This window comes from Sulfidibacter corallicola (assembly GCF_017498545.1).
GTDB classification, from domain to species: domain Bacteria; phylum Acidobacteriota; class Holophagae; order Acanthopleuribacterales; family Acanthopleuribacteraceae; genus Sulfidibacter; species Sulfidibacter corallicola.
The window spans coordinates 8502547-8733232 of sequence record NZ_CP071793.1; the positions used below are offsets into that span (position 1 = coordinate 8502547).

The following is a 230686-nucleotide window of genomic DNA, read 5'->3' on the forward strand; positions in this document are numbered from 1 at the left end:
GGCTCTTGACTCGGCCCCTCGACCATCAGGCCAAGATACAGCCCCATCAAACACGCAAAAATGGCCAATGCCACCATGCGCAACCAAAGCGGATTCCCTTCGAGAGACATCATATGGACGCTGGCGAAAACGGCGAGAATGCACCAAGTGATGACGGCCACCAGCGCTGATCGACTTGATCCTAGGTAGGGAAGGGAAAAGGGCATGCCTTTGTCTCGGAATTCAATTTGTGGGTACGATGCCAAATCTAGAGCTTGAATCGAAAACGGACAAGCGGTGTAAAATTGAATGGAAGAGCCTTTTTCAACCACGCCTGGAATCACGCCGACGCCACCGCCTCTGCCCATCAATCCAGATTCCATGTTGATTCGCGTCGATTCACACTGAATACGGCACGGGCCGGCCCACTGAACCGCGGGATTCGCTACTCGGATTTCCATCCGATCGGGCAGGAGGCCAGGGTGCATTCAGAACGGGTCCATGCCGCAGCCACAAAACCGTTGATCGAGCTATGCTCCATGGTCACTTTGCTCCTTTCCTATATTTGGATTTGGAAGGGTGCATTCCAAGGCCATTCTCAAATCATGTTGGCAGCATATTTTGGTATTGGCCTGGCTGGCCACCGCCGGGCAGGCGAAGGTCCAAAAGCGATTGGACTGAGGCTGGACAACGCTCTGGAAGCGCTTCGGCTCTTGTTGCGGTGGCTGGCGGTGCCCCTGCTTCTCGTGGTGCTCCTCACGCAGTCGACCTGGCATTTTCCACCAATCCACGAATGGCCCGGGGATTTGATTTGGGGCTTCGTTTGGGGGACGGCTCAGCAATACGGGTTGTTGTGTGTGATGTACCGGCGCTTGCGAGAGGTGTTCCCCGATGGGAAGATTGCTGACTTGATTGCGGCCGGTCTTTTCGCCCTGTTCCATATCCCCAATTTGTTTTTGATGGGGGTCACCCTGATCACAGGATATGTTTCCTGCCGCGCATACCGTCGATTTCCCAACCTATGGGTCGTGGGCCTTTTTCACTGTATCGTGTCCTTCGCCATATCTCACAGCTTTCCCGATAGCTTGAGCCTGAGCATGAAGGTAGGTCCCAGATAGGCGATGACACAGGGAATGAAGAATGCATGGGTGTTAAATGGTTTAAAATCAGTGAAATACATTTGACTGTCCCCGATTACACTCCATTTGCCTGTCCCTGATTACACCTGTCCTCGATTACCAATTACACCCATTCGTAGAGACACTAGCCGCCAAGGCGGCTAGGGGAAATAGCTGAGATCGTTGCGGTAGCTCCAAGTCTCCGTTTCCAACGATGTGACCAAGCCGCGCCAATTGCCGTCCATGTTGGAGACGACCGCCGTGGCCGTTTGTACGTTCGCGTATCCTTCTCCCATGGGAATCATCAAGACGTAGGTTGGGATGCGATCCCCTTCCAAGACCTTGTACCAACTGAACGCCATGGATTGCTCTTGATTGGAAAACGTGCTTCGAATCGCCACCAGGCTTTTTCGAAAGGCGTCTTCACAGCCGACCGCCAACGTCAGCCGATACACCAAAATGGCTTCGGGTTTTTCCCGTTCTTCCAGAAATCGGCTCGTGCTCGCGGCTGTAAGGTGCTCGTATGTGGTGCGGTTGGCGGGTGTGACAAAGGGAGCCACAAATTGCTGGAAGTGTTCCTGATCGCCTTGAGGATCGACGCGGTTTTTCGAGGCATCGAATCGATGGCCGAAGGTGCCGTCAATGAAGGTTCCCATGCGGGGCCCATTCGCGACGAACCATCCATACCAGGCCATGTGGTCCTTGTGTCGGCGGTGCCAGTCCAGGTGGTCGCGATAGCCGGACTCGAAGTGCGACAGCCGGCCTGATTCGATTCGGTAGCTGAAGATCCAACCTATGTTTTCAATTGCTGGGCGCTCTTCCGGTGAAGCCATGAAGACAAGTGACCAAAAGCCGAGAGGAAACATCGCTGGGACTCCTTTTTTATTCCTTTGAGGATGTTGTGGAGACACGGCGCGCAAAGTCTTGAGCGTTAAGGAGTTTTGGACATAGGTCCTTATCGGCCAGACGCTGTGCTCGCGGTGTATTGCCAATGTAAGCTTTTGCTAAAATGATCACAATAGATCAAAATGAAAAATACTTTTGCTATTTTGCGAAAATGAGGTCATACGATGAACGATGTCGATGCCTTGAAAGGCATTCCCGAGTTTGTCGCGGCGGTGGAGCGGGGAAGCTTTTCCAAAGCGGCACGCGAACTCGGTGTTTCGGTTTCCTTCATCAGCCGTCAGATCGACGCCATGGAACGGCGGATGGGGATCAAGCTCTTACATCGAACGACGCGCTCGATGAATCTCACACCCAACGGTCGGACCTACTATCTTGCCTGTTCCGAACTGTGGGCGGGCTTCAAGGCCGCCCAAGGGCGGATCCTGGATCAGGTTGAAACCCCCAAAGGCTTGATTCGGATCAGTTCCGGTGGAGAATTCGTATCTCGAGAGATCGGGCCGATATTGGCTGATTTCATGTTGCTTTATCCGGAAATCAGCTTGGAGATGGTGTTCGCCAACCGCCAGGTCGACCTTCACGAGGAAGGATTCGATCTGGCGATACGTTTCGGAGCCTTGAAGGGCGGCAACCTGTTGGCCCGAAAGCTGGTGACCCGGAAATTGACCCTGTGCGCCAGTCCCACATTCCTCAAAGAGTTCGGGACACCCGGACATCCAAATGATTTGCGTCGCTTCAACTGCTTGATCGGCAACACCGACCGTTGGCGATTCAAGGTGGACGGCGGTGTTCGCGAGATCCAAGTGAAGGGAAACTGGCGCAGCAACGACAGCAACCCGGTGCTGGTCGCCGCGGCCTGTAAAGGCCTGGGAATCGCCTACCTACCGTATTACTCGACGCGGGAAGGCCTGGCCTCGGGCGCCTTGGTGACGCTCCTCGATTCCTACATGATTGACGACAAGGCCACCTGGCTCATTTACCCCGATCGACTCTTTATGCCACTACGGGTTCAGTTATTGATCGATTTTTTGTGCGATAAGTGTTCAGAAATCGAAATCGCTTGAGGTCAGTTGGCTGCTGAACGATCGTGGGTGGATAACAGGCACAATCCAAGATAGTCCCGTTGGCCTGGGGTTCCATTCAAGGGAAGTCAGGGACAAGGCCACGTAACGCTGTAGGTGAGGATTGGGAATTGGGGACAGGCAAGTATAGTGGGCTAGAATATAAGGAGTTATCTTCAGAGCTCGGACGCCGGGCTTCAGGTCTCCCTTTGTGCGACAAGTGTTCAGAAATCGAAATCGCTTGAGGTCAGTTGGCTGCTGAACGATCGTGGGTGGGTAACAAGCACAATCCAAGATAGTCCCGTTGGCCTGGGGTTCCATTCAAGGGAAGTGAGGGACAAGGCCTCGTAACGCTGTAGGTGAGAATTGGGGAATTGGGTGGGAATTGGGAGGGGAATTGGGGACAGGAAAATATAGTGGCCTAGAATATAAGGAGTTATCTTCAGAACTCAGATGCCGGGCTTCGGGTCTCCCTCGGGCAGGTCATGGTGTGAATCGAAAGTTTTGCAGGACCGCCCGGTCGTCGTGAATCATCAACAGAAACAGATTGTCGTAATCGGCGTGGTCGATGTGTACCTCGGGACCACCAAGCATTTCGATCAACTGGGGGACCGTGTTGGAATGACCAGCCACAAACAGGGCTTTTCCTTTTGCCGCATGCACCGCTTTTACCAGCGAACCGGCCTCGCGAGCCCCGATGACTGTCACGGATTGGCCTGCGACCTTTGCGACAGGCGCCGCGGTGAGCTGCGTACGCTTGTACTCGGTAGCGTAGACTCCGGCGAGTGGGATGCGTGAAAAAAAGGTGGCAAGCTTATCTGCTCGCGCCTGTCCCGCTTCGGTCAAGCCTGCGTCATCACTGCTGTCGACTTTCTCCGCGTGGCGAACCAAGTAGACGAGGGTGACCTCGCCGGCCTGAACCCAAATGCCCATCGCCATCATGAGCAACATCATGAAACGCATCACCGAATCCTCCCAATCGTGCAATTTCTCAATCGAAAGGGATCATTGTACCCGAATCATGTCCGTGGAGCGAAGGATCCTTGGCAGACCAACGCACCAAGAACCTACTGCTGTTTGGTTTCCTTCATGCGCTCTTGGGTTTTGCGCATTTCTTTGATTCCGCGCAGGTGGTCCCTCCAGATGTTGGAAGGCACGTCCCCATTTCCCGGCGTGATCAGCACGGCACTCAGGATATGGTTGACCAAAAAGTCCGGGAGCGGTTCTCCATAGGGTTTTTCGGCCAAGGAATCGTAGACCCGGACTTCCTCCTGCTCGATACCTTGCATGACCACCCAATGAAGATTGCCGTTTTGCCTTCGCCGAATCAGGGTCAGGACACAGTGGCCTTGCGCCAAATGCCGTTTGATCTCATCCGATGCGGCGGGAAGCTCCTGAAGATCTACAAGGTGGGTTTGGAACCCGTCCTGATGAACGACCCGGAGGATATCCGGTTGCAGAGAGCCTTGACTGGAGGGGTCCAGCGGGTTGCCGCGTCGATCCACGCCCAGTCGAAACCGCAGCTCCTGACGCTCTGGATCCAGTCCGTACCCTCGGTAAATCGTGGATAGGGCGTGCATCCCACAGGTGTGGCCCTCGGTCTGGCATTCGAGGTCAAATTCCCTGGGCTGGCTTAGGGGCTGCGCAGTTCCTGCGACCGGGTGATACTTTCCACGCCGTCTCGGTGACTCGGTATTGGGCGTGCCCAGATAGAAACACTGACTCAATAGCAGCGCCATGATAAGGAGTGATCCAAATTTCGACGCCAGGCTAGGGGACGCTATGGGACACCTCGCTGGATTTCGATCCTGCCCAATCCTCGCTCGCAGGGTTCTGTTGGGGCGCGCGTCGTTCATCACGCCACCGATGCCGCAAATGGGCAAGAAAGATCCACATTCTACCAAGCTCAATCGGTCGCGGAACAACATATTTTGTAAGGGTCTTGTTTTTGATAAGGATGTTCTGGTTGCGATCGAGCGTGGATTTTCAGGGCCCAATATTACCGGACGCAATTTGCCGTGTCGCTTTCGCGTCAACGGCCGTCGTGAGCCTGTCCTTCTCCAACCCGCGGATGATGTCTCGAGCGTCTTCGGCCAGAGCGCCGGAATCGATGCGTTCGGCGATTTGCAAGGCCGACTCGGCCATGCCTGCGCCCCCAGATTGCCGATCACCGGAAGGGAAACGACGACCACGTATTCTTCGATGTTCGCCTCGACCGCGGCTTGCAGTGACCTCATTGAAGTGAGCGGCCTGGCGCGGGACTCCAGGGACCCGACTCGCTTGTTCGATCGGGACAGCGATTCGATGATATCGACCGTCGCCGGCAAGGGGCATTGAGGTAAATCTCCTGAATGTCAGGGAAGCTGGCGGAGAAGGTCGAGGACCGAGCGTTCCGGCCAACGGGGCCACCAATGGCCCATGTCCACCGTCGTTGCGTCCGAACGCAAGGCCAACAAAAAGGCGACGAGGTCGTCGATTTCGGTTTCGCGGAGGCCCAACGGCCGCATCTCGAAGTCTCGGCCCCGTTCGGTTCGGCCACCTCGATTGTAGAGCCGAACTACGTCGACCAGACGCTCGGCCGAGCCGTCATGCAGGTAGGGCGCCGTTAGATCGAGGTCGCGCAACGTGGGCGTTTTGAAGGCACCCATGTCCTGGCTTCGGCCGGTGACGGCGCCGCGCCCCTGGGACGCGGCATCGACGTCGCCCACATCGGCTGCCGAGGCCGTGTTGTGGAAACGTTCGTCGGTGAAATTGGAGCCCGTATGACAGGCGACGCAACGCGCCTTGCCGAAAAAGAGGCGTCGCCCGTTCAACTCGCCTTCGGTCAGGCCTTCCAACCCCGCTTCGTATCGATCGATTCGGCTGTTGCCGCCGAGGACGGTTCGCTCGAAGCTGGCGATCGCCTTGCCGATCGTGGATGCCGAGGGCGTTTCACCGAATGCCGCCTGGAAATCGGCCACATAGGAAGGATCACCGCTGAGGAACGCCACCGCTTCCGCCACGGAGGAGGCCATCTCGTCCGGGTTGGTGATCGGCAGCAGCGCCTGTTCTTCCAACGAGGCGGCTCGGCCGTCCCAGAACTGGGCGGCGGAGAACAAACGATTCAGAATGGTTGGGGTGTTGCGTTTCAGTGTGGTGTTCGCGTTGCCCACTGCGAGGGGAAGTCCGTCGGTGAAGGCTAGGTCCGATTCGTGGCAGGTCGCGCAGGACATCCCGTTGCTGGAGAGTCCGGTCTCGAAGAACAGACGTTCCCCAAGCGCTGCCGCTTCGGCGGTCCAAGCGTTGTCCATGGGGATTTTGGCATCGGCCCGCTCCAAACCCAGCGGCAACGCCTGCTCGGTCGTTTGGTACTGGGATTTGGGAAGGGGGCGCAACGCATCGCGGGCCAGCTCTCGGTGCGAACGAACCACCCGGGAAACCATCACTTCGTCCATCATCAGGATGGCCTCGTTGCCCGCGACAAAATCGGCCGGTTGCCCGTACGATCCGGGGCCCAGGACCAGATCGCCGCCGGCGACCACCACCGGACCGGGATCGGGAATGACGGCTTCGGTGATCAGGATCCCATCTTGGTAGAGCAGCAGCGTGCCCGAGCGATGGTCGTAGGTGAAGGCCCCGTGGAACCAGGTTCCCGGAGGGAGGGGCGTCCCGGCGGGACCAACCCCGTACCGACTGCCGTTGCGGTGGATCCATGCCTGGAGTCGTCCATCCTCGAGCAGCACCAGTTCCAGGGCGCCTTCGATCGTCACCAGGTGCCGATCGTGATTGTCGGCACTTTGGTTCATGTCCACCAGCCTGCGGACGAAGGCCTGTACCGTGACCGATTGGATGTCGTTCACCAGCTCGTTTGCGCTGACCGTGACGCTACCGCGATCGCCGAGATATAGGGCCTGACCAACCATGCCGCGGTTGATGTCCTCTCCGTCGAATCCGTACTCCTGGGGGAACCATGCCGAATCCAAGCGGCCAGGCTCGCCGGTCCGCGCCAAATTGTTGGCGAACAGCGGATCCACCTCTCCGTATTGGGCCACGACCTCGTTCATCGGAACCACCGCCACGTAGTCTGGATCGTAAAAGGAAACTTCGCTGTAGTTGGCGTTGTTGCTGCTGAACAGTGGGTAAACCGGACCCCAGTCTGTGTTGCCGACCGGATTGTCGCGCGCTTCGGGGAAAGGTTTCCACATGCCGGGGCTGAGGCCCGGCGAGGAGAAGAACAGGCGGCCCTCGCTCTCTTGATCGGGAAGCAAGGTGCCGCGATTGGGATTGAGCGGGCCATCGATCGGACGTAGCCGGAAATCGGTCAAACGTCCAATCACGGCGAGACCGGCGCGCCTGGCCTGTTCGCCGCGGCCGGTACGCAGGGTGGTGTGGAACAATTCGCTGCCGTCGCGACTGATCCAAGGATAGGCGCCGAGGTAGAGCTGTTCGTCCGCAAAGGGTCGCCCGTCGGCACCGATCAGGGGTTGCTTCGCGATTGGAAATCGCTCGTGGAACGCAATGCCGCCGACCATGCGGTCGCGATCCAGCTCGTACATGCGGTTCAGGCTCTGGGGCCGGGACCAGCCCGTCAACGCGCCTGGCGTTTCGTTCCAGCAATAGACGATCACGTCGATTTCGCCGGTGTTGCCGGGATCGCCCTGGAACACGAGCAAGCGGCCGTCGTTGGTGATGGTGGGCTCGATCCCGCGAATGGACTGATCGTCCAAGGTCTTCAACGCGGCGAATGGTGCGGTAATCTCGGCCTTTTGAATGAAGGTCCGGACCGTTTTGGGCTCCCCGACTACGATCTTGGCGGAGAGCCGTCCCAAGACGTCCTTTCCCTCCGGGTTGAAGGGATCGAAACCGTGCAGTGTGGCGAAGACCAGCATGTCGTAACAGGCAAAGGTCCCACCTGGATCGGGGTTGCCATGCTCGTCGACGGGATACGGGTTCTCCGCCCGGTCGGGGTGGGGCACCAGCGCGATCATGTTCACTACCGCCATACCCACAGCCTGGGCGTCCGGATGCTGGTGGATCTGTCGCAGCTCTTCGTCCGAAAAGACGCCGTCATCACCGGCCGGAATCGGGACCCGGTGGAGAAAGGTGGGCTCCGAAACCGCATCCGGGGCCGTGAAATCGGGCAGCCCGTCCTCGTCTCGTACCAGAGCCTCGGGCCGCAACGCGGCGGTGACCCAACCCAGGTACGGCTCTCCCGCGTACAGGCCAGGAGCCGAAACGACAATCAGGCGGCCATCCCAGGTGGACGCGTGGCCATCACCGCGAAATGGCGTGGCCACGGCCGTGTTGCGAATGGACCGAATCTCGGGTTCTTGGGCGAACACTTGGTTTGATGGTGTGGAAATGCAGGTAACGAAGGAGATAGAGGTGGGGATGGTGAGGATGGTGGTGGCGATACGGGAAAAAAGGCTCATGTCGACCTCCGTTCGTTTGCCTGGCGAACCCGAGCGGCTTCCCAAAGGAAAGACGGAAGTCAAATCAATGTCCCTGACATGGATTAATGTTTTTGAGTGATTAGTTTTTGATTTTGTAAACTGTCTTCGCGATGAAAATGGATTCAGGAAAGTGCAGTTCGCGCCTCGTACGCTGACCTGCCTGACGCCGGCACCTCGCCACCCGTCCGGTACAGATGGTCGGTTTTCGATGGACGGTCGGGTTTGTGTCGTTCACCATCAATCTTTGGTGCAATCGATGGGATCATCCAGATTGAGGTACAGGAAGTCGCGTACGTCGATGGTTGCATTCCCATCTGCGTCCTGTGCAAAGGGGGTCAGCCAGTCCTGAGCCAGGCGCCACAGATCCTTCAGGTTGTTGCAGCCGTCGCCGTTGAAGTCGAAGAAGAGATCATTGGCCGCCACCAGAAGGAGTGCCGAGGTGGTGGCGCCACCTCTGGGCGTTCCGCCGGAGACCGTCACCTCGATGAGGGTGGTTTGCGATGGAGGTGGGCTGTTGCCGATCGTGATGGTCTCGTTGTCCTCGGTGAAGGGGGTGGGGGGATCGGTGCTGAAGTCATATTGGATCGGTGGCGTCACACATATCGCATCAACCGAGAACGACACCGGATCGAGCCCCATACCTTTCGAAGGCATGGTGAACCTCGCCGTTGGATTGGTAAACGTGGTGATGGTGGCACTGCCCGAACCGAGTCCGCCGCAGACCGAATCACTTAGCGTCACGATCGAATAGGTCGTGGTGGCGGTAGGGGAAACGGTGCGGGTGGCGGGACTGACCGTGACACCCTGCTGCATGACGCCGTCGGACCAGGTGAGGTCCCACGGCCCTGTGCCCGTGAGTGCGGCCTCGATCTGGGCGCTCTCACCAGAACAGATGATCGCATTTCCCGTGACGGTGGCGGTTGGTGAGGCGGCGCACCGGGTGGCGATGAATTCGCAAACGACCGCCTCGCCCAGGTCCAGGTCGATGGTGGCCAGGCCGGCGCCCACGTCCACGACGGTCCCGTTGTCCAAATCGGTGCAGACGATGTCGGTCAACAGCCAACCTGGCTCGATCAACTCCGAAACCTCGTAGGTTCCCGGCTCCAGGTTGTTGAAAATGCGTCGATCGCTCAACGTGACATTCGAGTCGTCGTCCAGAGAAAAATTGCCCAGACTGCCGGTGAAGTCGAAATCCGTGGGATCGGGGACGTTGGTACTCTTGACGATGGTTATGTTGTGCGCCAAGGCACCCGAGCGTTCGCAGACTTCGGCGCGAACGCTTCGTTCGTCGGTGCTCGACATGCCGTCCAGCGCACCACCTGGGGCACCCGTGAATTCGATTCGGTAGGTGATGTCGAAGAAACTGTCCACCAAAAAGTTGCCGTCACCCAAGTCGGTCAAGGTGGTATGGCCAGGAGTCGGCAAATCGTGATCGCTGCCTGCCGTGATGGTGAGATTGGCGAAGTCCGGATCGCCGGTGATGGCGCCATCCATGCTGAAGATTTGGGTGTCGAAACGCTGAACCGCATCACCCGGTGCCCGCATGGCGGAATGGGTTTCGAGGGTGACCGGCATGCTCAGGTTTCGCAGGAAGCCGGCGAGATTTCCGGTGCCCCTTATCTCCAAACCGAGACTGGCCTCGAAAACCTCTCGTTCGCCACCGAGATCGCCGCCTGTCTGCCCGCAACCGACGACCTGGCAGAAAAAGGATTCGAGACTGAACATCAATTCCAAAACCGATCCCGGAGGCAGTCCATCTTGAATCACCATCTCATTGATGGGATTGACGTACTGGCCCTTTTCCGGCGGTAAAGTAACCGTACCGGTCCCGTTGTCTTGGCCGGTCACATCGGTTTTCGAGCGACGGGATTCGATGTTGATCGTGCCTTGGGTCGTTCCCTGCCGACCTGCCAAGGCGCCGCCCGCGGCTCCGGTGAATTCGATCTGGTAGGTGATATCGAAGAAGCTATCCACCTGGAATTTGCCGCCATCGACCTCCTGAAGGGTCGTGTGCCCGGGGCTTGGCAGTCCAAAATTGCTGCCGGCGGTGATGGACAACGAGGCGAAATCCGGATCACCGGCGATACTGCCTTGAAGACTGACGAGCTCGGCTGTCAGATACTGAACTGGTTGACCGGGTACGCGCGGCGCGGAATGGGTTTCGACGGAAACTGGAACCCTGAGAGTGCGGCGAAAGTCCGAAAGTTCGCCCGTGCCCTCGAGGTTGAGACGAAGCATTGCGTTGAACACTTCTACTTCGCCACCCAGGATTCCACCGGGTTGGCCGCAAGGCTGGGGGCAATCGAATTGATAGAGTGTCGGCTTCATCTCGATGATGGAGCCCGGTGGTGTGCCATTGATAATAAAGAGTTTCTGTTGGGGACTGAGATAACTGCAGTCTTCGGGGGGTAGGGTGGCCGTGCCGGTACCATTGTCCTCGGTTTCACAACGGCGATCGGGCAAGTTCCCGCGGGCCTCCAAGCGTGTCGTGCCCTGTGTCGACCCTGCCAATCCTTCGAGGACCCCACCTGGCGCACCCACGAAATCGATCTGGTAAGGGACATCGTAGAAGGAATCGACCAAAAAGGTTCCGTCGCCTAGATCGTGGAGGAAGGTGTGTCCGAAACTGGTGAGGCCGTTGTCCCTACCCGAGATAATGGTCAGCGAGGAGAAATCGGGATCCGGTGGCAGGGATCCTTGGAGGTTGGTGATCTCCCTATCGAAACCCTGGAGGGCCTCACCCGGTGCACGCGGTGCGCTCTGTGTCTCCATGTCGAATTCCAGGGAAATGATGCGGCGATACCCTGAAAGCTCTCCCGTTCCCCGTAATTCCCAAACCATGACCGCATTGAAAACCTCGCGCTGACCGCCTAGGAGGCCGCCATCCTCGACCAAGCAGGCCGTATTGGTCAGCGGATTCCTGCAAAAGAAGCCGCCGAGGTGTGGTGTCATTTCGATGGTGGTGCCCGGCGGCAGCCCATCGATGATTTTGAACACCTCTTGGGGTGTTCGGAAAATGCAGCCCTTGGGAGGTAGATCGACCGTGCCGGTACCGTTGTCGGCGACGATACAGGGGTCACCGAGCTGGGCCAGGGCCGCACTCCAAGTGACCATCGCCAGAAGCCCCGTGAGCAGCCATCTCGTAACGGGACGACCTTCGGGAAATAAGTGCTTGGTTCGGCCCATGTTGTACCTCCTATTACAGGCACGGTAAGACGAAAAAGGTCGATCGCAAGGAGCGTCGAGTATGGGGAATGTTGATTCAGCAACCGATACCGTTATTCTAACTTAAAACCTAACGGATAAGTCGCCTCTTTCCTGTTGTTCGAAAGATGAGAATGATAATGGTAATCGTTGTGTTCAAGGGGGTTGTTCCGTGCCTACGAAGGCTGATGGGCGCCTGGCCCAGGGCGACCTCGAGTGCGATAACGCTTCGGTGCTACAATTTGCGCCAGAGATATTCACCGAACATCTAAAACGGATCGAGGGTGCCGGGACATGGGCGGGAACGTGACCGTTCGAGCGGAGCGTCGATCTCGAATCGAGGGAACCCATGTACGACCTTTTGACCAAACCATTTGAAAAGCTGAGAGCCTATGAGGGATACGGTCCTCTATTCCTGCGCTTGATCGTGGGGTTCCACCTGATCTACGGCACGCAGGACAACGTGTTCAGCTACGCCCGCATGCTCGAGTTTCGCGAGTTCCTGGTGCATCACGGCTTCCCGTTTCCTTTGTTCAGTGCCTTTCTCTCGGTCTATGCCCAGTTTCTGGCCGGGATCTGTTTCCTGTTGGGGCTGTGTGTGCGGCTCGCGGGATCGATCATGATCGTCAATTTCCTCGTCGCGATCGCCATGGTTCACATCGGCGACGCCTACCCAGCCGTGTTCCCCGCCTTGATGATGCTTTTCTCCGCCGTTTTCTTCACCCTCAGTGGCGCGGGGAACTGTTCCCTCGATCGTGCGATGGAGCTCAGGAAAATGGCGATAGTGTCATCCAAACCCCTGAATTGAAGCCAGATGTGACCTTGTGTATGATGAAACCCCAATGGATACCATTCATCCGGTGGAGGTAGCGATGGTTGCCCTGTCCGTGGTTGCGAAAGCTCTTCGACCCCGTTGCCTGTTGGCGTGGCTGCTCTGTCTGGGCGCCGTTCACGGGGCGGGACCCGAATCCGATGTTCCCTTCATCGTGGTGCTGGGCATTGCACAGGATGCCGGATATCCGCAAGCCGCGTGCGCGAAAGCCTGCTGTGCCGATGCCTGGGCCGATCCCAATCGCCGGCGCCATGCAGCTAGTCTGGCACTGGTGGATCCACAGAGTGGACGGCGGTGGTTGTTCGACGCCACACCAGATTTCAAGATGCAGCTTCGCACGCTGGACCGGGTGGCGCCTCCCAAATCTGCGCCGGACCTCGCGGGGATCTTCCTGACCCACGGCCACATCGGCCACTATAGCGGGTTGTTGCATCTGGGCCGAGAAGTGATGGGTGGACGCAAGGTTCCCGTTTTCGCCATGCCACGCATGGTCCGGTTCCTCAGCGGGAACGGACCTTGGGATCAATTGGTCCGCCTGAAGGACATCGTCCTGCAACCGCTGGCCGACGGGCAAAAGGTCGAGCTGACCGAGAACCTTTCGGTCACGCCGTTTATGGTGCCCCATCGCGACGAGTACACTGAAACGGTCGGATACTTCATCGAAGGACCCAACCGGGCCGCACTGTTCATCCCCGATATCGACAAATGGGAGAAGTGGGAAACCCCCATCGAGCGATGGTTGGCGAAGGTGGACGTCGCCTATCTGGACGCCACCTTTTTTGCCGAGGGTGAGATTCCGGGCCGCAATATGAACGAGATTCCCCATCCGTTCATCGTGGAGAGCATGGATCGCTTCGCGAAGCTGAGCCCGGAGCAACGCGGGAAGGTGCGATTCATTCATCTCAACCACACCAATCCCGCCATCAGGCCCGACGGCGATGCGCGCAGGCAAATCGAGCGGCGCGGGTTCGCGGTGGCCGAAGAACGAGAGCGAAGGTCCCTTTGAGCTCGGCTCAATCGGCGTCTTCTTTCTTCTCACGATCACCCGTTTCGATGTGCCAGGGCTCCACCGCGCCTTCGAGCCGGCCCGCTTGGGGATAGGCGCTCGCGGCTCCGTGGCGATAGACCGGTTCGCCGCCACTGTGGCCCGCCGCCAAGGTGAAATTTTTCGGGGCGTGCGGAACTCTCGGCGTTTCTCCTGGAAGACCTGCTCGATCCGGTACCTTGATGAACTCGGCTCCCGAAAAACGTTTCATCACCCTTGGCGAGATTCCTTCATTCGTGGGTGGCATCGAAATCGGAGGCCCAGGCGATCGTGTTGTGATCGGGGTGGTTGCGCAGAAAGAGGATCACCACCTGATCGCCGACGGAGATCGGTGGTTGGGTCATTTTTCTGTCTGTCGGGAACCACTGCGTCTGGCCCTCGGACGCTCCGGAAGGGCCTGCCTGAAAGCGATAGGTGAACCGCCATGGGTGGATTCCGTTGACTCGTAGGCGGCGGTTCAGGCTGATATCCGTGACCTTCGCCAGGCGAGTGTCGCCTTCGCTCAGCAGCCTTCTGAGGGCCTGGACCCGAAACCGGATGAGAATCAGAAAGAAGAGTCCCACCGATCCCATCGAGACCGGCAACCACAGCAGCGGGGTCGGTACCGCGGCCGCGTAGGTTCCCGCAATCCGTGCCAAGGTCGGGTTGTCGGGCAAGTACTCGATCGTCACCGGGTCACCCGCTTGAAGGTCCGGTCGTTTGAGGAAGGAATACCCCTGCGTGGTGGAACCGTCCGGCAGGGGAAACGTGAAATCGACCCGATAGGTGTCTCCCGAGCGGCTGCGCCCGGTACTGCTGAGCTTCAAACCTGTCACACGGCCTTCGGCGATGATGGATGCTCGGTCCAACTGGATATCCGCCAAAAAGAAGCCCGGCCTGGCGATCCACTGAATGATCAGGAGGGTCAGTCCGGATACCACGGCGAGAATCGTGAACACCAAACCGCAAATCCACATGCCCGGAGCTTGGTGCCAGAGGTTGCGTCGAAACACGGAGCGCGGTGCTCTGGGCACGTCCTGTACATTGACTATGGGTCTATCCAACGTCAACCTCCCATCGAGACGATCGCGTCGAGCGGAACCGAATCTCGCGGTGCGCGCGATGGTTCCGGAATTGTAAGGGCGTATTTTTCGGTACCTACTCTATCGGGCGTAATGCCAAAACAATCAGGCCGATTTGGTGGAAAAGCAGGCCCCCCGGTGTAGGATGAAGCGAGGAGACGCCCGGTTCTCGTGGCTCGTGATTCGGCGGGCCGTGACTTCCCGGTGAAAGCCGGGCGTGTTCGGCTCCCGCTCCATGCCTGAGGAGGGAAAACATGCCGTTCCTCGATCTCGAACAATGGCCGCGCCGCGATCTGTTTCATTTCTTCAGAACCTTCGAGTATCCTTTTTTCGGTGTGTGCGTGCGCGTGCGCGTAGGCCGATTACTGGCCTGGGCCCGGGCGCGACAGCTCAAATCCTTTCCATGTCTGCTGTATGGTTCTCAATCGGCCGCGAACGGCGAGCCCTCGTTTCGTTATCGGCTACGCGGCGAACGCGTTTGGGTGCATGACCGAATCGAGGCGGGTTTCACCGTACCCGATTCGCCGGAGTCCTTTGGCTTTTGCCATGTTCCCTACCATGCGACATTCACCGGCTTCTATCGGGATTGCCGCCAACGCATCGAGGCCTTTCGCAAAAATCCCCCGCCGCTGACGCCCTCCACCACCGATGACGTGATTCACTACTCGGTGTTGCCGTGGTTGGCGTTCACGGGGTTCAGTCACGCGCGACCGGGTGATTTAGGTGATTCGGTACCCAAGATCATGTTCGGCAAAATCGAGGGAGCGGAAGGCGAAGAGGAAATGCCGGTGCACGTGTCGGCCCATCACGCGCTGATGGATGGGGTCCATGTGGGTCGTTTCATCGAGGCGTTTCAATCGATTCTTGATCGCCCTGAATTGCTGGATGAAGACGTGCCCAAATGATGCATCGAAGCGATCGAGCCGCCAACGAGAAAGGTTCCCGGAGCCTGTTGCGCCGAGAACCCAGAATTCGGGACCATGGGGAGATGTTTAAGTGGAGAAGGGAAGGGGTGACTGTTCGATCAGGAGTCTCACCCCTCTTTCATGGCGTGGCATCCGGGGAAAATGAAGGCGTATCCTGCCTGGACCAAATCCAGGGGACGGGTATGCAGATCCCAACGGATTGGTAACGTAAGCAATTCATTGGCTTTCGAACTAGCCGCCTTGGCGGCTAGGGATGTGCATGATAAGCCGCCGGGCAAAAGCAGATCAAATTGTATCATGTGAATTTCGAGCCAAAAGGATCAGACCTCGAAGAGCTTTGATAGTATCCAAATTAGTTGAGTGTAGCGCCGCAAGGAGAGTGGTGGGATATTTTTCGATAATCAATAAAATAACTTCGAGATATACCGCTGGTGAAAGCTGTGTGCGGTTGGGTTGAGAAAATTTCGTGATTAAAAATATGGATGTTGAGAGGTGTGTTTTTTGGTAAGGAAAAAGCTTGCCAGGGTCAGGCGAGCCAGGGGAGAATGAAGCAGCACCAGGCAGTATCCATCGCAAAGATTTTTCTTTCGACTCTGGATCGATTCTCTTGTCGGAAGAGGGAACGGAGGCGTCATGCCGGAGGACCAAGTTGAATTTTCCCATGACAAGGCGTTCAAGGATCTCGTTCTTGCGTTTCCCAAGCAGTCGGTTCGTGCCTTGGTGCCCAGGCTCGAAACGGAATATGGATGCTTGGAGGAGGTGGTTCAGCTTCGCCAGGAGATGCCCCGCCACAGACTGTATGATCCCGGCCGCATCGTGGACCTGGCCATGCACCTCAAATTTCGCGGCGGTGGCGGGCTGATTTGTTTGATGGAGCACCAGAGCAAGAAGTCGTCGTTTTCGATTCATCGGCTGTGTCACTACGTGCTCGACCTGGATCGGATGGTGGGTGGGTTACCGGTTTTGCCCGTGGTGGTGTTCACCGATCGCCCTCGGTGGCGGCGCGATGTGGCACGCCGGATTCGTCACGAGGCGGTCGAAGAGACCTGGTTGGACTTTTCGTTCCTGCGGGTGAAGTTGCGCGAACAAAACGTAGACGACATCTGGCGTAGCGATAATCCAGTATGGTACGTCCTGGCGCCGCTGCTGGACTATCCGGAAGAGGAGCGCTTGCACGTGGCGGCCCTGGCCTATACCCATTTATATAGGGTGACAGATCACGGGACCTTCATTCGTTTCATGGATTTCATTGACGTCAACGCTCGATTGAGCGGTGAAGAAAAGCGGAGTTTGGCGAGGCTGTTCGAGGAAACGGAGGATCGGATGAGCATGACGGTACGCGAGATACTGATGGAAAAAGGGGAGCAACGGGGTATCGAGATAGGGGAGCAACGGGGCATCGAGATAGGTGAGCAACTGGGTTACGAACGAGGTGACCTTTATCGAAAGTGCGAAATGGTGAAAAGCATGCTGCGTGCGGGGTTGGAAAAAGTCCAAGTCGCGGAAATCGCGGAAATGAGCGTCTCCGAAGTTATGGAAATCGCCTCCGAGATGTAGCGGAGAATCGGATGAGCATGACGGTACGCGAGATACTGATGGAAAAAGGCGAGCAACGGGGCATCGAGATAGGGGAGCAACGGGGCATCGAGATAGGCCTGGAACAAGGCAAGCAACTGGGTTACGAACGAGGTGACCTTTATCGAAAGTGCGAAATGGTGAAAAGCATGCTGCGTGCGGGGTTGGATAAAGCCCAAGTCGCGGAAATCGCGGAAATGAGCGTCTCCGAAGTTATGGAAATCGCCTCCGAAATGTAACGGAGCGACAAATCTCCACTGCGCTCTCTCGGGCTCTCTCGATTCATTTCCCCTGTGTCGCGCGCGCCAGGTTGTTCCGTACCGCCGACACCGGATTGCCCAGGCCTCTCAGCCCGCCGAGAGCATAGCCTCCCAGGTTGATGGCGACCAGGCGACCTTCTTTGTCGACGACGGGTGCCCCGCTGGTCGCGGTCAGGTCCAAATCCTCCAAATACACATATTCGAGCCAATCTTCGGTGACATCGGTGACCACCGCCAGGTGTAGGGTCTTTTCATCGTTGCTCACGGATGAATAAAGCCATACCGGTTCGTCCACGCCGATAGGTTCCGTGCGAAAGGGTAGCGCCTGGGGAGCCAGGTCCTCGGAGGCGCGAAACACCAACAGATCCTGGGTGCATGAGTTCATGTCCATTTTCCTGGCGCCCTCGATGGGGATGACCTCGTGAAACGTCAAGGGTTCGAAGGTTGGGTCGTCGGACGCGCACCTGACGCTGCGGACTTGTTCCGGCACTTCGTGCCAGGCCAGCTCGCGCGGCAAACCGCCGGCTTCACCGAGAAGGTGGTGTGCACTCAGCAGGTAGACCGTGTTCGTCCGGGGTTCCTTGCCCAGAAAGGCTTTGCCGGCCCGGACCTCCCCGAGCTGGGTGTCGAAGGTGGGTGCGTAGACCGGATAGGCCCCAACATCCGGTGTTTTTTCATGGGACACCTTGGCCAGGACCTCGTCGTGGGTCGAGTAGAACATCATGACGGCCAGCCAACTGCCGAATGCCAGCAGGACGAGCAGGCCCAAACAGCTAAAAGTAAACCACAAAAACATGTTCTTGTTGTTCATCGAAAACCCACCAAACGAAACCTGTCTTGGGAACTACGGGGGACGGGCGACGAATTAAGAGAGCCTTTTGCTGGGGTACCAAAGTCCCAGCGCTTTCAACACGGCGAGGGAAAGCCCTGGCGCCTTCTGAAAGCCTCGAATGAATGCCCAGAGTACGAAGGGGAAAATCATTTCCCGCTTGTTTTTGCGGATGGCCAGAATCACCTTGTCCGCGACATCCTGGGGTTCGAGTACGGGAAACATCTTCGATATTTTGGGGTACCAATCGAGATCCGCATCCTCTCGCTCGAAATAGCCGGTGTTGACCTGTGCGGGACAAATCAAGGACACGCCGACACCTTCGCGAACCAGTTCTTCGTAAAGCGCCAGAGACATGCCGACCATGGCGTAACGAGCGGCAGTGTAGGGGACCATGTAGGGGAGCGGAAAGTAGCCGGCCGGGCTGGTGAGGTTGACGATATGGCCTCGCTTACGCGCCCGCATCTTGGGCGCAAGGGCCTGGCAGGCAGCGATCGCCGCTTTGAACGGAAGCTGGACGGGCGCGGTCGCCTCTTCGGCCGACATGTGATGCATCGGTTTGAACGTTCCCGAGCCCACGTTGTTGACCAGAATGTCGATGGGCCCGAGAGAGGCTTCGATGTTCGGCAGCGTGGCCAGAAGTTGGTCCGTATCGCCCAAATCGCATCCGAACGCCTGCGCCGTGCCACCGGATTGGCGAATGGATTCCGCGGCGTCTTCCAGCCGCTCACTGGGTCGTGCGATCAAGGCTACCTGGCAACCGGCTTTTGCCAATGCTTCGGCGATCGCTTTGCCGATCCCGGAAGAGGCACCCGTCACCACGGCATTCCAACCCGATATATTTTTCAATGAGGTGCTCCTGAAACATCATTGCCAAAGGCATACCGACATCCTGTTCCTTTCGATCGGAACTTTCGGCAAAGACGTGTGGTTGAGGCTGATGCGTCCAGTATAGCTCATCCGCTCGGGTGGGGCGATACCGAGACCCGACACCCTCGAATCCGGCCCTCCAGGTGCCGTCGAAGCCCGCGTGACTCCAACTGCTAGGGGATTGTCGGTTCCCGATGGTAGACTTTCGTTGATTCCAGTCCATATCGAACACCGGAGCATTGGTTTGCGAAGTCCCCCTGTGTCTCCCAGCGATAGGGTGCGTCGGCGCGGCATGATTCTCGTCGTGACGCTCGCTTTGTTGATTGCCGGCTGTGCGAAGCGCTCGATCGAGACCCCGATCCCGAGCGACCATTGGCCCGAACCGCCCAGCCAGGCGCCACGACGGTTGATGTTGATGTTACCGGGGTACCAGGACAGCGAGGCGCACTTTCGCCGCAACGGCTTTTTCGATTTGGTGGCTCGGCAACCCGAGGGTTTTCGCGATTGGCAATTGATCGCGCTCGATTCTCATGTGGGCTATTTCCAAACCGGTACCATGCCTCAACGTATCGAAAACGAAGTCATGAAGGCCTATCCCGACATTCCCGTCACGCTTCTCGGCGTGTCTTTCGGTGGATTTGGGGCGCTGTATTTGGCCCGTGCTTTCCCCGATCGGGTGGACGAATTGGTATTGTTCGCTCCGTTTCTCGGCCGCCGCGACTTTTTGAAACGCCTGCACATGGAAGGCCTGAGTGAGTTTCAACCGCGTGATCGCTTGGAGCGTGAGCTGTTGGACAATTGGCGTTTTCTGCTCGAGGACTCACGGAGAACCGGCGTCGAGATCCACATTCTCCACGGAGAATCCGATCGCCTGGCGCCCGCCGTCGAGCTTCTGGCTCCGAAGGCGCCCCATATCAAGGTGACAACTCGCCCAGGAGGACACAAGTGGAAGATCTGGCACGGGTTGTTCGAGGCTTGGTTGCGCGATCGGAAGCCGCAACATGTTCCGGCTCCTGAGAGACCTTGATCGATGACCAGAGCATGGAGTGGCATGGCCGAAGGACCATGCCGAGAGCCAAACGGATGCAGGTCGTGGGGTTCGGCTCGGCTTAGGGCAAGCCCATCCAAACGAAAGCCATCCCGTGGAATGAGGCCGGTCCATTCGTTGGATGGGCGCCGGTTGGGATCAGGAGTTCACCTCGTCCGTCATCGCCTTCGAAATGTAGGTCATCAGCTCGCTGTCCATGTTGAATCCGTATTGAGCCGCCACGTTGGGATTCTCCCGATACATGTGGCCGAGCGACGCTTCGATGCCTTTGTTCCCGCCCGTAAAGGCCTCGATCAGTTCTCGATACCGCCGGGTGAGGTTTTGGACTCGATCTGATTGGGCCGGGGTGCCCTTGGCCATTTCGTCTCGAAAAGAGGCGAACAGGTCCTGCCAATCTCGTTGGGCCTGTTCGAGGGCCTCCGGCCCCAATTTCTTGGCGCGCCGATCCAATTCCGCCAATTGCTCCTTGGTGTAGTACTTTTCGAACATCGTCATCACCTCGATGGTGTTCACGAGCTGGTCGACTGGAACTTCTTCCTGTCTCCGAAGGGCGTTGGCTACACGCTCCAGCCGGTGTTTCAGTCTGGTTTTCAGCTCGATCTCCTGGGATAGACGGTCGAGGTGCCGTTCGATGGCCTTGGCTGCCGAAAACTCGGGTCGCAGAAGGAGTTCACGGATTTCCTCTAGCGAAAACCCCTGCGATCTCAGCGATTTGATGCAGATCAAGCGGGTCAGGTCGGCCTTTCCATACAGGCGGTGACCCGATTCGGTTTTGGCACCGGGTTGCAACAGACCGATGTGGTCGTAGTGATGCAGAGTGCGCACCGTGAGCCCGGTATGGCGCGCCATGTCGCCAACTTTCCAGGGGAAAGGTCGCATGCAGGGGCCTCCATCGAAAACTCGGCGAATCTCACCGTCGCATTCGAGGTTAATTCCTGACGTCGCGTCAGGTTCAAGGACTTTTTTCGGGGCGTGTGGACCCTTGGTTTTCCGAAGAACGATCGACTGGCGCGCAAGGTCTTCGTGATGGCTCGGCACGACGCAAAACCAGCGGTCCGAGAAGGATGACTGCGGAGGGCAAGCTATTGGAGCGGAACACTTCTGGGGCAGAGACGAGTTCGTCGGTGTCTCATTCCTTGTAGGCGATGCAACTGATTTCCACGTTGTAAGGGGCGACCAGATCCTGGCCACCGATACAGGCGCGAGCCGGGAATTCGCCTTTGAAGTAGGTGGCGTAGACCTTGTTCATGGCGGCGTAGTCCTCGATGCGGCGCAGGTACACCGTGGCGCTCACGACATGCTCGAAGCCGTAACCGTGTCGCTCTAGAATCCGAGCGATGTTTTCCATGACCTGTCGCGTTTCCGCGGCGGGGTCTTCGGTTATTTTCTTGCCGTCCGGTGCGCGCCCCACCTGGCCGCTAACGTAAAGGGTGGGACCGGCTTTGCGAGCGGAACTGAACGGTAACTTGGTCGCAGCCTTTTCGCCGGCGAAAACGGATGGCACCGAACCGGCCATGAAAAACATCGAAATCACGGACATCATGAAGAAAAACCTCATCGCGGACTCCCTTGGTTTGGTGTATTTGCCTGAAAACTAGCACAATCCCCAAACAAATGCGATGATCGCGTCCTTCCCCGAACGCAGGTTTTCTGCAGGGTCGTGGTGACTCCGAGCTCCCGTTGAGTTGGGATGTCAATCGCCGGTGGGCACGACGCCAGCGGAAGCGATCATCAGGATGGTGGTTCGTTCCGGGGCCCTGGTCCGGTGGACCACGCCCCTCCGGACGCAAACACTTTGCTGCGGCTTCAGTTCGAAGGTGGGGCCGTTTTCGATTTCCACGTAGAACACCCCGTCGATACAGAGAAAGAATTCATCTTCGTTGTCGTGCTTGTGCCAGTGAAACTCACCCTTCACCACGCCAAGCCGCGCCACCGAATCGTTCACCTTGCAAAGCGTTTCGTTGTACCAGTCATCCCGGACACCGGCCTGGATCTCGTGGATGTCGATAAGCTCCTGAAAACCGTATTTCACGTCGGTCGTAATCGCATAGTCTTTGTCTTCGGGTTTCATGTTCATCCCTCTCGGGTGCGGTCGGATACCGTCACGTTGTCGTTCTCGATGATTTGGGTTTGTGTTCCGATTCTTTCACATTTGCGATCAGGTTTTTTTCAAACCGTGTCGAAAAAAGGGCAAACACGTCGTCGACTATGTGGAATCACACATCGGCAAGGGAAGGTGCCGCATGAGCGGCAGCATATCGAACTGACATCCCAGAACCCGGAACGGACGGAATCCATGACCCGTCCCTCGACGTTCCCGCAGGCTCCGCTGAAAACCCTTCCCACTTTCACCACGATACGAGAGGTTTCCCTAATGTTTATTGCAATTACCAAAACCTATTTCGACCCGGAAATCAAAGACCGCATCTCGAAAATGACCGAAGAATCGGCAACGTTGGTTCGTAGCCTGAAGGGCTTCGTTTCCCGCCGTACCCACCTGGCCACCGACGGCAGTCATTTCATGACCTACTGGGAATGGCAAACGAAAGAGGATCACGAAGCCTGTATGACGCATCCCGGTTGGGCAGAGTTCAATCGCGAGTGGGGTGAATTGACCGAGTCGGGCAAGTTGCGGTTCGAATTGAAGACCTACGAGACCATTGACGCCCTAACCATCTGATCCGACATCGGAGCATGCAAGGGTGCCCATCCGGCACCCTTCTCCAAGAAGTCGGGAAGATGCGGCTCCCTGATGGGCACTCGCCACCGGGGCTGCTTCCCCGGTCGGGGCCTACTGCGATAGATAGCGTTACAAAAAACGACCCGTATGGCTTTCCGGCACTGCCGCGACCTCTTTCGGCGTGCCGATGGCCATGATTCGGCCGCCTTTGTGCCCGCCGTCGGGACCCGGGACGATGACGTGGTCGGCGGATTTGATCAAGTCCAGATTGCGGGCGATCATGATCACGCTGTGGCCGGATTCGACCAGACGGTTGGGGCACTCCAGCAGCCGCTCGATATCGGCGATGTGACGGCCGCGATTGGTCACCTCGAGCGTGTCCTGGTTGTCGTGCAACGTGCCCAGGCGAAGGGACTGTGGTGTCGGATGCCCGGCATAGCCGAGACAACAGGAGCGGGGAGGCGCTCTGCCGCACTTGGCGCGTACGGCAGGCAGCGTGGTTCTTGGCCGATTAGGAGCGTGGCGGGTAGGTGCCCTTCAAAGAGATGATGTAGTTCACCGAGAGGGTGGCCATATAGTTTTGATGAGCCAGGCCTTTTCCCGTGTTGCCCACCGTGTCGTCCGGAAAATCCTGAAGCCTGTCACCCTGGGTCTCGGGTTCATAAAAAACACCGTCCACCTTTGCAAGCACGGTGGTCGAAGGGGTCGTGAGGTTCGCGGTGTTTGTACTGCCCTGCATGGGGTGGTTGTGATTTGGCATTTCTGCGTCCGTCAACACGACGGTCGGTTCACCTGCTCTCGAGCCGAGCGGGCGATTGGTCAACGGTGGTCCCGCAATGGGAGGCCCCGACCCGAAATGGAGTGGTATCCTGCCGCGAAAGTCGGGCAGGCCGAAACTGGTGCGGCCGTCGCCCCCATAGAGGGTGCCCAATAAAGAAAACAAAGCCTGGTTTTGCGCGACCCCAAGCAACTGCCCATCACAGATGGCCCAATTCACTGGGGCATAGTTTCCGGCAAAGATTCTGATTTCGCCCAAAAACGATTCACTCATGGAAATGCTCCTCGAAATAGTTGGTTACCGATCCGGAGTGGGGGAGAACCGGCCGGTACGATAATGGGACCCGACAAACGCTGGGGGTCGGATTGCAGGCAAGACACGGGACGAGAACCGAAGGCCAGACCAGGACCCTTTCACGTGAGCTGGGAGTTGGCTTCCGGTGGTCGCGATGGCGGCCTATGAGCGTGAAGGGAAAATACCGATGATGGCGATGCAGAACCTCAGTGGCAAATAGGGTTGCATGTTGTAGTGGGATTGGGTGGCCCCTGCTGTGGCCAGGGCGGATTGGTTCATATCCACGATTTGGGTTGAATCGTCTTTTTCCTTGTAAACCGGAACGCCGGGTCCAGCCGGTGTTTGAAAGATGGAGACATAGCTTCCGGTGGGCGCATCCGTATCCGAGAGATCCTGCTCGGCCCTGGCGGTATGGGTATGCTGGGGCAATTGGCTTGGTTGGAGCGTAATCTCTGACGCGCCATAGGCGTAACCTTGGCGCGAATAGGGCAGCGCCGGCCCCGTTCCGTTTCCCATGACCGCGCTGGCGTTGAGCGGTGGAAGCCTGAAATCGGTTCGGCCATCACCACCGTACAGGGTCCCGATAATCGCGTATAAAGTCGAGAATTGACCGATCTGAAGATATTGCCCGTCACAGCTCATCCAGCCTGCCGGGGCGTAGGTATAGGGGAAGGTGCGGATTTCTCCGATGAATGGTTCTGACATCCTGTTCCTCCTGACTCAGGCAAGGTTCCGTTACAGATATTGCGATGCAGTGGGCAAAGGCCAACCGGGTACCATCGCCCTTGACGTTCATGGATCCAGGACTAATCCCGGGGCGGATAATAGCCGAGAAGCGCGATGCAGTAATTCACGGTTTGATAGGGTTGCATGTTGTTGTGAGGGGAGCCGCCGCCAGTGGATGTCGTGCTGCCCGATGCCATGTTGACCAGGTTGGCGGCGATCGAATAAGCGGAATTGCCGGCAATCGCCAACATTCTCGTGTTGGTGATCGCAAATTGGTCGGCCTGTGCGTCTATCGCGCTGAACGCATGGGTGTGCGCCGGCATGGTGGCATGGGTCAGGGTCACCTCTTCTAGGCCGCCGTAAGCACCGACGTCGTACCCGAGTCCGGTGTGAATTGGGGTTCTGCCGCGCAGATCAGGCAGGGCGAAGTTCGTGCGCCCGTCGCCGCCGAATTGGGTGCCGATAAGTGAAAACAGTGCCGTATTGTCGTTGATGGGCAACAAGTCACCGTTGCAAAATGCCCAACCCCTCGGCGCGAAATTGAAGCCGAATGGCCTGATTTCACCCAAGTATGGTTCCCCCATGTCCAACCTCCAAATCTCTGTGATGTCGACCTTTCTGTCGTGTTGGGTGTTGCTCGCCCGAAGGCTGCCGAATCTGTGCATGACCGGATGTTCCAAACCCGGACTGTCGAAATGCTGGCTTCCCGTGGAAAGGGCCGTGCACCCTCCAGCGAATATCCCGGAGACCGACGTGAACGACGATGGTAGTTGTGGTGAAATAGGGTGCCTGCAGCAGGTGTCGGCTTCGAAACGTGGTGTGGTGGGACACACCACTCCCGATGCACGCGTCACCCAACTCCACAAACCCACCGAATCCCGAAACCATCGGGATGATCGGGGGAACATACCTATGACGTTTTCAGGGTCAGCGAAAATTGCTGAAGAAATGGAAATAATGCCAAGTTATCTGTCTTTAGAAAAACATGGCAAGATGCAAGATGGTGTTTGGTTGTTAAATTTGAGAAAAGTGGAAAGATGATAACACGGAAGCAGAGTCAGTGTGACTGAGTATTTATTAGTTTTCGCCTTGATGGCCCAACTGGCCGTGGCGTGCAGAATTTTCATCGCGGTGGTGCCGGACTTTTCTCGGGAATGAGGTATGTTCTCTCTGAGGCTGTCATTGCCATTCAAGCGGTCCTCACGCGCCCGAGGACTCCAGTGCCGCATTGACTTCACGCAACGGCGCTACGAATTGGTTGCGCTGCGCTTCGTTCATCCAAGTGGATTGCGCGAGGGACATGCGCTGTACCTGCTCAGCAATCAGGTGGGCGAGACCGGTCATCAAATGGGACCAAACCTATCTCGACCTGTCGAAGGCGGTCGTGGCTGTCGACAGAGAAGCGACCACCGTATCCTGGCTGGATCAGTCCGATCTTCCCCCTGTCGCGACCTGACCCGCCTGCGGGAGCCTTTTCCATGTACGTGCCCGGTCGGATTCGAGGCGGTTGTCACTCGTTTCCGGCCAATGCCGTCTCGAGCCGTTTCTGCGCATCCCGGGTCAGGAAATGGCTGTCTCCCAGGTAATCGGCGAGCGCTCGATGTGCGTTGCGAAGCAGTGGTTCGGCTTCTTTCTTTTTTCCGAGTCGAAACAGGGTTTCGCCCATGATGCTTTCCGCCACGCGATGGAACTCGTGTTTGGCGGGAAGTGTTTCGTTTTGGATGGCGATCGCTTCCCGAACGTGCGACAGCGCCTTCTCCGCATTACCGGTTTCCAAGGTCAATTCGGCCAGGTCCAAGAGGGGAGGCGCCAGTGTGTGGTGATTCGCCCCGAACCGATCTCGTCTCATGGTCAGTGCCTCGCGCAATTGGTGTTCCGCTTCGGCGTGGTTTCCGCGAAGGCGCAACAGGCGCGCCTGCTGAATTCGGGTTTCGGACCCGTCGCGAATGTTCCCGGTTCGTTCGACGATGTTCAGGGCTCGCTCCAGCAGCGGTTTGGCGGAAGCTCGGTCGCCTTGCAGCAAAGAGGTGCAAGCCAGGCCGGTTCGGAGCGCGATAAATTCTTCGTGGTCTTTTGGGAAGATGGATTCGGCGAGGGTGATCGCCTTGTGGAAGTGTGAAGCCGATCGATCCAGCTCGCCGCGTCTTCGATACAAGTTGCCGATTTTGATGTGGTTTCGGATCACGCGAATGTGTTTCTCGCCGAGGGCCTTGCGGAAGATCTCGCCGGCCTCGTGAAACAGGTCCTCCGTCTCCCCATACTCGCCGCGCGTGTAGAGGATGGCGCCCAGGCCTTCCATGCTGGCGGCCACGTAGGGGTGATGCGTGCCGACGACCTTCCGAAACATGAGATAGGCTTCGCGGTACAACGCCTCGGCGGCCTCGAAATCGCCCTTGACGTGATGGAGCACGGCCAGGTTGAACGTACTGACGGCCACCTTGGGATGTTCGTCCCCATAGAGTTCGCGACGCAATTCGAGGGCTTTGCGGTACATCGGCTCGGCCTCTGCATATTTGCCCTGGGTTTTCAGGAGCAGGGCCAGGTTGTTGTAGGTCGAAGAAACCAGGGGATGCTTTTCTCCCAAAACCTCCTTGCGAATGGCGAGGCCTTTTCTTTGGAGGGCCTCGGCCCCGGCGTGATCGCCCTTGATCTGAAGGACCATCGCCAGGTTGTTGCTGAGGGTGGTGTAGGTCATGTGTTTTTCTCCCAAGGTTTCGGCGGCGATGGCCAGGGCGCGTCGATAGAAATTCTCGGCGCCTGTATAGTCGCCCTTGGTTTTGAAGAGAAGGCCGAGGTGATTGAGGACGTTGACGATTTCGGGATGTTTTTCACCCAATCGCGATATCTGGATTGCCATGGCCTGGCGATACAGGTCTTCGGCGGCCGGGTAGGTTCCGTTGGAATGCAGCAGCGAACCCAAGTGCACCAGGGTCGCCGCCACTTGGGGGTGATCCTCACCCAAAAGGTCCCGGGCCAGGTCCAAAGCTTGTCGCAAAGGTGGTTCCGCGCTCGCATAGTCGCCCATTGCCTCGAAAAGCAGGCCCTTTTGGGCGAGGCAGGCGATGTAGTTGGGGTGACGATCCCCGAAGAGCTGGTAAGTCAGGCGCTCGGATTGCTCGTAGGCGCTTCCGGCCGCTTCGAATTGGCCCTTGAACTGGTATTGATTGCCCAGGGAGGCCAGGGTTCGTGCCACCTCGGAATGTTCCGGACCCAAGTGCTCTTTTTGGAGGTCCAACAGGATGCGGAGCTCGTCGATGGCGCTTTCGTAATTGCCCAAAGCCGATTCCAGTTCCGCACGATCCCTGCGAAGCCGTAGCCGCTCGACGATCGTCAGTGCAGAAAGCCCGTCGACCGCCTGGGCGTAGTGCGCCTTGGCGCGAACGTAGTTACCCGCCAGGAACCATTGCTTGCCGTAGGCGTGGGCCAGGCGGGCATTTCGGCCGGGGTCGAGATCGGTACCCGGCCGCTCGGTTTCGCCGAGTGCGTCCAGCCGCTCCCTGGCCTCCTCGTAGGCGCCGCGGGCCTGAAGGGTGCGGACCAGTTCGAGGTCCGTCAGGTAGGTGTCGGAGGCATCTCGATTCGACTTCGCCACGGCCCGCTCCAACAAATCCTGAGAGACCTCGTGACGGCCCAGCACGCGGTACAGCTTGCCCATGGTGGTCATCAGGCGGACCTGTACATCCGGTTGATGCTCCAGGGTTTCGTCGATCTGGCGGCGGCCGTTTTCCATGATCTCGAAGGTGTTGATTTCGCCTTCCCGGGACAGGTCGGGATCCACTTGCTCGAACAGCGACACAATAAAATCGGTGACGTGTTCCGCCGTCCGTTTCTCGCGGTTGGCCAGATCGCGTTCTTTGGTAAGCAGGGTTCGCTGACGCTGGGCATACAGCGAAAACAGGAGCAGAAACATCGAGAGAAGGGTGCCCAAACCGACCGGCCACGGGTTCCGCCGGATGAACTTGCGGAACCGGTACATGCGGGTCGCCGTGCGGGCCATGACGGGCAGACCGAGCAGGTAGGCCCGAATATCCGCGGCGAGGGCTTCCACGCTGGCATACCGTTGATCCGGTTCCCGGGCGAGGGCCTTCAGCACGATGTTGTCCAGATCACCCCGCAATTGGCTGGAGAAATCTCGGACCAGGACTGAGGTTTCGATTTCGGTCGTGCTTGGTCTTTGGACGACCGTTTCGTCCATGGTGCGCATGATTTCGACCAGGTTGTGGGTCTCGAAATGAATGGGGCGCCGGCCCGTCAGCATTTCGTAGAGCAGGACACCCAGGCTGTAGACGTCGGAGGCTGCGCCGATCCGCAATCCCTTGATCTGCTCTGGTGAGGCGTACTCGGGTGTCATCATCCGGTCCACGTTGGCCGTGACCGTAAATTGTTCGCCCGTTTCCGGATTCAGGGTGGTGGCGATGCCGAAGTCCAGCAATTTGGGATCGCCGTCGGGCATGACCATGATGTTGCGGGGCTTCAAATCCCGGTGTATCACCATGTGTTGGTGGGCATGGCTCAACGCGTCACATATTTTCAGGAACAGGTGCAGGCGGGCTTTCAGGTCGGGATTGACGCGTTTCAGGTAGTCCGAGAGCGTTTGGCCCTCCACGTATTCGATGGCCAGCCAGGGTTGGCCACTGGGCATCACGCCGGCATCGATGAGATGGGCGATATTGGGGTGGTGGAGACCCGAGAGGATCTTGCACTCTTTCTGAAACAGCGCGGCCGCGTTGGGGTTCCAGGTGAACAGCGCCTTGAGGGCGACTTTCAGATCCAAGTCGTCGACCCGCTTGGCGAGGTAGACGTTGCCCATGCCGCCCCTGGCCAACTTTCTTTCGATTTGAAAGGGGCCACAGCGGGTTCCGGGTCCCAGTTCCGCGTGGTAACGCACGAGGTCGCCCGGGGCGGAGGAAGGCTGGTCGCCATCCGTTTCACGCGAATCCGGTTCGTTTCTCGATATGGATTCTCCGGAGGAGGGCTCGCCGCGTTCGTTTTGGGCGAGCTCCAGCAATTTCGCCAGACGGGCCCCCAAGGCCGGATCCTCGTCGGCGGTGGTCTCGATCATCCACCGCACCAAGGCCTCGGAACGACCTCTTCGCAAAAGTTCGGCGAGTTCCTTGGCCTGTCGCTGGTCTCGCGGCGGTTGAGGTGGTGGGTCGTCGTGGCAAGGGTGGATCATCGTGCCTCACGTCCGCAGGGGAGCGGTCCTCGGTGCTCTGTTTTTGGTTCTATTACCTGAATATAGAGAACGGAAGGGTTCTCCCCCAAGTATTTTCTATCGAGGCGAAGGACCACGAAGGAGGGACGGCGCGCTGAAACCACCTCGGGAATTCTTCTCTAAAAACCGCAAACGCGGAATAGCGGCGGTGCGGCGGCGGTGTCAGAATGAGGTCATCGCGAGAACGAGGTTACCGGCACCATGGTCCACAAACCGTCTACCCTGGATGATTACCACCAACGCATCAACCGCGTGCGGCTGTACATTCAGGATCATTTAGATCAACCCCTTCAATTGGAGACGTTGGCACGATTGGCGTGCCTGTCGCCGTACCACTTTCACCGCATGTTCGCCGCGTTCTGCGGCGAATCCCTGAACGCCCATATTCGGCGTTTGCGGTTGGAGCGTGCGGCCCTGCAACTGCGTCATACCCAACTCTCCATTACCGACATCGCCTATGCGGCGGGTTACGGCACACCGGCCGCCTTCACCAAGGCCTTTCGCCGCTTTTTCGGATTGGCACCTGCGAGTTATCGCCTGACCAACCGAATTCCGGCCGGGCCGGAGCCCCCCGCATGGTGCGAACACGAAAGGAAACTGACCATGGATCACAAAATCGTAGAGCGCGAACCCCAACGCGTCGCCTTCGTACGCAAAACCGGACCCTACGGCGAAGTCGCTTCCCTGGCTTGGGGCGTTCTGATGAAGTTCGCCTACGGCCAGCAAGTTATCGGCGAGTCCTCCGAGATGTTCGGTATCAGCCACGACAGCCCCAAAATCACCGAGGCCGACAAACTTCGCTACGATGCCTGCCTGACCGTGTCCGACACGGTGGAGGCCAATGGCGAAGTGGGTATTCAAACTTTGCCCGGCGGCCGTTACGCGGTATTCGTGCACAAGGGTGCCTACGAGCAATTCAGCCAGACCTACGACCTCATTTTCGGTCGGTGGTTGCCGGAAAGTGGGGAGACCCTTCGCGACGCCCCCTGCCTGGAGCGCTATCTCAACCGTGATCCCCGGCGCACCAAGGTGGAAAACCTGAGAACGGAAATCTTCGTGCCGATCGATTGAGCCTGGCTCCGATTTCGAAATCAGGTGTCCGAGTCCGCGTCGGGCTCGGGCGCCTGCTTTCGATCCTGTCGTTCAGGCTGGGCCTTTCCGAGAATCCTGGATAAAAAAGCCTTGCCGGCAGCAGCCCGGAATCGTCTCCAAAATTCGCGCTTCTGTTGGTGAGCCTGTGCCCATACGCGGGGAACCGCTTCTGGTACCTCGCGCATGGGCGCAATTCCGTTCCATGCCTGCCTGGGTTTGGTATGGTGAAGCCGTCGGAATGGCTGGCTAGCCGAACCGTCGAGGGTGCCACCGCTCGCAGCCGGTGATGGTTCGAGAGCCAACAATGGAGCGATGATTCGGGTATGACGAACCAAATCACGACGATCACCACCCCTTTCTCTTTTGGGGTTTCCGTGAATTGTTACCTCGTGGAATCGGGTGACCGGTTCGTGTTGATCGATACGGGCATGCCCAAAAGGCGAAAACAGATCGAAGCGGCGCTGGAAGAAGCGGGCTGCCGGCCTGGCGCTTTGACACTCATCGTGCTGACCCATGGAGACATCGACCATTGCGGCAATGCACGATATTTCCGGGAACGGTACGGCAGCCGCATCGCGATGCACCGCGAAGATGTCGGCATGGTGGAAGCGGGCCAGTTCTTTTCGAGCAGGAAAAAACGCAACGCGCTGCTGACGTGGATGATGAACTCCTTTTTCGCGCTGTCGCCCCGAGATCGCTTCACCCCCGACCTCCTCCTCGACGACGGAGACGATCTCTCGGAATATGGGTTGGCTGCACGGATCGTCGGGCTCCCGGGCCATTCGCGGGGCTCAATCGGAGTCCTCACGGCCGCGGGAGAATTGTTTTGCGGCGACCTTTTGGCCAATACCGATCGGCCGGAGCTCTGGTCGATCATGGACGACGCTGTCGCTGCACGGGCCAGCGTGATCAAACTCGAGAGCCTCGCAATCGAGCAGGTCTTTCCTGGCCACGGGAGCCCCTTCCCGTGGGCCTCCTTTCGCGAGGACTGATGCCACGGCGGCATCGACGGTCTGGTGGGCGCTCTGTTGGGGACAGGCAGATGGGAGTTCCTGAAATGATGGGAGTTATCGGGCGTCTGTAATTTCGCGGGAGAAACTGGCCGGGCTTGGCAGGTTCAAGGCGTACGAGCGATCCGATTCGGTCGGTTCAGGAGCCGCGCCCGTTCCGTTCCCGTTCAAGCGGGGGCAGGTAGATGGCGGTTCAAGCGGGGACAGGCAGATGGGAGGGCCTGGAATGATGGGAGTTATTGGGCTTCTGTAATTTCGCGGGAGAAACTGGCCGGGTTTGGCAAGTTCATGGCGTCCGAGCGATCCGATTTGGTGGGTTCTGGTGCCGTGCCCGTTCCGTTCAAGCGGGGACAGGCAGATGGGGGAGAATGCGGTTCAAGCGGGGACAGGCAGATGGGAGTACCTGAAATGATAGGAGTTATCTCGCTCGAGTAGGTTCTGCCTGGGAACTGGCCGGGCCACGAGGACCCGGCCAGTGGGGCCTCACGCCCTAGGGTTGCGGTAGAGCAACGGGATTCATGAGGTAGCGTTGCAGTTTGACGATCCACCAGTAATCGTCGGTGGGATCGGCTTCCGTGGGACCGCTGGGCGGCGTGCCCTGTGTGCTGGTGCCCACTCCGGCACCGAACAGCACGGCGATGACACCGGCATCGGCGGTTTCCTGCATGTGATCGCGCCAGGTGACGCGGTTACCCTCGCGGCTGACCTTTGCGTCGCCGCCTTGGTTGCGGCTGAAGAAGTCCAAACGGGCCCCTTCGGTGCTGAAGGTGTCCCCGAGGAAGAAGGTGCCCGCCGAGTCCTCCCAGCGCTGGTGCTGGTTGCTCAACGGCGTGTAGCGACCGTTCTCGGCGTAGGGATTGTCGGCTTCGCTGGTGTTGATGTGACCCACCGGAATCTGCCACAGGATGACCGGCAATTGGGCGGTCTCCCTCATCGCTCGACAGAAGATCAGGTAGTTCATCCAATGGTCGGCATTCCAAAACCAGATCGAAGCTTCCGGGTTTTGTGCGGCGCCGTTGTTCTGACCGACGGCATCGAGCCCGTATTTGTCGATCGAGACGAAATCGGCCTGATAACTGGCGACGCCCGAGTTCAGGTAGTATTGGGTGATGGCCGCGGCCTCGTTGTAGATGTTGGCGCGGCCCGCCTCGAAGCCTTCGGTATCGGTCTTGTGGATGAGCCCGCTGCCGGGAATGGGCGTGCCCGTGTGCCCGCCGGGCGGAGAGGCCCACAGGTTGAATTGCCAACCCATGATGGTGTCGGGCGTGTGCTTGCGAATCAAGTAGTTGACGGACTCGACGAAACCGCGAATCGAGGCCGGGAAATCGGGATCTTCTCCGCGAACGAGTATCGGCTCGCCGTCACGGTCGTCGGTGGTGTATGCCGCGTCGGTGCGCGTGGCGACGCCAGGCCCGGCGTCGGGGAAGGCGAGAGGATCGGGGTTTTCCCGGTTTTGGGCCATGTAGCCGATGAAATCGGGCTCCAGCAACATGCCGATCGGCCAACCGTCCGCTTCTTCGGCGATGATGTCGAGCGCCAATTTGAGGTCGCGGTAGTAGCCGGCCATGTATTCGGGATCTTGCAGGTGGGCTTTGTCGGTCTCGTAGCTTTCGCCGCCGTCGGGCACGTTGTAGTAGATGAAAAACGGGATGATGCCCAGTTTCTGGCTTTCGCGGATATACCGCCTCGCACGATCTCCTGGCACGTTTGTCCAAGTAACCCAGCCGTTTACGGGGCCGCCGTTGAGGTAGATGTAGCGGATGTCCACGCGGCGGTTGCGGTCGCCCTCGTCGAAGTTTCGGAAGAAGGAGAGATGGGAATTGCTGTCCTCGCTCACCGAACCGACAGCCAAGTACCCTGGCAGGCCAGGCATGGACCCGTCGGTCTCCCGCACGGCAATCCCGATGTGGCGCACGCCGCCGCTGGCTTCTTCGATGCGAATCCCGGCGAATCCGGCAGCGCGCGGTGTGAGAACGAGGCGGTGGTCGGCCTCGATGCGCACGCCCAGCACGTCGGCGTTACTGGTCACCGCCGTGAACGCCTCGGGCGTCTCGCCATTGGTGAGGCTCAAGCTAAAGCCGGTTTCTCCCTGGCCGTCGATGCGCGTGAAGGTGGCGTCGTCATCCACGCCCTCGAGACCGATGAAGGCCGTTGGCGTGCCGCCACCACCTCCGCCGCCGATTTCGTAGCGAACGTCGCAGGTGCTGTCGTTGAGGGTGCAGTCGGTGACGGATTGGCTGAAGGTGCCCGTGGCGCCGAAGCCCAAGGTGACCGAGGCGCCTGGCGCGATTTGGCCGTTCCAGTCCAGATGGGTCACGACGTAGACCGGGCCTGGATCGACCCGCAAAGTTCCGTTCCAAAGTTGGGTGATTTGGGGTTCGAAGCCGAAGCCCAGTTCCCAGCCTTCGATGGCTTCGGGCCCCGGATTGGTGATTCGGACGTCCGCGTTGAAACCGTTGTCCCAGCTTGATGTGCGGACGAAGGTGACGATCACCTGGTCTTGCCCGCCGTCAGCGCCATCGGAACCGTCGCCGCCATCGCCGCCATCGGAACCGTCGCTCCCATCGGAACCGTCAGAGCCGTCGGAACCGTCGCTACCATCGCTGCCGTCGGAGCCATCAGAACCGTCGCCACCATCGGAGCCGTCGCTCCCATCGGAACCATCGGAACCATCGCCGCCGTCCGAACCGTCACCGCAACCGCCGGGACAGTTCCCCTGGAGTTGGAAATCTCGAGGCGCCGAAAGCGGATCTTCCGCCCGTTTCTTTCCGATGAAGCCGATGCTGACCGTTTGGCCGGGCTGCAGGTCCGGTGACCAACTCGGTCCGGTTACTATCCAGGTCTGCCCCTGGCTTCCCGCGATTTGGCCGTTCCAGATACTTTCGATTGCGTGGTCCAGCGCGAAGCTGAGCTCCCACTGCTGCAGGGGTTGCTCACCCCGGTACGTGATTTGGATTTCTCCTTGGAAGCCCGTGGACCAGGGGCTTCCGACCGTCGTGTATTCAATGTCCGCGGGCACGGCGGCCAGGGAAGGAAGAACGGCAACGATGAGTGACAAAAGAAGCCCGGTCCCGCATCGTGGGCGGGCAGTAAAGCGTCGGTTCGGGTCCCGACGAATCTTCGAGAAGCACATTTCTCTCACCTTTTTTGGGGCGCCACGGTAGTCGGACGCCATTCAGTCATGAGTGTTGATTTCGAGCGAGCGAGTTCGGCCGGGAACGCCGCGCCATTTCGCTCGTGGACGCCGCTCGCGGTTCCTTGTGTCAGGCACTCTCCTCAGACCGGTCGGGACCTGGGTCGAACCGGTTTGCCGGACCGCGAAACCTCGTCCATCCCGACCGTGGGGCTCGACCGCGACGTCGAAGTCCAGGGCGGGGAGGTGGGATTCAGAAGGCAGGAACGCGATACCCGTCAAGCGATGTCGATCATGACGACCTCCAGAATATGTTTTTTAGCGTGCGTAAAAAGTGATCTGGGCGACACGAGCCCTTGGTTTGGTTCGGCTTGTCCTTCTCCATGCGAGCGATGTGGGATACATTGGGGTGTATAGAACAAGCCAGGCAGGAGTGAAGTGGCCGGGAGTGAAAAGATTCACGGGGGCAGTATATCGAGTTTTGTTTATTAATTCAGTGACTAAACTAACTTAGTTTCCTTTTTGCCTTCCACGAGGCATGTTCTCCCTACCTGACCCATCTGGCTGCTCTGCCACTTGTTGTCATCCATCTCTCCTGCACAAGGGTCGCGGTGGCAAAAAAATCGAGGTGGTGCCGCACGGGAGGGCACCGTGCAACGACGCCCTGCTGGTCGGCGAGCGACGGTGCCGGACAGGTGGGAGAGCAACGGGTCCTGACCCCTTGCAGGAAGCCAAAGAGGGAGAACCGACTTCCCAGCGACACCACCTCGTAAATGCACTACCGGATCATTTCCTGAGAAATCGAGGTGGTACCTCGAATCCTCATGAGAGACCCGTCCCGGGAGGGGAACTATGTTTAATGAAATGTCAGCCGATTCCCGCAAGCGTGAGACCCATCACCACCGCGGGGAACCGGGCTCCTCCGTCGGGCAAAACGGCCCTACGCTACTCGTGGTGGCGGTTGTCCCGACGCGGTTCCGGCGAGAGCCGACGGGAATCGTCCCGGCGCGAAACGCGGCCTCGCGGGCTTCGAAACCTGTAATGCCGAGCCGGATTCCTGTGAAGAAAAGGGTGTTTTCCACGTCCTTTTTCTCAATAATCGAGCATGGACATCAACACAGCGGAAAGGTCGTCAATCGGTGAGTGGAACTCTGAAACGCGAGCGGAAAGCCTTCGATCTCTTAATGGAAATCCTTGCTTTGGAGCAAGACCGGCGGGTTGCCGTTCTTTCCGAGAAATGCGGCGACGATCGGGAACTGTTCGAATTGGTTCGGGCTCGCCTGGCCGTCGAGGAGGAACTGGACTTCTCCATGTTGCTCGGCGATCAACCACCCGAGCGCCTGGGGAACTATCGCATCCTGGGGGTTCTCGGAGAGGGAGGCATGGGCCTCATCTACGAAGCCGTGCGGGAAGACGAAACCGCGTTGCCGGTCGCCATCAAGATTCTCCGTCGCCATTTGGAGTCTTCGGTCCACGCCCGCCGGTTCGTGATGGAGCGGCGCATACTGGGACAGCTCAAGCATCCCCACATTTGCCAAATCTACGACAGTAACCTCACGCCGGCGGGGCAACCCTATTTCGTGATGGAGCGAATTCGGGGCGAGCATCTGGATGTTCACTGCGTTCGATTCGGACTCGATCTGAACCAGCGATTGGATCTGTTTTTAAAAATCTGCGACGCGGTTGCCTTTGCGCACAAAAAGCTCGTGATTCATCGTGATTTGAAGCCGGCGAACATCCTCGTCGATCAACACGGGATGCCGAAGCTGCTGGATTTTGGCATCGCCAGCCTGATCGATCCCGAAACGGGTTACCAACAAGCCGTGACCGAGGCCGCGGGGCGGGTGCTCACCCCACTTTATGCCAGCCCCGAGCAATTGCGTTCCCAACCGCTTTCCACCGCCTCGGACATCTTCACCCTGGGGATCCTGCTTTGCGAAATGATCACGGGTTGCAGGCCCTTTCACCGTTCGGAAGGCTCACCCCTCGAACTGCTCGAACGCATGAATGGTGGGCCGGCCCCGCTCGCCAGCTCCCTTCTGCGGTCGACCCTGCCGGCACAGGTGCCACCTTGGGGGTGGTTCGAACGGGATCGATCCGATGCCTACGATCCGGGTCCCGTCACCTGGGTGACGAAACTGCGTGGCGACCTGGACTGCATCGTGGGAAAGGCCCTGGCTTTCGACCCCGAGGACCGCTACCAGAGTGTGGCGGACCTGGCGGGAGACATCGTCCGCTACCAAAACGACGTGCCGATTCTGGCGCGTCCATCATCGTGGCGTTACCGTACTCGGTGCTTCGTGCGCCGCAACCGTCTGTCGGTGACCGCCGCGCTGTTTACGACGATGATGGCGGTGCTCTTCTCCGCGGCTCTCTACCGCCAGTGGCGGATGATCGACGAGGAACGCCGCATCAACGCCCAAACCTCCCAATTCATCCAAGACATCTTCGTCGGCGCGGATCCGTTCGCGATGGAATCGACCGACCTTTCGGTGGAGTTCCTGTTGGAAAACGCCTCCAACAACCTCGAGGAAGCTTTTGGCGATCGGCCCGAGATGCAGGCCCGGTTGGCTTCGGTCCTGGGCTTGATCAATCGGCAGATGGGGTTTCTGGAAACGGCCGAGCCCTTGCTGGCGCGAGCCTACAGATTGGAACGCGAACGTCACGGCGTCCGACATCCCGTGCCGATCAAGGCCGGTATGGAGTTGGGTCTGCTGTATTTGGAGCAGGGAAGGGTGGAAGAGGCGATACCGCTCCTGACCGCGGCTGAATCCTTTTTCGAAGAAGCGCCAACGAACGCGGCGGGCAGAGATTACGCCAAGGCGCTCATCAATCGCGGCAGGGCCGACCTCGAGCTGGGTCGCTGGAAGGCCGTGGAGGCCCGTATCCGGAAGGCCCGATCGATTTTGGATACCATCGAGCCCGTGGATGTGGAGGACATCTCCGAGGTCAACAACCTGTGGGGCATCCTGCTCTTTCAGACGAACCGGCTTGCCGAGGCCGAGGAGGTCTTTCGACAGAATGTGTTGCTGTGGAAGCGGCACCGAGGGGCGGAGCATCTCATGACCATTTCGGCGCAATCCAACCTGGCCAACGTCTATTCGAAGCTCGGCGCGTACGACAAGGCGTTGGATGTGACGGCCCAGTCGATTCGCATCGCGCGTACGCGGCTCGGATCCAAACATCCGACGTTGGCCGGTCTGCTCGTCAGCCTTGGCAACCTTCATTTCAAGGCCGATCATCATGAGGCGAGCCGGGTGGCCTTCGAGGAAGCGCTGGCGATTCGCCGGGAACGTCTTGGCGAAGATCATCCCAAAACCACCACGATCAAAAACAACCTGGCTGCCGTCCTGCAGCACGATGGTGACCTTTTCGGATCGCGCGAATACTATCGCGAAGTGCTTCAGGATTGGACCGCGAGCCGCGGGGAGCAACATCCCGACACCGAGCTCGCCCTCAGGAATTTGGCGTTTTCCGAACTCATGATCGGGAATCCGGAAACCTCGGCGCGGTTGGCGGCCCGAGCCGTCGCGGCCGGTGCCGCCTTTGGTGAAACCGATCCGGTGCCCGGCGCCAAGGCCTACCTATGGTTGGGGCGCGCACTCCTCGAGAGTCACGAGTACGACGAAGCGGCGCGGGCTCTGGACAGGTCTCGATCCTTGTTTCGGTCGTCCACCAACCACGGCACGAGCCGCGACAGGCCCCTGTTGGAATTGGCGCGCCTTCGTTACGCCATGGGAAACCTGACCGAGAGTGCCGATCGCGCACGCCTCGTTTTGCATCTCAACCGGAACCGAACGCGGGGATTACGCATGTCCCGGGCGAATGGACTGCTGGCTTCGATCGCGCTTTCTCGCGGCGACACGCTCGAGGCCGCCTGCTACCTGGGCATCGACACGACGGCGATTACCAGTTCGGCGTTGCCTTCTTTCGAAGATTACTATCACGATCTCTCGGTGGCGCGCTATCTGGCGGCGGTGGTGTCGGTGGATGCGGCGCGAGCCAGGCTCGTGGACAACCTGGAAAGAACCGCACGCCGCTATGGCGAGGAAACCCTTCCATGGTTCGAGGTTGCCAGTGTGCTCGCCCTTTACGAGAATCTGCGCGTGCCGTCGGATCTTCCGCTCGATCATTTGGCGGACCTGGTATCCTCGCACACGGAGCTTCCCGAACGGCACCGCATCGTGAGTCGAATCGAAGCGGTGAGGCTCCTGCGCCGTTACCTGACCCAACCTTCTACGCGCCATTGGCTCGCATTGAAGGCTTTCTGGCGTGGGGAGGATCGACAAGCTCCCCAATTCCGCGAAGTTCGGACCCTTTTCCAAAGGTACCTCGTTGCCGAACGCCTCAAGGATTTGGATGAATCCGCCTCCTGAACTCGTTTCCTGCATGGGACACAGGCCCCTCGAACCCTTCCCGTCCTCGGAGCCTCAGTCGATCTTTCGATCGCCCTCGATTCCATTCCTTTAGGAGATGGCACCATGAACGATTCGAATCCAGAACGGAAACCCATGGGTGATGAAGGCGACGTGACCTGTCTGTTGCGTCAATGGCAGGAGGAGGGTCGCGCCGTGTTCGATCGGTTGTGGCCGGCGGTCGCCGACGACCTGAAGCACATTTCCCTCAAATTGTTGTCCGAGTTCGTCGCGGGTGCGGGACCCGCGGCGACCATGTCGGCTACCGATCTGCTTCACGAGGCGTTCCCCAAGCTTTACCACTATCGCATCGGCCGGGAATTTCAAAACAGGGCCCAGTTTTTTGCGCTGGCCAAGTCGATCATGTTGCACATTCTCCTGAACTACCGGCGCAAGAAGTTTCGCGCGCAAGGCCATTTGGCGGCCGATGTGGAACTCGCCGATATCGCGGACGGAGAAGCCCTCAGCCTCGATTCGATCATGACCCTTCTGGAGGGATTGCGCAAACTGGCGACGATTGCGCCACGTCAGTCGCGCATCATTCACATGCGCTTTTACCAGGACATGTCGTTCAAGGGCATCATGGCCGAAATGGGTATGAGCCGATCTTCGGTGTACCTGGATCTCAAAGGGGGACTGCTCTTCCTGAAGCACTATCTCCAACAAAACGAGCACGCCGGCAACGCATCTCGCTCCCTGGAAGCCTAATTGCAAACCTGCGAGACGATCGAATGGGTGATATTTCCGAAAAAACTGATCGTTGTTGATTTCCGTGTTCGCGTCGTCCGTGTAAACTGTGGCCAAAATGTTCAAGGAGAAGTTCCATGGGCGTGATCGACCTTGCGACCGGGGAAACCCTGGCATTCATCGAAGCATCGGTGCCGAACGGATCGCGGCGGATTCTGGAAATCGGATGTGGCGCGGGCGAACTCGCTGCGGCGCTCGTCAATCGGGGTTACGATGTGGTAGCGCTCGACAGCCATCGAGACGCGGTGAAGGCGGCCCGGGCCAAAGGGGTTCGGGCGATCCAGGCATGTTGGCCTGATTGGGATGACGATCCCTTCGATGTCGTGTTATTTACCCGCTCACTGCACCATATCCACGATCTCCGACGATCCGTCGCCCGCGCTGCCGCGCTGTTGCGTGAGGACGGCGTGCTCATCGTGGAGGATTTCGCCTTTGCCGATGCGACGCCTTGGGCGGCAGCATGGTTCCAGCGCGAATTGCGCATGCTGGACGAGGCGGCACGGCTCGATCGGAAACGCGATACCTTCGGTGCGTCGTTGTTGGCGTCCGAGGACCCCATGGCCGCCTGGCACCAGGATCACGGGCACGACCTGCACACCGCATCGGCCATGGCCGCCGCCTTGGCCCAAACCTTCGAATCGGTCCGCGAGGCCAAGGCACCCTACCTCTACCGCTACCTCCTGCAAATGGTGGCCGACGACGCCCTAGGTTCGCGGCTCGTGTCCCTCTTCCTGGCCCAGGAGAAGGCGCTCGCCGAGCGCTTGGAGGACTTCGCGATCGGTCGGCGCTGGCTGGCCCGGAAACCTAAGAAGCAATCCACCTGAACGACGGCGCGGAGCCGGCTGGAAGGCACGGCCATCACGCACATTTCTTGGCGGGCGCATTTCGCCGAATCCTTCAATCGGAGAAGGCCAGCATCGCACCGATCGCGATCAGCGTCGCGCCGGCGATGCGGTTCAGCCACAGCGCCGATCTACCCTTTCGGAATCGACTGGCCGATGATGCCGCCAGGATGGCGAACAGGGTCGTAATCATCATGAAGAGCAACAGGAACCATGTGCCGAGCAGCACCAGTTGTGTGCGAATCGGGTAGTTCGGGTTCAGAAACGGCGGAAAGAAGGCCGCATAGAAGACCAGAGCCTTGGGATTGCACAGCGTCACGGCCAAGCCCTGGACGAACCGAGTCCCGTGCTTCGGCGGCTTGGCCGCGGTGGGCGAGACCGACGTTTCCGAACGGGATTGCAGCCAGATCTGGATGCCCAGAAAAGTGAGATAGATGGCGCCCACCCATTTGAGCACACCGAGGATCGGGTGCGCCTGCCCGAACAGCGAATCCAAGCCGGCCGCGCAGAGGCCGATATAGGTGGCGTGGGCGAGGGCTTCGCCGGCGATGGTGGGCCATGCGGCGCGGAGCCCGTCGGCCATGGCGTGGGAGACCACCAACCAGATGCTGGGGCCGGGTACGGCGATCAAAATCGCACTGGCCACTGTAAATCCCAGAATCGTCTGAAGTTCCATGTCTGCTCCTAGCGGTCCCGACGGGAGAGGGGACCGGCGGTTTGCAGTCATGTTAGGCGGTTGGGGGCGGTGGTTCTTGTACGCTATTGACCTTGCGATAGGCGCCGGGGCTGACGCCGAAGGTTTGTTTGAAGTGCCGGTGGAAATGGCTCTGATCGAAGAAGCCCAGGTCGTGCGCCACCTGGGCGATCGGTTGCCCGTTCGCCAAACGTCGCTTCCCCTCGAGAAGCCGCAGATGTCGTTGGTAGCCGTGTGGCGGTAGACCGTAGGCCTTCTTGAATGCTCGCACCAGGTAGTGCGGATGCAGGTCGACCGACTGGGCCAGCTGCCGGAGGGTCAGGTCCTCGTCGCGGTGGGCTTCCAAAAGTTCCCTCGCGTTTGCCACGGCGCGCGGTTCTCGTGCCGTGGCGGGGTGTGCTTCCGGGAGTGGCGCCGAGAGCGACGGAGCCAGGGTGGCCAAGGCCTCCAGGAACAAGGTGTCACAGGTCAATTGCGAGGCTTCGCGATCCATGGCGGTGAATACCGCGTGGAACGACTGCCAAGTCCTACGACCTTCGGCCACCGGTGCGGTGAATTCCGCAAGTCCATCACGGAACCCCAGCATTTGAAGGTACTTCCGCCAGGTCCTCACTTCTATGTAGATGTCGCGGTAGAACCAGCCGCGATCTTCCGATTGGCCCGTGTGGACCTCGTTTGGATTGATCAGGTTCAGCCCGCCCGGGCGTGCCTCGTGCTCGGTACCGCGGCACCAAAAGCGGCCCTGACCGCCGTCGTTGAGCCCGATGGTAAAACACTCGTGCATGTGCTTGGCGTACCGGTAGCGATGCAACCGAGCCCGAAAAAGCTCGATACCCTTCCGCCCCTTGGGTTTCCAAAGTGTCGCCAAGCTCTTCAAAAGTCCAATCCTCGTTGTTCTGTTTCCCTTGTACCACGAGATGGGCCGCGATGGAACCTGTGGCGTTTGGTCTCGGACTGCGGACACAAGGGCCCGAGATTCAGTTGACGGGTGCCCATCCAGAAACAGCGGTTTTAATGAAAAGTCACCTCTGGATCGGCAGGGTTGCCAACGCCAACTGCTATCAGCAGTCAGGTATCAGGTGTCAGCTAATCACCTGTGAACAATGATCTTGCTGATACCTGGCGCCTGATACCTGATCGCGTGCCCATCCAGCCGGACCGCTTGGGTTGTAGAAATGATTTCGCTTCTGGATGGGCACTATCTGTAACTGATCATCATGCCGAGACATGAAAACAGAAGGCCGATACTTCATCCATCCAGGTGAACCCACTCGGTGGTCCCGGTCGCCTCGATTCCGGTCGGGCAAATGGGATCGATTTCTGGAATCAATCTAGATTCCCCGGTAATCTGTTGGTAACAAAGCCTTCTTAAGCTCCATGGCAGGGATCGACGACGGCTCCCGCCGCGCGGCACCGCTCATCTTCACCGAACGAGGTCGTCCATGACCCGCAAAACCAACCTGTTCGAATCCTGGGCGAACCACTTGCTGCGCCATCGCCGCAAGTACGCGGCGCTGATCCTGATGCTGAACGTCTTCTTCGTAGTCGAGGCGGCGCGTCATCTGGTAGTGGACGCGAGCTTCGACAACATCATGAACAAAAACGCGCCGCCGGCCCTGGCGCTCGAACGTTTTCGGGAGGAGTTTGGTCGCGACGACATGTCGGTGGTCTTGGTCGAAGGCGATGTGTTTTCCGAGTCCTATTTGGAACGTCTGGCGGCGCTACACGGGGAACTGGCGGACCTCAATCCCGACCTCGCATCGCTTCGAGCGGAAGAGCCCACCACGGTTCAAGGGGGCTTCGAGGAGTTCGGAGAAGAAGGCTGGGGCGCGGAGTCGGGCGGCTCGATCGTCGACGACATTCGGTCGCTGATCAACGTGGAAAAAACCAGGCTGCAGGACGACACCCTGGAGATATACAAACCGCTGGATCCACTCCCGGATGGTGCGCGTTTGAAGCGCGCCAAAGCGGCGCTGTTACAGGATCCCAATGTGGTGGGCTATCTGGTGTCGCCCAACGCCGACATGTCGGTCCTGCTCATTCGCACCCGGCCCATCACGGAACAGGAATCCCACCAGGTCCAAGAGGAAATCGAAGCGATCCTGGCGCGCTACGAGGCTCTGGATTTTCGACTGCACACCGCTGGGTTGCCGGCCATCAACCTGGCGATGAGCCGGTTGGTGACCAAGGACACGCTGACCCTCGGCGGGCTCTCCTTCGTCCTGATCATCTTTACCATGGTGTTTCTGCACCGTCGCTTCTGGGGTGTCTGCGCCCCGCTCTTGCTGATGATCCAAACCATCATGTGGACCTACGGCCTCATGGCCCTTCTGGGAATCAAGGTTTCGTTCGTCGGCAACATTCTCCCGGGCTTTCTGACCTGTGTGGCCATCTGCGATTCCGTGCACTTCTACGCCATTTTCAAGGTCAAACGCCAGAAGTTGGCGCTTCACGAGGCCATCGTGGCGACCCTCGGTCTGACCGGGAAACCGATCGTGTTCACGTCGCTGACGACGATGGCCGGCCTGCTGAGTTTTACGGCGGCCAGCACCGAAATCGTGGGTGAATTGGGTGTGAGCGCAGCATTGGGCGTGTGCTCGGCCATGGTGCTTTCGCTTTCCTTCATCCCGCTCTTCTTTCTCTGGGACCGAAAGCCCTACCCGGTTCCCAAGGACGGCACCCAGTTGGGTCGCATGGGCCGCATGCTGGGTTGGATGTCGGGACTTTCCGACCGCCGTCCCATGTGGATCGGCACCCGTCTGCACTGGGGCTTCACGCTCATGGTGGCGCTGTTCGTGGTGTTCGGCTACGGCCTCTCCAAACTGCAGGTCTGGCACAATCCGATGGCCTGGATTCCCGCCGATCAGCCAATCCGCCAGGGGTTCGACAAGATCGAGACGAACCTGTCCGGTACCGGCGAAATCGAGCTGTTGGTGGAGGCCGGGGCCCAGGCGGACCTGCGCGACCTCGAACTGTTGCGTCGCCTCGACACGTTGGAAGCCCATCTCAAGAAATGGCCCCATCCCGAAAACGGTGCGCCCCTCGTGCGCAGCGCGGTCAGCCCCCTGAACATCTTGCGCGAGACCCACGCCACCTTCCACGGTGGTGGTCCCGAATCCTTCGCGCTGGCCGATACCCAGGCCGAACTCGACGACATGTTGCTGCTTTTCGAGAACGCTTCTCCCGAGAACCTGCGCTCGTTGGTGACCGATGATTTTCAGGTGGGCCACATGAGTTTGCGCCTGTCCTGGATGGAAGCAACCAGTTACATGCCGTTTCGGGCCTACCTGGAAGACGGTATCGAACAGATCGTGGGCGATCTCGCCGAGGTACGGCCAACCGGGAACATCTACAACCTGGTCCTGACCGTCAGCCAGTTGATCTTCGACCTGATCAAGAGCTTCAGTTTCTCGCTGCTATTCGTCGGCATGATGTTGCTTTTGTTCCTCAAGGATCTCCGGCTGGGCCTGATCGCCCTGGTTCCCAACCTGACCCCCGTGTTGTTGACCTTCGGGACCATGGGCTTCCTGGGGATTCCGCTGGATTTGAGCAACATTCTCATCGCCAGCATCACGATCGGATTGGCGGTGGACGATACCATCCACTTCATGCACCATTTCCGCATTCACTTTCGCGAGTTCGGCGATGTGGAGCGGGCGATCAGGTACACCCTGGAGCACTCGGGACCGGCGCTGGTATCGACCACGTTCATCATTGCCCTGGGCCACGTGGCGTACTTCGCGGGAACGATCGTGAACGTCAAGATCTACGGTGGGCTGATCATGGTGACCGTCATCTTCGCCCTGCTCTCCGATGTCCTGCTGGGTCCGATTCTGCTGCGTACCTTCTGTCGGAACCGACAGCCGGCCGATGCCCCTGTCACCCCCGTCGAAACCGAAGCGGCCTGAAGGAGTTCTCCATGCTTTCACTGGTTCTGTTCAGCCTGTTGGTGACCGAAACGCCGGTCGTGCCGGCGCCGGATACCCGCGATCCCCGACTGGTCATGGAAGCCTTCGCCAAGAGAGACCTGGGCGACCGGGCCCTGGGCACGATGAACATGATCATTACCGGCAAGAACGGCCGCAAACGCGAGCGCTCGCTGCGGTTTCGTCAGCTCGAGGCCAGCGATCACCGCAAGCAGATCATGCATATCGTCAGTCCGACTTCCATGCGCAACACCGGCTTCCTGTCGCTGGATTACGAAGACGGTAAAAAGGACGACGCGCAGTGGCTATACCTGGCCGGCATGCACAAAACCACGCGCATCGCCACGGCCGAACAGTCGGGTTCCTTCCTGGGATCGGACCTGAGCTACAGCGACCTGACCCGCATGGACACCAACCTGTACGAGTTCGAGTTGTTGTCGGACGAGGTGGTGGTGGACGGGGAGCCCTGTTGGCTGATCTTGGCGCGAGCCACCGACGCGCGGGAAGCGAAGAAGACGGGTTATTTGAAATCGCAGTTGTGGATCTCGAAAAAATCGCTGGTGGCGATGCAGATCAAAGCCTGGATCACCAAGGGCAAGAAGTTGAAGTACTCCAAGGCGCACCAGGTGGAATTGATCGACGGGGTGTGGGTGACGCGCCGGCTGGTGGTCCGCACCGTGCGCGGAAAGGAAGTGTTGTCCACGACCGAGTTCCGCATGGACGAGGTAGCCTTCGATCAAGAAGAGGTCCAGGAGGTCGATTTCACCAAGCAGGTGCTGGAACGCGGGATATGAAACGATGCTGCATCCTGGTGCCGGCGATGGCCGCGCTGCTTTGCCTGGTGCCGGCGCTCTGGGCGCAGGAAGACGACTGGGGTGACGACGACATCGGATTTGCCGAGGGGGTACCGGACCGGAAAGAAACGCGGGCGGCGCAGGATTGGACGGGTTTCTGGCACACGGAGCTGGGCCTGTGGTCGCGGCGTTGGGGCGACAATCCGCTGGCCAAGTTCCGCAACACGCTTAATCTGACCTATCGCCATCGTTTTCAACGGTTTCGGGTCAAGGCGGACCTACATGGCGAATACGATGCGGCCTACCGACATGACCGCGACGACTACGATCGAGAAACCCTCGACATCTACGAGTCCCAACTCCGTTTCGGCGAACTTTTCGTGGCCTACGAGACATCCGATTGGGAAGTGGTGTTGGGGCGCGAGGTGGTGACCTGGGGTGAAGGCGACCTGCTCAGTCCATTGGATGCGCCCTTCCCCAAGGATCAGCGTGAGCCGGGCCTGGCGTTGCCGGAGGATCTGCGTCTCCCGCAAGTGGGGCTGCGCGTCGGCTGGACCGGCACCAAAACCCGAATGGAAGCCCACGTGTTTCCCGTGGCGCAGTACGGCTACCGGCCCGGCATCACCAGTGATTTCAGTCCCTTCACCGGCGTGTTGCCCATGTTGGGGGATGTGGGCCCCGAGCTTTCCTTCCGTCACGAACCGACCACATCCGAGTGGGGCGAACCCCAGGTAGCCGGTCGGTTCGCCTTCGAGGGACCCCACCATGATTTCAGCCTCTATCTCGGACGGCTGGTGCGCCAGGAGGGGACTCTGGCCGGGGTGGTTCAAGATCCGGTGGCTCGATCCGTCGCCTTTGTGTTGGATCACGAACGCCATTGGCTTTTGGGTGCCGCGGGCAGCACAGCCAAGGGATCTTGGCTGTGGAAGTGGGAGCTTGCCCACGAATGGGACCGGCCCTATCAGAGCGACACCTACGTCGGGTTGCTGCCCGGGACGGAAACGGCGGCGGTGAGTTCCGCGCTGGTGAGCCTCACCCATTCCGGTTTTCGCGACACACACATTCAGGTCGAACTGCAAAAGTCGGTGTTCTCCGATGAAACGGGCGCCGATCCGCTCTTCCCCGAGGATCGGATGCAGACGGCGCTGCGTCTCAGACGCACGGCCCTGCGGGACGACCTGTCGATGGACTTGATCGGCTTGGCCGTTGGGGATCGCGCCCAATACGGCTGGCTGGCGCGCCTGGCCCTGGAGTACCGCATCAGTCAGGACTGGCAGATTTCGGCGGGGTACGCCGCCTACGGCGAGCCGGAGGGTTCGCGATTGGGATTGTTCCTGGGATTCGATCGCCACGACCGCATCACGCTCGGACTGCGACGCGATTTCGGGTTTTAGTTTTTCGTCTCGATCCGAATGTGGCTGCCGATTCTGGGAGGGCGTTGCTTCGAAGGTGCAGGGATGTTTGTGTGTAAGTTCTTTTTTACCACAGAGTCGCCGCCCAGGCCGGGGGCCGGATTGCCGGACCACCGGGTTTCAGGTGGGTAACTAATCGAAGCGAATCGCATAGGTGTGCCCGCATCTACGAAAGGGGCGTCGTGCCCGGTAGGTGCGCCGGCCCGGCGCACATTTTGAAGCCGACTTAGGATCGCGCCGACCCTCGAAAATATGTTGGAACTTCTCGCCTGGATTACTTCGACTAGTTCATCCGGCGGATGAACCTACCTGGCACGACGAATCTCTCGGCATTCGGGCGCTCCAAACGCAGCTTGTTCCAACAGATATTTTTAACGTTACCTTCCTGCTTTACAGAGTTTGTCACATAAGAGTTCACAGAGATCGCGGAGGTAGGTGCAAAGTGCCGGAGGAGACTCTGGCTGCCATTTTTTTGGAAAAAATGATTGAGATAGGCTCTTGGAAGGTCACAGAGATAATGGCGTAGGGAAATGATTAATTTTTACTCACTTGAAACCCGGTGGCCGGTGTGCCGGACCATCGGCAATCCGGCTGCCGGCCTGGGCGGTGACTCCGTAGTCAAAAAATACTTCGCCTCCAGATCCGTGCAAGCCGGGGTTCGACTCTCCATAACCCAAATCCAATGAAACTATAGAGCACCGCACCTCCGCCGCATCCACACGATGTGCCCGCAATGTTCCCAAATACGGCTAACCCCAGATCTCAGTGAACTCCGCGAACTCGGTGGTAAAAAATTGCGATTAACCCTTAACCCAATCGAAATCTACCTTTTGGACCGGCCCCTCCGCCAACTCGTGATAACGTTCTGCGAGATCGTGCACCTTATCTGAATCATGCCCTTTAGGCACATCACGAAAGGACGAGGTTTCCCCATGTACCAACTCTACGATTACGTGACTTCCGGAAACGGATACAAAGTGGCCCTGCTGCTGCATCAGTGTCACAAACCGTTCCGCTACATCGAAACGGACATCTTGGCCGGTGCCTCCCGCACCCCGGAATTCCTCGAACTCAATCCGAACGGCAAGATCCCCGTGCTGGTCACCCCCGAGGGGCACGTGCTCAGCGAGTCCAATGCGATTTTGCTGTACTTGGCCGAAGGGACCCCGTTGCTTCCCGACGATCCGTTGTTGCGGTTCGAGGTCCATCGCTGGCTGTTTTGGGAGCAATACAGTCACGAGCCGTTCATCGCGACCTCGCGCTTCTGGTTGCACCTGCCCAATGCCGAAGAATTCGCCGACAAGCTGGCGGCTCGGCGGCCAGGAGGCTTGAAGGCGTTGGAACTGATGGAACGCCATCTCGATGGGCGAACGTTCCTCGTCGGCGACCGCTACACCGTGGCCGATATTTCGCTGTACGCCTACACCCACAAAGCCCACGAGGCGAATTTCTCGCTGGAGAACTATCCCGCCATTCGCGCCTGGCTGGATCGCGTGGCGGCCCAACCCGATCACCTCACCATCGAAAACAAAATGAACGCCTGAACCATGCACGAGATCACGGATCCCGGATTTGGGTGATCCCTGCCGGTACCGTGATCTTCGGGCTCTTCCAAGCAATCACCGCTACAGGAACGGAGGCCGAGCCTGGCTGGCCGAGAATGACTTCCAATCCGTGTCAATTCGCGTGATTCGTGGACAAAATTGTTTTTTTGATCTCGAGACCATGCCAGGGTATGCGCGCAATATCCATGTCGGCATAGCATTCACTGTATTCGCCGCTCGGAAACCACGGTCTCACCAGGTGTCCCACCAGGGTTTGTCACCGCCGAAAAACTCGACCGCGAAATCCAGAAACACCCGCACTTTCGCTGGCATGAACCGACGTTCGGGGATCACCGCGTAGATCTCTTTGTGCGGCATGCGCAGGGCTTCGAAGCACGCCACCAATCGCCCTTCCCGCAAATCCGGACCGGCGACGAAGGTCGGCAGCCTGCCGATGCCGATCCCGCGCACGAGCGCCTCACGCAAGGCTTCGCTGTTGTTGACCCGGTAGTTGCCCGACACCTGAATGGCGCGGGAATCGTGCGCGTCAAGGAAGGTCCAGGTATCCACCTCGGTGGAAAAACTGAACAGGACACAATTGTGTTGGGTCAGCTCCTCGGGGGTTGCCGGTCGGCCGTGCCGCTCGAAATATTCGGGGGAGGCGCATACCACGCTGTGGCCGGGCGCCAGCTTGCGCACGATCGCGCTGGAAGTGGGTAGATTCCCCGATCGAATGCCCACGTCGAAGCCGCCCTCCAGAAGGTTCACCATGCGGTCTTCCATCTCCATGTCGACCTCGAGTTCGGGATAACGCTTCAGGAACTCGGGAATCAGGGGCGCCACGTGGAGGCGTCCGAACGACATCGGGGTATGTACGCGCAGCCGCCCGCGCGGCTCGCCCTGCAACCAACTGACCGCGTCCTCCGCGTCCCGAACCGCCGCGCGCGCTTTGACCGCATGCTCGTAGTAGTGCGCACCGGCCTCCGTGAGGCGGATCTTGCGCGTCGTTCGGTGCAGGAGCTGGACGCCGAGCCGCTGTTCCAGGGCCTGGACTCGTTTGCTGACCGCCGATCGCGTCAAACCCAGCTCGCGCGCCGCTCCTGCGAAGCCACCCTGTTCCACTACCGCCACGAATACCGGAATCACACCATACGCTTCCATAACGCCTCGATTGTAGAGAATTTTGCGACAATATGTTTCCAAATTACCAGATTATCGATGTTCAGGAAACGGCGTAGGCTTGTTCCCTAGACGGCTTCCAAGGAGCCAGACTCGATCGAACCACGCTTTGGTACAGGAGGAGCACACCATGATCAGGTTTGAACACGCCAATCTGCTCGTCAAGGACATCGACGAGACCCTCGACTTCATTTTGACCGCATTTCCCGAATGGCGCGTGCGGCGGCGTGGGCGCATGAACTGGCGCGGGACGCCCCGTCGCTGGTTACACGTGGGCGACGACCACACCTATATCACCCTCAACGATCCTTCAGAGGGCGAGAATCGCGATCTGTCCGGGCACCAGCCAGGCCTGGCCCACCTGGGCTTCGTGGTCGACGATCTGGACGCGGTGGTGGCCAGGCTGGAACGCAAGGGCTTTCCCATCGACATCGTGGGCGAGGCGCATCCCTTTCGCAGGAGTGTCTATTTCCTGGAACCGGCCGGCCACCAATTCGAATTCGTGGAGTACCTGAGCGAAGATCCCGCGGAACGCAACCGCTACGACGTCAATCCCACCATCACCCTGGAGCCGGCCGAAGGTGGGACCCATGGATAGGCGAGAGGAGAAGTCCATGAATCACACCACTTTCATCGAAAAGCTCTATCTCCGTGTGGACAACCGCGATCTCGACGGCCTGGCCACCTTCCTCGCCGAGGGAGTGCGCTTCCGTTTCGCCAATCATCCGCCCGTCGTCGGTAAACAGGCGGTTCTGGAGGCCAATCGCGCCTTTTTCGACTCGATTGCGGCCATGAACCACATTGTCGAACACGTGTTCACCGACGGCGATTGGGTGATCTGCGATGGCCGGGTCCAATACGTTCGGCTCGACGGCACGACCACTACCGCGACCTTCGCCACCGTGCTCAGATTGGACGCCGATCGCATCGTCGAGTACCTGATCTACGCGGACCTATCGGCTCTTTGAAATTGGATGCCCCTTCGGGAAGTCGACCGTCCGCGACTCCCTGGATCCGGTCGCTGAAGGGGTGTCCTCTCAGGTCTCGCAGGCCTTTTCGGGGTGCAGTTTGCGGACGATCAGGTCCAGGAAGGTACGCACTTTGGGAACCGCACCCCGCTGTCCCGTGAAAAGCGCGTGAAACACGACGGGTGGCAGGTGCCACTCGGGGAGGACTCGCACCAAATGCCCCCGCTCTTCCATCTCGGTACACATATACCCGGGTAAAAAACCAATACCGGCGCCGTCCAAGAGCAATTGCCGCATGGCGGTAAAGTCATTGACGAAGGCGCGAGGTTGCAGCGGCACCGTCTCCGTTCCAGCGGGTCCTTCCAGGGTCCAGCTCGCCGAAAAGCCACTGTCGCTCATGCACAGGACCTGGAAGCGGGCCAGGTCGGCTGGGACCTCCGGCACCCCAAGCTCGCCCATGATCCCGGGGGCGGCCCAGAGATACAGGTTCGTTTCACCCAGATACTTGGCTGTGAGGTTGGAATCGGGCAGGGAGCCCACCCGAATCACCACGTCGAACCCTTCTTCGATCAGGTCGACCCGGCGATTGGTCAGGTTCAGGTCGACCTTGACTTCTGGGTAGGCTTCCAGGTACTCGGTCAGGAGCGGGCTGATCAAGTGAATCCCCGTCGTGACCGAAGCACTGACGCGCAGCAACCCCATCGGGGTGCCCCGATGCATGCTAACCGATTGCTCGGCCTGATCGGCCTCCTCCATGATCCTTCTACAATGCTCGTAATAGATGCGGCCGAGTTCGGTCAGCCGCATGCGGCGCGTGGTTCGTTCCAGCAGCCGCGCATCCAGCGAGACTTCCAAACGTGCGACGCGCCGGCTGATGTTGGACGTCGGCAATTGTAACAACCGTCCAGCCGCGGAGAACCCACCGGCCTCGACCACTTTGGCGAACACAATCATGTCGTTGAGATCCCGCATCGGAAAACCTCCGGCTTGTTTCACATCCAATATGGCGCTCGATCGAAGAATGATTATTTCATATATAGAAAGATCTTTTGCTTTTTCGAGGGCTACTGCTCCCCGGTGGAAAGATTTATCTTGGTAGGCGACGAACGAAAAACACGGAGGAAACCATGACCGGTTCCAATCGCTTTGCCGAACGCCTCACCTCAGAAAACGCCGTTTTCGCATCCATCGACCATCAGACCGGACTCCTGGTCGGTTGTCGTGATATCGATCCAACCGTCCTGAAGAGCAACATTTTGGGCCTTGCCCATCTCGCGCGGATCCTGGATTTACCGACCGTCGTCACGTCCAGCGTGGCCACCGGACCCAACGGACCGGTCATGCCGGAAATCAGCGATACCCTACCCGATGCGCGATTCATCGGTCGCGACGGCGAGATCAACGCGTGGGATTCCCCGGAATTCAAGCGTGCGATCGAGGAGACCGGTCGCAAAAAGATCATCATGGCCGGCATTGTCACCGATGTGTGCCTGATGTTCCCGGCGATCTCCGCGGTCGCGGAAGGGTACGATGTCTATGCGGTCATCGATGCCTCCGGAACCTGGGACGCGGCCATTCGCGACGCTGCCGTTCACCGCATGAGTCAGGCTGGCGTCAAAGTCGCGACCTGGGCCTCGGTTCTGGCAGAAATCATGGGCGATTGGCGGTCTCCCAAGGGAAGGGAACTCGGGGAATTGATGAGTTCCCGTCTGACGTCCTATGGGTGGGTGGTCGATGGCTTCACCGCTCATGGCGCATCCTGAAACTGTGAAAAGGGCTCATTGTGCGACGAGAACGAGGAAAGGAGGAAAGGTTATGAAGGTACTCGAACGCGACCGTTTGCCGCTCGGTGGTTTCGGAGGGCTGACCGAACATCGATTGGTCATGGATCCCAGGGTGTTCGGCCCCGGCAAAACGCCACAATCGTGGGCCGGCCTAGGCCATTTCGTGTACTTGGCCGATGCTCGCTTTCAACCCAAGGGTGAAACCGGGATGCACCCACATCGGGAGGTCGATGTCATCTCGGTCATGATCGAGGGGCGCCTTGCCCACGAGGGGACCCTGGAACACGGGCGTATGCTCGATCACCATGAGGTTCAGGTACAGCGAGCCGGCGGCGAGGGGTTCCTTCACAATGAAGTCAATCCGGACACCGAGGAAAACCGGATGCTTCAACTGTGGGTGGCACCGGAAACACTGGGCGAGCCGGCCGGTTACAAAACCTATGCGGTCGAGAAGGGTGGCATCCGGCGTGTGTACGGTGGGCCCGCCGACCAAACCGAAACCTACCCGGCGCGAACGACGATCGACGTGGGTTTCCTTGCTGCAAACGAAGAGCATCGCGGGTCGGGTCCCTTTCTGATCTACCTTTTCCAGGGGCAGGCCCTGATCGACGGGGAGCCGGTTCCCGAGAATGTGCTGGTCCGCTCGGAAGACCTTAGATTGAAGGCGACCAGCGACCTTCGTTTCGTGCTCATTCAAGCCGCTTGAGGTTCCAAGGCCGGAGGGCTGGCGGTGGCCATTTGGCCATCGCGACCTCCGGATTTCCCGAGGCGCTCAAAGGTCGTTCTGGGGGAACCCCTTCGATTTGACGATCGTTTCCAGAATCGGCGGAAGGTCGGACAGGCGATCGGCTTTCGTTTCGAACAGGGGCACCAAAAAGTCCCGGCTGCTCCCGCCGGACACCGCCAAGGAACAGGAGAGGGTTTGGGGTCCCGCGACCTTGGTTTTCAGGCGCTCGTACCACACGTGGCCCATGGTCATGAGCGGCTTTTGTTGCTCGTGGATCTGTTTGTAGGCACTCATGGACGGCGAGACCGTGAATTGCAATCGCGACCCGTAGGGGATCTCGCGTCCTTCCAGCATGGCCGTCAAAGCCTGGGGATGGTTGATGGTACTGCCGTCGACTAGGGTACCCAAATGAATGAAAGGGGGATGGTAGCGCTGGTTGCCTTCGACCCGGCGCAAGGTAGCGGTTCGGTTGTCGGACTTCAGGCTGGCCTGGAAACCGAACTGCATGTCGAATCCCTGGCATTTGAGCACCAGGAAGTGCGCGATGTGGTGATCCGGCAAGCCATAGTCCACCACGGTTTTCCATTGGCGGCGAAGCAGCAGATCGACCATGTCGGTTTCCGCATGGGCTTGGCTCGCATGGAAGGGCGTCGACCCCGACGTGTCGCCGGGTCGTGAATGCGTAGCCAGGTGCATCTGCAGCGAAGGGCGGAAATGGGTCGTGACATAGTGGCCCGGATCGAAATCGACGCGCTGTTCCAAGGGGCTCGAGCCGCCACCGCTCTTGTAGGCATTGAAATAGTATTGCGACGCCCGCTGATCGGAAATGGGAACGAAAGTCTGGATCAAGCCTCGATAGGGTTCTTCGATGAGGTAGGTCACCATTCGTTGCGACAGCGCCGGATCGATGGCCGCGAGAAAGCCTTGGACCCGTTTCTGCTGCTGGCTGAAGTTGCGTTCGATCTTGTCCCACATGAGCCGTGAGAAACAGGCGCGCGGATCTTCACCGCACCGCATCAGGCGGTCGTGGATGTCGGCCAGGGCCGCGCCGCCCTGCGTGTGCTGCATGTGTTTTTCGGTGAACAGGCGATGGCGCATTGCCTGGAAGAATTGGCGACGCACTTCCTGGGAAGGGAGCCGGCCCCGCTCGTCGCGAAACCATGGCCAGGCACTGGTGGCGGTCGCGTCGGCGAGTTGCCAGATCGGCGGCGCGCCCTTGCGGCGGCTCTGTTCGAGCAGGGTGCCGTAGGTGTCCGACAGGTGCTGGATGACCAGTTTTTCGAAGACCAACAGGTCCGGGCGTTCGCGGTGATCGATACGCAGCCAGCCGAGATCGTTGGGCTCGGACGAGGTTCGGTGATGGCTGATGCCGAAGAGCTCGGGGTGGCGGTGCAGGTCGGTGAGCGGCAGAATGGCGCTGTGGGCCATGTTGAGGATGCGGTTCATGCGCGTCATGGCTTCTCGGTTGCGCTCCGGACTCCGCCACCAACTGGGATCCTGGACGCGCCACTGCGCCACGTAGGCGCGCTCCTGCGAGGTGAGCACGGCGCTGGAACTGCGCTTTTCGAAATGCCGCCGGGGCGTGTCCGAAGAGGTGATGGCCGTGGGCACGTCCCTCGCGAACGAGGTCGTGGTCAGCAGCAGGCAGGCGAGTGATACATACAGAAAATGGCGTGGCATCATGGTCGTACCTCTATCGGAATCCATGGCGTTCGCTTTTTTATATTCCGAGGGGATTGTGGTGACAAACCGAAAAAAATCAGATTCCGATGAACTGTACCCTGCCATACGTTTCGGACTTTTCGATGCGGAAAAGGGACGCAAGTGACGACTTTCACTTCGCGGATTCCCATCGAAACGGGTGGCTGGCCGGCTTGATGAGCCTTTAAGAAACGACCTTGTTGCGCCCCGATTCCTTGGCTTTGTAGAGCGCGGCGTCAGCCCGTTTGAACGTCGTTTCGATGGCGTCTTCGGGGCTCCACCTGGTTACGCCCAGGCTCACGGTCAGCTCGATCGACGTTTCGCCCAGATCCAGTTCCTCGCCAGCGACCGCCTTGCGCATGCGCTCGGCGCAGATGATCGCGTCCGCCAACTCGGTTTCCACCAGGACCGCGGCGAATTCCTCGCCGCCGATGCGACCGAACCGATCGATCTTTCGGATTTGGGAGCTGCAGCGGTTGGCGACCTCGACGATCGCCCGATCGCCTGCATCGTGGCCGAATCGGTCGTTGATCCGTTTGAAATGATCGATATCCATCACGATCAGGCTCAGCGGGTGTTTCAGGCGAGTGGCCCGCTCCACTTCCTCCCGCGCTTTCTCGTAAAAGGTCCGGCGATTGAGCACCCCGGTCAAGCCATCCGTGGTGGCGAGCTTGCGCAAGCGGGCCTCGCGATCCTCGACCCGCTCGATGAGATCCTTCAGGGCTACGTACATCTCGTGCAGCTCGTCTTTGCCGTGAATGTCCTTGATGGGCGATTGGTGTTCCACGTAACGAGTCATGTTGAGTCTCAGGAGGGCCAGGCGGCGCATGACATTGCGTTCCAGATAGAACATCACGGCGATGGCGCCCACCAGGGAAAGGCCCAGGAATCCGGTGATCATCCACTGGGTCTTCTCCAACGAGGTGTCGGTTTCCCGGCGAATGGAACCCACCCGATCCCGTAATTGCTCGACCAACTGAAAGGTGGCCTTGTTCAGGGAATCCGAAATGTACCGCTCCCGTTGCAACTTGACCGCGATTTCGCGATCCAGCTTGGCCTTTCGTTCCAACTGGTGAAAATACCCGCCTTTTCCCAAGATCAAGGAGTGGAGACGATCTTGTGCCTGTAGCAGATCCCGGCCCAATTCACCCTCGATCGACATCGCCTGCACCTTGCTCGAAGCCAACAGTTCCTCGATCGATTTGCGTCGCTGGATCACCAATTGCGGATCCCTCTCCGTGCTGATCGAAAACAGCAGCCCCGTGACCGATTGGGTGTGGTGGAACCAGGCTCTTGCTTTCGTCGACCCGTTTCTACCGGACTCTCGTGCGATGCGTTCACCGATCCCGTCCAATTTGCGGATCAGGTTGGGAATCACCCGGCGCGTGCTCGTCTGGGCATCGATGCGTTGGGCGACGAGCAGGTCGAGATCGCGAATGACGGTTTGGATGTCGACGCAGGAGGTCTGCAGGTAGTCGAGGTGGGTGTGGTTGATGGTGCCCTGCGAGGATTCTTCGATGAGCTTCAGATAGGCATCGTGGCGATCCAGGAACTGGATGGTGTAGCCGAGCAGTTCCGTCTGGTCGCCAGCGAGCACCATTTTGGGAGCCAGATTGGTCAGGAGCTGACCCTGATCGGAGAGATGGACCGCATCCACGACGGCGTCCATGCTGGGGGCCACCCCGCGCGAAAAACTCCGGTCGATCGAGCGGAACACCAGCATGGCGGCCAGGCTGGTGGAAAACGTCAACGCGAAAAGCAGGGTGAAACCGCTGAGCAGCCGAATCTGAACGCCGTAGGGGTAGAACTTCCGGTGATTCCCGCTCATTCCTGCCGGCACTCCGCGGGAATCCACGCCGCCCACACTTCGGGATGTTTTTGAATCCAGATCTCGGCCGCTTCGACCTTGGTGTACCCCTGAAAATCGATGAGGGCGGCGATTTCCGAGAACATTTGGTTGGTCAAGCTGAGGCGTTGCACGATTTTATAGGCGCAGGGCCAATCCTTGGGAAAGTGGCGCCACACCGTTTTCTTGATCCAGCCATTTCGGGGACTGCCGCAATCGAAGAGGGCATCCGGATTGATGCCCCAGGACGGTATCGATTCACAATCCGGGCGGTAGATCGGGAAATCCACGAAATGCCCGTGATAGACGTATTCGACCGAATTGGGCGTCCAATTGAACATCAGGATGGGTTGTTTGCGGCGAAAGGCCTCGCCCAACTCCGACCAGAGCGTATCCGGTTGTGGGGCCTCCACGGCAACGAAATTCAGGCCCAGTGCATCGATGCGCTGTTGAACGTACTTTTCCCATGGACCGGTGAGAAAGCGGCCCTTGGGCTGGGTTTCCATCGTCGCGAAGAGATGGGCGCACTCGTTCAGGGCCCGCCAATCGGGCAGGCCCGGGCACAGTTCCTCCACGTAGTGCGGATACCACCACTCTTCTCGCGATTCGGCGTCGTGCGAACCGACGTCGATGATGCGTCCGGTGGCAAGCTCGCGTTCGAACGATTCCTTCATCGTGCCTTCCCAGACCTCCAACTGCACGTGGATGAGGCCGCGGCCCAGAGCCTCGAATTGGCGATCCGTATCCGAGGGACGGAAAACCACCGAATATCCCAATGATTCCAACAGGGAACCCAGGATCTGGGAGAGCACGATTTGACTGCTCCAATAGTTTTCGGCAATCACGATGGCGTTGGGCGAATCCGGCGCAGGAGGCGCACACAGATACATAAGGCAAATCGCTTTGACAAACCAACAGGTCACCGTGTCACCTCAAACATGCTGGACGGGCTGGTGTTACCTGGGCGGCAGGGGGTTGTCGGCCCTCCCGCGGTAACGAAACGGGAAAAGGGATTTTGTGAAGTGATGTGCCCTAATTATACTCAAAAAGCACCAATGTTGGCTGAAAACGGAAGGATCTTGAATATTGAATTGGGGAATTGGCGTTAATTATTTAAATACTAATGTGTGTGATAATTTCAAAATCACATTTCCAAGAAAAAATGACAAATAATCGATGCGTCGACCTCGACGGTATTGCCGTCGTTTTCAAAGTGAATGGAGAACCCAACCAAAAAGTGCCTCACGCCAAACCGTGCGTCGTAGGGGCCGCAACCGACTCGGCGTATACCGTGGCACGCCGGCAAAGGGGGGAACTGGATGGGGTTCACGGATTGCTCGCGGCGGCTCACCACTCCTGCCGCCTGCTCGAATTAAAGAACGATCCGGCTGTTTTTTTAGAAAGGGGAAGTCCCAGTCGATACATATTCTGAAACAGCCACACACGATGTCCCCCATGAGGACATTGAGCAAACACACCGGTAATCCCCCCAATCCTCTCCGCGTTCGAGCCATCAACGGGGCCATCTCCACTCCCGAAATTGCGAAAAAAGTTTGCGTCACATGCTGGTTACATTGCACGGGTCGATCCCATCACCGTTTCGGATCCTTCTGCTGATCGGGCTTCTGGCTTGTGGCCAGGGCCATGGGCTGCGGGCCGGCTCGCTCAGGGCCTTCAGCAATCTGAGCGTGGAAGATGGGCTGTCCCAGGGCACCATCTACTGCATTTTTCAGGATAGCTACGGGTTCATGTGGTTCGGGACCCGCGATGGCCTCAACCGCTTCGACGGCTACGAGTTCAAGGTGTTCCGCAACCGATCGGATCGGGCGGATTCGCTGCCCGACAACGCCATTCACAGCATCGTGGAGCCGCGGCCCGGTTACCTGTGGCTGGGCACGGAAGGCGGCGGCATCGCCGAAATGGATTTGGCCACGGAACGCTTTCGCATCTTCAAGCACGATCCGGATCGGGAACGGAGCCTCAGTTCGGATTACATCAAGGACATGATGGTGGTCGAAAACGGCGATGTCTGGGTCGCGACCTTCAAGGGTTTGAATCGCTACCGGGCCGAAGACGGCGTGTTCGAACGCATTCGGTTGACCCTTCCGGAAGGCAAGCGGCTGCCGTCCATTCGCGTCCTGGCGGAAAGTCCCTCGGGCCATCTTTTCCTGGGCTGCGATCAACAGGGCCTGCTGCGTCTTCATCCGGATTCGGGGGTCCTGGAATCGATCGGTCATCCCTCGGGCTTGCCGGCCGACGACATCGAGGCCCTGCACGCCGACGGCTACGGCGCACTGTGGGTCGGCACCGGTCAGGACGGGCTCTTCCACGCCCGCAAGGCCTCGGAACCGTTTCGCGCCTTTGCGCCATCCAACGCGATGCCGCGTCGCGTGTTGAGCGTGCTCCAGGATCGGCGCGGCGCCTACTGGGTCGGTACCGAGGACCAGGGCCTGTTTCACTTCGATCCGCAAACGACGACCTGGCAGCACAAACCGCTTCGTCCCGCCCAACGGGATTTTTCGGCCAGCACGATCATTCTGAGCCTGTTGGAGGACCGAACCGGAGTGATCTGGATTGGGACCGACGGCGACGGGATCTATCGACTCAACCCGCAGAGCGCCCAGTTCGGCCACCTGATGGAGGGCGTGGTCATCCGCTGTTTCGCCCAGGAAGACGCCCGTTCGGTGTGGGTCGGGACCTTTGGGCACGGCCTTTTCCATCTCGCGCTGGACGGCGCGGTTCTCGAGCAATATCACCGCGACAACGTGGCCGAACACGGGTTCGACAGCAACTCGACGATGTCCGTCTGTGTCGACCGATCCGGTAGGGTTTGGGCTGGAAGCGATGGGAACGGCCTGTTCATGCGCGAACGCAAAGGCATGCCCTTCGAGGCCTTCCAACACGACCCCGAGGACCCGGAAAGCATCAGTGGCAACAATATCTGGTCGATTTACGAGGATCGGGCGCACAGGATCTGGGTCGGCACCGAGTTCCACGGTTTGAACCTGGTCAACCCGACTCGACCCGGTCGGTTCACGCGCTTTCGCGCCGACGGCCGGCCCGGATCGATCAGTGACGACGAGGTTTGGGTCATCTACCAGGATCGCGAAGATCGGCTGTGGGTGGGCACGGAACACGGCGGGTTGAATCTGTTTCTCGGTGAAACGCGGGGTTTTCGGGCCTTCCGCGCCGACCCCCATCGCGGCGAATCGCTGAGCAGTGACCATATCAAGACCGTCTACCAGGATTCGCACCATCGTCTCTGGGTGGGCACGACCCAGGGCCTGAACCTGTTTCACGGCGAGGAGCGTGGTTTCACGGCGTACCACATGCGCGACGGGCTGCCCAACAACGTGGTCTACTCGGTTCTGGAAGACGAGGCCGGGTTTCTGTGGGTCAGCACCAACAAGGGCATCGCCAAGTTCGATCCCAACGCGGTGGCTTTCGAGACCTACAGCGCCAAAGACGGCCTGCAGGACAACGAATTCAATACCGGCGCCTACCTCGAGGGAATCGACGGTCGCTTTTTCCTGGGAGGCGTCAACGGCTTCAACGAGTTCTTCCCGGGCACCATCGAACCCGACCGCATGCCCCCGGCGATCGTGTTGACCGAATTGCTGATCTACAACCGGAAATTGCCTATCGAAGTGCCGCGGGGGGATCGCGGGGCGACGACCACCAGCCTGCCGCGTGCGCTGTTCGCCATGGACGAAATCGTGCTGGGTGCGAAGGACCGCATGGTCACCTTCGCCTTCGCGGGGTTGCACTTCGCCAATCCCCAACAGAACCGGTACCTCTACAAACTGGAGGGCATCGACGATCACTGGATCGAAACCCACGGAGCCAACCGGCGCGCGACCTATACCCATCTCCCCGCTGGCGAGTACCGTTTCATGGTGAAGGCCGCCAACCAGGATGGGGTCTGGAACGAAACGCCCGCCCGGATCCACGTTCGGGTATTGCCGCCGTGGTGGTGGAGTCGTTGGGCCCAGTTCGGTTACGCGGTGAGCCTGCTGTTGCTCGGCTGCAGCTACGTGTTCAGGCAGAAGCGCATTCAGCGCTATCTGGCCTCCGAAGTCGCCGCCCGCACGTCCGATCTGCGGCAAAAGAACCAGGAACTGCGCACCGTGGACAAGATGGTGCGCGCCATCAATTCGGTGGCTTCCCTGACCAACTTCCTTCGCATGTTGGTGGAATTGCTGCCGTTTCGGGGCAAGATCCAACGGGCACGGGCCCTGACCTACGATCCCTACAACGATTATTTCTGTTTTCAGGGGGTTCTGGGTTGGGACGAACAAATTCTGGCGCCCATCCAAATCGGGGAAAGGGAGCTTCGGGAGCGCTACGTCAGCCTGTTGAAAGAATTGCAGGAAGACCTGTTCTGTTGGACGGTCCACATGCCCGGCACCGGTGAACGGGCCCTGTTCGGTACGGAAATCCCGGCCTCGATCCTGGTGTTGCGGGTCCGCGACGACCAGCGGACCTGGGGCTACCTGCTCTTCGAAAACATGGAAGATCCCCATGCCTTTTCGGATTTGGACTTTTCGTTCATGCCGCTGCTGAAACAGCACCTGGTTTCGGCGTTCAGCAAGACGCGCATACTGGAGGACTTGAAGCGCCTGAATGTGCGCAAAAACGAATTCCTCGGGATCGTGGCGCACGATCTCCGCTCACCCATCAGCGGGCTGATCATGTGGGCGCAGTGCATGCGCGAAACCATCCAGTCCGAGGAAATGAATATCGGTGAGCACCTGGAGATGTTGGACAAATTCGAGCGCACGACGCGGGAAATGGAACGGCTGCTCAAGGAGTTGCTGGATATTTCGGCCATCGAGGCGGGCACGGTGCGGCTGGAATTGGATACGGTGGACTTGGCCCAAATCACCGAAGAAGTGGTTCTTCGCTACAGTCATGCCGCTCGAAAGAAGAACATCACCCTGGCCCTGGATCCACCCGAAACGAGGATGTTGGTATACGCGGACGGCCTCAAGTTGAGTGAGATTCTCGATAACTTGATCAGCAACGCGGTCAAGTACAGTTATCCCGATGGGCATGTGCGGGTGTCCTTCGATGGTGCGGGCGAATTCGTGACCACCTCGGTTCGCGATGTGGGGCAAGGCATGACCCACGAAGACAAGCAAAAGGTTTTCGGTGCCTTCACCAAGCTGAGTGCGCGCCCGACGGGTGGCGAGTCGAGCACGGGCCTGGGCTTGGCGATCGTGAAAAAGTTGGTCGCGGTTCAAGGCGGCAAGGTTTGGGTCGAGAGCGAAAAGGGCAAGGGATCCTGTTTCTCCTTCACCCTACCCGCGAGCGACGAAGTTCCGCCGGCCGAGGCGGAACCCTACACGCTCTCCACCCGAGCCAAATGAAACTCGTGGGTTCCGCGCCTTCTCGCCCCTTAAAATCGAAATGAACCAAAGGAGGCGTTCTCGGCTGCAGAGAGGGGCGTCGTGGCGGCCGGTTGGCGGCTCGGTCGACCAATCGAAGCGATCCAAGTGGGAAGAGCCCGAAGAAAGTGATCGGTTCCGAGCCCGTCCGCCGCAGCGATTCAATGGGAAACGGCCTCTTCCTGACCATGGTGACGATGGCCGTGGTGATGGTGATCGTGATGGTCGTGATCATGATGATCGTGGCCGTGATGGTCGTGATCATGGTGATCGTGGTCGTGATCATGGTGATCGTGATCGCCATGGGAATGTCCGCCCTGGGAGAACAACTCGGCCAAAAAGGACCGCGCCCCGCGTCGAAGCAGGGAAAATGCGTAGAGCAGAAGCAACAACGCCAGCGATCCCACCTGGTACCAGGCGTCGTGGGTGTGATCCGTACCCAGGCCGACGGGTTGGAATTGGGGGAACAGGCCGTTGACCGCCAAACCGAGCAGCACGGTGACGACGAAGGTCGCCAGGCCGAACAGGATCGCGATCTTCCGGCCATGCAGCTTGGCCAGCACGCCGAAGGTCGTGACGTTGGTCGCGGGGCCGGTGATCAAAAAGGCGAGCGCGGCGCCGGGCGATACACCGTTGATCAGGAACACGGCGATCAGGGGCGTGGCCCCGGAGGCGCAGACGTAGAGCGGCATACCCAACAGCGCGAACAGCGCGACTTCCCAACCGGCGGGCAGCGAAGCCAGGACGCCGGAGCCCAGCCAAGGGTGGATGGCCGCGGCCAACAGGAGGCCCATCAAGATCCATGGCGCGGTGTGGTCGACCAACTCGCCCATGCCGTGGATCAGGCCGAATTTGAGTTTCTCACGCCAGGTGCGATGGTCTTCGTCGGCGATGGCACCGGCCCCTTCGAGGGGGTCCGTCCGCTTGGAGACGATATGCCCGATGAGGGTACCGACGATCAAGGCGACCAGTGCGGCGGCCAGGATCCTCAAGCCGGTCATGGTCTCGCCCAGCAGGGGGAGTGAGACGAGAATGGCGTCGATCCCGAGCTCGGGTGTCGCGATGAGGAACGCCAGCGCTGCGGCGGGCGGTGCCCCTTTGCGGATCAGGGTGTAGTACAGCGGTACCACGCCGCACGAACACACGGGCAGGGGCAGCCCCACGAGCACGCCGCGCAGGGACTGTTTCCAGGTGCGGCCGGCGCGCATCCACTCGATGTAGGATGGCGGCATGAACGCGGTGGCCAACCCGGCGAACACGTAGGCGAGCAGTAGGGCGGGTGCGCTTTCGAGGGTGAGATCCGCGAGGGTTCGACCCACCTCGCTCAGCCAGGGCCAGTCGGCGAAGTGATTGTGGTGGGAGGCGATGTAAATCACCACGCCGGCGCCCAGCAGGTTACCGAAGCCTTCGGCCCAGTTGCCCTCCTGGTGGTGGGAACAGCCGCTGCCCTTGGTGTGGGGTCGGTGGAACACGATGTGGATCAGGGAGCCGGCGACGAAGGCTTGGAAGAAGGACATGCCGCTGGTGTTGAGCGGGGCCAGAATGGCGGGGGCCAGCTCGTGGCCCAGGATGGTGCCCACGCCGATCAGGACGAGGACGAGCAGGGCGACTTTGCGTCCGAATTGCGGCTTGACGAACCACCAGATGGTGAGGCCGATGGGGATGCGATGCAGCAGCACGCCGAGCGACAGGATTTGGTGGGCGTGATGGTCGTGGCCATCGTGGGCGCTGGGGGCCAGGGCGGCGCCGTCGGTGATCGCGTGCAGGAACAGGCCGATCAGGCCGAGCGCGAGCGCGATCGAGTGGATTTGCTTTTCGCTGTGGAAGAGGCGTTCGGAGAGGGTGGGGACGGCCATGCCCAGGATCACGAAGAGCAGGGCCCACCAGCCGCCGTGCGCCACGGCCTCGGGGAGAATTTCGGAGAGGATCAGGCCGCCGATGGCGACGAAGATGAAGCCGTCCAAGAGGTGGAGCAGTGCACTGCGTTTGGTGCAGAGCCAGTGGAGCAGCGGTGCGGCGAAAAGCGGGAGAAGGCTGATGACGAGCATGGCGATCCGGTGGTGTGGAGTGTGAGGGTGCGCGACCGGGAAACGGATGGGCGCAAAACCGCAAGAATACTACAATTTGCTGGAGAAAACGCACCAAAACGGTGCGCTTGGTGAGATTCGTCTCCGGGTGGGTGGAGGATGTTTTTATATTGAAATGATTGATTAATTGAATGATTTGTAAAGTATTGTTGATGGATGGGAGTGGAGGAGCTATGTAGGTAGTGGGTGTTTTTGTATAAGTCTTTTTTTTCCACCGAGTCGTTGCCCAGGCCGGGGGCCCGGGTTTCAGGTGGGTAACTAATCGAAGCGAATCGTTTGGGAGTTCCCGCATTTGTGAGAGGGGCGTCGTTGCAGTAAGTTGGCCCGCCGGGCCGACATTTTTCGACGAACTCCCCGCACATGCGCCTTTTTAGGTTTTTATCTTTATCTTCGAGCTTTACAGAGTTTGTTACATACAGAGTTCGCGGAGGGAGAGATCGGAGAAGGGCATCATCGGGTGAAAAAGACCGTTTGTTTTGATTGGGTTCTTTGGCTGTTGGGTCCTGGAGTAGGGACAGGGGTTGTAGGGCCGGCAATGAATCTGGAACCCATGAAGAACGAAAGCCAGGAAAAGGTCGCATGAGAGGGAAGCTGCCTGACCGTTTCCATTCCTGGCTTTTGACCTTCCTGGATTTCTGATCGATTTTTTCGAAGGAGACGTCATCCCGGGTCGATGCGCATGGGATTCGGTGAAACTGGCCCGAGGGGAGGGCTCTGCGAAGTGGCGTCTTCAGTCGGCGTGGCGACGAGATTCGACTTGCTCGAGTCGGTTCAGCGCATCTTCGGTGAGGTAATGGGAGGGACCAAAGCGGTCGTAGAGAGCTCGGTGTGCATTTTCCAGAAGCGGCAATCCTTCTTCCTGCCGACCCAAGTTGTAGAGGATCAAACCTTTTAGGGAAGCTGCAACATGATGGTATTCGTGATGTGGAGGCAGAGCATGCGCGTAGATTTCGATGGCTTCCTCAACCGAGGGCAGTGCTTCTTCGGGACGGAGATCATCGGCCAGTACTTGAGCGAGATCGACCAAGTTATCACCAAGCAATGTATGTTGTTCGCCCAACCATATCCTGCTATTCGAGAGTATTTCTTGTTCCAGGCGTGGAGCGTTTTGAGGGCCACCTGCAAATCAAGGTCGTCGGTGCGGCTGGCGAGATAGACGCTGCCCATGCCACCGCGACCCAGCTTCCTCTCGATGCGAAAGGGGCCACACAGTGAGCCTTCGCCCAGCTCGATCAAATCGTCTCGATTGGGGTCCTCCGAGGTCGCTACTCCCGTGGCGTCCGCTTCGGTGTCGACACGCTCGGGGTTCATTTGGGCAAAGTCCGCCAGCCACCGGTTCAAGGCATCCGGATCTTGTTGCTGCACATAGCGGAAAAGCTCGGGGGCAAGGTGAGAAAAATCGGGTTTCGATGGCTCCAAGGGTGATTCATTCCGCTCGTGTCCGCTGGTCATAGCGCCTCCCGTTCAATAAGGTCTGGAACCCCTTCCATCAGGCTATTGTATACCGTCTCGAATTAAAAGACGAAAAATTGGTATGTTAAAACGTAAAAATAACATTTTGATTGTTGTAGGTTTTGATCTAAAGAAGAAGGAAATCACTCCGGATGTCGTCAAAAGTGGTTTGCCAGACGGACGAGGCCTTTCTCCCTGGTCTTTCACTCAACCCATTGCGAAGGCGTCTCTTGTTTGGGCGCGAGAATTCCGGGTACTCTCCTCCGCGTTCTTTGTGGACTCAGGGGTAAAAAAAATCCCACCGCCACAACCCATGCACCGGCCATGCACCCGCCTCAACAAATTACGTAACGAATCACACCAGATTAAATTATCAGGTGTAATACAATTATTGCTTTTTAACGACGTCGTGGTAGGGCGGAATTTTTCAAGTTTCACTGAGCTACGGAGGTATCAATTGAATAAGAATAGAGCATGGAATACAGTACTCATGCTGCTTACGGTATTTTGCATGGGACCCATTCTTCTCATGGGTCAAGATTCCCCATTTGAACACGAGGGGATTCACAAATTGGATTTGCCCCAACATTGGGCGACCAAGTACAACGAACTCACCGGACGGGGCCTCGCCCAAAAGGCACCGGAAGATTGCGACATCTGCGATACCGGCAGGGTCGTCGGCTTCTTCGATTCCGGCGAAACCCGCCAGTACCCATCGATTCAGAAGGCGCTGCTTGCCGCGCGCACCGAGTCCGTCTACCGGGTGGTCGTCTGTGAAGGCACTTTCGACGAAACCCCGGTCCTGGCCGATTTCTCCGACCTGATCCTCGAAGCCTGCGGTGCCGTGCAGGTCAACGGGTTCATTCTCAAGGACGTCGTCGACATCACCATCGACGGCTTCTACGTGAATGCCGACCAGCGCTGGTTCGGCATCGGGCTCGGCTTCGGCAGCAGTTTCGAAAACGACCGCATCACCATTCGCAACTGCGTCATCGAAGGCTCCATGGGCTCCGGCATCGCCTTGCGTCCCTGGAACCACCAAGTCACCGTCGAAGACTGCATCCTGGTGAACAACCGTCAAGGCATCGACACCATCATGTTCGGTGGTCCCTACCTGTTTCGCGAAAACCTGATCGCGAACAATTGGATCGGCGCACAGGTCTCCGCCGAAGCCGAAATCACGTTCGAAGCCAACCACATGGCCCGCAACCAGTATTTCGCCATCGCGCGCCTGAAGCAGTGGGACAACGCCGATTATCCGTGGATGATCACCTTGATTCGAAATACCTTCGAAGGGAACGGGGGATATGTGGTGCCCGGCACGCACGATGCGAACCTGGGTAACCATCACCTGATCATCGATTCGACCGACGATCAACCGGGCTACCGGTAACGCCCCTCGACTGCCACGATCGAACGCCATATTTTTCCCCGCGTCGTGTCTCAGCTCGCTTGCCTCGCACGAGAGGATCCCAGGGGGACCGGGACCGCGTGAACGGCAGGATGTCCATCCGGTTCATGCACGACACGTCGTTTTTCATTCCGGCCGAACGATGTGCCGGAACATCGAGCTTCCTTCAACGAACGCATTCCACCAGGTCGGGCTTCGCACACCCGGAAGTCCGACCAAACGGATCCTGCGCAGGCCGGGACCGAGCCGCCATCGGCTCAGTCCACGTCCAGGCAAATGCCCGTGACGCGGTTACGACCCTGGTGTTTCGAGTTGTACAACGCGTCGTCGGCGCATTGGAACAGCGTCGCCGCAAAAAAGGACGGCGGCGGTTGGGCACAGGTCGCCACGCCCAGGCTGATGGTCACCACTTTGGCCGTATTCGATGCCCGGTGTTCGATGCCCAGCTCCTCGACGCGTTGACGCAACGTCTCGGCGACCTGTTGGGCCTTGGGGTGATCGTGGTGCGACAACACGATGGCGAACTCTTCGCCGCCGACGCGCGCCGCCCATTCACTGCCGCGCTGGACCGTCGTGCGGATGGCCTTGGCGATCTTGATCAGACACTGGTCGCCCAACAGGTGCCCGTAGGTGTCGTTGTAATCCTTGAAGTGGTCCACATCCAGGAGGATCAGGGATATCGGTTCGCCGTTCCGGGCGGCGCGACGGCATTCGCGATCGTAGTAATCGTCGAAATAACGGCGATTGGCCAGGCCGGTCAAGCCGTCGGACATGGACAACGTTTCCAGTTCTTCGTTGGCCCGGCTCATTTCCTCGTTGGCATCGGCCAGGCGTGTGTTCGCTTCCTCCAACTCCGCGGTCTTCATCTCGATGACGCGCTGTTTCTCTTCCAGGCGCTGATTGGTCAATGCGATTTGTATGATCCCCGCGATCTGGTTGGCGATCGAATTCAGGATCAGGCAGACGTTGTCCGAAAAGGTCGTGCGCACCGTGCTTTCCAGATTGAGGACACCCAGAATCTGGCCGTGGAACCGGATGGGCACGACGTATTCGCTCTCCACCAGCGGATTACCTGGCACGTAATCGGGATCGGGCGTGTCGGCGTGGATCAGTTGGGCCTTGCCCTCGCGCACCGCACGCCCGCAGACACCGATCGAAATCGGCCAGGTTTCGGTGGCCTTGGCTAACTCGAGCGGTCCGTTGCTGATCTCCAGTTCGAAGTGTTCGCCACTGTCGTCGAGCAGGATGATGCTGGCGATGCTGATGGGGAAATTGGCCGAGATCGTCTCGGTGATCCGCGACAGGCAGGCCTCCAGACCGCTGTCATCCACTGCGACCCGCGAGATGTGACTGAGCAGTCCGGTCAGGGCCATGTGCCGTTTGATTTCTTCCAACCGATTGGAGCAGACGCGGGCGTGACAGATTTGCGACCCCACCATGTGCAGCAGTTTCCGGTAGGCGTCGAACGCCTTTTTTCGGCTGCTCTCGACCTGGAACAAGGCCCGCAACTCCGCAGTTTCGAGCCACAGCGCCTGCTGCGATTTCAGGGGTTTGCCGCGGTGGGGGAGGGGGATGGGTTCACAGGTGCTGCTTTCTTCGGTGCCTTTGGACGGCAGGGGATGGAGCTGGGTCGGAAAGGTCCATCCCAGATGGAGGTTGGTGTCGAGGGTGGTCGCCAGGGCGTGACAGACCAGGACCGAGTCGTCCTCTTCGGGAAGGAACAGGGCGACGACCTCCCAACCGAAGGCCTGGCGAAGCAAGCGGACGATGCGCGCCAGCTTGTCCGGAAAGGGAATCATTTCGGAGGTGTAGCCGGCGGCCTGGTTGAGCACTTCAAGTTGCGTGTCTTGCATGGATGGGAAAGATCCAGAGCGGTCGTCGGCATCCAACTCGGAAGAGCCGGAGCCGGACTTGGTGGGGAGCCTCGTTCATCGTTGTCGTGCGAATGGCAAAGGAAAACCGGTTGGATGGGAGCGGCCGGTGTGTGCATCGCACACCCTCGACCCGACGCGCGATCACGTGGGAGGCCGCCCCTCGGAACATGCCGCCGTTGCGGCACTCGGTACGAAAGGGATATGTGGATGCTTGACGAATGGGAATCGGGACTCCGTGAGGGTCTTTGTTGGCAACACTACCTTTGTTTAAACCTAACGGAAACCTACGTGGCGATCTTGAAAAATGGTTGACGCGGTTTCGGGTTCCGTGATCTGCGTCTTCTCTTTCGTTCCGGGCGGGTCACTCTTTTTTGTCGCCCGATTCCAGGTGGGTCCTGATCTCGTGGGAGAGAATCGCTTCGTTGACCCGTTGAAAGGCGGAAAACAGGGCATTGCCCGCGGTTTGGCCTTTCTGGGCGGGTGGCGGCAGTTGCGCCAGGCGTTTTTTCATCTTTTGGAATTCCGGACTGGTACGGACCAGATCGGGGCTCGGCGGCAGGAAGTAGTGCACGTCGCGCATGACGGCGGCGACACGGGCCTCGTCGCTCGGGTGATCGCTGAACATCTGATCCAAACGGGATGCCTGATGACCCTTTTTCTGGGACCACCGCTCGAACAGGGTGGCGATACCGCGCGGATCGTAACCGGCACGTTGGGCGTATTGGGCGCCCAGCTTGTCGGCCTCCGCTTCGCGCTTGCGGGTACCGCCGACGATCCAGTACTGGGTCCCGCCCGAAATGACGCCCTGTACCAGTGAGCCGATCCAAGCGTCCTTGTCCTTCGTTTCCCGCTTCACCAGCTCGCCGGCGGCCATGGCCAGGGCGGTCTTGCTGATGGCCGAGGTGACGCCCTCGGTGCCGTGTCTTCCGGTGACGTGGGCGATTTCGTGGGCCAGGACGCCGGCCAACTCCGCTTCGGACTGCACGTCGTTCAAAAGGCCGCGATAGACGAAGACGTAGCCGCCGGGCACCGCGAAGGCGTTCAGGACGTCCGCGTCGATGACGGTCACCTTGTAATCCAGGTGCGGCATGTCCGAAGCTTTGCCGATGCGCGTCACCAGGTTGCGCACGTAGCCGTTGATTTGCCGATCCTGGAGTGGCGGGTTTTCGGGGGTTGCGCCCATTTCCCGGTAAAACTGGTTGCCCATGCGCAGGTCGTCGTCGAATTTGTAGAAATTGAATTGGCCCTGGTTGATGTCGCGGTTGCCGACCGCGTTGAAATCGTTGACCGAACCGGAACCTTCCTCGCAGGCCAGGTAGGAAGGGGGCAGGTCGATGGCGAGCCGCAGCACGCCGTCGTTCTGCGTCAGATTGAAGAGATGGTTGCAATCGCCGATGGGAAAATCGCTGTCGAGCAGGTAACCGGACTTTTGCTTCTGCGAGACCAGCAACCGACCCTTCGGCGTCTTGGGCCCCTTTTTCATGCGGAGTTCGTAGACCAGCACCCGTTCGGCGAGCCCGGCCGGCTGCCAGGCGAGGGTGACCACCATCCAGCTCATGCGCTTGACCGGTTGCGAGGCGAACACGAGGCGCCCGTCGCCTTCGCTCACCTTGGTTTCCATTTGGCGATAGTTCAGGCTGAAGCTGCTGCGGGCGGAGAGGCGTACCTGCACCGGTCGCCCCTCGCTGCCGGAAATGTCGACTTGTAGTTCCGGCATGATTCTGGGCTTGGCCCACAGCGGCGGGCCGGTCAGCCCGAACAGTAGGAAGATCGGAACCAGGCAGAAACGGAAACGCGGTTGCGAAATCATGGTGTCACCTTCGGTGGTCCGGAAATCGGTCGGGGAATGTTCGTGCCGAAATATCCGGACGGGATGTCGTCCCAAAGCATAGCGACTCGCCTGGGCCCGCTCAAGGGGAACGCGCTTCGACGCGGGACGGGGCATGGGGAGGGTCGGTTTTCCGATGAGGACCAGCGCGCCCACGGCCCACGGAAATCCAAAAGAAAACCACTGTGTCGTCGGTAGACGGGAATTTCGTGGGTCTGTTCGAAGCGGTGGTGTGGCGGTCCGCCATGTCGCTGCCGGCAGGCCAATTCCCCTTTCGGGAAAACCCGTGGCGGCACTGTGTTTTTTCCTGGACTCTGTTTTTGACTTTCATCTTGTTCCGGATACAATAAAAGGCGTCCCATTGTGATTTTGGAGTCTCTATGCTCGCCAAGATCCTGGTTGTCGACGATGAAACCGACCTGGAGATACTCATCTCTCAGAAGTTTCGTCGCGAGATCAGAAACAAGGAAATTGCGTTCGAATTTGCCCACAATGGCAAGGAAGCGCTCGACAAGCTGGAAGAGCTCCCGGATATCGATGTGGTACTGACCGACATCAATATGCCGGAAATGGACGGATTATCTTTTCTTCAAAATTTGAAGGCTCGCGACAAAATGATGCAGGCCATCGTCGTCAGTGCCTATGGCGATTTGGAAAATATTCGCGCCGCCATGAATCGGGGCGCCTATGACTTCTTGACCAAGCCCATCGATTTCGATGATTTGAAGATTACCCTCCGCAAGACCCTGGAACACGTGCGCGAGCTGCGCGAGGCCGAACGGGCCCAAGAGGAGAAGCGGCAGGCCCAGGAAGACGCCCTGGCCCAGGAACTGAAGGCCAAGGAAGCGCAACGCAAGTTGATCGAGCACCTGCGCCGTTTGGACAAGCTGAAGGACGACTTTCTCGCCAACACGTCACACGAATTGCGCACGCCGCTCAATGGCATCATCGGCATCGTGGAGTCGTTGTTGGACGGTGCGGGTGGCGACGTCAACGACAAGGTCCGCCAAAACCTGGCGATGGTCGTGGCCAGCGGAAAACGCCTGGCGAGCCTGGTGGACGACATTTTGGATTTCTCCAAAATGAAAACCGGCGAGGTGCATCTCAAGCGCGAGCCGGTCGATCTCCACGCCGCGGTGGAAGACGTGTTCCAGCTTTCGGCACCGTTGATGATCGGCAAGGAATTGACGCTCGAGAACCAATTGCCCGAGGATTTGCCGGCCGTGGATGCGGACCCCAATCGGTTGGCCCAGATTCTTCACAACCTGATCGGCAATGCGCTCAAGTTCACCGAGCGCGGATCGATCACTGTTTCGGCGCACCGCGCGGATGACCGGGTGACGGTCGAGGTGCGCGACACGGGGGTGGGTATCCCCACCGAGAAGTTCGAGGATATCTTCAAGATGTTCGAACAGGTCGAGGTCTCGGCCACGCGATCCCATGGCGGGACGGGCCTGGGCCTGGCGATCACGCGCAACCTGGTGGAACTGCATGGCGGCCATATCCAGGTGGAATCGGAGCTCGGCCAGGGTTCGGTGTTCCGGTTTACGCTTCAGGTTTCCGAAGATGCCCCCACGGTCAAGACCGAGCGCGTCATTCAAATCACCCAGCCGCCGCTGTCCAACGAGTCCCTGGAATTCGCCAATTTGGCGCATCAAGCCTTTTCGCGGGGCGAGTACCGCGTTTTGGTGGTCGACGACGAGCCGGTCAACCAGCAGGTTCTGGCCAATCACCTGTCCCTGCGCGATTTTTTGGTGGTTCAGGCCATGAACGGCATCGAGGCGCTCAAACGCGTCGAGGACGGCGAGCGGTTCGACTTGGTCATTCTGGACATCATGATGCCTGGCATGTCGGGTTACGAGGTGGCCCAACGCATTCGCGACGTCTATTCGCTGGTGGAGCTGCCGATCTTGATGTTGACGGCCAAGAACCAGTCCAAGGATTTCGTGCAGGGCCTGGAATGTGGCGCCAACGACTACATCACCAAGCCTTTCGACAAGCGGGAATTGCTGGCACGGGTCGATACCCTGCTGGCCTTGAAGGCCGCCGTGGGCGAGCTCCAGACCCATCAGGCCGAATTGCTGGCCCTCACCGAGCGCGCCGAGGAGATGACGCGCGCCGAGGAGGAAGCTCGCCAATCGGACCAGCAGAAATCGGATTTCCTGGCCATCATGAGCCACGAGCTGCGCACCCCGCTCAACGCGATCATCGGGTACAGCGAAATCCTGCACGAAGATTTGGAGAGCGAAGACCAGAGCCCGTTCGTGCCCGACGTCCTCAAGATCCAGTCGTCCGCCAAGCAGTTGCTGTCTTTGATCAACAACGTGCTGGATTTGACCAAGATCGAGCGCGGCAAGATGGAGCTCTATCTCGAACAGTACAAGTTGTCCTCGTTGGTGGAGGAAGTGGCCATCACACTCAAGCCCTTGGTGGGCAAGAACGGCAATCACCTGACGCTGGAAGTGGAAGAAGGCATCGGGTTGGTGAAGGGCGACGTGACCAAAACCCGCCAAATCCTGCTGAACCTGCTGAGCAACGCGTGCAAGTTCACCCGGCGTGGCAAGATCGTGTTGCGCGTCTCGCTCGGCGACGACAGCGAAACCTTGTGTTTCCAGATCCGCGATACCGGCATCGGGATGACCCGCGAACAGCTCGCGCGGTTGTTCAAGCCGTTCAGCCAGGGCGATGCCTCCACCTCCAAGCATTACGGCGGCAGCGGGCTGGGTTTGGTGATCACGAAGCGGATCGCGGAGATGATGGGCGGTCAGGTCAGTGTGGCAAGTGAGTTGGGGGAGGGCAGTACCTTCACGGTCAACCTGCCTCGCGAGGTTCACATCGCGGCCCGTGAGTTCTAGTCCACGAACCTCACGAAAAGGGTTCGATAAAAAGAACTGTCCACGAAAAACACGAAAAAACACGAAAAAGATAGAGTTCGGCCGGGTGCTCCTTCCCCGGCTGAACGTCGTGGGCGACATTTGGAATTTGTCCACGAATCACACGGATTGACACGGATGTACCCCTAGCCACGGTTTCTGAAGCATAGGTTTCCCTTGAGGAGGAGGCCTGTGTAAGTTATACAAATTCAAGTATTTATCTTTGACTGGCCAATGGCACTTTGTGACCGATGGTCCATCCCGGTTTTTTTCTCTACCCTACCTGATCTCTTTCGATGTCCGTCAGGATCGCCCCGGGTTCAACATTGAGCCATCGTGGCAAGGGGTAAACCTAACTGGCAATCAATCCACGCCAGGTGAACGGCTGTCCGCGTCACGGAAGTCCAAATGGGCCACAACCGGATCCCGTCATTTCATTCGTGTGGATCCGTGTGGATTCGTGGACAAAAAGATCGTCGGGTTGTCGGCCGGGTTGTCGGGGACAGGCAGATGCAAACATCTTGGGCCTAACCGTTTAACCTGCAAGGCGGGAGCGGGCTTCGATGGATCACAGCGAGGGAGTGATGATTTTTCGTGTTTTTTCGTGTATTTAGTGGACGGTTGTAGGGGACAGGCAGATGCAAACATCTTGAATTTAACAAATTAAGCATCCAGTTAGATATTGGGTACCAACCTGTCGTGACCTTTGGGTAGGTGCTATGCAGTGAACATGGTGATTTTCCCGAACCGAATGGCCGGTAGTGGGAAATCTAAGGCAACTGTAGGGGACAGGTAGATGTAAACATCTCGAGCTGAACCGTTTAAAACCTTTAGTTGATGCAGTGTCCGGGGTGACCGTTTCTTGGGACTTCTATTTTTTCGTGTCTTTTCGTGTTTTTAGTGGACAGGGGTGGATCGTCGCTTGGCAGCAGGTGGCCACGTCCTGCATTTTCTCCTTGCATGGGCGATCAAGGAAGTCGATGATAGGCCCAGTCAACCCGGGATATCCTCAACGCACCCCCGCCCCGTCGCGTGGGTTGGGCCGAGCGGTCCGGGAACGAACTTTGGAGTGGAGCGAGATACATGGCATACGAATTAACGGATTTCCGCACCGACGTGCTCGAGGCCAGCATGAATGTCCCGGTCCTGGTGGACTTCTGGGCGGATTGGTGTGGCCCGTGTCGCACGTTGGGGCCGTTGTTGGAAAAATTGGCGGCCGAGGCCAACGGCGCTTGGAAACTGGTCAAGGTGGACGTCGACAAGAACCAGGAATTGGCGGCTCAGTTCCAGGTACGCGGCATTCCCATGTGCGTGTTGGTTCACTTCGGTCAGATCGTCGATGGCTTTCAAGGCGCCCTGCCCGAGGCGGAACTGCGGCAGTGGTTGGCCCCGCACATCCAGGGCGGTGTCGCCGAGGCCGAGGAATTGGTCGAAGAACCGGAACCGACCCCGCCTGCCGAAATGTCCGTCGCGGCCTTGCTCGCTGCCGGGAAAACCGCGGAGGCGGCCGCTCTCGCAGAACAACAGTTGGAAGCCGAAGCAACCCACGAAAATCGCTTGCAGGTAGCCCTCGCCCAAATGTTCGTGAAACCACAGCGATCGGCCGAGATCCTCGCCGAAATCCCCGAAGATGCCGACTCCTACGACCATGCCCAACATCTCGCGGGTTTGGCGAAGGTCCTCTCTCACGACCTTCAGGCGCTGCCCGCCCACGCCAACCCCAAAGTCCCCGAATATTACAAGGCCGCCATCGAGGCGCTCCGGCAAGGTGCCTTCGAGGACGCGTTGGACCAGTTCCTGGAAGTGCTTTACCGCGACAAACACTATGACGAGGACGGCGCACGTTTGGCCTTTCTGGGCGTCTTCGCCTGGCTGGGCAAGGAAGACCCCCTGCCGAAGGCGTTTCAACGTCGCTTCGAAATGGCCGTTTTCGGCTGATTTCCGGCTGTCCTGCCGCTCCGGCAAGGTCGCGATCTGTGGTTCGCGACCTCACTTCTCTTCTTCGCGCCACTCTTCGAACAGCGAAAAAATCCAAGGCCTGAAGGCCAACATCAGGCCCACGCTCTGTTTCTCCGAGTGGTCCGCGGCCAAATCGATTTCCGCCATCTCGTAAAACTCGAATGCCAGCTTGCGGATCTTGCGCGAGAGCATCTTGAGCGAGGCCGGGCTCAGCTCGCCCGTGCAGAAATGCAGTGCGGCATCTTCGTCGTGGAAATCGGCTTTGAGGAACTCTTTCTTGATGCGGGCCTCGTAGGCCTTGCGCACCGGGCCGTTCTCCTGCCACTCGACACTTCTGGACGTCAGCAGGCGGACCTTGTTTTCCGGATGCAGTTCGATCAGTCCCAAGCGATCGAGCTGGGTCAGCAGGGCCAGCGTCTGGAGTTCGGTCAGCTCGAAATCAGCGGCGATGTCCGCCGCGGCGTAACCGTTGATCAACAGGTAGAAAAAACGCAGCAGGGTGGGATCATCGGCCAGGGCTTGTTCCTGGGCCCAACTCAGTCGGGTGATCAGCTCCGGCCCGTACATGTCGGTCAACTTCGCCAATTCCAGGATGTTGACTTCCAACACGTTGCAAATTTCCTCCAGGTTTTTCAACGTGAAGGCACCGGTGGAGAACCAGCGCTTGATGGTCGGCTCGCTGACGCCCAATCGTTCGCCCAGTTCCCGGTAGGTGATGCCCCGGGCACGCTGGCACTTTTTCAGGGCTTGGAGCATTTGACGCGTCTGCGACATCGATTTCGTTCCTTTGGTTCCTTCGTGTCCATCTGAAACGGGCGTGTTCCGACACGGTCGCTCGGAACCGAGGCGCCCAGGCGACCAAACTACCGGTTGCGATCTTTCCGTTTTGGATGGTCCCTCGTTATGCAGGTGGCATCGGCACCGACAAAGGATGCTTGAGGGCGAAAGTCCCGCTCGTGCCACACGACGTTTTCGACCGGGATGATGGACGCGCCGACGGTGGCGCGAACCGGTCGGTTCCGGTACAATCGATCTACTCGTGGTACCTCGGCTATCGTATTGAAAGTCCTTGCTCTTGTCTTCTCTTAAACGATCGATGGATCGCGGTCTTGGTGATGATAGGCCCGTGGCCGGGAAGGTCACGGCAAACCGGCGGCGCGTTGGTTTCGCCGCTCCGTTCCCAATACGCCCACACGGCGCGGACCTGTTTCTGCCGCGCGCAGTTTCCGTTTTCCGGATTTCGACGGAATCCTCGATAAGGAATCATTCTCCCAAGCCATGGAAATCTTTATCGCGCGCCAACCGATCTTCAATCGCAATCGCCATGTGTTCGGATACGAGTTGCTGTTCCGGGATGGGCTGGCCAACTATTTCCGGCATCACGACCTGAACGAGGCGGCTTCCCGCGTCATCGCCGACAGCACGTTTTTGTTCGGGATCGACAAGGTGGCGGGCGGGCGCAAGGCGTTCGTGAACATCACTCGCGAAATGTTGGTCCGGGATCATGCCGCGCTCTTGCCCAAGCACAACACGGTCCTGGAGATCCTGGAGACGGTGGAGCCGGACGCGGAGGTCGTGGCGGCCTGCCGGCGCCTGAAGAAGCAGGGGTACACCTTGGCTCTGGACGACTTCGTCTGGCGGGAGGAGTACACGACCCTCATGGATCTGGTGGATATCGTGAAAATCGATTGGCTCTCCACGACCGACGCCGAGAAAGCCGAAATGATTCCCCGGCTTCAGGGCATGGACAAGATCCTTCTCGCCGAAAAACTGGAAACCGAGGCCGACTTCGACAATGCCTTCTCGGCCGGATTTCATTTTTTTCAGGGTTACTTCTTCTGTCGCCCGACCATTCTCAGTCGTCGCAATCTGGCCGGTAATCGCTTGATTTACTTACAGATGCTCAAGGAAATCCACCGCCCCGAGTTGAATTACCACGAGCTGGAGCGCCTGATCGGTCGCGACCTGACGCTCTCCTACAAATTACTGCGCTACATCAACTCCGCCTTCTTTTCGCTGCGCAACGAAATCCACTCGATTCGGCACGCGCTCGTCTTGTTGGGCGAAGAGGAGATCAAGAAATGGGCGACCCTGCTCTCCCTGTCGACCATGGCCGAGGAGCGTACCACCGAGTTGATGACCAGTGCGACGGTGCGTGCGCGGATGAGTGAACTCCTGGCCGAGCGCTGTGGTGAAAAGAAACGCAAACCCGAATTCTTCCTGATGGGTTTGTTCACCGTGATCGATGTGCTGCTTGACCGTCCGCTCATGGAAATCCTGCTGGAAATCCCGTTGGTGAAGGATTTGAAAAAGGCCCTGCTCCATCGTGGCAAGGGGTTTCACCGCGACGTCCTGGAAACGGTTCTCGCCTACGAACGCGGCGATTGGGCCGCCGTGGCCCAGTGGTCACCCAGTTTGGACCTGCCCGAGCCCGAGATCGCCGGCGCCTACGTGGAAGCCGTGGAATGGGCTCGTCACATGCAGGAGTAGCGGTCGATGCGGTGCCTCGACAAGCGATCCTACCGTGTAGCGACAGGTTGACACTCGGTTTTTTGCGAAATGCGCCCCAGAACTCGCCCGGGATCATTGCCTCTCTTTAGTTTTCTCACCTTTTTCTCATGAAAAACTCGCGTGACAATGTCCGATTTCTCCTCTACCATTGGCCCTGATTTTTTTGAAACGACACCTCCTGCACGGGTGTTGTCCCAAGCGGGTTTTCGAATGGTTCGTTACCTCGAAAAACCAGGGCCTTGCATCTCAGGCCTCGAAATGATTGTTGGGAGTCTCTCTCGTGGATCAAAGCCCCACCCCTACCGGCTCGGCCAAAACCATGAACCTTGGTTCTGACGAAAACAGTTCGAGGGGCGAACCCCTTATAGACTCCCACTCAGCCGACCCGGAACCTTCCCTACCTTGGTCCAAATCGCTAAGGTACTGGATCAGCATCATCGCGTTGGTCTACCTGCTGCTGGTCGCCGTCGGCATGATCAGCACCGGATTCAATTGGGTTTCCGGTGGGCGTGAGGGCGCCGAACGGCTGTTCGCCTTCGCAACCAACCCGTTCATGGGCCTGTTGATGGGCACCATGGCTACCGCGTTGGTTCAGTCCTCCAGCACCGTGACCTCGGTGATCGTCGGCTTGGTTGCCGGCGGCCTGCCCGTCAGCACGGCGATTCCCATGGTCATGGGCGCCAATATCGGAACCACGATCACCAACACGATCGTCAGCCTGGGCCACATTCGCGACAAGCAGGAATTCAAGCGCGCCTTTTCGGCGGCCACGATTCACGATTTTTTCAATCTCCTGGCTGTGCTCCTCTTTCTCCCGCTCGAGATGGCCACCGGCTTTTTGGAGAAGATCAGCGACGAGCTTTCTCTGTTGTTCGTCGGCTCCGGAAGCATGGACACGGGCGGGCTCAACTTCATCAAACCCGCCACCAAGTTCGCCGTCAAAGGCGTCAAAGGCCTGTTGGAGTCGATACCCGAACCCTTCGGCGGTATCTTGATGATTCTGTTGGGCATCGGCGCCATTTTCGTCTCAATTCTGTACATGGGGAAATTGTTGCGCAAGGTCATGGTCGGCCGCGCCAAGGGCATTCTCCACGCGGCCATCGGGCGTGGTCCGATTGCAGGCATCGCTTCCGGCGCCGTCGTCACCGTCTTCGTCCAATCCTCTTCCACCACGACCAGCCTGGCCGTGCCGCTGGTCGGAAGCGGTCTGTTCGGACTGAGGGAAATTTATCCCTTCACCCTGGGCGCCAATATCGGAACGACCATTACCGCGTTGCTGGCTGCCACCGCGGCGACCGGCGATGCCCACCTGGCGTTGGAAATCGCCATGGTGCATTTGATGTACAATACCTTGGGTGTGTTGTTCATTTACGGGATCCCCTTTTTGCGGCAACTGCCGCTAATGGGGGCGGAGATGTTGGCCGGTCAGGCTGCCGAGCGCAAGTCGGTCGCGTTTGCCTACGTCGTCACCGTGTTTTTCCTATTACCGGGTATGTGTATGTGGATCACCTCGATTTGATGTGGTTGGCGGTTTCCACTCGTTCATGGCACCAGGATTTATCGAAATGGAGTGCTCACCGGTTCCAGGTGACCCAGTCTTCCCGGAATCGATGCGGATAAGGACGAGCGCTCACGAAGTTGGAGGACGGCTTTGACGGATTCGAACCAACGAGATCGAGAGGTCGATTGGCAAAACGGCGGCAAATCCGAGCATCTTCGCGAGCTCGAGCAGAAAGTGGGCGAAGGGCGAAAGCTCCTCGAAAACGTCAACGGCGATGAACGCAAACGGGAGACCCTCCAGCACGAGGCCATTTCCCATTTGGAAGACTATCTCGCGGAAGCAGAGGTAAACCTCGTGGAATTTCGCCAGGTGGCGGACGAAGCATGGCACGAAGTGGTCGATGGCGTTCGTCATCTCTGGGAGCGCCTACACGATGCCTATGACCGCATCGTGCATCACCACGATTCCGAGGAATAGCGGTCACTCCTCGCATGTCCGGTTTGCGGACGCCAGCCGGATCCTGGAAGATGCCCGAAGGGTGAAGCTCTCGTTTTTCTTCTTTATTTTCGGATCTTTCATTCTGTTACCGAAGGCATCGTTTAAGTATTTGAATTTCGATGAATGCGTCATGACGCCGGGCTGCCCGGATCCGAGTGCCTGGAGTTTGGAGGAGCCTTCGGCCAAGTGCCTCTCCGGTGTAAGTCACAGCCCGAATCCTTCCCACGGTGCATCGAAGGTGCTCGGGGCAGGTGATCTACCTGGCCCGATACGTTTCTCCGACATGTTATGATGTGCCCGATCTTCAATTTTTGGAAGGATCTGGAGTCATTGTGGGACACGCCAAACCGGCCGCATGGTTGCGCCATTTGCGGGACAAGCGCGATCATTTGATCTCTTTTTGGCACAGGGGCATGTGGGAAGCCGATCTCGCGCCCTTACCGCGTCTCAAACGGGTGGGGCTCCGGTGTTTGCGCATCATCTATCTGGTACAGCGTGGCTTCCAGCAGGACAGCGTGCGCCAGCTCTCCGCGGCACTGACGTTCGCGACCCTGATGTCGCTGGTACCGTTGCTGGCCTTGAGCCTGGCCGTATTGAAGGGTCTGGGCTTCGGCGATCAGTTGTTGATCGAGATGCAGACCTATCTGGCCGACATGCCCCAACAGTTTCGCGAGTTCGCCGATCAGGTCGTCAATCTGGTGACCACCACCAACTTCGCCCGTCTGGGCGGCATTGGCGGCGTGATCCTGCTGACCATGGTCGTTCAGGTGATTTCCCAGGTCGAGGGTGCCTTCAACCTGATTTGGGGCCTCGAAGAGCAGCGCTCCTGGGGTCGACGCATCACCAATTACATCAGCATCATCGTGATGGTGCCCATTCTGCTGGTGGCGGCCATCACCGTCACCGCCCAATTCAAGTTCAGCGATACCTTGGAGGGTCTGGGGCTGGTTCGGCTCGTGCCCTTTTTCGCTTCATGGATTGCCTTCTTCCTGTTGTACATGGCGATGCCCAACACGCGCGTGCGCTTTTTTGCGGCCTTCGTGAGCGGTCTGGTCGGGGCCATCATGTGGCAAATGTGGTTGCGTCTCTACATCTGGGTTCAGCCAGGAGTGACCAAATACAACGTGATCTACGGAACCCTGGCCTCGGTCCCGATTTTCCTGGCCTGGCTCTACGTCAGTTGGTTGATTGTCTTGTGCGGTGCCCTGGTCACCCACGCCATGCAAAACGAGAAGGTCTACCAGTTGGACCGGGCCAATCGTCCCATCGGTACCAAGACCCAGCTCGCGACCGCCTTCGCCATGTTGTTCGAGGCGCGCCGCGCACTCGAAGGGCAGGTTGCGTTTCTGGACCTGGCCACCTTCGCCTATCGCTTCCACATCCCGCCCCGGCTGGTGGATGACTTGGCCGCTCGGCTCGTGAAAGCCGGATTCCTGGTGGGGGTTGCGAACCAACCCGACCATTTCGTGCTGGCCCGCCATCCGGACAAGTTTTCCATGAAAGAGGTGGCCGAAGTCGTGCTGGCCAATCATTGCGATCAGGAAGCGGACGATCTGGCCCGATTCGACAGGGAAGTGCGCGAGCTGGTGGAGGCCTTCGAGCGCGGCATGGATCGCGATCTTGGGCCGCAGCTCTTGTCGGGGGTCGGCTCGGCACCGAATTAGAACCATCCAGAACTGGGAAGATCGTCAATGCCAACTGGGTTCCTGGAGGAGTACGGCCAACATTATCGGCAAGGCCTTGATCACCTATTTACCCTGGGGATCGAGCCGATGCCAAGGAACGGTTTCAAAAACGACCTGTATCTGGATCGAGCTTGACAGGGTCGCCCATGAAAGAACCCGATCGAGTCCTCTGGGTTTTCGGTGAGCTGAACCCCGGGGCCCGCCTGTTCGGGATCCGATTAGCCCGACGTGGCCAGGTCGAACAGCAGCACCTCCGCCTGATTGCCTTGGCTCAGTGCGATGACGGGCTCGTCGCGAATGGCGACCCCGTCTCCTTCTTTCAGGGCGTGTTGACCGTCGAGAGTCACCCGGCCCTTGGCCACGTGAAGCCACTGCGCGCGTTTTGGCGAGGGGCTGAACGAGAGTTCGGTCACGTCGTCGAGCAGGGTCGCATAGAGGTCTGCATCCTGGTTCAACGAAATCGAACCCTCGGGCCCGGTACGTGAAGCCAGAAGGCACCACCGATTGCGTTTTCGTGCACCGTTCAGGGAGACTCCCGGTATTCCGTAGCTCCAAGATCGTAACGGCCTTCCCGTAGTATCAAATGAATGTCGCGCGTGATCGGCGCATAGTGTGGTGGTAGAAACTCGAAGAGCAAGTCCGCAGTGCCGGCATCGATGGCCGGACTGAGTTCTTGGAGCTGGAAGTTGGTGGCTGCCGGGTTGACGAAAAGGGGATCTTCATTGTTGACATTCTCCGCATCTTCGGCACAACCGCCACAGGTTGGATAATCACCGTTTCCAAAATACAGATTGTTTGAGAGATGGGTGTTCTCGTCGACTTCCACGTAATCGGTCGTGCCGCCGTTTCCTGGAAAGTCCTGGGTCATGGTCACGATATTGTTGCGGAAATGGGTCGTGAGCTTCAGGGAGCTTCCTCCTGCCGAGAATCCCACGTATCCCGAATTGTGGAAGATGTTGTTGTAGAAACGGGCATGGCCGTTGTTGTGGTACATCGCGGGTGCACTACCCACCTCGCTATCGTTCGGATCGTAGGTACCGCAATTCATCACGATGTTGTTGTAGACATAGGTCGGATCGGGCTCGGGTTCGCCACTATCGTAACTCAGGTCGTAAATTCCGATGGCTCTGGACCTTTGGGGGTTGCAATCGATGATGTTGTTGAAGATGAAGTGAGATTTCAGGATTTCCGAGGAGTCGCACCGATTTTCCTGGTGGTTGACCACCAAAATCGGACCTCTGCCGAAATCGTTGTCGTACAAATAGTTCCAACCCACGTAGTTGCCTTCGTCCGGGGCGCAACCGTTCAGGTAGATCGCGTGATCCAGCCGGTTACCGCTGCGCCCGCCGTGGGCGGCATTGCCCAGTACCGTGTTTCCGTTGCCGCCGACGTTCAAGGTGCCCGTGCCGGCTTCGTAAAAGTTTTTCACGCCGATCAGGTTGTTTCCAATGAATCGATGGTGATCGCCGGCCAACTTGGCGGTCCAATACTCCGAATCGATTTCGAAGCCGGAAAACACCATGTAATCGTTACTGGCCTGGTACCCCCTGTGGAAGTTGGAATTATAAACGGGAATGGAGAACAGGGGCTTTTCGCCGGGATAGGCGATTAGGCCGATGAGGTTGCCCGCCTGTCCGCTTGGAGCCGTGTCTCTTAACCATAGTATGGATTTACCGCCATCCGCCATTTCGGTATAGGGATCGGTGTCTCGGAAATAGTAGATATCGCCAGGCTGCATGTTCGAGACCCAGCGAGCACCGGACCGCGTGTCTTTGATGTCGAACGGGTTGTCGATGGTTCCTTCGCCATTGTCATTGTCGGCTGTGATGAAGAAAATTCGGCCGGCTTGGATGGTGAAGGGTAGGCTGTTCGACTCGGTGCCGTCGATCGTGACCGTGATGCCTCCGGCGCCACTCGTCATGTTCTCGTTCAGCCAGAAGGTGATTCTCTGATAGAAAGGGGTTGGCCAGGATTCGGCCCAAACCGCGTAGTCGGTGTCCGCAGTTAGGGCGATGCCGTTGACCGTGACGTAGCTCGTGCCTCGTTCGAGGCCGAATCCCTTACCCCAAATGGTGATGGCGGCGCCCTTTTGCGGCTCGGCCGCACTCCAACCTGATTTCGGGCCACTTTCCATGTCTGAAAAGAGCAGGACGGGGGCGTCGGGATCGCTAATCGGGATGAGGTGCTCCGTGACGACCTGGACCAGGTCCAACATGCCGATACGCGAATCGCCGTTTTGATCGAAATCGGTACAATCTTGCCCGGAACAGAACTGGTTCCACAGGGCCACGCCTTCGTAGAAGCGCGCCATCGTCATTTCCTGGGCGTAGATGGGAAGGCAAAACAGAACGAAAGCGATCCATTTGCGGGACATGAATACTCCTGTAAAGCATTTTGAACAAACGTCATATGCGTTTTGAAAAGTAGATTTCGATAATATGATATGGATGGATGATTCCTGAGACGTACACAATACACCATATGGGATTTGCGGTTCCAAATGTGTCTGCCATTGTGTGACGGATCCACCGTTTTGATCGCCACGCCCGCCGATATTCGTTGTTTCGATAAGCGTAGGGAAGGGGAGTGTCGGGGGCGGTTCTTTGTGGTTGCACGGTGTTTCGGATGGGGCCTTGTCTGCCTGATCTCGATCGACGCGGTTCCGGCCACGGTGGGCGGTGGCGGGATGTCGCCGGCCTGGCCTCGCCTCGCGGGGAAAGGTACCAGGCGTCCATGAGTGGCTCCTTTGGTCGATTCTTCGGCGGACTCTGTTAGAATGGGGCAAAACCCCAATATCACAAGGAGTCCGGACGCCATGCTGCGACGTATCCTTTTTCTGCTATGCCTCTGTCAGGCCCTCTATGGCCAGGTAAGTATCGAGTGTCCCGAAACCATTGCCGCCGGTGCCAAAATGACCGTTGCATGGACGATGGGCGAAAACGAGAAAGACTTCATCACCATCGTGGCCAAGGACACGCCGGAAGGCAAATACAAAAAGTACAAGTATGCGCGTCAGAAGTCGTGGACGGTCGCCGCCCCGGAGGTGCCCGGGCAGTACGAGGTGCGTTTCCTCGCTGCCGACCACCCGTATCCCACGCTGGTGAAGAAGTCGTTCGAGGTGACGGCGGTGACGGCGACCGTGAAGGTGCCCGCCACGGTGCCGGCCGGTTCGCGGTTTGACGTGAACTGGACGGGTCCGGGCAACCAGAGGGATTTCATCACGATTGTCGCGGCCGATGCACCGGAGCGGAAATACGGCAAATACGTGCGCACGAAGAAGGGGAATCCGCTCGAATTGCCCGCGCCGGACGAGCCGGGCGATTACGAGGTGCGCTACCTGACGGGACAGAAGTACTTCACGCTCGCCAGCGCGCCGGTGAAGGTGACACCCGTCAGTGCCACGGTGACGGCGCCCTCGTCCGTGGCCGCGGGTAAGACGTTCGAGATTTCCTGGACCGGTCCGGACAACCCGAGGGATTTCGTCACCATCGTGGAAGCCGGCGCCAAGGAGCGCACCTACGGTTCCTACGTCTACACGCGAAAGGGCTCCACGTTCACCATGACGGCGCCGGAAGTCGCGGGTGACTACGAGGTTCGGTATCTGACGGGCGGTCGCTATTACACGCTGGCCACGACGCCGCTGACGGTGACCGCGGTTTCGGCGGAGCTGAAGGCCGCGCCTTCGGCCAAGGCTGGTGGATGGCTGTCGGTGGATTGGACCGGACCGAACAACCCTCGCGATTTCGTCACGATCGTGGAGGCCGGAGCCAAGGCACGCAAGTACGGCACCTGGGTATACACCCGAAGGGGTAATCCCTTGAGGGTACGTGTCCCTGAAGAGGCCGGAGATTACGAGATTCGCTACCTGACCGCCAAGAAATACATGACCCTGGCGTCGATACCGTTGAAGGTGGAGCCGGTGAGTGCCAGCTTGCAGGCGCCCGACAGGGTGGAGGCCGGCAGTTCGTTCGACGTCACGTGGGAGGGGCCGAACAATCCACGCGATTTCATCGGCGTCGTCCACAAACCCGAGGGGCGGCGGGCGTTTGCCGCTTATCGCTACACCAATCGGGGCAGTCCTTTGACGATTCGCGCACCGCTCGAAGCGGGCGAGTATCAGTTGCAATACTTGACGGGCAGGAAGTATAAGCCGCTGGCGAGTCAACTTTTGGTGGTGACGCCCACCGCCACGCCTCCTGGCCGTTTGGCGATCGTACTTGGCAAGGATACCCGATCGGTCCCGCTCCCGTCCGAGTCGGCCGTGGAACTGATTCTCGATGCCAGCGGCAGCATGTTGCAACGGATGGATGGGAAGCGGCGCATCGACATCGCCAAACAGGCCCTGGTCGATCTGGTCACCCAAACCATTCCGGAGGGCACGCCCTTCGCGTTGCGCGTGTTCGGTCATCAGGAGGCGGACGCGTGCCGCACGGACTTGGAGCAGGCGTTGGCGCCGTTGAATCGATCCAAAACGGTTGCGCGCATCAAGCAAATCCAGGCGAAAAACCTGGCCAAGACCCCAATCGCCGAATCGCTTTCACTGGTGGCCTCCGACCTGGCCAAGGTCAAGGGGCAGCGCATGGTGGTGTTGATCACCGACGGCGAGGAGACCTGCGGCGGTGATCCGGCCGCGACGATCCAAGCCCTCAAGGACGGCGGCATCGACGTGCGCGTGAACATCGTCGGCTTCGCGATCGAGGATGAGGCGCTCAAGCAGGCGTTCGCGCTCTGGGCCGATTTGGGCGATGGCGCCTACTTCGACGCCGACAACGCGGCCCAATTGGGTGAATCGGTGACGGATGCCTTCCAGATCCCCTACGACGTCCTCGACGCCACGGGTGAGGCGGTGGCATCGGGCATGGTCGGTGCGGAGCCGGTGGAGGTCCCCGCGGGCACCTACCGCGTGCAGACCCGCGAAACGCCGCCTCGAGTGATCGAGCGCGCCATCGTCGAACCGGACAAGACCCACACGCTGACATTGAAGTAAAAAAGGGAGCTCCGCCACCGACTGGGCGAAGTCCGGCCAGAACCGCCAACTCGTCCCAGGTATACAGCATCGCCGAACCCTGGCGGCTGTCGCCCCACTTGCGGATCCGTCGGTCCAAGTCGTCGTAGGCGAAGTTCAACGCCTCGATCCCGTCGCGCTCCACCCGCCGCAGCCGGTCCCGCGCGTCCCACCGCATCCGCGTCGCCGTCGCCCGATTGGCGAGCCGGTCCACGTCCGTCTTGGCCGTGCGGTTTCCGTTGGCGTCGTAGTCGTACAGCACTTGACGCGAGGTGGATAGCACCTCGCCCTCGCGCGCCGTTTCGGTGAACCCGCTGATCTGGTGCCCGGGCTGGTAGCTGTACGCGCGCTCTCGTTCGTAGCCGTCGCCCTGCCCGAGCTCGTAGGTGCGGTTGCCCGCCCGGTCCAGCGACAGACTGGTCGTCCGGCGGTGCTGCGGTGGTAAGCGCTTAATGCGTCGCGTCGTGGCCCGCTGAATACGCGATGATTTCCTGAGAACATGTTGGCAAGAGCAACGCGAGGTCTTCGTCGGTCTGTGCGGCAGGCAGACGCTCGAACAACTGTTTTAGATAGACGTAGGGTTCCCAACCGTTTAACTTTGCCGTCTCGACGATGCTGTAAATCCGGGCGCTGGCCTGGGCGCCTTCCGGGCTGCCGCTGAAGAGCCAGGCTTTGCGGCCGATCACGTAGGGTCGGATCGCGTTCTCCACCAAGGCTGTGCTCATCGGAACCTCCGCACGATCCAGGAACAAATCCAGCTTGTGCCACTGGCCCAGCGCGTACTGGATGGCTCGGCCCAGGAGGCTCTTGGGCGGCACGCAGCCTGCCAGGTGGTCCAGCCAGGTTTTGAACGCGGCGATTTTCGGACGTAACTGCTTGTCGCGCATTTCCAGCAACGCCGAATCCGAATCGCCCTGCTCCCTGGCTTCCCGTTCGAGTTGGTACATCTCGCCGATCAGCTTCCAGGCCTCGTCGGCTTTTCCTGACTTCCCGCTTTTACCCTTTCTTCCCAGTGATTTGCGGACATCCGCGAACTTGCGGCGAACGTGGTCCCAATCGCCGGCATGCACGACCCCGGGCACGCGACCTAGAAAGTCGTAGCCGGCATAGCCATCGGTCTGCACGGTGCCTTGGAAGTCTTCCAGCAATCGTGCCGCCACCGTGCCTGATCGGCTAGGGTCATAGTGAAACAAAACGATAGGCCTTTCAGGTGGCCCCCCACGAATGACCCACATGAACGACTTCGTGGTGTTCTCTTTGTCCGGCTCGTTGAGCACCTGGACCGTAGTTTCGTCCATCTGCAGCCAGGTGTATTGCTTGGCTTGGGCAAGCAGCAGATCCCACATCCGCTCCAGTCGATCACCGATCTGGCGCGCCCAGTTGCACATGGTTGCCCGGCCCAGTTTGACGCCCAGTCGACCCATCAGACGTTCCACTCGGTAGAACGGCAGGCCATCCACGAATTTGGAGGTCATCACAAAAGCCAACAGGCCGGGGCCCGCCATCCCCCGGTAAGCCGGACCTCCGGGGATCAATCGAGGAGGGCGAGGCGCGGATACGATCGGCGTCTCGAGCCCGTCTTCGTCTTGCTTACAAAGCTGGCAGCCTTAGCTGTAGTGGTGGTGCTCGATGACCTTGGCAACCGCGGGCTCGTACTCCAGTTCTCGGGTCACGTCCTTGCCGAGGACCGTCATTTCCTCGCCACAGCAGGTGCACTGGCGCTCTTCCGGCGGGAGTTCATGCTTGCGGATCTCACGCGGTAAGTGCTCCGGGAAGGGTTGCGGGCCGCGCTTCTTGCGGCGTTCGTATGTGATCGTCTCGCGCGCGTCCTCATCCGAGGCGGGCTCGTCGTCGGCCGGCTTCTCTTCGGCTTCGAGTGCATCCATATCGAACAAAGCCTGTTGACCCACCAACTGACTCATGCGTTCGCTTTTGGGCCCGAAGGCCTTGGCTTTCAACAGCCGGAGCTGCTCTTCCAGGAGTCCGATGTGCTGATCCAATGTCGCGATTTGCGCGTCCTTTCGGGCCAGCGCCTGTTTGAGGGCTTCGTTTTGTTCGGCGAGCGCAATCGCGGCGGTTTCCATAGCGAAAATCCTAGCACAACCCACCAGAAACCAGTGCGCTACGCTGGTGATCCAAGTCCTTGACATGCGAATTAGTTGCATGCCGAATACCGCAAGGTTTCGTGTGCTTGGCGAATGTCCAGACCGTCGAGCAGCCAGGCGAGCTCGCGTTGCCCGATTTGGAGGACCTCGGTCTCGCGGGTGGGCCAGCGAAACCGTTCAGCCTCAAGCCGTTTCATCCATAGGCTGCGCGCCCCGTACAAAATCCGGTTGGCGACCAGTAGAGGATTTTCACGAGTGTGCGGCTGCGGTTGCTGAACGCAAACAGATCGCCGGAAAATAGTCGACCCTCCAGTTCCTGCTCAACAAGCAAGGCGAGGCCATTGATCGCCTTGCGCATGTCCGTCGCTCCCAACGCCAGAAACACCCGCGCATCGGCTCTCACATGCCACATCACCGACCTCCCAAAACGTCCAAAACCGCAGCCAAGAGCGTGACATCGCTACCCGGCTCGATCTCCAACATATAGCCATGTGCATGGAGCCGGATGATTCCCCGGCCCTCAGGATTGAGGCTGGAGGACCCTGGCTCGGCTTTGATCGGGACAAGCCGAAGCCCCCGGCTGGGCGCGGGCTCGGAGAAACGTCGTTTCCAGTATTGGAACTGCGGCAGCGCCAAACCATGTTGGCGACAGTAGGCAGACTGATTCAATTCGGACGCCTGCCAGTCTTCGATGCGACTTTGCCACAGCTCCCGTTTCTCGACACGCGCAGCAGATGAATTGCTCAAGGGGAAATCTCCGTATTTGAGATGTCCCACTATCTCTATCCGGTTTCAATGTGCCTACCCGCGACACACTAAGCGCTTACGTAGATGTCACCTGCACGCCGTGACTGGTTCCACATCGAGCTGGTCGCCATCGCGACCCGGCCCTGCCCCTTCTCGTTTCTGCGTAAGACAAGGTCGGGCGAGTTCCGCGCTGGCCCATTCGCCCACCTATTGGAGATTAAAGCGTGGTATTATGCCTTATAATATTGTTCAACAATCTCCTTGCGAACCAGCACTGTTAACGCTCGTAAAACTTCCTCATAGATAGGAAGGCTACCGCAAGGCTTTAGGGATATAATCCGAAGGTTTTTTGCAGAACTCTGCTACAGAGATTAGCTTGTTTTTATCAAAGGAAAATTCACATTTTTCACATAATACTGTTAAATTACAAAAACCACTGGGCCAATCTAGAATGCAGGCCATTTGGAATTGTGATAAATCTTTCGCAAAGGAACCATTCCATTTCTTTTCCAATACAATATCAGTATTTGTTATTCGGTTGACGAAAAATCCGGATTGACTATCGTTATCAAAGGGCTTTGCGGAGATCTTGATTGAGCCCACATTAACAAAAGATAATTTTGAGAAATCTGCTACAAATTGATCTTCTTTTTTAATATCAATTAGAGGGTCACTGCAGGTTGAAAACTGCCAATCATGGTTCTTTAATAAGGTGACTCCCCAAATTCTGATTTCAAATATTGAAATTGGAAAGGTAGGCGGGTGAAAAATCAAAATACTTTCGGAGAAATCGAGTCGTTCAAATTCATCTTTGTTTAGCTGTACTTTAGTCAAGTTTAAAGTTTCCTTAATGTTACTTGAATCATGACTGATGTGTCCAAGGGCTTTCCTGTAGTTGTTTTTGGTGTACCGAGAATTAAATCATCAACGATTGAACCATGGGATATTTTTTCAAAACCCATTTTTCTCAATTCCTCCTTTGAAAGTTTATCAACAAACTGTCTGAAAAATGGATTCCGAGGTTGACCTGTTACGGTCATAGTTCCGCCAGGCTTTAGAACTCTGGCAACATCACCTGTTACTGGGTTAAATCCAAATGGATTGTGAGCAAAGACTTTATCAAAGTGATTCGTACTAAATGGCAACTTGTTCGCATCAGCGACGACATCCACTCCGGGAACATCTCTTATATCAGCATTTATTGCGCGGGGCATCGGGTTGTCTCCTGCGCCAATATTTAAGATTCGTCTACCATGAATGCCGCGTTTTTTGATTTGGTAATTGTTTCGAGAAATTTTCCTCCTCGAAAGAATTTTTCCTGATTTTATCCTGCTGGCTACTCGAACTCCAGCATCGATTGCGGATTGGAAGTTGCCGCCGAGGGACCCCAGCCTGGGTTTCATCAGCTCCCGGCCGAATTGTCTCCCGTAGATGCGTGCAACGCGGCCCGCTGTCGTGGCGGCCCCTTTCGCCTTGGCGAGGGTGACTTTGGCGCCCTGTTTCACCCTTTTGGCGACCGTCGCCGTCTTCTCCACACCTTCCTTGACGATCTTCGCACTGGCCTTGACACCGCGCGTGACGCGGCTCACGCCTTGGGTGACTCCCGCCTTCAGCGTCGCGGGATTCAGCGTTCGGAAGCCCCACATCACCGATATCAGGTTGGTCGTCGCTTTACCGATCCGCTCCGGATCACCCGATGCGATCGCTTTGCCGTACTCCACGGGCAGGTTGGCAACGCCCGTGACCACGCCATTGAACAGGTCCCCGTGGGTCATGCCCTGCTCGGAACCCTTGCCGATCGCGCTCTGCATCTGGAAATCGATGAACTCACCCGTCAGGGCATAGTGGGTCATGCTCACGTTTGTCATGCCCAAGTCGAGTGCCATCTTGACGGTTTCTTCGGCGCCCTCCACCACGACACTCAGCGCTCCTTTGAGCAAGCCCATCACACTCTTTTGCACCGAGGTCTGCGCGATTTGGATATTCGCGTTGGCGTCGTGCACCAAATCCATGAACCCGTCCAGGCTGACGTCGTTGTTTCCCGTCGGGTCGATGAAGGCCAACGGGTTGCGGCTGGCGTACTGGTAGCGGTGCAGGCTCGGCGGGCGGTCGAACTGGGCGAAGTCCCAGCGGTCCATGCTGGCGAACACGCCCAAGTCCTGGTCGTAGTAGCGCGCCTTGGCGTACGTCAGCTCGGTCTCGGGGTCGTATTCGTGGCCCGTGAATCCGTAGCGGTTGTAGCCGCCCGCCGCACTCGCGAACACCTGCTCCTCGCGACCCCACGGGTCGAAGGTCTTGGCCTCGACCAGCGCACCCGCCGCATCCGTCAGCTCGGCCACGCTGCCCAACGGGTCGTGGTGGAACCACTGCACGCCCACCCCGACTCGCTCGATCGCCAGCCGCTGGCCCGCGAAGGCGTAGCTCGCCAGCGGGAGAGGGTCCCCGCCGGCGCCCGCCCCTTCTTCGTGCTCGCTCAGTACCGCCAGCTCGTCCCAGGTGTACAGCATCGCCGAACCCTGGCGGCTGTCGCCCCACTTGCGGATCCGCCGGTCCAAGTCGTCGTAGGCGAAGTTCAACGCCTCGATCCCGTCGTGCTCCACCCGCCGCAGCCGGTCCCGCGCGTCCCACCGCATCCGCGTCGCCGTCGCCCGCTTGGCGAGCCGGTCCACGTCCGTCTTGGCGGTGCGGTTTCCGTTGGCGTCGTAATCGTACAGCACCTGCCGCGAAGCGGTCAGCACCTCATCCTCGCGCGTCGTTTCGGTGAACCCGCTGATCTGGTGCCCGGGCTGGTAGCTGTACGCGCGCTCTCGTGCGTAGCCGTCGCCTTCCTCGAGCTCGTAGGTGCGGTTGCCCACCCGGTCCAGCGACAGGCTGGTCGTCCGACGGTGTTGCGGTGTGGTCCGCGTCCACTCGGTCAGCCGGCTGTTGATGTCGTAGCGGTACGTCGTCTCCCACCGACCCAAATCACCGCGGTCCTCCACCAGGCTGGCGCGACTGCCGTCCGCATGGTAGGTCGCGTGGTAGCGCGTGGCGCTGCCGTCCGGGCGCTCGTGGCCGAGTTCGGTCGGCCGGTTGGCGCGGTCGAAGGCGTACGCGGTCCGGGTCCCGTTGGGTAGGGAGATCTCTTCCGGCAGACCGTTGGCGTGGTAGCCGAACCGCGCCACCCCCTGGCCGTCGACCACCGCCGTCTCCAGCCGGTTGGCCGGGTCGTAGGTGTAGCGCACGGTGAACCCGCGCGCATCCGTCACGCTTTCGCGCGTGCCGTTGTCGTAGTAGCCGATGGTATGACCCAAGCCGCGGCTATCGCTGAACTGGTAGGGCCGGTCGAGGTCGTCGTAGTCGATGTGGCGCTCGTAGGTGCCCTCGCTGCCGATCTGACGCACCCGGGTCAGGTTGCCGTTGGCGTCGCGCTCGCGGTCGATGCTGTGGATCGCGGCGTCCGCGTGGGCGTTGCCCTCCCAGGTCTCGTCCATGACCCGGTTGCGGTAGTCGTAGCCGAAGGTGGCACTGCCGATCGGTCGCTCGACCGAGGTCCGGTTGTCGTTGGCGTCGTAGCCGAAGCCGGTCACGCCCAGACCCGGATGCTGAATCGCCGTCAACCGACCGGCCAGGTCGTAGGTCCAGGCGCTGACGACCTGCTCGGCGTCGGTGACGGTCTGTTCCGTCCAAGTCGGGTTCCAGTCGTAACGGGTCTCGGCGCCGTTGGGCTCGATCACCTGTCGCAGATTGTTCAGCAAGTCGTAGGCGTACTGCGTTCGGGCCCGCTCCCCCGTGGGCGACGGCGCATCCCGCAAGGTCAGGTTGCCCGCCGGGTCATAGGCCATCCGCACCTGCTCGTCCAACTCGTTGGTGGTACTGACCACCCGGCCGTAGAAATCGTGCGTCTGGAACAGGCTGACCCGGCCGTCGTGCACCTCGCCCGGGTACCCCAACTGGTTGTACTGACGAAACTGCGTCACTTGGTCGCCGACCGCTTGGCGGGCCAGCCGGCCGTGGGCATCGTAGCTCGTGCGGTGCGCGATGCCTTCCGCATCGGTCTGCACCAGAACCCGGTTCTGGCGGTCGTATTGGTTCGTTTCGAGGCGGATCCCGGCCCGCGACCGGGTCAGGAGGTTGCCGAGTTGGTCGAACCCGGCCACCGTCGTGATCCCGCGCCGGTCCACGGTCTGCACAGTCAGGTGCTCGTCGTCGTACGCGGTGCGGATCTCGCCGCCTGCATCGCGCTGCCATATAAGCCGGTTCAGGCCGTCGTAGTGGAAATGGGTCTCGTTGCCGTTGTAATCGCGGGCGAACCGCAGGTTGGCGGCATCCCACGACTGATGACGCGTCGCACCGCGTGCCGTATCGGTCTGCTCGAGCAGGCGGCCGAGCTCGTCGAACAGGCCCGTGACGGTGTTGCCGCGATGATCCGTGCCCACCACCGTCGTGCGCCCGGTGGATTGGCTGTAACTCCAGTGCGCGGTGATCGTGCCGGTCGCGTGACTGGACTGACGCGTCAAGGGCCGGTCGAAGCGGTCGTAGCTGATCTGGGTTTGGATACCACGGGGGTCGGTCGCCTCCACGAGGTTGCCGTAGATGTCGTAGCGGTGGCGGGTGAGGTAGTCGTGCGGTGCCCGCTCCTCCACGACCCGACCCATGCCGTCCACCTGGCGCAGGGTCTCGAAGCGCTCGGGATGCTCGACCCGAACGACGCCGTGGTTGGCGTTGTAGTGGTAGCGCTCGACGATGTCGCCCTGACTCATGGCGGTGGTCTGGCCGAGCTGGTTCATCTCCACGGTGATCGGCAAGTCCTCGGGCAGGGTCTCGATCACGCGGCGCCCGTGTTGGAGGTAGGCGTAGCTGCGGACCTGGTCGCCGCTGCCGGCTGGGTTGAGGGAGGTGTGCCGCACGACCCGGTTCAGCTCGTCGAACTGCTGGGTCTCGCCCGCACCGGTCGTCCGGTTCCGCCAGCCGAGTAGGTTCCCGCTGGCGTCGTAGTCGTACTCGGTGCGGTGGCCGAGCGGATCGACCTTGAACGCCACTCGGTTGAGCGGGTCGTAGCTGTAACTGGTGACGTGGCCGTTGCCGTCCACCTCGCGGATGCGGTTGCCCGCCACGTCGTAGTCGAAATCGAGCTGGTGCCCCGTGGCCAGGGTCAGGGCGTCCAGATGGAGCTTCGGGTCGTAGCTGGCCTGGGTGACGGCGCCACGCCAATCCGTGATCGAGGCCACCAGCTCGGTGCCCTCACGGTAGGTTCGCGCCGAATAGAACTGACCGTTGAGGGTTTCGCGCTCGAGGCGGTCGGCCGGGTCGAAATCGCGCACGAAAGTCTTGGTCATGCCCAGGTCCCCCGACCAGACCTCCTGGATCGGGTTACCGTGGATGTCGTAGGTCAGGTCGCGCTGCATGCGCGGCTGGCCCTCGCCGGGGTCGAGGGTCAAGGTGACGGCGCGGTTGAGTTCGTCGTAGCCGTACTCGATCTCGAGCACGCCGTCTCTGGCCCGCTGGGGCTGGCCCATAGGCAGGTGATCGAAGTACTGCATCAGACGGCCGCCACTCTGATCGGCAGTGCTGGTTTCGCTGAGCAAGCGGTCGAGGTGGTCGTAGCGGTAGCTGGTGTTGCGGTCGGCGCTGTCGCGGCTGCTGCGCAATCGGCCACGGCTATCGTAGGTCGTGCGCACCACGTTGCCGTCGGCCAAGGTCTGGGTCTGCGCGTAGCCCAGGTCGTCGTAGGTGTAGCTGGTTTCGTGGCCGCGCGGGTCCGTCACCGTCTCCAGCAGGCCGCGTGCGTCGTAGCCGAACTCGGTCCGGTTCCCCATGGCGTCGTTGACCGCCAGCACCGCACCCATCGCTTCGTCGAGGTCCCAGGTCGTGGTGTTCCCCCGCGGGTCGGTGTAGGTCAGCGGCTTGTTCCACAGGGGATGGTAGGTCCAGGTCTCCTCCATCACGCCATCCTGGCGTTTGAGGGTGGTGTTGCCGTTGGCGTCGTAGCCGTAGCTGAAGCTGCGCCCGGCCTCGTCCGTCTCGCTCAGCAGCAAGACGTCGCCCTCGGTCCAAGTCATTCGCTTGGTGCCCAGCGGGCCCGTGATCTGGATCGGCTGACCGTTGAGGTTGAACTGGTAGCTGGTCGTGCTCAGGTCGTCACTGACGTCCGCGCCCGTGATCCCGTTGCCCTGGTCCCAGTACACAAACCGCGTCGTCAGGCCCTCGGGCTCGCGGATCTCCTTGATCCAGCCCGCGTCCACCGCAAGGTCCGGCAGCTCGCCGGGCGCGTAGTAGACGTAGGCCGTCTCGAAGCCGTTGGGGTTGGTGAACTGGGTCAGGCGGTGGCCCTCGCAGGCCCGGGTGTACTGGTAGCGCTCGACCCGCTCGTCACGGGTCACCTGAACCAGCCGGCCGTCGGCGTCGTGCGCGAAGTGAACCGTGATCGCGGGCACCACGCCCTCGGTCGTGATCGAGGTCAGCAGTGGGTAGAAGCCGCTGTAGTCGTAGCTGAAGACCAGTTTCCGGCCGGCCGGCTCCTGGACCTCGCGGATCTGGCGGGTCAGGTCGTCGTAGCGGATCACCGTCCGGTTGCCGAAGGAATCCTCGATGAAGCGCAGGTTCTGGCCGAAGGTGAACGGCGCCTCGCCGCCCGGATCGAACGGCAGCGGCGGTCCGTAGACGTAGGCCCGGCCCGACTTGGTGATCAGGGTGTAGCCGCCGTAGGCGTTGGCCTCCAAGCGCGAATGGACCCCGGGCATCGCCGGCCGGTACTGGCCATCGCTGTGCCGCTGAAAGTCCTGGCCGCTGCCGTCGCCGCCGACGACCTGCAGGATGTCGCAGCCGCCCTCCACCAGGCGCGACTGGTAGTTGTGGATCCAGCCGATGCCCAGCGGGTTGTAGTTCTGGCCGCCGCCGCTGCTGTAACTGCGGGTGAAGGCCAGCCCGCCGTTGAGGCCCGGGATGTGGAGGTCGGTGCTGCCCACGTTCAGGCTGCCCGAGTTGAGGTTGACGCCGCGCACGACCGTCGACCCGATTGCCATGCGCTTGCGGACCCGCTTGACGATGTCGATCGTGCCGCTTCGGGTCAAGGTATAGGTGTTGCGGGCCCCGTCGCGGAAGTCGGCCTCGAAGGTCCACTCGAAGAGACCCGGCGTCAGGAAGTCGTGGCTGGATTCGTACTGCCCGGGCGGCAGCGGCACGCCGTCGTAGAGCACGCGGTCGCCCAGCGAGAAACGGACCCGCGTGGCCTCGTGGTTGAGCTGGAAACCGAGCTTGCGGTTGATGGCGTTGCAGCTCGTGTCGGCGTCGCCGACGGGGTCCTCTTCCAGGACCAGCTCGTAGTCGGTCTCGTAGCCGCGGGCCCGCTCGTCTTCGGTCTCGCCGGGCACGATCACGCCGACCCCGCCGATCAGGAACTTGTAGGGCAGCAGGCGCTTGGGGCCGAACACGGGACCGGCCTGGCTATCGAGTGGATCGCCGGTCATCTGCCAGGCCATGAAGCCGCCGGTGGTGGGTGGCTCGCGTTCGAACAGGAAGGGCCGGGCCGCCTCGTGGGGCAGGCGAGCCTCGGCCAGCTCGCCCTCGTCGGTGCCAGTGGTGGGCAGGTCGTCGATGAACATGGTGGTGAAACCGGTGGCCTCGTCGGTGAGGCTGAGGTCCACGTCGCGGTAGTCCTGGAGGTGGCTGTAGGTGTAGCGCTGGGCGAAGACCGGCCAGGCGCGGAAAAGGCCATCGCCGTCGGGATCGGCGCAGGCGTCGTCGGGTCGCTTGCGGTCGGCTCGGCGCTTGCCGGTAGCCGGCGGGTTGGTGTCCAGCCAGAGGCTGTGCTCCTCGATGTCGATGACGGCGAGGTCGGCGCCGCGGTCGAGGATCACGTCGACGGTGGCGGTGAACCCCTCGGGCGCGAGCTGGCCGGCCCGATCGACGTCGTAGCTGAAGCGGATCTGGTAGCGGGCGTCGGGGTCCCAGACGCTGCCGGCCAGGAGCTGCATGCGCGTGCTGCCGGTGCGGAACGAGTCCGAGACGACGGCGCCGTCCTTGAGGATCTCGTAGCGGTGCAGGCGCAGGTAGGGCAGGTCGGCCGGTGCGAAGGTCGGCGCCACCGCGACGTCGGCGATCTGGCGGTTGCGGCCGTCGAGCGCCACGCGGACCGGCTCGTCGAAGGTGCAACTGTAGAACCCGATCAGGAAGTCGGTGTCCATCGAGTCGGCGAGTTTGGTGATGCTGCCGTCTTCGAGGCTCTGGCTGTCGACGTGGTAATAAAAGCGGCCGTGCACGATCCCTGGCTGGTCGACGGTGAAGGAAAGCTGGAAGCGGCCGAACCCGTCGAAGGTGGTCAGCTCGTAGGGCAGGCCGGCGTCGTGGCTGCCGTCGCGCAGGCGCAGGAACCCGGGGCGCAGCTCCTGGACGGGGACGTGCTGGTCGCCCAGGTCGAAGAAGAAGTCCTTGCAGGCCAGGCTGGCGCTGCAGGCGAAAGCCTCGCGTTCGCCTTCGTTGCCGGGGTCGTGCACGGCGACCTTCACGATTTTAGTGACCTCGACCGGGATGTCGAACGGGTGGCCGCCCGGGCTGTCGGGATCGATGCGGAAGAGCTGACGCGGCATGCCGTTGCGGTCGGCGCTGCTGACGCCGTTCCAGCCGAAGTCACCAAAGCGGAGCTGGTAGCAGGGATTGCGGTGGGCCGCCTCGGCGGCCGGGTCGTTCAGGCCCAGCAGGTTGCTGCCGGCGCTGTAGCTGACCCCGCAGATATCGCTGGCCTCCCAGCCGGTGCCGCGCGGGGCGATCCCGGTTTGGGCGGGATGGATGCAGGACGTGCCGTAGACGGGCCCTTCGTAGTCGGCATTGCCGGGGTAGTCGATCTCACCGAGCGAGGTGGCGGGGTCGTAGGGCGCCGACACGAGCAGCACGGTTAGCGGCGGGGCGCCCCCGCCGGAGATGTCCAGCGCCTCGGCGCGGTCGACGATGCCGCCGCCAAAGGAAACGACGTCGCCGAACTGGCCTGGCTCGAGGTAGAGGCCGTCGCCGAACAGGCGGGCGGTGAAGGAGAGGCGCCGCTGGGGTTGGCGCAGGTCGCGTTCTTCGAACAAGGCGGCGTCGGGCCGGTACGGCAGGCTGCCCGCCTCGGAGACGAAGTCGGTGGCAATGTCCTCGAAGCCGTCACAACTCTCGGAGGTGTTGGTGCCCTGGAGCGCGAGCTCGATGGTGCGGTTGGTGATGGGGTTGCCGTGGGCGTCCAGCAGGAACGGGAACAGGCTGGCTACGTGGCCGACCGTGACGATGAAGTTGAAGCTCTCGCTCTCGAAGGTGGTGTCCAGCCGAACGGCGGTGGTGCGGGCCGCACCGGGCTTGACGAGTGCGGTGGCGTCGTTGTTGGCGACGACGGTGGGGTCCTGGGCGGAGCGGGCCACGTAGTGGTAGGCGGAGACCATCGAGAGGTGTTGGTGGGCTTCCTCGAGCTGGGCGAAATGGGCATTGCGGTCCGTGTAGGGCGGGACCTGAAACCGGAACTCGGCGATACCCAAGCCGTTGGTGACGGCCGCGTGGCTGTGGTAGCCAACGGGGACCTGGTCGCGCTGGTTGCGGAGCTGGAGTTCGATCGAGGCGTCGGGCACCGGGCGGCCCAAAGAGTTGAGGGCGAGGAAGTGGAACTCGGCCTTGCCGGAATCGGCGGGCACGACGTCGAAGTCCCAGCCAGGCACAGTCATGAGGAAGGCCACCTCCCGGTCGCCGAAGACGCGGCGGTCGACCTCGGGGAAGGCGAAGGCGGCGCCCAGGATGTTGAACAGGCTGCTGGCGGTATTGGCGGTGACGGCGCCGCTGAGGCCGTCGTCGAGCAGCCAGGCGGTGCGGCCGTCGCTGGGCTGGTGGAGTCGGGCGGCGAAAACGGTGGCCTCGCCCAGGGCCAGCGGTGCGGTGGTCAGCCGGACCTGGAGCCCCTGATCGAGCGCGGCCTCCAGGCGACGGTGGAACGACGCGGGCAGTGGGAACGCGACCAGGCGGGTTTGATCGCCGGGCACGAGGTCCTCGACGCCCAGGCCCTGGGCCGCGGCGTAGCCGAGCACGCCGGGCACGGAGACGGCCCGCAGGTCGGGGTGCAGCGATTCGAGGATACGGCGCTCCTGCTGGGCGGCGGCCAGGCCGTCGAGGCGGCGAAACTCGGCGAGGCGTTCGGCGGGGAAGGCTGCGGAGGGCGCGACCGGCCGGGCCGGCAGGAAGTCGGCGTCGAGCGCGAGGGCGACGGGTTCGAGCGCGGCGGGCAGGCCGTCGAGCGTGGTCAGGCGGTGGTGGACTCGGGCCCAGGCGAAGCCGGCCGTGGGCTGGACCAGGCGCAGACGCATGGCTTTGGCCAGGGTCCAGCGGGTGTCGGCCACGCGGCGGAGGTAGGCGGTGGCGACTGCGTGCAGGCTGTTGCCAAAGGGCCGCGCGGGGTCGTAGACGGGCAGGTCGGTCGCGGCGGGGACCAGAGGGTGGCCGCCGCCGGAAACGGCCAGCACGGCGAAGCCACCCCAGGTCAGGGCGTTGGTGACGGTGGCGAAGGTCTCGGTCGGCGTTTGAATCGCGAGGTCGAGTTCGAGGCGCTGGCCGGGTGCGAAGTCCAGGTCGGCCGTGGCGATCGGGTTCCCTTCGAGCAAAAGGGCAGGTTTGAGGCGCAGGAGGTGGGAGGGAACCTGCCAGCGCGAGCCGTGGAGGGCGACCAGCTCGAAGTCGGAGGGAGTGGCGGGTACAGCGTCCCAGGAGAGGATGCGGCCGCCCAACTCGGCGAGGGCGATCTCGTGTTCGAGGACCGGGGTGCCGGCGGCGTCGCGGACCAGGAAGCGGGCGCGGTGCTGGAGAGCGCGGGGCAGGGTCGACGGTGTGAAGGCTGCCAGTTGCTGTTCAACGGTGAACGGGAGACTGAGGGAAAGCAGGTTCGGGCCGGCAGCCGGGGCGGTGTAACCGGTGGTCAGGTCGGCGAGGTTAGCGTCGTGGGTGGCGAGTTGCTGGTCGAGCCAGGCGAGGAAGGGCGTGGCGCCGCTGTCGGTCGGGGCTTGGTCGTCCAGCGGGAGGTCGGCCCCGGCGACGGTTTCGAAGGTATCGAGCAGATCGGTTGTGTCTAGATCGAAGGCGGCGAAGGCGTCGGTGCTGTCGGGTGGTACGGTGCCGCGGGACAGTGGGTCTAGGGGAAGCCAAGCGCGGTCGCCGGCGCCGGCCCCAGTTCCGCGATAGCCTGAGAGCGGCAGCCAGGCCTCGACCCAGAAGCGCTCGAGCCGAAAGGCCTCGATGCGGCCTTCGGCGAGGATCGGTTCGAAGGGCACGGCGGCGGCGCGCAGGACCTCGGCGACGGCGCCGGGCTCGGCCACGCTCAGCCAGGCGAGGGCGGGCTCGGCCGGCAACAGGACCTGACCGTGGATGACGCGGGCTTCGACGTCCATCTCGGTGAGCAGGGCGGCGAGGAGCAGGGCGGCGTCGAGGTCGTTGGCGGCGCGGTCGTCGAGCACGGTGCGCGGGGCGCGCTGGTTGCCGAAGTAGGGGTCGTGGGCGAGATGGATTTCGAGGTAGCGCAGCAGGGCCAGCGGCGATTGGCGGGCTTCGGCGGGCAGGCGGTCGAGCAGCGGGGTTTGGCTGGTTTTGGCTTGGTGTTCGGGACCCGCATTGCCTGAAGCCTCGGCCAGGAGGTCGACGGTGTCTACGGTGCTTGGCGGTGGACCGCGGCGGAGTGGCACGGCGCCGGCTTCGGGGCTGGCCCACAGTGGGGCCCAGGGGGCCAAGTCGGAAGGTTCAGGCTCGGCCAGCAGGGCGGTCATGCGATCGGGGAGGTCGGCGGCGGTCTTGGCGCGGTCGTCGAGTAAGTGTCGCAGGTCGGTCAGGCGGGCCAGCTCGTGCTGGAGGCGGGCTTGGGTTTCGTCTTGGGTCACTAGGTCCAGAAGCTCGCGCGTCTGGTGGATCTGGAGGGCCAGCCAGTCGTCCAGCTCGGCGCGATCGGACGCGATGGCCTCGGTTTCGTCCTGGCTCAGGTTCCGTTTCTGGCTGGCGTTCAGCCGGTCACGCAGGCGTGTGGCCAGACGCCGCTGGGCGCGCATGGCCTCGGCGTGGTCGGTGGCGCGGGGCAACTCGGGCCGATAGGTCGGGGTCTGTGCGTACAAGACCGAGGCGCCGATCAGGGCCAGGCAGAGGAAAACGCTTTGGACGGAGCGCGGGTTGGGAACGAATCGGGGCATGGGGACTCCACAACGAGGAAGGAGGACATGTGCGATGCGGTGGTCATCGAGCTGGGCCAGAACGGAAGTGCTCTGGTGAATCGCGTGCCTTCCCATGGAGTGCTTGTGCAACTCTGGCGACTGACTAAAACAGGCCAGTTGTGCGAGTCATCAGGGAAGGGAAGTGGGTTGTGCAGGCTTCGACGAAAGAAACCACTTTGGCTCGGAAAAAGAGCGGCGTGGCAAAGAAAGCGTGCTGTCGAGGCGTTTGCTTTGGTTTTGGGATTGACGATGTTTCAGAGTGGAACTGGTGCGGCGAGCGCGGTTGGACGCTATTTTGTGTGATTTTTTACTAAAAAGTGAGTAAAAAAATCGTCCTGATAAAGATCGTACGCTATTTATCATTACCAAACAACCTCTTCTTTGCCGGCTTGTATGAATTTGCTTCGTGGCTTCGTGTTTCCGACCGGCCTCATCTCGATCGACTTCGGCTTTCACAAGAACCCTCGGAGGTGAAGGGCCAGGTGCGAGGGTGAAGATTGGTTGATTAAAAAACAGAACAAAAGTAAAACAGAACGATTTGTTCAAAATGGAAGTATGAGTGTTTATGCTGGGTCGTGATAATTAACACCGTTTGGGAATTTCTATACTTTTTGGCAAATTGATGGATTGAGAGGCCGGTTGCGTGGTGTTAACTTCGAGATCCTGCATGACGTCCCACTGCGACATACACGAGTTATCCCGTGTGTGTCTTTTTTTCTTAACTTGTTATTACTAATAAAGATAGAGAGGATCGTAAATGCAACAGCCTGCTCCTACAAATGCTCATTCGAAACCAAGCCGTTCGTGGCTCCCCATCTTCACGATCATCGCCTTGATGTCTTCACATGCGGTTTTTGCCGCGGCGCCGAATGCCCGCGACGACCAATTCACCACTCCACAAGACACCGCCATTCGCATTTCGCTCGCGGAAATGTTTCAAAACGACTTGGATGCGGATGGCGACGCTTTCACGCTCCTCCTGATCGACGATTGGGAGAATGGCATCGCAAGCCTGGATCGGGAAGATCAGGCCGTGGTGTTCACGCCTCAACCGGGCTTCGTCGGCCAGGGCCGATTTACCTACATCATCGACGACGGTTCCGGCATGGGCTGGGATGGCAGTTATGGGTTCGCCGTCGTGATCATCGAGATTGGCGGTGATGCGGGGTCTGGCGATCCCGACCCGACGAACACTCCGCCAACGGGCGTTGACGATCGATTGGAAACCCGCCAGAACATCGAGCTGCTCATTCGAGTGAGCACGCTTTTGGGTAACGACATCGATCCGGACGGGGACACCCTTTCCCTGGTCACGGTCGAGGACCTGTCCCACGGTTCGGTGGATTTCGATCCAAACAGCGATGTCTTCACCTTCACGCCGCCGATCGATTACCTCGGCCTGATCACCTTCACCTACACCGTGACCGACGGTCACGACGGGGGCGACTCGGGACGGATGGGTTTCGCCACCGTGACCATCGACGTGGTGTCGCCGAGCGATCCGCCGGGTGGCGAGCCTTTGGACGAAGTGCGGTTCTACAACTTTGGCCACTCGTTGTTCAACCACGGCGAGCAGAACACCGGTTATTGGCTGGGCGCCTTGGCCGCCGGGAGCGGAACCATATCGGCCGGGAACGGCCAGTTCGGCCAATTGAGCTACCACGGCATCCCGCCGACTCCCCAACTGGGCTATGCGACCAATGCGTATGAGCCGTGGCCGGAATATCCTCCCGTGGATTTTGCGAGCCGCGACTACACCCATACGCTGTTCATGCCCAGTAACTTCGAGCAGGAAGTGCTGACGCCGGAGGACTATTTGACAGATACCTTCCGCGTGCTCGACTACGTGGAGGCGCAGGAGCCGGAAACGGAGATCATTCTCTACATGCACTGGCCGGAGCCCTCGATGATCGGCCTGGGGGTCCTCAACGGTAACGAACTCGGCCGGGCGGATTGGACCACCCTCAACAACTACACCAGGAGTGGGAACTATTACGATTGGCACCGCGACTATCAGAACCTGCTGCAGGCAGCCCGACCGGCCTACCGCCTGCGCACGATTCCGGTGGGTCCGATCATCGCCGACATCATTGAAACGCAGCCCTTCATGCAAGACGTCAGCTTTGCGGATCTGTACGTCGACGAGGCGCCGCACGGATCGCCGACCGTCTACTTTCTGGCCGGCATGATCTGCTATCGAGCACTGTTCCTACAGAACCCGAGCTTGGACTACCAGCCTCCCCGACCCGATATCATTCCGGCGGTCGCGGATCATTACACGGAGTTGGTGTTGTACATCGAACGGCGCCTGGACGAATACAACGCAATGTCGAACGGCCTGAACGTCTATGACTGAAGGAAGTAGATAGGCCCCGCACCCAACATAGGGCGTCATCGGGTGGCCGCGTAGGGCGTTCGCACTGCGCGGCCATTCGATCTGTCGTTTCGCGAGTTGGGATGGGTACCTGCGGAGGGAGCGCGTGAAGTCACTCGCAAGCGGCAGCCAATGCCTTGAGCAGACCCACATAGACACTGTTGCAGAAGGCGACGGCCTCGTCGCTTTCCGATTCCCAGCGCGAGGACCAAGCCACGTAGGTGGTGTCATTGGCCGTCACCGGGTTGAGCTTCACCGAGCCCACGTACTGGGTCACGTCCTGTGAAGATATGGGAGGGGGCCCCTCGTCGAGCGAGTATTCGAAGTGATGTTGTTCCGCGTCGAAGTGGATCAGGGTTTCGTAAATTGCACCGTTCAACACGCGTTTGGTACCGACCTCGGTGGGCCCCAGATCACCCGTGGCGTCACAGCTCATAAATAGTTCGGGAGCCCAGTTGTTCAGTTTGTGGAAATCGCTCACGATGGCCCAGACTTTGGCGATGGGCGCGTTGATGACGATGGAGTTAAAAGTTCGCGGCATCGTTCTTCTCCTGAAAAAACAGACTTCACCGAGTGGCGGTCCGGCTCGTGTGCAATGAATTCTGGTCTGTGTCTAGGTGGGAGATCGGGCTCGATGTTTACCGGCTTCCCCTCGCCGAGACGACTGGCCCGGATATGGCCATCGGTGGATGTGATTCCAACGGGCATTTTCGACAAACCATAACCAGGTAACCGGATTTCCGACGGTCACATTCAGTTGTTCGGTGGGTCATTTGAGGCTCTTTGGACAGTTTATCACCAGTCGTGGGGAAGGCATCGACTTTTCCCGACGCCGCACTCACGACGTGGCAATGGCGGGTCACTGGTTCTGTTCCGCTCGAACCCTGTGCTACACGAAGCCCTTCCCACCAAAAAGGAACGTCTCTCATCGACAGGTTGGCTCAGAACCCGTCCTTCCTCACGAAAAGAGGTTTCCCAAATACCCTGAGCGCTTCAACTCGCAATCGCCGCAATCACTATCTCAGCGATGAGGTGGCCGGGGCGACATCCTCCTCGCCATGTGAGTGAGTCCTTGGAACGCGGGTGTCAGGAGATTGCCCGTGGGTCAGTCTTTCAACCACTTCAGAATGGTGGCGTACGCCTTTGGGTGGTTGAGAAGATCCATGTGGTTCAAATTGCGACCAACCCATTGATGTTCCGAGGGAAACGCCAGGTTCAACCGAGGATCCGGATGACGGCCGAGGGCGCTGTCCAAGGTGACGAGCCCGTCTCCGATCAGATAGTCGCCCAGCGCACTGGATTCGGCGCGGCTGGTGCCCGCAACCGTGTAACAGTCCACGCCTTGCGGCAATGGTACCGACGTCCGGTGATTCCCCGAACATTCGAACCGATCCCGCCCTTGCCAATCCTCGTCTACGACATGACCGTAGCGCAGATCGGTAATGCCGCGGCTTCTGATCTTTCCCAAGCGCGAAAAGGGTGCGCTGTAAGGGTTTATTTCCAGAATGACATCCACCAGGTTGCCGCCCTTTTCCAAAAGCGATCCTTGATGCGGTGTCCCCAGGAAAATCAGTTTTCGAAGGCGTTTAGGCCAATCATGGCCAGCTACCTTTCCATAATGGCAGGCGCTTCTGGAAACCAGTCCGCCCATGCTGTGGGCGACGATGAACAGTTCGATGGGAAGCGTGCATTGAGCCTCGATCCCGCGAACGGTCGTTTCCAGCAGATCCGAAAAGCGTTTGCCATTTTCAGAAATATGGCACCCTGTATTGTAGTGCAAATAGATCTGCGAAAAGTCCAGGTCACGGGCTATCGCCGCACCATGATCGTGCCCTTGGCGATGCCACTGCAAATCGTTCATGCACAAACCGTGGACCAAGATGACGAGCCGACCTTTTGATGGTCGGACGGCCTGACACAGGGATGATTGGCCCATTGCCTTACCGTCTCGACGGAACTGCATCGGGATCGCCAGCCCGTTGTTCCGCGCCACCAGATGATCGCCGAGCACCCCGTTCAGAGCAGCCAGCAAGGCCTCATATGCGGGAGATGTCGTCTGCTTGTCGAGCAGTGCACTGACGGCGTCAAGCAGTGGATCGAGACCCTTTCCAACCAACTCGGTAGTCGCCCGAATATTGCGGTAGACCATGCCCGTAACGCCCTTCGTTCGATGTTGTTGCGGTGCGCCGCGCACGGCGGACAAGCTGGTGACCGTGTGATGCACTGCTTCCACCAAATCGGTGAGGCCGGTAATCGCTTCCACGGTCAGCCGGCCAAGACCGGAAAGGTTACGCGGGCCAAAGGTCTCATCTGCAGGGTCTACGGGCTTCACCATGATCACTCCCTGACCCAACCGCTAAAATGCCGCTTTGACGATCGGATGCGTGACAGCTTGGATTCTACCACCAAAGTCGGACACTACCGCTTCCCCGTGGCTAACTCCCTTGTCGGCGTGGGAGCTACTTTGGCCAATAGGGAAGGGGCGGACACCAGACGGGTATCGATATCGAAGCGTGAGGCTGCGGGACGGCCGAGAGCCCTTCGTCGTCCTCACGACCGACCGAGCCAGGCCGGGTAATCCATCAGGCGTGACCTGGACGCCGTTTCCCATTCTTTCGTGTGCCAATGGTCTCCCGCGTCCGGATTGAGGTCGAGAAAAGTAATCCCGACAACAGGTCCTTGGGATTGGGATCGGGTCGGTGTTTCAGCAGGGGATTCCCTGGAGCACGTCGCGACGAATCGAGGTGATCCCAAGAGCTCATGGTCGCTCAAACACAACATTCAGTGGCTATTGCGAGTTGAGTTTTAAGGGAGAGCTGGCGGCCCGCATCGGGATGAAAACTTCAGGAAATGGCCCTCCCGACACCGCCATAAAAAAGGTGAACTTCAGGGTTGAGGAATCGCGTCGACTTCCATATAATCAGGCCCTGCGTTTGGAAGAATGCCCCTATAGCTCAGTTGGTAGAGCAACGGTCTTGTAAACCGTAGGTCGTTCGTTCGAGTCGGACTGGGGGCACCACCTACCTCATCAGCGAAAAGCACCCCACGGGGGTAAACCAAAAGCCCGGAGCCCAGCGCTCGCGGGCTTTTTGCTTTTTACGTTTTTGTTTTCAGTGGCTTACCGGCGGGCAGGCGGTCATCCCACGCTTTCATCGTTGGCCGATAGATTAATATCCCATGCTGGGCACGATCCGTTTTTGGGCAAAATGTCTGTCCGTCGCCGTTTTTTTCGGCTTTAACTTATCTCTTGGCACGCTTGGTTTAAGAGCGAATCCGGCGCTGATAATACCGATAGGATCGATGCGGCCGGGTTGATGAAATCGGGTCACGCTCGGTCTGGAAATCAAAACAGCCGCCTGATTTGCACCAGGCGGCTGTAACTAAACGATTAAACCTTCCCTTGTTATTTGTTTCCCTAAACCGAAGAAGCAGCGAGATGGCGCTGACACCGGGTCGAGAGATGCCACGTGGAGCTGGTTCTTCTCGTACCCTAACTGCTCCTAATACCGCCATTGGAATACGAGGCGAACATTGCGGTCTTCGACCGGGTGGTAGTGCACGTCTTCGATCCCCTGCGCTGGCTCTCCCGCCAATCGCGATGCGTAGTAATACTGGATGTCGCGGTCGTCTTCGTCCAGCAGGTTGAACACCTCCACGCCTACTTCGATTCGGCGGCCGAAATCGTAGTGAAGGCTGCCGTTGACCAACGTCGTCGCCATGCCCCGCACAGAGTTATCCTCAATCAGTGGTAACCCGCTGAAATGACGCAGCCGCAAGCCGCCTGAAAGACCACGCTCTGTTTGGTACACGACTCCGGCGGCCAACGTCCGCGAGACGGAGCCGGGAATGTAATCGCCCGCAGGATCTTCGTCGATAAAGCGAGCGTGGCTCCAGGTGAAATCCAGATCGAAGGCCCAAGATGCGATCGTCAGGTGGTTGGCCCATTCGATGCCCGTCCGACGGCTGGGTCGACCTGCCTCCGTACCTCCGCCGTCGCCGACAAAAACCAATTCGGAATCTTGCTTCAACCAAAATCCGGTCAATGACGTCTGCAGGCCCTTGATCCGTCCACTGCTGATGCCCACATCGATCCCGCGCGAACGGGATAAGGGCGGGACCCGACCCACTTCTTCGCCCCCAACCGGGTCGATGCGAATCGTCATGCCGCGGGCGTCGTTGCTGTGAAAGCCATAGCCGCTGTTGACGAAGATTTCCGTCCCGGGCGCCACCAGGAACGCGGCCGAAAACTTGGGCGAGAGGATGAAGTCGTCTACTTGATCTGAGTTGGCCGCCCACCTGGCCGTAACGTCAGCGCTGACGTAGTCGCCACGAAGTCCCGCAATGGTGCGAAAGCGGTCATTCCAGCGGATCTGGTTACGCAGGTACAGGCCGCCGGCGTACTGGGCGACACGGTCCTCGCGAATCGTTTGGTGGCGAAGGCGACCTTGTGAGCCGTAGAGGCCATTGTCAATTCGGTCGAATCGCAGGCTGATCCCAGCTTCCGTGTTCATATCGCGGCCAAGCCATGTGTGCTGCCGACTATGCTTGTAGCCGAGCCCGCCAATGACGCGGTCGTCCGCCTGTTCAAACTCGTCGCCTTGCTCGGGGTTCTCGAGGAGATAGGTGAAATTGGAGAAAAGCGTCAGGTCGTAGGCGGCGACGTTGGCGAACCATTCGGATCGAGAATCGCGGTCGGCCCGATGGCGGCTGTACGACAGGCTGAAACGAGAGGAATCACCGCCCAAATCGGGGTCCGCCAAACCATAGCGGTCGATCAGACCGGTGTCGACGGCGCGTTGCGGAATTTGATCGGTCGCCAGCCATGTGTTGTCGTAGCCCATCAAGGTCAATGAATAGCCGTCGGCCGCGTCGCCTTGGCTGAGCCGCAAAACGCCGTTCAACTTTTTCGCGTCGTCGCCGCGTAGCCAGGGCCCGTCGTGGCGGCCGAACTCCACCGCACTGAGGAAGTTGTGATCGTGAGCCAATTCAGTCGATTGAGCCCAGAGCAGGCGACCGAATCCGTTGTTGCCGGCACGCAACGAAAGGGAAGAATCGGCCAGCCGGTCCTGATAGTCGATCTGAGCCGAGCCGGCAGAGGAAAAATCGCCCAAGTCGGCGTAGTAGGGACCTTTTCGGTATCGCACCCGTTCCACCAATTCAGGGATCAGGAAATTGAGATCGGCATAGCCTTGACCGTGACCGTGGGTCGGCATGTTGACCTGCATGTGGTCCAGGGAAACTGAAAAATCCGTACCGTGGTCCAGGTTGAACCCGCGCACGAAGTACTGGTTCGCTTTGCCACTGCCGCTGTGCTGGGTAATGATCATACCCGGCGCGGTTTCCAGCAGTTCGCCGGGTCGCAAAATCGGTCGCCGGGCGAGGTCGGCCTGGCCGGTGGCGCCTTCCGCGGCCGAGTCGGCGATGCCAGCCTGGTCGTCGGCGCGGTGCCGGACCTGGACTTCCTCGTAGACCGTTTCCGGTTTACTCGTCAGATCTTCAGCAGGTTCGGGGGTTTCGCTGCCCCAGAGAGGGATACAAATAAGGGCGATCAGGCCCAAAACTCGTTCCAACTTGCTCACAAAGGCACTCCTTGTCGCATTCGGTCGTTTCACTACAACTTGTTCGTCGGCAACCACGAAAGTGGATTTATAGATTTGCAAACTTAGCAAATGAACCCTGGCTTGTCGGGACGATCCTGGGTGCTACCCACATAAGGGTTGGGTATCTGAAACACGGAAGTTCAAGCTCTGGACCAAGCCCCAAAGGGACACGAAGATTTTAGCCCACGGCAACGCCGTAGTCCTGACTTTAATAAGGTTGCACCCCAAAAGGGCGTTTCGAAGGCGGCTGGACCGACGCAAACGCCCTGAATGGAGGCCAGAAAAATACCGAAATACTCGTGTCTCACCGGTGGCTGCCAGGTTTCGGCGCACGATCTCCAGGTGTCGCTCTACGACGGCGACCCCCGGCCGGCTATGCGCGGGAATGGCGTCGGCAGGCGTGCCTGGTCGTCCAATCCTTGAACGTGAGCCTCTTCTTCGACGCGGTACACCGGAAGGGGATTTTGGAACTCCGGTCAAAATGGAGCATCCATTGCGCCGGATATCACCACGGCATAACTCATGGACAGCATCGAAATCTCGCTACGGCGAGATGTGGAGTTCTCGTTTTTGTCTTACTATTGTATGATAATGCCACACTTGGCTATTCTGGAAATTCTACGATTTTCCAGAAATGATCCAGCATGTCAATCATATCCACAAAACCATCACCAACTTTGGATTTGACAAGATAACCGGCAACGTTCAGGTCGTAGGCGGCCATTTTATCTTCATCCCTTTTGGAGGTGGTGAGAATAAAGGCAATGGTTTTATTGAACTTCGGATCACCGCGAAGCTCTTCCATGAACTCAATACCGTCCATACGCGGCATGTTCAGGTCTACCAGCAGCAAATGGGGAATGGGAATAACGTCCTTGCCGTTTTCGCCACGTAGCATTTCCAGTGCCTCCACCCCGTCCTTGGCACGTAATAATGGATTGGCAATACGCGCTTTCTTAAAGGCCCGCTTGACACCTTCGGCATCGATATCATCATCTTCTATCAATAGGATGTTGACTGTTTTTCCACTCACGCTGCTTGCTCCTTTTTTTAAATGGTTATGGATCGTATTTTTGGTTTCTTTGGCCAAGTGAAAGTAAAGGTAGCACCTTTGCCTTCTTTTGACTTAACCTGAATGCGCCCGCCGAAGCGATACACAATTTTTTTGACCAAGGCCAAACCCATGCCACTGCCTTCCACTTCATCGCGGGGCTTGAGGGTTTGGAACATTTCAAATATTTTTTCCTGAAATCTCTCTGCAATGCCTGGACCATCATCTTGCACTGAAAATTCATAAAATAATGTACTTTCGCTTGCAGAAACAACAATAATGCCTTTTTCTTTGTCGTGATGTTTGACGGCATTACCGATCAAATTGTGAAAAATTTGTTCCAGTGGCATACGTGGAATCAAGATGCCATCAAGGCTTTCATCCGCCGTGATAGCAATCTCTGCCGGGACATTTAGAAGGCTCCTGACGTCATCTATCAGCCGATCAGCCTTGATTTTCTCTGTTTTTTTCAGATTTCGCCCTGCACGTGAATACTCCAATAGGTCGTCCAGCAGGCGCTCCATGCGCAACACACGTCCCTGTAATTTTTCCAAACGATCTTTATTTTCATCATCGAGGACTTCTGCCAAATCTTCGGCTAACCATTTTGTCAAGTTGTCAATTCCTCTGAGCGGGGATTTTAGATCGTGACTGGCAACATAAGCAAATTTTTCAAGCTCGTCATTGGACAGTTTGAGATCTTCCATTGTGCGGTTTAAAGAACGTTCTGCTTCTTTTCGAGCTGTAACATCACGAACAATTCCACCAAACAATTGCTCACTTTTTAGGCTCATCTCACTCACCGAAAGATCAATAGGAAAAGTAGAGCCATCTTTGCGCATTCCCTCTAGTTCCCGACCGATGCCGATGATTTTTTTAAAACCCGAGTTTCGATAATTCTGTAAATAACCATTATGTTCGCTGTGATATGGCTCCGGCATGAGAATATTTACATTCTGGCCCAGCATTTCTTCTGCTACATAACCGAATATTTTTTCGCATGCCGGATTCACTTTCTGGATAATGCCTTGGTTGTTTATCGTGATCATCCCATCGATCGCATTGTCTATGAATGCACTATGGCGCGCTTCACTTTGCTCTAGAGCGTTTGCCATCCTTTTTTGAAAGTAAACTATTAATGCAACTACCCATAATGCTAAAACTGAAAGAGCACGGTTTAATTGCACGATCCATGTGTCTGCCTGTATATCGGAAATGAGTAGATAGCCTTTCAATGTAAATACTGTGCCAATTCCCGCAAAGAAAAAGGCAGTGCGAGGAGAACGAAACCAAATGGCAGTAAGCACAAATAATATATGAATGACACCTGCGGCCACCCCAAGCGGCGTAATATAATCAAAAATAATTCCAACAACAGCCATGATCAATGCCGCCAATGGTGCCCCGTTCCTAATTGACGTTTTTGTCATTCCGTCTCCTTACATGACGTAACACCGAACCAATCGCCGTTCCCGATGAATTCGTTGCCTTCTTCCGACGTCACCGCTTTGATGGCTTCAAACGCTACTGTCGGAAAATCACCATGTGCACCACGCTCCAAATAAATGATGGTTGCTAGACGAGCACCCGAAAGAGGCCCATCGTAGCAAAGGGAACAAAGTTAAATCTGGGTCCTGCGTGTTCCCGATATCACAGGAATATTTCAAATTCTCGGCTGAATTTTAAAATTTAATCGAACGAGCTCCTGCCTCCCTTTAATTTTTAAGGAGCCGAAGGCCACCGCCTCCTCTTTTCGTCATTGGGCTTCCGCCTTGGCAGGATCAACTGGCGTGAACCGGTTAGCGATCAGATTTATTCGCCTGGGTTTGATCGTGCTCCATCGAGGCCGATCGTCCGACGAAGATCGCTTGTGTGTTGCACAGGAACGCTCCGCTTCTCGAGCGTCTCTACCCGCCCTCCGACCAAGTCGTCGGGCGGGTTTTACTTCAAAACGCTGTCGAACCTAGGCGGAAGCCTGCTGTGCCAGCCATTTCAATATCGCTTGAGTCGTTTCTTCCGGCTTTTCTTGCTGGATCCAATGACCGCAATCGAGATTGACCACTTCCACATTGGGCACGAACTTATCCAGATTTTCATTCCTCGCGACTGGATCCCGATCACCATGGATCATGAGCGTGGGCTGTTCGATCACTGGGTTCACGTCCGCCAACAGGTGCCAGTTGCGGTCAAGATTTCGGTACCAATTAATGCTGCCCGTGAACCCCGTTGACTCGAAGGCAGATACGAAAACGGCCAGTTCGCTGTCACTCATGATGGGCTCACCGAGTGGTGTTTCCGCTCTGGCGAGATTGATCATCGCCATTCCTGGCTCTGGCTCTCTCAGTGGCTCGTTTTTCCTGTACAGGTTGCGCAGGAATCGGAACGTATTCTCCTCCAATACGGCGTCAGCGACGCCTGGCCGTCGATTGAAGTGGACAAAATAGTGATCACTGCCAAGTATTTGTTCTATGAACTCGATCCAGGGAGTTGCTCCGCGTTCTTGGTAAGGCAAGCTCAGATTAATCACATTATGGACACGATTGGGATGCAATAGGGCCAGCCCCCAAACGACCATCGCCCCCCAATCATGCCCGACAAAGGTGGCAGCTTCGTACCCGTAGTGATCGAGAAGTGCGACGAGGTCACCCGACAAGTGTTCAATGTCATAGTCGGTTACCTCGCTCGGACGCGATGAGTTGCCGTAGCCTCGTTGGTTAGGGACGATGACATGGTAGCCCGCTGCGGCAAGGGCTGGCATTTGAAAACGCCAGGAAAAGGCATGCTCTGGCCAGCCATGACAGAGCACAATCGGGTTTCCCGCGTTTTGCCGGCCCGCTTCGAAGATTTCGAGTTCCACACCGTTGACTGAAATGAGTGTGGGTTTGGGAAAGTCGGTTGGATTGAACATTCAAATTCCTTTCTATCGTCGCGGGGTGATCTGGCGACGCCTGCTACTTTGGGCGGCGCTCTTTTCAACCCCGGGGGTTTGAGGATGCGCGTTGCAAGTTCAAAGTCTCCTTGCTACCGCGGACAGCCATAAATTAAGATCTAATGGTGCCAAAAACTGGCACTATTGATTGGAAGCATGACGAAATGAATGTTCGCCTCAGAAAAGACGCCATCGTGCGTAGCCTTCGCCGCAACGGTACTTCGACAGTCGCTGACTTGGCGGAAGAGGTTGGTGCCTCCAGGCGCACGGTGTTACGTGACATCAGCGCGTTGCGGGATGAGGGCTTTGTCATTCATTCCGAACCCGGGCGCGGGGGTGGCCTGCGACTTGATCCGCAATCGGTTCAAACCACCGCGCGACTCTCGGTCGCCGAGGTCTTTGCGCTCCTCATCAGCGTTGCGTCCATGCGTGCCGCCGGAAGTCTGCCCTTTTCAGGTCTCGCAGACGCCGGGCTTGCCAAAATTGAGAAAGCCCTGCCGTCGGACAAAATTCGAGATTTGCGCCGATTTTTGGATTGCTTGTATGTGGGGAAGCTCTCTCCGCAGGTAGACATATCCGACATGGGAACCATGGAGCCCGCCTTGTTGCCCGCATTCGAGGCAGCTTTTCTCCAACGGCACCTCTTGCGTTTCCAGTACCGTGACGCAAAAGGGGCCGAAACCAGCCGACATGTCGAACCCCAAGCCATGCTGATCCTGCCGCCGCTATGGTATTTGGTGGCCTGGGATCCCGCGCGCAATGACTTCCGGCATTTTCGAATGGACCGGATCAGCGAACCGGAATACGTCGAGGGCGCCACGTTTCGACGGCGACAGGTGCCATTCGCGGATGACGTCCGCCCCCTTCGACATTTGCCTCGATGAACTGCTCACATCGAGCGGCATATGGTAGGACATTTCGTGTACTTAATATATGACTGGAAGCTCGGTAGCCATCTCGCCAGCTTCCGCAAAACCGACATTTACTGCGGCACTGAACATCTGCGAGAGTGCGCCGCGGGGTTCCAAACAGAACTAACCGCTGTCCCCACAAGGGCCCGGAACTCTCACCCGGCCGCCCGAGCATCGGACCGCGCGCCGGCGATGCCCATCAGTGACCAGTCCAGGGCGCGCCGCACGGGGGCTGGCCGGCGCCGGATCCAGGTGGGATTATCGAGCCAAACGCGTGTCACCCCAGGCATGGGGAACACCTCGGCCGAGACCAGTTCCGCCTGGGACGCCACCCATGCCGCGGCACACCGCCAGGAGGACCGAACCCACGAGTCGACCGCCACTCCGGCGACCAACGTCGCGGGCCCGCCGAGCCGATAACCCGCGGCGCGCACTCGCCCCAGATCTGCTTCCAGCACACGGGCCAGGTCGGCGACGCGCACCATTCGGGCACGGGTGCGCGATTCGGCGCGCGTCGCACCGTACCGATAGTGGGTTACGGTGAGGCGGAGCTCGCACCAATGCGCGTCGCGGTCGCGGTGCCCAATGGGTAGGAGATACACGCTGGTATAGCCGGTCGGGTTGCTTTGGGTGAACATGAGATGCCTCCTGGTTGAGATAATGGAGGTAGTATACCATGTGTTGATTGAAAATACTGTTAAAATGTTCCACGTGGAACATGTTTATTAGTAAGTTACTCGGGAGTTTAGCTTCATTTTCGACATGATTGAATCCTTTATGTATTGTAACTGTGTTTGCTTGGTAACGATGTATCGTTAGTGTCAAAACGGTCCCCGAGTATAATTGAGTTTTGTTGTGAATCCTTACATTGGAGAGTTCCGTTGGGACTTCGGCCGTCTTGGCGAGGATGGGGTCGGCGGTGGGGGGATGGATCGGCCAGTTGAAAGCGCTGTTTGAGATTGAGCGGGTATGGCGTAGGGACTCGGAAGCGGTGAGGGGAACGTTGACGGGAAAAGCGATCGTCAACATTCTCTACCAGTTACAGCGACTGGTTCGTACCTGCAACCGCGGCCTAGAGGATTGACCAGCCGAGGAAAAAGACCACCTGATTTCGGCACCGAACCCCCGATGTGGGCTGAGGCTCGCAGGCCTTTCGATGCAATTCAACACGTCAGGTCTCCTGGAAGAACCTCCGGGTTCGATCTCGGCACGTTTCTCGGTTCCCGATTTCGCAACTTCCGTTCCCGAAAGCGCAACCTGTTGCTACACGATTAGATCCCAGAAAAACTCACAAGCATATATTTTACAGATGCTTGAGTCGACTTTTAGGATTGGCGCCACATTTGCTTTTTAAGGGCTCCCGTCGGAGGCGGGCATCTTAGCCGCCACGCGCGACATATTTTCTGTGCGAGGCGAATTTGATGGACATTCCCCGTGGTGAATCCGGGCGGCGAACGCGGCTTAAGTACTGGCTGTTCGCGGGGCTTGGTTTGTCGGCGCTAATCGTCACGCTTCAAGCATTTCAACGACCCGAATCACCGCTGTTGGAGCGGGAAAACATCTGGACGGATACCGTGAAGCGGGGCCTGGTCATTCGCGAAATTCGGGGGACCGGTTCACTTCAAGCCCGTAATCCCCTGTGGGTTACCGCACTATCGGCCGGTCGCGTGCATCGAGTCTTTCTGCGGCCCGGTGTTCCCGTCGAACCCGATACGTTGCTGCTGACACTGACCAACCCACACTTGGAACAGGCCCACCGCGAGGCGCAACTGGCCTTGCAATCGGCACGTTCGGATTTTCAATCACTTGAAGCACGATTGGAACGGGAACGCGTCCAACAAAGTACTGAAATATCGCTGGCGGAACAGGCCGCGAGGGAGGCCCGTCTCGATTCCGAGGCGCAAACCCACCTGCATCGGGAGGGTGTGGTCTCTGAAATCGTCGCCAAGCGGGCGCGTATCAAGTTGGAAATCGCCGAAACCAAGTTGAACCTCGAACGAACCCGGGCCGATCAACTCACGACCCTAATCGCCGCGGAACGCGCCGCAGCGCGCACCAATCTACAGCGCCTCGAGCAAGTCGTCGAACTTCGCTACGAGGAATGCGAAGCGCTCACCGTCAGGGCGGGCACGACCGGTTTGCTGCAACAACTGCCCTGGGAGAGCGGACGCCAGGTTTCCGCCGGTGATCTGCTGGCCCTGATTGCCAAGCCGGACGATCTCCGGGCTGAGTTGTCAATTCCCGAAACGCGTGTTCGGGAAATTGTCGTGGGGCAGCCTGTACGGATCGATACGCGAGGCGCGGTCATCCGGGGACGGGTCGAACGCATCGACCCCGTCGCCCGAAACGGCGCGGTGCGCGTGGACGTCGCTTTGCCGGAATCCTTGCCTGCAGAGGCCAGGCTGGATCTTACGGTGGACGGCGTCATCGAACTCGAACGGTTGGAATCCGTGCTCCATGTGTCGCGACCGGCCTTCGGGGCACCGTTCTCCCAAACCAACATGTTTCGTCTCGCCGATCACGGAAATACCGCCGAACGGGTAACGGTTACTTTCGGCGCCGCCTCGGTGCGGACCATCGAAATCAAGGCAGGCCTGTCGGAACACGATCGCGTCATCCTTTCCGACACCTCTAAATGGCCCGAGGCCAACCAATTACGACTGCGATGAACGCCCATCCAGACCAAGGAAGAACTGATGACCGATCCAAATGCGCTGATACAATTGGAAAACCTCGAAAAGGTGTACTACACCGCCGAGCTGGAAACCCATGCGCTCTGCGACGTCAACCTGACCATTCGCCGTGGGGAATTCGTGACCGTCACCGGTCCCTCGGGCTGCGGAAAAAGCTCCCTGCTCTCCATCCTCGGCCTACTCGACACGCCCACACGTGGCGATTTCACGCTCGCCGGCAAGTCCGTGGCACGGTTGCGCCGCAACGAACGCGCGCACTTCCGCAACCGGGAGATCGGGTTCATATTTCAGGCCTTCAACCTCATCGGCAGCATGTCCGTAAGCGAAAACGTCGCGCTTCCACTGATGTATCGAAAGCTCTCACGAGACGAACGCGGGCGCCGTGTAGACGATGCGCTCGAGAAGGTGGGAATGGCGCACCGACGCGATCATCGTCCCTCCCAACTTTCCGGCGGGCAACAACAACGCGTCGCCGTCGCGCGGGCGCTCGCGGGAGATCCCGCCATTCTGCTGGCCGACGAACCCACCGGTAACCTGGATTCGAAGAACAGCGTCATGATCATGGAGCTGCTCTGCGACTTGCACCGGGAAGGCGCCACGATTTGTATGGTGACCCACAATCCGGATTTCGTGGCCTACGCCCAACGTCGAATCGCCTTGCTCGACGGTCGCGTCGTGGCGGATGAAATCACCGCAACCGCGGCAAGAGGTGCCTAGCATGTTGGAACGATTGTGGATGGAATTTCGGATCGCTTTTCGTGCCCTGATCGCGAAGCCGATCCTCTCCCTGGTGATATTGACGACGCTTGCCTTGGGGATCGGCGTCAATACCGTCATCTTCAGTTTTCTCAATGGGATCCTACTCGAGCCGTTGCCCTTTCCCGAACCCGACCGGCTCATGTTGATTCAGGCCAAGCGCGGCGGCGAACGGAGCGGTCTCAATCTTTCGGATTTCGAATTGTTGCGGAAAGAGTTCGACATCTTCGAGGATGTCGCCCGATTCTTCGACCCCACCGGCGGTTATAACATCAGCAACGACGGTCGTCCGCCCGAAGAGGTCCGGGCCATGCTTTGCACCCACGAACTCTTTCGCGTTTTGGGGATTCCGCTGCTTCACGGCGGGACCTGGGAAGAGGCGAACGACCGCTTCAGAAACCACAGCGTGGTCCTGAGCCACGAGCTGTTTATGCGACGTTACGGCGGCGATCCCGCGGTGGTCGGGACCAAACTCACCCTGGACGCTTTTCACGGCTACCACGTGTACGGGGTGCTGGATCCGCGGATCGACTTTCCCGGCCAAATCGAACTCTACCGCTCCATGGCCTTCGTCGATATGGATTTCGAATCCCGCCACCGGTTCAACACGTTTGCGGTGGCCCGTCTCAAACCCGGCGTGCGGCCCGAGGATGCGGCGCAAATGCTGGCGGCATGGGGTGAGCGCCTAACCCAACGGTGGCCGGACTCCCATGCAAGCCTGGAAGTGGAAGCCATACCCCTCAAGCAGTTGTTCACGGGCGAAGTCAAACCCTACCTGGTGCTGCTTAGCGCGGGAGTATCCCTGGTGTTGCTGCTGGCGTGCGCCAATGTCTGTGGCCTGCTGCTGATCCGGAACAACGAGCGCGCCGGCGAAATGGCGATTCGTGCCGCGCTCGGCGCCACCCGCATGCAGTTGATTCGCGAACAATTATGGGAGGGCCTGCTGTTGGCGCTCGTCGGTGGCCTGATCGGATTGCAACTGGCAATACACGGCGTCGACTTTTTGATCGACATCATTCGGGCCGACCTTCCGTTTTGGATGAAAATTCGAGTTGACGGCGAAGTGTTGACCTATTCGCTGGTGATCACGTTGCTTACGGCGTTGACCTCCGCGGCGGCAGGTTATTTCAGCACCCGGGAAGACCGGTTGGCCGAGCACCTCAAGGACAGTTCCAATTCACTTGTGAACCAACGCCGGGCGGGTTTGGGCCAAATGATCGTGGGCGCAGAAGTCATGCTCGCCACGCTGCTCCTGATCGCCTCCGGCCTGATGGTGAAAAGCTTCAAACGCATGCTGGACGTTCCCCTGGGTTTTGACTACGAGAACGTGACCACTTTCAGTATTTTCCCGTCTTGGGGGACTTATGGGAAAGTGGAAAAAAAGCACATGCTCTTCAACCGGCTAGTGGAGGAATTGTCGGCAATTCCCGAGGTCGAAAGCATCGCCATGAACACGAGACCCCCTTTCGTTCTGGAGAACCCCGTCGTGTTCACCATCGAAGGCCAAGATCTGGCAGCACATGGCGAAAACCCCGCCGTTCAATTGGAAACCGTTTCCATCGATTATTTTCGAACCCTCGGGATCCCATTGCATCGCGGCCGCAACTTCGACAAGACCGATTTGATCGACGCCCCGCCAACCGCGATTGTCAGCCGCGATTTCGCAAACCGAATGTGGCCGGGCGAAAATCCATTGGGGAAACGCTTGAAGCTCTCCCATCCCGACAGCCAAACGCCCTGGCGTACGGTGGTCGGGGTGGTGGAGAATGTGCGGCATTCCGCGTATTCGGTCCAAGATCTCACCGTCTACCTCCACCAACTGCAATCGCGGCAAAGCAACTACATGGTATTCATCAAATCGCGCTTGGGGACGGCGGCCATTGAAAAATTGGCGAAAGCACGGATGCACGACATCGATCCGGAACAGTCCATCTTCGATTTTCGGCCCTACGGTGATTTCATAGCCAAAGGCTTGTGGCGCAAACGCTTGGCTACGAACCTGTTTGCCATCTTCGGCTTGCTCGCCCTCGTCTTGGCCGCGATCGGTAATTACGCCATGATGGTCTATAACGTTCGGCAACGTCGCCGGGAAATAGGGATCTGCATCGCTCTGGGGGCTCCTGATCAGCGGATCATCGGCGAAGAGCTGGCCGATGCCCTGAAAATCGGGATCGTGGGAATCCCTGCGGGCTTGTTGGCCGCCGTTCTTAGTGTAAGATATTTGGCGGAGATGTTATACGGCGTCGAGACCCTGGATGCGATGGTATTTTCCGGCGTTCCACTGATTCTCTTCCTGATAATCTTCGCGGCCGCCTTTTTGCCCGCCTTTTCGGCGAGTCGCATCAATCCCGCGATCCTGTTGAGGAATCAATGATGCTCGCTTGTCGACACAGGACGATCATGAAAAGGCGCGGCCGTGTCTGATTCCCGCCGGCCGAGGCTTCTTGTGGTCGACGACCATGCCAAGGTCCTTCGCGCTTTGGGACTGCTGTTCAAACGCGAGGGTTTTGGCTGTCGCTCTGCGACCGATCCCACTGCGGCTCTTGATTTGTGCAGGAACGAAACCTTTGATTTGGCATTGATCGATCTCAACTTTACCCGGGACACCACCAGTGGGGAAGAGGGCTTGAACCTTTTGTCGGCGATCCGCACCCTGGATCCGGAAATGCCCGTGTTGGTGATGACGGCCTGGGCGCAAATCTCGTTGGCGGTGGAGGCAACTCGCCGCGGTGCCGCCGATTTTATCGAAAAGCCCTGGAGCAACGACCGCTTGCTCCAGATCGTGAACACGCAACTCGAGTTGTCCCGGACCCGCTCGCGGAACCGCGGTCTTCAGGCGACCGCCCGCTTGCTCGGCGGGACCGACGAACCGCTGTTGTCCGAGGATCCCGGTTTCAAGAAGGTCATGTCCCTGCTGGACAAGGTCGCGCCCACCGATGCCAACATTCTCATCACCGGTGAGAACGGCACGGGCAAGGGGATGGTCGCGCGCCGGGTGCACCGCCGCTCGCCCCGCGGCGCGGCGCCGCTGATTTCCGTCAATATGGGCGCCATTCCCGAGAGTCTGTTCGAAAGCGAAATGTTCGGTCATATCAAGGGCGCGTTTACCGGCGCTCTGGAAAGTAGACCGGGCAGGTTCGAGATCGCCGAGGGGGGGACGCTTTTTCTGGACGAGATCGCTACGATTCCCATCTCCCAACAACCCAAGCTGCTCCGAGTGCTGGAGACCGGCGAATTCGAGCCCGTGGGTTCCTCACGCACACACCGCGCCGACGTACGCCTGATCTCCGCGACCAACGCGGATTTCCCGGAACTGATCGCCGCGGGCCGTTTCCGCCAGGACCTTTTGTTTCGATTGAACACCATCGAGGTTCATTTACCGCCCTTGCGTGACCGCGGCGACGATGTTCTCGTCCTGGCCGAGCACTTCCTGAAGGAACTGGCAACCCGCTATAACCGCCGGTTTCAAGGTTTCGCGCGCGGGGCGATGAGCCAACTCCAGGCCTACGACTGGCCGGGGAACGTACGCGAACTCAGACATGTGATCGAGCGCGCCGTTCTCGTGGCTGCGGGGCCGGTGATCGAGGCCGGCGATCTCGCGCTGCAAACGGCTTTAAGACGGCCAGGGCTGGACGGCATGACGCTCGCCGAAGCGGAGAAGTATCTCATCCAAACCACCCTGGACCGGTTCGGCGGTAACGCGGTTAGAGCCGCCGAGGCATTAGGTGTCAGCAAAAGCGCAATCTACCGACGCATGGAAAAGCACGGGCTCGGCAAAGGCAGCGCCTGATGCGCAGGCCGGGATTGGAATTCCAGTTGGCCGGCCTGTGCTTGTTGCCCGGTGGAATCGCTGGGGCTGCGCTCGCTTTCGAATACGTCAGCCATCACTCGCGCTCACCCGTCTTTTGGCCGCTACTCGGCGGCCTGGCGGCGGCATGCCTGGTAACCGCCCTCGTGGTGATTTACAAGGTCCGCCATGCGTTCGGAACCTTGATCAACCTTCTGGGATCGCTCCGAGAAGGCGAATACGCCATTTATGGCAGGATCCGATCTCCGGGAAGTCCCTTTGACGCGGTCTTGGCCGAAATCAACGGCCTGACCGCGATTTTGAAAGAGCAGCGTTTGGGTGAGCAGGGTGCCTTGTTGTTGCTGGACAGGGTGATTCGCGAGATCGACGCCGCGGTGATTGTCTTCGATCAACACCGCATCATTCAAAGGACGAATCCGGCGGCGCAACGAATGTTCGGCCAAAATAAGTCTGTCCTCGAAGGTAAATCGGCGGGCGCGCTCGGCCTGACCGAATTTTTGAAGGAGGAAGGCCGGCGGCTGGTCACCCATGATTTCGCCGGTGAGACCGGGCGCTGGGAAATATCGTGTCGACGTTTTAAAGAGAAGGGCCTGGTGTACACCTTGCTGATGGTGGGAAACCTCAGCGCGGTCCTGCGCGAAGAGGAACGCCGAGCCTGGAAAAAGTTGATTCGGGTATTGGGACACGAATTGAACAACGGCTTGGCCGCCATCCACTCCACGGCGGACACACTCCACGGCTGGGCGGCCCATCCCCGGGGTGAACCCCTGCCAAACGAAGACTTGTTGAGCGGTTTATCCGAAATCATCAACCAATCGGCGGATCTATCCCGCTTTCTCAACGGCTACACCCGCCTGGCCAAACTTCCCCCACCAGAAATGTGTTCGTTGGACTTGCCGAGCCTGATCCGCCGATTGGTAAAGCTCTTCCCCGACGTAGAAATCGACATCCAAGCCCCGGAAACCTTGGAAACCAAAGCCGACGAGGGCCAACTCATGCAAGCGGGCCTCAACCTTCTCAAAAACGCCGTGGAGGCGACGACCCTAAGGGAGGGTCGGGTGGAGATCCGGCTGACGGGCAACCGTGAAACCGCAACCGTCCAGATCATCGACGAAGGGGAGGGCATCCAAAACCCGGACAACCTCTTCACACCTTTTTACACCACCAAACCCAAAGGCGCGGGCATCGGACTACTCTTGAGTCGAGAAATCATCGAAGCCCACGGCGGCACGCTTGAACTGAAAAACCGTGAAAACGCCAAGGGCTGCATCGCGAGCATCACCCTGCCGAGAAACACAAAAAGCCGAAGTCTCGAGTCGCATGATGAAGCCTGAATTCCGATTGTCGGGGCGGCGACTTTCGAGAAACCACCGCTTTCTGGTTCGTCTTTGGCCAAAAAGTCCGTCCACGGATCAAACCGCTGGCCCGGTTCGCGTTGATACCCGTTTGTATGGAGAACCTGTCGGTTTCGAGGCATTGCTTCAAAAAACCGCTGATGTCGGATGGGCACTGCCCGGAAATTCGAAGGGTCACGTCGACGAAGCGTGTCGCGGAGGCATGGCCTACCGCGACACGCGAGTACAGTTACGGGTTCGATCGCCTCAGAGGTCGAAGCGGTCCGAATTCATGACCTTGGTCCAGGCCGCCACGAAGTCCCGCGCAAACTTCTCTCTCGAGTCCTCGAACGCGTAGACCTCGGTCACCGCGCGCAGTTCCGAATTGGAACCGAAGATGAGATCGACCGGGGTGGCCGTCCATTTGAGCTTGTTCGTGGCCCGATCGTAACCCTCGTAAACTCCCTCGGAAGAGGCCGACTTTTTCCACTTGGTGGACATGTCCAGCAGGTTCACGAAGAAATCGTTACTCAGGGTTCCTGGCCGGTCGGTGAAGACACCGTGCCGCGATTGGTCGGTATTGGCGTTCAGCGCCCGCATGCCGCCCACCAGAACGGTCATCTCGGGTACCGTGAGGTTCAGGAGGTTGGCCTTGTCGACGAGCATCTCCGCCGGAGAGCGGTAATTGCCGGCAGCGAAGAAGTTGCGGAAACCGTCCGCCTTCTGCTCGAGTTCATTGAAGGAGGCGACGTTCGTCTGTTTTTGGGATGCGTCCATTCGACCAGGAGTGAAGGGTACCTTGACGTTTTTGTATCCGCCGTCCTTGGCGGCCTTCTCGATGGCCGCGGCGCCGCCCAGGACGATCACATCCGCCAGGGAGACCTTCTTCCCCCTGGAAAGCGATTTCTGGAAGCTCGTTTGGATTTTTTCCAATTTGTCCAGAACCTTGGCCAGTTCTTGCGGGCTGTTGGCCTCCCAGTCTTTTTGGGGCGCCAAGCGAACGCGTGCGCCATTGGCGCCACCGCGCATGTCACTGCCGCGGAAGCTGGATGCGGATGCCCAGGCCGTTCTGACGAGCTCGGGTACGGTCAAACCCGAATCGAGGATCCTGGCTTTGAGTTTTTCCACCTCTTTTGCATTGATCAGCTTGTGGTTCTGTTTGGGAACCGGGTCTTGCCAGGCCATTTCCTCTCTTGGCACTTCGGAACCGAGATAGCGCGCTCGCGGACCCATATCGCGGTGGGTCAGTTTGAACCAGGCCCTGGCGAAGGCCTTCTCGAATTCCTGGGGATTGTCGAGGAAACGCTTGGAGATTTTCTGGTAACTGGGGTCGAATCTCAGCGAAAGGTCGGTCGTGAGCATGATCGGCGCGTGGAATTTTCCTTGGACATGCGCATCGGGAACGTTTTTGATGGACTCATCGGTGGGCACCCATTGGATCGCACCCGCAGGGCTCCTGGTTTGCTTCCACTCGAATGCGTACAGGTTCGTCAGGAACATGTGTGTCCAGCGGGCCGGTGCGGAAGTCCATGCGCCCTCCAGGCCACTGGTAAAGGTGTCCTCGGCCTTGCCTTTGCCGGCGGTGTTCTTCCAACCGAAGCCTTGTTCCTCGGTGGGGGCGGCCGCGGGTTCGGCGCCGACATGTTTGGCTTTGTGGGCGCCGTGAGCTTTTCCGAAGGTGTGGCCGCCGGCGATCAGCGCGACCGTTTCTTCGTCGTTCATGCCCATGCGACCGAAGGTCACGCGAATGTCGTGAGCGGCCGCAAGCGGATCGGGATTGCCGTTGGGGCCTTGGGGATTGACGTAGATCAGACCCATTTGGGTCGCGGCCAACGGGCGGTCCAACTTCCGATTGCCGCTATGGCGCTTGTCACCTTCAAATTTGGCTTCCGGTCCCCAATAGACCAGATCCGGCTCCCAGTCGTCTTCGCGGCCTCCGGCAAAGCCGAGCGTTTTGAAGCCCATGTTTTCCATGGCCACGTTGCCCGTCAACACAATCAGGTCCGCCCACGAAAGATTGCGACCGTATTTCTGCTTGACCGGCCAGAGCAACCGGCGGGCCTTGTCCAGGTTGGCATTGTCCGGCCAACTGTTGAGGGGGTCGAACCGCATTTGGCCGCCGGCGGCGCCACCGCGACCGTCGGCCGTCCGGTAGGTACCCGCGCTGTGCCACGCCATGCGAATGAAGAACGGCCCGTAGTTGCCATAATCGGCCGGCCACCATGCTTGCGACTCGGTCAGGATGGCGTTGATGTCCTTTTTCACCGCCTTCAAGTCAAGCGTCTTGAACGCGGCGGCGTAGTCGAATTTCTCGCCATATGGATTGGACGCGGGATCGTGGGCACGCAACGGCGCGAGGTTCAATTGCTCGGGCCACCAGAATTGGTTGGACTTGGCTTCGCCTTTTTGCGCCGTAGGCCCACCCGCGGTCAGGGGCGTGAGCGAGACGACCAACAAAGACGCGATCAAGGACATTGGTAACAAGTTCCTTCTCTTCAGCATGGAAAATCTCCTGTTCGTTTTGGTTTTCTGTCGGTTACGGTTGACCCAAAGGTTGTCATTGATTCGAATGGGTGATTTTTGGGGGGAGGCCGCTTGGCGAACGGTTGGCGAGGCGACTGCGGTGCTCGCTCTCGGGGTCGCGTGGGGGCCGGCAGTAGGGAGGGTTCTTTCGCGAACGGGGACACCAAACGGTGGTCGCGAAGACCCGCTTTTTTCGATTTCTCGATCCGGCAAAGAAAGCTCCGTGGGATCATTGCGTGACAGCCGATGTGCGGGTGCCGCGAAGCCATTTGCGATCGATGGGATGTTGCCGGCGTTCACAAGCATCGGACATGGCGCTTTCTTTGGCTTCGAAACAGATCGAACCCGAGGGGCAGCGCCGGCCTTTCGCTCGTTCGAGGTCGCCAAGGACCGCATGTTCACCTCCACCAGTAGGTGCCCTGGGTAATGCGACCTTGATGCCGAACAATTAAATATTTTTATTTCAGCGTGTTAGATCAAAAATGTGCGTGGTGGCAACCACGAAAAATAATGAAACACCCAAATATCGGTGAATGCCCACCGATATTTCGCGGGCCTTGACGAAGATCTCGATTGTGGCCCTCTTTGGGTTGAGCGTCGATGCGCACCCGGAACGGGCCTTGGGTAGGGGACTCCGCCTCCCGAACGAGGCTACGTCGCTTCGATCGCATTGATGACGACATCGATGACCGATCGACTTCGGTTTTAGCGCGCGCGATATCGACGTGCTTGGCGGTCGAGAGCAGGTTTTTGTCGTCTCGGGCTCGACGGCCAATCAGCGCTGCACCCAGGTCGGGGACTTGCCGATCTTGTCCAAGAGAAAGTCCATGAAGACCCTCACTTTTGTGGTCAGGACGTTCGACTTCGGGTAGACGAGCCAGAGCACGGAATGGTCGTTGACCACGTACTCCGGCAGAACGCGGACCAGCGAACCGGTGGCGAGTTCGCGGTGCACGCTCCAGAGTGAATTGACGGAAATACCCGCCCCCGCGACGGTTACCAGCTTTTGGCTCAGCCCGTCGTCGACGACCAATCGGCATCCCGCCTGGCGTGGGTCGAATTGACCCGATGCTCCGCCAGGACCCATCAACTCTTTCGGAGACTGGTCCTTGAAGGCGATCAGTTGATGCTCGCTGAGGTCGTCCGGGTGCCGGGGCGTTCCACTTCGTTCCAAGTAATCCGGGGCGGCGCACAGGACGCGCTCGTCGTCGGCCAGTTTGCGGCTCTTGAGGCTGGTGGCCGCCAGCACCGAATTGCGCAGGGCCAAGTCGAAACTGCCCTCGATCAAATTGAATTGCATGTCCGATAGCCGCAGGTCGAGCTTGATACCGGGATGCAACTCGAGGAACTCGGGTAGGAGAGGGGCGATGTAGAGCTGGGCGAAGGTGCTGGGTGCGGTGAATCGCAAGGTGCCTGTCACGGTCGAGTGTCCCTGCCCCAATGCCGCACGGGCCGCACTTTCCTGGGCCAAAATCTCCTTGGCGTAGGGCAGGAACTCGGCCCCCTCCAGGGATAGGGTCACTTTTCTGGTAGAGCGGTGCAGCAAATCCGCCCCGAGTGCGTTTTCCAGTTTGGCCAGCCTGGCGCTGGCCACGGCCGGCGCCAGGCCGAGCTCCCGGCCGGCAGCGCTGATGTTCCGCTTCTCCGCGGCCAAAACGAAGAGCTGTACGCTTTCTGTATCCATATGATTATATCCATTTTCCGAATTATGAATTAAATAATAGGTTGTTTATATAATTTTTCAAGATGATATCGTTTCCTCATCGCATTTTGGAGCTACCAGTTTCGTTTAGGAGATGCCATATGAGTTACGATCAGTTCACTACCTTTCGCGTTAACATCGAAAACGCCGTTGCCTGGGTCACGTTCGACTACCCACCCGTCAACATTCAGGGTTTGCCCATGTTGGCCGATCTGAACAGGCTGGCGGAAGCACTGGAACTGGATCGCGACATCAAGGTCGTCGTCTTCCAATCCGCCCATCCCGAGATTTTCGTGGCCCATGCCGACACGGATTTCCTCAAGGACATGTCCACGACCGCGGTTTCTCGCGACGCGGTCGAATTGCTCGACCTCCAAACCACACTGGAGCGCATCAGCAAGCTGCCCCAGGCGACCATCGCCAAAATCGAGGGTTTCGCACGCGGCGGCGGTCACGAATTTGCCTTGGCTTGCGATATGCGCTTCGCGGCTCGCGGCAAGGCCAAGTTCATGCAAATGGAAGTCGCGATGGGCATCCTTCCCTGCGGCGGTGGCGCTTCGCGCATGGCGCGTCAAGTAGGCCTGGGTCGCGCCCTGGAAATCATCCTGAGCGCCGAAGACTTCGACGCGGACAAGGCCGAGGCTTACGGCACCATCAACAAGGCACTCGACCCAGAAGACATCGGCCCCCATGTGGAAGCGCTGGCCAACCGAATCGCGCACTGGCCGGCGGCCTCCATCCATGCCTGTAAACAGGCCGTCCATGCCTCCACCGATATGACCATTGCGGACGCCCTGATGGAAGAGGCCTACTGGCTCTACCAGTCCATGAGCCAAACTCCGGCGCAGAAGCGGTTCCAATACGCGAACGACAACGGCGCCCAGTTCGACATGAACAATCAGCGCGGCTGGAACGAGGTGCTGCTGGGCATTCAGGAGATTCAGTAATGGGGAACCTCGAACAGAACAAGCAAACGGTGCGCGAATTTTTCGAACGTTTCTCGGCCGGCGATGTTCCCGGTGCGCTCGGACTCCTCCACGATGCCGTCGTCTGGAGGGTGATGGGCCGGGAAGGCGGTCTGCCGATGTCGGGCGAAATGGACAGAAACGGGATCGCCGATCTGATGGGCGTGGTGAAGGACGCAATCCCGAACGGGATGAGGCTGACGCCCACGGGGTGGACGGCGGAAGGGGACAGGGTCGCCCTGGAAATGGAATCCTATGGGGAAATGGCAGACGGAACGATCTACAACAACCTGTACCACTTTCTGGTTACACTCTCGGAAGGAAAAATCACCTCGCTTCGAGAATACATGGATACGCATCACGTCAAGCGGGTATTCATTGACGGCTGAAATGGTCGGGTGTCCCCGTACCTCTGGCCGCCAACCTTCTGCCGAAATTCGCGAAAGATAGGAGTGACGCACATGCCGCAAACGATACTCATCACCGGTTCGACGGATGGCATCGGTTTGGAAACAGCCAAGATGCTGGCTCCCATGGGCCATCATCTCCTGCTGCACGGGCGCAATCGTGCCAAATTGGAAAAGGCTGAACAAACGCTCGCTGCACGGCCAGGCAATGGGCGCGTCGAAAGCTATGCCGCCGATCTCTCGCGCCTGGACGAGGTCGAGGCCCTCGCGAAGGCGGTGGCGGAAACGCACCCAAAACTCGACGTACTGATCAACAACGCGGGCGTCTACAACGCACCCGTTCCCATCACGGATGACGGGCTCGACGTGCGGTTCGCGGTCAATACCATCGCTCCCTATCTGTTGACCCAGCGGCTCTTGCCGTTGCTCGACAGATCCGGGCGCGTGGTCAATCTGTCTTCGGCCGCGCAGTCGCCCGTCGACCCCGACGCACTTGCCGGCAAAACGCGCCTGTCCACCGGCGCGGCCTATGCCCAAAGCAAACTGGCCCTGACGATGTGGTCTCGCGAGATGGCCGAATACCTGGCGGATGGCGGTCCGGCCATCATTGCAGTGAATCCCGGGTCCATGCTTGGCAGCAAGATGGTACAGCAGGCCTTCGGTGTGGCCGGCGGCGACATCCGCATCGGCGGCGACATTCTCTGCAAGGCGGCGCTTGACGATTCGTTCGCTGCAGCTTCCGGACAGTACTTCGACAACGACAAAGGGGTCTTCGCACCACCTCATCCCGATGCGCTCGACTCGCGGAAATCGCAAGAAGTCGTGCGGGTGATCGAACGGATTTTGGCTGAGAAAAAATCATAAGCGGAAGCAGATCTTTTGAAGGGCCGGTGTTCGGTCACATGAACACCGGTTTTGAAAGACAATTTCCATACTTGATCATCGGCGCACTTGGATTTTTCGGGAATCATTGCCCTACATGCCGTAAAGATATCTTTCTCCGAACGATTCATCAGAAACCCAGGAACCACCGAAACCAGGAAATCGGCAGGGTCGACCGTGCGAACGCGAGGCCCCGCGAGGACAAGGTACCATCTCTCCGGCCTCCTTCCTGGATTCCGTACTTCATGGGTTCCCGATATTTTTCTCGGGGGTTTCGAGAATTTCGGACAAGTACCCTCCACGGGCCCCAACGAAAGGTGAGTGGCACACCGGCATTCGCATCGGATCTGCCACTACCCGAGAATCACCAGGTTTCAGGCTGGAACCGGAGTCACTTTGGTGACGCTTCTTCGACCTTGCCGCGGGGCAGCGTCATCACCACCAGGCAGCCGCCCTCGCTGCCTCGCGCCAGCGACATGCGGCCCGCGTGTTCCTGGACCACCACGTCGTAGGTCAGGGTCAATCCGAGGCCCAGGTGCTCGCCGCCCGTGGGCTTGGTCGTGAAAAAGGGCGTGAACACCTGGTTGGCGACCGTATCGGCGAGGCCGGGTCCGTTGTCCTCGATCTCGATCGTGACCTCTTCGGAATGGGCGCTGGTCCGCACCCAGATCGTGCCTTCGATATGGGATTCCGATTCCGGACGACTCAGGATCGCCTCGACCGCGTTCGTGACGACGTTGATGATGGCCCGACTCAAATTTTGGGGCACGGCCACGATCGAGCCCGCGTTGGGATCGAGATCCAAAAGGAAATGGATTTGGATGGTGTCGTTCTTGACCTTGAAGCGGTGGTAGGCCAGGGCGGTGTACTGATCCACCAAACGGTTGATCTCCACGTCCTGGCGCTCGGCGCTCTTGCCACCCGTCAAGGTCAGCATCTTTTCGATGACCTGCTCCAGCTTGCGACCGTGGTACCGGGTTCGCTCGCAGCAGCGATCCAGGTCGTTCAACAACTCCAGGAACCGATCCAGCACCTCCTCCGGAATGGGGTCGCGGTTTTCGTTGAGGAAGGTGTCCATCTCCTGAAGCAGCTCCAGGGTGAGATCGCTGAAATTGTTGATGAAGTTGAGCGGGTTCTTGATCTCGTGGGCCAGACCGCCGGTCAGGGTGCCCATCGATGCCATCTTCTCCTTCATGATCAACTGGTTTTGGGTGCGCACGATCTCGGCGTTCTTGGCCGCCAGTTCCTGGTTTTTGGCTTCCAGGCGCTCGGTCCGTTCCGTGACCTTCTGCTCCAGATTGCGATGCACGTCCAGGAGCCGCAGGTGCATGGTGACCCGCGCCAACAGCTCGTGTTTGGAGATGGGTTTGGTGAGGTAGTCGTTGGCTCCGGAGGCGAACCCCTCCACCAGGTCCGAAATGCGGTTGCGCGCCGTGAGGAAGATGATCGGCAGTTCGTTGGGCGAATAGCGGCGGCGGATGCGTTTGCAGACTTCGTATCCGGAAAGCTGGGGCATCATGATGTCCAGCAGGACCAGGTCGAATCGGATCTCGTGGTTGAGCAGGGCCAGGGCCGATTGACCGTCGGCGGCTTCGGTCAGGTGGTAGTTGCGCAGGGATAGGTGGTTGATCAGGACACGTCGATTGACCGCTTCGTCGTCCACGATCAGGATGTTGAAGTCACCACCGGTCTGGGGCACGGAGGGACCCTGGCTCTCGTCGTCCAAGGTGTCCATGGGCAGGATTCGGCCCAGGATCTGTTGCTGGACCTCGCTCGGTGCTTGAGCCGGCTCCGAGGATCGCGGCAGGGTGAACCGGAAGGTGCTGCCGCAGCCCATGGCCGAGTCCACCTGAATGGTCCCTCCGTGGCGTTCGACCAAGGCTTTGGTCAGCGCCAGGCCCAAGCCGGAGCCGCGATGCTTGCGGGTGACCGAAGCCTCGAGCTGTTCGAAGGACCGGAACAGGCGCTCCTGCTTGTTGCGTGGGATGCCGACGCCGGTGTCGCTGACCCGGACCGAGATCTTGTCGCCCTGTACCTCGGCGCCCACTGCGATATGGCCGGCCTCGGTGAACTTGACCGCGTTGTCGAGCAGGTGAAAGAGAATCTGTTGAAGGCGATCCTCGTCGGCGAACACGGGGGGCAGGGCCGGGTCGATCTCGTTTCGCAGTTCGAGCGGCTTGGCGCCAAGGGAGGGTTGATAGAGCTGCAGCACCAGGTCACAGATCGTGTGTAGATTGAGCGGCTTGCAATGCAGCGGCAGACGTTCGTGCCTCAGCTTCGCGAAATCCAGCACGTCGTTGACCTGGCCCATGAGGCGGCGCGCGCAGTGAACGATCAAGGCCAGGTTGAAGCGCGTCTGTTTGGGAAGCTCGCCCGTGACCCCGTCCATCAGCGACTCCGCCAAGCCGATGATGCCGTTGAGCGGCGTGCGGAACTCGTGGGACGTATTGGCCAGAAAATCGTCCTTCAGCCGATTGAGTCGCCGCTCGTGGGCCAGCATCAGCCGCTGGCGCCGGATGAACGAGAGCGTCAGCAAGGCCGCGAACCCCGCATAGGACGCATAGGCCCACCAGGTCCGCCAGGGAGCCGGCGCCATGTGCACTTCGATTTCGGTGCCCTCCAGGTTCCAGACGCCGTCGCCGTTGGAGGCGCGGACCTGAAAGACATATTCGCCCGCCGGCAACCCGGTATAGGTGGCGAAGCGTTTGTTGGCGCGGGTTTCGATCCAGTCCACGTCGTACCCCTGCAACCGGTACCGGTAACGCTGGCGCTTGGGATGCGCGAAGTGGAGCGCCGCGAACTCGAATCCGATGACCGTGTGGCGGTGGTTCAGTTCCAATCGCTCGGCCGCCAACAGCGGTTTCGATAACAACCCGTGATCCGGCGCCGGCATGACCGGTTGATTGAACAACAAGAATTCGGTCAGGACCACGGCAGGCAGGTACTGGTCGACGCCGATTCGATTCGGAAAGAAATGGTTGTACCCGTTCAGCCCGCCGAAGAAAAAGGACCCGTCGGGATGGCTCAGAAAGGAACTCACGTTGAATTCGTTGCCCTGAAGGCCGTCGTCGCGGTCGAAGTGGTGGAACTTGGCATGTTCGGGGTCGAACCGCGAGATACCGCCATTGGTGCTGATCCACAGATGGCCGCGATCGTCTTCGAGGATGCCGTTGATGAAATCGTTCGCCATGCCGTCGTCCGTCGTGTAGCTGCGAAAGGTGCCGCTTTCGGTGTTCATACGGTTCAGGCCACCGGAGGTGCCGATCCAAAAGGAACCGTCGCGCGCATGATGAAGGACGGTCACGCGATGGTGACTCAGGGCGTCCATCCGATCGGGATCGGGGAAAAAAGCCGTGAACCGGCGCTCATCGACCGCAAACCGGTAAAGCCCGTTGTCGGTCGCCAGCCACAGACCCCGATCGGGATCCTCGGCCAATTGCCAGATGCGGCTTTCCAGGAATTGCGGATATCGCGGATCGCCGGTCATGTAGCGGGTGAATCGCCCGGTCTCGCGATCCATGGTGTTGAGCCCGTTTTCGGTAGCGATCCAAAAGCGACCTTCGCCATCGACGAGCATGTCGGAAACCCGTGGATGGCTCAGCGTTTCGGGGTCTTCCAATCGACTTGAAAAGCGCGAGAAGGTCCCGGTCTCCCGCTCGAAACGGTTCAAGCCGTTTTCGGTGCCCACCCAAAGCGTATCCTGCTCGTCCACGTACAGGCTGCGAATCACGCCGTCCGTCAACGATGTGGGTCGCTTGGGTTCGTGGTTGAAGTGCTGGAATCGTCCGGTGTCGGACTCCAGGCGGTTCAGCCCGTCCCCGGTGCCGACCCACAGGTTTTCGCTGCGGTCGAGCGCGAAGCACAACACGTGATCGTTGCTGAGGCTGCGCGGTTGGCCCGGCAGGTGGCGCACCAGGTTGAACGATTTGATGTGGCGTGGATCGTAACAACTGAGGCCACTGCCGTCGGTGCCGATCCAGAGCAATCCAGCGCGGTCCTGATGCAGTCGGGCGATCGAATCCTGGGCGATGCTGAAAGGATCGGCACGGTTGTGGCGCCAGACCCGTTTTTTACCGGTGACGGTGTGGTAGGTGATCAGCCCACCGCCTTCGGTGGCCACCCACAACTCGTCGGGGTTCAGGCGGTTGATGGCCAGCGACCAAATCGGGTAGGGGCTTTCGAACAAGGGAATCGGCGTGACCGTTTCGGTAATGGGATCGAACCGATCCAGGCCCGTTTCGGTACCCAGCCACAGCGTGCCGCGCGCATCCTGAACACCGTGCCACACCCAGCGGTGGCTCAGCGTTCCCGGTCCCTGGCCGCCGGGAATCCAGCGCGTTTCGGTGGAGGCGGGGTCGAACAGTGAAATGCCCTGGCCGGAACAGACCGCCAAGCGCCCGTCGCGTAGCGGGACGATCGCGGTCGCCATGGCGTAACTGCCCGTGTGGGGTTGTTTGCGGACGGCGGGATAGCGATGAAACCGGTTGGTTTCCAAATCCAGTCGATAGAGGCCACCCGAGCTGGTTGCTATGAACAATCCCCACTTGGGATCTTCGTAGAGATCCCATACCCAGGGGTGCTGAAGCCAGTCCTCGCGATCGGGTTGGGGCAGGTAGCGGGTGAAGCGCATGGTGTCCAAATCGAAGAGGTTGAAGCCATTGGAGGTGCCGACCCATATCTGGTGCGACTCGGGATCGGCCCGCGGTTCCAATGCGGTGATGAAGTTGTCCGTCAGGCTGTGGGGATCGTTGGGCCGGTGACGCAGCACCGTGAATTCGTATCCGTCGAATCGATTGAGCCCATCCTGGGTGCCCACCCACAAGAAACCGTAGCGATCCTGCAGAATCCCGTTGATGCTGCATTGGGACAGACCCTCGGTTTGCGCGTAGTTCCGGAACCGGGGCTGCGGTGGTTGGGCCACGACCGGCAAGCACAACACGCCCATCACCAGCGGAAACCATCGACTGGCGAAACGGCCCTGGCTCGGGCGCGCCGATACCCCGACGTGAGGCACGGGTCCGGTTGGGAGGGACTGTCCTTGTGTCACCGCATTTCCCGGAATGAATGGTTTTTTAGGGAGGTTCAATTCTTCGATTATACCGGATCGAGCGTTGCTCGGGATGCGAGAGCCGACAGAAATCTGTAGTAGAATGAGCGCGATTTTCTGGTTTCGTAGGTTCCATGTCCCTCATCGTGGGGTCGATCGGAGGCGGTTGTGTTTCGCGGTTTGCTCTATTATTGGCGTATTCATACGGCGGCGCTGCTCGGCATGGCGATCGCCGCATCGGTCCTGATCGGGGCCCTGCTCATCGGCGATTCGGTGCGCTCCAGCTTGCGGCACTTGGCCCTGGCCCGATTGGGAGCCCTGACGCATGCGCTGGCACCGGGCCGATTTTTTGACGAAGATTTTGCCGATCGGCTGCATCAAGCCGCTTCTCCAGGAGACCGTGGCGGCTTGCTGGCCGCGCCGCTGTTGTTGGTCGAGGGCAATGCCACCGCTGCCGGAACCCGGGCCTCCGGCGTCCAGGTGCTGGGCGTCGATGATCGCTTCGTGGAGGCCTTCGGCAGTTCCCAGCCACTGGTGTTCGAGACGGCCAAGCCGGGTTTTCCTGCCGCCGTCATCAACCGCGCGCTCGCCGCCGAACTGGGGATCGATGTCGGTGACGACCTGCTCCTCTCGTTTCAAAACCCCAGTGACCTGAACCGCGAGGCGATCCTTTCCCACAAGGACACCAATCGGGTCCTCCGCCGGCTGCGCGTGCAGGTCGCCGAGATCCTACCCGACGCGGGTTTGGGCGGCTTTGCCATGGGCGCGGCCAAGTCTCGTGTTTTCAACGTATTTCTCCCGCTGGATCGATTGCAACGCGAATTGGAGCGCGAGGGTCTCATCAACGTGGCCGTGGTGAGCGGCGTTCCGGAGGGCATGTCCGACGAGGATTTGACGCGTCGGATCGGTACGGCCATGACGCTCGGAGATTTGGGACTCGCCTGGCGACTGGGTCCGGATTCGGTCACTCTGGAAAGCCGCTCGTTTTTTTTCGATGAAGCCCACCTGCGGATGTTCGAGGATACGGCCGCCCGGCTGTCCGTGCCCGACCGTTTTCCCGTCTTCACCTACCTGGCCAATCGGTTGGGAACCTCGGATCGAGCCGTTCCCTATTCCACCGTCTGTGCCTTGCCGATCGATGCGGCCCGACCGGGATTCCGCGTGGCGGAGGGCGAGGGAGGCCTGGACGACGAGGGCATTTGGCTCAACGCTTGGACCGCCGCTCAGTTGCAAGTGGGTCTCGGCGATCGGGTTGTCATGGATTTTTTCCAGGTGGAACAGGGGGGTGAGAGCCGCGAATCGCAGGTTTCCTTCGAGGTACAGGGCATCGTCGAGATGTCCGGCATGGGCGTCGATGCGAACCTTTCACCCACCTTTCCGGGCATCGAAGACGCCGACAACATGAGCGACTGGGATCCTCCGTTTCAAATGAACCTGTCCGCGATTCGACCCGTGGACGAGACTTATTGGGACGATTATCGCGCCGCGCCCAAGGCCTTCGTGACCCTGGATCGGGGCCGGCGCATGTGGCACAACCGCTTTGGGGAGGCCACCGGATTTCGTCTGCTCACACAGGAACCGGAAGCGATGCGGGACCGGTGGCGCGACGAGCTGAAACGGGTGCTGACGCCGGAGTTCGGCAACATGGCGCCGTTTCCATTGCGGCGCTTGGCGTTGGAAGGAGCCGCCGGAGCCACCGATTTCACCGGTCTGTTCATCGCCTTCAGCTTTTTCCTCATCGCCGCCGCCTTGGGCCTGTTGGGCATGTTGATGCGCCTGGCCGTGAGCGAGCGATCGCGTGAAATCGGAACCCGCCTGGCGTTGGGTTTTCCGCCGCGCAAGGTGCGCGCGGTGTTCGTCCGAGAAGGCCTGGTGTTGGCTGCCGCCGGTTCGACCCTCGGCGTGTTCGGCGCCTGGGGTTTCGCCGCGGTGATGATGTACGGCATGCGGCACTGGTGGGGCTTGGGTACCTCGGTGCTCGAATTACACGTCTCGTTCCTGCCGGCATTGGTCGGCTGGGTGAGCTCGGTACTGGTGGCCTGGCTGACGGTGGTGTGGGCCGTGCGCGACGTGCGTCGTTTGGATGCCGCCCGGCTGCTGGCCGGCGGTCGTACCGACGCCATGCATTTCGGAAAGGGGCGCGCACGCTGGGTACGCGCCCTGGCCCTGCTCCTGGGATTGGGTTGCCTGGTGAGCCTCGCGTTCGTGGAGCAAACCGCCGGACCCGCCTTCGGCCTGGGGGTCGCCCTGCTTGTGGCCGGCCTGGCCCAAGTGTCGCTCGGGTTTCGTCCCTTTCCCGGTGACGCGCCCTTCGACGGCTTGACCGGCATGGCGCGTCGCAACCTGGCACTGTTCTCGGGAAGGGCCCTGCTATCGGTTTTTTTGGTGGCTGCGGCCTGCTTCGTCCTGGTGGTCACCGGCTTGAGCAAGTACGAAGGCGGTGCGGATGCCCAGACGCCAGGTGGTCCGGCCGGCGGCTACGATCTCGTCGCCGAATCCGACGTGCCCCTGTTCGTGGATCTTTCCGACGAGAAGGGTTGGGATGCGCTGACTCTCGACGATGGGTTGCGTCAAATGCTTGCCGAAACGGATCTGGTCCCGATGCGGCTACTGCCAGGCGACGATGCGAGCTGTTTGAATCTGTTTGCACCCCGTAAGCCGCGCATTCTCGGCTTGCCGAACCCCGAAGCTCTGAACGGACGATTTACCTTTTTCAGCACCCTGGAGCCGGCCGACAATCCCTGGACCCTGTTGAACACCGAATTCGAAGATGGCGCCATACCCGTGATCGGCGATTTCAATTCCATTTTGTGGATCTTGAAATCGGGTTTGGGCAAGGACATCGTGGTGCCCAACGCCGGCGGCGAACCCCTGCGATTGCGGATCGTGGCCACGGTCAACAAGAGCATCTTCCAAAGTGAGCTGATCATGGCGGAATCGCAGTTCCTGCGGGCATTCCCCGATCGCGCGGGATTCAACTATTATTTAATGGAATCCCGTTCCGGCGATCCCCAGGCCTTGATGCCCGCCTTGGAGCGCGGCCTGGCCGAATACGGGCTCGATGCCAAGTCGACCGGGCAACTGCTGGCCGGTTTTCACGCCATCGAGAATACCTACATCTCCATTTTCCAGGTACTGGGCGGCCTGGGCCTGCTGTTGGGAACCCTGGGGCTCGCCCTGATCGTGCTCCGCAACGCGTTGGAACGGGCCGGCGAGTTGGCGACGCTGCAGGCGTTGGGTTTCTCCCAAAATCGATTGCTGTGGCTGCAGTTCGCCGAAATGGGGCTCGTGCTGTCGAAGGGCATGCTGGTGGGCAGTCTTTCCGCGCTCGTGGCGGTGCTGCCGCAAATGTATCGCGTCGACGCCGGTCCGGCGGTCGAGCCGGTGCTCTACACACTGGCCGCGGTATTCCTCACCGGCATGTTGGCGACGCGTTGGGCGGTCGGTCGCGTGTTGCGGTTGCCCCTGCTCGAGAACCTCAAAGCCCGCTGACGCCGCGGGGCCTCAGTCCAGAGGGAACACCACCATGGCGGTCGTGCCTTCGCCGGGCGTGCTGGCGATGGTCAGTGCGCCGCTGTGTACTTCGGCGATCAATTTGCAGAGTTGCAGACCCAACCCGTCTTCGTCTTCCAGAGGCGCCTTGATTTCCGCGTAGGGCGCCACGTGTTCGTAGGTTTCCGAGTCCATGCCGTGGCCCTCGTCGGACACGCAGATCAGGTAACCCGTTCCTTCGACTCGGCCCTGCACCACCACGCGCGAATCGGGAAAACTGTAGGCCAGCGCGTTCTCCAGGAGTTCGTTGAGGAGAATCTTCATTTCGTCGAACGAAATGCGAACGGTCGCCAACTCGAGATCGAACACCACGTGGGGACAGCGATTGAATCGCGAGGTCAAGCCGGACAGCGCCTTTTCGATGGCCGGTTGCCACATGGCGCAACGCCGCGCCTGGAATTCGTTGAGCTTGGCGGGCGTCCCCAGTGCTTGGAGCAGGGAGTCGTACAGCGCCTTCTTCTCCTCCCGGGAGATCGGGGGAAGCGGTTGCTCGGGAACCAAGGACTCGTTGCCCTGGCCAATCAGGTGGCCGGGCTTTGCGGTGGCGGCATGCCCCGTGGCGACACCGGATAGGTTCCGTTCGGGCCGTCCTGGCTCGAGATGGGAACGCAGATCCGAGGTATTTTCCACCGCATTGGCTTGATTCATGAGAGCTCCTTTGTAAAAAGGCCGATGACTCTGGTTGAAAAAATGGCTTCCAAGTACTTGTTTCTGTTTGGCTTTGCCTATTTGGAGGGCGGTGTGTGGGGTTCTGGTGCTTGTGGTTGGAATGGTTCTGTAGCTCCCGTTTTGTGATTGATGAGCTGTCGCGTGGGCCGCCTGCGAGGTGATCATGACCAAAAGACCGGGCTCCCATGGTTCGCATGCACTTTACCTTAACCAGGGATTCGCCGCCCGAAGGCCGTTCGAGAGCGGTGAAAGTCGAATCCCTATCTATCGTGCGCGTGAGGGGCGTGGCTTGGTCGGTGACGTCCGCGTATGTGTGGAACCGGGCTGAACGCTTCGGGAAAATGAAGCGCGTTTCCGACGGCGATCGTGCCGCATCTGCACCGTTTCCGAAATCAGTCTAGCGCAATCCAGAGACGATTGGGTAGGGCGGTGGGTGATTTTTTTAACAAATGTTAGGAAATTTTACACATTTTTGACCAAAATGAAGTAAAAAAGACTAAATACGAAATCAGCAGCACCTGATATCCCAGGCGCGCAACTAAAGAGGGGAGTAGAGCCTTTCGCAGAGGTCGATCGATTTATCGACGAAAAATGGGGACGCTCCAGGGCGACGGAATGATAAGGCCTCGGGATTGGCCAGGATGTCCCTTTTTGGACTTAAGTTGGCCGAATTCAGGAGATTCGCTTGTTTGGCCTAATTGTGAGACGGCCTCGATCTGGCCAGAAACGATTCCATTCTGGAAAGCTTTGGATTTACGGTAACCATGGTCCAACCGGCGTCAAGGGACCTGGTGCATATCGCGATTAAAGGCAAGACCCCGGGGCGAACCGCCCCGGGATGCACGGATTGAAGTAAATCGGTTGTCGATCAAGTGCGGTGACTGGGCATCCTGAGCAGGTCCAAATGCGCGAGCCGCTTGATTTGTGCGGTGTTCAATTCCATTTGCTCCGACGTCCTTGCCTTGATGTAAGAAACGAGTAAGGATCTGGCTTCCTCGGCCGTTTGAACTGGCTTCTCGCCGTTAAAGGCCGTGAGATCCGGGTTTTGGTTGATGGCTTCGACGACTTCGGGCAGGTTCTCTTCGCTCAGTTCGAGATGGTTCTTCAGCTCTGTCGCCGTTTGGATTTGGTCACCGAGCCTACTGATTTGATCGGCTTCGCTCCGCGTCAGTTCGGCAATCATGTCTTTCATGTGAGATTCGGTTTCCGAAGTGAAGGACTCGTCATCCGAGTCGGGCGCACGGTCAAGGTGGATTGGTGCACTGATGTCCACACTGAACCCGCCGCGATTGACATCGATCGGGAAGGTCGGCGGAAATTGTTTGCCGTACATGGGTCGAGGAGTGAGCTCCCGTGTATGGGGATCGAAATCCACGATCAGCGAGGGGGCATCCTGCCGCTTGGTGAAATCCTTGACTTTGGATTCGCTGTTCAAGCCGTCGTTGACCGCCATCGAGGTGTGAACCCCGTCCATGTGATTCGGTAGTTTGCTCGACGGAACCCCGGCCGAAACGACCTGCAGGTGGTCCACATTGCGGTGCTCGCTGGACAAGGCATCGTAGAAGCCTTCAGAGTAGTCGCGACAAATTGCGACGGCCAGCCGCATGCCGGTCTTGGGGGATTCGAATTCGAAGCTCGAGGCGTCGATGCCTACATCGCGAGCGTTGGCAATCGATTGTTGGCGGGACGTTTGAGGATTGTTGCCGCTGGGAAAGGCCGAGAACGATTCGTGGCGAATGTCCTGAATATTCTTGCTATAGCCCTTGCCGCTGGTGGCGGCTTTCGTATAGTGCGGGTTGTCGATTTCCGAAGGCACGACTTTGCTGACCGAGCCCATTTTCCCATCGATGCCACCTTCGATGACGATCGCCTTGTTTTCGGTCGTCTTGAACATGGTGTGCCGCATGGGAACGGCCGTATATTGGCGGTTGGGGTCGCTTCTGAATTTGACGGTCCGGCCGCCACGCGATTCTTCCTTGATTTTCGTTCTGTTCACGCCGGATTTGTGCTCGGTGCGGTCGGAGGCCGTCATGTAAAAAGGCAGGAATTTGTTTTTGAATGCAGGCAGCTTTTGTTCGACGGCGTCCGCGACGGTCTGGAACGGCAGGCGACCCGGCGGATCTTGCATTTGGCTCTTCAGTTCCTTTTCCACACGCGTGTAAAGGCGCAGAATCGTTTTCACCGAACTCAGGTTCTTGAAATCACGCTTGACGCCGACAGCGGACTTGTAGGGGACGACCAGGCTCGCCAAAATGTCCTGAGCTTCGGCGAGTGCCGCGGCGTCGTTTTGTTGGACGAGGTCCCGCAACCTGTTCAATTGCGCTTCGGAAGGTTGCCGGCCTTGACCCAGGGAGGTCAGGAACATCAAGGCCTTGCGGTTTTTATCCAGGAATTGGATTTCCTTGATCGCTGCCTCCAAGACTTCGCCCTCGTCGATTTCCGCATCTTTCAATTCGTCGGGCGCCAATTGCGCCGCGTCGGGGTTCAGGGCCGTCAGCGCCCGATTGTATTCGTGCCCGACCGCCGACATGATCTTCCGTTCGCGAGAAGGTTCCCTTTTGAAGTTTTCGTTCTCGGAGGATTCCGCCCGTTCTTTGATGGGGTCCAATGCGTTTGCGTCGAAGCCAAACGCCTCCTCGATTTGTCTGAGATCGGAATCCACGAGTTTCGCGAGGTCTTCGGGGGCGTGGGCCACGGTCATGGTGCCGCATACGAAGACGCAACCTTCGAACTGTTCCTGGGAGGCCAGGCGCTGAATCTCGGCAATGGCATGAGCTTCCAATTCCGGGCTCAGATTGTGGCCGAAATCGTTCCAAAAGAATTCGGGGAGAGTGTAGACCTTTTTGGTATTGGGTCGGGGATCGTCCCACTTGCCATGGTGTAGGACTTCAAATGCATGGAAGGCTGCCTCGGCCTTGGCGGTGATCGATGCCTTGCTGTTTGGCAGCGCACCGCTGTCGTCGATGGTGTTGATGCGTAGCTGAACGACTTGGAGGCGTTTCGCTTCATCGCCCTTGGCCTTCGATTCCAGCGCGATTTGATCGATTGGTACCGAATGGGAGACGTGTCCCTTCGCCTCCAGTTTGGGCGAGCTGGAGTTGGAGGGGGTGGAACTCAGCTTGAGGGGGCTGGGGGTTTTGTGTGGGTGAACACTTGGCGTGTGGCTCTGCAGGATTGGCGATGAATGTGAACTGGAATGGCGAACGTGATTGCTGGACATACTCTTCAACTCCTTGGCGGTTGGTTGCACTCATCCTGGACCGGAGTTACCTCCAACTTCCGAAAGAGCCGGGACTGAGGGCATGGTCCAGGTCGCAGGTATTCACCACACTCTCATTGTCGAGTGCTGCGCGACCTGAATCAGGAAAGTGATGGAAGGTATGTGCGACCCGGGTTTATCGTCGAATAAACGCGAACGGCGAAGGGTATCGGACACACCTGTGTTTGGTTGGCTCTGCGGAAACATCGAGCCATGATGCGACCCGTTCACGGGCTGAGAGGAACGGGTCTTTTGGGGAAACGACTCATCCCCGATGAGTTACGAGATTACCCCAGGAATGTGGAGAAAAAGTGACGCAATCTTGGAGCTTTTCGGGAGTGACCGGAATGACGGAAAAAAACGCACCCCGGATTCGGCCGAAATGGCCTCCCGGGAGAGGTTCCGACCTTGAAGCTCGTCGGATATCATCGACTTCAGCCGGGGTTGTGGGCCGCCCATTTCCTGGCGGTGGTCGATTCGAACAGCAGCAGTGCCTGGCACTTGGGACAGCGCGCTTTGGCGTGGCTGGCCGGATCGGGCAGGCGCACCTTCTGGCTGCAGACGAAGCACATCACCACCTCGCGCTCGACCGGAACCGTGAGCTGGCTGGAGTCGGCCAATTTGGCTTGGAGCTTTCCGCCGCCACCGCCGCTGGTGATCGCCTGATAGGCGTTTTTGACCTTGGCGAACCGTTCGCTCGCCAATTCCCGCAACTCTTCGGGCGCGCTGTGGTGGCGGTCCGGATGGTATTTGATGCTCATTTCCCGGAAGGCCGCCTTCACCTGCTCGGGTTTGGCGTTGAACGGCAGTCCCAATGTCTCGTAGTCGTCGTTGCGGACTTCGCGGTAAAAGGGCTGGCGACAAATATCCGACTCTTCCTTGGTGGCGCCCATGCGTTCCGCCAATCGGTCGATGCAGGCCACCTCTTCGGGCGATATTTTCAGGTCCTTGGCCGCGACACGCCAGGCGTACATCAGCAACGCCATCCGCAGTTCGGGCTTGGTTCGCGCCGACTGAACCACCTTCTCGAAGATTTGGGTGTTGTTCTGCGCTTTCTCGATCATGAAGCGAATGTGTTTCGGGTCGACCCCCTGGGCCAACGATGCACAAATTTCGACGATCAGCTCGCGTTCGAGCTCGGTCTGCTTGCCATCGGCGCGGGCGACCTGGCTCAAAAAGCTGGCGACACCAAGGATCGTCACCTCGTCCTTTTCGTTTTTCTTGTCCGAGGACGTGTAATTGTCGACGCCGTGACCGACGAGGGCACCGATGCCTGCGCCCAGTGGGCCGCCGAATGCAGCGCCCAACGCGGCGCCGAACGCTTTCCATCCCCAAGCCATAACTAAACTTCCTCCCTCGAATTTCCGGAAGTGAGACCGCGGTCGATTGCTTCCGAACATTCTCCAAAGAAACCCTCGGATTTCCTAGGAAAAGTTGGCCCGTGCATGAACACCTCCTGCCCGCGAGGCGCCGGTGTTGTGTAAGGGCCGGCACCTGAAATTGGGGAGAGGGTCTCGCAACGAAATCTGACGCGGCTCACGGGCGACCCTCGCGATTGAACAGGCAGGCCCCGCTGATGTGTTCGTCTAGTCGGATCAGGCGATCTTCGTCGTCGAAAAGGGCATTGAGCATGAACGGCTCGTTGCGGAACATGTAACTGTACACGTAGGGATCGGTCTCTGGAACGGGCGAGCGATGGAGTTCGTCGAAATCCAACCACTTCAAGGTGCCTTCCGTGCATGTGGGCGGTTCGCGATACTCGATCTCGGCCGAATACACGAAGCCGACCCAGTTCATATGGGCCAGGGGAGAGGTTTCCACCAACATGCCGCGGTAGCGCATGGTATCGAGTTCGATGCCGGTCTCTTCGTACGTTTCGCGAATGGCACCCGCCAGCGGCGTTTCGTTGGGATCCACCTTCCCGCCGAGGGGGGTGAAGCGGCCGATATGCGGCTCTTTGGTTCGTTCCAGCAACATCAGGTTCCGGTGGTGGTGCAGCACACACAGGGTGGCGACCCGTTTGAGACCGGGACTGACGAAATGAGGATGGTCGGGATTCACTGAGCACCTTCCTGATCGATTTGTCGGCGGGCCGACGGACGGCCGCCTCGAATCAACCTTTCGCGGCAAAAAAGCCTGTCTCGCCGCGTTCTGCCTCGAGCTTCTGCCAACGCTTGAGGGCTTCGCGCAGCTCTTGGCGGTTGAGGGTTGCGGTTCCGAATTTTCCAACCACGACACCCGCGGCGGCATTGGCCAGAATCGCGGCCTGGCGCGGGGTGGCGCCGGCGGCTTTGGCCAGGGTGTAGGTGGCGATGACCGTATCGCCGGCACCGCTCACATCGAAGACCTCGTGCGCCTGGGTCGGAATCAGGACCATGTCGGTTGGCGAACGGAACAGCGCCATGCCGCGCTCGCCGAGGGTGATCAGTAATCGCTTGCAGTGGAGCTTTTCGAAAATGACCGAAGCCGCCTTGCGCAAGCCCTGCTCGTCCTCGATGTCGACACCGGACATGCCCTGGGCCTCGTTCTGGTTGGGCGTGATCACGGTGACGTCGTGGTAGTAATCGTAATTTTTGTCTTTGGGATCGACGCTTATGATGCGTTTACCCGCGCGTTGCATGAGGTTCTGAAGCAGGTGGCGGGTGATGACCCCTTTGCCGTAATCGCTGACGATGACGGCATCGGCCTCTTCCAGGAGTTCGAACAGACGCGTCTGGACCTTGGTTTCCTGTTCGGGGGTCAGGCTCGTCTTGCGCTCGCGATCGACACGGCAGACCTGCTGCCGTTGGGCGATGATTCGCGTTTTTTGAATGGATTCGAAGGATTCGTCCCGCACCATGCCGCGATCGTCGATATCGCTCGCTTTCAGCAAACCCAAAAAATCCGCGGCGGGTCCGTCCGTGCCGATCAACCCGATGGGAGTGGCCTTGGCTCCCAGCGATTCGAGATTGCACACGACGTTGGCCGCGCCGCCCAGATGGGCCGATTCACGGGTGACCTGAACCACCGGGACCGGCGCTTCGGGAGAAATGCGACTGACCTTTCCCCAGATGAACCGGTCGAGCATCATGTCGCCGACCACCAGGAGCTTGGTTTGGCTGAATCGGTCGAGAATGGCGAAAAGGGCGTCTAGATCTTCCATGAGACAAATCCTTGATGTTGACGTACAGGATCGGGTTTTAAGGTCGAGATTCATTGGTTTTCGCTGTCGGCTCCGCGACGCCGGGCTGTGCCGGCGACTCCGGAGGTAACAGGACGGCGATGCCGGAGGGATCGATCTCGTACCGCTGGCGGCAGCGATCGCAGTGCAGCCCCTCGGGCGTCGCGCTCAGTGTGGCGCGACAACAGGGGGAGCGCAGAAGCGAAAGAATGGCGTGGACATCCAAGGGAACATCTCCTCGTCTTCAGATTCCGGGCGGAATCCGCTCAGGCCGAAACCGAATGGGAGTCATCGGAAGAATCGCCGGAGGATGGGTCCTCCGTGGTTTCCTCCTCATCCTTCTTGTATACCGTCCAGGCGAGAAAGGTCCCCAACAGGTAGAGCAGCAGGATGGGTGCGGCCATGAAGGTCTGCAGGAAGGGGTCGGGCGTGGGGGTGATGATGGCCGCGGCGATGAAAATGATCAACACCGCATAACGGAACTTGTCCAACAGGAACCGGTAGTTCACCAACCCGACCTTGGCCAGGAAAAACAGGATCAAGGGCAGTTCGAAGCTGATGCCCATCCCGATGACGAACAAAAACAGCAATTGCAGGTAACTGGATCGTGTAAAGGCGCTCAGTTCGTCCATGTTCCACTGGATCAGGTACCCGAGGGCGTGGGGAAACACGTACTGGAAACTGAACAGGCAGCCGGTGATGAAGAAAAGCGCCATGAACACGATGAAGGGAATCGCGAAGCGCTTCTCTTTTTTGGTCAGGGCCGGGGCGACGAAGGCCCAGAAATGATAGAAGAAGATCAGGCTCGAGAAGATGAGGCTGACCCAGAAGGCGGCGCGCAAGTTGGCGACGAACGGTTCTTCGAATCGCGTGGCGCCGAAGATGTGGTCGGATTTCGTGATGCGCTTCAGCGGCTCGGCCAGATAGGCGAAAATGGGCTTCACGTTGAGGAAGCAGGCCACGAAAATGACCAGCCAGAGCCCGGCACTGCGGATCAGACGGACGCGCAGCTCTTCCAGGTGTTCGAAAAAGCCCATTTGGTTGGGATCGGGCTTCACTTCGGCCATTTAACCTTTTTTACCTTCTTCTTCCATGTTGATGACCACTTCGGCAACATCCTCGCTGGGTTTGGGCGTCGCGGGGTTTTGTGCCAAGTTTTGGGGAGACGGTGCGGCGGGAGTGGGCTCCGCCGGTTTCTTGATTTCGTCGTTGATGCTGTCGACGATGCCCGTGGTGCTTTTCTTGAACTCGCGAATCCCCTTGCCCAGGGAGCGACCCAATTCGGGTAACCGCTTGGGACCGAAAATGAGAAACGCCACCAAAAGAATGACCAGGATTTCCTGAAAACCGACAGGTCCGAACATGTTTGACTCCTACGACTTACCAGGCTTCGAAAGCCAGACCCGGTATTGTAACACCGCGCGTTGTCGATTTGTCATCGTCTTTCTGGCGCGGTTGCCCTGGTTGACCGTGCCGCATCCGTCTCGGTTGGCTTTCGGCGAAGCGCCGGCCTCGTTTGCGCCTTCCTCGAAGCACTTCTCATTCAAAGCTACACGCTATGGGGTGGGAACGCTACCCGGAAGGAAGGCCGAAACCCCGTGATGTACCGGTGGCAGGTGGATGTCCGGTCGAAAACCCGGTCGGCGCGCTTGGATCGGTTCGGCCTGCCTCGGGGAAGGGCGGCGCGGGACCCGGGTCCCTTTTAATATAGTTCCCTTCATGGGGCGCCGATCCACATCGTTTGGAAGCGGGTCATCGGCCGAGGTAGGAACGTATGCCGGTGACCCGCGTCCGGGTAGGTGGTTTGCCTGGTTTGGGTGGCTTTGGCGCGTCGATGGTCGACGAGTCGAAAAGTGCGCTCGATTAGCCGTTCAGAACTTTCGCGATCGGGAAATGAAGGCCGAATTCGGTGACTTTCCATGCGCCGAGCAGGGTACCGCGTGTGAAATCAGGGAAATACCCGTGATCGATCCGCGCACCTTGGAGCCGTGCCATGCACATGCGCCCGTTACCCGCGAGCGGGATGAGCATGCGGCGGCCCTCGTAGTTTTGGCAGATGCTGCGGAAATACGGCAGCACCGTGGCCGTGGTCACGGGGACGCTGGGTCCGCGCGTGCCCAGGCGCATGTCGACGAACGTATGGCCCTCCAACGAGAGGCGAATGCGTTCGACGCCTTCTTCTTCCTGGGTGATGGAAAAGTCGGCCAATTCCTTGGGGATCCCCCAATTGCGGCGGCCGTTGACCATACTGACATGGGTGGAAACGTAGATTCGCGTGATGGTGGGATGGAAACGAAGACCGTAACGAAACACACCGGGCATCAGCAGCAGTTCGCGATAGGGACCGGCGTCGGATTCGCGGTAGTCGACCAGCATCACCGTACCGAAAGGGAGGGTGGGTGTGCCGGTTCCTTGGGGGAAGTGTCGACTCCAGATATCGAGGAGATGCCGAGGGAAGTAGTAGCTGAGGATGTACCCGCAGCCGCGCAGATGCCAAGGTGGAGGCACCAGAACGGCCTCGGACAGCTTAGAGGGGAGGGGGGCTGTCGTCATGGCAAAACTCCGGGAAAATGTTCAGGCCGGATGGGATCATCATTTCAGAAATTTCAGGAAGGAGTTTCCATTTTAACCCTTCGATTTCATTTTCCAAGCGAAAAGCTGTAAAAAACTGTGGAGATGTAAAAAATCACTTTCGGAGATTTTGATGCCGCATTGTGACCCTTGCGTAGCAGGTGGAAAATTCCGTGTTTTCGGAGGGTGGGCCGTAAGTGGTTGTAGTTTGAAGAGTTGTGTCCATACTTGCATGGAGCTGGAGTCAAAAAAAATTTACCGCGGAGTTCGCGGAGTTCACTGAGATTGGGGGATAGCCCTACTTGGGAACATGGGGCCCGCATAGTGTAGGTTCGGCGGAGGGGAGGCCTTTAGTGTCATTTGGCTTGGTATTCGAAGAGTCGTGCCCAGGCCTTCATGGGTCTGGAGTTGACACGCTTTTTAGCTCTTACCTGGTTTCAAAGTAAAAGTCCGCGGTAACTGTCAGGGCCAGGCTTTGACGCGACCTCGTCTAAACTCGGGCAGGATCGATGGTCGAAGTGCCCATCTTCGGAAAACGACGGGTTGTCCTATCTCCGTGGCCTTCGCGGCCTCTTATGTAACAAACTCTGTAAAGCTCGAAGATAAAGATAAAAACCTAAAAAGGCGGATGTGCAGGGAGTTCGTCGAAAAATGTCGGCCCGGCGCCCTGGGTGGGCCCGGCACTTACTGCAACGACGCCCCTCTCACAAATGCGGGAACTCCCAAACGATTCGCTTCGATTAGTTACCCACCTGAAACCCGGTAGCCGGTGTGCCGGACCATCGGCAATCCGACCCCCGGCCTGGGCAACGACTCTGTGGTAAAAAGAAAAATCCTCGCTCAATACCCATGCAGGGACCTGAAACCACCTCTGCCTAATCGAGGACGATTTCCCGAAAGTGACGAGGATCGGTGTCGCCCTCGGTGTTGACGACCAACACCCGCGCGCCGGTGCCGATCGACAGCGCCGTTCGGACCGGTGCCAGCGCCGCCTCTTCGAGGATGGCCATCAACCCCGCCAGCCCGGCGGCGCCCGACTCCCCCGAGATCACCTGGGGATCCCCGGGAAGGCTGTGGTACAGGGTGCGCATGGCCTTGCGCGTGTAGTGATCGTCGATGGCCAGGAAGGCGTCGGCCTGACAAAGGGCCGGAAGCGCGATCCTCGATGCCGTGCCGCAGTTGAGGCCTGCCATGATCGTTCGACCGTCGCCCACGTCGATGGGTGTCTCGCCCGCTCGCGCCATGACCGCGGCCAGGACGCAGGCCGCACCCAGGGGCTCCACGATCACGATTTTGGGGGAATCGATCGAATAGCGGCGCCGAAACCAGGTCACGGCCGAGGCCGGGAAGGCACCCACGCCGCACTGCAACAGCACCACATCGGGCGGAAAGCGCTCGTCTTCCGTGGCCTCGGCGATTTCGACGAACATGGTCTCGTAGCCCTCGGCGATCCAGGCCGGGATTTGCTCGTAACCGGGCCAACTGGTGTCGGAAATGACGTGCAGGTTTCGGCGTTTGGCCTCCACTGCCGCGGTTTCGACGGCCGCGTCGTAGTCGCCAGGCACGATGACCATTTCCGCGTTCTCGTGTTCGATGTGGCGACGTCGCTCTTCCACCATGCATTCCGGCACGAAGATGACCGCGTCGTTGCCGGTGATGCGCGCCGTCCAGGCCACCGCGCGCCCGTGATTGCCGTCGGTTGCGGTGCAAAAGGTCATGCGGCCCAGTTTTTCGGTCGCCTTGCCTTCGAGGAAGGCGCTTGGGCTCAGCGCGGTACCGGTCGACTCCCGCCACCGCGCGGCCACGTAGCGGTAGATGCCGTAGGAGGCCCCGAGAGACTTGAACGCGTTGAGACCGAACCGTTTGGATTCGTCCTTGAGCGCCAGGCCACCAAGACCCAATCGCCTGGCCAGTCCGCGGAGCCGGTGAAGCGGCGTTGCCCGATAGCCAGGCAGATGTCGGTGAAAGGGTCGCGCGGCGCAGTCGGTCCTGCAGCCGGGATTGGTGGCGAGGATGGGATCGGGTGAATGCATCCAAAAGCGAGAGGGTCTCATTTGGGTGTACTCCGTAGTAGCGGTGAAGGTCGGAAGATAATTTTTGACATACATCAAAATGTACTCGCCCATTCTAAGGGAAAGGAGCCTGAATTTCGACCGCTGGTTTTCGTTCGGTTTCTCCGGCGATCGAATCTAACTCCGTGAATTCATGATGGTTGAGCCTAAGTAATCCTTACCGGAACGAGGAGCGTTCGCGAGGTGGACGGGCCTACCGATCGAGAAGGTGAACGAGACGGTTCGTCGTGGTCGGACCACTCCGATTCGCGATCTTGCCTACCGAATCGTCGACAAATTCGGTACCATGTAGAGGTTTCAACCTCAATCGATCGATCCGGTCTCAGGTACCGGACGCCCGTCATGGAGCCACAACCATTTGATGTTTCACCCCAGTCTGTCGGGTGAATGGCCGCAACTGCGGAAACCGTTGTTCGTTCCGATGTCGATGTCCGGTTGCTGAAACCCGATCGCTCACCTTGGTATCAAGCATTCCAGCGTATCGCACCCTATTCGTTATGTCAGAGGTCGTTGGGCGCAGCACCGTAATTCCCGTCGGGTCGGCATCCGATGGTGGAGCCAATCATGGTGTGCCGGCCACGTCCGCACGATGGGCGTGGGAAATGGAGACGTCGATGGGGCTTTTGTTCGGTAGTAAAGCTGAAAAAGTCATGTCCAAGGCCAAGAAGAAGGGCATCGAGCTCGAGTTGAGCTATGCGGAAGGGTACCAGATCCACAAGGGTGCCGTTTTTCGCTACGATCCCAAAAAGTTCATCGTGTATGGCTTCACCGAGGCCTTGCGCGATCAAACCCTGGCGGTGCGAATCCCTTCGTTGGATGTCTATTTCCAAACTCGGGTCACCCATATGACCCACGACGTTCGGGGGCGGGTCCTGTTTTATTGTGACATGCCCGCCGAACTGGAATCACTCAAGGCGCAACCCAAGGAGTCCCACTTTTTCGTGTATCCCAAGGCGGTTGCCGTACTGGCAATCAGTGAGGAAGAAGCGTTCTTGGACGATATGAAATCGCTGAAGATGTACATCTGGGACGTGTCGCGGTCCTCCGTGGCCCTGGTCAACCGGGGCAAGCACAAGTTCGAAACCGGATTCCGGTTCCTGGCCGCCAAATTGACACTGGGCCATGTGGAGATCCTGGTCGACCTGGAGGTCGATCAGCTCCGCGAGAAGGAGCTGGGTCGCGACCGGGTTCAAATCATGAACTGTCGCTATGTCTCGGAGATCAAAGAAATTGAGGCCTGGGTGGACATCTGCCGAAAGATAGATCGATTGTGAGATATAGGGTCACGCGTGGCGTGGCCGAGTTCGCAGTGGAAAATTCGATGGTCAAGGAGCGCCAGAATATGGATGGAAACAATGCTTTCGCGGCACCCGAGGCGGATTTTTCGGCGGTGAGGGAACCTCCCGCAGGCAGGTCGGCACAGGTCACCAGTCCGATCGTGGAATCACTCAATGGAACGCGCACCTGGGTTCGCGTCATGGCGTTCTTCGGCTTTTTCGGCGGAGGCATGACCCTGCTCGGCGGGGTCTTCATGTTGGGACTCGGCGTCTTCCTGATGGCCACCGGCAGTACCGCCGAAGGCGGCATCAACCTGGCGGTGGGGGCCCTTTACACGGTCATGAGTTTCGTGTACCTGTTGCCGTCGATTTTTCTCTGGCGCTACGCGGGCTCCATGGACAGCCTGGTTCAAAGTCGCGACGTGCGGGAGCTGGAAGCGGCGATGGAGCACCAGCGGAAGTTTTGGAAGAGCATCGGGATCCTGATGCTGGGTTCGATCGTTCTTTCGATTTTGATGGTGGTGGTCATCGGGGTACTTGCCGGAATTGGCGCGTTGCAGTGATGCCGGCTCCGAGCATCGGGTGAACGGTGCCCATCCGGAACCAAAAAGCCCGCAAGGGCCGCTTTGGGTCGCCTGGATGGGCACGTGATCGGCGCTTCGGAACCCGATCTCGGTCGGATTCGCATGCTCACCAGGTTCGCTGAAGGCTGATGGTCGAAGCCGGTTTCGCTTGGGAACTCCGCCGATACGTTCTTCGAGATTGCGAGCGAACGCTACCGATGGTCCCGATCGCGATCCTGCTTAGCGATAGGGAGACCGGTTCGCCAGCGGGGCCACCATGGCGAACGTGCCTGTGCTTTGGTTCCTCGTCGAAGTTTGTCGGGTTCGTGCCCGAAGCAGCGGACGGCGGCCTCCGGTCAACCCTCGATGGGTACCCAATATTCGGTGCGCAGGTCTTCCGGCCGCACCGACGGGGGGTCGAGATCGAGGGGGCGGGTCAGGCAGGGAGCGTCGCGCAAACGGTGGTCGCTGGTGGGAAGCCATTCTCCGAATACCCTGGAACAGGTGGTTTCCAGCAGGCGGTAAGGGCCTTGGTGCAGGAAGATTGCGTAGCGGCCGCCGGCTAGGGTTTGGCGGCCCACATCGCCTTCGGCCGCGATCTCTGGAGAGACGGCGATGCAGGCATCGTAGCGAAGTTGGGACGCCTCCGTGATGTCCGGATCGTCGTAGGCGATGGCGAAGCGGAGCGTCTCTTCGTCGACGAGGTTCATGGTTCGGGCGAAGCGCATGAGCTTGGCCCAGGCCTTGGGCGCGGCCTCGGGATAGGTGCCGTTTTCGCGAACGAACAGGACTGGTTGGGGCGGGACGGTCCGAAAGTGCAGAGGGGCGTAGGGTTCAGACATGGAATGTTCCTTCGAAAGATGATGTGTGGAACGCATGGGAGCGGAGGAATCCGAAGACCGCTTTTGCCGCCGGAAATCGCTGGGCGAAACCCCGAAATGGCGGTGAAAGGCCTTGGTGAACGCCGAGGGGGAGCCGTAGCCGGCGGCATAGCCGACTTCGGTCACCGAGGCTGGAACGAATTGAAGGTGAAGGGCCGCCCGTTCCAGTCGGATGCGGCGTAGGTAAATGCCCAGGCTTTCGCCGACCAGTGCGTGGAAGATGCGGTGAAAGTGGTAGGGCGACAGGTTCGCCTGGCTCGCGACTTCCGCCAAGGAAAGCTGTCGATCCAGGTTCGCCTCGATGAAGAGCAGCGCGCGGTACAGGCGTTGTCGATACGCTTCGTTTTTCGGGTGGTCGTGGGTACTCATGGTTCCTCTCTCCGTCGCTCGAAGGCATCATCCCACGAGGTTCCGGTGTCCGCTTTTCCGATCTTGCGGTTCTTCGCCCAACGTACGCTCATGTCCCCAAGAGCCGCTACCGAGTCGACGCCCGTGCTCGGCTCACAAGTCGGGCGTGTAGGCGAACCGGTGTACCTTTTCCGAAAAATTCGCATGCTCGACCAGGCCCTCGTCCGCGAAGCCGGCCTTTGCCGCCACGACTTTCGAAGGCTCGTTGGCGGGGACGATAAAGGCCACCAGCCGACGAAAGCCGAGTTTCTCGATCGCGAAATTCGCCAATGCGGCTGCGATCTCGGTAGCGTAACCCTGGCCGCTTGCGCCGGGGATCACCGCGTACATGATTTCCGCGGTGGTTTCGTCGAGCGGGTTCACGCCGCAAAAGCCCGCGAACCGGCCATTGGTGCGTGCTTCCACCGCGAGTGCGAACATCGGTCGATCCGAATCATAGGATGCCAGCGTGGCTTCGAGGAGCTGTCGCGCCCCCGCACGCGTTTTGTGTTCGTCGGGGAAGGGGAGATAGGCGGTGGCGGTTGTGTCGGCCATGAATGCCGCGAACGGTTCCAGGTCTTCAGGCCGGAACCTGCGAATGCGACATCGCGCGGTGTCGATGGGTTCGAAGCGTCGGAATCGGGAAGTCAACGGCATCCTCCGTCCATATCATACCGCTCGTTTCCATTCTCAGTCCGGTTGTCTCCGGGTTCCCTGTGTCCTCTCTCGAAACAAAAGGGTGCGTTCAACCTGAGCTGGGTCTTGCCGTCGCCAAATCTTGATCAGGAAGGCAGGAATGAAGAAAACCTGGAAAAGCAGGGCCATGATGTGTCCAAATGCCGGTCCTTTCCTGCTTTCCGATGTTCATGGGTTCCCGCTTCATTTTTCGGATGAACGACCCACGTCCCTTCGCCAGACACCAGGTATGCTGTTTCTCTCTCGAAATCGAGCGGGTATGCCCGCTGGTCCGGCATTCCGTGGTCCGGCATTCCGTGGTCCGGCATTCCGGCCACCGGCCTGGGCGGCGACTTTGTGGTAAAAAAAATCCCCAGAGCCATGTGCCGCAATCGCTCACTTCGGCTTGCGTCGCTCCACCTTGCGGTATTGCTTGAACGCGGGCATCTCCCAGGGGCGAATCGCGAAGATCGCGGCGGTGCCGAATTTCTCTTCCAGCGGCAAATCGCTGTCTTGCTGAATCAGGCGATCCATCTCCGCCAACAACTTGTCGATCGACTGCTCCATGCGGGTCAAACTCTCGCGTGACAGCATGCCGCCGGCAAAACGCAGGTGCTCACCGGGATCGTTGAACGAACTCTCTAAAAAATCGCGGCGCACCTGACTCTCGAAATAACGCTGAACCGGCCCGCCCGGCCGCCAACTGAAATTACGCGCCACCAATCGGCGGACCCGGTTGTCGGGCAGCAACTCGATCATGCCCAGCCGGTCCAGGCGCAGCAGCCGGCGCAAAACGTCCGCCTCACCCAAATCGTAGCAAGCCAGGATTTCGGCGAGGGTCCAGGAATTGAGTGCCAGGAAGGTGACCAACAGCAATACCGGATCGTCGACCAGCTCGCGCTCCTGGTCCGGGGTCAAGGCTGAAATCGCCTCGGGGTTCGATTCGGCCTGGCGGATCAGGTCGCACAATCGAATGCCCGCCAGGGCACAGATTTGCTCCAATCGTTCGAGAGTAAAGCCGCCGCGCGTGAACAGGCGCTTGATGCTCGCTTCGCTCAAGTCCAAATGCTCGGCGACGCGGGCGTAGGTGATCTTCTGGCGGCGCAACGTTCCTTTGAGGGTTTCCAGAATGAGTGGTGTTTCGAGCATGGGTAATGGATCTCGCTGGAAGTGATTGGGCCATGGTATCGCATATCGATACTTTTCAACCACCCCTCACTTGCCATCGTTTCGTTTTTCGATGGCTCGAGACCATCGCGTCGATCCTCGGTGCCGCGACTCAGTTGACCGTTTCGGGGCGCTCTACCGGAAAGATCAAACGCACACGCGTGCCTTGGCCTGGTCCATCACTGTGGATTTCCACCGACCCCGCCATCTCGTTCATGGCGTTGGCGCAATAGTGCAGGCCGAATCCGTGGTGGTTGGGCTTGGTGGAGAATCCCTGTGTGAAGAGCTGCGACAAATGATCCTGCGCGATACCGGTGCCGTTGTCCGTCATCTCCAGGACCGCGCGGTCGCCGGTCGCATAGGATCGGACGCCCAATTCCGGTGAAGCCAGGTCGCGCATGGCGTCCAACGAGTTCTTGAGCAGATAGAAGAAAATGCGAATCACCTTGGAGCGCTCGACCACCACCAGCGGTAAAGGCTGGAGATCCAGTGTCACTTCGATGCCGCGATCGCGCAGCATGTAGGTTTCCATATTCAAGCCGTCGGAAATGAGGCGATTGAGGTCGCTGGGATGCTGGGGCCCCTTGACGTCGGAGAACTTCATTTGTTCGCGGATGACCGACCTTATCGCGGCAAGGTGGCGCATCAGGGTCGCGTTTTCGTGATGCGCCTGCTCGTGACGTTGCTGCAGGCTGGCATTGATGCGCGCAATGGTCGGTACCACCATCTGAGCCCGCTCGTCTTCGGCGAAGAAACGGGACAAATCATCCACTTGGGATGCCAACAGATCCGCCAGACGGGCCAACAAACCCAGTTCTCGGTCCCGATTCAAAAGCCCGTCCAGTACTTGGCCGGAGGTGACCACGCTGTTGAGAATGTTGCCCACGTTGTGCAGCACCGAATTGGCCACCTCGGCCATGCCCGCGGTATGCGCCGCACCCACCAACGCACCCTGGGCCTTGGCGAGGTCGTCCAAGGTCGCCGCCTTGTTGACGGCCGAAACCGCATGCTCGTGGTAATGCTGCAGGATGGCCACATCCGCATCGGCGAAAGGCGCGTCGGGCGCGGTACTGTCCAAGAGCAGCAAGCCCAGTTGCTCTTCGCCGCGAACCAGGGTCATCACCAGCCTGGCGTGGAATCGCGCGAATCCCGGCAGAACCGCGTCGCTTTCGTGGCTCTGCCCGCAAATGCGTACCACCGATTGCCCCATCGGCAGCGTGTCGCCACAGCCGGAAAGGCCGGCCAAGGCCTCGTTCGAGAGGGACATCGTCTGCCATTGGGGTTCGACATCCCGATGTGCGGACAACATCCGAAATCCCGAGTGGTGTTTGCGCCGAATGAGGAAGGCGCCGCGGGCCGCGTTCGGGATGACGGTGAAGGCCTCTTTCAGCAGGGCTTTCACCACGTCTTCCAAATCCATTTCGCGATTGATGGTCTGCACGATGTGGTTCAGGGTACTCAATTCGAGGTTGCGTGCTTCCAAAGCTGCGGTACGTTCGCCGACCTTCTGCTCCAGTTCCCGGTTGAGTGCCAGCAGATCCAAATGGGTTTTCATGCGAGCGTGAAGCTCTTCCTTGCCGACCGGCTTGCTGAGGAAATCGTTGGCGCCGCTCGCGAAGGCCGCGACCAAATCCTGGGTGCTCGTCTTGGCGGTCAAGTAGATCACCGGCAGCTCGTGAAACGCGAATCGTTCGCGAATGTGCCGGCACACCTCGTAGCCGGACATGCGCGGCATCATGATGTCCAGGAGCACCAGATCGTAAGCAGGGTCCGAGCTCAGCATCGCGAGGGCCTCGGTACCCGAAGAGGCCTCGTCCACCCGCGCGTGCCGGGGGCGTAGTTGGTTCAACAGAACCTGGCGATTGACGGGTTCGTCATCCACCACCAAGATGCGGAAGGCGGTGGCGGTCGGCTCCACGGCCGGCCCCTGCACGATTTCCCGGTCGGCCACGATCGGATCGGCGGGGTTGGCCGGTGCGGCCTTTTCGGCGGCCCCGATATCCTGGGTCGGGGCCGGATCGGCGGGTTCGTCGGCCAAGGGAAGCGTGAATTGAAAGACGCTACCTTCGTCCAGGCGGCTTTGGACCGAGATGGACCCACCGTGCATCTGGATCAGGCGTTGGGTGATGGCCAAGCCCAAGCCGGTCCCGCCGTAGGTGCGCGCGATCGACGAATCGCTTTGCTCGAAGGCCTCGAAGATGCGTTCGACCTTGTCCGCGGCGATGCCGATGCCCGTATCGATGACCTCCACGTAGACGGATTCCCCATCGTATCGGGCCGTGATCCGCACGCCGCCTTCTTCCGTGAACTTGATGGCGTTCCCGATCAGGTTGTAGAGCACTTGTTGGAGGCGGCTCTCGTCCCCGGCCACCGCCGGCGTATCCGCGGCGATCCCGTTCTCGAGTTTCAGGTTCTTGGCGTTCGCCAGCGGTGCCGAAAGGGTCAGCACCACGTCCACCAGGGTTTTCAGGTCAACCGCCGCGATCTGGAGGTGCAGGCCGTGGTTGCGAATTTGGTGGAAATCCAAGATGCCGTTGACCAGGTTGGTCAAGCGTCTGGCGCTGCCGACCACCATTTCCAGGTTTTGGCCGAGGGCGGGATTCACGTCGCCGGCCACGCCGTCCAGGAGCGATTCGGTCAGGCCGATGATGCCGTGCAGTGGGGTCCGCAATTCGTGGGAAGTGACGGTCAGGAACTCGTCCTTCATCGAGTCCAGCTCTCGTAATTGCTGGACCATTGCCCGTTCCTTGGCCAGTTTGCGTTGCTGGTTGCGCCAGACCGCGATGATCGAGGCACACAGGAAGGTTCCGTAAAGTGTGTAGGCCCACCAGGTTCGCCAGGGGGGCGGCAACACCCGAAAGCGAAGGGGGGTTCCCATCTCGTGCCAGTCGCCGTGGTACCCGGCGGCTTCGACGCGGAACCGATAGGGACCGGGATCGAGGTTGGTGTAGGTCGCGAAACGCTTGCCCGCGTCGGTGGCCTGCCAGTCGCGATCGAATCCCTCCAATCGATAGCGGAACCGGTTGCGGCTCGGCTCGGTGAAATCCAACCCGGCGAAGGCAAACGTCAAAGAGCGATCGCGATAAGTGAGCTCGGCCAGGTTCGTCGAGGATTCCGGTGGATGGCGCCAGCGCCCGCGTGCGTCTAGGTTGTCGATGGTGATTTCGGTGACGGCGACGGCGAGGGGCGGCACCTCGAAGGGTTGGAGATTCGCGGGGAAAAACCTGGTGAACCCTTGATCTCCGCCGAAGTAGAGCATGCCGGCGGGGTCGCGATAGGAAGCCCCGCGACAAAACTCGTTGCCCTGGATGCCGTCGGTGAGGGTGTAATCGTGAAACGTGCGTCGCTCCGGGTCGAACCGGGTGATGCCCTGGTTGGTGCTGAGCCACAGGTGTCCGCGGTGATCCGGCTGGATGCCGTACACGCTGGCGTTGGGCAGGCCTTGTGCCTCGCTGTAGATTTCTACCGAACCGCCACGTGGATTCAGGCGGTTCAGGCCGCCGTGCCGGGTCCCGACCCAAACGGTACGCTCGTCGGCGATGTGGAGCGCAAAAATGGCGTCGTCGCTGAGGCCCGCGTCCCGTTCGGTGGCGCGGGCGCGGAAGCGCTGGAGGAAACCGGTTTCGGGATCGAACCAATTCAGGCCGTGGGACCAGGTGCCGATCCACAGGCGGCCGGCTTCGTCCTCGGCGAGGCAGGAAAGGTTGTCGCTGCTGAGGCTGCCCGGCTCGTCGGCTGCATGGCGCAGGGCCTGGAAGCCGTCCGTTTCGGGATGCCAGCGGTTCAGGCCGCCGCCGTTGGTGGCGATCCAAAGGCGCCCCTGACGGTCGGCCAGCAAATCGATCACGAACGAGTCGGTCAGGGCCTGCGGTTGGCCGGGATCGGCGACGAAGCGGCGGATTTGTCGCCGATCGGGAGCGATGCGGTTGAGTCCCACGTAGGTACCGGCCCACAGTGCGCCGTCCGGTGTTTCGGCTAGGGCCAGGACGTCGTCATGGGTCAAATGGGGTTCCGAGCCGGGCGCCGCGCGCAATACGCGTACGGGGGCGTGGGGATCCTCGGGATTGCAGCGATTCAACCCGCCGCCGTAGGTGCCCACCCACAGCTCGCCGCGATGGTCGCGGTGGAACGCGGTTATGATGCGATGACTCAAACCCTTTTCCGGCGCGTTCGGCTGGGGGCGGTAATTTTCGAAGCGCAGACTCGCTTCGCTGATTTTCAACAGGCCGCCACCATCTTGGCCGATCCAAATCACGCCGGCCCGGTCGATGAACGCCGAGCGGATTTTGTCGGTACGCGGCGAGTCGGGATCGGCCGCTGCGTGGCGGAAATGGGAAAAGCTACGCCGATCAGGATCGAGCAGCGTGATGCCATTGGCGCCCCCGATCCAGAGATTGCCGAATCGGTCTTCGACCAGGGTGCGGATCTCGTTGCTGCTCAAGCCGTTCGGCAGATCCGGCCGGTGTAGGAGCCATGTGCACGGCCCGCCTTCCGAAGGCAAACGGAGCAGTCCGCGACGGGTGCCGATCCAAAGGTCGCCGCGATGATCTTCGAGGACCGCCGAAATCGAGGATCGGCCCGGATGGGGTCGTGCCGTCGATTCCGCTGGGCAGGGATCGCGTTGAAGGAAATCGCCGCCGATCTCGTCGAGCCGGTACAGGCCCGAGCGCGTACCGACCCAAAGGCGATAGTAATGGTCCTCGTATAGGGTGGTGATGGTGCGGTCGGCCAGCATGAGCCGGGGACGGCCGTCCCGGTCGATCGCCACCAGGCCGTAGTGACTGGTACCGACCCAAATCGTGCCGTCCCGATCGATCGAAAGCGCACTGACCGAGAAGGGGTCCTTGCGGCCATTGGGTACCAGGCCCAGGTTCAGCGTCTCGAAGCGCCCATCTTCGTGATGGCGGGCGAGGCCTTCGGGCGTGCCCACCAGCAGGGTGCCCGAGGGTTCGGGGCAGAGTGCGGTGATCTCGTTGTTGGGAATGCTGCCTGGTTGGTCCGGGCGATGGCGGAAGACCTCGAACGCGTAGCCATCGTAGCGGTTGAGCCCGTCGTCGGTGCCGATCCAGATGAATCCCCGATTGTCCTGAACGATGACCTTGGCGTTGGTTTGGGAGAGGCCGTCGGAGGTGGTCAGGTGCGAGAAGCGCAAATGGCGATGCTGCGCGAGGAGGTCGACCGGCGTGCCGAGCCACAGCGTCAAGAGACCGAATCCCCACGCGAACCATGGGCTTCGGCGGATGGTAGAGCGCATTTCAATCACAAGCACTGGCCTTGATTCCGGCTGGTCGTACGGGACCAATCGATGATATCGGATGGAAAATCCCTCGTCCGAAATGGCCAATCATTGCGGCAATGGGCACGACCGCCTGGTGGTCGCGCACACTTTTCGGAAGGGGTCTACCAGTGTAACATCGCGTGAGGTCGCGTGGCAGGGCTCGGTTTGGTGTCGATCCGAAAACGGGGTGGTCGTCACTGTCGAGGTGGTTCGCTTGGATGGGTACGGTAACGGCATCGGCTATCGGGTCCCGGCGGGGTACTCATCCGTTGCCTCCTGCGATTCCCGGAACTCCGATGACCATGCCTGGCGATCGAGCCCTTCCCAAATTGGCGGACGATGCACCGGTGTTCCTGCGCGGAACCGGCTGGAGGGAGGGGAGCGGTTCAGGAGAGCAGGAACTCCGAGAGGGTCCGCTGGACCTCGTAGATGTTGCCGTCCTTCTTGAATTGCTTTTGGATGGGATTCGGGTTGCTGGAAATGTAGATCTTCAGCTCGGCATCCAGGTCGAAGTGACCCGAGGTCTCCACCGCATAATGGGAAATCGATTTGTAGGGAATCGAGTGGTACTCCACCTTTTTGCCGGTGATTCCCTGCTTGTCCACGAGGATCAGGCGCTTGTCGGTGAAAATGAAAAGGTCGCGTACCAGTTTGAAGGCGCGCTTGACCGACTCGTGTGATGCCAGCAGTTTGCCGTACTCTTTTTCGATCTTCTCGACGGTAACCTCGGAAGCGTTGCCCATCAGGCCGCTGATCAATCCCATGACTCATCTCCTTTGCATTCGATTGGCGGGGGAGAGCCCCTGTATGTCCGGCGGGAAACGGAACCCTCTTGGTCCGTTTTCGACCGAGATCTTCGGATGAGGACCGACGATGCGGCTCAGGAGCCGCCGCTTTTCTCGTTTTTCCACTGTTCCTTTTGGCGCAATAGATCGCGGTTCTTGGCGATGCGGTTGCGGTAGTCGAAGCCCTCGACGTGGACTTCGAGGCACATTTCGCGAATGCGGGAGCGAAGGCGGTAGCTGACGCGTTCTTCGAGGTTCTTTTGCTTGCCGGAACTCGCCGAATCCGCGTTCTGGCGTTCGAGGGTGCGTTTCATGTCCCAGGAATTGCCTTCGAACAGTTTCTTGTCGTTTTCCGAGCCGGTGGGCCTGCCGCGACGATTGGTCTGGTTGGGAATCGATTCCCAGTAGTTGCTGGTAAACAGGGTCGGCAGGCTGGCCGTGTAGCGTTCGTTGATGATGTAGCCGATGTTGTCCAGGGCCCAGGTCAGATCGCCGCCCAGTTCGGTACCGAGATCGTCGATCACCAGGATTTTGGCGCGCAGCAGGTTGTCGAAGATGCCCTTGTAGCTGATCTGCTTGTTGTTGAAGCTGAAACGAATCAACTTGAACAGTTCGTTGTACTCGATGAAACGTACCGAGTGCAGGCCGGCGTGAATCAGATCCGAGAGCAGGGAACAGATGAGGCGTGTCTTGCCGCGGCCCGAGTCGCCGAAGAGCATGAGCCCGTACATGTCCTTCATCTGCTTGTGGTGGAGAAAGGCTTCGAGGTAAAGGTCGCGCAGTTCGCGGCAGACGCTGAGCGCGTGCTTTTGGGAACCGATCGCCACGGGATCGCGGCCAGGCCCGCCGTAGGGACGAAACGGATCGCGGTCGTCCTCGGCCGGATCGAACAGGGTGGTGTCCCAGAACTTTTCGGGGACGCCGGCCTCGCGCAGTGCCTTGCGGGCGATCAATCGTTTCTGGCATACGCAGCGGACCACGTGACGGTAACCGTCGATCTCCTTCCAGGTATACCCTTTGCCCTTGCACAGCGGGCAACGCTTTGCGGCTGGGGACGTTCGTTCGGCGGCCTCGCGTGCCTCCCGCGCCTGGCGGGCCCTTTCCTCACAGTATTCCTGGAATTTCTGCAATCCTTCCGCTGAACCGAACGATGCCTTTTTCATGGATGGAACTGGGCTCCTCGAATGTTGCCGCGCAGGGCACGCATGTAATCGAACGACGGAGGCCAGACCGCGTTACCGACGACTGGCCACCACGATGGAAGTGAAGGTTCTACCACTTCTTTTTGAGTTTTTTATTCGCTTTGGACTTGGTCTTGTTGGCGGCCTTGTTCTTTTCTTCGGCCTTTTTGGAGTTCGCCTTTTTCTTGGGTTGGTTCTTGGCGTCCTTGGCGTCGGACTTGGCCTTGTCGGCCTTGTGTTTCTTGGCGTCGGCCTCGTATTTCTTCTTGGCAGCGTCGGACTTGGCCTTCGAAGTAGCCTCGCTCTTGGCCTTGTCGGTGGTACTGCCGGTCGATGCGGCGATGGCGGCCATTGGGAGACAGAGCGTCAAAATCAACATCAGGGAACGAAACAAACTTTTCATGATACATCCTCGGTAATCGAACGCCCGCGCGACACCACCGAAATAAGAATCAAGGCGTCGAACCGGCATTCCCTTTTACATCATAGTCGCGTGCTGAAGCACCGCTCCTAACTCTATCAAAAACCGGTTGGAAAGGCACTGGATGGTTTGCCGACCCGGCTCGGGCCTTGGCATCGCCGATCAGCTCGATGGATGGTCTGGATCGGCGTCGCGAGGCGGGAGACTGGCGATGAGAATTGGCCAGGGTCGCGTCATTCGGTTGCCTCGTTCCCGGAAAGAGTGGCCTCGCAGCGGGTACCGTCCAGGCACGACGGATCTCCCGGCGATCAATCCGGGCACTTCGGGCGGATACCGTCAAGAGACCGGAACAGCGCTGACGATGCCGATCAATGGCCGCTGCGCACCAGATCTTTCGGTGGATCGGCGTGGATCGAGGCCGGCGCCTGCTCGTGGTCTTCTTCCGTGGGGATCGGGAACGCCATGAGGAAGGTGGCGCCACAGCCACGCCCGTCCGATTCGACCCAAATGCGCCCGCCCATCTCGCGAATCGAGTTGGCGCTGGCGTGCAGGCCCAATCCGAACCCCTTGGATTTGGTGGTGAACCCGTGGCTGAACACCCGCGAGAGATCGGACGCCTGAATGCCGATGCCCCGATCGGTCACGCTCAACATCACCTCGTGTTCCTTCGTTTGCAGGCGAATCTCGAGGTATCGCTCGTTCGGCGGCGTATCGGACATGGCCTCGTACCCGTTGCGCAACATGTTCACCAGGACGTGCACCAACTTGACCTTTTGGATCCAGACCGGTGGGGTCGGCTGGATGTCCCGTTTGACGGTCACGCCGTGGTGGGCGAGGTCCAGTCCCAGGAGGTTCAGGGCCGCGTCGACCACGTGGCTCAACTCCAGCAACTCGTCGCAAAAACCGCCGGCCGCGTATCGCTGCTGGGCCATGATCACGTCGCGAATCGAATCGACCTTCTGGTTCAGGCGCGCCACGTGATCGCTGATCTGTTTCGATTCGAGTTGGAGCACTCGATCCATTTCCAGGTAGAAGCGCATCAGGTTCATGCCCTTGGGATCCTCGGCCAGGAATGCGGGAAGATCGTCCAAGTGGTTCCGCAGCATTTGGTTGGCCTTGATCAGGCCGCGCAGGCGCGAACGATCGATGGTGTCCTGAATCATCTGGCCGGCGGTGGTCACGCTGTTGAGGATGTTGCCCACGTTGTGCAACACCGAGGTGGCGATTTCCGCCATGCCGGCCTGGTGCGCGCTTTCCAACAGTTCCTTCTGGGCCGCCTCCAGTTGGCGACCGCGTTGGGTCACGCGTTGTTCCAGGTTCTCGTTGAGGGCCCGGACCTCGGCTTCGGCCGTCTTGCGCTCCTCGATTTCGCGTTTCAGGGCTTTGTTGAGCGCCTGCGTATCGGCGTACAGGCGGGCGTTTTCGAGACTCACCGCGGCTTGGCTGAGCAGCAGGTCCAGAATGCGCACGCGGGTCCGGCTGAAGGCGTCGGCCACCTGGTTGTTTTCCAGGTAGAGCACGCCGGCCTTGCGGTCCTTGAAGCGGAAAGGCTGGCAGAGCAGGGACTTGGGCTGGGTGCGCTGGATGTAGCTGTCCTGGGTGAACAGCCCCTCGGCCGTCGCCTTGGCCAGGATTACGGTTTCGTCGGTGCGCATCACGTAGCGCACGATGTTCTGGCTCAATCGCTCGCATTTGTCCAAGGGCGTGTGTTGCAGCACGGCGTCCTCGGCGGTGTCGATGGTGGCTTCGGCCTCGATGAACAGGGTCCCGAATTCATCCAGGATCAGGAAGCCCCGTTCCGCGCCCGCGCTTTCCAGCATGATGCCCATCATTTTTCGGAGGAGTTGGTCCAACTCGATTTCGCGTGAAATGGCGAGCGCCGATTTGGAAACGGTCATGAGGTCGAAGGCATCGGCCTGATTCTCCACCTCCTGCCGAATCGTTTCGGCGCCGAGGGAACCCTTGGCGGGAATCTCGAAGATGCCGGAATCGAAGGGACGGGCGCTTTTGCCGAAAAGGGTGGTGCGGGCGCCGGTCAGCACTTCCGGATAGCGTTCCTCGAGCGAGCGGACTTTGGCCAGGGCGCCGCGCTTCGCGTAACCCGCGTGTGCCTGGCGCAGAAAGAGGGCCGCGATCTGATGAAGTCCCCGCTGCTGGAAAAATCGCCCGGCCAACCATTGGATCAGGGCTTCGAAGCGCGGGTAGCCCTGGGTTTTGGCGGCCACCGCCGCACGACCGTAGTACATTTCCGCCTGCTCGAAGCGCCCCTCGAGACGGGCCCATTCGGCTTCCACCAAGTCGGCGAGGTGCTGGAAGTTCCCCGGGCAGTGGTTCGCCCAGCGCGCGAACCGCTTGCGAATGCGTTTCATTTTGGAACGGGCGTCGATGCGCTGGAAGCGGGAAAGCGTGGGTAGGATTTGGCAGAAGGTGAGGTAGCCGAACAGCCAGTTTTCCGCCGAGGAAATCAAACCCAGGAACGAGGAGCCCAGCGGCATCAGCTTGCGCAGCCAGTTCCAGGCCGCATCGAAATCCTCGTAGAGAAAGCACAGCTCCACGTTCAACCGATAATAGTTGGCCGTACCCAGCTCGAAGCCGCGCTCGAGGAAGTCGGTGGCGAGTCGGTCCACATCGCATCCGTCGTCGCTCAGGCTGTAGCGGTTCCGCGTCAGCCCGCGCAGGTTGCGACGGTATTGTTGAAACAGCGTGGCCAATTCCCAGGCGTCCGTGTAGCGATTCTCCTTGATCACCGCCAGGTAGGTTTCCGCCTCCGCGATTTCCGCGTCGAGATCCATTTCGGGCGCCCACCCGGTGAAATAGATGCAGGAGAAGGAGAGGTACATCAAGTCGCCGGACTGGATTCCGGCCTCGATCGCCCGCGTGAACCAGGCCCGCTGCTTCTTCCAGTGTTCGAACCAGGGCAGCACGGTCAAGGCGTATACCGCCAGGATTTTACAGCGGTAGCGAAGGTCGCCGTATCGCTCGTTGAGCGCGATGCTCAACATGCCGAACGCCTTGCCCGCCTCGTAATCGCCGAAGACGTGGAGCGAGAGCATGGCGATGGTGGCATAGGTCGAAGCCGCCTGGGGGCTGTTGCCGTGCTCCAGGAAAAGGTTCATGCGGATCAGGTTGGCCAGGACCAACAAGCGCTTGTGGTTGGTGAGGTAGCCGACCAGTGCCAGTTCCATGAGGATGTCGGCCTGCACCTGGACCTTCGAATCGTCCAGGTCGGGAAGATCGATCAGGTCGGCGATCTCGCGACCACGCAGCAGCCACTTCATTTTGAGGTAGCGAATCAGGATGGCGGTATTGCCGGGATTGGTGGGCATCGCCGTGCCAAGACTCTCCAGGCCCATGTAGCCGAACTCGGCGGCTTCTTCCAGGCGGCTGTCGGCGATGTATTGCGAGAGCCGCATCCGACAGATTTCCGCCTTGGTACGGGCGTCCGGCGCGCGTTGCCAGAGCAGGTCCCACAGGCCGTCGGCGCGCTCGAAGTTGCGGCAGCCGTATGCGCAGATCGCCAATTCGCAATGAACGTGAAACGACAGGTCGGGCATCCGGTCCCAGGCGTCCTCGGGTAGGAAGCTCGAGGCGATTTCCAGATGTTCCAGCGCGGCCTGGTAGGCGGTGGCGTTTTTGGCCTTCATGCCGGCCGCGAGGTTGAGTCGCGCCAGTTCCAGCTTTTCCTGGGGATCCCGCATCAGGGTTCGGCCGCGGTTGAGTTGGGTGACCAGCGCGAACAGGCGTTCCTCGCGGCGTTGTCCGGTCAGGCTTTGCGCCAGGTGTCGGCCGACCTTCAGGTGGATGGCCGCACGCTCCGGCTTGGGAATCAGGGTGTAGGCCGCCTGGTGCAGCCGGTCGTGAATGAAACGGTAGGGCGTCGCCGCGGCCGGCGCTTCGTCGGGGTGACCGAATCCGGAGAACAACAGGATCGGCGCCACCAACCCGAAAGATTCCGCTTCCCACAGATCGTTCATGGTCTGCTGCGGCGTACACTCGCGAACCAGACTCAGTTCCTCGATCGAAAAGTGGTTGCCCAGGCAGGCCGCCAGCGAGAGCGTTTCGCGCGTCCGCTCCGACAGTTCGCCCAGCCGCTTCACCAGGAATTCCACCACGTTGTCACTGACCTGAATGGCGCGAACCGCCTCGATGCTCCACCGCCACCGCTGTTTGCCGTGATCGAAGGTCAGGCAACCCTTGCGGTGGATGGTTTTGAGAAATTCGCTGGTGAAAAACGGATTGCCCAGCGTTTTGGCGTGAACCTCGTTGGCCAGATCGGTGACTTCTTCGGCGTCCGTGTGCAGGGTGTCGGCGATCAGTTGACGCGTGTGCGAGGGATCCAGGGGCGTCAGGGCGATTCGATCCAATTCACAGCCGATGGCGCGTAGCTGTTCCAATCCGAGGAACAGGGGATCGGTGGGTTGCAGATCGTGGTCGCGGAAGGCCCCGATCAACAGGAGGTACCCGCGACGGCTGCTGGTGACCAGCTCTTCGAGCAGGCGCAACGAGGCCACGTCGGCCCATTGCAGGTCGTCGAGAAACAGCACGAGCGGGTGCTGGTGGCTCGCGAAGACGTCGATGAAGTCGCGAAACACCTGGTTGAAGCGGAACTGGGTTTCGCGCACACCCAATAACGGGACCTCGGGCTGGGGGCCGATCAGAAGTTCCAGATCGGGAATGACGTCCAGCAACAGGCGCCCGTTGGGGCCAACCGCATCGAGAATGCGCCCGCGCCAGGCCGATACGGTTTCGTTACCTTCGCCAAGCAGCCAACTCACCAGGGTTTCGAAAGCCTGGCTGATCCCGCTGTAGGCGATGTGGCGTTTCAACCGTTCGAATTTGCCGGAAACGAAGAATCCGTTGCTTTCCAGGAGCGGTTCCTGGAGCTCGTTGACCAGGGAGGTCTTGCCGATGCCCGAGTACCCGGAAATCAGCAAGGTGCTGAAGTGACCTTCCTTGACCTGGGCGAACATCGCCATCAGCAGCTCGCGTTCCTGGTCGCGGCCGTACAGCCGGTGAGGGATGTGGAACCGGTCGGACACGTCCTGCCGGCCCGGGGGAAACTCCGGGATTTCTCCCTTTTCGGCGAGCAGGTCGCGACAATGGACCAGGTCGGCGATCAGGCCGTGGGCGCTTTGGTAGCGGTCGTCCGGACTCTTGGCCAGCAGCTTCATGACGATCGCGCTGAGGCCTGGCGGTACATTCTCGCGAATTTTGTGTGGGGGCACCGGCTTGCGGGCCAGATGGGCGTGCACGTATTCCAGCGAATCGGTCGCCTGGAACGGTGGCCGGCCGGTGAGAAGTTCGTAGAAGGTGGCGCCCAGGGAGTAGAAGTCGGATCGGTTGTCGATGGCGCGACTCATGCGGCCGGTCTGTTCGGGGGACATGTAGGCCAGGCTGTCTTCGCAACCATCGGTCTGTACGTCGAAAGCGGGCCTGGCTTGGAGCTGGTCTCGGGTGGCCGTGCTGAAATCGATGATCTTGACCCGCCCCGTGTCGCGATTGATGACGGCGTTGCGGGGTTTGATGTCCTTGTGAATGATGCCCTGGTGATGGAGGGCACCCACGCCCTCGGCCAATTGGCGCGCGATCGCCAGGAACTCCTTGGCGGCGAGGCCTTCCTCCGGAATTGCCTGCTTTAGGTCGACGGCCCCGAAGTCCTCCAGAACCAGCACCAACCCGTCCTGAAACGGTTCCAGTGCGTGGTGTCGGACGATCGCCTCCGTCTCGAAGGCCCCACCGATGTCGAATTCGTGACGGAGCCGGTCCAAGTCGTCGTTGGAAGGGATTTTGTGAAGCGGGAGTTTGAGGATGACGGGCAACTGATCGCGCAGGCGTACCGCCCGAAAGATGCGCGAACGCTTTCCGGAGAAGAGCTGATTTCCCATTTCGTAGTCGGGAAGCTGAATCATTTTGGAATCCCGCGGCAGATGCTATTCTCATTTTGCAGTTAATCCTGTTGGGTGGCAACTGTTTACCTGGTGGGCGATCTATTGCTGGTCCTCCCGATTTGCGAGGAGGGCTCGGCGGAGGGTTGGCCTGGGCCGGGAAATGCAGTGGCCCAGGAATTTTTCACCACGGAGTCCGCGGAGGTCGCGGAGATGGGCGGGAAAAACTCCCGCGCAAGTTGCGTTCACAGTTGATGTGGTCGTCTGAGGGACGGAGTGGCTGGATTGCATCCCACATGTTCCCGCATGCTTAGCAGCGCCCATCCAGAAACGACGGTTTTGAAAAGATGCCCGCTGAACCGGCCTTGTATCAAATGCAGACTGCCATCGGCAGTCAGGCTTCAGGTGTCAACTAATCACCTAGGAATAAGTATCTTGCTGAACCCTGAACCCTGAACCCTGAACCCTGAAACCGTGCCATCCAGGCGAACCACCTTGGGAGTTGCAAACCTTCCGTTTCTGGATGGGCACCAGCTATGAACAAGTATCTTGCCGATACCTGAAACCCAAACGCCGATACCGTGCCCGTTCAATTGAACCAATACTGCAGTTACAGTCTTTCCCTCCAAATGGGCAGGTACGAGATCATGGTTCGAATGTGACGGCGTGTGGAACGAATCGGTCATCCTCCGCAAACTCCGTGGACTCGGTGGTAAAGAAAAAAGTTAGGCTCCAAACCCATCCCGGGATGTGCTCCCCACCTCCAAAAAAACGTTTTCTTCAGCGCGCGTCTGCCCGAGCCGGTAAAATGAAGGCACTCTGTTGTTTACCCCGGAGGGTGCCGCCATCAACGACCGTTACTTTCTCGCCCTGGGCACCGCCAGCCAGGTGCCGACCCGTCGCCGCAATCACAACGGCTACCTGGTGCGTTGGGGTGCCGAAGGGTTCCTGTTCGATCCCGGCGAAGGAACACAGCGCCAAATGATCTTTCACGGTGTATCCGTTTCGGAAGTCACCAAGATCTTCATCACCCATTTCCACGGTGATCATTGCCTGGGCCTGCCGGGCATCGTCCAACGCCTGTCGCTCGACGGCATCGCCCACCAGGTGGACGTGTTCTATCCGGCTTCCGGTCAGCGCTATCTCGACAACCTCGTCGACGCCTCGATCTTTCACAATCAGGCCAATCTGCGGTTCGTGCCCATTCACGAGGAGGGCATCGTCTTCGAAGACGCCCACCTGATCGTGGAGGCGATGCCGCTGGATCATTCGGTGGATTGCTGGGGCTATCGTTTTCGCGATCGCGAAACGGTGACGGTGTTGCCGGAACGCCTGCGGAACCGGGGGATTCGCGGTCCCGACATCGGTCGGCTCAAACGCGAGGGCGTGCTGGCGACCGAGTCCGGAGAGGTTCGGCTCGAGGACGTGAGCGTGCGCAAACGGGGGCAGAGCTTCGCCTTCGTGATGGATACGCGGGTGTGCGAGAACGCTCGGCGCCTCGCCGAGAAGGTGGACATGCTGATTTGCGAATCGACCTACCTCGCCTCGGAAACGGTGGACGCCCGAAAGAACGGGCACCTGACGGCCGGTCAGGCCGCCGACATTGCGGCAGGTGCCGGGGCCGATCTGCTGGTGCTCACCCACTTTTCCCAGCGCTATGTGCACCTGGCGCCTTTCGTGGAGGAGGCCTCGGCGCGTCACGCCAAGGTCGTGGCCGTCAACGACGGCGATCGCGTCGACCTGCCCAAACGCAAGCGCACGCTGGACTGAGCCCGGCCGCTCCGCCGGCTCCCGGTGATCGAGCCAGCGACAATCCGGTCGCCGCTCGGGTGGCGATCCGATGGCCGCGAAGCGTGATGGTGGTGGCAAAACTCTGCTTCGCGAGCGGCTTCGGTCTTGTCAAGCCGCCGTGACAGGCCTAACATGTTAGCAGTCGTTCAATGAAAAACCGGGAACCCGGAAAAATCGCCCTTTCCGCCAGGCATGGTCGATGGTCCCAGGGAACCTCCGAAACGGTTTTTGGGAACCGTGCCGACCCGGCACACCGGTCGGTGAAGACGGGAGTGGCTCTTTGAACCCAGAAAAAACCGTCCTCTTCATTGGGAACTCGTTTCTCGTCCACGCCGAGGAACTTCAGGAGTTCGTCGGGGAAGAGGACTGCGTCGAGACGATCGCCGATTACGAAGAAGCGATGTTGTTGATGGGATCGCGCTCCTGGGAATTGGTGCTGGCGGAATGGGTGGAACCGGAAACGCCCGTTTTGGAAATGGTGCAGAACCTTCGCCTCGAGCAGAACCACGAGGATTTGCCCGTGTTTGTGCTCGCGACGGAAGAGCTGGCCGGGAAGGGCGTCGAGGCGATCGAAGCGGGTGCCACCGATTTTTTCGTGCGGCCCTTCAACCTGGCCTTGATCCGCGCCAAGACCCAAAACGTGAGAGAGGTGCGGCAACGCATCGAACAGGTCCGCGACAGTATGGAGCGCTACCTGCTCGCGGCGCGCGGTACCAACGACGGCCTTTGGGATTTGGATCTGGAGACCCGCACGGTGTACCTCAACAGCACCTGTCGAGAGCTGTTGGGGCTCGACATGAAGACCGAGTACACCACCAAGAAGGATTGGCTCGAGCGGGTCCATCCCGACGATCGCGATGCGTTCAAGAGCCGCCTGGCGCTCCACCTGGAGGGCGTGACGCCGCTCTTGGAGGACCAGCACCGCATTCGGCATCATTCGGGACGCTACATCTGGGTGCTGTGCCGCGGTTCGGCCAATCGACCGGGCTTGGGCCGGGCGACCCGTGTGGCCGGAATGATCACCGATTTGACCAACCGAAGCCTGCACGACACCCGAACCGGCCTGCCGTTTCGCGGCTTTTTCATGGATCGCCTCAGCCAGGCCATGACCTGCAGCCAACTCAACGGCGATGTGTGCTACTCGATGCTCTACGTCGATATCGATCGGTTCAAGGTCATCAGCGAGGGATTTGGCCACAACATGGTGGATGAGGTGTTGGTGGCGTTCGCCGAGCGGTTGGAGCGTTGTCTGAGGGAAGGGGACACCCTGGCGTTTCTCGGGGGCGACACCTTTGTCGTGCTGCTCCAAGACGGCTCCGAAGCCCGCCAGGCGCAACACGTGGCCAACCAGATCCACATGCAGCTCATCGCGCCGTTCCACATCGAGGACCACGAGGTCTTCACCAAGGCGAGCATCGGGATCAGTACCGTGGCCCCGATGGTACGCAATCCGGAGGAGGTTTTGCGCCGCGCCCAGACGGCCATGAAACACGCCCGCCGGCTCGGCTCGGGGCATACGGGCGTCTATGGCGAGGGGATGGACAGCAAGACCCGCCACCTGCTGGAAATGGAGAGCAAGTTGCGGTCGGCCCTCGATCGCCAGGAATTGACCATCTATTTCCAACCGCAGTTGTGCCTGGGCGAGAACCGCATCACCGGCATGGAAACCCTGTTGCGCTGGAAGCACGGCGGCAAGATGATTTCGCCCGGGGAGTTCATTCCGGTGGCCGAGGAGACGGACCTGATTCTGCCGATCGGGGAGTGGGTGCTGCGCGAGGCCGCGGCCAAGACCATGCGCTGGATCGACATGGGGTTGGGACCGCTGCGCGTGGCGGTCAATCTCTCCGAACGCCAGTTCCGCGCCCAGAACCTGTTTCGCATCGTCGAGCAGGTCCTGATCGATACCCGCCTGCCGCCCGAGTGCCTGGAACTGGAACTGACCGAAAGCATTTTCGTGGACGATCCGGAAGCGACTCGACAAACGTTGATGGCGTTCCACAAGCTGGGCTGCAAGGTGGCGCTCGACGATTTCGGGACGGGCTACTCCTCGATGAGCTATCTCAAATCCTTCCCCTTGGATACCCTGAAGATCGACCGCGCGTTCGTGATGGACCTGACGTCCGATCCGCGCGATGCGGCTCTGTGTTCCTCGATGATTTCCCTGGCCCACCAGCTCAACATGGACGTCATCGCGGAGGGGGTCGAGTCGCAGGAGCAGTTGATCATTTTACGCGCCTTCCAATGCGACGAAATCCAGGGTTATTTCTTTTCCAAGCCGCTGGCGGCCGACAAGTTCGAGACGTTCATCCGCGAGCATCGGCTCAAGTCCGAACGGGCCAAGGACGACCTGGGATTCCAGTTCTAGCCGGTGCCGATCCAGGCGAGCCAGACGCTTGCCTGGAGCCCCCGGATGCTGAGAGTTCCGTCGTGCCCGGTAGGTGCCAGGCCATCCCGGCCGTACCTGCCCAGGGCGCTGGGCCGACATTACGAAGCGAGCCGGTCCGGGGAACCCGCACGCGCGTAAGGGACGTAACGCCTGTAGGTTGAGCAGCTTGCCATACCGGCCGTGCTCAGCCATTCGAAGCAACCCATTTATCGACAATGGGTTACAGTATCGAGCGCAGCCCAGGTTTCCACCAGCTCTCCCTTTGTCGAAGCACCATCATTCCCGATTCCCGCATCACGAGAGAGACGTCGAGCCAGTAGGTTGGCCCGCTGGGCCGACGCTTCGAAGCAATCCACGCAACAGCAATCAATTGCGCCAAAGAGCGAAGCCGATCATTTCCCTCGCGACCCCGATCAAAAGCCGCAAAGTCAGAAGTCCCCGCATCGCGAGAGGGGTGCCCTGTAGGTTGAGCGGCTTGCATTACCGGCCGTGCTCAACCAATCGAAGCAACCTGGAATGGTTCCAAATTGATCATCGAGAGATTTTGAGGCCCGGCTTATCCGCTTCGCTCTTTTACCACTTGATCTTGCGAAGCGTGGATCGCTTCGAAGCGTCGGCCCAGCGGGCCAACCTACCGCGACGACGACCCGCTTCGAAATGCGGGAACCGCGCGCGTTGGTGGCTTCGAAGAGTACATCCGGCGGGCTTACCGCCCCTGATGTACCTACCTGGCACGACGTCCCTTATCGACATGGGGGAACTCCTTGAATGCGTCACTTCGAAGTGTCGGCCCAGCGGGCATACCGCCCGTGACCAACCTACCGCGACGACGGTGGGCTTCGAAATGCGGGAACCGCGCGCGCTGGTGGCTTCGAAGAGTACATCCGGAGAGCTTACCGCCCCTGATGTACCTACCTGGCACGACGCCCCTTATCGACATGGGGGAACTCCCGAGCGATTCGCTTCGATTGGTTTCCCACTTGAAACCCAGTCACCGGTGTTCGGCTTGGGAGCAACCTTCTTGGATCACGTCTGGCCGGAATGGCCGACAAACGTCACTCCCCCGCTTGGGCGAAGCGGGCTTCCTGTTTGCGGAGGTAGGGGCTGTCGTGAAGGTCGATCGCCTTGCGGATGGTATCGAGCGCCGCGTCGGTCTCGCCGCGGGCATGTTGGATTTCGGCCAGGGTATCCAACACATTGGCCTTCTCTCGGGGTGAGGTCGATGCGGCCACGCCCGCTTCCGCCAATTTCTGCGCACGATCCAGGCCCGCTCGATGCTGGAAGAGCCACCAGGCGGTGTTGTTCAGCAAGCCCGCATTGTCGCGCCAATCTTTGGGCATGAGCATGCTGCGGTAGGCCAACGCCTTGTCGATGTCGCCGGTGATCGAGATGTGGAAGTTCATGGCCAGCGCCAGGTGCCGCTGAATCAGGGATTCATCCAAGGCGGTGGCATCCTCTCCCGCCGGTTTCAGGGTGTCGAGCCGCGCCAGGCTTTGGCCCAGCAGGCCGTTACAGGCCTTCGCGCCGAGAAGCTGCTCGCTCAAGCGCAAGGCTCCGCGGAACTGCATCGCGTGGCTGTTGCCTCGGCGTTCGATGTACCGCTCGAGGATCCGGCTGGCCATGGCGCAGTTGCACTGGAAATCGGGATCGTCCAGCCCGTTGAGAAGGGCGTTGAAACGACCCAGCGCGACCAGGCGCTCGTCGGCGCCCCTGGCTCCGGCTTCCTTGAAGTATTGGATCGAGGCCGCGTAATCGCCTTGAATGAAACGGTACCGCGCCAAGAAGAGTGCCTTGTCCTGCGTGGGCGCCTCGCGATAGGTCCGTTCCAGGACCTGGTCGGCCTTCGAAGTGTCGAAGGTCTTGTTCCGATTGGCCTGGACCCAAGCCTTCAAAGAGGCGCGTTTCTCTCGATCCAACCATCGACCTGCGACGACGACACCCACGATCGCGTCGGGGGAGGGGACCGCGGTGAAAGGATCGCTTTTCAGCAGCACCAGATCGGCGCGCTGCCCCACGGCGATGCGGCCGCTGGTTTTCTCCAGCCCCAGCGCGCGAGGCCCGTTGAGGGTCGATGCCCTGAGTGCCTCCCGCGGGGTGAATCCGGCGTGATCGACCAGGTGTTGCATCTCCTCGTAGACCGAGCTTCCCGGGAACACCATGGGCACGGCCAGGTCGGTTCCCGTCAGGAACGGGACTTTTCGCTGGTGGCAGCGCCTCACGAAGCGATTGACCTTGTCGAACGTGCCTTTCCAATCGATGCCGCCGCCACCTTCGGCGCGCCGTTCGGCGACCTGATCCTGCCATTTTCGTCGCAAGCTATCGGATACCAGGCCGCTCCGAGGGTCGCCCTTGTCCAAATTGGCCTGCATCTCCTCGGCAGTGCGCATGCGGTCCATCATCGCCACGTAGGTCGGGTCGAAAAACACGTTGGCGCGAACCATCCCGTCGATCGCCTTCTCCCATTTCGCCTCCGTGAATTCCGGATCCAGAAACAACAGGAAGGGCAGGTGTTCGAAGCCGGTTTGCCCGGCTTCGATCGATTCCTCGATCGAGAAACGGCCTTCCACATGACCCGTCAGCGCGAGCTGGCGACGCTTGGCTTCTCTTCCGATCGCCGCCATGGTGTCCGCATCCGCGATCGTGCGTACCTTGACGAGATCCATCGGCAGTGGCCCCATGATCTCGAACGCCTCCGCAACTTCATGCGGATCGCGCACGGGAATCCGGAACTCGAGCGGGGTCTTGAAATGGGAGCGGACGGCCTTGAGCCATTTTCGATATTCGAAGATGGGGCCGGCGGCGAAGATCCGGGGGCCGATCAGGCGCCCTTCGGCGATGCGTTCCTTGAACGCCCTGGCCTGCAATGGGTCGCCGCCCATGTCGCGAACCAGCGTGACGCCGTTGACCGCGAAGAGGGTGAGGGTCGTGTCGTTGAAGGATTGCAGGTGGACGTGCATGTCGCTCAGGCCGGGGATCAGGTAGCGCCCGCTTCCGTCGACGACCGTCGCCTGATCGGGTATCGCTATTTCGCTGGCCGAACCCATCGCCCAAATGACGCGATCCTGAACGATCAGGGTTTGATGAGGGACGACCTGTTCGAGGACCGGATCGGCGAGGGTAACGTTGCGGATGACCAGGATCGACGGACCTGAATCGGTGATGGGAAGCGCGAAGCAGAGCAAACCGACGAGCGCGAAAAACGACATGCGGACTCCTTTGGGCGGGGCTTTGGACGCGAAAGGAGAATGGGGGCCTCTAAGCCCTATGTCGTCGATCGGGGCCGATAAGTTTCTTATTCACCTATTTTTGTGGGCAAAGGCGCCAGTGCCGCCGGAGGTTCGGCCCTGCACCTTGCGGTCCAGACGGGATCAGGCCCGCCTGGCTCCGCATCGGCTCCGAGATCAGTCATCCGTGTAGCGCGCCGCCCAACTGGCGATCATGGCGCCCGCGTAACGGGCGTCTTCCGCACGGGAAAGCAGGTGGTCGGCATTGTCCAGGCTCAGAAAGCTCTTGGGATGTTTGGCCGCCTGGAAAATATCCGCCGCGTTGTCGATGCCCACGATCTGATCGAAGGGGGCGTGGCACACCAGCAGCGCCTTGCCCAGGCGGCCGATGTTCCGGGCGGCGTCGTGCGCCAACAGGTCGTCCAGGAAATGTTCGCGGATTTCGAAGGGGCGGCCGCCGATACAGACCGTGGCCTGACCCCTGTCCCGAATCTCTTCCTCCTGCTCCTGAACCAGGTGTTTGACGTGGACCGGGTGTGCCGGCGCGCCGATGGTGGCCACCGCGCGAATCGATTCGAGCTTGCCGGCGGCGTTCAGGACCGCAGCACCGCCGAGGGAGTGACCGATCAACAATTTGGGTGCCTGGCGGGTTTCGGCCAGCAATTGGGCCGCATGCTCCAGATCCAGCAGATTGGAAGAGAAGTTGGTGTCGCCGAACTGGCCCTCGCTCTCGCCGAGTCCGGTGAAGTCGAAGCGCAGCACGCCGTATCCGGCCCCGGTCAGGGCGCGGCTGATATGGCCGACGGCGGCCAGGTTCTTGGAGCAGGTGAAACAGTGTGCGAAGAGCGCATAGGCCTTGGGGTCGGTATCCTTGGGGCTGTCCAGGCGGGCTGCCAGTTTTTCGCCGTTGGCGTTCGTGAACTGGAGTTTGGTCGATTTCACGTGGGTCTCCTCGTTAGCGGGTTCTCTCGGCGCACGGATCGGTCCGTTCGCCAGGGACTCTTGCCGGCAAACACACGGGGCCGTGCCTTTCTTTCAGTTTTTCGATGGAGGGCCGGATCGGACAGGTCGGGGAAATGCGGCAAGCCCGTTTTTTCAAACAGGCGCCCATCCAGGAATGTCGGTTTTGCGAAAGTGGATCACGGAAACGGCCAGCGATCCCGTCCTGCGCGGTATCGGCCATCAGCTATCAGCCAATCAACTGCAAACAAGGACGTTGCTGCAATCCGACGGTGGCGAGCCGATACCGTGCTCATCCAGTCTAACCAGTTTGGGAGCGGCAACCATTCCTTTTCTGGATGGGCACTAACTTTTCTTCGCGTCTCATTGATGTTAGATTGTGCCCATCCAGAAACACAGGTTTTTTGGAACGAGTCCCCTGGATGGGTCCCCGAGACCATGCGAGGTGATCTCGGCGGTCGGGTATCGGGAATCAGCCCAGCGGTTTCGTGGCTGGAACCCAACTCCGAATTCCGGGATCCTGCCCATTCGGCCGGCCAAACTCGTCGATCGGCGGGGGGCCTTTTTCGGGCAGGGCACTGGTTGGGGCATCCATCAGGCGCAAATCTCCTTTTTGACTTTGCGCTTCGAGTCGTTTCTCCGCGCACGATCTTCGATTCGGCGTGCGGTTCGGATGAGGCGGGCTCCGTCGGGACTTCGGCAAGGATTCAATGATTTTCCAGATCGTCAAGGTTTTGAGGTTTTACCATCATGGACGGAAAAGAAACGGCTTTATTGGCTCCCTACCTGAATTTCCTGCAGAACTTCTTCATCGCCATCATCATCCTCGTCATCGGTTGGATTCTCAGCAAATGGGCCAACCGCATCTTGCTCGGGGTCCTTCGCAACCGCAAGGTCGACGAGGCCCTCGCCCGATTCTTGGGGAACATTCTTCAGTATATCGTGCTCGTCATGGCGGTCATTACCGCGCTCGGTACCGTCGGCATCGAAACCACCAGTCTCGTGGCCGTGTTGGCCTCCGCCGGTATCGCCATCGGTCTGGCGCTGCAGGGCAGCCTCTCCAATTTCGCCAGCGGGGTCCTGATTCTGTTTTTCCGACCCTTCAACCTCGGCGATCGGATCTCCGCCGCGGGTGAGACGGGCTTGGTCGACGACATCGGTATCTTCACGACCACCATCCTGACGCCGGAGAACCACAAGATCATCATTCCCAACGCATCCGTACTTTCCGGTCCCATCACCAACTACACCACCCTGGGCACCCGCCGAGCCAGTGTCGAGGTCGGCGTGGCCTATGGCGCCGACGTTCCCAAGACCATCGAGGTCCTGTTGGGCGCGGCCAAGCGCGGGGAAGGGGTGCTGACCGACCCCGAACCGGGCGTCTTTTTCGCCAATCTGGGCGCCAGCTCGCTCGACTTCTCCGTCAATGTCTGGTGCCAACCGGACGATTACCTCACCATGATCCACAGCGTGCGCCAGACGGTTTACGAGGATCTGAACGCCGCCGGCATCGAGATCCCCTTCAACCAGATCGTCGTGCACCAGGCCGACAAGTAATTCGGCGGGGCGATGCGCGCACGGCCGCATCGCGTTCGGGACGGATCCCGCTCCCAAGAGGGGGATCCGGACGACGTTCGACATGCCCATCCATTGGTCGTTCCGGGAGGCGTTACCGTCTCCCGGGAATGTACCTGACCCGCGCGGTTCTCTCGTTTGGTTGTGTTGTGAGTGTAAACTATTTTATAATAAACGTTTACGTTTACGGTTTATAGATTCTTGCTTGCAAGCCGTGCGAAAATCGGCTTGAATGAAGTGCATATTCATACCCAGAGCGTGCGTTCGGGTGGATGCGGTTTCGCAAGATAGTGGAGCCCAACGCGTCGAGGCAGGCCGTGTAGGCATGCGAGAACCTACTCGAAATCGTGTGTCGAGCCACGTCGCGATGTGTTGAACTCCAAGAGATAGTGTGATCGGATCCCTGGAAAACGTTCGATTTGGGTTATCGGCTCGTTCTTCGATTTGTGCCCGGATCCGTGACGGATTCGGATGCCATACGAAGCCTGAAAATATTGACGGGGGCAGCATGGTTCTTCGAGTATTCGCGATTGCATTATTCTCGACCGCTTTCTGTTTTGGGCAATTGCCCGATCGCGACGAACTAGTGGAAAAATTTCTCAAAGGCGATTCCGACCACGCCGCGAGTGAACTGATCAAGCATTTTGAAATGGGCGGATTGCGCACCATCATCCGCAATCTCAACGCCCTACCCGACGAAAAGAAGATCCAGTACATGCACGTACTGCGGCACATGGATCTGTTTCGGTTTCGCAACGATTTGAACGCCAACCTGACGGAGGCGAAGGACGACACCTCCAAAATGGTTGCGCTGCGGCTATTGGCGACATTCGGGGACCGTCTCAGCCCCGAGGTCTTCGAGCCCCACGTGGCCAACGAGGAGAATTCGGTGGCCGTGCGACTGGCAGCCTGCAGCGGTTTGATCCAGGCTCAACGCCCCTCGAATTACGACCGGTTCATCGAGATTGCCAATAAGGCCATCGTCGATCCCACCACCGGTCAGGACGATTTTGCGTTTGCCGAGATTTCCCACCAGAATCGAGGCTTCTTCCTCTACACCAAGTCCAAATTGGAAGACAAGAAGGCGCCGACCGGTGCCATCCTCATTTCGGTGTACCTCGCTCAAAACAAGAACGACGACATCTACACCAACGTGTTGAACCTGAGGCGCCGCAAGCTGGTGCCCTACATGATCGACCGTGCGGTGATGGCGGGTGCGCCGGCGCTGCTGGACGTGATGGCCGAGCACCGCTCCGCCAAGAAGTTCCGCGACCAGATCAGTCGCGCCAAGCCCGCGGCCCAGGCCGTCGCCAAGTATCGCGCCAAGTTTTTCGATCAATACGAGAAAGACCAGGCGCCGATCGCGGCCCGGATTCCGCACAAGGGAACCGGTTCGGCGGCAGAGGGTAACTACCACGCCGCCTACGCGGTGGTCGAGGTATCGGCCGAAGGCGACATGAAGGTCGTCGTTCACGAGAAGCCTTTTGGTTCCGGTGGCGACAACCTGCAGTCGGTGTTGTCCGGAAAGACCCTACCGGCCTACGTGAAGTGGCAGCCGGTGGCGTCCTATTACCTGGTGGTCGCTCCCTGAAGCGGCCCCTAACGAATGAAAAAAAGGGTTCGATCAGGTCGAGCCCTTTTTTTATGCCCGCAGGTCAAAGGATGGCATTTCGATCGAGCCTGGCGCTGTCATCGGGCGAATCCGTAGGTTCATCGAGGGCGGAAAGCCCGCTATTGAACATCCCGAGATCGAATCACTTCGAAGAACCCGCAAAAACGCAGGTGACGTAAAGCCTGTAGGTTGGCCCGCTGGGCCGACGCGTCGAAGCAACCCAAGCAACAACAATCAATTGCGCCAAAGAGCGAAGCCGATCATTTCCCTCACGACCCCAATCAAAAGCCGTGAAGTCCAAAGTACCCGCATCTTGAGGGGGTCGTAAGGCCTGTAGGTGGAGGGGGCCGCCACGGCCAGCTTGCTCAACCAATCGAAGCAACGTCCGAAACGGGAGAGAGTTAAGCCAAAGAGCGGAGCCCCGAATCTCCCTGAACCCTCACCCGCGAAGTCATCAAACTCCGCAGTGCCCGCAGCGAGAGAGATTCGTCGTGCCGCTTGGTGCCGGGCCGCGCAATCTGGCTGCCCAACCAATCGAAGCAACGCTTGGAAGGGGAGTGGGTTACGTCAAAGAGCAAAACCATTCGCGCCCCTGGCAGAACCCGCCCGCCCCCACGGGCCCAGCCGGCCCTGCACCACACCTCTCCATGGAGGCGGAAATATCGCAACCCAGCGACTTCGATGGAGAATCCTTCAGCGAAACACTCTGTTTCGCTCCTGAACATCGCACTTCATCGCGGGCTGAGTCGCTTCGATTGGTTGAGCAAGCTGGTCTGGGCGGCCCCCTCCACCTACAGGCCTGGCGCCCCTCTCATGATGCGGGACCTGTGGGCCTTGCGACTTCGGATTGGGCTAGCGAGGGAGATTCCGTGCTTCGCTATTTGCCCCAATTGGTTGTAGTTGCTTGGGTTGCTTCGATTGGTGGAGCAAGCTGCTCCACCTACAGGCCTGGCGCCCCTCTCATGATGCGGGGCCTGTGGGCTTTGCGACTTCGGATTGGGCTAGCGAGGGAGATTCCGTGCTTCGCTATTTGCCCCAATTGGTTGTAGTTGCTTGGGTTGCTTCGATTGGTGGAGCAAGCTGCTCCACCTACAGGCCTGGCGCCCCTCTCATGATGCGGGGCCTGTGGGCTTTGCGACTTCGGATTGGGCTAGCGAGGAAGATTCCGTGCTTCGCTATTTGCCCCAATTGGTTGTAGTTGCTTGGGTTGCTTCGATTGGTTGAGCAAGCTGCTCAACCTACAGGCCCGACGACCCTCATGAGCTCGCGGGGACTTCGATCCGGCACCCTTCGATTGGAAAGGGGAATCACCCGGTCGGCGCAGAAGGCCCACCGGGTAGGCTTCTCATGCGAACAGCGGTAGCGGCTGGCGTTTGAACCAGCCGAAGGCCCGCCGCCACAGATTCTCCTCGCGTGCGGCGACGGGCAGGTCCAGCAGGTAGCGGAGCACGTCGTCGCCGAAGGCTTCCACGTGTTCGTAGCGCTGCTCCGGCACGCGACTGATCGCCTTCGACACGATGGCATCCAGATCGCCGCGCAACCCCTCCGCGAGCGAGGCGACGTCCCGCCTGCGAGCGGTACCGACGCGCGTCACGTCGACCCGACGGGTGGGATCCGCCATCATGGTGGTCAGGAACTCACTGGGTTTGGTGCGTTCACCGCGACAGACGGCAAAGAGCAGTTGGTTGCCAGGCAGGCCCGAAAAGGGTTTGAACCCGGTCAACAGTTGGTACAGCACGATGCCCAGCGCGTAGACGTCCGCCCTGGGTGAAATCTGGTAACCCAGGATCTGCTCGGGACTGGCGTAGTCGGGCGTGAAGCAACGGTTCTGGGTGGTGGTGAGCTGTTGGTGGTCCGGGTGACTGGCTTGGAGCTTGGCGATACCGAAGTCCAACAGCTTCGGCTCTCCCGCTTCGGTCACGAAAATGTTGTCCGGTTTCAGGTCGCGGTGGATGATCAAGTTCTGGTGGGAATAGTGCACCGCCGCGCAGACCTTGCGAAACAGGCGGAGTCGCTCGGCCACGGAAAGACCGCGACGATCACAGAAGGTGGTGATGGGTTCGCCTTCCACGTACTCCATGATCAGGTAGGGCGTTCCGTCGGCGAGATGTCCGCCGCCGCGCAGGCCGGCGATGTTGGGATGGTCCAGGTGCGAGAGGATGCGGCGCTCGGCATTGAACCGGCGACGCCAGGATTCGTTATTCAATTGGGGTTTCAACAGTTTCACGGCCACGTGACGGTCTTGGAAAAAATCTTGGGATTCGGCCAGGAAAACGGTACCCATGCCGCCGCTACCCAGTTTGCGCACGATGCGATAACCCTCGAGTGTCTGACCGATGAGCGCCTCCTGCTCGTCCTCGTAGGCCAGGCCCTGTTCCATGAAATCCAGGACATCTTCGTCCGTGTCCAGCAGCGATGCCACTTCGTTCATTAAATCCGTATCGGGCCCACAGGCCTCCACCAGGTAGCCTTCTCGCTGTTCCGCAGGAAGCGCGGAAGCGCGATCGTAGTGGTGTTCCACCTGTTGCCACCAGGTTTGTGAGTTCGGCTCTACGGCCATTGTCGTCAACGTCATGCTGTCACCCCTTTCCGTAATGCACCGCTACCCATCGCTTGCACGGGGCTTTGGTGCGGACCCTGGACCTGTTTGATTTCGCGGGCGAGCCATTGCTTGGCGAAGCGCCATTCGCGCATTACCAAGGACCTGGAAACACCCAGGATCTGCGCGACTTCCTCGGTTTGGAGACCGCCGAAAAAGCGCAGCTCGACGACCTGGGCCGCTCTCGGTTTGCCGGCCGAAAGTTGGGTCAGGGCCTCGTCGAGGGTGATCAGGGTTTCAGGGGAAAGGGTTTGTCCGTCGGCCAGGACGAAACCGTCCTGGCCCTCGGTGATCTTGTCGGATTGACCGCCGCGTTTTTTGGTGTTCCGCTGACGGGCGTCATCCACGAGAATGCGCCGCATCAGGGTACTGGCGAAGCGGAAGAACTGGGTGCTGTCCTCGAGCCCTGCATTCACTGATTTGTTGAGGCGTAGGTACAGTTCGTTGATCAGCACGGTGGGCTGCATGGTGCACTGGCGCTCGCCTCTCAGGTGATAGTCCGCCATGCGCCGCAACTCTTCGTAAACCATGGGAATCAGGCTGTGAAGAGCCTCGGTGCTGCCGTTTCTCCAATCGTCCAGGAGAAGGGTGACGTCACCCCGACCGGATGGGATGACGCAATCGTAAATAGAAGCCTTGGGGTTCAAGCTCATACCTCGAAGAAAAGTGTGATACCCGATGAGTGGGTTTGAAAAAGGGCCCAATGTATGAAGCGGGCCGTCAATTAATGGTAAAAAAGTAGAAAAAATCAGGGCTTCTGGCCTAACTGCGGGATTGGAAACGAATGCGTCGTATTTGTTTAAAAAAAAGTGTCGGGATTTTTTGAAAAAATGCGTAGGAGAGAGGACAGGGGCGCCAGATGGACCGGTAACCCTCTCGAACGGTGGGGTTTGAGGTGTTTTGCCACAATCCCGGTTATCATCGGGAGCGGATGCCGGCGGTGCTCCGGGCCGAATCGGATCGGGGCGCGAGACCGCCAATCACATCAACGAATCACTTTTTTGTATTGAGATCGTAAAATATTAAGTGTAGGATATTTTTGCCGATGATATATGTTGATTGGAATGGATTTTCAGTAGATAGGTCTTTGACCTCCTTTATCGAGTTGGCGCCCTGCAATTCCGCCCTTTGAGATCCACCCCCAAAACCCGCAAAGAAATATTGAAAGTCAGTGCGAACGACGGTACCCGTTTTGCGTCGAGCGCAGCCCAATTGGTTTTTCGTTTTAACTGTTTCAAACTCCCTCGAAAAACCAACTGAGCGCCGCACGGGCGGGCTCAATTCCCGTGCGGTGCTTTTTTTGTCGAAATGCGACTGTGACCTAAAATATTCGCTTTATGACGGTTGACCAGTTTGGCCGACCAGGATGGAGTTTGTGTCGATGGGTCCCAATCTCATGTAGGATTCAAATTGCGGTAGAATTCCGCTTCCGAACCACTGGGTATGGTGATCGAAAGTTGAATTTCCAATGCCCTCTCTATCTGTTTCAATTGATCCAATACCGCAATGGTTCGACCGTAAGCAGCATCACTGTCTGATAGTAAGATAATAGGCTTGCTCGGATTTTGTTGGAGTATCATGGCAACATGGTCCGCGAGTCGAGGCATTTGATCCGGTAACCATGTGTTTCCGTTTGACACGATGTTGCCATTGGATAATATGTGAATAAAAATTGCGGCTTCCGGCGCAACACCGCTCTTATCGGCGGGCAATAGGTGAGTGATACCCTTATTGGAAGCGAAGACGCTGGTCAGCATAAAAAAAACGATGAGCAGAAAGGCGATGTCCGCCATCGAAGACGTGGGGATTTCGGCTGTAATCGTTTGACGCGGGATCTTCATACTGTTTCTCCTGGGTGAGGCGAGGATGGAAATCATGCCCGAACGGGATCGAGATAACCTATCCGAGTTGCGGAAAAACGAGGCGCGATTCGTTTCCTGGTTTTGGGAATCGAAAGCGGGATGACCGACGGGCTCGAATGCCTGATTCACGAGCTTTTCGAAGCGGTTCAACGAGCCGATGGACACATGGCGGTGGACCGGAATTCCGTGTGCGCCGGCGTCGAAGGGGGCTTCCATCGCATTGGGAAACCAAAGTGAAAAGGTCGTTGTGGGGAGAATGGATGAGACGTCCGTGGCGAAAAAATACGAAATGGAAAATAGCCGTGCTTTTTACGCTGACATCGATTGATTCGTTCGCAGGTTATTTTGCTTTAGGTATCTTGAATTGCCAAATTCTAACAAAAATGTTCACCCTGAAAAGCATTAAAAACAGGTTTTACGCTTTGGTTACCATCTGTTTGCTTTCTTGAAAAAACAGCCCCCGTTATGTCGCTTTTTTCTCAACCAAAGGTTGATTCGTGTTTGCGGCTTTGTTATCGTTCGCGCCTGTTGACTGTTCGGGATTTTTCACAAATCTCGTCTTTCGCTTTTCGTCCTGGATTCGTGTCGGCCATTGTTCATCCAGAAGCGGGGTTACCGTGAAGGGATTCCCTGGATCGACCGGGCTTCCAATGCAAGGCACTATCGGCAGCCAGGTCTCGGGTGTCAGCTAACCGCCTATGAACAAGGATCTTGCCGATGCCTGACGCCGGAGACCCGAGACCGTGCCCATCCAGCCAAACCTATTGGGAATCACGATCTTTTCGCTTCTGGATGGACCCGATCTCGCGCAAATGCGCCCGTAATGACGGAGGTAGGCGGGCTCGATGGCGACGTGCACCGGTGGGGTTCACCTTTTGCGTTGGATTTGGGCAATTGACGGACAGCCAATCGCCGACCTTCAAGTATGATCTATCCGAGAGTTTGGACCCAGGAGCCGCAATCCATGAGTCTTTCCGCCTCTGAGCTCGACGTTCGCGTCATGGCGTTGACCGGTCAGGAAAAAGTCATTCATCTCATTGGTTTACCCGACCATTCTCAGCAATCGTTGGACGAAGTGGACCGAATCGTGGCGGAAATCAATCCGGACACCGTCTGCTTCCCATTGTGCGAGACGCGGTTTCGCGCACTGACGGACGAAGCGACCTGGCGCCAGATGAAGATCGTCGATGTCCTGCGTCAGGGGAGGATGTTGCTGTTGCTGGCCAATTTGGCCGCCTCGACCTTCCAGCACGGACGCGGTCGCGATGTGGCGGTTCGTCTGGGTGACGAAATGCTGGGGCGGATCGCCAAGGCCGAGGCGCTCGGGGCGCGGTTGGAGTTCGGGGACCGCGATCTCCAGATCACCCTCAAGCGTTCGTGGAAACAGCTTTCGGCCCGCCAGCGGGCCCGTGCCATGCTCAAACTCATTCAGGCCTTGGTGTTCAAGCCGGAAAAGCCGGATCCGGAGCCACACCTGGATTCGGAACGCTCCATTCACAATGCCTTGCGCCGTTCGCTTCCCGAATTCGAACAGCCCTTTTTCGAAGAGGCCGACCAGTATTTGATGAGCAGCATCGAGCGCGCGGATGGGCATTCCATCGTTGCGGTGGTGCACGAATCGCGATTGGACGGGGTGGCCCGCCATTTCAATGCCGGTGTGGATCGCGAAAGTCTTGGATCATTGCCCGCGCGCTCGAAACTGGCCAAACTGATGCCCTGGCTGGCCAGCGCGCTCGTGATCGGCATGGTGATCTACGGGCTGCTGCACCGTCCCGAGATTCCCGCGGGCGACCTGCTTCTGACCTGGGCGTTGCCCAACTGGATATGCACGGGCCTGTTCCTGCTACCCGCCGGGCCGCGGTTCCTGTCGTTTTTCTCGGCCTTGGTGGTGACGCCGTTCACCCCGCTCAGTCCCTTCCTGAGAACCGGTTTGGTGGTGGGCCTGCTCGAGGGATGGCTGCGCAGACCCCTCGTTTCGGATTGCGAGCAGATCCCGCGAGACTTGCGCAGCCTGCGCGGGATCTACGGTAATCGTCTGACGCGCGTGTTGTTGGTGGCCTGGCTGGGCCACATCGGTTCGAGTTTGGGCAACTACGTGGGTGTATTCATGTTGTTCCGCCTGCTCACCTAGTGGGTACCTATCCAGAACCGAAAGGATGACAACGCCCAAGGTGGATTCACTGGATGGGAACGGTGTCGGGATTCGGCGAAAAGCTCGATTCCATCGAGCAGGGGAGAGGGAATCCGGCCCGGGTTCAGGGCGTCGTGCAGAATTGATTGACGAGGATGGCCAGATCCAGGACCGAGGTCTCGGGCCAGTCGGGATATTGGGCGGATAATTGGGCGCCACATTGACTGGGCTCCAATTGCAGGATCCAGTCGCGGATCAGCGCTTGTTCTTCCAGGGAGAGGGGATTGGTGGGCCGCATGCGGGTACCCATTTGAGGTGTGGCGCAGTTGACTTTCTCGAACAGGAAACTGCGGTCGGGGTGACCCGGGCTCACCAGCAGCAGGCCATCGATTTGGGTGGACGACACCTCGACGAGATTGGCGTAGCTGTCGGTGACCAGGTTCAGGTCGCCATTGTTTGTGGGTGACGCATTGTGGCAACCGACACAGGAGTTCACCCAGATGGGCTGAATATGGGTGTTGTAGTCGATGTTCTCGGTGGTGGGGATCGACGACAAATCGTCGCACGCATCACCACCGGCGTAGGTACCCACGAGAAAGTCGCGCGCCCAATGTTGGCCGGGACTCAGGCTCTGGGAAAGGGTATGGGGTGCGAACCGGTCCGTTCCCGTGTCGCCGACCAGGTCGAAGAAGAACAGCGCATCCGATGCGCCGCTGGGCAAGGCGACGTGATAGAAACCGCGATCATCGGTTTCACGTCGGTGGAGAAAACCGCTGGCGGGTGTGCCGTCTCGATAATCTCGACCACCGCCCACATCGATGAATTGGCCCGCTTGGTTCTGGGCGGTGCCGATATCGACCCGAACGGGATCGAATGCCGCATCGGTGATCACCCCGCTGGCCATGCGATCGGAAAGGTAGAAATCGCGAACGGCGTCCGTGGTCGATAGTTCGGGTGCGATCCCGATTCCGGCCCGAACGGCGTGGAGGCCGTCTGGCGAACCATGGCCCGCCGAGACGATCAGCGCGTGGTCGGTGAGGTCCAAGTTCAGGTCGAGATCGATGATGCCGTCGGTGACCGGAATGGCATTGCCGTGGTCGCCGCTTCCGCCGGCGAATGCGATCGGATCCTGCCCGTCACTCTGGAAAAACCGCAATTCCGTGGCGCCGTTCACGAGATTCGCCGGCAGGCTGCGGGCATCGTATACACGACCGCTCAGATTCAGGGTGATGCGACGCAAAGCGCGGATGTCGGTCGTGGTCGTATCCTGAAGGGCACTGTCGCTGGTGACACGCAAACTGACCCGGTACACACCGGGCTCGGTGTAGGTATGGCTTGGGTTGGGATCGGTGGAGGTTTGCCCGTCGCCGAAATCCCAAAGCCAGGACTCGATCAGGCCCGATGCCACGGTCGACGTATCGGTGAACTGAATCGTCAGGGGAATCAAGCCCTCGTTGCCGGCCGGGTCGGTGGTAAACGAAGCGTTCGGTGGCGTTCCGCCGATATAGCGAACGCGATGGATGGCCATCCAATCGCCCAGGGCGTCATCGCCGATCGTGGACGTCAGGTACATGGCACCGTCCGTACCGAATTCCATGTCGACGGCCATCGGGCCGACCACAAAACCGCCGCCCTGATCGATGGCGATGGGCTCCAATTGGTCCATATCCTCGCCGGTCAACACCCACCGGTCGATTTTGGTCGTGTTCGAAAACCAATTTCCGATGTACAACGTCGGACCCTCGCCGGCAAAGGGCCCACTGGAGGCGATGATGATGCCGGTCGTCGATGGCGGCCGAGCGGCGAGGACGCGGTGGTTCGGGTCGGGCGGATCGAGAAAACCGCCTTTGTCGCCCAAATTGCTCCAGGCACCGTTCGAACCGCGCATGACCCAGGAAAGTCGATCGGTCGTTTCGCCGTTTTCGGAGCTGTAGAGAACGTCCGGTACCGGAGCCTCCGGATGAAACGCAAAGCGGAACGGGTTGCGGAAGCCCACCGCCCAGACCCGGCTGCGAATACTGGTGGCGTCGCCGTCCCAAAAGGGATTGTCGGACAGTCCGTTGCCGTTCGATTTGTCGATGCGCAAAATCTTCCCGTAGTAAAAGTCGGGGTGTTGAACCAGGGGAAGACCGTCTTGCATGGCCAATCCATAACCATCGTCATCGCCCAGGGCAATGAAAAGCGCGTCGTCGTGTGGGTGAAACTTGATGTCGCCGGCCTTGTGAAACGCGGAGCCCCTGGGGAAGCCGGCCAGCAGGACGACTTCTGAATCGGGGACGACGGCCGTCACCGCTTCGTTTGCGGTGAGTCGAGCCACGCGTTGGTCGGTTTCCGTGGTGTAAAACACGAACAGGTGGCGATTGGTATCGAATTCCGGATCGAGGGCCAAACCCAGCAACCCGCTTTCGCCCGAAAAATCCACCTGCGGCTGCAGGTCGGCGAAGGTGGTGGGTTCGTTGAAGCCGCCGTTGCCATCGGGTGTGAACAGCAGGATCACGCCCCGTTTTTCGCAAACCAAGAGTTTGCCATCCGTCGTGAATTCCATCGAAATGGTACCGTTGCCGGTATAAATCTCTTCCACGATAAAGTTAGGGTCCGAAATGGTTTGGGCACCGAGAGGAAGGGTCGCGAGAAACAACCAACACAACCAGGTCGGTTGCGGTAGAGGAGACCGTATGGCGAACATATGTCCATCCTTTGAATGGGTAGGCATGATGAGGGAGAAGAACAAAGGGAATTGGAAATAGACAATCTTCGTAAGTCCGTCAGACGAAAAAAAGAGGATATGGATATTGTGTCTGCGGTGTGATTGCCCTGACGCAGGCGTCATTTTTTTGGGTGTGGGTATTAGATGTTCGGAGCTACCGATAATTCAATCGGTTTGGCCGATTTTGTGATCTACCCATACAAATTGGATGACCGAACGAGCACCGACTCGATCCTTGGCCAAGCGGAATCGTGCCGTCTCGGTCACCCTTTCGCGGTCATGCCGCACCATCCTGCCCGCGACGGGTCCATTTCGGATCCCTGTCGATCACTCCACGCAGACGACCTTCAACCCCTCGAGATCGGTGTACGCGGAAACGAAGCCGATGGCACGCGGTGTCGCTTGGATGAAGGCGCGCAATTCCTCCACCGTTTCGAACGTCTGGGGAGGCGTACCGCGTCCGCTGAAAATCATTCGTTTCCAGTAGGTGCTGTACTGGGCGGGGGTTTTGCTCAGGAACTGGCGCAGGAACGCCGCCAACAGCGTTTCCTCGCTGACCGTCGTCGGGATGATCCGGGTGCCGTTCGGCCAATGATGCTTTTTGTTGAGGTAGATGCGCTGCAGGTCGCGGCGGGAAAGCGACTCGACGGCGTTGTCCGGATGGGTCACGATCACCACGCCTTCATCGATCTGGCCGAATTCGGCGATGGGGCTGAGAAGGAAAAGCAAGGCAAACACACGCATATCGCACCTAAAAGCGGAGCGTGGCCTTGACACCCAAGAGGTGCCAATCGCGGGTTGTTTCCCAAGTGAGGTGTTCGGCATCGAGCGCCGTGACCCGTCCGCATCCGTCCAGCGGGTGTCCTTCGATCTTCAAGACCCATTTTGGGGCGATGTCGATCCGCTCGCCCCGAAACGCGAATACGCCGAACGTACCGAGAAGGAGCAGCCCGAAGCCGAGGCGAAGCGCCTCTCGGAGCTCGTTTCCCGCGCGCTTCATTTGGGGGCACCTTCCACCGCCCCGATCATGCGCGCAAACGCCTCGACCGTTTCCTGGTGGGACAGGGCGGTCGTGGCTTCCTCGACCGAGAGCGCGGGGCTGAACAGGAAACCCTGGACCATGTGACAGCCCTTGCCCCACAGGAATTGGAGTTGATCCACGTTTTCCACGCCCTCGGCGATCACCTGCAGGTCGAGACTGTTGGCCATCGCGATGATGGCCGAGGTAATGGCGGCATTGTCCATGTTGCCGGGCACGTCGGTGACGAAGGACCGATCGATCTTGAGCGCCGTCAGGGGGAACCGGCTCAGGTAGCTCAGCGACGAGTAGCCCGTGCCGAAATCGTCAACCAGGATCTCCAGCCCCAGGCGCTTCAGGTTGCGCAACATTTCCACGTTGGTATCGAGGTTTTCCATCAAAATGCTCTCGGTCAACTCCAGCTTCAGGGTGCCCGGCGGCACACCGGTTTCCACCAACACGTCCTGAATGATGCCGGGCAGGTTCTCCTGGTAGAACTGCTGGGTCGAGAAGTTGACCGCGATGCTCAATTCCTCGTGTCCCATCGCCTGCCAACGGGCCAATTGCGAACAGGCCTTGCGCAGGGCCCATTCGCCGAGATTCGAGATCAGTCCGGTCTCTTCGGCCAAAGCGATGAACTCGTGGGGCAGGATCATGCCCTGTTCCGCATGAACCCAACGCAACAGCGACTCGAACCCGATGATGTGCCCCGATTCCAGGCTGATGATCGGCTGGTAGAAGATCTGGAGTTCGTCGCGCTCCAGGGCACGACGCAGGTCGGCTTCCATTTTGAGCGTGGTCAGGGTATGGGTCTGCATGGACTTTTCGAACACCACGTAGCGCGATTTGCCCAGCGTCTTGGCGCGGTACATGGCGATGTCGGCGTCGCGCAGGGCATCGTCGGCGGCCAGGTAATCGCCCGACGATATCGCGATGCCGATACTCCCCGAGATGAACAGCTCCTGGCCGCTCACCAGGAAGGGGTGGTTGAGGCCACGCAAGATCGCGGCGGCGACCGACTTGGCCCGATCCGCGTTCTCGATTTCTTCCAGCAGGATGATGAATTCATCGCCGCCCAGGCGGGCCACCGTGTCGAATCCCCGGACGCAGGTTCTCAGGCGCTTGCCCACCTCGATCAACATCAGGTCGCCGAACTGGTGGCCCAGCGAATCGTTGATCGGTTTGAAGCGATCGAGGTCGAGGAACAGGACCGCGAAGCATTTTTTGGGATGCACTTCCTGGCGCTCGATGGCGTGGGTCAGTCGCTCCATCGCCAGGGCTCGATTGGGCAGCCCGGTCAGGGCGTCGTGGAAGGCGTCGTGTTTGAGTTTCTTTTCGGCGCGTTTCCGAGCCAGGAAGTTGGAGAGCATCTCGGTGGCCACCCGCAGGATGCGAATGTCCTCCTTGGACCAGTAGCGGACGGCGCTCACGTCGGCAAAACCCATGTAGCCCCAGAAACCCTTGTCCTCGGAACTGATCGGCATGAGCAACACCGATTGAATGTTCAGCGCCTCGGCGAAGGCCCGCTCGCCTTGCGCTTTCGAGGGGAGGTGGGCCACATTGTCGATTTGAATGATCTCTCCGCGGGCAAGCACGTCGAGCAGCCTGGGAAACTTCTCCAGGTTGAGATCCATGACGTCCGGAAAACGATAGACCGGATCTCCACAGGTCCATTCCACCAGTTTTTCCATTTGGACATGGTCGCCCTTGAGCAGCCCGATGAAGCTCAAATTGGTGCCGACCACCTGGCCCAGGATCTTGACCACCTGACGCAGGTTCGGCGCGTAGGTCGAGGTGAACAGTTTGGATACCTGGGAGAGCGCTTCCTCGAAGGCGAGACTGGTGCGCAGGGCCTCCTCGGCCCTTTTGCGCTCGCGAATCTCCTTTTCCAACTGCGTGTTGGCCTCGCAAATCTCCCGATATCGGCTTTCCAGGGCCAGGTTGGCCTGGCGGAGCTGCAGGTTCTTGCGGGAAAACCCACGCAGCAGCCAAAAGGCCAGCAGGGTGCCGAAACCGAGGGCGACGCTGGTGGCAAACAGGGTGACGTTGTTGGTGTATCGGGCATGGGTGTTGACCAGGTTCAGGTTTTCCGAAAAGCGTCGTTCCTTGTCTTCGCGGTAACTGCGCAGGTTGGACACCAGGGTACCGGCGACCTGGGACATGGTGCCGCCCTCGTCCATGAAGGCGTGCTCCTTGCCCTCCAACATGGCGAGAATCAATTTTTGTCCGGTTCGCCCGTAGTGTTCGGACATGACATGCAGGTCGCGGATCTCGGGGTCGTCCGAAAGCGCCTGCAGGCGCCCGAAATCTTCGTTCAACTCGGCGCCGAGACTTTGGCAGACGCGCAAACCTTCCTCGTCCGGATCAAGCGCGGTGGCGATGTAATGGTCTTTGAGATCGTTGACCTTGATGGTGATCTCGTTGGTGAGCTCCAGGATCGGGAAAAGGGACGAGCTGAGATCATCGATACGGTCACTGACCAAAAGGCTGGAATAAAAGGTCCACAACGCGGCGATCAGGGGCGGGAGCAGGACGATCGCAAACCCAAGAAAAATGTCTCTACGTGATTTCATGGGGGTTCCCTGGAGGTGTGGCAAACGCCGGCTGACGTGGGCGCTCGCACAATGCCCAGACTAACATATTCGCCGAGAGCTGGGTGCTCGGAAGCAGTGTGAATTTTCACGAACGACGAGATGTGCCTGGGGAGGCACGTAGCCGGGAAAGCGATGGTCCGGGCGGAAAAGGTGGGATCCGTCGGGGTGCGATGGGTTGTATCCGCTTAATATATTAGCTTGGTTGGTGTTATGTGATCGCTGGGCGAAAGATGCTTGCCATGTGTGAGAACCACGCGACATCCGGGGCAGGATTGATATAATGTGGCGATTCACCCGGTTCCCCTTTCTTTCGGCCGCCCCGCACTTCCCCATCACGACGGTCGATGGCTCATCCATTTTCTTCATCATCACGAGGCTGTCTCATGTCAGAGCCCTTGCCTTTCAATTCCCGCATTCACTACGTCAACGGTATCGACCTGTTCACCCTGGATCACGGCAGCGGCGAACCGGTTTTGCTTCTGCACGGTTTCCCGGATTCGCATCGCCTTTGGCGACATCAGGTCCCGTTCCTGCTCGAACGGGGTTTCCGCGTGATCGCGCCCGACCTGCGCGGCTTCGGCGCCAGTTCCCGGCCCGAGGGGGTCGGTGCCTATTCACTGCACCACATCGTTTCCGATTTGGTGAGTCTGCTTCAGGACATGTCGCTCTCGCGCGTTCATCTGGTCGGCCACGATTTCGGCGCGGTGCTGGCCTGGTCCTTTGCCGCCATGGTGCCGCGCGCGGTAGACCGCCTGGCGGTCATGTCGGTGGGCCATCCCATGAGCTTTCGGCGAAACCACTCCGTGGCCCAACGCGAAAAGTCGTGGTACATGTTGTTTTTCCAATTCGAAGAGGTTGCCGAAATGGCCTTGCAGGCCGAGGATTGGCAGCTCCTGCGCGAATTGGTGCGGCACCATCCCGAGTGCGACCGGTGGATCGCCGATTTGTCGCGTCCCGGCGCCTTGACGGCGGCGCTGAACTGGTACCGCGCCAACATGAAACCGAAGTTGCAGGGCCGTCAGCCGGTGCCGGCGGTGTCCGCCGATACGCTGGGGATCTGGAGCGATGAAGATCCCTTTTTGCTCGAATCGCAAATGCGTGATTCGGCGCATTTCGTGCGCGGTCAGTGGCGTTTCGAAGCGCTGCGGGGAGCGGGTCACTGGATGCAATTGGATGCGCCGGACCAGGTGAACCACCTGTTGTCGTCGTTCCTGAAGCCCGATTGAGGCCTCGCGGGTCCCGGATTTCCGGGATCGAGACGAAACGGTGCCCAGGTTTCCCGGAATGCCGCGCGCTTCGGCGGCGGCCAGATCATGTCTTTAGATTCAAGGAGTGGATATGCCCCCACGAATGGTGCGAATGCAGCCTCATCAAACCGAAGGCGCCGAGATCCGGCCGTCGGTTCCAATTCGATTCCTCCAACCGCGGTGGTTGGTGGCCGCCTGTTTGTGGATGGCCCTGAGTTCGGCAATGACGATGGCGGCGCAACCGGTCATCGATGCGGCCTACCCCTGGCGAGGGTTTCCGGATTTACCCAGAATCAGCAATCCCGTCGGCAAGGGCGGGTTCCTGATCTTCCAGGGCAACAAGCCGGTGGGTTCCGAACGGTTCATCATCGAGAAAAACAACAAGCGGCACCGCGTGCACATGCAGAGTTATTTTCCCTCCGCCGCCAAAGGCCACATCGGGCTCGCCATCACCCTGGGCTTGCGCGGCTTTGGTGAGCGGTTGCATTTCAAGGAGCGTCAGGGCAACGATTTCGTGACACTCGACATGCGCCGAAGGGGGGCGACCCTGCTCATGACGCGGACGGTGGCCATCAAGCCGCCCGGAAAGAGCAAGGATCCAAAAAAGCCGATACGACGCACGAAAAAGACCGAGCAATTCACCGAGCGTGTGGGCCGGACCTTCCTGATCCCGTTCCAATACGCCACCGCCTTCATAACCCGGCTCGAAGACCTGCGCAAGATGAACGATGGCGAGCGACGCTATTACAACGCCAAGTCCCTGATGGGCTGGCCCCAGGTCAAGCCGGTGGATCGCCGCATCACCATCGAGGGGCTGGGTCCGCAGAAGCGCCTGCTGTTCGATGGCAAGAAGCACGAGGTTCGGGTGATGCGGGTCAAGATCGCGGGCGGTGCCAAGATGGAATCCTGCGAGGTCTTGCTTGACGACGAGGGCGAAATCCAGGCCATCGACTGGGTTCGCGACGGCACCACCTATCGCTACAAACCCATCGGCTTCTAAGGGGAGCCCAACCGGAAACGGAAAGATCCGACCCTCGGGTCGATTCGCCCGGATGACCACGGGATCCGCGAGTAGGGATCAGGTGTCATTCCAGGTTCCGTTTCCAATCCATGACCGGGCCGATTCGCTTCTCTTCGCGAATCGGTTCCGGACCGGCGGTGCTTCATCGCGATTGGGACTGGTCGGCCAGCTCCAGGCACTGGGAGAACGTTTCGATCATCCAGGTCGAGAAGGCCTCGATCCGTTCCACGATGAAGAAGTGACCGCCCTCGATTTGGTGGCGAATCAGCGGTTGCCGCGTTTCGTTCTGCCAATTGGCGATGTGCTCCGGCTCGATGTCTTCCTCGGTGCCGGTGACGACCGCGATCGGGATTTCCAGGGGCCGAGGACTGGGCGTCACCTCGTACAGTTCCAGCGACTGAAAATCGGCGCGGAGAATCGGCTCGAACAGGTCCCTCAGTTCCGGGTTGGCCAGGAAGGCGGGCGGGCAGCCCCCCAAATCACTGATCTTCTTGAAAAAGGCTTCCTTGGGCAGGTGGTGGTAGTGTTCGTCCCGATGCCAGTTCTCGGGCGCTTTTCGGCCGCTGAACATGACCATGCGCGGCATTGGCAGACCGGCTTCCCACAGGCGATGGACCACCTTGAAACCCACCTGGGCACCCATGCTGTGGCCGTAGATCACGTACGGGGTCTCCAACTGTGCGCGAATCTGATTGAACGCGTCCTCGGTGATGCGGTCCAGGTCGGCCAGCGGCGCTTCCTTGAAACGGCTGCCGTGACCCGGGTAATCGAAGGTGTGCAGCCGAATGTCGGCGGGCAGGCGGTCGGACAGTTCCCGGTAGGAAAAGCGATTGCCTCCCGCAAAGGGAAATGCGAATACGGTGAGTGCGTGTGTCATGGCGACGGGACTCCGGTGACCAAGGTTCGAGCCAAGCGCGGTGGGACCGCCTTGTCCGATGCATTCTATCGGAACGAGACGGCAAAGCAACCCTCAATTCGTTCCTGAAAGTATGTGGTCTCCAGTTTGGGATAGTTTTCCGGAAAATTCTTATTACCGCCCCGCTCGTTTGTCCTGTATTCTCCGCCATTCTGCCACTTTCGCTGGGTGTAGGGCACGGGCCGGCATTCCGGCCGTGAATGCGGCCAGGCCGGTGCACCACGGCTGATGGCCAGCGCTTGGCAGCGAGGCAACCTTGTGTTCTAATCATATTTAAATCGTCACCAAACGAAACTTGCGTGCTGAAATGGTTAGCCCCCCAGGCCGCGAGGAGACAATCAGGGGTTCTGGTGCGTCGCAACCATCCGCCTGGCGGATGTTGCCCGATGGGAAGTGCATATGGAGCACGCGGGAAATGGCACGGGTCACCACGGCAAACCCGATACCTTTCAGGATCGGGATTCAGGGCGATCGCGTCTGGTGACCGCCATCGACCCGGCTTCCTTGGGGATGGTCGCCGGTTTTCTTGATGGTTTGAAGATTCCCTTCGCATCCACGGGCGTTCCCGGCCTCGAACGCCTGCGCCGAATGCACGGTTCCGATCCCGAAGGGAAGGTACTTCAGCGCGAACGTGTTTCATTCTCGCTGTGTTGGTTGTTGCCCGGTCTCGATATCGAACGGGATTGGGGGGCGACCGTACTCGTGGTACGGCATCCTTTCGAAGTCGTTTCCTGTTGGCACCAACAGGGCATCGGCGATTCGCCGTTGATGGCATGGCTCCAGGAGGGGGTTCCCGAATTGGAACGCCACACCGATCCCGTGCATCGGTTGGCCGCGCTTTTCGTGTCGTGGTACCGGCGCATCATGGAAGGTCTCGACGTGACCGTCGTTCGCGTCGAAGATTCGCCGGCGGTGTGGGCGGAGGTGCTGTCGCTGCCATTGGCGATTCCGTACGCCGACCTGTCCAAGCTGGCCCTTCCCGAGCTTGACCCGGAACGTTTGATCCCGTTCGACGCGGTACTTCGCGACGCCCAACTGAAATCGGAGTTTTTCGCCTGTGTGGAGCGCTTGGGTTACCAGGCCAAATCGGCGTTGACGCACGCGTTTCGCCATCGGGCCCTCACCCGCATGGGCGTTCAGATCATTCGCGGCCTCAACGAGTCGAGCATGCCCATCGACGTGGTTTCGCCCGAGCTGACCGGCGCCCTGGTGCTCAACGTCGGCGCCCGCGACCTCGAATCGACGCGTCGTTTTCTCGAAGTGGGCGCCCAGGTGGTGGTGGTCGATCCCGACCTGGGCCAAGCGGCGAGCGATCCGGTGTTCTCGGATCCCGTCGTGGTCGAACCTGCGGCCGTCATCGAGGAAGAAGGCGAAATCGAGATGTATTCCATTGCCGGTAACCCTGCTCGCTATCGAAGTGAGTTGGTCCAATTTGATGGGTCGGAGGACGCGACGGTCAGGGTTCGCCGGGTTCACGCGACCACGCTCACCCGCCTGATCAACCACTACGGCATGCCGAACTTCGTTCGATTGGGGATTCCCGAGTTGACCGACCGCGCCCTGACGGGATTGAAGTTCCCCGTCGAACTGTTGATTTTCCACTTTCATCGCGATCTTCCGGACGTGTTTCAACGTTGCCTGCAACAGGTCGAACGCCTCGGTTTCAGCGAAATGTTGGGATTCGACGCCCACTTCATCTGCGGGCAAAACTATTACAGTGTGGTCCGCTTGAACGGGCTCACCGCCGCCAAGGCCTACTTCGATTCGCTCGCCACGGGTCGCGAGGGCATTTTATTGGTGGTCAACCGGCGGTCCTGATCGGCCTTTCGTGCCACTGGCGGGGGCGTCGCCGCGTACCCGCCAGAATTGGTAGTCGGGCGATTTCAGCGCGACCGGTTCGAAATGGGCGGGGATCATGGTGTGACGCAGGAACAGGCTGTTCAGCACGGAGGCGGCGCCCATCGCGTCGGTCACCACCGCGGTTTTCCGGGGTTGGAGATACTCGAAATGGTAACCTCCGGTTTTTTCGGCTTCGGTGATGCGTAGGTTTTTGCCGTCGTGCACCGCCAGTGTCGCCAACGGAAAAGCTTTGGCTTCGGCATCGAGCGCCAATCGCAAGGTGCCTCCATCGCGCCAAGTGAACAAGGATTTGTTCCCCAGCGCGAAGGTTCGATCCTGAACCGTTACGGGGGTCAAGAGCCAGTAGGTCCCTTCCGTGCCCTGGCCCCTGGCGAAGTCCCAGGTTCCAAACCAAAACTGCCAGTTGGCGTTGGCGACGGTGCCGCGATCCAGGATCAGGAACAGGGGACGCGTCTGGGTGGGGAACAGGTAATCGCGCCATCCCGAGTCGTCGGAATGACCCGCGTCGTGGTTTGGAACCTCGAGGTGGGACCGTTCGTCGTGCATCCTCGCGATCGCGGTCGGGCCTTCGCGCCAGAGTTCCCCGAAGTGCCGTTGAACGCGCGCCGGATCGTCGTCCATCGCGCGCAACAGGTACCGCATGCCTGGCAGGCCGTGCACGCTGTAGAACCGCATGAAATTGGCCGCCAGGCGTTGGTCCGGTTGGACCAGCGGCCAATCCAGGTAGTGTTGGCGGTCGCCCTGTTGATGGTGGCCGTCGGCAAAGGTCGTCGCCCGGGTGTAGTAACCGAGGGGGAAGCCCAGGTTCCAGGAGGTCCAGACGAGGGCATCCTCGGGAAGGATATCTGCCGCCGCGCGCAAGGTTTTCAGGTGGGGCGTGACCAGGGGGCCCTGGGTCTGGCGAAACTGGGGTGAGGCCATGACGAAGAGGAGCACCAGGCTCGAGGGCAGGCCGATGCGCGGTGCGGCGATCGGAGATCGTTTGGACCAAGCGTCGAATCCCATGGCCAGGCCGAGCATGACGACCGGAACCAGGAACAGGCAATAGCGGCGGCCCAAGAAAAACGGAAGCATGGTCAGAGCCGCCAAGGCGATCATGGGAAGCAGCCGTTCGCGGTGTTCACGGACCGCCAGGATCCAGCCGGGAATCGCCAACAGCGCGACCCAGCCGAAATGGGTCGCTTGGGCGGCGACCTCCAGCGGGCCCAGGCCCACCATTTCGTGGATGTTGACCGCCGAGTGGGGGAAACCGAACCGATCGGGAGTTCCCATGACGAAGTCCCAGATGGCGCGGGTCCGAGTCAAGAACCCCTGGGGCTGGAATCCCCAGGTGGGAACCAGGATGCAGGCGATGGCGACCCATTGCCGAGCCAGGACGAGGCGCGATCCCCGCAGGCGGCAGCGGGCCAAAAAGCCGGCGTGGGTCGTGAGCCAAATGGCCGCGACCACATGGCGGGCCGAATCCCAGGACCACAACAACGACCAACCCCAGAGGCAGGCGATCCAAAAGCCCGGACGGCGCCACAGGCTTGGATCCGAATGGGCTTCCACATCCCGGGCCAGTCGCAAATAGGCGCCGACCAGCATCAACAGGGAACATAGGATGAATGCATCGGTATCGAAGAAACCGAGGCGGGTGCGTTCCACCCAAATGGGAGATGCGGCGGCCAGCATGCCGGCCAACCATGCCGCCGATTTGGAAAGGTCCAGCTCGCGGGCCAGCCGATACAGCGCGGCACCGCAGGCCGCGCCGAGCAGAACCGGCAGCCAGACGGCAATCCAATCCAGAGAAAAGGGCAGCAGGGCCCCGAGCGAGGCGACGCACACGGCAGGGAAGGAGGGAAGCAGGGGGGTGACCACCCCTTCCGGGTAAATGCGCTGCGGGTCGTGCACGAATCCGAGTCGGGAAAAAGCTTCCGACGCTTCGCGCAGGTAGTGATAGCCGTCCAGATTGAGCAGCAGGGGTCGGGTTTTGCCCTGGCCATCGAAAAAGAACGCATCGGGATGAGCCAGCCAGGCGGGGAGGTCTTCCGAGCGAAGGAAGAAACCGGTCGTGACAATCAGAAAGAGATGAAATGGGGTCCAGCCTCCGAGCCGGCGGAGACGGGTAGATAAGGGGAGATTCATGGAAGCGTTGCCTCGTGCCCATCCGGAAACAGCGGTCCATGGAGATGAGTCCTCATCGTCGACCGGCTCCCCAACGCGAATTGTTACCCACATTCGGAAATCAGCTAATAGCCTGATCATAAAAGGCTTGCTGAGACCCGGCACCTGATGGTGTGCCCATTCAGGAGGACCAATTGGGGCGTTGCGCCGTTTCCATTTCGGGATGGGCACTAGCCTAGCATTTTCGCCGCCCCACAATCAAAACGCTTTCGTCAATTTTTCGGGATGGATTGCGATCATCCAATGCCACCATCCGCGAAGGCCCAGCCGGTCAGCTTTCGGCTTCCAAGGCGGAGGATCTTCGCTTGGGTCGGACCTGCTGCTTTGGTGGTCCTGTCTCACAAAAAAACCGTGCGCGCGGCCACGATGACCAGGGCGGCGGCCGAAATCTTGTGAATCAGCGGTTCCTTCTTTCTGAGTTTGGGCAACAGGGCGGAATGCGACAGCACCGTGGCGATCAGGCAATACCAGGTGATATCGATGATCACGGCGGTCCCGACGAGAATCGAATCGTGCTTCCAGCTTTCATCCGCCACCACGAACTGGCTGAATAGGGCGATGAAAAAAATCGCGATTTTCGGATTGAGGAACGAGATCATCAACCCGCTCCAAAAGCTCTCTTTCAAGGGGATGTCCCCACCGATGGCGCGTCCTTCCTCGATACCTGGCTGGTGGTTGAGCGCCTTCCAGGCCAGCCAGAGCAGAAAGGCCACGCCCAGATACTTGACGATCGCGAACACCCAGGGGAATTGTTCCAAGACCATCGAAAGGCCGACCACGGTCAGGACGGCATAAACCCCGATGCCGAGGCCGTGGGAAATACCGGCCATGATCCCGTTCCAGCGGGTACCCGAGACGGTGTGGTGGAGCACCAAAAAGAGGCTGGGACCGGGCATGACCGCCCCCAGAACGCAGACAGCCGCCAAAGATAACCAGGCGGAATATTCCATGAGACCCTCCTCGCGATCAACCTTGTGGTGGTGAATCTTAGAAGGCCAAAGGTATTCCGTAAAATGGAATTTAATCCGAGTGAGTATGAATTAATTTCATGCCGCTGGCGATCGTTTCTTCCAGTTGTCCCTTCAGGATGGGGAAGCACAGCTCTCGAAACCACTGGTGTTCCGGATCATGGTGGTGTTTTCCATGCCACAGGAGATAGTAATGGTGGGGTTCGACGTCCAAGGGAAGCGGTCTCAATTGAAGTTCGTACCGCTTGGTAAAGTCCGCGGCGATATGCAGCGGCGTGGTGATCAGCGCATTGGATCGAACCAGGATCTCGAATGCCGCCTGAAAGAAGGTGACCCTCGCGAAGATGTTGCGACGCATGCCCATGCGCGCCAGGGCTCGGTCCACATCGCTGTCTTTGTCGCCGCCTCCCATGATCAGGACATGTCTCGCCTCGATGTAATCCTGGAGGCTCATGCTTCCACGAGACAAGGGATGCCCCTCCCTGAACACCACCGCCAGTCGATCCTGGGCCATGATTTTTCCGCAAAGGTTTTCCGGAATCGCAACTGCGAGCGTCGATACCAAATCCAGAGAATCCTTGGCCAGGTCCAACGCTTGTCGCGTTCGCCACAGTCGGCACTCGACACTGACGAGCGGCGCTTCCTTCTCGATGCTGCGACAGATTTCGGGAAAGATCGCCTGAGCCCCGAAGTCACTGGTCGCAAAGGAGAAGTTTCGGGTACACGTCTTGGGGTCCATGACCTTTGGCACATACAACGCATCCACTTGAGCCAGCAACAACGGCAACTGTTCCCTGAGTTCCTGGCCGCGTTTCGTGAGGACGTAGTGGTTACCCTCCCTGATCAGGATGTCGTCGTGAAAGGCTTCCCGGATTTGCCCCAGCGTCTTGCTCATCGCCGATTGGGTGACGTTGCATTTTTGCGCCGATTTGGTGATGCTCTGGGTTTCCAGTATGGCGGCCAACGGCTGAAGCAATTTGTAGTTGTTCAACGTGCGTGTACCTTGGATCCGAACTGTTTCCCGACCTGGAAAAGGGAGTTCGCGGAGTGGGTTTCGACCCGGATTCTAGCACGGCCCGTTCACATCGTTTTTCTTTGAGCCATCCCGTCATCCGGCTCGACTCGCTCCGATTGGTTCGGGCACATGAGGCTCGGGAGGCGCCCTGCCGGGCATTGCCTCGCGGATGTCCATCATCGATCGATTCACCGGGAAACCAGGAACGACCGAAACCGGGGAATTGGATGGGTCAATTGCTCGATAGCGGCGATCAGTTACGACATGTCGTCGTTTTCCCAGCCGTCTTCCCGGATTCCGTGCTTCACGACTTCCTGATTGGATTTGTGGAAGTTCCTGGCGGCCAACAGCGGTTGGAAATCGGCGGGAATCGGGCCTCCGAAAAATTAAAATTGTTACACTGGCGTAACGTATGATACATTGGTGAAACATATTGAGGAGGTGCATCATGGCCTCGACCCGTGACCGAATCGTGGAAGCCGCCATCGCCGCCCTTGCCCGCGATCCCGCTGCATCCATGGCCGCCATCGCCGAATCGGCCGGTGTCAGCCGCATGACCATTCATCGGCAATTCAAAAATCGCGAGATCCTGATCGCGGCCATCCAGGACGCATTGGCCGAACGCTCGTTGGCCATCGTAGACGAAGCCGAACAAAACCACGAAGATCCGCGCGACCAACTGCGCGAGATCGTCGAACTCTGCGCCAGCCGCAGCAATGGCTTTCAGCTCTTGATGGAGGGCGCCCACGATCATGCGGAACACGACCGCGAAACCTGTCGCTTTGGCGAAATGAACCGCAAGATTCGCGCGATGATCCAGGCTCTTCAAGAGCGCGGCGAGATTCAACCGGACTTGCCGATCGACTGGGTCTCCCACAGTTTCGACGGCGTCCTCTTCATCGCCTGGGAGTGTCTGCGGCACGGTTCCGTCGCCCCGCGCGATATTCCGAGCCTTGCTTGGCGGACCTTCTCCCAAGGCGTGTTTCGGCGGGATGCCCCCCAGGGGCCGGAGGGGCCCGATTCCGGCCAACCAAAAGAACGATCATAGGAGCATGGATATGGAAACGAGTGAAAAGCCTTTTCTGAAGGACTATTGGGAGGGATTGTATCGCGAAGCCGACATGGCCATTGGCCCGCCGGATCCAGTCCTGGTGGAGATTGCGGCCGATCTGAAGCCGGGCCGCGCGGTCGACCTGGGCGCCGGCGACGGCGCGAACAGTCTCTGGTTGGCCGAATGCGGCTGGCAGGTGGACGCGGTGGATTTCGCGTCCCAGGCGTTGGACCGCGCCACGTACGTGGCCGATCGGCGGGGATTCTCGATGTCCGCCCACGTGGCCGATCTGTTGGCCTACCAGCCCGATCAGCCGGCGGACCTGGTGCTCTTCAGCTTCATCCATCTGCCGCCGGAACAACGACGCCGCATGCTGGCCCACGCCAGTGAGATGTTGGCCCCGGGCGGGACCATGATCTACATCGGCATCACCGAGGTCGACATGTCGGAGCACGGCATTGCACCGGAGGTCTTCGCCTCCATGGAGGCGGTGGTAACAGATCTTCCGGCCGATCTGAAACCGGTGCGCACGGAACAGAAACCCCGGACCGTGGAATACAATGGCACCGAGCATCCCCACATCGGGGTCACGGTCACGGCCCGCAAAGGGCCGGCACCGTCCTGACCCCATTGCGTGAAAGAACCCGTTACCCGCCGCACCAATGCGGGGGTAACGGGACCTCGTCAGACGTTTTCCCGCTCCAAGGTGCGGCGCTGTAATTCCTCGCGGGACAACTCTTCCTTACGGGTGCCCATCCACCAGGAAATGCCGTTGCTGTCCCGCACGCCCGCCGAGCGATCGCCGTAGAACTGATCCGCGGGCTCCATCACCGAGGTAGCGCCCGCTTCCAGCGCCCGTCGGTAGGTAGCATCGGTATCGGCACAATACACGTAGAGCATGGCGGGCAAGGCCTGAACCCCTTCGCGTGCCACGCCGATCATGACCACCGTATCGCCGATGGTGACTTCCGCGTGCTGCACACGGCCTTCCTTTCCGAGGACGCGTTCGGTCAATCGACCCTCGAACACGTTTTCCATGAATTCGATTCCGGCCTCCGGATCGTCGAGGACGAGATAGGGAATGACGGTTTGATAACCTTCAGGGGCAGCAGAGTCGGACATGTGGAACTCCTTTTACGTGGGCGCCGAGCGGCGCGCTGATTTGGTATTCGCTGCACCCGAGGCCGGCCTTCCAGAGGGGAGCGTCGCCGGAGGACCATCGGGTGAACAAGGCTATTTTGATATCGGGTTCAGGTTCCGTATTGGAAAAATGGGACATCATTCCCGCAGCGGGATGTGGTTCAGCCGGGTGCCCCGATTGGCGAGGTAGAGTTCGGGTGAGAACCCGGATAAGGATTTGAATTCATTGATCATGTGCGCCTGGTCGTAAAAACCGAAATCGAGCGCGAACGAAGACCAGTCCGGGTGGGGGTCCACCTCGAGTTTCCTGAGCGCGTGCTGGAAACGGGAGATGCGGCAAAAGGCCTTGGCGGGCATGCCCAAACTGCTTTGGAACAGCCGATTGAAATGGCGACGGCTGAATCCGATGTGATCGACGACCGGTGCGACTCGCGCCTGGGGCCCCATCGACACGAAGAGATTGCGGGCGGATTCGATGGCCGGGTTGATCTTTGTGGGATTCCACTGCGAGAGAAAAAATTCCTCGACGAGGCGAAATCGCTCGACCGTTGGGCTGGACTCCAGCAAACGGTGGTGGAGGCGGCGTCCTTCGTCGCCCCAGATATCTTCGATCGAGAGGTGCCAATCCCGCATTTCGCTCAAGGGCAGGGGGGAGAAGGGCGTCAACCCGCCTGGCCGGAAATGGATGCCGACCAGGTGGCGCTCCGTGTTGGTGTCAATGGTGAAGTGTCCCGATTGCGGCCCGCAGACGACCGCACCGTCGTACCGGTGCAGGGTGCGTTCACGCAAGGGATTGCAGATGAGGTTGAACGGTTCGCCGAGATTGATCACCACTTCCACCGTGGCCGTGGGCAGCAGCCGTTCGCACGGGTGAAGGAAGGGCGGACCCTTCATGTACCAGATCACTCCGATGTAGGGATAGAGGGGGAAGTCGGGTCGTTTGGCTTGGAATAGGTATTCGGAGGCCATGGGGCACCTGGACTGAGATTCGGTCGCATTTATGAACCAACCTAAATCATTGGAAATGCGCTGTCCAGTGGAAACGATGCGCTTGTCGGCCACGAACGCGTGCCGGATTGCGGGCGTGCTTCGGGCGTAGGCCGAGGCGGCTCAGGTTTCCGGTTTTTCGGGAGGAACGGGCGGCTGGGGGGCGTCGCCTGCCGCTGCATCTCCCTCGTCTTCCGACGGTTCCGTATTCGAGTTCTTGACCTGCAAGGGACACTGCCATTGGTCGCCCACGGGCCGACCCGAATATTGAACCGCGTCCGAGCCTTCCCCGAAATTGGAGAGATTGGGATTGATGCTGTCCTGAATATGAATCTCTTTTCCGCGAATGACCTGTTGGAACCGTTCGAACCGTCCTTTTTCGCGCAGGCCCTCGAACATGAAATGCGCGTTGAAAACCAACAGGGGATAGGCGAACCGGCGCGCATAGCGCGAGGCCGCCGGATGCAGGCCGACCACGAAGAAGGCGCGCCCGAAAAAGCTGTAGGAGAAGTGGGGATCGTCGGGGTTGTCGCTGACCTGGGAATCCCAAGCGACCGGATCGCCGTCGTGCAGCTTCTGGAGCTGGTCCCACATCATCCTTTCGAAATGTTCTTCGCCGGTGGGGTGCGGGCGATCGAAGGCGGCGATGAAGGTGTTCATGTCGCCCAAACTCTCCTGATCCTTGACAAACAGCGCCAGGTCGCGCATCAGTCCCTCGGTGGCTTCCGCGGAACCCATCTCGCGATAGAGGGCGAACCGGTAGGCGTTGCTGTTGATGGCGGCCTTGGCCCCCACGCAGGAAAACTCCGGCAGCAGTACCATGTTCCGGAACTGCGCGTGAACGAATTGAACCAAGGGCGAAATGGGCTCTCCGGTCAGATGGTTCACCAAATGTCCCGAACCATCGGGAGATCCGTAACATATTTCCTTGAAATCGAGTTCGGAAAGCACTTCGGAACCTCCACCCATGGGATCGAAGTGGGAGCGAACTAGGCGCGTCCTCGAGGAATCCAGCAAATGTACGATTCGACCCGAGAAGGTGCGTGAACGCACACCGACGCCTCGAGGCACAGGGATTCGTAGGAGGGCTGGCCGCGCGACCCCACCCGTTTTGGCGAGCGGTCGACGTTCGTCGAACGGAGGTCCTTTCGTTCGACATCACCCATCTTGGGTTCGAAATCTGGTACCCACTTTACTCAGCTCGCCGGCAAAGTTCAAGCGTCAAGAATGTTTCCGATGTCAACTTTCCAGGACAACCTGAACGGCGCCAAACGGGGGTCCTGTTTGGCGCCACTCACGAGGTTGGTCCGATCCATCGCCGGGTTTCCGGTCCGATCGCACTCCGGACTCCGCTCGAGGGAATGCCGGTAGGGCACCGGCATTCCTTCCTTCGGTCGGTCTCAATCCCGCCAGGGTGCGACCGTTTCCTCGCCGGCATCCTGATTGGTGGTTTGCGGGTGCAGGCGTTTTTGTTTGCGCTGCTCGTTCAGAAGCGTTTCGAGCTGCCCGAGAATCTCCGGTGAGATGCGCTTCTCGCAGTGCGGCGACATCAGGTTGTGTTCCTCCAGCGGATCTTCACTGAGATTGTAGGCCTCGAACTCGGGCGGAATGCCTTCGGCGGTGACGACCCCGTCCGGGTTGCCGGCACCCACGATCGGCGCCTTCTTCACGGTGGTGTCGTAAAAACGCGGATTGTCGAAGTAGCGCGTGTACTTCCACAACGAGCTCCCGTCGGGCGTGGCGATGTTGGCGATCACCGTCTCCAGGTGATTGGGTTGAACCACGCTGTTGTAGGGTTGTTGGGTGATCGGGTTCCACATTTGGGAGCCGTTTTCCACGTTGTCGTCGGTCATGAAGTAGAGCACGCCGTCAGGAGGCGCATTGCCGTCCACGATCCACGAACTCAGGTCCCGACCCACCAGCGGATGGGCTTCCGAGTGGGAGATGCGCAGTTTGCGGAGCAGCGCCTCCGTGTCGGCGCCGGCCAGGCCCAGCAGGGTGGGCAACAGGTCCAGGTGGCTGGTCAACGTATCGCAGGTTTTCGGGGTGGCGTAGAGCTGCGGATTCGAAATGGTGAAGGGCACCCGCAGGATCTCGTCGTAGGCGCTGTACCACTTCTGGTGTGCGCCGCCGTGTGCACCCAACATCTCGCCGTGATCGGAGGTGAACACCACGATGGTGTCCTCGAAAAAGGAGCAGGATTCCAGGCAGGAATAGACCGAGTCGATGTGCTTGTCGACCTCGCCCATCAGGTAGTAGTAGAACTGGCGGTACGTTTCGTCCGTCGCTTGCGGCAGGTACATTCTCGGATAGAGGTAGATGTAGTCCTGTTGGCATCTGGGTTTGGTCTGCAGCGATTCATTGGCGGTCGGGGGCGGCGTCACCTTGGGCAGGGACCCGGCTTCGAGCGCGGCCTGGAATCCGGAGAACCAATTCTGTAACAGATGTCCCGAAAACACGATGTCGTGGGGATTGACGAAACTGCACACCGCCAGGAACGGTTCCTGCCCGTCCGGGTTGGCGCGATAGGCCTGATCCAGCTCCTTCAGCAGGCGTATGGACTGGTCGGCGAAGCCAGGATCTCGGTTGGTGCCGTCGTTGGCTTGGCTCTTACCGTGCGGTTCGGGGCCGATCCAACCCTTGAAACCGTATGGTTCCAGCCGATTCGCTTCGCGGTACAACTCCACTCGGTCTGGATAGGATTCGCCGTTGTTGTCGTTGCTCAACAAGGCGGTTTGGGTTCCCGGCACGTCGATGTCCGCATAGCTGAGGTGCCACTTGCCGCGCCAATGGGTTTGGTACCCGGCGGCACGAAACCAGGCACCCAAGGTGGGTACGGTGTCCGGCTTCAACCAGAACATGTTCTGATCGAAGCTGCTCTTGCCGATTCCCGGCGTTTGGGAAACGCCGTGCAATGAGGGGTACTGGCCGGTGTAGATCGTGGTGCGGCTGGGCGCGCAGGCCGTACTGCCGGTGTAGTGACGCTGGAAGGACATGCCGCGGGAGGCGATGCGCTCTTGGCCCTTGAGATTCGCCGTCCGCCAGGCGGCGGCATCCGGATTCTCGTAAGGTGGCGGGAACCGCTGCTCGTCGGTAGTGATGATCAGGAAGTTAGGACGCTTTCCGTGAAACGACATGGTTGATCTCCTGAAAGACGGACCGGTACCCAAATCTCCCGGATGGATACCGGCGGTACTCGAAAAGGATTGATAACGGGGAAAAAAGACAAGGTTTTATTTATAGTAGATATGCTTATCCCGAAAAACAACACCTACTCCGAAGAAGAGCGACAATATGAAAAATCCGTCCGTTTCAATGCGGACTTTCATCTTCTCCCAATCAAATACCGGAAAAAGCAAAACCCCGCCGGTAAACACCGACGGGGCTGCTGAATACCTTTGGCAACCCGAAGCGTTCGTCCTTGAGCGCCCGGGGCCTGAGAGAATCAAGGCTTCTTTTTGGAATCTTCTGGCTTTGGGGGAGCGGGTTCGGAATGGTTAAGGGCGCAGCGGTGCTCGGGGTCTTTCGAATAACACCGAGCCACGACCTTGCCATCCTTGCCGATGGTCGCGACCATGGCCGATTGAAAACGGCCCTGCAAATCCACGGTGACGGTGCCGTTCGGATGGCGTTGTTCCACCAGTCCTTCGGTCGAGGTGTTGATCAGCTCGGCCAGGCCCGCCTGGATGTCCGGCGACAGGACCGGATCTTCCACCGGCGTGCCGCGAGCGGCATCCAATTGGACGACGTACCCGCCGGATGCGGCGGCGTTGGCTTCACCTTTTTCGGCGGCTTTCGCGGCGGGTGTAGTCTGGTGTTCTTGGGTTTTCTCGGGAGCCTTTTCGGGTTTGGTCTCCGGCTCACCGGCCAGGACCTGGACCGAAAGGATCAAAAATGCCACAAGCACACATTTGAACATGGATGCCCGCCTTGAAAGCGATGGGGCCTCAGTGAGACCGGTTTTGGTGAGCACGTGGATGTCGAGAAACGGGTACGGCGACCTCGGCGGTTTTGGGCCGACGGCGTTCGGGTCCGCGCGCGGCGAAAAGTCGCCACAACCAGGAATCGCGCGGTTGCTGCAGTTGATAGACCGCATAACGGTCGGCATCTTCAGCGGTGGCTGGAACAATAAGGTGTTTCAAACTGCGAAACCAATCTTTCATCACATCAAGCCTCGTCAATCTTAAATGGAGCCATTCACGGTGCCGGGAACATGTCGATCGGCGTCAAAGGGCAAGGAACCGGGTCGCGGGATCAGGGTGTTCAGCTTCTAGGATTGGTGGAGGCCGTGATGATGCCTCGAAGGGACATTGTCATTTGAATCTTTCGTCGGGTTTGGTTCCCCAAAACTTAAACTTTTTCCCGGGAGGTGTGAAATCGCCTGTGGCATCGGGGTTTTCTCTCACACGACGCTCGTGAAGAAATGGCGCCGTCCTGAATCGAAACGCTTTCCATCCTGGGTTTTGGCGATTGGGCATCGGGGTTTCCGCGTGGAACTTCGGTGTGGGGATCGGGGTGCGGTTCACCGTCATCCCACAACCGAGACGTGATGCCCATCGACAATGGGTAGTGGTTCGACCTGGCCCTCGGGTTTCGGAACATCTGCGGTTTGTGATGGATGCGGGGGGCGTGACCTCTAGCGGAGTCAAGGTTCACGCCTGCGCCGCGACAGGTTCCCCGGTATCTTTGGAGAAAGATCGCGCCAAGAAATGGATCGACTTAGTGTTAAGGTTAGCCAAACGTTTGCATCCAAACCGGCCGCCAGTTTTGGGCTCTCCTGATAGTCTCGTGTACCGACGGCCACTCCGCAAGTCGCGGTCCCCAAGTGATTTCACCAACCCCATTCGACCTCTCGGGAGTTGTGCCATGCCGTTGTCGTTTTCGCGGTTTCCATCCTTGTTCAATAGGGCGACCCTTCTTTGCACGGCGCTATTCGCCTGTTTGGTGAGTTGTGGTCGTGGACCCGCTCCGCCGCCACCACCACCGCCTCCGCCCACGGGCACCGAGTTCGTTCGGCTGGCACCCCAGGCATGGCCCGACATGGTCGATGGCCACACGCGCGAAAGCATGTTGGCCGCATTGGCCTATCAAATGACCTGGCTGGAGCGGTCGGGCGCCGATCGACGCTGGCAGTTCGGCCAGACGACCTATTCCTCCGAGGACATGCTCGCATCGTTGACCCGTTTCCAGGAGCTGTGGCTGCGCCACTACGGGAACTGGGCCGCGTTGCGAAGCGCCCTGCAGGCCGAATTCGATCTCTACCACTGGCATTGGGACGGTCGCCCCGACATCTTGTTCACCGGCTATTACGCGCCGGTCTTCCAGGGCTCGCGACGCCTGGAGGGCATCTATCGGTATCCGCTCTACCGCAAGCCCGCCGACCTGCTGGCGATTCGCCTCGATCTCTTCGATCCCAAATTCGTGCAGCCGGGGCCGGCCATGCGGGGCGATCGGTTGATGGCACGATTGGACGGCAAGCGCCAAATCGTGCCCTACTTCTCGCGGGCCGACATCGACCAGGATCGTGTGTTGGCGGGGCGCAATCTGGAATTGGTCTACCTCGCGAGTTATTGGGACAACTTCGTGTTCCAAATTCAGGGTGGTGGTTTCGTGCAACTGCCGGACGGCGGTTACCTCAAGTTGGACTATGCCGGCAAGAACGGGCGGCCCTACGTCTCGGTGGGCAGGTTGTTGATCGAGGACGGCATCATCCCACGCGAAAACATGAGCATGCAGGCCCTGACGGCCTATTTTCGCGACAACCCCGACGACATCGCGCGCTATTGTTTCCAAAACGAGAGTTATGTGTTCTACCAAAGCGACGGGGTGACGCACCGCGATTTGCGGCCCGAATTGTTCCCACACGGATCCCTGGGGTTCCCGGTCACGACGCGGCGCAGTATCGCCACGGACAAGAAGCTGTTTCCCGGCGGTGGGCTGGCGTTCATTCGAGGCATGCAGCACCAGAGCCAGGGACCGCCACAGCCCTTTTCGGGCTTCGTGCTGGATCAGGATACCGGCGGGGCCATTCGCGAAAACCATATCGACGTCTTCATGGGTGCGGGCGACGAAGCGGAAGCCTTGGCCGGACGCCTGAAGGACAAACGAGGCGAGGTATTTTTTCTGGTGCTGAAAAAGCCCGGAAGCTGAGCGAAGCCTGCCTGCACCCGGAGTGGCTATCTCCGCGATTCCCGCATCCCAAGGAGGGAATCAGGGTGGGAGGCTGGGCTGGGGTGGTAAGCCCGCCGGGCCGACAAACCGGCACGCCATCTGCCTCGAACCTGCGGACACCTCGCATCGGTATGACCTGGTGAGGACCTGCATGTCCACACCGGCTCAGGGGGAGTCGCCGACCTTTCCCCGCTCGGGGGTGCGGTGCGGCATCGGTTCCAAGGCCAGTACCTCGACCCGATCTCCCTCGATGCGCCATTTGACGTCCCACTGGTAGAGCCGCATCGCGAATTCGCCGTCGGCCTCCTTGGCGCGATAGGCCGGTCGTGGGTCGCCGGCCAATACGTCCACGATCAGCCGATCCAGGTCGGGATAGGAATCGCCGTCGATGTGCCGAAGCTGATCCAACGCATGTTCGCTGAAGGTCACCCGAAGCCTGGGCCGCGGCGGCTCGGCCGCGAAATCGGCCAAAGCCTCGGGCAGGGCATCGGCATAGGGGATATAGGGTTTGATATCGATCACGGGTGTGCCGTCCACCATGTCGGCACCCCGAATCAACAGGCGAACCGATCCCGCTTCCTGCTGAATGTCGACCAACTCGACCACCGAGAGCCCCAACGGATTGGGCCGGTAGGGCGATCGCGTGGCGAACACTCCCTTCTTGGCGTTTCCGCCCAGGCGAGGCGGGCGCACCAGGGGCGACCAACGCGTGGCCTTGTTCTGGTGGAACACCCAGGCCACCCAAAGGTGGGAGAACGCTTCGAGGCCGCGAAAGGCATCGGGATCGTCGTAGGGTGGGTCCATTTCGATCCAGGCACGGGCATGGGGTGCCAGACCCGGTTGTCGGGGAATGCCGAACTTCTCGCGGAAACACGAGTGAACGACGCCGATCGGTTGCCACAACACCCCGGGCCTCCCGCTACGGCCGCAGGCGCGCCAGCGTCGGGGCATCGGCGCTTTCGGCCGATTCGCACAACGACATCAGGTCCAAGATGTCGTGGTTCCCGTCACCGTTGCGCTCGTAATTCTCCCGTTCGTCCGTGCCCCAGCCCGAAACCGCGACGAACAGGTCGCCGGCACCGTAGAGGCCGTTCTCGTCGAAGTCGCTGTCCAGGGTCACGAAGGTGCGGGTGGTCTGGGGGCACCCCGCGAGCGAGACGCCGAGGGTGTAGGCCCCGGCTCGAGCGGCCGTGAACTGAACGCTGGTGCCGGTGGTGGTGTCGAACTGGTGCAGACTCATGTCCGGCCCGGAGATGACCTGCCACTGCAGCGGTTCCTCACTCTCGGTCTCCGCCGACAGGGTCAGCACGTCACCCTGGCAGACATAGTGGGTTTCGGCGGCCGTGCGCGTCACGGTGTCCGAACAGTCGGCGTCCTGGCGAATCCGAATGTAGCGATCGACCGGGATGTCGGTCAGCACGGTGGGCGGTTCGCCGTTGTGCCAAATGATGCGGATCTCGTCCACGATCTCCGCATCGCCCAATCCGAAATGGGTGGGCAGCACGTGCTGGGAATAGGTGCCCACCATGAACCGGTGCTCGCGATGCTGTACGATGCCGTTGGCGGTGAGCTGAATCTTGACGTGGAAGGCATCGCGCGTCGTGCCCTTTTTGGGGTCGCCTTCCAATTCGATCGCGATCCAGTGATTGTTGGGGTTGCCCGGGTTGCGGAACAAGTCGTCGAAATTGAACAGGTCCAACTGGCCGTCCATGTCGAAATCGACCCAACTGGCGTCACCGCTGCCGCGCGGGAGCGCCCCACTCTGCAAGTGGTAGTTGCCGGTACCGTCGTTGACCAGCAAGCCCTCGGTGGCCGTGTACAGGTCCAGGTCGCCGTCGTTGTCGAAGTCACCGGCCGCGGCACCCTTGATGAAGGCGCCGGTCGTGGAAATGCTGCCCAGGGCGTCCACCTGGTCGAGTCGGATGTCGTTCGGGCCGGAGACGTTGTTCCACATTCGGTGATTGGTGTTGTTGTCGCCGATGAAGAGGTCCGGCAGGGCGTCGCCGTTGTTGTCGAAGAGAATCGCCCAGTAGGCGTCGGAACCGTTGGACATTTCGGACTCGTCCACCAGGCCGGCCGAGAGCGATACGTCTTCGAACCCGATCTCCGGGGCCTTGTTGCGGTAGACCTTGTTGTGCGGGTTCTGGCCGGGAATGGTGTTCGAGAAGCCGCAGGCCGAGGTCACCACGTCCAGGTCGCCGTCGATATCGATGTCGGCCCAGGCCAGGCCGTAGGCGTGGGAGTTCTTGTCGGCCAGACCGAAATCGTCGGGTGCGTTGATCGTGGTGGGAAAGCGCTTGATGAACGGGTTCGGGTAGTCGCTTTCGTAAAACCGGTGTGGGCCGTCTCCATCGGGCGTCTCGTGGGTGATGTAGATGTCCAACCGGCCGTCCGCGTTGTAGTCGGCCCAATTCACCGATTGGCACCACCGGGGATCGGTGAGTTGGTAGTCGGGGCCCACGTTGACGAACGGTTCGGGCAACCGGTTCTCGAGCAGAAAATCCTCGCCGGTGTTGCCGCAAAAAATATCCAGGTCGCCGTCGTTGTCGAAGTCGGCGAAGCAGGCCGCCCAGCCGCTGCCGGAAAGCGACGGAATCAATTCGTCGGCCCTCACGAACCCTTCTCCTTCGTGAATTTTGTTGAGCCACAGCCTGCGCGAGCCGTTGGTGAACAGGTCGAAATCGCCGTCACCGTCCACATCGGCCCATGAATGGCCGTGCTTGTTGTTGAAGGAAATGGTGGAGCCGGTCAGTTTCTGCTCGAACCGTTCCCATTCCTGGGCATACAGTGCGCAAAACACAAGGCTGACACACAACGCGGAACACACTCGAATAACTTTCATCATGACCTCGAGAAAAACACGATAGGTAGAAGGGCATAAGCTGTGGTTTGCCAGATATGATCAAAAAATATATGGAGCCGATCCAGCGTTCGGTTTCGTGGTGTACATGGATGGATCGGAAGGCTGGGGAGTCGCGATGACGGCCGCATCGCCCGCGGCCGTACATGGGTGATCGAAGTGGAGGTGGGTGGTGTCGGCACACCGTTGGGGATTGGAAAAACCGTTGAGAAGGCCTGGGATCGTCAGTAACAGTTGACCACCGCGGTCATGTGGCGCACATCGATGTGGGCGCCGTCGTCTTCGTTGCCCCACGGGGCGGGTTCCTGCCAATGTCCGGTCAAGGTGTGCAGATCGCCTTGATCGATGCCGGGTTGACCGTCGGAGTCCTTCCAGGTACACGCGTCCACCTGTGTCTCGAAGCGCTCCATCAGGTGGCCGTAATGGGGCGGCGCGATGTCGGCCAGGGGCAGGCCGAGACCGGTTTCGGTCCAACCCTTCTGGTGGGTCAGTTCGAAGAAGGAGCGCCGGTAGATCAGGCGCACATCGAGATCCACCTCGGCGCCCGCCTGACCCGTGTGGGGCAGTTCGAAGCGGAAGCGGTCTTGATAGGTTTCGCCCGGCATGATGCGCGTATCCTCGGCGATGCGATCGGCTTCGGTGTAGAACACCCGCTGGTTTTCGCCATCGGCCATGTTCTTGTAGAAACTCTTGCCGGGCAGACCGGCATAGAAACCCTGATCTGGATCGCCGCTGCCGCCGATGACGTCGACCACGTCGCCCGAGAGTTGGACCAGGGCCTGATCGCCGCTGTCGAAGGCTTCCACCAACAGGATCATGTTGCGGATCATCACGCCGGTGGGCACCGCGTGGCCCGCCTTGTCGTTGGTGATCGACACGTCGACGTTCAGGATGCCGCGTTCCAGGGCGACCTCGGTGTTCATGGTGACCGCGTTCTCGAGATATTCGGGCGTCGTGCCACGGATGTCGTGGTCGCGAATGGTACCCGGCGACCGTTCGACGGTGCCGAACAGGCAGAAGGTGTCGGCATCGGTCGCCGGCATGTGGCAATCCACACAGGTTCGCGCGTTTTCCTCGCCGACCACCGAACGGTAGATCTGGTATTCCGAAAAGGACGTTTCGTGGGGGACGCTGCCGGGGTCTTCGTAATCGTCGTCGGCGTCGTGGTCGGTGTTGTCCTCGTGGCAGGCGGCACAGACCCGGTCGCGCAATTGCGGGTTGTACCCGGCCCGCATGATGAAGGTGTTGTAGTCCACATCGCCCAGTAGGCCGAACTCGATGCGTTGCGGGCCGCGCAGGAAGGTGAAGGCCTCGGGAAACACGCCGGGCCAGTTGATCTTTTCGAGGTCGACGTCCAACGCGCGGTGACAGACCTCGCATTGCACCCCGTCCAGCATGTCCTGGTTGGGATTGTGGAAGTCGCCCATGCCCGCCGTTTCGATGTCGGTCAGCCAGTGGATGGGAGAGTGGCAGGCCGAGCATTCAGAGTTGGGCTTCATGTCGCGGTGTTTGCCGTCGCGCTTGTAGACGAAGCCGTTCATGCCGCCCGCGGTCGCCTGGCCGTCCAACACGTCGAAGACCCAGGCGTTCAGGCCCGTGTTCGCCATCGGCGATCCGCGCCACTGGTCGTACTGGTCGGGATGACATGTTTGGCACTCGGTGGGTGCGTTCAAGGCGTGGTCGGGGGTGACGGTCAGATCGACGGGTTCCAGTTCGAACAGAATGCCCGTCGTGTCGTCTTTGCCGTTGATCAACACGGTGCCGTTGTAATAAGTGTGGGCTCCGGCCGCCAGGAAAAAGGGAAATTCGGTGGTGTCTTCGAGGCGGAAGAAACCACCGTCGTCGGTCAGCACGGTGGCGGCACGACCCTGAATGCGGATTTGGGCGTTGGCGATCGGTGCCTGGGTGGCGCTGTCAACGACGGTTCCTTGGAGTTGTGCGAAAAGTGGCGAAAATGTGGGAGAGAAAAATAGAGTAGGGAGTAAAAAAACGATACGAGTCAACTTCACGTGAAAAATCCTCGCGTTGGACGGTTTCAGGACGGCACATCATCGGCGCTTCCTTGATGAAGAGGGTCCCTAAGTATAACCGCAAGCGCCGATTATGACCAGATTTGACCTGAATGGAATGTCCCTTCCCACAACGGTTTGTGTTCGGTTTTTCGACGTTTCCGGATCCACCACCGCCCATGGCTCGAGGCGACCCGATCAGGCGTGTTCCCGCCGAATGCGGGCGAGGTAGGTTCTGGCGACCCGTTCCGGCCGCTCGCGCATGTTGGTCGGCGCCACCGTCAGCTTGGCCCGCAACGCCGCGTAGAGATCGGCCGCGGACGACAGGGACTCGGCCAGGTCGTCGAAGGTGACCGAGGTCGGTACCGTGGTCAGGAACGCCGCCACCCGATCGGGTTGGTCTTGCTCCAACCGGCGCACGCCGCGCGGCAATTGGCCGTCGACCACCTTGCTGAGCGGGCCCAGCACCTGGACCCGTAGGAACGCCAACATGTCCAGCACTTCGAAAAACTCACCGCGACCCAGCTTGGTCGCCCCGTAGTGGACCCAGGTCCAGATGCGGGCCTCCACCCATTCCGCATCGTAGGGCGGGAACCGGCCGGGATGGGCCGCCACGGTTTCGCTCAGCAATCCGTCGCGTTCCCAGAGAATGACGGGATCTTCGACCCGATCGGTGAAATCGGTCAGGTTCACGAACTTCAGGTCCACGTGCAGCGGGTGGTCGCCGTAAAGGCAGATCAACAGTCGTGGTTCGCCCACGTGCTCGCCGGTGAAGGCGTTGACCAGGTCGCCCAGTTCCTCGGCGAATTGGAATCGCCGTTCGAAGAGCTCGGCATAGGCCGCGTCTTTGGCGACCACCACCAGGTCGATGTCGGAATAGGGGTCGAGCCGTTTTTCGATGAAGGAGCCGCCAGCCGCCACGCCCGCCAGGGTCGGTTCGGAGCGCATGCGGGGCAGTGCGGTAGCCAAAAAGGTTTCGATGGGTTCCGGTAGTTGGAATGTTTGATCCATGGTGTGGCCTTTTTGCTGCCATCCTGCTCAATTTGCAGCCACATGTCCACTAAAAACACGAAAGGACACGAAAAAGACACGCCCGGCATGGCCCGCCCAATGATGCCCCGTTTACCTTCGAGGGGTTCGAGCGAAGGACTTGCTGAATCCATTTCTATGTTTTTCATTTCAGAATGTTCCTTGATCGGGCACGACGTTGTGTCATCCTCGCGAACCGCAGGGGGTTCTTTCCCGGGAACCAAACACGATCCGGAAGGCTTGGAGAATAAGGGAACGGTGGGTCCCGCCCCGTGGTGGTTCGCGATCGACATTTCCCGTTTGCCCACGAATCATTCGGGTAGACACGAATAGACCGGACCCATGGGTGGCGCACGACAGGTGTTTTGGGAAGAGATCGAATTGTTAGTTAAAAAAGCACTATTACTTATGTAGATGTATTGGTCGTCTTGAACCAAGTGGGTTTGGGTTCGGTTCCGGGAAAAACTACGCAACAGGTCTCGAACGGAATGGCCGTGTTTGAATCCGTGTGGATCTGTGTGATCCGTGGACAAATCATCAAATGTCGCCAGTGACCGGAAGCCACACGGGAATCGAATCCGTAGGCCTTTCGGGCAACGATCCAGTTCTCGGATCAACCACGCTGAGAAACAGAAGAATGTGTTCCTGAAACCCATCGACGAAGTGATTGGCTCACTGGGCAGGCCCTACCGGGAGGATCTTTTTCGTGTTTTTTTCGTGTATTTAGTGGACTGGAGACTAGGCGCTCAGCGAGCAGGATCGGCATTCTCCGACCGGAGCACGGGCTCGCGCGGAACCGATTTGTCCCGACCCAGCCAGGCGAAGAGGAGCGCCATCGCGAAGGGAACCAGTCGCTCCGGCCACTTGCCTGGCGGTTGGGTTTCCAGGCCATTGAAAAAGACCGTCAGAAAGAAGCCCGCGGCCAGCGAGGCCAAGAGCCACTGATGGCGGATGCGGTAACCCGCCACCTTGACGATCAGCGCCGGCCCGAAGGCCGAACCCAACGCCGACCAGGCGAACAGCACGCGCGAGAAGATCTTTTCCGGTGCGAACAGCGCCAACATCACCGACACCAGGCAGATTCCCGTGACCGCGGTTCGCGAGATCCAAATCGATTCCGTTTCGGCCCGTTCTTGGCGGAGATCGTGGGATAGGGAAGAGGAGGCCACCAGGAGCTGACTGTCGGCCGTCGACATGATCGCCGAGAGAATCGCCGCGATCATCACTCCGGCGATGGCCGGTGGAAACAGGTTGTTGGCGATGCTGAACAGGATCTGTTCGTTGTTGTCGGTGACGGGAAACAGGGCGCGGCCGCACCAGCCCACCACCAGCATGCCCAAAAACACGATGGTACCCCAGCTCAAGGCGATCACCTTGGCCTTGTTGAGGGCGGCCTCGTCGCGCAGGGCCATGAAACGGTTCACCACGTGCGGCTGGCCCGGGTATCCCATGCCGATGCCCAAGGTCCCGGCGACAAAGCCGACCGCGGCAAAACCCGCGTTGGGACCCACTAGGCTGAAATAATTTTCCGGTTGGGATTGGCCGAGCGTCCGCCACAGTTCGGCGGGACCACCCACTTCCCACAACGCCATGATGGGCAGCACCAGGGCACTGGTCACCATCAAGAGACCCTGCAGCGTGTCGGTGATGCTGACCGCCCAAAATCCGCCGAGGAGGGTGTAGAACAGGATGATGGCGCCGCCGATCAGGATGCTGGTCTGGATGTCGAGCCCGAAGGTGGTGGCGAAGGTGTCGCCCGAGGCCTGGAACTGGCTGGCGATGTAGAAGGAAAACGAGAACACGATGATGAGCGTCGAGAAGGTGCTGGTCATCTGGCGTTTGGGATTGTCGGCACCCACCAACCATTCGGTCAGCGTGATGGTGTTGTCGGCGAGGCTCAGGCGGCGCAGGCGCGGCGCCAGCCAGAGCCAGTTGAACAGGTAGCCCGAGAGCACGGCGGGGAAAAGCCAGAACGCACTGAATCCCCAGGCGTAGGCCGCACCGCTGACGCCCAGCAGGGACCAGGCGGAGGAGGAGCTGGCGGACGCGCTGATGGCGGCCACCCAAGGGCCGAGACCCCTGCCCGCCAAGTAGAAATCGGCCGTACTGCGCGTGCGTCGATTGGCCCAGACACCAATCGCGATCAGAACCAATTTATAAAGGATCAGAGTGCCCAATACGGCTTGTTCTCGGCTCATCTATGGGGAACCTCGGTGTATCGAAAGCGCTGAATCTGCAGCTTTGTGCACACTCTACCACGAGCACCGGGCAAAAGGGACGGTGGCGGCGGGGGTAGCGTCCCTTGGCGAGGGATCGGGCGGTGGCCCACTTTCGGGAGACAACCCGGGTTTCCCGGCGACCCGGGTGTGGCGTGGCCGCCGGCCTCGAGAATCGGTGCTGCGGATGGTATGGGATTCCGGTACACTGATGCCCGCGAGGAGGCGATCGTGACCGTTTCCATAGATCGAGTGCGCGACCGAGATCGACTGATCGCGTGCCTGGCCGGAGGCGCCGAGGCCAAGTACCTGTTCTTCTGGGGCCACACGCCGCCACGAGACGGGTCGGTCGGCAAGGCGTGTTTCAGCCAATGGTGGCACACCGGTTTCCACCTCGATGGCGTGCACTATCGAACCGCGGAACACTGGATGATGGCCCAAAAAGCGGTGCTGTTCGGCGACGATGCCCAATGGCGACGAATCCTCGCGGCCGGCCATCCCCGCGACGCCAAAATGCTGGGTCGCGAGGTCGCCGGTTTCGATCAGCAGACCTGGGATGCGGCCTGTTTCGACATCGTGGTCCGCGGCAATGTGGCCAAATTCTCCCAGAACGCCGTCGAAGGCGCCTTTCTCTTGGGGACGGGCCACCGCGTATTGGTGGAAGCGAGTCCCCAGGACCGAATTTGGGGTATCGGTTTGAGCGAACGCGACGAGGCCGCCCGCCACCCCGAAACCTGGCGCGGCCAGAATCTTTTGGGATTCGCGCTGATGGAAGTTCGGGCCAGATTGCGCTCCGGAGTTAAGTAGAATTTATCGTTCGCCCGATGTAAAAAGGGAATCATTTACCAAGGGACCCGGTTCGCCCAAACAGAACCAAACGCCACGGAAGACCATCAGCAAAACGGGCTGGTACCTGTAGATTTCCATTTTCTTTTCCATAGTGGAACACAGCGGCCAGTCGCCAACGGTAATCGGAGAAAATGGGGGAGGCCTGGTTTGGCACGATTTGGAATGCGTGGTTGGATCTTTTTATGGGCTGTGTTTCAGGCAGCGACATGTTTGTGGGCGGCGAGTCCCGCCGCGCCGATCGAGGTGACCCTGAAACAGCCGGACGGCACGGCCTTCGTGGCACGATCGCGCGGCAACTATTACGTCAGTTGGATGGAAACGCTGGACGGTCACACGATCGTCAAGGAAAAGGACACCTGGTACTACGCGGAAAAGGCCCTCGACGGCAGCCTGCGCGCCACGCGTTCGGTGGTGGGCAGTCTTCCGGCCACCGAGCTCTCTCGCCTGCCGCGGCACCTGCGGCCCGCGCCCACCGAGCGGGAGGAGCCCTGGGCGGTCGTCCGCCGAGGGGCCACGACCCAGCCGATCCTGGTGCTGCTGGTCTCTTTTTCGAATCGGTCCTTTACCTACAGCGTCAGTGATTTCGAGTCGGCTATTTTCGGCGCGACCGGCAGCGTCAAGGAATTCTTCCTCGAGAATTCCTACAACAACTTCACGGTCACCCCGGCAAGCGAAACCCAGGGGACCAGCAACGACGGCATGATTTCGGTGACCCTGGGCTACAACCACCCCAACCCGGGGCAGACGACCAGCACGTCGCGCACGATCGCCATCGATGCGGTCACCGCCGCCAACAGCTTCATCGACTACAGTTCGTTCGACACCGATGCCGACGGCGCGGTCAGCGCCTCGGAACTCTCGATCGTCTTGATCCTGGCCGGTTACGAGAACTCGTTCGGCGGCGCCTCTTCGCCGACGCCGCGCGTGTGGGGCCACAAGTCTTCCTTCAGCACCACGACCCTGGACTCGGTCGACCTGTCTCCCTACACCATGTTCGGCGAGATTCACGAAGTGGGCGCCACCAGCCGGCGCGCCACCATCGGGATCATGTGCCACGAGTTGGGCCACCTCATGTTCGGCCTGCCCGACCTGTACGACATCACCGGCGGCTCCGAGGGGATCGGCGACTGGGGCCTGATGGGCAGCGGAAGCTGGAACCAGACCGGCGGCGCCTCGGGCGACACGCCGGCCCACCTGATGGCCTGGTGCAAGGAACAGGTGGATTTCCTCACGCCGACGGTCGTGACCAGTTCCCAGACAAGCGTGAGCCTGAACTCGCTCGAGGGCAGCGCTGACGCGCGCCGCATCAACCTGGATCCCTACAAGGTGCGCGAGTACTTCCTCATCGCGGCGCGCCACCGCACCGACTACGACGGCGGCCTGCCCGGTGACGGCGTCATGGTCTGGCACATCGATCCCTCGCAAACCACCAATGCCGACGAGAACCGCAAACTGGTGGATTTGGAAGAAGCGGACGGCCTGGCCGAACTGGACAGCGAGACGGACCAGGGCGACACGGGCGATCCCTATCCGGGCTCGACGAACAACACCACCTTCAACGATTCGTCCAACCCGAATTCGAAGGACAACGACGGCACCGCCACCAATGTGGCGCTCACCAATTTCGCCGCTTCCAAACGCGCGGCCTTCACCCTCGATATCGATCCGGGTTCGGTGGCCGACTACAACCACGTGCGTTATGACGACACGACCAGCATTTCGGGCGTCGGCTTCGGCAGCAACACCGCCTTTACCGCGCTCAATGTCGAGAACACGACCGGCCACGACACGCTCGACGGTTTCGAAGTCTTCATTCGCGAAGGGCCGGCCACCGTGGATTTTTACTTCTACACCTCGTTTGCCGGTTCTTCGGTCAGCGGCCTGATCCACTCCGAGACCGGCTTCGCCGCCACCGCAGGCTGGAACCGGTTCATGCTCGCCACGCCGCAGTCTTTTCCCGACGGTGCGACGCGGGCCATGGTGCTCCGCATCAACGACACCGGCACCACCTTCCCGGCGGCCGTGGACGGCGCAGGCCCGTTTTCGGGTCGCTCCTACATTTCCGGTTCCCAGACTTCGGGTTATTCTTCGTTGTCCAACTTCGGCGACCTGGCCCAGATCGTCCTGCTCTCCTCGGCCTGTTCGGCGCCCGCCATCAGCTCCCAACCGAGCAGCCAAGCGGCCTGCTCGGGCGACAACGTGACCTTCAGCGTGACGGCCACGGGCGACAGCCTCGGTTATCAGTGGCGAAAAAACGGTGTGGATATCGGTGGCGCCACCAGCAGCAGCTACATGCTCAGCTCGGTATCGGGTTCCGATGCCGCGACCTACACCTGCGTGATCACCAACGCCTGCGATTCGGTGACCTCCAACGGCGCGGTCCTTTCGTTGAACACCGATACTTCGGTCGATACGAATCCCTCGAACCAGAACGTGTGCAGCGGCGACAACGCCAGCTTTACGGTGACCGCCAGCGGTACCAGCCTGACCTACCAGTGGCGCAAAGGTGGGGTCGACATCGGCGGGGCCACCTCGGCGACCTATTCGATCACCGGTGTGGACGCGGGTGACGCGGGCAGCTACGACTGTGTCGTCACCGGTGCCTGCGGCAGCCAGACCTCCACCGCCGCGACGCTGTCGTTGATCGCCGATACCGCGATCACCAACCAACCCTCGGGCACGACCGTGTGTCCCGGCGACGATCCCACCCTGATGGTGGTGGCCACGGGCAGCAACGTGACCTACCAATGGCGCAAAGGCGGGGTCAACATCGGTGGGGCCACCTCGGCTTCCTACGCGATCGTCGATGCCGAGGCCGGCGATGCGGGCTCATATGACGTCGTGGTCGCCGGGGATTGCGGCTCGGTCACTTCCAATGCCGTGAATCTCGTCGTCGACGAAGCACCGGCCATCAACAGCCAGCCCCAGGCCGTGACCGTATGCCCGGGCGACAACACCAGCTTCAGCGTGACCGCGACCGGTACCGGCTTGACCTATCAGTGGCGTTTGGGCGGGGTCGACATCGGCGGGGCCACCTCGGCGACCTATTCGATCACGGGCGCAGACGCCGGGGACGTGGGCAGTTACGACTGTGTCATCACCGGAACTTGTGGATCGGTTACCTCCAACGCGGTGAACCTCAACTTGAACGAGGCCACGGCGATCTCGGCGCATCCCGGTAGCGGCAGCGTCTGCGAAGGCGCCAACACCACCCTGACCATCACCGCCACGGGCACGAGCCTGAGCTACCAGTGGCGCCTGAACGGCATCAACATCGGCGGGGCCAACGCGGCAAGCTACTCGATCGTCGGCGCCGGTTCCGGTGATGCCGGCACCTATGACTGCGTGGTCACGGGCGCCTGTAGCTCCTTGATTTCCAACGGGGCCAGTATCGCCGTCGACGATCTCACCGCGATCACCGGGCAGCCCCAGGCGAGCGTGGTCTGCGCCGGCGACAATACCAGTTTCAGTGTGACCGCGACCGGCACGGGATTGACCTATCAGTGGCGCAAGGACAGTGTCGACATCGGCGGGGCCACCTCGGCGACCTATTCGATCACGGGCGCGGACACCGGCGATGCGGCCAACTACGACTGCGTGGTCACGGGCGCCTGTGGCAGCCAGACCTCCAACGTCGCCAGCCTGACCGTGAACGAAGCGACGGCGATTTCGGCCCAGCCCAACGGCGCCGTGCTCTGTGAAGGCGACGACACCACGCTCACGGTAACCGCCAACGGCACCAGTCTGACGTACCAGTGGCGCCTGAACGGGGCGAACATTTCCGGCGCCACCAGTGCCAGCTACGCGATCACGGGCGCGGACGCCGGCGATGCGGGCAATTACGACTGCGTGGTCACCGGATCCTGCGGTACCGCCACCTCCAGCGTGGCCGCCGTGACCGTCAATCCGACGACGGCCATTTCGACCCAACCCCAGGCGCAAACGCTTTGCGAGGGCGATACGGCCCTGTTCACCGTGGTCGCGACCGGTTCCGGCCTGAGCTACCAGTGGCGCAAGGACGGCACCAATATCGCCGGCCAGACGGCCTCGACGCTGAGTATCGCCAATCTCGACGCCAACGATGCGGCCAATTACGACTGCGTGATCGACGGCGACTGCGGCAACGTGACCTCCAATGCCGTCGCGCTACAGATCACCGATTCCGTCGACATCACCCAACAACCGGGGGCATTGGTCCGCTGCGAAGGGGAGACCGCCATCTTCACCGTGGCCGCGACCGGTGCCAGCAGCTTCCAATGGCGTTTGGGCGGCGTCAATATCGCCGGTGCCACCTCGGCGACCCTGACCATCGACCCGGTCGCGCTCGCCGATGCGGGCAGTTACGACTGCGTGGTCACGGGTTCCTGCGGCACCCAGGCCTCCGGCTCGGCCAGCTTGACGGTGAACCAGGCCCTGGCGATCGCCAACCAGCCATCGGGTGCCACCGTTTGCCTGGGCGATCCCATCCAGCTCTCGGTCACGGCTTCCGGCGACGGGCTCACCTACCAATGGTTCAAGGACGCCCAGGCGTTGAACGGCGAGACCGGTGCGACGCTGTCCATCGCCGGCGCGGTTGCCGACGATGCGGGCTCCTACTTCTGCCGCCTGACGGGAACCTGCGGCACCTTGGACAGCCAGGCCGCGGCCGTGAACGTGGTCGAAGCTACCCAGATCACCGATCAGCCCGATGCCGTGCAGATCTGTGCCGGAGCGTCGGCGACCTTCACGGTCGTCGCCGAGGGCGCGGGTCTCGGTTACCAATGGCGCAAGGACGGCGCCGATCTGCCAGGTGAGACGGGCGCCTCCCTGGTACTCGATGACGTGCAAGCCGCCGACGCGGGAGCCTATACCTGCGTCATCACCGGCTCCTGCGGCGATCCGATCACCAGCGCGACCGCGAACCTGAGCCTGCGTCCCGATACCGCGATCGACACCCAGCCGATCGGCGAAGTCGCCTGTATTGGCGACGACGTGCAGTTCGACGTCGGTGCGAGCGGTGAGGGCCTGACCTACCAGTGGCGCAAGAATGGTCAGGACATCGTCGGTGCGACCAACACGACCCTGATCCTGAACGACGTCGGCAACGATGATGCCGCCACCTATACCTGTGTGGTCGACGGGGATTGCGGCCCCGCCGTCACCTCGAGCGGCGCTTCGCTCCTGATCTCGCCCGACACCCAGATCACCAGCCAGCCGGCCGACGTATCCTCCTGCGATGGCGGCACGGCTCAGTTCACCGTTGCGGCCGATGGCAGTGCCCTGACCTACCAATGGCGTCTGGACGGCCTGGACCTGCCGGGAGAAACGTCGGCCTCTCTGGTCCTGCAAAACCTCGGCAGCGGCGACGAAGGCCTCTACGATTGCGTCGTCGACGGTGGGTGTGGACCCCAGGTCGTGTCCGATTCGGCGTCGCTCACCCTGGACGGTGTCTTCGAGCTGCGCGTGGCGCCGGGAAGCACGGCCCAGGGCCTGGCCCCGTTGACCTTGACGGCCGATGTGGGCTGCTCTGTCGGCGTGCCGACTTTCGAGTGGTACGACCACGTATCCAACACGCTGGTGGGCACCGAGGCGGCGCTGGTGCTCGACCCGGTCCTCACCGAAACGGCCGTTTTCCGCATCGAAGTGACCGACAGCGGCACTTCGGAATCCTTGGTGGGGCTGGTCACCGTCCTGGTCCACCCGGGGAGCACGGACCTGAACGGCGACGGCTTCAACAATGTCGAAGATCTGTTCCTGCTGCTGCCCGATTGGCGCCGGGAATCGGAATTCAACGCGACGGGAGATGCGTTGATCGATGTCCGCGACCTGATGTACATCAACCTCGGACCCTGATTGCGGGCCCCGTCTCTTCGTTTCGAACGAGGCGGGGCGCTTCCTATCCCTTGCGGACGCCCAGCGTCTGGGCTTTCTGGTAGAGGTAGGTGCGCTGGATCTCCAGGAGTTTGGCGGCTTCGGTGTAGTTGTAGTCGGTGCGCCGCAGGATGCGCTCGATGTACTCTTTCTCGCACTGCGCCCGAAATTGGCGCAGCGGCATGATTCGGTTGTTGATGTTCAGCGCCAGGAACCCGGTCTCGAGATTGCTCTCGCCGCGAATGATGTCGGAAGGCAGATCGTCGGTGTCGATGGGATCTCCGCCCAATATCACGAGCCGTTCTGCTAAGTTCTTTAATTCGCGAACATTACCTGGCCAGTGGTAGCGTTTGAGAATATCGGTGACAGCCGGGGCGACCCCTTTCTGGCGAATGCCGTTGCGGCGACAGTAGTGGGCCGTGAACCAGGTGAACAACATCGCGATGTCGTCGCCCCGCTGTCGCAGCGGTGGGATCTCCAGCGGCAGGGTGTTCAGTCGGAAATAGAGGTCTTCCCGAAAGGTGCCCTCGCCGATCAGCTCTTCGAGGCTTCGGTGGGTGGCCGCCACGATGCGGACGTCGACGCGGCGATCGCGGGTGTCGCCCAGCCTCCGCACCTGGCCGTCCTCCAGCACGCGCAACAGGCGCGCTTGCAGCCCCAACTCCATGTCGCCGATCTCGTCGAGGAACAGGGTGCCGCCGTGGGCCAGCTCGAAGAGCCCGGCCTTGTCCGTGCGGGCGTCGGTGAAGGCGCCGCGCACGTGACCGAACAGTTCGTCCTCGATCAGGTTCATCGGAATCGCGGCGCAGTTGATTTTGACGAAGGGTCCGTCCGCCCGCTTGCTGGCACGATGGACCCAATTGGCCACCAGCTCCTTGCCCGTGCCCGATTCGCCGCGAATCAGGACCCGCCCTTCGGTCGGCCCCACTTTGGCGCATTGGTCCTTCAGCCGTTTCATCGGGAGGGAATCACCGAGGAGCAGGCTTCCCTCGGAAAGGCGCGCCTCCAGTTCCACCAGTTTGCTCTTGAGCGCGTGGTGGTCCAGGCAATTCCGGACCGAGCGCAGCAGCCGCTCGCGGGAGACGGGCTTCTCGATGAAGTCGTAGACGCCCAGCCTCAGCGCCTCCACGGTTTCGCTGATCGATGCCTCGCCCGACACCACGATGGTCGGGGGTAGGCGCTGCTTCGCGTCCAATTCCCGAATGAAGTCGACGCCGCTCTTGCCGCCGAGCCGGATATCCAACAGCATCAGGTCGGGGACGCGGCCCTGCGCGAGACGCGATTCGGCCTCCTCCGCGCTGGCCACGCCGGTGGCTTCGTACCGCCCGGATTTCTGCAGGTGGAACAGCAGGTTTGCGCGGATTTTATCGTGATCTTCGACGACGAGAATTTGGGGCATGAGGGCCTCCTGGGAAGATTGTTTGGTGTGGAGCACGTGACCGGGCGTGGATTTGATTTACAACCACAGAGTCGCCGCCCAGGCCGGGGGCCGGATTGCCGGACCACCGGGTTTCAAGTGGGTAACTAATCGAAGCGAATCGTTTGGGAGTTCCCGCATTTGTGAGAGGGGCGTCGTTGCAGTAAGTTGGCCCGCCGGGCCGACATTTTTCGACGAACTCCCTGCACATCCGCCTTTTTAGGTTTTTATCTTTATCTTCGAGCTTTACAGAGTTTGTTACATAAGAGAGTCGTTGCACAGGCCTGGGGCCGGACTGCCGGTGGTCGGAATTTCGATGGTCCGGCACACTGGCCGTGCCCGCCGCACATTCGAACGCCGACTGTTCTATCGCGCCGACCCTCGACAACTCGGGTGAAACTCCTCGCATGGATTGCTTCGACAAGTTCATCGGGCCGATGAACCTACCGGGCACGACGCATCTCTTCATCGGTCGGGCACCCCGGCGACTCCGTGGTCTTTCTTGATGACTCATGTACCTTGCTCCTCCTCGGTTTGGTTGGTGGGTATGCTTTCCGCCAGAGGGAAGACCAACCGGAACTCCGTCCCCTCCGGACCGGATGCGTGCAACCGCAGATCACCTCCGTGATCCAGCATGATCTTGCGCGAAATGGCCAGGCCGAGGCCCATCCCATCGCCGGCCGGTCGGGTCGTTTGATAGGGTTCGAACAGCCGATCCGCGATCGAGCCGTCGACACCCGGCCCGTCGTCGATCACGGAGACCTGGAGATCGCCGAAGGTGACGTGAAGGTCGAAACGCACGCCGCCCCGCTCGGGCTCCATGGCCAGCGAGGCGTTGTTGCACAGGTTCACCAACACCTGGCGGATCATTTCGCGATCGAAGGCCGCGACCTGGGGCGCCACGGGGCGGTCGAAGTGCAGGCTCAGGTTGCGCCAACTGGTGGCGAAGAGATCGGCGTAATCGGCCAGATAGGCCGCCAGGTCGTGGCGTTCGAGCAGGGGTTTGCGGATCTTCCCGAACGAGGTGAACGCCTGGGTGAATCGCTTGAGCCGTTCCAACTCCTCGAGAATCGAATGGGTGGCGCGTTCCAGCTCGGCCGGCCAGGCCTCGGCCGGTTCCTCGATCAGGGTCGCCAGGCGTTCGACCTCCATCGAAGCGGCCGTCAAGGGGGTGCGCATCTCGTGGGCGTGCCGTCGCGAGGCTTCCTGCCAGGACGATAAATGTTTCAGGCTGCGCAACTGCTCCTGTTGGCGCGAGAGGAAGCGCGAGGTCTGTTCGATCTTGGTGCCGATTTCGCGGAAAATACCCGAGGCGCGGCCGTGTAGGCGAATGTCCGCCTTGCCCGACGCCAGTTCCGCGAGGGGCTGGTCCAACGCTTTCAGTTGCGTGTGGGTGTGCCTGCGCCACAGCCATTGCAGCGCCACCGAAAGAAAGAGAATCGCGGCCAGCGTGCCGCCCAACAGCATTTCCCAGTTGCGGGTCATTTCGTCGCGATTGTGTTCCAGGATCAGAAGGTTCTGCCGGAGGCGGGTCAACTCGTCGAATTTGGCGCGATAGCGTTCGGTTTCCTCCGGGTTCAGTCGCGAGAGGGTGCGTTGGTCGTCCGCGGCTTCCAAAAGGGCCGTGCGAATATCCGGATGAATGGCGAGATTCACCCAGAATCGCGAAACCTGACGCTCGAAAAACAGAAAAAGCAGGACTGCCACGCAGACCATCAACGCCATCGATAGAAATGTTCCGCGGTAAGGCAAGGGGACCTCCGTTGCGATCGTCCCGGACGGTATCGATCATCGGGTGGCCGGGATTCGGTAACGAGGAGCAAGTCGAATACCAGCCCACACACGAGCTGAAATTGTTGAAAACAAACATGTTCTTCCTGAGAAGAATTCGACGCTTCGGAAAGATCATACACTCTTTGTATGATAATTCAGACA

At 59.6% G+C, this 230686-nt stretch carries 151 protein-coding genes and 1 tRNA gene (1 of these 152 cut by a window edge); 60 read left to right on the forward strand and 92 right to left on the reverse strand.

The window, feature by feature from the left end; translation table 11 throughout:
• Positions 1-362, reverse strand: the 5' portion of a protein-coding gene (locus J3U87_RS25785; protein ID WP_237378667.1) for a CPBP family intramembrane glutamic endopeptidase. 835 nt of this gene lie to the left of the window's left edge; the window shows 362 of its 1197 coding nt (coding positions 1-362); the start codon lies at positions 360-362; the stop codon falls past the left edge of the window.
• Positions 363-518: 156 nt separating this feature from the next.
• On the opposite strand from J3U87_RS25785, the gene J3U87_RS25790 reads away from it, so the two are divergent.
• Entirely contained in the window at positions 519-1097 is a 579-nt protein-coding gene (locus J3U87_RS25790) for a CPBP family intramembrane glutamic endopeptidase (RefSeq protein WP_237378668.1), read from the forward strand.
• 161 nt (positions 1098-1258) lie between these two features.
• Here the strand turns inward: J3U87_RS25790 and J3U87_RS25795 are convergent, their stop codons facing one another.
• Complete coding sequence (locus tag J3U87_RS25795; protein ID WP_237378669.1) at positions 1259-1963, reverse strand: hypothetical protein; 705 nt, start codon at positions 1961-1963, stop codon at positions 1259-1261.
• 204 nt (positions 1964-2167) lie between these two features.
• Between J3U87_RS25795 and J3U87_RS25800 the strand changes: the two genes are divergently transcribed.
• Positions 2168-3064, forward strand: coding sequence for a LysR family transcriptional regulator (locus J3U87_RS25800; protein ID WP_237378670.1), 897 nt, complete (start codon positions 2168-2170; stop codon positions 3062-3064).
• A 480-nt stretch (positions 3065-3544) separates the two neighbouring features.
• Here the strand turns inward: J3U87_RS25800 and J3U87_RS25805 are convergent, their stop codons facing one another.
• Positions 3545-4024: a SixA phosphatase family protein gene (locus J3U87_RS25805; protein WP_237378671.1), complete on the reverse strand. Its 480-nt coding sequence runs from the start codon at positions 4022-4024 to the stop codon at positions 3545-3547.
• 104 nt (positions 4025-4128) lie between these two features.
• Positions 4129-4641, reverse strand: a complete 513-nt coding sequence (locus tag J3U87_RS25810; protein WP_237378672.1) for a hypothetical protein — start codon at positions 4639-4641, stop codon at positions 4129-4131.
• A gap of 295 nt (positions 4642-4936) precedes the next feature.
• Here J3U87_RS25810 and J3U87_RS25815 point away from each other — a divergent pair, with 295 nt between their 5' ends.
• Entirely contained in the window at positions 4937-5398 is a 462-nt protein-coding gene (locus tag J3U87_RS25815; RefSeq protein WP_237378673.1) for a hypothetical protein, read from the forward strand.
• Between the two features lie 17 nt (positions 5399-5415).
• Here J3U87_RS25815 and J3U87_RS25820 read toward each other — a convergent pair whose 3' ends face one another.
• Together J3U87_RS25820 and J3U87_RS25825 are read right to left on the reverse strand one after the other, a co-directional pair.
• Positions 5416-8472: a cytochrome c peroxidase gene (locus J3U87_RS25820; protein WP_237378674.1), complete on the reverse strand. Its 3057-nt coding sequence runs from the start codon at positions 8470-8472 to the stop codon at positions 5416-5418.
• Between the two features lie 258 nt (positions 8473-8730).
• The gene (locus tag J3U87_RS25825; protein WP_237378675.1) at positions 8731-11679 is read right to left on the reverse strand and encodes a prealbumin-like fold domain-containing protein; all 2949 of its coding nucleotides are present in this window, start codon (positions 11677-11679) and stop codon (positions 8731-8733) included.
• A gap of 367 nt (positions 11680-12046) precedes the next feature.
• On the opposite strand from J3U87_RS25825, the gene J3U87_RS25830 reads away from it, so the two are divergent.
• A complete protein-coding gene (locus tag J3U87_RS25830; RefSeq protein WP_237378676.1) occupies positions 12047-12505 on the forward strand; it encodes a DoxX family protein in 459 nt (152 codons plus the stop codon).
• A gap of 64 nt (positions 12506-12569) precedes the next feature.
• A complete protein-coding gene (locus J3U87_RS25835) occupies positions 12570-13535 on the forward strand; it encodes an MBL fold metallo-hydrolase (protein WP_237378677.1) in 966 nt (321 codons plus the stop codon).
• A gap of 7 nt (positions 13536-13542) precedes the next feature.
• Here J3U87_RS25835 and J3U87_RS25840 read toward each other — a convergent pair whose 3' ends face one another.
• Positions 13543-13788: a hypothetical protein gene (locus J3U87_RS25840; RefSeq protein ID WP_237378678.1), complete on the reverse strand. Its 246-nt coding sequence runs from the start codon at positions 13786-13788 to the stop codon at positions 13543-13545.
• Positions 13789-13804: 16 nt separating this feature from the next.
• A complete protein-coding gene (locus J3U87_RS25845) occupies positions 13805-14617 on the reverse strand; it encodes a DUF3592 domain-containing protein (RefSeq protein ID WP_237378679.1) in 813 nt (270 codons plus the stop codon).
• Between the two features lie 272 nt (positions 14618-14889).
• Here J3U87_RS25845 and J3U87_RS25850 point away from each other — a divergent pair, with 272 nt between their 5' ends.
• From J3U87_RS25850 to J3U87_RS25860, 3 genes are all read left to right on the forward strand, one after another.
• Positions 14890-15540 (forward strand): CatA-like O-acetyltransferase, encoded by a 651-nt coding sequence (locus J3U87_RS25850; protein ID WP_237378680.1) that lies wholly within the window; start codon positions 14890-14892, stop codon positions 15538-15540.
• Positions 15541-16194: 654 nt separating this feature from the next.
• Positions 16195-17118 carry an RpnC/YadD family protein gene (locus J3U87_RS25855; protein WP_237378681.1) on the forward strand — a complete coding sequence of 308 codons (924 nt, stop codon included), beginning with the start codon at positions 16195-16197 and terminating at the stop codon, positions 17116-17118.
• Positions 17119-17129: 11 nt separating this feature from the next.
• Positions 17130-17375, forward strand: coding sequence for an RpnC/YadD family protein (locus tag J3U87_RS25860; RefSeq protein ID WP_237378682.1), 246 nt, complete (start codon positions 17130-17132; stop codon positions 17373-17375).
• A gap of 43 nt (positions 17376-17418) precedes the next feature.
• Here J3U87_RS25860 and J3U87_RS25865 read toward each other — a convergent pair whose 3' ends face one another.
• Both J3U87_RS25865 and J3U87_RS25870 read right to left on the reverse strand, forming a co-directional pair.
• Positions 17419-18207 (reverse strand): S1 family peptidase, encoded by a 789-nt coding sequence (locus J3U87_RS25865; RefSeq protein WP_237378683.1) that lies wholly within the window; start codon positions 18205-18207, stop codon positions 17419-17421.
• Positions 18208-18261: 54 nt separating this feature from the next.
• A complete protein-coding gene (locus J3U87_RS25870; RefSeq protein ID WP_237378684.1) occupies positions 18262-19074 on the reverse strand; it encodes an SDR family NAD(P)-dependent oxidoreductase in 813 nt (270 codons plus the stop codon).
• Between the two features lie 265 nt (positions 19075-19339).
• On the opposite strand from J3U87_RS25870, the gene J3U87_RS25875 reads away from it, so the two are divergent.
• Positions 19340-20122, forward strand: a complete 783-nt coding sequence (locus J3U87_RS25875) for an alpha/beta fold hydrolase (RefSeq protein ID WP_237378685.1) — start codon at positions 19340-19342, stop codon at positions 20120-20122.
• 159 nt (positions 20123-20281) lie between these two features.
• On the opposite strand, the gene J3U87_RS25880 is transcribed toward J3U87_RS25875, so the two are convergent.
• From J3U87_RS25880 to J3U87_RS25890, 3 genes are all read right to left on the reverse strand, one after another.
• Entirely contained in the window at positions 20282-21022 is a 741-nt protein-coding gene (locus J3U87_RS25880; RefSeq protein ID WP_237378686.1) for a MerR family transcriptional regulator, read from the reverse strand.
• Positions 21023-21272: 250 nt separating this feature from the next.
• Positions 21273-21701: a RidA family protein gene (locus J3U87_RS25885; RefSeq protein WP_237378687.1), complete on the reverse strand. Its 429-nt coding sequence runs from the start codon at positions 21699-21701 to the stop codon at positions 21273-21275.
• A gap of 135 nt (positions 21702-21836) precedes the next feature.
• Positions 21837-22214, reverse strand: a complete 378-nt coding sequence (locus tag J3U87_RS25890; RefSeq protein ID WP_237378688.1) for a cupin domain-containing protein — start codon at positions 22212-22214, stop codon at positions 21837-21839.
• 303 nt (positions 22215-22517) lie between these two features.
• Between J3U87_RS25890 and J3U87_RS25895 the strand changes: the two genes are divergently transcribed.
• Positions 22518-22823, forward strand: coding sequence for a hypothetical protein (locus J3U87_RS25895; RefSeq protein ID WP_237378689.1), 306 nt, complete (start codon positions 22518-22520; stop codon positions 22821-22823).
• A 129-nt stretch (positions 22824-22952) separates the two neighbouring features.
• Here J3U87_RS25895 and J3U87_RS25900 read toward each other — a convergent pair whose 3' ends face one another.
• From J3U87_RS25900 to J3U87_RS25915, 4 genes are all read right to left on the reverse strand, one after another.
• Positions 22953-23192, reverse strand: coding sequence for a hypothetical protein (locus J3U87_RS25900; protein WP_237378690.1), 240 nt, complete (start codon positions 23190-23192; stop codon positions 22953-22955).
• 142 nt (positions 23193-23334) lie between these two features.
• Positions 23335-23874: a phage tail protein gene (locus tag J3U87_RS25905; RefSeq protein WP_237378691.1), complete on the reverse strand. Its 540-nt coding sequence runs from the start codon at positions 23872-23874 to the stop codon at positions 23335-23337.
• 183 nt (positions 23875-24057) lie between these two features.
• On the reverse strand, positions 24058-24600 hold the full coding sequence (locus J3U87_RS25910) for a phage tail protein (protein WP_237378692.1): 543 nt from the start codon (positions 24598-24600) through the stop codon (positions 24058-24060).
• A gap of 101 nt (positions 24601-24701) precedes the next feature.
• Entirely contained in the window at positions 24702-25205 is a 504-nt protein-coding gene (locus tag J3U87_RS25915) for a phage tail protein (RefSeq protein WP_237378693.1), read from the reverse strand.
• Between the two features lie 169 nt (positions 25206-25374).
• On the opposite strand from J3U87_RS25915, the gene J3U87_RS25920 reads away from it, so the two are divergent.
• Positions 25375-25662, forward strand: coding sequence for a hypothetical protein (locus tag J3U87_RS25920; protein WP_237378694.1), 288 nt, complete (start codon positions 25375-25377; stop codon positions 25660-25662).
• Between the two features lie 469 nt (positions 25663-26131).
• Here J3U87_RS25920 and J3U87_RS25925 read toward each other — a convergent pair whose 3' ends face one another.
• On the reverse strand, positions 26132-29683 hold the full coding sequence (locus J3U87_RS25925; RefSeq protein ID WP_237378695.1) for a serine/threonine-protein kinase: 3552 nt from the start codon (positions 29681-29683) through the stop codon (positions 26132-26134).
• A gap of 354 nt (positions 29684-30037) precedes the next feature.
• Between J3U87_RS25925 and J3U87_RS25930 the strand changes: the two genes are divergently transcribed.
• Positions 30038-30907 carry an AraC family transcriptional regulator gene (locus J3U87_RS25930; protein WP_237378696.1) on the forward strand — a complete coding sequence of 290 codons (870 nt, stop codon included), beginning with the start codon at positions 30038-30040 and terminating at the stop codon, positions 30905-30907.
• 344 nt (positions 30908-31251) lie between these two features.
• Positions 31252-31920 (forward strand): MBL fold metallo-hydrolase, encoded by a 669-nt coding sequence (locus J3U87_RS25935; protein WP_237378697.1) that lies wholly within the window; start codon positions 31252-31254, stop codon positions 31918-31920.
• A 508-nt stretch (positions 31921-32428) separates the two neighbouring features.
• Here J3U87_RS25935 and J3U87_RS25940 read toward each other — a convergent pair.
• Entirely contained in the window at positions 32429-34996 is a 2568-nt protein-coding gene (locus J3U87_RS25940) for a cellulose binding domain-containing protein (RefSeq protein ID WP_237378698.1), read from the reverse strand.
• Between the two features lie 1214 nt (positions 34997-36210).
• On the opposite strand from J3U87_RS25940, the gene J3U87_RS25945 reads away from it, so the two are divergent.
• The 3 genes from J3U87_RS25945 (at position 36211) to J3U87_RS25955 (ending at position 41057) form a co-directional block, all read left to right on the forward strand.
• Positions 36211-39447, forward strand: a complete 3237-nt coding sequence (locus J3U87_RS25945; RefSeq protein WP_237378699.1) for a serine/threonine-protein kinase — start codon at positions 36211-36213, stop codon at positions 39445-39447.
• A 105-nt stretch (positions 39448-39552) separates the two neighbouring features.
• The gene (locus J3U87_RS25950) at positions 39553-40194 is read left to right on the forward strand and encodes an ECF-type sigma factor (RefSeq protein ID WP_237378700.1); all 642 of its coding nucleotides are present in this window, start codon (positions 39553-39555) and stop codon (positions 40192-40194) included.
• A 116-nt stretch (positions 40195-40310) separates the two neighbouring features.
• On the forward strand, positions 40311-41057 hold the full coding sequence (locus J3U87_RS25955; protein ID WP_237378701.1) for a class I SAM-dependent methyltransferase: 747 nt from the start codon (positions 40311-40313) through the stop codon (positions 41055-41057).
• A 73-nt stretch (positions 41058-41130) separates the two neighbouring features.
• On the opposite strand, the gene J3U87_RS25960 is transcribed toward J3U87_RS25955, so the two are convergent.
• Together J3U87_RS25960 and J3U87_RS25965 are read right to left on the reverse strand one after the other, a co-directional pair.
• Complete coding sequence (locus J3U87_RS25960; RefSeq protein WP_237378702.1) at positions 41131-41751, reverse strand: LysE family translocator; 621 nt, start codon at positions 41749-41751, stop codon at positions 41131-41133.
• Positions 41752-41803: 52 nt separating this feature from the next.
• Positions 41804-42646, reverse strand: a complete 843-nt coding sequence (locus tag J3U87_RS25965) for an AraC family transcriptional regulator (protein ID WP_237378703.1) — start codon at positions 42644-42646, stop codon at positions 41804-41806.
• Between the two features lie 565 nt (positions 42647-43211).
• Between J3U87_RS25965 and J3U87_RS25970 the strand changes: the two genes are divergently transcribed.
• The 4 genes from J3U87_RS25970 (at position 43212) to J3U87_RS25985 (ending at position 49445) form a co-directional block, all read left to right on the forward strand.
• Positions 43212-45677: an efflux RND transporter permease subunit gene (locus J3U87_RS25970; RefSeq protein ID WP_237378704.1), complete on the forward strand. Its 2466-nt coding sequence runs from the start codon at positions 43212-43214 to the stop codon at positions 45675-45677.
• Between the two features lie 11 nt (positions 45678-45688).
• Positions 45689-46489, forward strand: a complete 801-nt coding sequence (locus J3U87_RS25975; RefSeq protein WP_237378705.1) for an outer membrane lipoprotein-sorting protein — start codon at positions 45689-45691, stop codon at positions 46487-46489.
• Positions 46486-47883: a DUF1302 family protein gene (locus tag J3U87_RS25980; protein ID WP_237378706.1), complete on the forward strand. Its 1398-nt coding sequence runs from the start codon at positions 46486-46488 to the stop codon at positions 47881-47883. The genes J3U87_RS25975 and J3U87_RS25980 overlap by 4 nt, the downstream gene beginning before the upstream one ends.
• A 950-nt stretch (positions 47884-48833) precedes the next feature.
• Complete coding sequence (locus tag J3U87_RS25985) at positions 48834-49445, forward strand: glutathione S-transferase family protein (protein WP_237378707.1); 612 nt, start codon at positions 48834-48836, stop codon at positions 49443-49445.
• Between the two features lie 252 nt (positions 49446-49697).
• Here J3U87_RS25985 and J3U87_RS25990 read toward each other — a convergent pair whose 3' ends face one another.
• A complete protein-coding gene (locus J3U87_RS25990) occupies positions 49698-50606 on the reverse strand; it encodes a LysR family transcriptional regulator (RefSeq protein WP_237378708.1) in 909 nt (302 codons plus the stop codon).
• 148 nt (positions 50607-50754) lie between these two features.
• Here J3U87_RS25990 and J3U87_RS25995 point away from each other — a divergent pair, with 148 nt between their 5' ends.
• Both J3U87_RS25995 and J3U87_RS26000 read left to right on the forward strand, forming a co-directional pair.
• A complete protein-coding gene (locus J3U87_RS25995; RefSeq protein ID WP_237378709.1) occupies positions 50755-51222 on the forward strand; it encodes a VOC family protein in 468 nt (155 codons plus the stop codon).
• A 16-nt stretch (positions 51223-51238) separates the two neighbouring features.
• Entirely contained in the window at positions 51239-51592 is a 354-nt protein-coding gene (locus J3U87_RS26000; protein ID WP_237378710.1) for a nuclear transport factor 2 family protein, read from the forward strand.
• 69 nt (positions 51593-51661) lie between these two features.
• Here the strand turns inward: J3U87_RS26000 and J3U87_RS26005 are convergent, their stop codons facing one another.
• Positions 51662-52564 (reverse strand): LysR family transcriptional regulator, encoded by a 903-nt coding sequence (locus J3U87_RS26005; protein WP_237378711.1) that lies wholly within the window; start codon positions 52562-52564, stop codon positions 51662-51664.
• 155 nt (positions 52565-52719) lie between these two features.
• Here J3U87_RS26005 and J3U87_RS26010 point away from each other — a divergent pair, with 155 nt between their 5' ends.
• Together J3U87_RS26010 and J3U87_RS26015 are read left to right on the forward strand one after the other, a co-directional pair.
• Entirely contained in the window at positions 52720-53355 is a 636-nt protein-coding gene (locus tag J3U87_RS26010) for an isochorismatase family protein (protein WP_237378712.1), read from the forward strand.
• A gap of 52 nt (positions 53356-53407) precedes the next feature.
• On the forward strand, positions 53408-54082 hold the full coding sequence (locus J3U87_RS26015; protein WP_237378713.1) for a pirin family protein: 675 nt from the start codon (positions 53408-53410) through the stop codon (positions 54080-54082).
• Positions 54083-54148: 66 nt separating this feature from the next.
• Here J3U87_RS26015 and J3U87_RS26020 read toward each other — a convergent pair whose 3' ends face one another.
• The 3 genes from J3U87_RS26020 to J3U87_RS26030 all read right to left on the reverse strand — a co-directional run bounded on the left by J3U87_RS26020 (position 54149) and on the right by J3U87_RS26030 (position 58573).
• Positions 54149-55786, reverse strand: a complete 1638-nt coding sequence (locus tag J3U87_RS26020; protein WP_237378714.1) for a hypothetical protein — start codon at positions 55784-55786, stop codon at positions 54149-54151.
• A 202-nt stretch (positions 55787-55988) separates the two neighbouring features.
• Complete coding sequence (locus tag J3U87_RS26025) at positions 55989-57632, reverse strand: GGDEF domain-containing protein (RefSeq protein WP_237378715.1); 1644 nt, start codon at positions 57630-57632, stop codon at positions 55989-55991.
• Positions 57629-58573, reverse strand: coding sequence for an ABC transporter substrate-binding protein (locus J3U87_RS26030; RefSeq protein ID WP_237378716.1), 945 nt, complete (start codon positions 58571-58573; stop codon positions 57629-57631). The genes J3U87_RS26025 and J3U87_RS26030 overlap by 4 nt, the downstream gene beginning before the upstream one ends.
• Before the next feature lie 639 nt (positions 58574-59212).
• On the opposite strand from J3U87_RS26030, the gene J3U87_RS26035 reads away from it, so the two are divergent.
• Positions 59213-63019 (forward strand): sensor histidine kinase, encoded by a 3807-nt coding sequence (locus J3U87_RS26035; protein ID WP_237378717.1) that lies wholly within the window; start codon positions 59213-59215, stop codon positions 63017-63019.
• A gap of 179 nt (positions 63020-63198) precedes the next feature.
• On the opposite strand, the gene J3U87_RS26040 is transcribed toward J3U87_RS26035, so the two are convergent.
• Positions 63199-65085 (reverse strand): permease, encoded by a 1887-nt coding sequence (locus J3U87_RS26040; protein WP_237378718.1) that lies wholly within the window; start codon positions 65083-65085, stop codon positions 63199-63201.
• Positions 65086-65854: 769 nt separating this feature from the next.
• Positions 65855-66184 carry a hypothetical protein gene (locus tag J3U87_RS26045; RefSeq protein ID WP_237384552.1) on the reverse strand — a complete coding sequence of 110 codons (330 nt, stop codon included), beginning with the start codon at positions 66182-66184 and terminating at the stop codon, positions 65855-65857.
• Between the two features lie 963 nt (positions 66185-67147).
• On the opposite strand from J3U87_RS26045, the gene J3U87_RS26050 reads away from it, so the two are divergent.
• The gene (locus tag J3U87_RS26050) at positions 67148-67969 is read left to right on the forward strand and encodes a right-handed parallel beta-helix repeat-containing protein (RefSeq protein ID WP_237378719.1); all 822 of its coding nucleotides are present in this window, start codon (positions 67148-67150) and stop codon (positions 67967-67969) included.
• A gap of 275 nt (positions 67970-68244) precedes the next feature.
• Here the strand turns inward: J3U87_RS26050 and J3U87_RS26055 are convergent, their stop codons facing one another.
• Entirely contained in the window at positions 68245-69840 is a 1596-nt protein-coding gene (locus J3U87_RS26055) for a sensor domain-containing diguanylate cyclase (RefSeq protein ID WP_237378720.1), read from the reverse strand.
• A gap of 382 nt (positions 69841-70222) precedes the next feature.
• Positions 70223-71671, reverse strand: coding sequence for a M48 family metalloprotease (locus J3U87_RS26060; RefSeq protein WP_237378721.1), 1449 nt, complete (start codon positions 71669-71671; stop codon positions 70223-70225).
• 398 nt (positions 71672-72069) lie between these two features.
• Here J3U87_RS26060 and J3U87_RS26070 point away from each other — a divergent pair, with 398 nt between their 5' ends.
• Both J3U87_RS26070 and trxA read left to right on the forward strand, forming a co-directional pair.
• Positions 72070-74544 carry an ATP-binding protein gene (locus J3U87_RS26070; RefSeq protein ID WP_272932421.1) on the forward strand — a complete coding sequence of 825 codons (2475 nt, stop codon included), beginning with the start codon at positions 72070-72072 and terminating at the stop codon, positions 74542-74544.
• Between the two features lie 1101 nt (positions 74545-75645).
• Positions 75646-76500, forward strand: a complete 855-nt coding sequence (trxA, locus tag J3U87_RS26075; protein WP_237378722.1) for a thioredoxin — start codon at positions 75646-75648, stop codon at positions 76498-76500.
• Positions 76501-76551: 51 nt separating this feature from the next.
• Here the strand turns inward: trxA and J3U87_RS26080 are convergent, their stop codons facing one another.
• Positions 76552-77295, reverse strand: a complete 744-nt coding sequence (locus tag J3U87_RS26080) for a helix-turn-helix domain-containing protein (RefSeq protein WP_237378723.1) — start codon at positions 77293-77295, stop codon at positions 76552-76554.
• 504 nt (positions 77296-77799) lie between these two features.
• Here J3U87_RS26080 and J3U87_RS26085 point away from each other — a divergent pair.
• The 4 genes from J3U87_RS26085 to J3U87_RS26100 all read left to right on the forward strand — a co-directional run bounded on the left by J3U87_RS26085 (position 77800) and on the right by J3U87_RS26100 (position 82695).
• Complete coding sequence (locus tag J3U87_RS26085) at positions 77800-79011, forward strand: EAL and HDOD domain-containing protein (protein ID WP_237378724.1); 1212 nt, start codon at positions 77800-77802, stop codon at positions 79009-79011.
• Positions 79012-79351: 340 nt separating this feature from the next.
• Positions 79352-80551 (forward strand): Na/Pi symporter, encoded by a 1200-nt coding sequence (locus J3U87_RS26090; RefSeq protein ID WP_420038325.1) that lies wholly within the window; start codon positions 79352-79354, stop codon positions 80549-80551.
• Between the two features lie 132 nt (positions 80552-80683).
• Complete coding sequence (locus J3U87_RS26095) at positions 80684-81010, forward strand: hypothetical protein (protein WP_237378726.1); 327 nt, start codon at positions 80684-80686, stop codon at positions 81008-81010.
• Between the two features lie 353 nt (positions 81011-81363).
• A complete protein-coding gene (locus J3U87_RS26100; protein ID WP_237378727.1) occupies positions 81364-82695 on the forward strand; it encodes a YihY/virulence factor BrkB family protein in 1332 nt (443 codons plus the stop codon).
• A 239-nt stretch (positions 82696-82934) separates the two neighbouring features.
• Here J3U87_RS26100 and J3U87_RS26105 read toward each other — a convergent pair whose 3' ends face one another.
• A complete protein-coding gene (locus tag J3U87_RS26105; RefSeq protein ID WP_337249578.1) occupies positions 82935-83258 on the reverse strand; it encodes a pirin family protein in 324 nt (107 codons plus the stop codon).
• A complete protein-coding gene (locus tag J3U87_RS26110; protein ID WP_237378729.1) occupies positions 83240-85090 on the reverse strand; it encodes a hypothetical protein in 1851 nt (616 codons plus the stop codon). The genes J3U87_RS26105 and J3U87_RS26110 overlap by 19 nt, the downstream gene beginning before the upstream one ends.
• A 441-nt stretch (positions 85091-85531) precedes the next feature.
• Between J3U87_RS26110 and J3U87_RS26115 the strand changes: the two genes are divergently transcribed.
• A complete protein-coding gene (locus tag J3U87_RS26115; RefSeq protein ID WP_237378730.1) occupies positions 85532-87703 on the forward strand; it encodes a vWA domain-containing protein in 2172 nt (723 codons plus the stop codon).
• A 467-nt stretch (positions 87704-88170) separates the two neighbouring features.
• On the opposite strand, the gene tnpC is transcribed toward J3U87_RS26115, so the two are convergent.
• The 7 genes from tnpC to J3U87_RS26150 all read right to left on the reverse strand — a co-directional run bounded on the left by tnpC (position 88171) and on the right by J3U87_RS26150 (position 102734).
• Entirely contained in the window at positions 88171-89283 is a 1113-nt protein-coding gene (gene tnpC / locus J3U87_RS26120) for an IS66 family transposase (RefSeq protein WP_272932522.1), read from the reverse strand.
• A 45-nt stretch (positions 89284-89328) separates the two neighbouring features.
• A complete protein-coding gene (locus J3U87_RS26125) occupies positions 89329-89805 on the reverse strand; it encodes an IS66 family transposase (protein ID WP_237378732.1) in 477 nt (158 codons plus the stop codon).
• Between the two features lie 71 nt (positions 89806-89876).
• Positions 89877-90023 (reverse strand): transposase, encoded by a 147-nt coding sequence (gene tnpB, locus J3U87_RS26130; RefSeq protein WP_237378733.1) that lies wholly within the window; start codon positions 90021-90023, stop codon positions 89877-89879.
• Positions 90020-90238, reverse strand: coding sequence for an IS66 family insertion sequence element accessory protein TnpB (tnpB, locus tag J3U87_RS26135; protein WP_237378734.1), 219 nt, complete (start codon positions 90236-90238; stop codon positions 90020-90022). Before tnpB (J3U87_RS26135) ends, tnpB (J3U87_RS26130) begins: the two co-directional genes overlap by 4 nt.
• On the reverse strand, positions 90238-90573 hold the full coding sequence (gene tnpA / locus J3U87_RS26140; protein ID WP_237378735.1) for an IS66 family insertion sequence element accessory protein TnpA: 336 nt from the start codon (positions 90571-90573) through the stop codon (positions 90238-90240). Before tnpA ends, tnpB (J3U87_RS26135) begins: the two co-directional genes overlap by 1 nt.
• 312 nt (positions 90574-90885) lie before the next feature.
• Positions 90886-91407 (reverse strand): hypothetical protein, encoded by a 522-nt coding sequence (locus J3U87_RS26145; protein WP_237378736.1) that lies wholly within the window; start codon positions 91405-91407, stop codon positions 90886-90888.
• A 2-nt stretch (positions 91408-91409) separates the two neighbouring features.
• On the reverse strand, positions 91410-102734 hold the full coding sequence (locus J3U87_RS26150) for an RHS repeat-associated core domain-containing protein (protein WP_237378737.1): 11325 nt from the start codon (positions 102732-102734) through the stop codon (positions 91410-91412).
• An 856-nt stretch (positions 102735-103590) separates the two neighbouring features.
• Between J3U87_RS26150 and J3U87_RS26155 the strand changes: the two genes are divergently transcribed.
• Complete coding sequence (locus J3U87_RS26155; RefSeq protein WP_237384538.1) at positions 103591-105111, forward strand: Ig-like domain-containing protein; 1521 nt, start codon at positions 103591-103593, stop codon at positions 105109-105111.
• A gap of 130 nt (positions 105112-105241) precedes the next feature.
• On the opposite strand, the gene J3U87_RS26160 is transcribed toward J3U87_RS26155, so the two are convergent.
• Complete coding sequence (locus J3U87_RS26160; RefSeq protein ID WP_237378738.1) at positions 105242-105670, reverse strand: SRPBCC family protein; 429 nt, start codon at positions 105668-105670, stop codon at positions 105242-105244.
• 564 nt (positions 105671-106234) lie between these two features.
• Entirely contained in the window at positions 106235-107464 is a 1230-nt protein-coding gene (locus J3U87_RS26165; RefSeq protein ID WP_237378739.1) for an esterase/lipase family protein, read from the reverse strand.
• Between the two features lie 608 nt (positions 107465-108072).
• On the opposite strand from J3U87_RS26165, the gene J3U87_RS26170 reads away from it, so the two are divergent.
• A tRNA-Thr gene (locus tag J3U87_RS26170) sits at positions 108073-108148 on the forward strand.
• A 481-nt stretch (positions 108149-108629) separates the two neighbouring features.
• Here the strand turns inward: J3U87_RS26170 and J3U87_RS26175 are convergent.
• The 4 genes from J3U87_RS26175 to J3U87_RS26190 form a co-directional block, all read right to left on the reverse strand.
• Entirely contained in the window at positions 108630-110708 is a 2079-nt protein-coding gene (locus J3U87_RS26175) for a TonB-dependent receptor (RefSeq protein WP_237378740.1), read from the reverse strand.
• A 625-nt stretch (positions 110709-111333) separates the two neighbouring features.
• Positions 111334-111762, reverse strand: coding sequence for a response regulator (locus J3U87_RS26180; protein ID WP_237378741.1), 429 nt, complete (start codon positions 111760-111762; stop codon positions 111334-111336).
• A 17-nt stretch (positions 111763-111779) separates the two neighbouring features.
• Positions 111780-113210 (reverse strand): sensor histidine kinase, encoded by a 1431-nt coding sequence (locus J3U87_RS26185; RefSeq protein WP_237378742.1) that lies wholly within the window; start codon positions 113208-113210, stop codon positions 111780-111782.
• A 533-nt stretch (positions 113211-113743) separates the two neighbouring features.
• Positions 113744-114688, reverse strand: coding sequence for an alpha/beta fold hydrolase (locus J3U87_RS26190; protein WP_237378743.1), 945 nt, complete (start codon positions 114686-114688; stop codon positions 113744-113746).
• Between the two features lie 185 nt (positions 114689-114873).
• On the opposite strand from J3U87_RS26190, the gene J3U87_RS26195 reads away from it, so the two are divergent.
• Positions 114874-115593: a helix-turn-helix transcriptional regulator gene (locus J3U87_RS26195; protein ID WP_237378744.1), complete on the forward strand. Its 720-nt coding sequence runs from the start codon at positions 114874-114876 to the stop codon at positions 115591-115593.
• Positions 115594-115775: 182 nt separating this feature from the next.
• Here J3U87_RS26195 and J3U87_RS26200 read toward each other — a convergent pair whose 3' ends face one another.
• The gene (locus tag J3U87_RS26200; RefSeq protein WP_237378745.1) at positions 115776-116258 is read right to left on the reverse strand and encodes a hypothetical protein; all 483 of its coding nucleotides are present in this window, start codon (positions 116256-116258) and stop codon (positions 115776-115778) included.
• Between the two features lie 783 nt (positions 116259-117041).
• Here J3U87_RS26200 and J3U87_RS26205 point away from each other — a divergent pair.
• The 5 genes from J3U87_RS26205 (at position 117042) to J3U87_RS26225 (ending at position 124211) form a co-directional block, all read left to right on the forward strand.
• The gene (locus J3U87_RS26205) at positions 117042-118289 is read left to right on the forward strand and encodes an HlyD family secretion protein (RefSeq protein ID WP_237378746.1); all 1248 of its coding nucleotides are present in this window, start codon (positions 117042-117044) and stop codon (positions 118287-118289) included.
• Between the two features lie 27 nt (positions 118290-118316).
• Positions 118317-119030 (forward strand): ABC transporter ATP-binding protein, encoded by a 714-nt coding sequence (locus tag J3U87_RS26210; RefSeq protein ID WP_237378747.1) that lies wholly within the window; start codon positions 118317-118319, stop codon positions 119028-119030.
• A gap of 1 nt (position 119031) precedes the next feature.
• Positions 119032-121443, forward strand: coding sequence for an ABC transporter permease (locus tag J3U87_RS26215; protein ID WP_237378748.1), 2412 nt, complete (start codon positions 119032-119034; stop codon positions 121441-121443).
• A 72-nt stretch (positions 121444-121515) separates the two neighbouring features.
• Positions 121516-122859 carry a sigma-54-dependent transcriptional regulator gene (locus J3U87_RS26220; RefSeq protein WP_237378749.1) on the forward strand — a complete coding sequence of 448 codons (1344 nt, stop codon included), beginning with the start codon at positions 121516-121518 and terminating at the stop codon, positions 122857-122859.
• Positions 122859-124211: an ATP-binding protein gene (locus J3U87_RS26225; RefSeq protein ID WP_237378750.1), complete on the forward strand. Its 1353-nt coding sequence runs from the start codon at positions 122859-122861 to the stop codon at positions 124209-124211. The genes J3U87_RS26220 and J3U87_RS26225 overlap by 1 nt, the downstream gene beginning before the upstream one ends.
• 267 nt (positions 124212-124478) lie before the next feature.
• Here the strand turns inward: J3U87_RS26225 and katG are convergent, their stop codons facing one another.
• Both katG and J3U87_RS26235 read right to left on the reverse strand, forming a co-directional pair.
• Positions 124479-126713, reverse strand: a complete 2235-nt coding sequence (gene katG / locus J3U87_RS26230; protein WP_272932422.1) for a catalase/peroxidase HPI — start codon at positions 126711-126713, stop codon at positions 124479-124481.
• A gap of 796 nt (positions 126714-127509) precedes the next feature.
• On the reverse strand, positions 127510-128418 hold the full coding sequence (locus J3U87_RS26235; RefSeq protein WP_237378751.1) for a LysR family transcriptional regulator: 909 nt from the start codon (positions 128416-128418) through the stop codon (positions 127510-127512).
• A gap of 119 nt (positions 128419-128537) precedes the next feature.
• Here J3U87_RS26235 and J3U87_RS26240 point away from each other — a divergent pair, with 119 nt between their 5' ends.
• From J3U87_RS26240 to J3U87_RS26250, 3 genes are all read left to right on the forward strand, one after another.
• Positions 128538-129383 carry an enoyl-CoA hydratase/isomerase family protein gene (locus tag J3U87_RS26240; protein ID WP_237378752.1) on the forward strand — a complete coding sequence of 282 codons (846 nt, stop codon included), beginning with the start codon at positions 128538-128540 and terminating at the stop codon, positions 129381-129383.
• A 29-nt stretch (positions 129384-129412) separates the two neighbouring features.
• Positions 129413-129790, forward strand: a complete 378-nt coding sequence (locus J3U87_RS26245; RefSeq protein ID WP_237378753.1) for a nuclear transport factor 2 family protein — start codon at positions 129413-129415, stop codon at positions 129788-129790.
• Between the two features lie 72 nt (positions 129791-129862).
• Positions 129863-130672: an SDR family NAD(P)-dependent oxidoreductase gene (locus J3U87_RS26250; protein WP_237384539.1), complete on the forward strand. Its 810-nt coding sequence runs from the start codon at positions 129863-129865 to the stop codon at positions 130670-130672.
• Positions 130673-131081: 409 nt separating this feature from the next.
• Here J3U87_RS26250 and J3U87_RS26255 read toward each other — a convergent pair whose 3' ends face one another.
• A complete protein-coding gene (locus J3U87_RS26255) occupies positions 131082-135737 on the reverse strand; it encodes a sensor histidine kinase (RefSeq protein ID WP_237378754.1) in 4656 nt (1551 codons plus the stop codon).
• 168 nt (positions 135738-135905) lie between these two features.
• Between J3U87_RS26255 and J3U87_RS26260 the strand changes: the two genes are divergently transcribed.
• Complete coding sequence (locus J3U87_RS26260; RefSeq protein WP_237378755.1) at positions 135906-139229, forward strand: ABC transporter permease; 3324 nt, start codon at positions 135906-135908, stop codon at positions 139227-139229.
• Between the two features lie 12 nt (positions 139230-139241).
• Here the strand turns inward: J3U87_RS26260 and J3U87_RS26265 are convergent, their stop codons facing one another.
• The 9 genes from J3U87_RS26265 to J3U87_RS26305 form a co-directional block, all read right to left on the reverse strand.
• Positions 139242-139937, reverse strand: a complete 696-nt coding sequence (locus J3U87_RS26265; RefSeq protein ID WP_237378756.1) for a sensor histidine kinase — start codon at positions 139935-139937, stop codon at positions 139242-139244.
• Positions 139938-140826: 889 nt separating this feature from the next.
• Positions 140827-143178, reverse strand: a complete 2352-nt coding sequence (locus J3U87_RS26270; RefSeq protein ID WP_237378757.1) for a hypothetical protein — start codon at positions 143176-143178, stop codon at positions 140827-140829.
• 473 nt (positions 143179-143651) lie between these two features.
• Positions 143652-144557, reverse strand: coding sequence for a DnaJ domain-containing protein (locus tag J3U87_RS26275; RefSeq protein ID WP_237378758.1), 906 nt, complete (start codon positions 144555-144557; stop codon positions 143652-143654).
• Between the two features lie 196 nt (positions 144558-144753).
• A complete protein-coding gene (locus J3U87_RS26280) occupies positions 144754-145278 on the reverse strand; it encodes an NUDIX hydrolase (RefSeq protein WP_237378759.1) in 525 nt (174 codons plus the stop codon).
• A 52-nt stretch (positions 145279-145330) separates the two neighbouring features.
• Positions 145331-146359, reverse strand: coding sequence for a D-glycero-beta-D-manno-heptose-7-phosphate kinase (gene rfaE1 / locus J3U87_RS26285; protein WP_237378760.1), 1029 nt, complete (start codon positions 146357-146359; stop codon positions 145331-145333).
• Between the two features lie 284 nt (positions 146360-146643).
• The gene (gene tatC, locus J3U87_RS26290; protein ID WP_237378761.1) at positions 146644-147444 is read right to left on the reverse strand and encodes a twin-arginine translocase subunit TatC; all 801 of its coding nucleotides are present in this window, start codon (positions 147442-147444) and stop codon (positions 146644-146646) included.
• On the reverse strand, positions 147445-147741 hold the full coding sequence (locus J3U87_RS35050) for a Sec-independent protein translocase subunit TatA/TatB (RefSeq protein ID WP_272932423.1): 297 nt from the start codon (positions 147739-147741) through the stop codon (positions 147445-147447).
• Positions 147742-148240: 499 nt separating this feature from the next.
• On the reverse strand, positions 148241-148930 hold the full coding sequence (locus tag J3U87_RS26300; protein ID WP_237378762.1) for an acetoacetate decarboxylase family protein: 690 nt from the start codon (positions 148928-148930) through the stop codon (positions 148241-148243).
• 893 nt (positions 148931-149823) lie between these two features.
• Entirely contained in the window at positions 149824-151002 is a 1179-nt protein-coding gene (locus tag J3U87_RS26305) for a diaminopropionate ammonia-lyase (RefSeq protein WP_237378763.1), read from the reverse strand.
• A gap of 632 nt (positions 151003-151634) precedes the next feature.
• Here J3U87_RS26305 and J3U87_RS26310 point away from each other — a divergent pair.
• The gene (locus tag J3U87_RS26310; protein ID WP_237378764.1) at positions 151635-152294 is read left to right on the forward strand and encodes a hypothetical protein; all 660 of its coding nucleotides are present in this window, start codon (positions 151635-151637) and stop codon (positions 152292-152294) included.
• 68 nt (positions 152295-152362) lie between these two features.
• The gene (locus tag J3U87_RS26315; RefSeq protein ID WP_237378765.1) at positions 152363-152860 is read left to right on the forward strand and encodes a hypothetical protein; all 498 of its coding nucleotides are present in this window, start codon (positions 152363-152365) and stop codon (positions 152858-152860) included.
• A gap of 356 nt (positions 152861-153216) precedes the next feature.
• On the opposite strand, the gene J3U87_RS26320 is transcribed toward J3U87_RS26315, so the two are convergent.
• From J3U87_RS26320 to J3U87_RS26355, 8 genes are all read right to left on the reverse strand, one after another.
• Complete coding sequence (locus J3U87_RS26320) at positions 153217-154110, reverse strand: AraC family transcriptional regulator (protein WP_237378766.1); 894 nt, start codon at positions 154108-154110, stop codon at positions 153217-153219.
• 132 nt (positions 154111-154242) lie between these two features.
• Positions 154243-154779, reverse strand: coding sequence for a GNAT family N-acetyltransferase (locus tag J3U87_RS26325; protein ID WP_237378767.1), 537 nt, complete (start codon positions 154777-154779; stop codon positions 154243-154245).
• A 420-nt stretch (positions 154780-155199) separates the two neighbouring features.
• Entirely contained in the window at positions 155200-155952 is a 753-nt protein-coding gene (locus J3U87_RS26330) for a helix-turn-helix domain-containing protein (protein WP_237378768.1), read from the reverse strand.
• A gap of 130 nt (positions 155953-156082) precedes the next feature.
• Complete coding sequence (locus J3U87_RS26335; RefSeq protein WP_237378769.1) at positions 156083-161173, reverse strand: two-component regulator propeller domain-containing protein; 5091 nt, start codon at positions 161171-161173, stop codon at positions 156083-156085.
• Positions 161174-161634: 461 nt separating this feature from the next.
• Positions 161635-162012: a PH domain-containing protein gene (locus J3U87_RS26340; protein WP_237378770.1), complete on the reverse strand. Its 378-nt coding sequence runs from the start codon at positions 162010-162012 to the stop codon at positions 161635-161637.
• A 116-nt stretch (positions 162013-162128) separates the two neighbouring features.
• Positions 162129-163196: an ATP-binding protein gene (locus J3U87_RS26345; protein WP_237378771.1), complete on the reverse strand. Its 1068-nt coding sequence runs from the start codon at positions 163194-163196 to the stop codon at positions 162129-162131.
• Between the two features lie 109 nt (positions 163197-163305).
• Positions 163306-163617 carry a hypothetical protein gene (locus J3U87_RS26350; RefSeq protein WP_237378772.1) on the reverse strand — a complete coding sequence of 104 codons (312 nt, stop codon included), beginning with the start codon at positions 163615-163617 and terminating at the stop codon, positions 163306-163308.
• A 386-nt stretch (positions 163618-164003) separates the two neighbouring features.
• The gene (locus tag J3U87_RS26355) at positions 164004-169544 is read right to left on the reverse strand and encodes a trifunctional serine/threonine-protein kinase/ATP-binding protein/sensor histidine kinase (RefSeq protein ID WP_237378773.1); all 5541 of its coding nucleotides are present in this window, start codon (positions 169542-169544) and stop codon (positions 164004-164006) included.
• A 798-nt stretch (positions 169545-170342) separates the two neighbouring features.
• On the opposite strand from J3U87_RS26355, the gene J3U87_RS26360 reads away from it, so the two are divergent.
• On the forward strand, positions 170343-171290 hold the full coding sequence (locus tag J3U87_RS26360) for a ribonuclease Z (protein ID WP_237378774.1): 948 nt from the start codon (positions 170343-170345) through the stop codon (positions 171288-171290).
• A gap of 301 nt (positions 171291-171591) precedes the next feature.
• Entirely contained in the window at positions 171592-173676 is a 2085-nt protein-coding gene (locus J3U87_RS26365; RefSeq protein ID WP_237378775.1) for a putative bifunctional diguanylate cyclase/phosphodiesterase, read from the forward strand.
• Between the two features lie 1076 nt (positions 173677-174752).
• Here the strand turns inward: J3U87_RS26365 and J3U87_RS26370 are convergent.
• Both J3U87_RS26370 and J3U87_RS26375 read right to left on the reverse strand, forming a co-directional pair.
• Positions 174753-176903 carry an amidohydrolase family protein gene (locus tag J3U87_RS26370; RefSeq protein ID WP_237378776.1) on the reverse strand — a complete coding sequence of 717 codons (2151 nt, stop codon included), beginning with the start codon at positions 176901-176903 and terminating at the stop codon, positions 174753-174755.
• Between the two features lie 195 nt (positions 176904-177098).
• Complete coding sequence (locus J3U87_RS26375; protein WP_237378777.1) at positions 177099-177863, reverse strand: alpha/beta hydrolase family protein; 765 nt, start codon at positions 177861-177863, stop codon at positions 177099-177101.
• Between the two features lie 768 nt (positions 177864-178631).
• Here J3U87_RS26375 and J3U87_RS26380 point away from each other — a divergent pair.
• Both J3U87_RS26380 and J3U87_RS26385 read left to right on the forward strand, forming a co-directional pair.
• On the forward strand, positions 178632-179438 hold the full coding sequence (locus J3U87_RS26380; RefSeq protein ID WP_237378778.1) for a mechanosensitive ion channel family protein: 807 nt from the start codon (positions 178632-178634) through the stop codon (positions 179436-179438).
• 604 nt (positions 179439-180042) lie between these two features.
• Positions 180043-181047, forward strand: a complete 1005-nt coding sequence (locus tag J3U87_RS26385; RefSeq protein ID WP_237378779.1) for a hypothetical protein — start codon at positions 180043-180045, stop codon at positions 181045-181047.
• Positions 181048-182413: 1366 nt separating this feature from the next.
• Here the strand turns inward: J3U87_RS26385 and J3U87_RS26390 are convergent.
• The 3 genes from J3U87_RS26390 to J3U87_RS26400 form a co-directional block, all read right to left on the reverse strand.
• Positions 182414-183643, reverse strand: a complete 1230-nt coding sequence (locus J3U87_RS26390; protein WP_237378780.1) for a serine/threonine protein kinase — start codon at positions 183641-183643, stop codon at positions 182414-182416.
• Positions 183640-184314, reverse strand: a complete 675-nt coding sequence (locus J3U87_RS26395) for an ECF-type sigma factor (RefSeq protein WP_237378781.1) — start codon at positions 184312-184314, stop codon at positions 183640-183642. The genes J3U87_RS26390 and J3U87_RS26395 overlap by 4 nt, the downstream gene beginning before the upstream one ends.
• A 747-nt stretch (positions 184315-185061) precedes the next feature.
• Positions 185062-185745 carry an ExbD/TolR family protein gene (locus J3U87_RS26400; protein ID WP_237378782.1) on the reverse strand — a complete coding sequence of 228 codons (684 nt, stop codon included), beginning with the start codon at positions 185743-185745 and terminating at the stop codon, positions 185062-185064.
• A gap of 748 nt (positions 185746-186493) precedes the next feature.
• Between J3U87_RS26400 and J3U87_RS26405 the strand changes: the two genes are divergently transcribed.
• Positions 186494-187660 carry a TraB/GumN family protein gene (locus J3U87_RS26405; protein ID WP_237378783.1) on the forward strand — a complete coding sequence of 389 codons (1167 nt, stop codon included), beginning with the start codon at positions 186494-186496 and terminating at the stop codon, positions 187658-187660.
• A 124-nt stretch (positions 187661-187784) separates the two neighbouring features.
• Here J3U87_RS26405 and J3U87_RS26410 read toward each other — a convergent pair whose 3' ends face one another.
• The 4 genes from J3U87_RS26410 to J3U87_RS26425 all read right to left on the reverse strand — a co-directional run bounded on the left by J3U87_RS26410 (position 187785) and on the right by J3U87_RS26425 (position 193958).
• Positions 187785-190346, reverse strand: coding sequence for a PQQ-dependent sugar dehydrogenase (locus J3U87_RS26410; protein ID WP_237378784.1), 2562 nt, complete (start codon positions 190344-190346; stop codon positions 187785-187787).
• Between the two features lie 348 nt (positions 190347-190694).
• Positions 190695-191105: a type 2 periplasmic-binding domain-containing protein gene (locus J3U87_RS26415; RefSeq protein WP_237378785.1), complete on the reverse strand. Its 411-nt coding sequence runs from the start codon at positions 191103-191105 to the stop codon at positions 190695-190697.
• 13 nt (positions 191106-191118) lie between these two features.
• Entirely contained in the window at positions 191119-191367 is a 249-nt protein-coding gene (locus tag J3U87_RS26420) for a hypothetical protein (protein WP_237378786.1), read from the reverse strand.
• The gene (locus J3U87_RS26425) at positions 191364-193958 is read right to left on the reverse strand and encodes a bifunctional diguanylate cyclase/phosphodiesterase (RefSeq protein WP_237378787.1); all 2595 of its coding nucleotides are present in this window, start codon (positions 193956-193958) and stop codon (positions 191364-191366) included. Before J3U87_RS26425 ends, J3U87_RS26420 begins: the two co-directional genes overlap by 4 nt.
• Before the next feature lie 404 nt (positions 193959-194362).
• Between J3U87_RS26425 and J3U87_RS26430 the strand changes: the two genes are divergently transcribed.
• Complete coding sequence (locus J3U87_RS26430) at positions 194363-195205, forward strand: alpha/beta fold hydrolase (protein ID WP_237378788.1); 843 nt, start codon at positions 194363-194365, stop codon at positions 195203-195205.
• A 133-nt stretch (positions 195206-195338) separates the two neighbouring features.
• Complete coding sequence (locus tag J3U87_RS26435) at positions 195339-196226, forward strand: hypothetical protein (RefSeq protein ID WP_237378789.1); 888 nt, start codon at positions 195339-195341, stop codon at positions 196224-196226.
• 163 nt (positions 196227-196389) lie between these two features.
• Here J3U87_RS26435 and J3U87_RS26440 read toward each other — a convergent pair whose 3' ends face one another.
• A complete protein-coding gene (locus J3U87_RS26440; protein WP_237378790.1) occupies positions 196390-197124 on the reverse strand; it encodes a thioesterase II family protein in 735 nt (244 codons plus the stop codon).
• Positions 197125-197562: 438 nt separating this feature from the next.
• Here J3U87_RS26440 and J3U87_RS26445 point away from each other — a divergent pair, with 438 nt between their 5' ends.
• Positions 197563-198981, forward strand: a complete 1419-nt coding sequence (locus J3U87_RS26445; protein ID WP_237378791.1) for a hypothetical protein — start codon at positions 197563-197565, stop codon at positions 198979-198981.
• Here J3U87_RS26445 and J3U87_RS26450 read toward each other — a convergent pair.
• The 3 genes from J3U87_RS26450 to J3U87_RS26460 all read right to left on the reverse strand — a co-directional run bounded on the left by J3U87_RS26450 (position 198955) and on the right by J3U87_RS26460 (position 203148).
• Complete coding sequence (locus J3U87_RS26450; RefSeq protein ID WP_237378792.1) at positions 198955-201150, reverse strand: STT3 domain-containing protein; 2196 nt, start codon at positions 201148-201150, stop codon at positions 198955-198957. The genes J3U87_RS26445 and J3U87_RS26450 overlap by 27 nt on opposite strands.
• Positions 201151-201527: 377 nt before the next feature.
• Positions 201528-202139: a LysE family translocator gene (locus J3U87_RS26455; RefSeq protein ID WP_237378793.1), complete on the reverse strand. Its 612-nt coding sequence runs from the start codon at positions 202137-202139 to the stop codon at positions 201528-201530.
• Positions 202140-202209: 70 nt separating this feature from the next.
• Positions 202210-203148, reverse strand: coding sequence for a LysR family transcriptional regulator (locus tag J3U87_RS26460; RefSeq protein ID WP_237378794.1), 939 nt, complete (start codon positions 203146-203148; stop codon positions 202210-202212).
• Positions 203149-203620: 472 nt separating this feature from the next.
• On the opposite strand from J3U87_RS26460, the gene J3U87_RS26465 reads away from it, so the two are divergent.
• Both J3U87_RS26465 and J3U87_RS26470 read left to right on the forward strand, forming a co-directional pair.
• A complete protein-coding gene (locus tag J3U87_RS26465; protein WP_237378795.1) occupies positions 203621-204220 on the forward strand; it encodes a TetR/AcrR family transcriptional regulator in 600 nt (199 codons plus the stop codon).
• A 10-nt stretch (positions 204221-204230) separates the two neighbouring features.
• Complete coding sequence (locus tag J3U87_RS26470) at positions 204231-204848, forward strand: SAM-dependent methyltransferase (protein ID WP_237378796.1); 618 nt, start codon at positions 204231-204233, stop codon at positions 204846-204848.
• Between the two features lie 59 nt (positions 204849-204907).
• On the opposite strand, the gene J3U87_RS26475 is transcribed toward J3U87_RS26470, so the two are convergent.
• The 5 genes from J3U87_RS26475 to J3U87_RS26495 form a co-directional block, all read right to left on the reverse strand.
• A complete protein-coding gene (locus tag J3U87_RS26475; protein ID WP_237378797.1) occupies positions 204908-205345 on the reverse strand; it encodes a VOC family protein in 438 nt (145 codons plus the stop codon).
• Positions 205346-205501: 156 nt separating this feature from the next.
• On the reverse strand, positions 205502-206332 hold the full coding sequence (locus J3U87_RS26480; RefSeq protein WP_237378798.1) for a helix-turn-helix domain-containing protein: 831 nt from the start codon (positions 206330-206332) through the stop codon (positions 205502-205504).
• A 141-nt stretch (positions 206333-206473) separates the two neighbouring features.
• Positions 206474-207301 carry a guanitoxin biosynthesis heme-dependent pre-guanitoxin N-hydroxylase GntA gene (gntA, locus tag J3U87_RS26485; protein WP_237378799.1) on the reverse strand — a complete coding sequence of 276 codons (828 nt, stop codon included), beginning with the start codon at positions 207299-207301 and terminating at the stop codon, positions 206474-206476.
• A gap of 449 nt (positions 207302-207750) precedes the next feature.
• Positions 207751-209487 carry a sulfatase family protein gene (locus J3U87_RS26490; protein ID WP_237378800.1) on the reverse strand — a complete coding sequence of 579 codons (1737 nt, stop codon included), beginning with the start codon at positions 209485-209487 and terminating at the stop codon, positions 207751-207753.
• A 308-nt stretch (positions 209488-209795) separates the two neighbouring features.
• Positions 209796-210251 (reverse strand): hypothetical protein, encoded by a 456-nt coding sequence (locus tag J3U87_RS26495; RefSeq protein ID WP_237378801.1) that lies wholly within the window; start codon positions 210249-210251, stop codon positions 209796-209798.
• Between the two features lie 1139 nt (positions 210252-211390).
• Here J3U87_RS26495 and J3U87_RS26500 point away from each other — a divergent pair.
• The gene (locus J3U87_RS26500) at positions 211391-212500 is read left to right on the forward strand and encodes an MltA domain-containing protein (protein ID WP_237378802.1); all 1110 of its coding nucleotides are present in this window, start codon (positions 211391-211393) and stop codon (positions 212498-212500) included.
• A gap of 186 nt (positions 212501-212686) precedes the next feature.
• Here J3U87_RS26500 and tsaA read toward each other — a convergent pair whose 3' ends face one another.
• From tsaA to J3U87_RS26525, 5 genes are all read right to left on the reverse strand, one after another.
• Complete coding sequence (gene tsaA / locus J3U87_RS26505; RefSeq protein ID WP_237378803.1) at positions 212687-213427, reverse strand: tRNA (N6-threonylcarbamoyladenosine(37)-N6)-methyltransferase TrmO; 741 nt, start codon at positions 213425-213427, stop codon at positions 212687-212689.
• A gap of 13 nt (positions 213428-213440) precedes the next feature.
• Positions 213441-215363, reverse strand: coding sequence for a CRTAC1 family protein (locus J3U87_RS26510; RefSeq protein ID WP_237378804.1), 1923 nt, complete (start codon positions 215361-215363; stop codon positions 213441-213443).
• Positions 215364-215605: 242 nt separating this feature from the next.
• Positions 215606-217390: a multiheme c-type cytochrome gene (locus J3U87_RS26515; RefSeq protein ID WP_237378805.1), complete on the reverse strand. Its 1785-nt coding sequence runs from the start codon at positions 217388-217390 to the stop codon at positions 215606-215608.
• A 198-nt stretch (positions 217391-217588) separates the two neighbouring features.
• A complete protein-coding gene (locus J3U87_RS26520; protein ID WP_237378806.1) occupies positions 217589-218401 on the reverse strand; it encodes a nucleotidyltransferase domain-containing protein in 813 nt (270 codons plus the stop codon).
• A 764-nt stretch (positions 218402-219165) separates the two neighbouring features.
• Positions 219166-220617 carry a sodium/proline symporter gene (locus J3U87_RS26525; protein ID WP_237378807.1) on the reverse strand — a complete coding sequence of 484 codons (1452 nt, stop codon included), beginning with the start codon at positions 220615-220617 and terminating at the stop codon, positions 219166-219168.
• Between the two features lie 246 nt (positions 220618-220863).
• Between J3U87_RS26525 and J3U87_RS26530 the strand changes: the two genes are divergently transcribed.
• Together J3U87_RS26530 and J3U87_RS26535 are read left to right on the forward strand one after the other, a co-directional pair.
• Positions 220864-221442 carry an NADAR family protein gene (locus tag J3U87_RS26530; protein ID WP_420038326.1) on the forward strand — a complete coding sequence of 193 codons (579 nt, stop codon included), beginning with the start codon at positions 220864-220866 and terminating at the stop codon, positions 221440-221442.
• Between the two features lie 189 nt (positions 221443-221631).
• Positions 221632-227316 (forward strand): immunoglobulin domain-containing protein, encoded by a 5685-nt coding sequence (locus J3U87_RS26535; RefSeq protein ID WP_237378809.1) that lies wholly within the window; start codon positions 221632-221634, stop codon positions 227314-227316.
• A 43-nt stretch (positions 227317-227359) separates the two neighbouring features.
• Here J3U87_RS26535 and J3U87_RS26540 read toward each other — a convergent pair whose 3' ends face one another.
• Complete coding sequence (locus tag J3U87_RS26540) at positions 227360-228733, reverse strand: sigma-54-dependent transcriptional regulator (RefSeq protein WP_237378810.1); 1374 nt, start codon at positions 228731-228733, stop codon at positions 227360-227362.
• 528 nt (positions 228734-229261) lie between these two features.
• Entirely contained in the window at positions 229262-230503 is a 1242-nt protein-coding gene (locus J3U87_RS26545; RefSeq protein ID WP_237378811.1) for a sensor histidine kinase, read from the reverse strand.
• Between the last annotated feature and the right edge of the window lie 183 nt (positions 230504-230686).

What these genes read in the sequence shown, in the direction of transcription:
- J3U87_RS25985 (WP_237378707.1), top strand. Translation starts at nt 48,834, where the DNA reads ATGTACCAACTCTACGATTACGTGACTTCCGGAAACGGATACAAAGTG.
- J3U87_RS26200 (WP_237378745.1), bottom strand. Translation starts at nt 116,258, where the DNA reads ATGTTCACCCAAAGCAACCCGACCGGCTATACCAGCGTGTATCTCCTA.
- J3U87_RS26380 (WP_237378778.1), top strand. Translation starts at nt 178,632, where the DNA reads ATGGACGGAAAAGAAACGGCTTTATTGGCTCCCTACCTGAATTTCCTG.
- J3U87_RS26410 (WP_237378784.1), bottom strand. Translation starts at nt 190,346, where the DNA reads ATGTTCGCCATACGGTCTCCTCTACCGCAACCGACCTGGTTGTGTTGG.
- J3U87_RS26060 (WP_237378721.1), bottom strand. Translation starts at nt 71,671, where the DNA reads ATGATTTCGCAACCGCGTTTCCGTTTCTGCCTGGTTCCGATCTTCCTA.
- J3U87_RS25895 (WP_237378689.1), top strand. Translation starts at nt 22,518, where the DNA reads ATGTTTATTGCAATTACCAAAACCTATTTCGACCCGGAAATCAAAGAC.
- J3U87_RS26005 (WP_237378711.1), bottom strand. Translation starts at nt 52,564, where the DNA reads ATGCGGGATCTCAACGACATGATTGTGTTCGCCAAAGTGGTCGAGGCC.
- katG (WP_272932422.1), bottom strand. Translation starts at nt 126,713, where the DNA reads ATGCTGAAGAGAAGGAACTTGTTACCAATGTCCTTGATCGCGTCTTTG.
- J3U87_RS26330 (WP_237378768.1), bottom strand. Translation starts at nt 155,952, where the DNA reads ATGCTCGAAACACCACTCATTCTGGAAACCCTCAAAGGAACGTTGCGC.
- J3U87_RS26000 (WP_237378710.1), top strand. Translation starts at nt 51,239, where the DNA reads ATGAATCACACCACTTTCATCGAAAAGCTCTATCTCCGTGTGGACAAC.
- J3U87_RS26420 (WP_237378786.1), bottom strand. Translation starts at nt 191,367, where the DNA reads ATGAAGCGCGCGGGAAACGAGCTCCGAGAGGCGCTTCGCCTCGGCTTC.
- J3U87_RS26275 (WP_237378758.1), bottom strand. Translation starts at nt 144,557, where the DNA reads ATGGCTTGGGGATGGAAAGCGTTCGGCGCCGCGTTGGGCGCTGCATTC.
- J3U87_RS25905 (WP_237378691.1), bottom strand. Translation starts at nt 23,874, where the DNA reads ATGAGTGAATCGTTTTTGGGCGAAATCAGAATCTTTGCCGGAAACTAT.
- J3U87_RS26405 (WP_237378783.1), top strand. Translation starts at nt 186,494, where the DNA reads ATGAGTCTTTCCGCCTCTGAGCTCGACGTTCGCGTCATGGCGTTGACC.
- J3U87_RS26235 (WP_237378751.1), bottom strand. Translation starts at nt 128,418, where the DNA reads ATGGATACAGAAAGCGTACAGCTCTTCGTTTTGGCCGCGGAGAAGCGG.
- J3U87_RS26300 (WP_237378762.1), bottom strand. Translation starts at nt 148,930, where the DNA reads ATGACGACAGCCCCCCTCCCCTCTAAGCTGTCCGAGGCCGTTCTGGTG.
- J3U87_RS25855 (WP_237378681.1), top strand. Translation starts at nt 16,195, where the DNA reads ATGCCGGAGGACCAAGTTGAATTTTCCCATGACAAGGCGTTCAAGGAT.
- J3U87_RS26015 (WP_237378713.1), top strand. Translation starts at nt 53,408, where the DNA reads ATGAAGGTACTCGAACGCGACCGTTTGCCGCTCGGTGGTTTCGGAGGG.
- J3U87_RS25915 (WP_237378693.1), bottom strand. Translation starts at nt 25,205, where the DNA reads ATGGGGGAACCATACTTGGGTGAAATCAGGCCATTCGGCTTCAATTTC.
- J3U87_RS26450 (WP_237378792.1), bottom strand. Translation starts at nt 201,150, where the DNA reads ATGAATCTCCCCTTATCTACCCGTCTCCGCCGGCTCGGAGGCTGGACC.
- J3U87_RS26480 (WP_237378798.1), bottom strand. Translation starts at nt 206,332, where the DNA reads ATGGCCTCCGAATACCTATTCCAAGCCAAACGACCCGACTTCCCCCTC.
- J3U87_RS26475 (WP_237378797.1), bottom strand. Translation starts at nt 205,345, where the DNA reads ATGTCCGACTCTGCTGCCCCTGAAGGTTATCAAACCGTCATTCCCTAT.
- J3U87_RS25790 (WP_237378668.1), top strand. Translation starts at nt 519, where the DNA reads ATGGTCACTTTGCTCCTTTCCTATATTTGGATTTGGAAGGGTGCATTC.
- J3U87_RS26500 (WP_237378802.1), top strand. Translation starts at nt 211,391, where the DNA reads ATGGTCGATGGCCACACGCGCGAAAGCATGTTGGCCGCATTGGCCTAT.
- J3U87_RS26035 (WP_237378717.1), top strand. Translation starts at nt 59,213, where the DNA reads ATGCTGGTTACATTGCACGGGTCGATCCCATCACCGTTTCGGATCCTT.
- J3U87_RS25910 (WP_237378692.1), bottom strand. Translation starts at nt 24,600, where the DNA reads ATGTCAGAACCATTCATCGGAGAAATCCGCACCTTCCCCTATACCTAC.
- J3U87_RS26510 (WP_237378804.1), bottom strand. Translation starts at nt 215,363, where the DNA reads ATGAAAGTTATTCGAGTGTGTTCCGCGTTGTGTGTCAGCCTTGTGTTT.
- J3U87_RS26125 (WP_237378732.1), bottom strand. Translation starts at nt 89,805, where the DNA reads ATGGAAACCGCCGCGATTGCGCTCGCCGAACAAAACGAAGCCCTCAAA.
- J3U87_RS26400 (WP_237378782.1), bottom strand. Translation starts at nt 185,745, where the DNA reads ATGGAAGCCCCCTTCGACGCCGGCGCACACGGAATTCCGGTCCACCGC.
- J3U87_RS25850 (WP_237378680.1), top strand. Translation starts at nt 14,890, where the DNA reads ATGCCGTTCCTCGATCTCGAACAATGGCCGCGCCGCGATCTGTTTCAT.
- rfaE1 (WP_237378760.1), bottom strand. Translation starts at nt 146,359, where the DNA reads ATGGAAGATCTAGACGCCCTTTTCGCCATTCTCGACCGATTCAGCCAA.
- J3U87_RS25815 (WP_237378673.1), top strand. Translation starts at nt 4,937, where the DNA reads ATGGGCAAGAAAGATCCACATTCTACCAAGCTCAATCGGTCGCGGAAC.
- J3U87_RS25835 (WP_237378677.1), top strand. Translation starts at nt 12,570, where the DNA reads ATGGTTGCCCTGTCCGTGGTTGCGAAAGCTCTTCGACCCCGTTGCCTG.
- J3U87_RS26240 (WP_237378752.1), top strand. Translation starts at nt 128,538, where the DNA reads ATGAGTTACGATCAGTTCACTACCTTTCGCGTTAACATCGAAAACGCC.
- J3U87_RS26250 (WP_237384539.1), top strand. Translation starts at nt 129,863, where the DNA reads ATGCCGCAAACGATACTCATCACCGGTTCGACGGATGGCATCGGTTTG.
- J3U87_RS25960 (WP_237378702.1), bottom strand. Translation starts at nt 41,751, where the DNA reads ATGGAACTTCAGACGATTCTGGGATTTACAGTGGCCAGTGCGATTTTG.
- J3U87_RS26305 (WP_237378763.1), bottom strand. Translation starts at nt 151,002, where the DNA reads ATGAGACCCTCTCGCTTTTGGATGCATTCACCCGATCCCATCCTCGCC.
- J3U87_RS25860 (WP_237378682.1), top strand. Translation starts at nt 17,130, where the DNA reads ATGAGCATGACGGTACGCGAGATACTGATGGAAAAAGGCGAGCAACGG.
- J3U87_RS25800 (WP_237378670.1), top strand. Translation starts at nt 2,168, where the DNA reads ATGAACGATGTCGATGCCTTGAAAGGCATTCCCGAGTTTGTCGCGGCG.
- J3U87_RS26465 (WP_237378795.1), top strand. Translation starts at nt 203,621, where the DNA reads ATGGCCTCGACCCGTGACCGAATCGTGGAAGCCGCCATCGCCGCCCTT.
- J3U87_RS25805 (WP_237378671.1), bottom strand. Translation starts at nt 4,024, where the DNA reads ATGCGTTTCATGATGTTGCTCATGATGGCGATGGGCATTTGGGTTCAG.
- J3U87_RS25810 (WP_237378672.1), bottom strand. Translation starts at nt 4,641, where the DNA reads ATGCACGCCCTATCCACGATTTACCGAGGGTACGGACTGGATCCAGAG.
- J3U87_RS26440 (WP_237378790.1), bottom strand. Translation starts at nt 197,124, where the DNA reads ATGACACACGCACTCACCGTATTCGCATTTCCCTTTGCGGGAGGCAAT.
- J3U87_RS25990 (WP_237378708.1), bottom strand. Translation starts at nt 50,606, where the DNA reads ATGGAAGCGTATGGTGTGATTCCGGTATTCGTGGCGGTAGTGGAACAG.
- J3U87_RS26310 (WP_237378764.1), top strand. Translation starts at nt 151,635, where the DNA reads ATGGGGCTTTTGTTCGGTAGTAAAGCTGAAAAAGTCATGTCCAAGGCC.
- J3U87_RS25925 (WP_237378695.1), bottom strand. Translation starts at nt 29,683, where the DNA reads ATGATCGAGACCACCGCCGACGAGGATCCGGCCTTGGGGGCCCGTCTG.
- J3U87_RS26340 (WP_237378770.1), bottom strand. Translation starts at nt 162,012, where the DNA reads ATGGGATTGATCAGCGGCCTGATGGGCAACGCTTCCGAGGTTACCGTC.
- J3U87_RS26540 (WP_237378810.1), bottom strand. Translation starts at nt 228,733, where the DNA reads ATGCCCCAAATTCTCGTCGTCGAAGATCACGATAAAATCCGCGCAAAC.
- J3U87_RS26355 (WP_237378773.1), bottom strand. Translation starts at nt 169,544, where the DNA reads ATGATTCAGCTTCCCGACTACGAAATGGGAAATCAGCTCTTCTCCGGA.
- J3U87_RS26445 (WP_237378791.1), top strand. Translation starts at nt 197,563, where the DNA reads ATGGAGCACGCGGGAAATGGCACGGGTCACCACGGCAAACCCGATACC.
- J3U87_RS26070 (WP_272932421.1), top strand. Translation starts at nt 72,070, where the DNA reads ATGCTCGCCAAGATCCTGGTTGTCGACGATGAAACCGACCTGGAGATA.
- J3U87_RS26270 (WP_237378757.1), bottom strand. Translation starts at nt 143,178, where the DNA reads ATGTCCAGCAATCACGTTCGCCATTCCAGTTCACATTCATCGCCAATC.
- J3U87_RS26150 (WP_237378737.1), bottom strand. Translation starts at nt 102,734, where the DNA reads ATGCCCCGATTCGTTCCCAACCCGCGCTCCGTCCAAAGCGTTTTCCTC.
- J3U87_RS35050 (WP_272932423.1), bottom strand. Translation starts at nt 147,741, where the DNA reads ATGTTCGGACCTGTCGGTTTTCAGGAAATCCTGGTCATTCTTTTGGTG.
- J3U87_RS26115 (WP_237378730.1), top strand. Translation starts at nt 85,532, where the DNA reads ATGCTGCGACGTATCCTTTTTCTGCTATGCCTCTGTCAGGCCCTCTAT.
- J3U87_RS25890 (WP_237378688.1), bottom strand. Translation starts at nt 22,214, where the DNA reads ATGAAACCCGAAGACAAAGACTATGCGATTACGACCGACGTGAAATAC.
- J3U87_RS26430 (WP_237378788.1), top strand. Translation starts at nt 194,363, where the DNA reads ATGTCAGAGCCCTTGCCTTTCAATTCCCGCATTCACTACGTCAACGGT.
- J3U87_RS25975 (WP_237378705.1), top strand. Translation starts at nt 45,689, where the DNA reads ATGCTTTCACTGGTTCTGTTCAGCCTGTTGGTGACCGAAACGCCGGTC.
- J3U87_RS25885 (WP_237378687.1), bottom strand. Translation starts at nt 21,701, where the DNA reads ATGAGGTTTTTCTTCATGATGTCCGTGATTTCGATGTTTTTCATGGCC.
- J3U87_RS26435 (WP_237378789.1), top strand. Translation starts at nt 195,339, where the DNA reads ATGCAGCCTCATCAAACCGAAGGCGCCGAGATCCGGCCGTCGGTTCCA.
- J3U87_RS26525 (WP_237378807.1), bottom strand. Translation starts at nt 220,617, where the DNA reads ATGAGCCGAGAACAAGCCGTATTGGGCACTCTGATCCTTTATAAATTG.
- J3U87_RS26390 (WP_237378780.1), bottom strand. Translation starts at nt 183,643, where the DNA reads ATGACGTTGACGACAATGGCCGTAGAGCCGAACTCACAAACCTGGTGG.
- J3U87_RS26225 (WP_237378750.1), top strand. Translation starts at nt 122,859, where the DNA reads ATGCGCAGGCCGGGATTGGAATTCCAGTTGGCCGGCCTGTGCTTGTTG.
- J3U87_RS26345 (WP_237378771.1), bottom strand. Translation starts at nt 163,196, where the DNA reads ATGAAAAAGGCATCGTTCGGTTCAGCGGAAGGATTGCAGAAATTCCAG.
- J3U87_RS25950 (WP_237378700.1), top strand. Translation starts at nt 39,553, where the DNA reads ATGAACGATTCGAATCCAGAACGGAAACCCATGGGTGATGAAGGCGAC.
- J3U87_RS26520 (WP_237378806.1), bottom strand. Translation starts at nt 218,401, where the DNA reads ATGGATCAAACATTCCAACTACCGGAACCCATCGAAACCTTTTTGGCT.
- J3U87_RS26025 (WP_237378715.1), bottom strand. Translation starts at nt 57,632, where the DNA reads ATGAGCGGGAATCACCGGAAGTTCTACCCCTACGGCGTTCAGATTCGG.
- J3U87_RS25970 (WP_237378704.1), top strand. Translation starts at nt 43,212, where the DNA reads ATGACCCGCAAAACCAACCTGTTCGAATCCTGGGCGAACCACTTGCTG.
- J3U87_RS25830 (WP_237378676.1), top strand. Translation starts at nt 12,047, where the DNA reads ATGTACGACCTTTTGACCAAACCATTTGAAAAGCTGAGAGCCTATGAG.
- J3U87_RS26165 (WP_237378739.1), bottom strand. Translation starts at nt 107,464, where the DNA reads ATGGTGAAGCCCGTAGACCCTGCAGATGAGACCTTTGGCCCGCGTAAC.
- J3U87_RS26470 (WP_237378796.1), top strand. Translation starts at nt 204,231, where the DNA reads ATGGAAACGAGTGAAAAGCCTTTTCTGAAGGACTATTGGGAGGGATTG.
- J3U87_RS25825 (WP_237378675.1), bottom strand. Translation starts at nt 11,679, where the DNA reads ATGGGCCGAACCAAGCACTTATTTCCCGAAGGTCGTCCCGTTACGAGA.
- J3U87_RS26265 (WP_237378756.1), bottom strand. Translation starts at nt 139,937, where the DNA reads ATGAATCAAGCCAATGCGGTGGAAAATACCTCGGATCTGCGTTCCCAT.
- J3U87_RS25880 (WP_237378686.1), bottom strand. Translation starts at nt 21,022, where the DNA reads ATGCGACCTTTCCCCTGGAAAGTTGGCGACATGGCGCGCCATACCGGG.
- J3U87_RS26455 (WP_237378793.1), bottom strand. Translation starts at nt 202,139, where the DNA reads ATGGAATATTCCGCCTGGTTATCTTTGGCGGCTGTCTGCGTTCTGGGG.
- J3U87_RS26350 (WP_237378772.1), bottom strand. Translation starts at nt 163,617, where the DNA reads ATGAAAAGTTTGTTTCGTTCCCTGATGTTGATTTTGACGCTCTGTCTC.
- J3U87_RS25795 (WP_237378669.1), bottom strand. Translation starts at nt 1,963, where the DNA reads ATGTTTCCTCTCGGCTTTTGGTCACTTGTCTTCATGGCTTCACCGGAA.
- J3U87_RS26155 (WP_237384538.1), top strand. Translation starts at nt 103,591, where the DNA reads ATGTCTTCACATGCGGTTTTTGCCGCGGCGCCGAATGCCCGCGACGAC.
- tnpB (WP_237378733.1), bottom strand. Translation starts at nt 90,023, where the DNA reads ATGAAACGGCTTGAGGCTGAACGGTTTCGCTGGCCCACCCGCGAGACC.
- J3U87_RS26315 (WP_237378765.1), top strand. Translation starts at nt 152,363, where the DNA reads ATGGATGGAAACAATGCTTTCGCGGCACCCGAGGCGGATTTTTCGGCG.
- J3U87_RS25935 (WP_237378697.1), top strand. Translation starts at nt 31,252, where the DNA reads ATGACGAACCAAATCACGACGATCACCACCCCTTTCTCTTTTGGGGTT.
- J3U87_RS26080 (WP_237378723.1), bottom strand. Translation starts at nt 77,295, where the DNA reads ATGTCGCAGACGCGTCAAATGCTCCAAGCCCTGAAAAAGTGCCAGCGT.
- J3U87_RS26370 (WP_237378776.1), bottom strand. Translation starts at nt 176,903, where the DNA reads ATGTCGTTTTTCGCGCTCGTCGGTTTGCTCTGCTTCGCGCTTCCCATC.
- J3U87_RS26320 (WP_237378766.1), bottom strand. Translation starts at nt 154,110, where the DNA reads ATGAGTACCCACGACCACCCGAAAAACGAAGCGTATCGACAACGCCTG.
- J3U87_RS25820 (WP_237378674.1), bottom strand. Translation starts at nt 8,472, where the DNA reads ATGAGCCTTTTTTCCCGTATCGCCACCACCATCCTCACCATCCCCACC.
- J3U87_RS26085 (WP_237378724.1), top strand. Translation starts at nt 77,800, where the DNA reads ATGGAAATCTTTATCGCGCGCCAACCGATCTTCAATCGCAATCGCCAT.
- J3U87_RS26010 (WP_237378712.1), top strand. Translation starts at nt 52,720, where the DNA reads ATGACCGGTTCCAATCGCTTTGCCGAACGCCTCACCTCAGAAAACGCC.
- J3U87_RS26160 (WP_237378738.1), bottom strand. Translation starts at nt 105,670, where the DNA reads ATGCCGCGAACTTTTAACTCCATCGTCATCAACGCGCCCATCGCCAAA.
- J3U87_RS26210 (WP_237378747.1), top strand. Translation starts at nt 118,317, where the DNA reads ATGACCGATCCAAATGCGCTGATACAATTGGAAAACCTCGAAAAGGTG.
- trxA (WP_237378722.1), top strand. Translation starts at nt 75,646, where the DNA reads ATGGCATACGAATTAACGGATTTCCGCACCGACGTGCTCGAGGCCAGC.
- J3U87_RS26040 (WP_237378718.1), bottom strand. Translation starts at nt 65,085, where the DNA reads ATGCTCGTCATCAGCCTTCTCCCGCTTTTCGCCGCACCGCTGCTCCAC.
- J3U87_RS25865 (WP_237378683.1), bottom strand. Translation starts at nt 18,207, where the DNA reads ATGAACAACAAGAACATGTTTTTGTGGTTTACTTTTAGCTGTTTGGGC.
- J3U87_RS25930 (WP_237378696.1), top strand. Translation starts at nt 30,038, where the DNA reads ATGGTCCACAAACCGTCTACCCTGGATGATTACCACCAACGCATCAAC.
- J3U87_RS26205 (WP_237378746.1), top strand. Translation starts at nt 117,042, where the DNA reads ATGGACATTCCCCGTGGTGAATCCGGGCGGCGAACGCGGCTTAAGTAC.
- J3U87_RS26425 (WP_237378787.1), bottom strand. Translation starts at nt 193,958, where the DNA reads ATGAAATCACGTAGAGACATTTTTCTTGGGTTTGCGATCGTCCTGCTC.
- J3U87_RS25955 (WP_237378701.1), top strand. Translation starts at nt 40,311, where the DNA reads ATGGGCGTGATCGACCTTGCGACCGGGGAAACCCTGGCATTCATCGAA.
- J3U87_RS26020 (WP_237378714.1), bottom strand. Translation starts at nt 55,786, where the DNA reads ATGATGCCACGCCATTTTCTGTATGTATCACTCGCCTGCCTGCTGCTG.
- tnpB (WP_237378734.1), bottom strand. Translation starts at nt 90,238, where the DNA reads ATGTGGCATGTGAGAGCCGATGCGCGGGTGTTTCTGGCGTTGGGAGCG.
- J3U87_RS26185 (WP_237378742.1), bottom strand. Translation starts at nt 113,210, where the DNA reads ATGACAAAAACGTCAATTAGGAACGGGGCACCATTGGCGGCATTGATC.
- J3U87_RS26195 (WP_237378744.1), top strand. Translation starts at nt 114,874, where the DNA reads ATGAATGTTCGCCTCAGAAAAGACGCCATCGTGCGTAGCCTTCGCCGC.
- tatC (WP_237378761.1), bottom strand. Translation starts at nt 147,444, where the DNA reads ATGGCCGAAGTGAAGCCCGATCCCAACCAAATGGGCTTTTTCGAACAC.
- J3U87_RS26215 (WP_237378748.1), top strand. Translation starts at nt 119,032, where the DNA reads ATGTTGGAACGATTGTGGATGGAATTTCGGATCGCTTTTCGTGCCCTG.
- J3U87_RS26190 (WP_237378743.1), bottom strand. Translation starts at nt 114,688, where the DNA reads ATGTTCAATCCAACCGACTTTCCCAAACCCACACTCATTTCAGTCAAC.
- J3U87_RS26055 (WP_237378720.1), bottom strand. Translation starts at nt 69,840, where the DNA reads ATGCAAGACACGCAACTTGAAGTGCTCAACCAGGCCGCCGGCTACACC.
- J3U87_RS26490 (WP_237378800.1), bottom strand. Translation starts at nt 209,487, where the DNA reads ATGTCGTTTCACGGAAAGCGTCCTAACTTCCTGATCATCACTACCGAC.
- J3U87_RS26110 (WP_237378729.1), bottom strand. Translation starts at nt 85,090, where the DNA reads ATGTCCCGCAAATGGATCGCTTTCGTTCTGTTTTGCCTTCCCATCTAC.
- J3U87_RS25980 (WP_237378706.1), top strand. Translation starts at nt 46,486, where the DNA reads ATGAAACGATGCTGCATCCTGGTGCCGGCGATGGCCGCGCTGCTTTGC.
- J3U87_RS26090 (WP_420038325.1), top strand. Translation starts at nt 79,352, where the DNA reads ATGAACCTTGGTTCTGACGAAAACAGTTCGAGGGGCGAACCCCTTATA.
- J3U87_RS25995 (WP_237378709.1), top strand. Translation starts at nt 50,755, where the DNA reads ATGATCAGGTTTGAACACGCCAATCTGCTCGTCAAGGACATCGACGAG.